Origin of the sequence: Streptomyces sp. CA-278952 (assembly GCF_028747205.1) — a bacterium.
Lineage (GTDB): Bacteria > Actinomycetota > Actinomycetes > Streptomycetales > Streptomycetaceae > Streptomyces.
The window spans coordinates 2,810,685-3,038,727 of sequence record NZ_CP112880.1 but is presented as its reverse complement, the minus strand read 5'-3'; the positions used below and the strand labels follow the sequence as shown (position 1 = coordinate 3,038,727).

Below are 228,043 nucleotides of genomic sequence, written 5' to 3'. Positions count from 1 at the left end.
GGTCCTGGTTGTTCATGCCAGTCATGCGGCAGAAGCCTCCACCCGTGTCCGTGTGCCGGACGTGTACGGCGGGGACGGGGCCCGGTACACCGGGGACAGTCACTGTCCGTACGCGCGTCAGTGCTTCTCAGAGTAGATACGTCCGGACACTCGGAGTGACATGAACCAGAGAATCACCCAACCGAGGGCTCGCACCGGACAGTTCACCGTCCAGCTCTCCGCCACCCGTCGGGGCGCTCGCCTCGCCCGGCTGCTCGCCACCGAACAACTGCGCTCCTGGGGGCTGCCGCTGGAGGACGCGGGGCTCGTCATCGGCGAGCTGGCGACCAACGCGGCGCTGCACGGGCACGTCCCGGGGCGGGACTTCCGGATCCTGCTCAGCGTGTACGACGACATCCTGCGGATCGAGGTCGTCGACACCCGGGGCGAGAGCCTCCCGGGGAAGCAGGCCCCGGCCGCCGACTCCGAGAGCGGGCGCGGGCTGTTGCTCGTCCAGGCGTTGTCGGTGCGGTGGGGCACGGAGCACGGGCCGTTCCCGCGCAAGACCGTCTGGGCGGAGGTGGCGCTCACCGGATCGTGACTACCGCGACCCGGTGAACCGCGACCCGGTGAGCCGGGATGTGGGGGGCCGCGACGTGGTGGACCGCGTCGCGGTCACCCGCGACGTAAAAGCTTTTAACTGATCGTTTCAGAATGAGATCGGTGTGGTGGCTTGGCAGTTGGGAGTTGGGTCGGCAGGATCTGTTGGGTGTCTGCTGATCTTGTGCCTGATGACCTGTGGGAACGCATAGCCCCGCTGCTGCCGGTTCGACCGCCTCGACGACACCGGTATCCCGGGCGGCTGCCGGCCGATGACCGTGCTGCTCTGCGGGGCATCGTCTACGTGCTGCGCAAGAGTGTGAGCTGGCGCGACGTTCCCGCAGAGCTGGTGGGCTGCAGCGGCGTGACAGCCTGGCGGCGCCTGCGGGACTGGACCGAGGCCGGAGTGTGGCCCCGCCTGCATGAGGTTCTTCTGGCGGAACTGCGTAAAGAGGGCCTGCTGGAGATGGACGACGCCGCGATCGACGGCTCGCACGTCAGGGCTCTCAAAGGGGGGCTCACACCGGACCTTCGCCGGTCGACCGGGCCCGGCCCGGCAGCAAGCACCACCTGATCGTCGACCGGCACGGAACCCCGCTCGCCGTTTCTCTGACCAGCGGAAACCGTCACGATGTTACCCAGCTCATGCCTCTGCTGGACGCCATACCCCGCATCCGCGGCCTGCGGGGCCGGCCACGCCAGCGGCCCCGGCGACTGTTCGCCGACCGCGGGTACGACTACGACAAGTACCGGCGTCTCGTCCGCGCCCGTGGGATCACACCCAAGATCGCCCGACGCGGCACCCCGCACGGCTCGGGACTGGGCAAGACACGCTGGGTCGTCGAGCGGACCTTCGCCTGGCTCCACCAGTTCAAACGACTGCGCATCCGCTACGAGATACGAGCCGACCTCCACCTCGCACTACTCCAACTCGCCTGCAGCATCATCTGCTTGAGACGACTCCGTACCTCATTCTGAAACGATCAGTAAGTACGTGTCTTTAAGTACGGGGGAAATAACCCAACCCGACCCTGACCGGGCCAGTGGCTCCCCTGGGCGCGCGGGCGCGTGAGCGCGCGTACGCGTCGTCACTCACATGGGTGAAGTGTGCCAACCGGGCTGGATTTATGACCTGTTGGCGGGCATATGCTCACGCTGACCACCACCCCAGACATGAGACGGCCCCCGGCCGGGACTGGCATCCCGATCGAGGACCTGACCACCGAGGAAGCAGGAGACTTCCCGATGGATACCCAGCAGGTTAGCGCGCCCCCGCGCGCCCCGTCCGCCGGTGTCGTACACATCAACATCCGGCTCACCGACGGCTACTCGATCATCTCCAACCGGCTCTCCCAGCACCGGGGCATGTCCCTGCTGGCCATCGGCCTCGGCACCCACATCCAGTCGCTGCCCGCCGGAACGCGCATCGGCGTCAAGGCGCTCGCCGCGATCTTCCCGGAGAGCGAGGCGCGCATCGCCGCCGCGCTGCGGGAGTTGGAACACCACGGGTTCTTGCGCCGCATCAGGGAACGCGTCCAGGGCGGGCATATGACCACGCGTACGGAGTCGTACAACCACCCGGAGGCGGCTGCCCGGCGGGCGAGGGCCGGGGATGGGGCTGGCGGGACTTCAGCCGCAGTCCCCGCTCCTGCCGATGCTCCTGCTCCTGCCGATGCTCCTGCTCCTGCCGATGCCCTTGCTCCTGCCGGTGCCCTTGCTCCCGCCGCTGTCCCCGCTCCTGTCGCTGTCCCCGCTCCTGTCCCCGCGCCCGTGCCGGAGCCGCCTGTACGGGAGACGGTGCCTGCTCCCGTACCCGTACCCGTACCGTCGTCGGAGCGTGAACCCGCGCCCGTGCCCGTGCCCGCGCCCGTGCCCGTGCCCGCGCCCGTGCCCGTGCCCGCGCCCGTACCCGTCCACGCACCGGCGTCCGGGCCGGTCGTGGTGCGGGAGCCCGTGCCCGTGCCCGAGTTCGAGCCCGCGCCCCGGCTCGTGCCGGTGCGTACCGCGCCCAAGCCGCCGCCCCCGCCGTTGCCCTTTCCTCGCAGGCCCGGCGCCGCGTTGTTCGATGAGGCCGTGCGCCTGCTCGCCGGGCTCCGGGTCTCCTCGCCCCTGTTCGTCCTCTCCGAGGCGGACGTGGAGCGGCTCGCCCCCGGAGTCGCCGCCTGGCTGGAGCGCGGCATGCGGCCGGACGCCGTGCGGGTCGCGCTCACCGACGATCCGCCCGTGCCCCTCCGGCACCCGGCGAAGCTGCTGCGACACCGGCTCATCGCCCTCCTTCCGCCGCCCCTGCCCGCCGCCGTGCCCGTCGTCCCCCTCCAGAACTGCGAGGCCTGCGACCGCGCCTTCCGGTCGTCCGTGCCGGGGTGCTGCGGAGGGTGCCGCGACGCCCGCGCGTACGCCGACGACCTGCCGTGCCTGCTCGGCGCGTGATCAGCCGATGCGGTCGCAGATGCTGTCCGTCGCGACCACCGGGCCCGTCACGGTCTTGGCTCCGGTCGGGCTGATGCCGATCGTGTAGACGCCGTCGACGACGTACATCCCCCGTGCGAGGTTGCCGTCCCCGACGCCCACCAGCACCGGGCCCACCACGCGCCAGGACTGGGCCCCGGAGGCGTACACGTCCACCAGGGCGGAGCCGCTCACGTCGGCGTCGTAGTGCGCCCCGGTCTCCTTGTTCGTCACCCGGACCACGAGGTCGCCCTTGTACGCGCTCCGCGTCACGCCCTCGGCGGGCGCGGGCAGTTCGCGCCGTACGACCTCGTCCACGATCGGCTCGCCGCGGATGGCGAACGCGCACCGCTCGCCCGCCGCGACGTCCCAGGGGGCCGAGGGGGCCGGTTCCCAGCCGGACACCTGCGGAGCGGTGGTGGCCGGGGCCGCCGCCGCGTGGCCCGTGCCGAGTGTCACCACGGCCACGCAGGCCGTGCCGAGAGCGCCGAGAACGATGCTGCGCATGAGAACTCCCCATGGGTCGGAGTCAGAGGTCGGGGACGCCTGACTCCGAAGCATGGTCCGGGTCGCTCACCAAGGGAACACCACGACGCGGGCCGGGCCGGGGAGCCTGCGGGCAGAGGTGGTCCGTGCGACCCCGTCCCCCTGCGCGCGTTGCCGGTGCGGTGCGGTGCGGTGCGGTGCGCTGCGTGCGTTCAGCCGTGGTCGCCGTGGTGGTGATCCACGAGGCGGGTGAGCAGGTCGATCAGGTTCTGCCGGTCGGCCGTGGGCAGCGGGGCGAGGAACTCGTCCTGGGCGGCGGCGAGCAGCTCATCGAGATGGGTGAGTTCCTTTCGGCCTGCCGGGGTGATGGTGATGACGTTGCGCCGGCGGTCCTCCGGGTCGGGTGCGCGCTCCAGGAGCCGCCTTTCCGCGAGGTCGTTGACCGTCGCCACCATGTCGCTGCGGTCGATGCCGGTGCGGCGGCCGAGGTCGGCCTGGCTGGCCGGACCGTACTCCTCCGCCGCCGCCAGCAGGGCGTAGTGGTAGCGCCGGGCGCCGGCCCGGACCAGCTCTTGGTCCACGATCCGGTTGGCGGCCAGCGCCGCCTGGTTGACCAGCCTGCTCGACAGCGCGCGCAGCCGCTGCGGCGTCCCATGTTCCGTGTCCACGGACGCAATGTAACAACTTGTTGGCCGCACCCACGATCGAGCTTATGGTGGGTCAAGCCAACGTTGGAGCAACCAACGATGTGGGATCGTGGACCACGTCGACCGTCATGGGATCACCGACCCCGTAACCATGGAGCCATCACCATGATCAAGCCGTTCCGCATCGACATCCCCCAGGCTGACCTCGACGACCTGAACGACCGGCTCTCCCGCACCCGCTGGCCCAACGAGATCGCCGACGCCGGGTGGGACTACGGCTTCCCGCTGGCGCGGCTCAAGGAACTGGCCGACCACTGGCGTACCGGGTACGACTGGCGCGAGCACGAGGCCGCGCTCAACGAACTTCCGCACTTCACCACCGAGATCGACGGCCAGAACGTTCACTTCGTCCACGTCCGGTCCCCGAGAGCGGACGCACGCGCGCTGATACTCACCCACGGCTGGCCCGGGTCCTTCCTGGAGTTCCTCGACGTGATCGGGCCGCTGGCGCGCGACTTCCACCTGGTGATCCCGTCCATCCCGGGCTACGGCTTCTCCGGGCCGACCCACGAGCGCGGCTGGGACATGGTCCGGATCGCACGGGCCTGGGCGGAGCTCATGCGGCGGCTCGGGTACGAGCACTACGGCGCGCAGGGCGGCGACTTCGGCTCGGGCATCTCCATGGCGCTCGGCGCGGTGGCGCCCGATCAGGTGGTCGGCGTGCACGTCAACTACCTGCCGACCCGGCCGGACCCGGACGCCGGCGTGGACCTGTCCGAGGAGGACGAGGCCCGGCTGGGCAAGGTCAGGCGGATGATGGCGAACCGTCCGCCGTACCAGGCCCTCCAGGCCGCCACCCCGCAGACCATCGGCTACGCGCTGACCGACTCGCCGGTCGGCCAACTGGCCTGGATCGCCGAGCGCTTCGCCCAGTGGACCGACCCCCGTACGCCGATCAGCGACGAGCGGATACTCACCGACGTATCGCTGTACTGGCTGACCGCCACCGCGGCTTCCTCGGCGCGACTGCACCGAGAGGCGGCGCGGCGGACCGAGCTGTGCCCGGTGCCGGTCGGCGTGGCGGTGTTCGCCCACGACATCACGCAGTCGGTGCGACCGCTGGCCGAGCGGTTGTACGACATCAGGCACTGGTCGGAGTTCGACCGCGGCGGTCACTTCGCGGCGATGGAGGTGCCGGAGCTGTTCGCCGGGGACGTCCGGGAGTTTTTCCTCAACCGCGTCGCGTAGCCGCAGGGCTTCCCCCCCCGGTCCGCCTCACCCGGCGACCGCCGGGGCGTCGGGCGGGTGAGGCGGAGGGGCGGCCCGTGCTCGCGGGGCGGTGGGCGGGTGCGCTGCCAGGGCCACATCGACGCTTGACCTCAAGCGAACTTGAGCTCATAGGTTCCCTTTCAGAGCCGCAGGAACCGACCGGCGGCACCTTTTCCAGGGGATTCGCCATGACCGCGCGCACCGCCCACATCGAGATCCCCGACCGCTACCGCTATGCCGTGATCCCGCACATCATGGTCGATGACGCCGCTGCGGCGATCGATTTCTACCAACGGGCGTTCGGCGCCCGTGAGGACTTCAGAATCGATGCTCCGGGCGGCGGGGTTCTCCACGCCGAGATCACCATCGGACGGTCGGCGCTGATGTTGGGCGACTCCAGCGCGGACGAGACGGAGACCGCCTCCTTCGCCGCGCCGACCTCGCTCGGCGGAGGCACATCCGTCACGCTGCATGTCTTCGTGCCGGACGTCGACGCCCTGGCGGAGCGCGCCCAGGCCGCCGGCGCCGAGATCCTCCAGCCGCCGAAGGACATGTTCCACGGTGACCGCACCGTCATCCTCAAGGACCCTTCGGGTCACGTGTGGGTGTTTCTGACCCCTGTGGAAGACGTCTCGGAAGAGGAGATTCGGCGCCGCCTGACCACCGCCGGGTGACCCGGTCGCCGTGGGCGCGGTGACCGGACCGGATAACGGGACTCCGTGCAGTTCAGCCCCGTCGCGAAAGGAGCGCGAAAAAGATTCGGGCGGCGTGTCGATCCACCCCGGTCCCGTTCGTCGTCATCGTGTAGGGCGACCCGCACGGCGGGCGCGACACACAGGCGAGAAGGAGCCGACCATGAAGTACATGCTGCTGATCCACAGCGGGGCCGTCGACGAGCAGGGCGGCGCGCCCCAGTGCACCGTCGAGGACTGGATGGCCTACGACAAGGCCGTACGCGACGCCGGAATCCACGTGTCCGGAGAGTCGCTGGCCGACCTGGTGACCGCGACCACCGTGCGGGTCTCGCCTACGGGGGAGCGGACCGTGACGGACGGGCCGTTCGCCGAGACGCGGGAGCTGCTGGGCGGGTTCCTCGTGATCGACGTGCCCGACCTCGACGCCGCCCTCGACTGGGCCGCGCGCTGTCCCGGCTCGCGGGACGGCGGCTCGGTCGTCGTCCGGCCGGTCGCGGACTTCGGGGCCTGAGAGCCGTGCCGGGCGAGGGTGTGCCCCCGGGGGAGGGCGAGTCCCCACGGGAGGAGTCCCCGGGGGAGGAGTCCCCACGGGAGGAGTCCCCGGGGGAGGAGTCCCCGGGGGAGGAGTCCCCAGGCGAGGAGCCGTCGGGGGAGGGGCCCTCGGGGGAGGGTGTGTCACCGCGCGAGGGCCGCGTGGCCGCCGAGGCCGTCGAGGCGGTGTTCCGGGAGGAGCGCGGGCTGCTGCTCGCCTCCCTCGTCCGCCGGTTCGGGGACCTCGACCTGGCCGAGGAGGTGACGTCCGAGGCGATCGAGGCCGCGTTGCGGCACTGGCCCGCCGAGGGCGTCCCCGACCGCCCCGGGGCCTGGCTGCTGACTACGGCGCGGCGGCGGGCGGTGGACCGGCTGCGGCGCGACCAGGCGTACGCGGCCCGGCTCGCCGTCCTCCAGGCCGACGCGGAACGGGCCGAGGCCGTCGCCCCCGCGGCCGACACCGCCGCGATCGGTGAACTCCCCGACGACCGGCTCCAGCTGTTCTTCACCTGCGCCCACCCCGCCCTCGCCGCCGAGGACCGCACCGCACTGACCCTGCGGTGCCTCGCCGGGCTCACCACACCGGAGGTGGCGCGGGCGTTCCTCGTGCCGACGGCGACCATGGCCCAGCGCATCGTGCGGGCCAAGAAGAAGATCCGCGAGGCCCGGATCCCGTTCCGGGTGCCCGGCCCCGACGAACTGCCCGAGCGGCTGCCCGGAGTCCTCCAGGTCGTCTACTCGGTCTTCACGGAGGGGTACGCGGCCAGCTCCGGGCCCCGTCTCCAGCGGCTCGACCTGGCCGAGGAGGCGATCCGGCTGGCCCGGATACTGCACCGGCTGCTGCCCGCCGAGCGGGAGAGCGCCGGGCTCCTCGCGCTGCTGCTCCTCGTCCACGCCCGGCGCGACGCGCGGACCGGGCCGGAGGGCGAGCCGGTGCTCCTGGCGGACCAGGACCGGGGGCGCTGGGACCGGCCGATGATCGAGGAGGGCCGCGCCCTGGTCGTCCGGGCGCTGACCGGCGGGCCGGCCGGACCGTACGGGGTGCAGGCCGCCATCGCCGCCCTGCACGACGAGGCGGCGGACGTGGCGGCCACGGACTGGCCGCAGATCGTGGCCCTGTACGACGTGCTCCTCACGCTCACCCCGTCCCCCGTGGTGGCGTTGAACCGCGCCGTGGCGGTGGCGATGCGGGACGGGCCGGGGGCCGGTCTCGCGCTGCTCGACGCGTTGGCGGGGGAGCCCCGGCTGCGGGCGTACCCGCCGTACGTCGTGGCGCGGGGGGACCTGCTCGGCCGGCTGGGGCGGGACGTGGAGGCGGCTGCCGCGTACCGGGAGGCGCTGGAGCTCGCGGGCACCGAGCCGGAGCGGGCCGCGTTGCGCCGGAAGCTGGGGGAGTAGGGGGCGTTCACTGTTCCGGGTGCCGCCTCGGCCCGAAAGCGCATTCCGGAGCCGCTCTCCTGTCGATCTCCGTCCGCCCCGACGGGATGCGATGGCCGGAACCATCGTCTTGACCCGGTCATGACATGAGTTCATCCTGTGTCCGTCGCACAGCTCCACCCCCCACCCGACGGACCCAGGAGATGCCAGCATGCGACTCGTCACCGCACGGAGATCCCGGCCGACGAAGACCCGGCGCAACGCCGCCCTGACCATCCTGCTCGCCCTCGCCCTCGCGGCCCCCGCCACCGCCATGGCGACCGCCGAGACCTCGGCCCCGAACGCGGCCGTCGCCGCGGACGAGCAAACGCTCCAGTACGAGATCACCGGGCGCACCACCCCTGCCGCCCGCACCGACATCGCCCGCGCGGGCGTCTCGATCGACGAGGTCCACGACCACGGCGTCGTGATCACCGCTGACGCCGCCCAGGCCCGGAAGCTCCGGGCGCGCGGCCACGTACTGGCGGCCCTGCCCGCCCCGGACGCCGAGCCGCGCGCGGCGGACGGCGTGAGCGCCCTCGACTTCCCGCCCGCCGACTCCCGCTACCACAACTACGCCGAGATGAACGCGGCGATCGACGCGCGCATCGCCGCGAACCCCTCGATCATGAGCAAGCGCGTCATCGGCAAGACCTACCAGGGCCGCGACGTCATCGCGGTCAAGGTCAGCGACAACGTCGCCTCCGACGAGGCCGAACCCGAGGTCCTGTTCACCGCCCACCAGCACGCCCGCGAGCACCTGACCGTCGAGATGGCGCTCTACCTGCTCCGCGAACTCGGCCAGGGCTACGGCTCCGACTCCCGGATCAAGCGGGCGGTCGACGGCCGGGAGCTGTGGATCGTGCCGGACATGAACCCGGACGGCGGCGAGTACGACATCGCCTCCGGCTCGTACCGCAGCTGGCGCAAGAACCGGCAGCCCAACTCCGGCTCCAGTGCGGTCGGCACCGACCTCAACCGCAACTGGGCCTACAAGTGGGGCTGCTGCGGCGGCTCCTCCTCCAGCCCCTCGTCCGAGACCTATCGGGGGGCGGCCGCCGAGTCCGCGCCCGAGACGAGGATCGTGGCGGACTTCGTGCGCAGCCGGGTGATCGGCGGGAAGCAGCAGATCACGGCGGCCATCGACTTCCACACGTACAGCGAACTGGTGCTGTGGCCCTTCGGCTACACGTACAACGACACCGCCCCCGGCATGACCGCCGACGACCGCAACGCGTTCGCGGCCGTGGGCCGGAAGATGGCGGCGAGCAACGGGTACACCGCCGAGCAGTCCAGCGACCTGTACATCACCGACGGGTCCATCGACGACTGGCTGTGGGGCTCGCAGAAGATCTTCGGCTACACCTTCGAGATGTACCCGCGCTCGGCGTCCGGCGGCGGCTTCTACCCGCCCGACGAGGTCATCGAGCGCGAGACGTCCCGCAACCGGGACGCGGTGCTCCAACTGATCGAGAACGCGGACTGCATGTACCGGTCGATCGGCAAGGAGGCGCAGTACTGCTCCTGACGGGGCGCCGGCAAGAGCCACGTCGCCGGCCGCGAAATCCTGACATCCTCAATTCTTCACGTCTCCTCAAGTCCACCGGGTCTATTCGGCGTCGTGCCGCAGGCGTGTGCGTTCGAACTCGTCCGCGTCCGCTGTCCAGGGGCCGTGCTCTTCGAGTGCGGCGCAGCCGCCCCGGACGAAGGCGCTCACCAGCTTCCGGTACCCGCTGATCCCGTCGGCCCGGCCGTACTCGACCAGGTACTCCGGATCCGATCCGTCCTCGGCCTCGCGCGCGGTCGTTATCCGGGCGATGGAGTCCGTGCGGAACTGGAGCTGGATCCCCTCGCCCATCTCCTCGTCCTCGATGGTGAACACTTGGTTGTTCCCGGTGGAGCGGTCGCCGACGAACTCCCAGAACTCCGCGGTGGCGGTGCGGGGGTGGTCGCGGAGCCACTTCTTCTCGGCACCCTTGTCGTCGGTGAACGACAGGGCCGTCTTCCTCGCACTCCCACCGGAGCCGGCGTGGCTGCCGGCGGTCTCCTCGTCGTCCTGCATGGGGGTGTTCCTGGCGCGGTCCGCGGCCTCCGAGCACATCAGGAAGCTCACGGTACGCACCGCGTCATCGACGAGCTCGGGGTGTGCACGGCGCACGGCCGCCTCGACCGCCGCCGCCATCCTGTTCCAGTCGCGTTTGTCCGTGGCGCGCTTTCCCCCTCGCGGGTCACGGCTGATCCGCATCCCGGCGCACGCCTGCTCCGCGGTAGCGATCACACGCATGACCTTCCCCAGCAGTGCGGGATCGACGGCATCGGGTATCCGCTTGGGAACCGTCGCGCCGTACAGGTACTGGCCCGTGTAGGTGAGTATCGCGGCGTCGAGTGGAGCCAGCACTGTTCCGCGCTCGGCGCGACGGCGGTCCGCGTGGTACTTCTCAGCCCGCTTCCCGTCGGACGTCTCCGTCGCCGCGCGCACCGCCGCGCAGACCTCACCGCGTTCGAGCAGACCGATGTCGGCCCCATGGGAGATGAGCCGGCCCCTGTCCCACGGGATGCGCTGGAAGAGCGCCTCCACATCCGCCGGCGTGCCGAGCAGGACCGGGTCCAGGAGCGCGACCGCGGCGTCCTCGTCGAGCCGGCCCCCGGTTCCCGCGGCGTCGCACAGCGGAAGGACCGCACTCCACAACAGCAGGTGTCTGCCCAGGTCCTCCCGGATCACCGCAAGATGGGCTTCACCGATCGGGAACGTGAACGTACGAGGGTCATGGTTGGCATCGGCCCCGGCACCGAGCATGAGCTTCAGCTCGCCGCCCTCGCGGATCACCTTCGGGATCCAGCCGCTCCCGCGCGTGAAAACGATGTCTCTCATGGGCCCAGTCTTCCCCACCGGACAGCCCCGGACTTGACCTTCGACGTGCGCCGTCGAACGGTGCGTCGTACTTGATCAATCGGTTCGGTAGTGCTTCAGGCCCCCGATCCCCCGATCCCGCGGGCCCGCACCGGAGCTTCAGGTCACGTCATGGACGCTGTGCTCGCCGAGATCCGGGGCGTGCCGGGCGACCGTACGGTAGTCGAGGTCGTCATGGAGGACCGTCAGGCCGTGATGGGCCGCCGTGGCGGCGATGAGGAGGTCCACGGCGGAGGCGCTGCGGTGCTGCCCGGCGCGTGCCATACGGTGCTGGACCGAGACGACCCAGCGTCCCGCGCTCTTCGGCACGGAGACGTCCGGGTAGAGGTCGGTGAACATCTCCACGATCTCGTCGTACTCGCGTGCGCTCCGGGCTCCGTACAAAAACTCCGCTCGCTGCGGATAGCAGGAGGCGATCGTCCCGGCCTCGATCGCATCGGACCACGCCGACTGCAGAGAGTTGTCGGAAAGCAGCCGGACGAGGCCCGAGGTGTCGAGCAGGTAGATCACCGGCCGTCCTTCTCCGCCCGATGCCGCCGCTCGGCGTCCTCGACAGCACCCCACTCGCGCGCGCGCTCGAAGTGGCGGCCGATCCGCGCCGCACGCTCCTGCTGCTCCGCGTAGAAGCGCAGGGCGAGGTTGACGGTCTCCTTCTTCGTCCGGGCCTTGGACAGGGCCATCGCCCGTTCCAGGGCTTCATCGTCTATGTCGATCTGGGTCACTGACATGTCCGGCCGCCCCTCGTGTGGGTCATGTACAAGAAATTGTATGCGACCAACATTCCTCTCGCGAGGCGCTTGCGGCCTTAGGGTGCCGCTATGTGCGGAATCGTGGGTTATGTCGGTATGCAGTCGGCGCAGGACGTCGTCGTCGCAGGACTCAAGCGCCTCGAATACCGGGGCTACGACTCGGCGGGTGTCGCCGTTCTCGCGGACGGCGGGCTGGCCGCCGCGAAGAAGGCGGGCAAGCTCGTCAATCTGGAGAAGGAGCTCGCCGCCCGGCCCTTGCCGGCCGGGCGGACCGGGATCGGGCACACCCGCTGGGCGACGCACGGAGCGCCCACCGACGCGAACGCCCACCCGCATCTGGACAACGCGGGCCGGGTCGCCGTCGTGCACAACGGGATCATCGAGAACTTCGCGGCTCTGCGCCGCGAGCTGACCGGACGCGGCCACGCCCTGGAGTCGGAGACGGACACCGAGGTCGTCTCGCATCTGCTGGCCGAGGCGTTCTCGGCCGGCGGGGACCTCGCGGAGGCGATGCGCCAGGTGTGCCGGCGGCTGGAGGGGGCCTTCACCCTGGTCGCCGTGCACGCGGACCAGCCGGACGTGGTGGTCGGCGCCCGGCGCAACTCACCGCTCGTCGTGGGCGTGGGGCAGGACGAGTGGTTCCTCGCCTCGGACGTCGCCGCCTTCATCGCGCACACCCGGTCCGCCGTCGAGCTGGGCCAGGACCAGGTCGTCGAGCTGAGCCGCGAGGGCGTCGTCGTCACCGGGTTCGACGGGGAGCTCGCCGAGGTGCGCGAGTACCACGTCGACTGGGACGCGTCCGCCGCCGAGAAGGGCGGCTACGCCTCCTTCATGCTCAAGGAGATCGCCGACCAGCCCCGGGCCGTCGCCGACACCCTCCTCGGCCGGGTCGACGGGGAGGGCGCGCTCCACCTCGACGAGGTGCGCATCCCGGCCGCCGATCTGCGCGAGGTGGACAAGGTCGTCATCGTCGCCTGCGGAACCGCCTTCCACGCCGGGATGATCGCCAAGTACGCCATCGAGCACTGGACCCGGCTGCCCTGCGAGACCGAACTCGCCAGCGAGTTCCGTTACCGGGACCCGATCCTGGACCAGCGCACCCTCGTCGTCGCCATCTCCCAGTCCGGCGAGACCATGGACACCCTGATGGCGCTGCGGCACGCCCGCGAACAGGGCGCGAAGGTGCTCGCCATCTGCAACACCAACGGCTCGACGATCCCGCGCGAGTCCGACGCCGTCCTCTACACGCACGCCGGGCCCGAGGTCGCCGTCGCCTCCACCAAGGCGTTCCTCACCCAGCTCGTCGCCTGCTACCTCGTGGCGCTCTACCTCGGCCAGGTGCGCGGCACCAAATGGGGCGACGAGATCCGTACGGTGGTGCGCCAGCTCTCCGCGATCTCCGGCGAGGTAGACCGGGTCCTGGGGACGATGGAACCCGTGCGCGAGCTGGCCCGGTCCCTCGCCCACCACGACACCGTGCTGTTCGTCGGCCGGCACGTCGGCTACCCGGTCGCCCTCGAAGGCGCGCTCAAGCTCAAGGAACTCGCCTACATGCACGCCGAGGGCTTCGCGGCCGGCGAGCTGAAGCACGGGCCGATCGCCCTCATCGAGGAAGGCCTCCCGGTCGTCGTCATCGTGCCGTCACCGCGCGGCCGTTCGGTCCTCCACGACAAGATCGTGTCCAACATCCAGGAGATCCGGGCCCGGGGCGCGCGCACCATCGTCGTCGCCGAGGAGGGCGACGAGGCCGTCGTCCCGTACGCCGACCACCTCATCACGGTCCCCGCAACGCCTACGCTGCTTCAGCCGCTGGTCGCCACCGTGCCCCTCCAGGTCTTCGCCTGCGAGCTCGCGACGGCCCGCGGCAACGAAGTGGACCAGCCGCGCAACCTGGCGAAGTCCGTGACCGTGGAGTGACCCGGGACGCGCCCGGGCGACGAGGTGACAGGGGTGGGTTCGTGATCATTGGGGTCGGCATCGACGTGGCCGAGATCGAGCGCTTCGGCGCGGCGCTGGAGCGTACGCCCCAGCTGGCCGACCGGCTCTTCGTCGGAAGTGAGCTGACTCTGCCCAGCGGCGAGCGGCGCGGAGTCGCCTCGCTCGCCGCCCGGTTCGCGGCGAAGGAGGCCCTGGCCAAGGCGCTCGGCGCACCCGGCGGGCTGCTCTGGAGCGACGCGGAGGTCTGGGTCGAGGAGAGCGGGCAGCCCCGGCTGCGGGTACGCGGCACGGTCGCCGCCCGCGCCGCCGAACTGGGCGTACGGGGCTGGCACGTCTCGCTCAGCCACGACGCGGGGGTGGCGTCGGCGGTGGTCATCGCCGAGGGGTGAGCCTCGTGGTCCCACGGGGGCCGTCGCACACGGGTGGGCCGCGAGGTGGGCATACGGCATACGGGTGGCCCGCGAGGTGGGCGTACGGGGTACGGGTGGCCGCCCCGAAAGGTGGGCGTACGGGGTGCGAGTGGCTCCCGCGCGGTGGGCGTACGGCGTACGGGGGTGGCGTCGGCCCCCGTGATCGCGGAGGGTTGGACCCATGCGACGTGCCTACAGCGTGGAGACCGTACGGGCCGCCGAGGCCGCCCTCATGCAGCGGCTGCCGGAGGGCGCCCTGATGCAGCGCGCCGCCGCCGGGCTCGCCGTGGCCTGCGGCGACCTGCTGCGGCGCAACGGCCGCGTGTACGGGTCCCGGGTCCTGCTCCTGGTCGGCAGCGGCGACAACGGTGGCGACGCGCTGTACGCGGGCGCCCGCCTGGCCCGGCGGGGCGCGGGCGTCCGGGCCCTGCTGCTCGCCCCCGACCGGGCCCACCCCGGCGGCCTCGCCGCGCTGCTGGCGGCCGGGGGACAGGTCGTCGACGGGCCGGACGGGCTGGGCGTGCTCGACCTCGTCGTGGACGGCATCACCGGCATCGGCGGGCGCGGCGGGCTGCGCGGGGACGCCACCGCGCTGCTGCACACGGTGACCCGGGACCGTACCCCGGTCCTGGCCGTCGACCTGCCGAGCGGGGTGGAGGCCGACACCGGGGAGGTGCACGGCGACGCGGTCCGGGCGGACGCGACGGTCACCTTCGGCACCTACAAGCCCGGCCTCCTGATCGACCCGGCCGCCGAACACGCCGGGGCCCTGCGGCTGGTGGACATCGGACTCGGCCCGGAACTGCCCGAGCCACCGGACCTGGAGGCCCTCCAGTACGCGGACGTCGCCGCGCTGCTGCCGGCGCCGGGCCCGGAGAGCGACAAGTACCGGCGCGGGGTCGTCGGCATCGTCGCCGGGTCCGAGCGCTACCCGGGCGCCGCGGTCCTCGCGGTCGCGGGCGCGCTGCGCGGCGGGGCCGGGGCCGTGCGGTACGTCGGACCGGGCGCGGACGCGGTGATCGCCCGCTACCCCGAGGCGCTGGTGCACGCCGGGCCGCCGTCGGAGGCCGGACGCGTGCAGGCCTGGGTGGTCGGGCCCGGGCTCGGCGACGGGCGGAGCGCGGCGGCGGCCGTCGCCGAGGTGCTGGCCGCCGACGTCCCCGTGCTCGTGGACGCGGACGGGCTGCGGCTGCTGGACGCGGAGACCGTACGGACCCGGACCGCCCCCACCGTCCTGACCCCGCACGCGGGCGAGGCAGCGGCCCTGCTCGGAGCGGCCCGTGAGGAGGTCGAGGCCGGGCGGCTCGCCGCGGTGCGCGAACTGGCCGCCCGCTACCGCGCCACCGTGCTCCTCAAGGGCTCCACGACCCTGATCGCGGAGGCCCGCGACACCCCGGTGCGGGTCAACCCGACCGGCACGTCCTGGCTCGCCACGGCGGGCAGCGGCGACGTGCTCTCCGGTCTCACCGGGTCCCTGCTCGCGGCCGGACTCGCCCCGCGCGACGCCGCCTCCGTGGGCGCGTACCTGCACGGGCTCGCCGCCCGGCACGGCTCGGACGGGGCCCCGGTCTCCGCGCAGGACGTCGCGGACGGCATCCAGGCCGCCTGGCGCGACGTGCGGGCGGGGTGAGGAGGGGGCCATGCTGGAAGCCCCGGCAGAAGGGCGGTCCTGGCAGTGAGTGAACCCGTACGCGTACGCAGGGTCTACGACCCGCCGGAGGACGGCGACGGCACGCGGGTCCTCGTCGACCGGCTCTGGCCCCGGGGCGTCTCCAAGGAGCGGGCCGCGATCGACGTATGGCTGAAGGACGTCACCCCCTCGGACGAGCTGCGCTCCTGGTACCACCAGGGCGGCTCCGGCGCGCGCCACGACACCTTCGTCGAGCGCTACCGCACCGAACTGGACGACCCGGCGCACACGGAGGCCGTCGAGCGGCTCGTCGGCCTGGTGCGCGAGGGCGGTCCCGTCACGCTCATCACCGCCGTGAAGGACGTGGACGACAGCCATGTCCCGGTCCTGGTCGACCACCTGACCCATGCGAGGAAACGGAAACGTACGTAACGTACATAAGGTTGGATATCGGCGCGCACCGCCGGGGAGGCGGCCGACGCCTCTGAGAGACTGGGCGCGATGAACGAGACAGCGTCCCTGAGAGCCCGTGCCGAGATCGACCTCGCCGCGCTGCGCGCCAACGTGCGCGTCCTGCGCGAGCGTGCGGCCGGGGCGCAGCTCATGGCCGTGGTGAAGTCCGACGGTTACGGGCACGGGGCCGTGCCCTGCGCGCGAGCCGCCCGCGAGGCCGGGGCCACCTGGCTGGGGACCGCGACCCCGCAGGAGGCCCTCGCGCTGCGCGCGGCCGGACTCGGCGGCCGGATCATGTGCTGGCTGTGGACGCCCGGGGGCCCCTGGCGCGAGGCGATCGAGGCCGATATCGACGTGTCGGTCAGCGGCAGGTGGGCGCTGCGCGAGGTCGTCGCGGCCGCCGACGCGGCCGGCCGGCCGGCCAGGATCCAGCTCAAGGCCGACACCGGCCTCGGCCGCGGCGGCTGCCAGCCCGCCGACTGGCCCGAGCTGGTCACCGAGGCGCTGGCTGCCGAGCGGGCCGGACGGCTGAAGATCACCGGCCTCTGGTCCCACTTCGCCTGCGCCGACGAGCCGGGCCACCCCTCGATCGCCGCCCAGCTCGGCGTCTACCGCGACATGGTGGCGTACGCCGAGAAGGAGGGCGTGGAGCCCGAGGTGCGGCACATGGCCAACTCCCCGGCCACGCTCACGCTCCCCGAGGCGCACTTCGACCTCGTGCGGACCGGTATCGCGATGTACGGCATCTCGCCCTCCCCCGAGCTGGGCACGCCCGCCGACTTCGGGCTGCGGCCCGTGATGACGCTCGCCGCCTCCGTCGCCCTGGTCAAGGACGCCCCGGCCGGACACGGCGTCAGCTACGGCCACCACTACACGACGACCGCCGAGACGACCCTCGGCCTGATCCCCGTCGGCTACGCGGACGGCGTCCCGCGCCACGCGTCGGGCACGGGACCCGTCCTGGTCGGCGGGAAGGTGCGCACGGTCGCGGGCCGGGTCGCCATGGACCAGTTCGTCGTCGACCTCGGCGGCGACCGGCCCGAGGCGGGCGCCGAAGCGGTGCTGTTCGGCCCGGGCGACCGGGGCGAGCCGACCGCGCAGGACTGGGCGGAGGCCGCCGGGACCATCGCGTACGAGATCGTCACCCGCATCGGCTCTCGGGTGCCGAGGGTCCATGTGAACGGGACGGCCGACGACCTGGCCCGGGGCGTGTCGCGGTGAGCGGGAGCAGCGCGGGGGCCGCCGCCGCCGACGCGACCGCGACCGTGGCAGCCGCGGGCGCGGCCGGCTGGCGCCGGGCCGGGATCGCCGGGGCGGCGATAGGAGTGCTCGCCGCCGGCGCGGCGGCCGGGGTCGCCGTCGAGCGGCTCACCGTCGGGCGCGGCATGCGCAAGAAGGCCCGCCTCGCACTGGACGCCACCGGGCCCTACGGCTCGCTGCGCGGCACGCCGGGCCGGGCCGTCGCCGACGACGGCACCGAGCTGTACTACGAGATCGACGAGGTGGAGGACGAGGCGCCCGGCGTTCTTGAGGGAGACGCCACCGGCCCCCGCCGTCGCCGGCTCTTCGGGCGCAAGGCCCCCGCCCCGGTCACCGTCGTCTTCAGCCACGGCTACTGCCTCGGCCAGGACTCCTGGCACTTCCAGCGGGCCGCCCTGCGCGGCCTCGTACGCGCCGTCTACTGGGACCAGCGCAGCCACGGCCGCTCCGGACGCGGCCGGGCCCAGGCGGACGGGGTGCCGCTCGGCATCGACCAGCTCGGCCGCGACCTGAAGGCGGTCATCGACGCGGCGGCCCCCGAGGGTCCGCTGGTGCTGGCCGGGCACTCCATGGGCGGCATGACGATGATGGCGCTGGCCGACCGGTACCCGGCCCTGATCCGCGACCGGGTCGCCGCCGTCGCCCTGGTCGGCACCTCCAGCGGCAAGCTCGGCGAGGTCAACTTCGGGCTGCCGGTGGCGGGCGTGAACGCGGTGCGCCGGGTGCTGCCCGGGGTGCTGAAGGCGCTCGGCTCGCAGACGGAGCTGGTGGAGAAGGGGCGGCGGGCCACGGCCGACCTCTTCGCCGGGCTGATCAAGCGGTACTCGTTCGGATCGCGGGACGTGGACCCGGCGGTCGCCCGGTTCGCGGAACGGCTGATCGAGTCCACCCCGATCGATGTGGTCGCCGAGTTCTACCCGGCCTTCACCGAGCACGACAAGAGCGGTGCGCTGCCCGCGTTCCGGGACGTGCCCGTGCTGATCCTGGCCGGGGACAAGGACCTGGTCACCCCCAGCTCGCACAGCGAGGCCATCGCCGACGTGCTGCCCGACGCCGAGCTGGTGATCGTGCCGGACGCCGGGCACCTGGTGATGCTGGAGCACCCGGAGACGGTCACCGACCGGCTGGCCGACCTGCTCGTACGCAGCGGCACCGTGCCGGGCGCTAACGTTGGCGGACATGGAAGCACCGCACAGCGGCCCGGCCGCTGAGACCGTTCCGGGGACAGCGGGGACGACCGCCCCCGAGCCCGCCGGGGCCGTACCCGAGGCCGTTCCCGAGGCCGTGACGGTGACGCTCACCGTCACCTCACCCGAGCAGATGCAGGACCTGGGCCGCCGGCTCGCCCGGGTGCTGGCCCCCGGCGACCTGGTCATGCTCACCGGGGAGCTGGGCGCCGGGAAGACGACGCTGACCCGGGGGCTCGGCGAGGGCCTCGGCGTGCGCGGCGCGGTCACCTCGCCCACGTTCGTCATCGCCCGCGTCCACCCCTCGCTGACCGGGGGCCCCGCCCTGGTCCACGTCGACGCCTACCGGTTGGGCGGCGGGCTCGACGAGATGGAGGACCTGGACCTGGACGTGTCGCTGCCGGAGTCCGTGGTGGTCGTGGAGTGGGGCGACGGCAAGGTCGAGGAGCTGGCCGACGACCGCCTGCGGGTCCTCATCGACCGCGCGACGGGCGACACCGACGACGAGCGGCGCGAGGTGACCCTGGTCGGCATCGGGACGCGCTGGGCGGGGCTGCGGGCGGATCTGTCGTAACGCGGCCGGATCTCCGACACCGTCAGTCAGGCCTCCGACGCGGCCGATTCTCCGGCACCGTGCGTCCTGCGACGCCGTCCGTCTTCCGACACCGTCCGCCGTCCGCCGCCGTCCTTCACGGAACCTTCCCGACAGTGCGTCGGTAAACTGTTGCGCGGGGGCCCGTGGTCGTGGTCACATGGGTACGAGACGTGGTTAGGTCTGCCTAACCACGCCCTCCATCGGAGCACCAAGGAGGCAATCCATGCCGACGCCCGAGCGCGCAGCGCAGCCGCGACCGACTCCGTCCGCCGTGTCGATGAAGGACCTGCTGGCCTCGTGCGCCGCGGCCACCGCGGTCTCCACCCCGCCGAGCGAGGCCCCGGATCCATCCGCCGCCGCCGCGGCGGACCGGGACCGCGACGAGGAGAGCGTCCACGGGAGCGCCGTCCGGGAGCGGGCGGCGTAGGAGCCTCCTGGGCCGCCCTACGGGACGACGACGACCTTCGCGCCGACCGTCGCGAAGGTCCACATGGCGTTGCCGTCCGCGCGCTTCATCCGGACGCCGCCGGTCTTCGACGTCGGGTCCGGGCTGGCCATCGAGCCGTCCTGCGCCGCGCTGAAGCCGATCGCCACCTCGTCCACGTTCGCGAAGCGGACCACGTGCTCGATCGGGACGCCGTCCGAGCCCTGGACCGTGCCCGAACGCGAGGTGACCTTGTGGACCCCGGGGGGCGGGCTGACGGGGCTCGGCATCACGGTGAAGGTGCGGATCGCCTCGTCGGACTCGTCGACCAGCCACACCCGGCGGTCCTTCAGCGCGTACACGACGCGCTCGCCCGAGCCGGACGCCGCCGGGACCGCCAGCGGGTCGGCCGTGGGCTTCGGCTTGGCGGAGGGCTGGGCCGAGGCCGAGGCGGTGGGCTTCTTGTCGGGCGTGGACGCCACCGAGGCAGGGGCGTTCGCCGAGGCCTGGTAGGCGAGGAAGGCGACCGCGGCGACCGCCGCCGCAGTGAGCCCGGCCACGATTCCCGAGCTTCCCCTAGCCACCGTGAAATCCCCTTTCGACTGCCGTTGCCGCATGTCGTACAAGCGTTTACGTCGTACCCGCGGATACCCGGTGACGGTAGCAGCAGGGACGGGGCGGGCCGGGACGCCGTACGGACGCCGTAACGCCGTCGGCGGAGCCGTAGGCTGTTTGCGTGCTCTTGCTCGCCATGGATACCGCCACGCCCGCCGTCACCGTCGCCCTGCACGACGGCACGTCCGTCATCGCCTCCTCGGGACAGGTCGACGCCCGCAGGCACGGGGAGCTGCTGCTCCCCGCCGTCGACCGGGTCCTCGCCGAGGCCGGGACGGGACTCGACGCCGTGACGGCCGTGGTCGTGGGCGTCGGCCCCGGCCCGTACACCGGCCTGCGGGTCGGCCTGGTCACCGCCGCCACCTTCGGCTCCGCCCTCTCCGTGCCGGTCCACGGAGTGTGCACCCTGGACGGCCTCGCCTACGCCGCCGGACTGGAGGGCCTTGAGGGGCCGTTCGCCGTGGCGACCGACGCGCGCCGCAAGGAGGTCTACTGGGCGCGGTACGAGGACGCGCGCACCCGTTCGGGCGAACCCGCCGTCGACCGGCCCGCCGACATCGCCGGGGCGCTGGCCGGGCTCCCCGTGGTCGGTGCGGGCGCGGTGCTCTACCCGGACGCCTTCCCGGACGCGCGCGGCCCCGAGCACGTCGCCGCCGGGGCGCTCGCCGGACTCGCCGCCGAACGCCTCGCCGCCGGACAGGAGCTCCTGGAGCCCCGGCCGCTCTATCTGCGCAGGCCCGACGCGCAGGTCCCGAAGAACTACAAGGTGGTCACCCCCACGTGAGCACCGCCACCGCCGCCGTACTGCGCGAGATGCGCTGGTGGGACATTGCGCCGGTGCTCGACCTCGAACACGCGCTGTTCCCGGACGACGCCTGGTCGCCCGGGATGTTCTGGTCCGAGCTGGCCCACGCCCGCGGTCCCGGCGCCACCCGCCACTACGTCGTCGCCGAGGACCCCGCCACCGGGCGGATCGTCGGCTACGCCGGGCTCGCCGCCCTCGGCGACCTGGCCGACGTCCAGACGATCGCGGTCAGCCGCGAGGCGTGGGGCACCGGCCTCGGCTCCGAACTCCTCGCCGATCTGCTGAAGGCCGCCACCGACTTCGAGTGCGCCACGGTCCTCCTGGAGGTCCGGGTCGACAACACCCGGGCGCAGAGGCTGTACGAGCGCTTCGGCTTCGAGCCGATCGGCTTCCGGCGCGGCTACTACCAGCCGGGGAACATCGACGCCCTGGTCATGCGCCTGACCATGCAAGAGCAAGCAGTGCACGAGCACGAGCACGCACCAGAGACCGGGACTGAATGATGGCTGTCGACGAACCCCTCGTACTCGGCATCGAGACCTCCTGCGACGAGACCGGCGTGGGCATCGTGCGCGGTACGACCCTGCTCGCCGACGCGATCGCCTCCAGCGTCGACACCCACGCCCGCTTCGGCGGCGTCGTCCCGGAGATCGCCTCCCGCGCCCACCTGGAGGCGATGGTCCCCACCATCGAGCGCGCCCTGAAGGAGGCGGGCGTCAGCGCCCGCGACCTCGACGGGATCGCCGTCACCTCGGGCCCCGGCCTCGCCGGAGCCCTGCTCGTCGGCGTCTCGGCCGCGAAGGCGTACGCGTACGCGCTCGGCAAGCCGCTCTACGGGGTCAACCACCTCGCCTCGCACATCTGCGTCGACCAGCTGGAGCACGGCCCGCTGCCCGAGCCGACGATGGCCCTGCTGGTCAGCGGCGGCCACTCCTCGCTCCTGCTGGCCCCCGACATCACCAGCGACGTCCGGCCGCTCGGCGCGACGATCGACGATGCGGCGGGCGAGGCGTTCGACAAGATCGCCCGGGTGCTGAACCTCGGCTTCCCCGGCGGCCCGGTCATCGACCGCCTCGCGAAGGAGGGCGACCCGGCCTCGATCGCGTTCCCGCGCGGTCTGACCGGTCCGCGCGACGCCCCGTACGACTTCTCCTTCTCCGGGCTCAAGACCTCCGTCGCCCGCTGGATCGAGGCGAAGCGCGCGGCGGGCGAGGAGGTGCCGGTCCGTGACGTGGCGGCGTCCTTCCAGGAGGCCGTGGTGGACGTGCTCACCCGCAAGGCGGTCCGGGCCTGCAAGGACGAAGGCGTCGACCACCTGATGATCGGCGGCGGCGTCGCGGCCAACTCCCGGCTGCGCGCCCTGGCCCAGGAGCGCTGCGAGCGGGCCGGCATCCGGCTGCGGGTGCCGCGCCCCGGGCTCTGCACCGACAACGGGGCGATGGTCGCGGCGCTCGGCGCGGAGATGGTCGCCCGCAACCGCCGCCCCTCCGACCTGGAGCTGTCGGCCGACTCCTCGCTGCCCGTCACGGAGCCGCACGTGCCGGGGGCCCACCCTGAGCACACGCATGACCACGTGCACGAGATCAGCAAGGACAACCTGTACTCATGAGCGCCGCGACCATCGTCCTGATGTGGGAGGCCCGCGCCGTCGAGGGCCGTGGCGGCGAACTCCTGGAATGGGCGCGGGCACGGGCCGCCGAGCTGGCCCGCGAACCCCACCGCAGCGAACTGCTGCGCGCCCCGCAGGACCGGGTGCTGGTGATGACGTGGTGGCAGGGCGCTTCGTACGGTGACGACCTCCCCGAACTCCCCGAGCCCGACGCCGCCCTGATCACCCGCCCGGTGCACCGCTGGCGCTTCGAGGCGGTGGGCTGAACGCGCGGGGACCGGGCGGGGACCGGGCGGGGGGCGGGCGGGGGGCGCCGCGACCCTGCGTCCCGGCGGCCGGGTCCCGTGAGGCCTTCGCGCCCCGCGTCCCGCGCCTGAGCGGCCCGCCTCAGGCCTTCGCGTCCCGTGACTGAGTGGCCCGCCTCAGGCCTTCGCGCTCCGTGACTGAGTGGCCCGGTCAGGCCTTGGCGCCCCGCGTCCCGCGCCTGAGCAGGCCGTCCACGATCGCGTGGAGCTCCTCGACGGTCTCGTAGTCGGCGGCGTACTCCCGCCAGCGGTCCTTGACCTCGGTGAGCCGGGGCAGCTCCGCCGCGTCCTGCTCGGTGACCATCTCCGGGAAGAACTCCCGGCGCGACGGGTTCTCCGCCCGGCGGGCCGCCGCCCTGCGGAAGACCAGGTCCCCGTAGACGTAACTCCAGACCGTCCGGTACGCCCGCACCGAGCGGGCCGGGGAGAGGCCGCAGGCGAGCGCGCAGTCGATGATCTCCTCCACCATCCACAGCGCGTTGCGGTCGGTCAGCTCGCCCAGCGCCAGGATGTCCAGCACCCAGGGGATCCGGCCGATGACGTCGTGCATGTGCGCGGCCACCGCCACCAGCCGCTCGCGCGGGTCCTCGGGCAGCTCCGGGCGCGGGAACGCCGCCGCCGTCCCGGACAGGGTGAGCATCAGCAGCTCGTCCTTGTCCTGCACGTAGTGGTAGAGCGCCATGGGGGTGCTGCCCAGCTCCTTCGCCACCCGCCGCATGGACAGGGCGGCCACGCCCTCCTCCTCGACGATGCGGCGCGCGGTGGCGACCATAACCTCCGGGTCCAGCCGCCGGGGCCGCCCTACGGGCCGTCCCGCCGGCCGTCCCGTGGGCTGCCCGGACGCGTCCGGTTTGCCGCCCGTCACCGGATTTTTCATCTTCTTTGTCTTCTCGGTCTTCTCGGTGGCTGACACCTGGGCATTCTCTCCTTCCGGGGCCCTGCTCCGGTCCGCCGCGGGACCCTCCCGATGCAGCGGCGCCTATTTTCTATACGCGTATGATAATTTCCGGTCGAGGGAAGCGCGAAGCGAAGGGGACGTCATGGACGGCGCGGGGAAGAGCGGGACGGGAAGAGGTCCCGAGGGCGGGGCGACGGGCGCGGGGGCTGCCGGGGGCGCGGGGGAGCGGCACGCGCGGTGGCTGCTGGTGGTGGCGCTCACGGTGCAGTTCCTGGTGTCGCTGGACATGTCCGTGGTGAACGTCGCGCTGCCCGACATCCGCAGCGACCTCGGCTTCAGCGGGGAGGGGCTGCTGTGGGTCGTGAACGCCTACGCCCTCGCCTTCGGCGGGCTCCTCATGCTCGGCGGCCGGCTCGCTGATCTGGCCGGTCCGCGCCGGGTCCTGACGGCGGGTCTGGTGCTCTTCGGTCTGGCCAGCCTGGCCGGCGGGCTCGCGTGGTCGCCCGGGTCGCTGGTGGCGGCGCGGGCCGTCCAGGGCGTCGGCGCGGCGGCCCTCGCCCCGGTGGCGTTCGCTCTGATCACCCTCGCCTTCCCGGCCGGGCCCGCCCGGTCCCGGGCGCTCGGGCTGTGGGGCATGGCGGGCGTGGCGGGCGGCGCGGTCGGGGTGCTGGCGGGCGGGGTGCTCACCGATGCGACGGGCTGGCGGTCCGTGATGCTGGTCAACGTGCCGATCGTCGCCTTCGCGCTGGCCGCCGCCGCGCGCACCGGACCCTTCGGCGGGGGGCGGCGGCCCGGGGCGCGGCTGGACGTGGCCGGGGCGCTGCTGGTCACGTCCGGGACGACGCTGCTGGTCCTCGCTCTGGTGCGGACCTCGGACCACGGCTGGGGCTCGACGGTCACGCTCGCCTCCCTCGGCGCCGCGGTGATCCTGCTGGCCGCCTTCGTCGCCGTCGAACTGCGGACCGCGTCCCCGCTGCTCCGGCCCGGCCTGCTGAGGGGGCGGCCGGTGCTGACCGCGAACCTGTTCTGTCTGCTGCTGGCCTCGGCCCAGTTCGGCGCGTTCTACTTCGTCTCGCTCTACATGCAGCTGGTCCTCGGGTTCGGGCCGACCGCCGCCGGGGTCGCGTTCCTGCCGTTCTGCGGGGGCGTCGTCGCCGGGTCGATCCTCGCCACCCGAGCGGTCGCCGCGCTCGGCATCCGCCGACTGATGACGGTGGGCGCGACGCTGGCCGCGCTCGGTATGGCCTGGTTCGCGGCGACCGCCACGGTCGACGGCGGCTTCCTCGTCTCCATCCTCGGCCCGTCGCTGCTCTGCTCCTTCGGCATCGGGCTCTGTTTCGTGCCGCTCGGCACGGCCGCGACGACCGACGTGGCCACCGGCGAGACCGGCATGGCCTCCGGGCTGCTCAACAGCTCGCGGCAGGTCGGCGGCTCGCTCGGCCTCGCGGTCCTGGTCACCGTCGCCGCCCGGGTCACCGGCGGCTCCACCGGGCGCACCGAGCTGTCCTCGGGGTACGCGGCCGCGTTCTGGGCCGCCGCGGGACTTCTGGCGGCAGCCGCGCTGGCGGCGCACGTCCTGCTGCCGGCGGAGCGGCAGGCACTCGACGGGCCGACGGGCGCCGAGCGTGACCGGGGCGCCGAGCGGGAGGGCGACGCCGCGCGGGAAGCGGGCCCGGGGCGTGTCCGATGAGTTCGGGCGGCGGACCGGGTCTACCTTCCACGACGTCCGGACCCTCCGGCCCGGACGGGTGGACGGCCCGACGAGGAGAAGACCATGCAGAAGATCACCCCCTGTCTCTGGTACGACGGCAAGGCCAAGGAGGCGGCCGAGCACTACGTCGCGATCTTCGGCGGGGACTCCCGCATCCTGGACGTCACCCACTACGGCGAGTCCGCCCCGGGCGAGACGGGTTCCGTGCTCACCGTCGCCTTCCGGCTCGCGGGCCAGGACTACGTGGGGCTCAACGGAGGGCCGCAGTTCCCCTTCACCGAGGCGATCTCGCTCTCCGTGGACTGCGCCGACCAGGCCGAGGTGGACCGGTTCTGGGACGCGCTCTCCGAGGGCGGCGAAGAAGGCCAGTGCGGCTGGCTCAAGGACAAGTACGGGGTCTCCTGGCAGATCGTGCCGAACGAGCTGCCGCGCCTGCTGGCCGACCCGGACCCGGCGAAGGCGGACCGGGCCATGAAGGCGATGCTCGGCATGGGCAAGCTGGACATCCAGGCGCTGCGCGACGCCTGAACGGGCGCGGGGCCGCAGGAGCTTGGGCCGGTAGGCGGTCGCGGGAGCTCGGGCCGGTGGACGGCCGCCGGAGCTTGAGCCCGCACGCGGCCGCGACGGCCCGATGAGCCGCGCGCGCGGACCCCGTGGCCCGGTCGGTAGTGTTCCGCGCATGCCACGCCGTGCCATGCTCCCGCCGCCTCCGCCGCCTGCCGAGATCCGCTCCTGGCCCGACCGTGAGGCGCTGCTCGCCGACCGGGCGGTGGTCCTGGGCGAGCTGGTGAGGATGCACGTGGGGCCTGGGCGGCTCGGGCTGCTGGGGATGTGGGCGGGGCTCGTCGCGATCGGCTGGGCCCTTGTGGGCTCCGGCATCGTCCTGTTCGAGCAGGCCGTCGACCTGGCCGACTTCACCAGCGTCGTCGGCGGAATCGTCAGCCTGGTCATCGGCGTGACGGTGCTGATCCCGGCCGTCATCTTCTTCTGCCTCGGCGTCGCGCGGGACCGGAAGGTCCGTTCGCTGCTCGCCGCCTGGGGCGCGCTGGACCGGGACCCGGAGCGCGACCGGCGGCTGCGGATGCCCGGGACGAGCCTCGCCTGGCTGCTCCTGTCCTTCGTCCTGGGCGCGGTGGGGCTCGCCCTCTGTGTGCTCGGACCCGCGAGCGCGCGGCCCGGCCGGGAGACGTACGGGCTGGTCGCCCTGGTGATGGGCGTCGGCATGGTCGCCTGGCTGACCGCGCTGACCGGCGCGGTCACGGCCCTGGCGCACCGCCGCTGGGTGGTGGGCGTCCTGATGGGACCCGCCCGGCGGGTCAGCCCAGCGGATGCCCGATCAGCATCGTCGGAGCCCCCGCCACCCGGGTCAGGAACACCGTCGCCGCGTGCGGACCGCTCAGCTTCATCCGGCGACGCAGCGCCTCCGGCTCGACCGCCGAGCCGCGCTTCTTGACGGTCAGTACGCCGACCTCCCGCTCCCGCAGCAGCGCCTTCAGCTTCTTCATGTTGAACGGCAGCCGGTCGGTGATCTCGTACCCGGAGACGTACGGGGAGGAGTAGCGCGTGTCGCTCGTGACGTACGCGATCGTCTCGTCCACCAGCCGCCCGCCGCACCGCTCGACGATGTCGGCGACCAGATGCGCCCGGATCACCGCGCCGTCCGGCTCGTACAGATAGCGCCCGACCGGGCCCACGGGCGGGGCGGGCAGGGGGGCCGGGGCGGTCAGGGTCGCCCCGGAGGGCAGCAGGGTGGCCCGGAACGCGCCGGGCGCGAAGCCCTCCCCGTACCAGAGCACCGCCTCCTTCACATCGCCGCCGTCCGAGATCCACTCGGCCTCCGCCTCCGGGCCGATCGCCTCGTGCGGCACGCCCGGGGCGATCTTCAGCGCCGCCCTCGGGGCCTTCAGCGCGGCGGCCGCCGCCCAGGACAGCGGCGGTGAGTACGCCTCCGGATCGAAGATGCGGCCGCGTCCGCCGCGCCGGGCCGGGTCCACGAACACCGCGTCGTACGGGGCGGTGTCGATCTCCGTGACATCGGCGCACCGCACCTCGATCAGCCCCGCCAGGCCGAGCGCCTCCGCGTTGGCGCGGGCCACCTCGGCGGTCAACGGGTCGCGGTCCACGGCCAGGACGGAGATCCCGGCGCGGGCCAGGGCGAGGGCGTCGCCGCCGATGCCGCAGCACAGGTCGGCCACGCTCCGCACGCCGAGCCCGGCGAACCGGGCGGCGCGGTGGGCGGCGACCGAGGTGCGGGTGGCCTGCTCGACCCCGTTGGGCGTGAAGTACATCCGGTAGGCGTCCTCGGCCCCGAACTTGGCCACCGCCCGCTGCCGCAGCCGGGCCTGGCCCAGGGCCGCCGACACCAGCGACGCCGGGTACGTGCGGCGCAGCCGGGTCGCGGCGGCCAGCTCGTCGGCGGGGTCGTGGTCGCGCAGCCCGGCCAGCAGCTGCTCGCCCTCGGGGGTGCGCAGCGCCGCGAAGGCGGCGCGGGCGGGGTCGTCGTCCGGGGCGGAGGGGGTCGTTGCGTTCACCCGGTCCATTGTGGCCGCTGCGCCGGGTGTCGCCGCCCGCGCCGCTGGAGGTCGCTGTGGGCCGGCCGGGGGACGGCGCCGGTCCGCTCGCGGTGTCGGGGCGGGGGGCGGGCCGACGGCTGGCAGGATGCGGCGCCATGCAGCTAGTACGACAAAACGGTAAATCAGTCATGAAGCGTCACAGGTCGGGCGTCGTCGTGCTGGCGGCCCTGCTGGCCGCCGCCGTCGCCTCCGGGTGCGCGGCGGAGACGGGCGGCGGTGGCACGGGAGCTCCCGGCGGACCCGCGAAGCCCGCCGCCGGCCGGCCGGGCGAGGCCGCTCCGAAGGCCGGGCCCGCCCGTGCCCTGGACACCTACGCCGAGGCGCTCAGGAAGAAGCAGGCGGCGCGGGCCGTCGCCGCGAAGAAGTGGGGCCTGGCCAAGACTCCGCTCGCGGCTCCCGAGCCGCCGAAGGTGAAGCCGCGCATCACCACCCGCAAGGGCTTCGAGGTCCGGGACGACGCCGGGCTGCCGCCCGTCTTCACCACCGTTCCGACCAAGGAGAAGATCGTCTTCCTGACGATGGACGACGGGGCGGAGAAGGACCCCGAGCTGCTGCGGATGATGACCGAGCTGTCCATCCCGTACAGCGCGTTCCTCAGTGACTACGTCACCAACGACGACTACGGCTACTTCAAGAAGATGCAGCAGCGCGGGGTGACGATCAGCAACCACACGCTCAACCACCGCTATCTGCCCGGCCTCTCCGCCGGCGAGCAGAAGCGGGAGATCTGCGGCCAGCAGGAGAAGATCCTCAAGCACTACGGGAAGCGGCCCACCCTCTTCCGCCCGCCCTACGGCAACTACAACCGCGACACCCTCGTCGTCGCCAAGTCCTGCGGGATCACCGCCGTGCCCCTGTGGTCCTCCGAGGCCTTCCCCGACCACATGGAATGGCGCGAGTGGGACCGGGACCTGCACCCCGGCGACATCGTCCTCACCCACTTCCGGGGCGAGGAGGACTGGAAGGGCTCGATGCCCGACATGATCCGCCAGGTCATGAAGACCATCACCGACAAGGGGTACGCGGTGGCGAAACTGGAGGACTACGTCTGACCCGCACCCTTCCCCGCACCCGCCCCGCGCATGCGCGCTCAGCCCCCGCTGCGCGCGCATTCGTCGCTGTCACCCCCGCTGCGGCAGGGCGGGGAGTTCCAGGTCGGAGCGGGTTCCGGAGGATTCCGGGAGCTTTCTTCGACGACGGACGCCAGGACCACTACGCCCAGCGCCACCGCGACGACCGCCTGCGTCCCGCCGGCCCAGTGCCACCCGCCGCGCAGGAGTGCCACGGCGAGGCAGGCGACCACGAGAGCGAGGAGGCCGAAGGCGATGGCCGGGGTCCAGTCAGTGCCCGGGTCCGCGGGCGGAGGCGCGGACACCTTGCCCGTCGGCATGTCCTGCGACCGTGACCGCGCCAGCCCTCGCACCACCAGCCACAGCGCCAGCAGGGCTCCGGCGGCAGCCTCCGCGACCACCAGCAGCAGGCCCATCAGGGGATCAGCGCAGCCACCCGGAGCCGGCGACCGCGAAGCGGCTCTTCCGGCCGGTCTTCCCGGCAGGGGGCTCTCGGGGCGCGTCATCTCCGTACCGTCGTACGGAACGCGACGCTCCACCCCCACGTTGTCCGGAAGGTGACCCGACAGAGCCCCGATCGAGACGGCGCGAGGGTGGTGAATTGGCACTCCGCTTGACCGAGTGCTAACCGCGGTCATAGTCTCAGGTCTGGCACTCCCCCCTGGAGAGTGCCAGCACCACACTGTGCGACAGGACAGGTCCGGCACCCGCGACGACGGATCGGTCTGGTCGCCGCCCACAGACTGTTAAACCCCGTGAGATCTCCGAAGGGGGAGACCGGATCGTGTCGACCACCAGCTCCAAGGTTGCGATCAAGCCGCTCGAGGACCGCATTGTGGTCCAGCCGCTCGACGCCGAGCAGACCACGGCTTCCGGCCTGGTCATTCCGGACACCGCGAAGGAGAAGCCCCAGGAGGGCGTCGTCCTCGCGGTGGGCCCGGGCCGCTTCGAGAACGGCGAGCGGCTTCCGCTCGACGTCAAGACCGGCGACGTCGTCCTGTACAGCAAGTACGGCGGCACCGAGGTGAAGTACAACGGCGAGGAGTACCTCGTCCTCTCGGCCCGCGACGTTCTCGCGATCGTCGAGAAGTAATTCACCCACGTTTGCCTGTGTTCTGCGCCCCTGGTCCCCTGCGAAATAACTAGCCGGGCGGCGAGGGGCGCAGTTCATTTTGAGAGGGAACACAGCCCATGGCGAAGATTCTTAAGTTCGACGAGGACGCCCGTCGCGCCCTTGAGCGCGGCGTCAACAAGCTTGCCGACACGGTCAAGGTGACGATCGGCCCCAAGGGCCGCAACGTCGTCATCGACAAGAAGTTCGGCGCTCCGACCATCACCAACGACGGTGTCACCATCGCGCGTGAGGTCGAGCTCGACGACCCGTACGAGAACCTCGGCGCCCAGCTCGTCAAGGAGGTGGCGACCAAGACCAACGACGTAGCGGGTGACGGCACCACCACCGCGACCGTGCTGGCCCAGGCGCTCGTCCGCGAGGGCCTGCGCAACGTCGCCGCCGGCGCCTCCCCGGCCGCCCTGAAGAAGGGCATCGACGCTGCGGTCAAGGCCGTGTCCGAGGAGCTCCTCGCGACCGCCCGCCCGATCGACGACAAGTCCGACATCGCCGCCGTGGCCGCGCTCTCCGCGCAGGACACCCAGGTCGGCGACCTCATCGCGGACGCGATGGACAAGGTCGGCAAGGACGGTGTCATCACCGTCGAGGAGTCCAACACCTTCGGTCTGGACCTGGAGTTCACCGAGGGCATGGCCTTCGACAAGGGCTACCTGTCCCCGTACATGGTGTCCGACCAGGAGCGTATGGAGGCCGTCCTCGACGACCCGTACATCCTGATCCACCAGGGCAAGATCGGCTCCATCCAGGAGCTGCTGCCGCTCCTGGAGAAGGTCATCCAGGCCGGCGCCTCCAAGCCGCTCCTGATCATCGCCGAGGACGTCGAGGGCGAGGCGCTCTCCACCCTTGTCGTCAACAAGATCCGTGGCACCTTCAACGCCGTCGCGGTGAAGGCCCCGGGCTTCGGCGACCGCCGCAAGGCCATGCTCGGTGACATCGCCACCCTCACCGGTGCGACCGTCATCGCCGAGGAGGTCGGCCTCAAGCTCGACGGCGCCGGTCTCGACGTGCTGGGCACCGCCCGCCGCGTCACCGTCTCCAAGGACGACACGACCATCGTCGACGGCGGGGGCAACTCCGACGACGTCAAGGGCCGCGTCAACCAGATCAAGGCCGAGATCGAGTCCACGGACTCCGACTGGGACCGCGAGAAGCTCCAGGAGCGCCTCGCGAAGCTGGCCGGCGGCGTGTGCGTCATCCGTGTCGGCGCCGCCACCGAGGTGGAGCTCAAGGAGAAGAAGCACCGCCTCGAGGACGCCATCTCGGCGACCCGCGCCGCCGTCGAGGAGGGCATCGTCTCCGGCGGTGGCTCCGCCCTCGTCCACGCGGTGAAGGTCCTGGAGGGCAACCTCGGCAAGACCGGCGACGAGGCCACCGGTGTCGCGGTCGTCCGCCGCGCCGCCGTCGAGCCGCTGCGCTGGATCGCCGAGAACGCCGGCCTGGAGGGTTACGTCATCACCTCCAAGGTCTCCGAGCTCGACAAGGGCCAGGGCTTCAACGCCGCCACCGGCGAGTACGGCGACCTGGTCAAGGCCGGCGTCATCGACCCGGTCAAGGTCACCCGCTCCGCCCTGGAGAACGCCGCGTCCATCGCGTCGCTGCTGCTCACGACCGAGACCCTGGTCGTCGAGAAGCCGGCCGAGGACGAGGGCGACGCCGGTCACGGCGGCCACGGCCACTCCCACTAGTACGGCCCGCACCGCTCGGTACGCCGTTCGGTAGGCCTGAGGCCCGGCACCCCTTGGGTTCTAACGGTCCTCGCAACACCCACGATCTGTGGGAGTTGCGAGGACCGTGGTCGTTGAGCGGGTTGATCTTGCGGGGTTGAAGGAGCAGAGGGCCCATCCACTGCTACTGCCCGCCCAGCGGGCTGCCACATCCGGGCATGGTCCGAGCAGGTCCCCTCTGCGGTGAACCCCTCAGCCGGAGGCGGTCGCCGCGGACCGCGACGGGCCCAGCAACCGTCGCGCCCGGTGTGAGCCGGGCGCGTACCGATCGACGGCGGCGCACCCCGCACCACGCACCCCGCACCGCCTACTACCGCGCACGCCCCGCGCACCACGCCCCGTGCACCGCTTACCGCCTACTGCGGACCGTACTTGCGCCCCGTCCGCGACGTGACCCCGCCGAGCAGCCCCCGCGGGGCGACCTTCACCAGCCCCATCAGCGCCTTGTAGCGCGGGTCCGGGATCGACACCGTCTTCCCCCGGGCCAGATCCGTCAGCGCGGACGCCACCAGCTTGTCCGCGTCGAGCCACATCCAGCCGGGGATGCTGTCCGTGCCCATCCCGGCCCGCTCGTGGAACTCCGTCCGCACGAACCCCGGGCACAGCACCATCAGCCGCACCCCCGACCCGGCCAGATCCCGCGCCGCGCCCTGCGTGAACTGCACGACCCACGCCTTGGACGCCCCGTACGTACCGCGCGGCACGAACGCCGCGACCGACGCCACGTTGACGACCCCGCCCCGGCCCCGCTCCCGCATCCCGGTGACGGCGGCCGAGGTCAGCCGCAGCACCGCCTCGCAGTGCACCTTCAGCATCGTCAGCTCGTCGGCCATGGACACCTCCAGGAAGCGTCCCTTGTTGCCGAACCCGGCGTTGTTGACCAGCAAGTCGACCGGGTGCGTGCGGTCCGCGAGCCGCTTCTCCACCGCTTCGAGCCCGCCCTCCGTGGACAGGTCGGCGCTCAGCACCTCGGCCTCGATGCCGTGCCGGTCGTGCAGTTCGGTGGCCTGCTCGCGCAGCCGCGCGGTGTCCCGCGCCACCAGCACCAGGTTGTGCCCCTGGGCCGCGAGCCGCCGCGCGAACGCGGCCCCGATGCCCGCCGTCGCGCCCGTGATCAGTGCAGTCGTCATACGCGGCACGTTAGTGCCCCTCATGACCGGGCGGCGTACCCGCCCGCCGCGTCTAAGGCGCGGCAGGGGCGAAGGACAGGATGCGGGCCTCGCGCACGGGCTTCCGGTTCTCGTCGCCGCTCACGATCGTCGACGTGAGGACGAGCCGCCCGCCGACGTAGGCCGTGTGCCCCATGGACATCTCGTACTCCCACGGCGCGGTCGCCACCGGGTGCCTGACGACGTTCGTCTCCGTTCCGGCGCCGCGCGGGCCCATGAGGAACGTCCGGCCGGGGCTGCGTGAGCCGGCCGCCTCGTAGATGAGCATCGACGTGCCGTCCTCCGCGCGCAGCGGGTACAGCCTGCGCAGTTCGTCGGACTTGATGCCCCACAGGAACGTGCCGGTCTTCACGTCGTACGCGCCGACCTGTTGCGAGCCGCCCAGCATGATGAGGCCCTTGTCGACCCCGGCGCCCCGACAGGGCTGGATGTCCCCGCCGGACCCGTCTCCGCCGCACTCCTGAAAACCCTTGCCCCGGGCGTCGAAGGTGACGCGGTGCTTGCCTCCGGGGTCCAGGACCGTGATCCGCCAGTCGGTCGCGCTGTCCTCGTTGTTGTAGGAGGTGAAGACGACCGGGTCCATGGAGATCAGACTGCCGAAGCTCCAGCCGGTCTTCAGACGGTAGCGCCACAGGACCTTGCCGGTACGCGGGTCGAGCTCGCGCACGTGGCCGTAGTTCTTGCTCCGGTCGATGGCGATCATGCAGTTGGAGGTCACCAGGAGCCGGGCGGCGCCGCCCGCCACGTCGTCGGGGACGCACTTGTTCCTGTTCTCCCGGGGGATCTCGTAGAGCTTGCTCCCGTCGCCCATCCGGTAGGTGATGGCCTGCATGTTCCGTGCGACGGACAGGACGTCGCCGCTGATGGCGCTGTGGACGATGAACGTGTTGTCCCGGTCACCGGGCTCGTCGAGCTCCTTGTGCCAGCCCTGCTTCCCGGTCTTCAGATCGATCATCCGCATCCGGTTGCACTGGTTGCCCCGCTCGTTGTCCGGCCGCTCGTGGTGGAAGACCACGACCTTGCCGTCGGGCGTCGGGTTGGCCGGTGTCTCGCAGACGGAGGAGGGCAGGTCGACGTTCCAGACCTCGGCGCCGTCCGAGAGCCGGTAGGCCGTGACCTTCCGGTGCAGGGCCTGGACGGCGGTGTCACCGACGATCCACAGGTCGTGGACCTTGTTGATCTGCTGGGGGATGTCGGTCCTGTCGTCGACGATCCACGCCGCCGACTCGCCCGGCTTCCGGGCGGCGGCGACCTCCTTCGTCGTCGGGATGTGGCTCAGCTCCGGGCCGCCTGCCGCGGGGGTACCGGACGGGGGCGCCGATCCGGAGGGGCTGGGCGACTCCTTCGCCACGGGCTTCGCGGGCTCGTCCCGCCACTGGTCGGAGAGCGCGTACACCCCGCCCGCCACGACCACGAGCACCAGAGCGACGACCGCGGCGACGACCGGCCCCCGGCCGAAGCGGCGGCGGCCCGGCGGCGGCTCGGACGGTGACCCGAAGCCCGGTCCGGGCGGCGGCCCGTAGCCCGGCCCCGGCTGCGGCCCGCCCTGCGGATCGCCGCCCTCCGAGGCGTACGGGTTGCCGGGAACGGGCTGCTGCGGCGGGCCCGGGGAGTACCAGGGCTGCTGCGGGTCGGGCATGGTCTTCCCCCTGAGACGCCACTCGGCTCGAAGACTTCTCCTCGGGCACAGGTCACTGGTGGTGGACGCGCCGCACTCCGATCCAGTTCCCGTCGCAACGCCCCCGGGTCGCGCGGCGGATGAGGCCTCGTCATCGGACCGGGCCGCCGCTTCCCCGTCGGTGGACGGCCGGTCCTCCGCGTGCGGGACCGGCCGCCCGGCCCTCAGCCCTGCTGGGCGGCGTACTCCCGCGCCTTGCGCAGCGCCTCCGGGTGCAACGCCTCCCCGGCGGCCAGCAGCGCGGGCAGCAGGGTGCGTTCGGTCGTCACCGCCCGGAACTGCAGGGCGGCGGTGACCTCGTGGTCCGGCCGGTGCACGATCTCGATGGGGTCCCCGGCGCGGACGGCGCCCGGTTCGATCACCCGCAGATACGCGCCGGTGGCGCCCTGCTGGGTGAACCGCCGGACCCACCCCCGCTCCCCGAGGTGGTGGGCGAAGGTCCGGCACGGGATGCGGCCCGAGGTCACCTCCAGCACCAGGTCCGGGCCCACCCGCCAGCGCTCGCCGATCCGCGCGCCGCTGACGTCGAGGCCGAGGGTCGTGAAGTTCTCACCGAACATGCCGTTGGCCAGCTTCCGGCCGCCCAGCTCCCGCTCCCAGGCGTCCAGCTCCTCCCGGGCGAAGGCGTACACCGCCTGGTCGCTGCCGCCGTGATGGCGCAGGTCGCACACCGCGTCCCCGGCCAGCCCGCTGCCACCGCGACCCTTGGGCCCGGGGTCGAGAACCTCGACCGGGCCCTCGACCGGTCGCTTGTCGATCGCGGTGACGCCACCCGGGCCGTCGGTCTGCGCGGAGGGGCGAGGTTGCCCGATGTTCACGGTCAGCAGCTTCATGGGGTCACGCTAGCCGCCCATGATCCCAAAGGGCGCCCTCGTTAATTCGCCCAGCCCCCAAGAATTCCTTATGCTGGCTGGGTGATCGAAGCTCGCCACCTCCGTGTCCTGCGCGCCGTGTCCACCACCGGCTCGTTCTCCGCCGCAGCCCGCGAACTCGGCTGCACCCAGCCCGCCGTCAGCCAGCAGATGAAGGCCCTGGAATCCTCCACGGGCACCACACTGCTGATCCGCACCGGACGCGAGATGCGTCTCACCCAGGCGGGCGAGGCGCTGGTACGGCACGCCTCCGGCATCCTCGCTGGGCTGACCGCCGCCGAGGAGGAGGTCGCCGCCATCGCCGGACTGCGCGCCGGCCGGGTCCGGCTGGTCTCCTTTCCCAGCGGCAGCTCCACCCTGGTCCCGGGGGCGCTGGCAGCCCTGCGCGCCGAACACCCCGGCACCCGCGTGTCGCTCGTCGAGGCCGAGCCGCCGCGCTCGGTGGACCTGCTGCGCGAGGGCGACTGCGACATCGCGCTGGCGTTCCGGTACGGGAACACGGGCGGCGAATGGGAGGACCTGGTGGTCCGGCCGCTGCTCACCGACCGGCTGATCGGCCTGGTCCCGGAGGGCCACCGGCTGGCGGACGCGTCGAGCGTGTCCATCGGCGAGCTGGCCGACGAGTCGTGGATCGCGGGCTGTCCGCGCTGCCGCCGGCAGCTGGTCGAGGTCTGCGAGGAGTCCGGCTTCACCCCGCGCATCGACTTCGCCACGGACGACTACCCGGCGGTGATGGGGCTCGTCGGGGCCGGCCTCGGGGTGGCGGTGCTGCCGGAGCTGGCCGTCGAGTCGGTACGCCCCAAGGGGGCCAGGGCCGTGCCGGTCGAACCCGCGATCGAGCGGGAGATCGTCGCGCTGACCCTGCCGGACCTGGCCCGGGTCCCGGCGGTGGCGGCCACCCTGGACCAGCTGTCGCGCACGGCCGCCCGCTGAGACCGTGTCGCGCACGGTCGCCCGCTGAGGCCGCGCGGGTCCGCGGGGGCGCGGCGCGCGCCGGTCCCGAGGTCCACGGGCGGCGAGGGTCCGGCCCCGCTGCGGCCGGTCGCGCGCCGGATGACCGAAGGTGTCGCAGAAACGTTTCTGCGTTCGGTTGCGGCGTACGGGTGTCAGGTGGCGCCGGGACCTGGTCCCGCAGCGGGCGCCGCGGTGATCAGCCGGGTCCTGGCCCGGCCCATCAGCTCTTCGCGCTCGTCCTCCGTCAGGCCGCCCCACACTCCGTAGGGCTCTCGCACGGCCAGGGCGTGGGCCGCGCACTCGGCGCGTACAGGGCAGCGCATGCAGACCTCCTTGGCGGAGGTCTCGCGGGCACTCCGGGCCGCGCCGCGCTCACCCTCGGGGTGGAAGAACAGGGAGCTGTCCACGCCTCGGCAGGCGGCGAGCAGCTGCCAGTCCCACAGGTCGGCGTTGGGTCCGGGAAGGCGGGAGAAATCTGCCATTGCTTGTCCCCTCGGAGCTGTGCTGCGTCGGAAGCGGCATCCTCGACCGTCTGTGATCGACGGCCTCTGACGCTCGGACCGTCGGTGATCGGTGTGACCGAAGTCTCGACCGTACATCTGCGGTGCTAGTAGATGTAAATATGACTGATTGCGAATCTAGCCACAGACACCCTCAAAAGGGAAGAAATGGTGCCGAATAGGGCATGCCAACGAGTGAAGATTCGGTTGACGGGTGAATCACCCGCGCCGTTCTCCTCCGTATGCAACCCCTCACGTAGAGTGCCGAACCCGGCCGTCCGACCCGTAACTCTTTCGAGTGACCGTCGTTAAGGGAACGGATGCGGTTGACGGATATCCGGCTCGGGCACATGTCCGAGGGGGTCAACCGCACAGGTGACGACTTGTATCAGCCTGGAGGCTCAAGGTGACGCGCATCAGCTGCGGAGGACGGTCATGACATCCGTCCTCGTCTGCGACGACTCCCCGCTTGCCCGAGAAGCGCTCCGTCGTGCGGTGGCCACCGTGCCCGGCGTCGAGCGCGTGACGACGGCGGCCAACGGCGAGGAAGTCCTCCGCCGCTGGGGTGCCGATCGTTCGGATCTGATTCTGATGGACGTACGCATGCCCGGTCTGGGAGGTGTGGAGACCGTCCGGCGACTGCTCTCCGCCGACCCCGGGGCCCGGATCATCATGCTGACCGTCGCCGAGGACCTGGACGGCGTCGCGCTCGCGGTCGCCGCCGGGGCCCGCGGGTATCTGCACAAGGACGCCTCGCGCGCCGAGCTGCGGGCCACCGTCACCCAGGCGCTGGCCGATCCGACGTGGCGGCTCGCTCCGCGCCGGCTGCGGTCCGCCGAGATGGGGGCGGCCCCCACGCTCACCGCACGGGAGATCCAGGTCCTCGAGGGCATGAGCCACGGCCGCTCCAACGCGGAGATCGGCCGTGAGCTGTTTCTCTCCGAGGACACGGTCAAGACCCATGCCCGGCGCCTGTTCAAGAAGCTCGGGGCCTCGGACCGCGCCCATGCGGTGGCCCTCGGATTCCGCTGGGGCCTGGTCCGCTGACGCCCGGCCCGGGCCGCGCCCCGTCCGCAGACCGGCGGACGGGGTCACGGAGCGGGCCATCGGCTCCCTGCCCCCGTATCCGGATGCCCGCTCAGCGGCGCCATGTGACGCTTCCCGGCCGATGACGCATCCTTGAGTCGTGGAGTTCCTCAGGAACGATTCGGTCGAGCGGAAGGGGAGGGCGCAGGACATGACATCCGGCGCACCCGCTCATAACGCTTCGGTGCACAACTCGGGACGCGGTGGAGCGGACCGGGCGGCCTCAGGGCACCATGGTCCGATGCGCGACGACGAGACCACGGCGATCGGTGCCCTCGTGCACCGGGCCGTCGACGGTGACGCGCAGGCCACCCATGATCTGCTGGCCCATGTACACCCCCTCGCCCTGCGCTACTGCCGCTCCCGGCTGAACCGCCTTCCCGGTGATGCTCGCCACTTCGTGGAGGACCTGGCGCAGGAGGTCTGCGTCGCGGTGCTGATGGCGCTGCCGCGCTACAAGGACACCGGCAGGCCCTTCGAGGCCTTCGTCTTCGCGATCGCCGGGCACAAGGTCGCCGACCTCCAGCGCGCCGCGATGCGCCACCCGGGGTCGACCGCCGTCCCCTCCGACGAGATGCCGGAGCGGCCCGACGACTCCCTCGGCCCGGAGGAGCGCGCCCTGCTCAGCAGCGACGCCGCCTGGGCCAAGAAGCTCCTCGCCAACCTCCCGGACAATCAGCGCGAGCTGCTGGTCCTGCGCGTCGCGGTCGGGCTGACCGCGGAGGAGACCGGCCAGATGCTCGGGATGTCCCCGGGCGCGGTCCGGGTCGCCCAGCACCGGGCACTCAGTCGGCTCCGGGCGCTCGCCGAGCAGTAGACACCCTCGCCGGCCCCCGCCGGAGGCGCTGTAGAAAGCTACAGATCAGCCAAGTGATCTTGATCGTGGAATGAGACGCCCGTGGAGCCCGTTAGCATGGACATCCGCACCGATCAAGGCCATTTGGGGAAGGTGTCATGACTGCAAACGTCGACGGAGTGCCCGAGAAGTTCGCGACGCTCGGGCTGACCTACGACGACGTGCTGCTGTTGCCCGGCGCGTCCGAGGTCCTGCCCAACGCGGTCGACACCTCGTCGCTCATCTCGCGCAACGTACGGGTGAACATCCCCCTGCTGTCGGCCGCCATGGACAAGGTGACCGAGGCACGGATGGCCATCGCCATGGCCCGTCAGGGCGGCGTCGGCGTGCTGCACCGCAATCTCTCGGTCGAGGACCAGGTCAACCAGGTCGACCTGGTCAAGCGCTCCGAGTCGGGCATGGTCACCGACCCGATCACCGTGCACCCCGACGCCACGCTCGGCGAGGCGGACGCCCTCTGCGCGAAGTTCCGCATCAGCGGGGTGCCGGTCACCGACCCGGCGGGCAAGCTCCTCGGCATCGTCACCAACCGCGACATGGCCTTCGAGTCGGACCGGTCGCGCCAGGTGCGCGAGGTCATGACGCCGATGCCGCTCGTCACCGGGCGGGTCGGGATCTCCGGCGTGGAGGCCATGGAGCTGCTGCGCCGCCACAAGATCGAGAAGCTGCCGCTGGTCGACGAGGCGGGCATCCTCAAGGGCCTCATCACGGTCAAGGACTTCAAGAAGGCCGAGCAGTACCCGAACGCCGCCAAGGACGCCGAAGGCCGTCTGCTGGTCGGCGCGGCCGTCGGCGCCAGCCCCGAGGCGCTGGACCGCGCGCAGGCCCTCGCCTCCGCCGGGGTCGACTTCCTGATCGTCGACACCTCGCACGGACACAACAGCAACGCCCTCGACTGGATGGCGAAGATCAAGTCGAGCGTCGGCGTCGACGTCATCGGCGGCAACGTCGCCACCCGCGACGGCGCGCAGGCCCTGATCGACGCCGGAGTCGACGGCGTGAAGGTCGGCGTCGGCCCGGGCTCGATCTGTACCACCCGCGTGGTCGCCGGCATCGGCGTCCCGCAGGTCACCGCGATCTACGAGGCCGCGCTCGCCGCCCGTGCCGCGGGCGTCCCGGTGATCGGCGACGGCGGCCTCCAGTACAGCGGCGACATCGGCAAGGCACTGGCCGCCGGCGCGGACAGCGTGATGCTGGGCAGCCTCCTCGCGGGCTGCGAGGAGTCCCCGGGCGAGCTGATGTTCATCAACGGCAAGCAGTTCAAGTCGTACCGCGGCATGGGCTCGCTGGGCGCCATGCAGTCCCGCGGACAGGGCCGGTCCTACTCCAAGGACCGCTACTTCCAGGCCGAGGTGTCCTCGGACGACAAGCTCGTCCCCGAGGGCATCGAGGGCCAGGTGCCCTACCGCGGCCCGCTGGCCAACGTCCTCCACCAGCTCGTCGGCGGCCTCCGCCAGACCATGGGCTACGTCGGCGCCGCGTCCGTCGACCAGATGGAGAGCAAGGGCCGGTTCGTCCGGATCACGTCGGCGGGTCTCAAGGAGAGCCACCCGCACGACATCCAGATGACGGTGGAAGCACCGAACTACAGCCGTAAGTAACGTAGGAAGTAACGCATCACCGCAGGTGAGGGGCGGACCGGAGTTCCCGGTACCGCCCCTCAGGCACGTGTCGGGGATACTGGTCAGCGCAGACGTAGAGGGAAAGGCCACACATCGTGACTGAGATCGAGATCGGGCGCGGCAAGCGCGGCCGCCGGGCTTACGCATTCGACGACATCGCTGTCGTTCCGAGCCGTCGCACCCGGGACCCGAAGGAGGTCTCGATCGCCTGGCAGATCGATGCCTACCGCTTCGAGCTGCCGTTCCTGGCCGCTCCCATGGACTCCGTGGTCTCCCCGCAGCACGCCATCCGGATCGGTGAGCTCGGCGGTCTGGGCGTGCTGAACCTGGAAGGCCTGTGGACCCGGCACGCCGACCCGCAGCCGCTGCTCGACGAGATCGCCGAGATGCCGGTCGAGTCCGCGACCCGCCGGCTCCAGGAGATCTACTCCGCCCCCATCCAGGAGGAGCTGATCGGGCAGCGCATCAAGGAGGTGCGCGACTCCGGCGTCGTCACCGCCGCCGCGCTCTCCCCGCAGCGCACCGCCCAGTTCTCCAAGGCGGTCGTCGACGCGGGCGTCGACATCTTCGTCATCCGCGGTACGACGGTCTCCGCCGAGCACGTCTCGGGCGCGGCCGAGCCGCTGAACCTGAAGCAGTTCATCTACGAGCTGGACGTCCCGGTCATCGTCGGCGGCTGCGCCACGTACACCGCCGCCCTGCACCTGATGCGGACCGGTGCCGCCGGTGTCCTCGTCGGCTTCGGCGGCGGCGCCGCGCACACCACGCGCAACGTCTTCGGCATCCAGGTCCCGATGGCCACGGCCGTCGCGGACGTCGCCGGCGCCCGCCGCGACTACATGGACGAGTCCGGCGGCCGTTACGTGCACGTCATCGCCGACGGCGGCGTCGGCTGGTCCGGCGACCTGCCGAAGGCCATCGCCTGCGGTGCGGACGCCGTGATGATGGGCTCCCCGCTGGCCCGCGCGACGGACGCGCCCGGCCGCGGCCGCCACTGGGGCATGGAGGCGGTCCACGAGGACGTGCCGCGCGGCAAGCTGGTCGACCTCGGCCCGGTCGGGACGACGGAGGAGGTCCTCACCGGTCCTTCGCACACCCCGGACGGTTCGATGAACATCTTCGGCGCCCTGCGCCGCGCGATGGCCACCACCGGCTACAGCGACCTGAAGGAGTTCCAGCGCGTCGAGGTGACGGTGGCGGACTCGCAGCACCGCCGCTGACCTCCCGTACGTACGCGGAAGGGCCCGGACCGTCTCGGCGGTCCGGGCCCTTCCGTATGCATCCCGCGGGGTGCTTTCAGCCGGCCTTCTTGGCGCCACCGACGGCGGCGGCCGCGCCGAGGGCGAGGAAGAGGTAGGTCATGAAGTCGGCCTCCTGCGACCAGGCCTCCGTCACGGTGCCGAAGTGGTCGCCGATGACCTCCGAGAAGGGGATCTGCGCCAGGTCGGAGAGGACCATCGAGATGCCGACGAGCTGCCCGAGGTAGACGGCGCCGATCGAGAAGACGGCCGCGGCGCCGATGATCGCCGGGTTGGAGCCGCCGACCTTGCTCGACGCGAAGCCCACCAGGAAGCCGACGCCGACCGCCGCGTAGCCGACCTCGCGCTCGATCGAGCCCGCGATCACGCCGTACAGGATGCCCGCGACGACGGCCGCGCCCAGGGCGACCAGCACGCCGAGCATGATGTTGTTGTTGCGGGCCGGGGGCGCCGGGGCGAAGGGCGCGCCGCCGCCGAACGGGGCGCTCTGGCCGGGCTGCTGACCGGCGAACGGGTTGCCGGTCGGGGCCGGGGGCTGCTGGCCGTAGGGGTTGCCGGTCGGGGCGGCGGGGGCGGACTGGCCGTACGGGTTGCCTGTCGGGGCGGCGGGGGTGGGCTGGCCCGGCTGGCCGGCGTACGGGTTGCCGTCGACGGGCTGACCGCCGTAGGGCTGCTGGGGCTGGTTCGGCGGCTGCACGGGCTGACTCACGGTGGGGCTCCCCCTGGGATGGCTACGCACGCGTGTGCGGGTGCGCACGTATGTGCGCGCTGTGACGCCGCAGGGTAGCAGTACGCACCGGAATCGGTCACCGGCAATCCTTTTCGGCCTCCCGTACCGTCCTCAGAGCCGGTGCGCCGCCCCCGCCGGAGTGGCTCCCCGGGTGTCCAGGAGCAGTTGGGCCTTGACCGCGAGGCCCTGGAGGTCGTAGGTGCGGTGCTGCTGGAGCAGTACGGTCAGGTCGGCCGCGGCCGCCGCCTCGTACAGCGAGTCGGCGCGCGGGACGGGGCGTTCGCGCACCCGCCAGTCCAGGACGTGCGGGTCGTGGTAGCCGATCTGGGCGCCCATGTCCATCAGCCGGGTGGCGATCTCGCGGGCGGGGGCGGCCTCCTGGTCGGCGGTGTCCGGCTTGTAGGTGACGCCGAGCAGCAGGACGCGTGCGCCCCGGACGGACTTGCCGTGCTCGTTGAGGAGGGTGGCGCAGCGCTGGATGACGTAACTGGGCATGCGGTCGTTGATCTCCTGCGCCAGCGAGACCATCCGCAGCGGGTGCCCGGGGGTGCGGGTGCTGTAGGGCAGGCAGCCCGGGTCCACCGGGACGCCGTGCCCGCCGACGCCGGGTCCCGGCCGGAAGGGCTGGAAGCCGAACGGCTTGGTCTCGGCGCACCGGATGACGTCCCAGAGGTCGACGCCGAGGTCGTGGCAGAGCACCGCCATCTCGTTGACCAGCGCGATGTTGACGTGCCGGAAGTTGGTCTCCAGCACCTTCGTCATCTCCGCCTCGCGCGGTCCGCGGGCCCGGACGACCTTGTCGGTGAGCCGTCCGTAGAAGGCGGCCGCCGATTCGGTGCAGGCGGGGGTGAGGCCGCCGATGACCTTGGGGGTGTTGGCCAGGACGTGGGTGCGGTTGCCGGGGTCGAGCCGGCCAGGGGAGCAGGCGAGGTGGAAGTCGCGTCCGGCGACGAGCCCGGATCCCTCCTCCAGCAGGGGGCGCAGGACGTTCTCGGTGGTGCCGGGCGGCACGGCGGACTCCAGCAGCACGGTGGTGTGCGGGCGCAGCCGGGCCGCCAGTGCGCGGGCGGCGTCGCGGAGCGCGGTGAGGTCGATTCCCCGGTCGGGGCCGAGCGGGGTGGGGGAGCAGATCACGGCGGTACGGACCCGGCCCAGCTCGGCGGCGTTGGTGGTGGGCCGGAAACCGCCGGAGAGCATGCGGCGGATCTCGGACGCGGTGAGGGTGCCCTCGACCGGGCTGCGGCCCGCTCTGAGTTCCGCGTAGGGGCGTGGGTCGGGGTCGTAGCCGACGGTGTCGATCCCGGCGGCCACGGCGGCCTGCGCGAGGGGCAGGCCGAGGTGACCGAGTCCGATGACGGCGAGGTCTGCGGGCATACAGGAAGACCCCCTAAATGCGGAGAGCGAAGATCGCAACTGCTGTGGACAGTGCAATGTCAGACTAGGCGTAAATATGACCTATATGTCGCATTGTGGAGCTCCGGTCGTCCGGGTGTTGTCCACAGGCGGTGGCTGAACTCGGGGAGCGCGGACAGAATCGAGGGGTGGACACGGGCGGCCGGCCCCTCGGCCGGGTGGCACTCCCGTGTCCGACCACCCCGATCCACCGGGAGGCAGCAGTGAGGACAGCGACACTGGGACCCGCCGAGCGCACCGTCGCGCTCGCCGCCATGGCCGAGCGCGAACTGGACGTGCTGGTCGTGGGGGCGGGCGTGGTCGGCGCGGGCACGGCGCTGGACGCCGCCACCAGAGGCCTCTCGACCGGCCTGGTCGAGGCGCGCGACTGGGCGTCCGGCACATCGAGCAGGTCGAGCAAGCTGATCCACGGCGGTCTGCGCTATCTGGAGATGCTCGACTTCGCCCTGGTCCGGGAGGCGCTCAAGGAGCGCGGGCTGCTCCTGGAACGGCTGGCCCCGCACCTGGTGAAGCCCGTGCCCTTCCTCTACCCCTTGCAGCACAAGGGCTGGGAGCGGCTCTACGCCGGCTCCGGCGTCGCGCTGTACGACGCGATGTCGGTCTCCTCCGGCCACGGCCGCGGCCTCCCCGTCCACCGCCACCTCTCCCGCAAGCACGCCCTGCGGGTCGCCCCCGCGCTGAAGAAGGACGCCCTGGTCGGCGCCCTCCAGTACTACGACGCCCAGATGGACGACGCCCGCTTCGTCACCGAGCTGGTGCGCACCGCCGCGTCCTACGGGGCCCAGGTGGCGAACGCGGCCCGGGTGATCGGCTTCCTCCGCGAGGGCGAGCGGGTCGTGGGCGCGCTCGTGCGGGACGTCGAGGGCGGCACGGAGTACGAGATCCGGGCCAAGCAGGTGGTCAACGCGACCGGCGTGTGGACCGACGACACCCAGGGGCTCATCGGCGAGCGCGGACAGTTCCACGTCCGGGCCTCCAAGGGCATCCACCTGGTCGTCCCCAAGGACCGCATCCACTCCTCCACCGGCCTCATCCTGCGCACCGAGAAGTCCGTCCTCTTCGTCATCCCCTGGGGCCGGCACTGGATCATCGGCACCACGGACACCGACTGGGACCTGGACAAGGCCCACCCCGCCGCCTCCAGCGCCGATATCGACTACCTCCTCCAGCACGTCAACTCCGTCCTGAACACCCCGCTGACCAGGGACGACGTCCAGGGCGTCTACGCCGGACTGCGACCGCTGCTGGCCGGCGAGTCGGACGCCACCAGCAAGCTGTCGCGCGAGCACACGGTGGCCCACCCCGCGCCCGGCCTCGTCGTCGTGGCGGGCGGCAAGTACACGACGTACCGGGTCATGGCCAAGGACGCGGTGGACGAGGCGGTGCACGGACTCGATCAGCGGGTCGCCGCCTGCGTCACCGAGGACACCCCCCTCCTGGGGGCCGAGGGATACAAGGCCCTGTGGAACGCGCGCGCCAGGATCGCGGCCCGGACCGGACTCCATGTCGCCCGGGTGGAGCATCTGCTCAACCGGTACGGCTCAATGACCGAGGAGATTCTGGAACTGATCCTCGCCGACCCCACCCTGGGCGAACCCCTGCCCGCCGCCGACGACTATCTGCGCGCCGAGATCGTCTACGCGGCCTCCCACGAGGGCGCCCGCCATCTGGACGACGTGCTGACCCGGCGCACCCGGATCTCCATCGAGACCTTCGACCGGGGCACCCGCAGCGCCCGGCTCTGCGCGGAGCTGATGGCGCCGGTGCTGGGCTGGGACGAGGGGCGGGTCGACCGGGAGGTCGAGCACTACGAGAAGCGGGTGGAGGCCGAACGCGAATCGCAGCGGCAGCCCGACGACCTCACGGCGGACGCGGCCCGGCTCGGCGCACCGGACATTGTGCCGATCTAGGACACGCCCTCCCGGGGTCCGCGAGCTTCCGCGCCGTGGCCACCGCCCGCCTTCACCGGGCCAGTTGGGCTCCGCCGGCCCCCTGGTGCCGGGGCGGCGGCCCGGTCCGGCCTGGACGGGGAGGCCGGGTTGGTAGGAGGCTGTGGGGGCTTCCCTCTTCGAGCCGCGGCGCGGCGGACCCCGGACCCGGCACCAGGACCGGTCCCGGGGTGAGGGACAATGAACGCTCTGCCAGGGCGGGTTGATCGCAGAGGGGACGCATGTCGGAGGCGGAGCAGGCACGAGAGCCCCAACGGGACAAGAACGGTCGTCTCCTCGCGGGGCGCTACCGGCTCGGTGAGGTGCTCGGCCGAGGCGGCATGGGTACGGTCTGGCGCGCCGACGACGAGACGCTCGGCCGCACGGTCGCGGTCAAGGAACTGCGGTTCCCCGGGGCGATCGACGAGGACGAGAAGCGCCGGCTGATCACGCGCACCCTGCGTGAGGCCAAGGCGATCGCACGGATCCGCAACAACAGCGCGGTGACCGTCTACGACGTGGTCGACGAGGACGACCGCCCGTGGATCGTCATGGAGCTGATCGAGGGCAAGTCGCTTGCCGAGGCGATCCGCGAGGACGGCACGCTGACGCCGAGGCGGGCGGCAGAGGTCGGGCTCGCCATCCTCGACGTGCTGCGCTCGGCGCACCGCGAGGGCATCCTGCACCGCGACGTGAAGCCGTCCAACGTGCTGATCGCCGAGGACGGGCGCGTCGTGCTCACCGACTTCGGCATCGCCCAGGTCGAGGGCGACCCGTCGGTCACCTCCACCGGCATGCTCGTCGGCGCCCCCTCGTACATCTCGCCGGAGCGCGCCCGCGGTCACAAGCCGGGCCCGCCCGCGGACCTGTGGTCGCTCGGCGGACTGCTGTACGCGAGCGTCGAGGGCTGCCCGCCGTACGACAAGGGCTCGGCCATCGCCACCCTGACGGCCGTGATGACCGAACCGCTCGACCCGCCGAAGAACGCCGGCCCGCTCACCGAGGTCATCTACGGGCTGCTCGCCCGGGATCCCGACCAGCGCCTCGACGACGCCGGGGCACGGGCATTGCTCAACGACGTCATCAACGCCCCCGACGTCCCCGCGCCGGCACCCGCGGACTCCACCCAGATCATGGCGCTGCCGGCGGCGCCCGCCGCCGACCCCCTCGTCAGGAGGACGCCGAAGCAACCCAAGGCCCCGAAGCAGCCGAAGCCGCCCACCGGGTCGGGCGAGTCCGGCGGCGGCTCCCGCGACCGGCTGCGCGGAGCCCTGCGCTCCGTGCGCAACGCGAGGACCCCCGCGGCGGCCGCCGGAGCCGCGGCGGGTGCGGCCGCCGCGTCGGCGAGCTCTCCGGCCGCGGCGGCCGGCGACCCGCCCGTTGCCTCGCCCGTCGCCCCGCCCAAGCCTCCGTCGCCGCCCGGGACTTCCGCCCCGGGTGCGAAGCCCGCCGCGTCCGCCCCGGCGACCGCGAAGGGAGCCGTCGCGGCACCCGCCGGCACCCCGAAGTCCGCGGCGGCGAGTGGATCCGTACCCGGGCAGCGCCCGCCGTCCTCGGTCGCGTCCACGCGTGCCTCGATCACCGACGTGGTGCCGCGCCGCACCCTCGCGATCATCGCGGCCGTCGTCGCGCTGGCCATTCTCGGCACGGTCCTCGCGCTCACGCTCGGCGACGACGCGGACAAGGGCGGCGACACGGCAGCCTCGGCCGGAGCCTCGGCCGGCGGCGCCGACGACAAGGGCGGCGACACCGGCGGCGGTTCGGCCGGCGAGAAGGGCGGCGGTCAGAAGGAGGGCCAGGGCACGGACGACGGCCGGGCCTCGGCCGACCCGTCCGCCGACGACTCCGACGACGCCGACGACTCCGGTTCCGACGACGCCGAGGACGACGGGGCGGACCCGGGCGACGCCCTGCCCGCCGGGTACGAGAACGTCATCGACACCCGGTTCCACTTCACCATGGCGATGCCCGAGGGTTTCCAGCGCACCGCCATCGCGGGCAGCAACTCCGGCGGCATCTACAACGACAAGCGGGGCAGCTTCCCTCGCGTCCAGGTCGACTTCAACAGCTCTCCCAAGGACGACGCGGCGGCCGCCTGGCGCGGGGCCGTCGGGAGCGTCAAGGTCCTCAGCGACGGCTACAAGCACGGCAGCATAAAGAAGGTCGAGTACAACGGCTATCCGACCGTCGCGGACTGGACGTTCGAACGCAACCACAACGGCGTCCGGGTCAAGGTGCTCAACCGGGGATTCAAGGTGGACGCCAAGCGCGGCTACTCGATCATGATCAGCTGCAAGGTGGACGAGTGGGAGGGCGACGATTGCCGGACGCTGCGCGAAACGGCGTTCGCCACGTTCACGCCCACCGACTGACCGCCGGCCACGCGCCGACTGACCGCCGGCCACGCGCCGATTACCGCTGGGCATGCCCGTCGACCGGTCGGAAACGCCCTGAGCCGGTCGATGGGAAACGTTTGTGCGGATCGGGTTGGCGCGACCCGGCCCGTCGGCCCGCGTTGCCACGTATCGTAAGAGGCCGGAGACCGTACGCAGCCGGAACAGCGGGTCAACTGCCCGCCGTAAAACCGTGACTGACGGATAAGTGCGCCTCCGGTGACCGGGGGAAAGAGCGCGCTCTGGGGAGGCGTCGTGGACGACTATGCGGGTCGGGTGCTTGCCGACCGCTACCGCCTTCCGCTGCCCCCGTCCGATGGGTACGAACTGGCCGAGACCCGGGCGTTCGACACCTACAGCGGACAGGAAGTCCTGATCCGCCAGGTGCCGTTGCCGGAGATCGTGGACGCGGAGGTGCTCGACGCCGACGGGCAGCCCTCCGCCTCCGGACGCGCCACCGGGCGAGCGGTCCGCCGCAGCACGGACCCGGCGGTCCGGAGGGCGATCGAGGCCGCGCAGGCCGCCGCCCAGGTGCCCGATCACCCCCGGCTCGACCAGGTCTTCGACGTGTTCGCCGAAGCGGGCTCGCTGTGGATAGTGAGCGAGCTCGTCGCGGCCCGTCCGCTCGCCGCCCTCCTCGCCGAACGCCCCCTCAACCCCTACCGGGCGGCCGAGATCGGCTCCGACGTGCTCACCGCCCTGCGGGTGCTGCACGCCCACGGCTGGACCCACCGCAACATCACCGTGCGCACGGTCCTGGTGTGCGACGACGGTCGCGTCATGCTCACCGGTCTCGCGGCGGGCGCCGCCGAGGAGGCGCTCTGCGGATACGCCCCCGGACCGGAGCCCGAAACCGACCCGGTGGCCGGTCCCACGACGTACGGCATCCCGGCCGTCGAGGCCGCCCCGCCGAGAGAGCTCGACGGGGCCTACGCGCTCCCGCCGGCCGGAAGGGAGACGGAGTACGCGCCGGTCGAGGGCTACGGAACCGTCGACGACGGCGAGGGCTACGCGGCTGTCGAGGAGTACGCGGAGTACGAGGAGTACGCGGACGCGGACGTCCAGGAGCACGCCGATGACGGCGGCGGCGACGACCGGCCGGACCGGGGGGACCAGGGTCTTTCCCTTCCGTCGCTGCCGCAGGGGTACGCACCGCGCCGGGACGACGACCGGGACGACCGGCGGTATGGCGACCGGCCCGAGAACCGGTATGGCGACCGGTCCGGCGACCGCTATGACCTGCCGCCGGGCGGCCCGGAAGCCGAGCCCTTCGCGTCGCATGCCGGGCAGGAGATCGTCCCGCGCCCCGCCGCCCCCGCCGTCCCGTACACCGCCGTGCCGCCCCCCGCCGAGCCGGGCGCCGCGAGCGCCGCCCAGCTGCGGGCCGCGCGCGCCGGAGCCATCGCCGCCTACCGGGCGGGCGCACGGGCCGCCGCCCGGGTCACCGAGGACCGGCAGCAGACCGACCGCGCCCCGGCCGACCTCACGAAGTCGCCGCCGGAAGGACACGCGCCCGCACCGAGCACCAGCGGTATCACCGGAGCCGGAGCCGGAGCCGGAGTCGACACGGACGCGGACGCGGACACCGGCATCCTCCCGCCGCAGCGCCCGGCGCCCGGCGCTCCGGCCGCTGACGCCCCCGTGACCCCCCAACTGACCTCCCCCTGGGGCATCTCCGCCGAGGACCCCTACGACGACGAGGACGACGAGGACGACGAGGAAGGCCCCCGGCCGCCGGGCCGCCGCGTGCACCTCGCCGGGACCTGGGACGACGGACCCGGTGCGCGGCCCGTCTCCGCGGGCGGCTCCGGCGAGGACGCGCTGCGCGCCGACTCCCGGCGCCCCGGCCCGCCGGCCCCGGCCCCCAAGCAGCTCGCCCGCACCGCCTCGCCCCGGGACGCGCGGACCGCCCCCGGGGCCTGGGAGGAGGCCGTCGCGGGCGGTGACGAACCCGCCGTCTACCGGGGTCCCGCCACCCCGCTCGCCGCCGAACGCGCCCGCCAGGCACGGATCGCCGTCGTCGGAGCCGTCACCGAGCGCTGGGCGCCCGAGCAGGCGGGCCCCGTCCACGAGAACTGGCAGCTCGCGCCCCCGATCGGCCCCTCCACCGACCTGTGGGCGCTCGGCGCACTGCTCTACCGTGCCGTCCAGGGCCACGCCCCCTACCCCGAGGAGAACGCGGCCGAGCTCGTCCAGATGGTGTGCGGGGAGCCGCCCGCCTTCGCGGAGGAGTGCGGCCCGCTGCGGCCCGTCGTCGAGTCGTTGCTGCGCCAGGACCCCACGGAGCGGCCGGACTTCGAGGAGCTGCGCGGCTGGCTGCGCTCGCTGGTGCGCTCCGCGCCGGAGCCGGAGGCGGGCGCCGATGTCGTCACCCTGCCCGCGCCCGACGCCACCCGGCTCCCCGTCGTACGCCGCCGGGGCGAGCTGGTCCGCCGACGGCGGGGCCGTTTCGGCGGCGGCTCGGCGCACGGCAGGCACCGCCAGGGGAAGCGTCAGCAACCGCCGAAGCAGCGCGGCGGCGGCAAGCAGCGCGACCGGCAGGAGTCGCTGCTGCCGCCCGACCGGTCCGTGCGGATGCCCGTGGAGGCCTGGGAGGAGGAGCGCCCGGCCCGCGCACCCCGTGCGCCCAAGGGGCCCCGGGTGCTGCGGGAACCGCCGCGCCGGGGCGAGGAGTCCTCCTCCCCGCGCCGTCTGGGCCGGCTGCTGCTCGTCCTCATCCTGCTGCTGATGGCCGCCGCCGTCGCGTACGCCGTGATGTTCCTGCCGAAGCAGGAGCCGGGCAAGGACAGTGGAGCGCCGACGTCGCCCGCCGGCTCCGCCGCACCGCCCGCCGCCTCGGGGCAGCCCGAGCCGTCCGCCTCGGCGGGCGGCTCCGCCGACCCCGGCTCCCAGCAGCCGCAGACCAGCCGGTCGGCCGTGGCGCTCGCCCCCGGCTACGCGCTCCGCGAGGACGCGGAGGGCTTCGAGGTCGGCGTACCGAAGGACTGGCAGCGCAGCCCCGCCAACGCGGACCGGCAGATCCGCTACGGCAGCGACGGGTTCACCCTGCTCGTGGTGCCGGGCAGGGACACGGTCAAGGCGGGGGGCGCCGATCCGCTGGACTACCAGCGGGACAAGGAGCCCGAGCTCCAGCCGTTCCGGGACTCCACCTGGTCCTCCTCGTCCGGACTGCGCCGGGTCGACGTCGGCCGGCAGGCCATGGCCGAGGGGCAGTTCACCTGGCAGGAGAGCGGCGGGCGCGAGGTGTACGTCCGCAATCTCGCCATGATCGTCGACGGCAGGTACCACGTCATCCAGGTCATCGGGCCCGAGAGCGACCGGGACAGGGTCACCGAGATCTACGAGCAGGCCGTCGCCTCGTACCGGGTCACCTGACCGCCGGTCACACCCGACGGCCGGTCGCACCCGACCGCGCGCACGTGGCCGCTCGTTTCCGGGCCTGATCACACGTCATCGCCACCGCTGGCCAAGGGCGTTGTGCGGTCCCGACAACCATCACAGTGCGGTCTCATGGGCGATCCCCGGTTCCGCCTCACCGCCGCGGCTCCGTAATCTGGCCATTCGAGGAACGGGGCGGGGACATCACGTGGATCGATCACAGAGCACGGACGCGGGACTGGTGCTGGCGGGGCGCTACCGGCTGGGCGACGTCCTCGGCCGGGGCGGCATGGGCAAGGTCTGGCGCGCCCACGACGAGGTGCTGCACCGCACGGTCGCCGTCAAGGAGTTGACCGCCGGGCTGTACGTCGCCGAGGCCGACCGGCTCGTCCTGCACGCCAGGACGCAGAAGGAGGCGCGGGCGGCGGCGCGCATCACGCACCCCGGAGTCGTCACCGTCCACGACGTGATCGAGTACGACAACCGCCCCTGGATCGTCATGCAGTACGTCGACGGGCCCTCTCTCGCCGACTCCGCCAAGGAGAGCGGCGAGGTCGCCCCGCGCGAGGCGGCCCGGATCGGGCTGCACGTGCTGAGCGCCCTGCGGGCCGCGCACGCGGCCGGGGTGCTGCACCGCGACGTCAAGCCCGGCAACGTGCTGCTGGCGCGCGACGGGCAGGTGCTGCTGACCGACTTCGGGATCGCGGCGATCGAGGGCGACTCCACCATCACCCGTACCGGCGAACTGGTCGGCTCCATCGACTACCTCGCCCCGGAACGGGTACGCGGCGGCGACCCGGGACCGGCCTCCGACCTCTGGTCGTTGGGGGCGACGCTGTACACGGCGGTCGAGGGGACCTCGCCGTTCCGCCGTACGTCCCCGATCTCCACCATGCAGGCCGTCGTCACCGAGGAGCCGCCCGCCCCGGTCAACGCCGGCCCGCTCGGCGCCGTGATCACCGCGCTGCTCCGCAAGGACCCGGACGACCGGCCCACCGCCGCCCAGACCGAGCAGATGCTGCTGGACGCGATGGACGGCCGCGAGCCCCGTGCCGCCCAGGCGCACGTGCCGACCCAGCGCTTCCCCGAGAACGCCCGGTACGCCTACCAGGACACGGACGGCGGTCCCGGCGGCCCGGGTGGCCCGAACGATTCCGGCAGCCCGAGTGGCGCCGACGGTTCCGACGGCGCCACCGCCCGGCTGCCCGGAGCGACCCCCTCCACGACGTCCCCGCCCGCCCCCGGCCCGGAGGCCGCCGCCCCGGTCATCGGCCCCGCCTCCACCCCGGTGACCCGGCGCGCCGGGTCCCGATGGCGCACGGTGCTCGTCGTGGTCGTCGCCGCCGCCGTCCTGGGGGGCGCGGCCGGGCTGATCGCGATGAAGTACGGGGAGGGCTCGGACGCCCCCGGCAAAACGGTCGGCGGCACGGTCGCCGGCAGCACACCGTCCCCGGAGCCCACCTCCACGGAGCGGACCTCTCCGGATCCGGCCGCCTCATCGGAGGGGACACCGGAGATACCCGACGGCTGGCACCGGGTCGACGACCCGGCGGGGTTCAGCCTGGTGGTGCCGGTGGACTGGACCCGGCAGGTCCAGGACGGGCAGATCGACTACACGCCGGACGGCGGGACCCACCGGATCCGCATCAGCGTCGACCCGGACCCGGACTTCGAGCATCCGTATCTGCACATGGAGAACATGGAGGAGCAGCTCTCCGAGCGGCTGCCGGGCTATCAGCGGATCGGGATGGAGAAGAACACCTTCCGCGACCGGCCGGGCGCCCTCTGGGAGTTCACCTGGAACGAGACCAAGGACCAACCGGGGCCCCGGCACGGGATCGACCAGATGTACTACGGCGGCCCCGGCGGCCCCGAGTACGCGCTGTATCTGACGGCCCCGCAGGAAGGCTGGGAGGCCAGCCGCGAGAAGTTCGACATCATGCTGCGCAGTTGGAGCGCCCCGAAGCCCCAGCAGTGAGCACGGCGCGCGGCGGAAGCCCGATGAGAACGGGCAGGTCCGGCCGGAGAACGAGGTGCTGTCGGCGGACGTCGCCGTTCCGGAGGAGTACGAGCGGGTCCAGGAGGACGGCGAGGACGAACTGGTCTGGTACGCGGACCCCGGCGGCGTCTTCGAGATCTCCTTCTGGCACCGCGACCCGAAGAGCGAGGACACCATGGACCACAACCCCGGCGTCGACCCGAAGGCCCGCAAGGAGTACTACGAGGAGGGCTCGTCGAGCTCCACGGACAGGGAAGAGGCCTCCGTCTCGTACAAGGACGCCACGCACGAGGGGCGCAAGGCGTTCGAGATGACCACCGAGTTCGTTCCCTGCCCCTCGTCCGGCGACGATCCGGTGCGCTACCGCCTCAGAGAGCTGCTGATCCCGGGCGAGAAGGAGAACGACCCCTACTGGCACGTGCGGGTGCGGATGCCTGCCCAGGGGGAGGCGGCGAAGGACGGCGACGCGATCTTCACCGAGGTCACCGAGGGGCCGAAGATTCACGCTTCCTGAGCGCCGCGGGCCCACCGCCGGGCGGCGGTCGGCCGCATAGCCACTGATCAGCGGTTATGTCGCCAGCGATCACTGGCTCGTTCGGGGAGAGCCCCCGGCAGGGGTGGCGGGTCCTGTGAAAAACTGTTACCCACGGGTACCCAAAGGCTGCGGCTGGACATACTCTCGGCCTCATGACGGACTCGCAGGCCCCTGACGCCCCTCTCGGTACGAACCCCGTGGCGGTCGCCCCCGCCGGGGTGCGCACCGCCGCCGACGTGGTCACCCCCGAGGTGATCGCCCAGCTGACCCGTGGCGTCGTCGGGTCGGGCCGCACGGCCAACCACACCCCCTTCACCGGGGAGAAGCTGGCCGACCTGCCCGAGTCCACCCCCGAGGACGTCGCCACCGCCTTCGGCCGGGCCCGCGCCGCCCAGCCCGTCTGGGCCGCCGTCCCCGTACGGCAGCGCGCCGCCGTCCTGCTGCGCTTCCACGACCTCGTCCTCAGCCGCCAGTCCGAGGTCCTCGACCTCATCCAGCTGGAGACCGGCAAGGCCCGCCTGCACGCCCACGAGGAGGTGCAGGCCGTCGCCGTCGCCGCCCGCCACTACGGGCGCAAGGCCGCCGCCTACCTCAAGCCCCGCCGCCGCACCGGCGTCGTCCCGATCCTGACCAAGGTCACCGAACTGCGCCAGCCGCGCGGCGTCGTCGGCCAGATCGCCCCCTGGAACTACCCGCTCGAACTCTCCGTGGGCGATGCGCTGCCCGCGTTCGTCTCCGGCAACGCCGTCGTGATGAAGCCCGACACGGAGACCGCGCTCACCGCCCTGTGGGCCCGCGACCTGCTGATCGAGGCCGGACTGCCCGCCGAGGTCTTCCAGGTCGTCCTCGGCGAGGGGCCCGTCGTGGGACCCGAGGTCGTCAGCCGCGCCGACTACGTCTCCTTCACCGGCTCCACCCGCACCGGCCGCGAGGTCGCCGTCGGCGCCGCGTCCCGGCTGGTCGGCGTCTCCCTGGAGCTCGGCGGCAAGAACGCCATGCTCGTGCTGAAGGACGCCGACGTCGAGAAGGCTGCCGCCGGAGCCGTCCGCGCCTGCTTCTCCTCCGCCGGACAGCTCTGCATCTCCATCGAGCGGCTGTACGTCCACGAGTCCGTCGCCGACGACTTCGTGGAGCGCTTCGCCACCCGGACGAAGGCCATGCGGCTCGGCAGCGCCCTCGCCTACGGGGCCGACATGGGCTCCCTCGTGGGCGAACGCCAGCTGGAGGCCGTCACACGCCACGTCGACGAGGCCGTGGAGAAGGGTGCGAAGCTCGTCGCCGGCGGCGTCGCCCGCCCCGACATCGGCCCGCTGTTCTACGAGCCGACCATCCTCGACGGGGTGGAGGCCCCGATGGCCGTCTGCACCGAGGAGACCTTCGGGCCGGTCGTCTCGATCTACCGCTTCAGCGACGAGGACGAGGTGATCGCGCTGGCCAACGCCACCCCGTACGGCCTCAACTCCAGCGTCTGGACCACCGACTCCCGCCGCGGTCACCAGGTCGCGGCCCGCCTGCGCACCGGCACCGTCAACATCAACGAAGGGTTCGCCCCCGCGTACGGCAGCGTCCAGGCCCCGATGGGCGGCATGAAGGATTCCGGCCTCGGCCGACGGCACGGCTCCGAGGGCATCCTCAAGTTCACCGAGGCCCAGACCGTCGCCCAGCAGCGGCTGATGCCACTCGCGCCCGCCTTCGGGATGGACGACGAGAAGTACGCCGCGATCATGACCAGCAGCCTCAAGGCGATGAAGGCGTTCCGGCTGCGCTGACGCCCCGGGAGCCGAGCCGTAGCGACTTCCGCCCTTTTCGTACCGATTCCGTTCCGAGGAGTGCCATGTCCCAGGACAGCCCTGCCCAGAAACAGGCCATGCTCCCCACGCCGACGGCCCCTGTTCAGGCGAGCCCTGTTCAGGCGAGCCCTGTGCCGGCCGAGGACGACGCCGCGTACGACTACGACGTCCTGGTCGTCGGATCGGGCTTCGGGGGCGCGGTGTCGGCGCTCCGGCTGACCGAGAAGGGGTACCGGGTCGGGATCCTGGAGGCGGGCCGCCGCTTCACCCCCGGCACCCTCCCCAAGACCTCCTGGGACCTGAAGAACTACCTCTGGGCCCCCGCGCTGGGTCTCTTCGGCATCCAGCGCGTCCACCTCCTCGGCAACGTCATGGTGCTCGCCGGGGCCGGGGTCGGCGGCGGATCGCTCAACTACGCCAACACGCTGTACGTGCCGCCCGCCCCGTTCTTCGAGGACCGGCAGTGGGCCTCGATCACCGACTGGCAGGACGAGCTGAAGCCGTACTACGACCAGGCCCGCCGCATGCTCGGGGTCCGCCTCAACCCGACCATGACCCCGTCCGACATCCACCTCAAGGCCGCGGCCGAGGCCATGGGCGTCGGCGACACCTTCCACCTGGCCCCGGTCGGCGTCTTCTTCGGCGACGGCAAGGATGCCGACGGCACGGCGAGGGCCAGGCCCGGCTTCACCGTCCCCGACCCGTACTTCGGCGGCGCCGGCCCCGCCCGCAAGGCCTGCACCGAGTGCGGCGAGTGCATGACGGGCTGCCGCCACGGCGCCAAGAACACCCTCAACGAGAACTACCTCCACCTCGCCGAGAAGGCCGGAGCGGTCATCCACCCGATGACCTCCGTCGTCGCGGTCACCGACGACCCCGAGGGCGGCTACCGGGTCCTCACCGTCCCCACCGACCGCCGCCGCAGGGCGAGGCCCACGAAGCTGCGCGCCCGGAAGGTCGTCGTCGCCGCGGGCACGTACGGCACCCAGACCCTGCTGCACACCATGAAGGACCGGGGGCTGCTGCCCCGGCTCTCCGCGCGGCTCGGCGAGCTGACCCGTACCAACTCCGAGGCGCTCGTCGGCTCCCAGACCAGCGACCGCCGCTACCGCAAGAAGCACGGCACCGCGAAGGCCGACTTCTCGCAGGGCGTCGCGATCACCTCCTCGATCCACCCGGACGACAACACCCACATCGAGCCCGTCCGCTACGGCAAGGGCTCCAACGCCATGGGCGCGATGTCGATACTCCAGGTCCCCTACGGGGCCCACCGGGTGCGCGGCTGGCTCGCCAACATGGTCAAGCACCCGACCCTCGCCGCCCGTTCGCTCTCCAACCACCACTGGTCCGAGCGCACCATCATCGGCCTGGTCATGCAGTCGCTGGACAACTCCCTGACGACGTACCGCAAACCGGGCGGCATCGGCAAGGGCCTGCTCACCGCCCGCCAGGGCCACGGCGCACCCAACCCGACCCAGATACCGGAGGCCACCCACAGCGCCACCCTGCTCGCCGAGGAGATCAACGGCTTCGCCGGCTCCAACGTCGGCGAACTGATGGGCACCCCGCTCACCGCCCACTTCCTCGGCGGCTGCCCGATCGGCGCGAACGCCGACGAGGGCGTCATCGACCCGTACCACCGCCTCTACGGCCACCCCGGCATCAGCGTCGTCGACGGCTCCGCGGTCTCCGCCAACCTCGGGGTCAACCCCTCGCTGACCATCACCGCCCAGGCCGAGCGCGCGATGTCGTTGTGGCCCAACAAGGGCGAGGCGGACCCGCGCCCGGAACAGGGCGAGGCCTACGAGCGGCTCACCCCCGTCGAGCCGCTCGCGCCGGCCGTGCCGAAGGAGGCGTTCGGCGCGCTGAAGCTGCCGTTCCTGGGCATTCCCGTGGTGCCGCCGAAGGGGACGGCGGAGGCCGGGGCGGGCGTGAAGGGCGTCGGGAACACCCCCGTACCCAATCCGTGATCTTTCTCCGGGCAACTGTTCGGTGAGCTGCGCGGTCCTACCCGTGCCGCGATGACTGTCACCGCGGCCACACAGCTCCTGACGAGTCCCAGAGGTCCTTGATGACACCCTTCTCTCCGAGAGCCGCGCTGCGCCGTGCGGCGGGCTCTCTCGCCGCCGCGGGCCTGCTGGCCGCGGCCACGCTCGCCGGGGCGGCCGCCCCGGCGGGGGCCGCCGACGTCCCGGTGTTCGCCCTCGGCGGCCCCGCCGAGACGGGCCTGAACCCGTACCCGGAGAGCGGCGAGCCGCAGCACTCCACGGTTGGAATCACCGTCAACAACCCGAGCCAGGACGAGGAGAACGGCGGTTACGGAGGCGACTTCACCCTCACGTTCGACCTCAGCGACATCGACGGCGTCGCCGAGGTGGCGTTCGACGGCGAGTCCAGCAGCGCGGAGTGCGAGGTCACCGGCGCGAAGGCGGTCTGCCGGGACTGGGGCATCTGGCCGGGCAGCCAGCCCGCCGCCGACCTCCGGGTCACCGCCGCCGAGGGCAGCCGGGCCGGGGCCACGGGCACGATCAGGGTGACCGGCGAGGCGGAGGGTGCGACCTTCACCCCGTTCACCACCCGGCTCACGGTCGGCGGCACCGACCTGGTCATGCAGCGGCTCCCCTTCGACCAGGAGCTGAACCCGGGCGACGAGCAGCAGGCCCCGATCACCTTCTCCAACCGGGGCAGCCGGGACGCCGACGGCGTTCTGCTCACCCTCATGTACACCCGCGGCCTCGACATTCCGCAGCGCTACGCCAACTGCGAGTACACCGAGGACGACCCGGACGTCCCGGGCATCGGCTGGACCACGGCCCTCTGCTCCGTCGAGGGCGCCTTCGAGGCGGGCGCGACGTACACCCTGGCGACCCCGCTGACCATCGAGGCCACCACCCGCGCCTACTACGACACCTTCGTCTACCGCATCCACGAGGACGGCGCCGCCCAGCGCACCGCCCAGCGTGCGGGCGCCCCCTTCGCGCGGGGCGCGGGCCCCGTGCTGAAGGCGGTCCCGGCGAAGGCCTCCCAGCAGGGCGCGACCGCCCGGGGCAGCGACCTCAACCCGCAGGACAACCAGCAGGAGGCCGACTTCCGTACGAAGAACACGGCCGACTTCGTGGCGTACGGCGACGAGGCGTCCGGAGCCGCCGGGACCACGGTGAAGGCCGACATCGGCTTCCGCAACGAGGGCCCCGCCTGGATCGGCCACCTCCGTTCCGGCGAGGACGTCGCCACCGTCGACTTCACCGTCCCGCAGGGCGCGTCGGTGACCGCGAAGCCGGACCGCTGCCGTGGGGTGACCGCCGACGGCAAGTACCGCGAGGACCAGGAGAGCCCCGCGCCGCGTTACGTCTGCGACACCTCGATGACCGTGTGGGACGGGGCCGACCTCGGCCTGCCCTTCGAGCTGCGGATCGACAAGGCCCTGATCGGCGCCGGCGGCGAGGTGACCGTCCGCAACACCTGGCTGCAGAACCCGGCGCTGCCGTTCGACCCGAAGCCGGCCAACAACACCGCGTTCCTCGTCCTGAACGGCGAGGGCGGCGGCTCCGACTCCGGCGGCTCGACGGGCGGCTCCGGTGACGGCTCCGGCGAACCGTCCACCCCGCCGACCTCGGCCCCGGACCCGGAGGAGAGCCCGTCCGGCACCTCCGGACCCTCGGCCTCCACCACGTCCGGCGGCGGCTCGGCGGGTACGACCGGGGGCTCCGGCGGCGGGGGCGGCCTCGCCTCGACGGGATCGATCGCCCTGATCGCCTCCGGCACGGCGGCCGCGGCGCTGGCGGCGGGCCTGGTGCTGTTCACGGCGGCACGACGACGGGCTGGGGGGCGGCACGCCTGACCGGCGGAGGGGAAGGGGCGGAGGAGGGAGCCGGCCTCCGCCTGGACACGTTCCGATGCGGCCGACCCGGGCGTCCCCGGGTACGGCCGCATATGGGGTGACCGGGCTGCTGTCCCCTGCGGACCGGTCACTTACGCCGGGTTGTGGTCCCACGACGTACCTGCGGTACGTCACACGTCCCGGCGGAGCCACGCGTGGTTTCCTACCGATGCCGCCCCTGGTTGGCACGGACATCAGGCTCAACGAAGGCACCGCGCTCCCGGTCACGCGCCGTACGGGTGAGACGGGGCCCGAACGCAGGTACGGCCCCTGTCCGGCATGCGGAGAACCGTTCCGTCCGGGCGCCGCTCACCAGCCTCACACCCGGCCGCGGCACAGCTCCAGGAGCGTCATCGCCAGCGCGGTGCCCGGCTTGCCCAGCGCGTCCCTGTAGTGGCCGAGCACGGCCGTCTCCCGGGAGAGGTTGACCCGCCGGCCGCCCGAGGCGATGCGGGCCTGCTGGATCACCGCCGAGACGGCCATCCGTTCCTGGACGAGGCCGATGATCCGGTCGTCGAGGGCGTCGATGCGCTCCCGGGCGCCCCCGATCAGGACGGCGGCCTCGTCCGTGCGGGCGCCGGTCAGCTCGGCGGGGGTGACGGCGGTGGTGCCGGCAGGGGGTGCGGTGGTGGTCCCGGTGGTGGTGCTGCTCATGGTGGTGACTCCCGGTGGGGTGACGGCCCCCCGGGGCCAGCAGGCCCGGGATACGCGAGACGCCCCGGGCCTGCTGGCCCGGGGCGCCTGGAACGTTGCTTGTCAGTAGCTCAAGCAGCACGACCATGGCAGCCGGCGGGCCGGATGCCATAGGTAAAGACGGAGGTCGTGTGCTGACGCATGGGGCACAGTATGGCCCCGGCCCGGCGGCGCCCACAAAACGGGGCCCGGATCCTGAGACGCGACGAGCACCGGCCTTGAGGCGTCGGCTCCGTCCCCCGGCCCCGTCCCGCGTCCCCCGTCCCCGTCCCGCCGGCCCCGGCCCCCGGCCCGGCGGAGGGCTCGCGCACGGCCGGTAGAATTGGAAGAACCGACCCCCTTCACCACCGCCGGAAGGCCGCCCCCGTGCCAGCAGCACCCCCCGCCGCCCCCGACGCCACGGCCGACGTGGTCCTCGTCGTCGACTTCGGCGCGCAGTACGCCCAGCTCATCGCCCGCCGTGTCCGTGAGGCCCGGGTCTACAGCGAGATCGTCCCGTCCACCATGCCGGTGGCCGAGATGCTGGCCAAGAACCCGCGCGCGATCATCCTCTCCGGCGGCCCGTCGTCGGTGTACGCGGAGGGCGCGCCGTCCCTGGACCGCGCGCTCTTCGAGGCCGGGGTGCCCGTCTTCGGCATGTGCTACGGCTTCCAGCTGATGGCCACCACGCTCGGCGGCACGGTCGACGACAACGGGGCCCGTGAGTACGGCCGTACCCCGCTGCACGTCAGCAAGGCGGGCTCGACGCTCTTCGAGGGCACGCCCACCGAGCAGCCGGTGTGGATGTCGCACGGCGACGCCTGCTCGGCCGCCCCCGAGGGATTCACCGTCACCGCGTCCACCGACGTCGTGCCGGTCGCCGCCTTCGAGAACGACGAGAAGAAGCTCTACGGCGTCCAGTACCACCCGGAGGTCATGCACTCGACCCACGGCCAGCAGGTTCTGGAGCACTTCCTCTACCGCGGCGCGGGCATCGAGCCGAACTGGACCACGACCAACGTGGTCGAGGAGCAGATCGCGCTCATCCGCGAGCAGGTCGGCGACAAGCGCGCCATCTGCGGCCTCTCCGGCGGCGTGGACTCCGCGGTGGCCGCGGCCCTCGTCCAGAAGGCCATCGGCTCCCAGCTCACCTGCGTGTACGTCGACCACGGCCTGATGCGCAAGGGCGAGACCGAGCAGGTCGAGAAGGACTTCGTGGCCGCGACCGGCGCGAAGCTGAAGGTGGTCGACGCACAGAAGCGCTTCCTCGACGCCCTGGCCGGGGTCTCCGACCCCGAGCAGAAGCGGAAGATCATCGGCCGCGAGTTCATCCGCGTCTTCGAGCAGGCCCAGCTGGAGATCCTCCAGGAGGACGGCCCGGAGGTCGCCTTCCTCGTCCAGGGCACGCTCTACCCCGACGTCGTCGAGTCCGGCGGCGGCACCGGCACCGCCAACATCAAGTCCCACCACAACGTCGGCGGACTCCCCGACGACATCGAGTTCCAGCTCGTCGAGCCGCTGCGCCAGCTGTTCAAGGACGAGGTCCGCATGGTCGGCCAGGAGCTGGGCCTCCCCGAGGAGATCGTCCAGCGCCAGCCCTTCCCCGGCCCCGGCCTCGGCATCCGCATCGTCGGAGAGGTCACCAAGGAGCGCCTGGACCTGCTCCGCGACGCCGACGCCATCGCCCGCGAGGAGCTGACGGCGGCCGGCCTGGACCGCGACATCTGGCAGTGCCCGGTGGTCCTCCTCGCCGACGTCCGCTCGGTCGGAGTCCAGGGCGACGGCCGCACCTACGGCCACCCGATCGTGCTGCGCCCGGTCTCCTCCGAGGACGCCATGACGGCCGACTGGTCGCGTCTGCCGTACGAGACGCTGGCGAAGATCTCCACCCGCATCACCAACGAGGTCGCCGACGTCAACCGCGTCGTCCTCGACGTGACGAGCAAGCCGCCGGGGACCATCGAGTGGGAGTGACCTCCCCGCTCCTGGCGAGCCCGTAGGGCTCTCCCGGGTCAACGCCGATGCCGTCGCTCATTCGTTTGGGCGGCGGCATTGTCGTATCGGGTGGGTACGCTGAGTGAAGAGACGAGACTTCGGCGTATGGGAGTAATTATGAGCGCCGCACCCGAGCACAGGCTTGAGCAGCAGCCGAACCGGTGGCCTGTCCCGCCGGAGGGCGGCTGGACGGCGGACGACCTCGACCGGATTCCGGGCCTCCCGCCCCATACCGAGCTGATCGACGGGAGTCTCGTCTTCATGAGTCCGCAGACCGCCTTCCATGGGCGTGCCATGCGTTTGTTCGAGAATGCCCTGCTGGACCAGGCGCCGCCGCATCTGGACGTCCTGCGCGAGATGACGATCAAGTTGGACGAGAAGAACAGGCCGGAGCCGGATGTCCTGGTCTTCCCCATCGAGGCGAACACGGGCCACCGCCAGACCTGGTTCCGCCCCGAGGATGTCGTGCTCGCCGTCGAGGTGGTCTCGGACGACTCGGTGGAGCGTGATCGCGACGTCAAGCCCCGGAAGTACGCAGCTGCTGGAGTACGGCACTTCTGGCGGGTGGAGGCGGATGACGAAGGGCTGCCGATCGTCTATGTCTACGAACGTGACCCCGCACTGGAGGTCTATGTGCCCACAGGCATCCACCGCGACAAGCTCACCTTGACGGTTCCGTTCCCGCTGGACATCGACCTCACGGCGATCAACCGGCGCCGCCCCTAGAAACCGCTGGCACGGGCCCCGCCCCCCGTGCCAGGCTCCTCCACCATGTCCGCCGAAGAAGTCCGCGCCATCGTGTCCGCCGCCGGTAACGACCGCCTCACCTGGAACACCCCGCTCTCCGAGGAGCACGCGGACCGGCTGATCGCCGCCTGCGCCCCTGCTCCCGGATCCCGGATCGTCGACCTCGGTTCCGGCTGGGGCGAGTTGCTGATGCGGCTCGTCGAGTCCGCGCCCGGCGCCACCGGGGACGGCGTCGAGACCGATCCGGCCGCCGTGGTGCGCGGGCGGAAGCTCGCGGAGGCGCGAGGGCTCGCGGACCGGGTGGGGTTCCACGAGGTGCCCGCCGCCGAGTGGACCGAGGACGGGTACGACCTCGCCGTCTCCATCGGCTCCTCGCACGCCTGGCCCGGCACGACCCGTGAGGCCCTCACCGCCCTCGCCGCCACGGTGCGCCCCGGCGGACGGGTCCTGTTCGGCGAGGGCATCTGGCTGAAGGAACCGACCCCCGCCGCTTTGGAGGGCATCGGTGCCGAGCCCGGCGACTTCGGGTCGCTGCTGGAGCTGATCCGGCTGGCGGAGTCCGTCGGCCTGCGCGCGCTGCAGGTCACCGTCGCCGACGAGCGCGAATGGGACCTCTTCGAATCCGAGGGGCCGATCGGCCGCGGGCAGCGCTGGGCACTGGAACATCCGGACCATCCGCTGCACGCCGAGGTGACAGCCGAGATCGACGCCCGTCGCACCGGTTATTACGGCGGCTACCGCTCGTATCTCACGCTCGCCTATCTGGTGCTCAGCACCTGACGCAGCACCTGACCCCGGCCGGGGGCGGCAGACCTCTGGCCACCTGACCCACCCGGCGGTAACTTCCGGTCCCGTACGCCCAGGGAACCCGAGGAGCCGCCATGTCCGAGCATGTCGCCGTGCCCGCCCCCGCCCCGATCCCCGTCGAACAGCTCCAGTTCGCGATGGAGCCCGTGCACGCCTCGCCGGACGAGGAACGCGCGTACCGCAGGGAGCGGCTGGCGGGCGCGCTGCGGCTGTTCGGGGAGCTCGGGTACGAGGACGGGGTCTCCGGGCACATCAGCGCCCGCGACCCCGAGCTGGCGGACTGCTTCTGGGTCAACCCGTTCGGCGCTCCCTTCGCCGACATCGCCCCGCAGGACCTGATCCTCGTCAACGGCGACGGCCAGGTGGTCCGGGGCCGTTTCCACGTCAACCAGGCCGCTTTCACCGTCCACGCGGCGGTGCACCGGGCCCGCCCGGACACCGTGGCCGTCGCCCACGCCCACTCCACGCACGGGCGGGCGCTCGCCGCGCTCGGGGAGCCGATCGAGCCGATCACTCAGGAGTCCTGCGCCTTCTACGAGGACCACGCGCTGTACGACGCCTACTCCGGGGTCGTCGTGGACGAGGACGAGGGCCGGCGGATCGCCGCCGCGCTCGGGCCGCACAAGGCGGTGATCCTGCGCAACCACGGGCTGCTGACCGTCGGCGGTTCGGTGGACGCGGCGGCCTGGTGGTTCCTCACGATGGAGCGCGCCTGCCAGGTGCAACTGCTGGCGCGGGCCGCCGGGAAACCCGTCCTCATCTCGCACCGGGACGCCGTCACCACCCGCGACCACCTCGGCGGCGACCTGGTGGCCTGGATCAACTACCAACCCCTGTGGCAGCGGATCGCTCGAACATTCTGACGGCCCCCGCCCGCCGTCCGCCCCGATGCGGGCGACGTCCGCCCGGTACGGCACAATTCGCAGATATCGCAGGTGAGTTGGCTGTACCGGGACGGGAAAGGGCGTAATCCTCCGTGGCGTTGGACGAATCCAGGACGAGCGGCACGCACAGCGGCGGCTGTACGTGTGGCGACTGCCCGCACGGAGCCCGTCGCGGACACCGGCGCGCCGTCGCCGCGTTCCTGGCCAAACGGGACGAACTGGCGGCGGGCAAAGGGCTTCCCGCCGGGGTTGCCCAGTCGCCGTCCGCATCCCGACAGTGGGTGTCCGACGAGTTGACCGGGTCCGCCCGCACTGTTGCCGAGCGGGCCCGGGAAGCCGGTGACGCCTGGCTCCACCAGGTCTGGCGGGGGTCGTTGTTCGCCGTCTGGGGTGCGGCCGGGGCCCTCCTCGTCGGTGCGAGCCTCACCGCGATCGGGGCCGGCTGGTCCACCGCCCGTACCGCCGGGCTGATCGCCGCCCTCCTCACGGCCGGGCTGCTCACCGCCGCCGCCCGCCTCCACCGCGCCCGGGGCGGCCTCCTCGCTCCGCTGATCGGGGAGGACAACCGGCTCTCCACCTCGCGTACGGTCGCCGGTGCCTGGGTGCTGCTCGCCGTCTTCGCCGTCCTCGTTCTCGCGCTGCAACTGGCGGGGGCCTCCGACCCGGAGAAAAGGGACGCGCTGATCGAGGGGCTCGACCTCGTGCGCTCCGCCGGGGTCGTGGCCGTGCTGGCGCTCGTGTGCGCGGTCGCCGTCGTCGTGCGCCGCGTGGTGACCGTACGGGTGCTGGGCCAGCGGCTCCAGAAGCTGCGCGCCGACCGGCCGCGCGCCGCCGACCTGCTCACCGACGACTCGGGGCGCGGCTCCTTCACCGATGTGCAGTACGTGCTGGTCAGCGCCGTCGCCGTGCTGTTCGCCGCAGTGCGGCTGGCCCGCCGGCCCGAGCAGCTGCCCGACCTGCCGTGGGGGCTCGCGCTGCTGGTGGCGGTCTCGGCGGCGACCTACTTCGCCGGGAAGTACGCGGAGGGCGGCCGGCCCGTCGTGCTGTCCGTCGTGCGGGCCAGGGAGGCCGGGGACCTGGACGCCCCCATCCGGACCGGCGACGACATCGAGATCCGGGGCGCGGGCTTCGTACCGCCCGGCGCGGGCGGCCCCGACCGGCTGGCCCGGCTCGTCGTACGGATCGGCACGGTCCATGTCCACGTACCGCTGGTCCCGGTCGCCGGGGGCTTCGCGAACCCGACCGACACCGTCCTGACCGTGCCGGTGCCGGTCGAGGTCGAGCCGGGGACCGTGGACGTCCAGGTCGTCACCGCCGCCGGGGTGGAGACCAACCGCTGCCCGATCGACGTCACGGACTGACCGGCACCCGTCAGCCGAGCGGATTTCTGCCGCCGATCGCGTCCCAGCCCTGGTGAGCAGCGCGCCGAGGGCGTACGTATGGTCGAGGTGACGGGATCTCGGGAGGCAGGGCAGTGGTGATGAACGGTTACGGCGGCGGATCGTACGGTCTGGGCGAGCGCAGGACACTGAGGGAGCAGGCGGGCACGTACGCCCTGCTGCCGCTGCGGATCTTCCTCGGCGTCACCTTCGTGTACGCGGGCCTCGACAAGCTCACGGACAGCGCGTTCCTGTCCGCGACCGGTACCGGCTCCATCGGCGAGATGATGCGCGGGGTGCGCGACTCCTCCGCGGTCCCCGCCCTCGTCGACCTGGCGCTGAAGAGCCCCGAGGGCTTCGGTTACGCCATCGCGATCGGGGAACTCCTCGTCGGCCTCGGCACCCTCGTCGGGCTCTGGGCCCGGCTCGCGGCGCTCGGCGGCGCGCTGATCTCGCTGAGCCTCTGGCTGACCGTGAGCTGGCAGGCCACCCCGTACTACTACGGCAACGACCTGCCCTATCTGATGGCGTGGCTGCCGCTGGTACTCGCGGGCGCCACCGTGTTCTCCGCCGACGCCTTCCTCGCCTCCCGCCGCCGCAGCATGTAGGCGGCCCACGTCACCGTCGCGGCCAGCCACAGTCCGCCGAGGAACAGCGGCAGGAAGAACGTCCACGGCGCCTCCCAGGCCCCGGCGGCATCGGCCGCGTACCCGCCGGCCAGGCCCAGCATCGTCAGGCCCGCCACCGCACGGCCGGGCCGGAATTCATGACGCAGCACGGGTGACCTCCACCTGTCCGATGCCGACTTCCAGCACCAGTTCGATCGTTCCGGCGGGCTTCGTGCCCGCGGGCGGCGGCAGCGTCCGCTGCTTCGCCTCGTCGCTGTTGATCCGGACCTGGACCCGCTGCCCCTCCTCCAGCCGGATCTCCCCGAGACCCGCCTCGGCGCGCACCTTCACCGTCACGTTCTCCGGGACGACGACGGCCGCCCGCCCCGCCGCCACATCGAGCCCCGTGCGCACGGTCTCGCCCTTGGCCACCTTCACTCCGGACAGGTCCAGCCGGGCGTCGCCCGTACGCAGCTCGTAGTGCGGCGCGACGGCGGACACCGAGGCCGGCCGCCACTCCTGGCGCGCCCACGAGGTGTCGATGTCCTTGGGGAGTACCGCCGCGCCCGCCAGCAGACCCGCCGTGATCATCGCCATCAGGACCGTGCCGAAACCGGTCCGCCCCAGCAACGAGGCGATCAGCAGGCCGAGCCCGAAGACGGCGAGAGCGGCGACCAGGCCGATCTGGAGGGCGGTGCCCAGCGGCTGCTGCTCCCAGCTCAGCCCGGTGCCCAGACCGCCCGCCACCAGCGCCGTCAGGAAGACCGGACCGCCGATGGAGCGCGGCCCGCGCTCCACGGGCGACGGCTGCGGCCTCAGGAACGGGGCGTCCGGAGTGGGCCGCCCGGCCTTCGCCCCGGCGTGCGCCGTGCCGGCGTCCGTGTCCGGCGGACCCCACAGATAGCCGGGGCCGACCGGCCCCATGGTGCCGTCCTTGACGATCGGGTCCCGCCACCACGACGGACTGCCGGGTGTCGGCGGGGCTTTCACCTCCGGCGGCGGCGTGCCGAGCCCGCCCGTGTGCACGGGGCCGGGCGGGGCCGCCGGTGCGCCGGGCGGGGCCGCCGGGTCCTCCGGGGCCCCCGCCGTCCGCCGGGACTGCGTCCATACGGAGAAGCCGACGACCGCCAGCGTCAGCAGCGCGGCGAACGCCAGCATGTCCCGGTTGTGCAGCATCGACAGGAACAGCCCGCAGCCGATCAGCGCCAGCAGCAGCGCCACCAGGGACGCCCCGTCGACCCGCCCCGACAGCAGTTTGCGCGCCTCGTTCTCGTCGTCGCCGTCCGCGGGCAGCAGCAGCCACGCGAAGCCGTAGAAGATCAGACCGATGCCTCCGGTCGCCGACAGCACACCGAGCACGATCCGGAAGATCACCGGATCCACGTCGCAGTACCGGCCGAGTCCACCGCACACCCCGGCGACGACCTTCTGTCGCGGGGTGCGCCGCAGCGTCGGCTTCGGCGCTTCGGGGGGCGCGACGCCGGGAGCGGCGTCCGAGGGAGCGGTCATGCCTCCATGGTGACGGTCCGGACCGCCCGCCGGGACCCGCGCCGACCCTGGACGGTCCCTGATATTGCCCGTGTACGCCCCTGAAGGGCCAGAACCCAAGATCTTCATGACACTTCTAGCGGGGGAGGGGAGCTGTCATCAGGCGTGCGCTGGGGACAGCATCAGGGTCACTTCGGGGGCCGACCCTGATGCCGCCCCGCGTCCGCACGTGTGACGATCGGGGTATGCCAGCCGCCACCGCCCGAGCCGCCAGCTCCGTCGCCGCCGACCCGGAGGAGCCCGCACCGCGCAAGCTCTACCGCAGCGCCGACGGCCGGCTGCTCGGCGGCGTCGCGCGCGGGCTCGCCGGACACCTCGGGCTGCCCGTCGCCTGGGTGCGGTTCCTCTTCCTCGGGCTGTTCTTCACCGACGGCCTCGGCGCGGTGCTCTACGCGGTGTTCTGGATCGTCGTGCCGCTCGGCGTCGGCGGCGTCGACGCCCCGCGCTCCGTGTTCGAGACGTCGGCGGACGGCCGCCGCAAGCTCCGTAAACCGGACAGGGGCCAGGTCTTCGCGCTGGTCGCCCTGACCGTCGGGGCCGTCGCGTTCATCGTCAACGTCGACATGGGCAGCGAGGCAGACCGCTACATCTGGCCCACCCTCCTGATCGGCGCGGGCTCCGTCCTGGTCTGGCGGCAGGCGGACAACGCCCGCCGCGCCCGCTGGATGGAGACCGGCCGCAACCGCAAGCTGCTGCACCTGGCCCGCGGCCTCGCCGGAGTGGCCCTCGTCGGCCTCGGCCTCGCCGTGTTCATAGTGGTGCGCGGCTCGGCCGCCCAGCTCGGCAACGTGCTCACCGCGGCCATCGCCGTGCTCACCGGCATCGCCCTGCTCGCCGGCCCCTACCTGGTGCGCATGACACAGGACCTCTCCGAGGAGCGCCTGATGCGCATCCGCGCCCAGGAACGGGCCGAGGTCGCCGCCCACGTCCACGACTCCGTGCTGCACACCCTCACCCTGATCCAGCGCAACGCCGACGACGGTGGCGAGGTCAGACGCCTCGCCCGCGCTCAGGAGCGCGAGCTGCGCAACTGGCTCTACAACCCCGAGGGCACCGGCAAGGACGAGGACGACGAGCCGGAGACCCTGGCGGAGGCGGTCAAACGGGCCGCCGCCGAGGTCGAGGACAAGCACGGCGTCCCGCTGGAGGTCGTCGTGGTCGGCGACTGCCCCCTCGACGACAAGCTGACCGCGCAGATGCAGGCCGCGCGCGAGGCGATGGTCAACGCCGCCAAGTACGGTGGCGAGGGCGGCGCCGTCCAGGTCTTCGCGGAGGTCGAGGGCCGCACGGTCTTCGTCTCCGTACGGGACCGGGGTCCGGGATTCGACCTCGACGAGGTTCCCGGGGACAGGATGGGCGTACGAGAATCAATCATCGGCCGGATGCAGCGCAACGGCGGCAGCGCCCGGCTGCGTTCGGTGCCCGGCGGGGGCACCGAGGTCGAGCTGGAGATGGAGAGGGCGAGCGAATGACCGAGAACACCGAAGCCACCGGGGGCCCGGAGCGACGGGTACGGGTCGTGCTCGTCGACGACCACCGGATGTTCCGCACCGGGGTGCAGGCCGAGATCGGCCGCACCGAGGAGACCGGCGTCGAGGTGGTCGGCGAGGCCGCCGACGTCGACCAGGCGGTCACCGTCATCACGGCGACCCGCCCCGAGGTCGTTCTCCTCGACGTCCATCTCCCGGGCGGCGGCGGCGTCGAGGTGCTCCGCCGCTGCGCCCCCATGATGGGCACGGCCGAGAACCCGGTCCGTTTCCTCGCGCTCTCCGTCTCGGACGCGGCGGAGGACGTCATCGGCGTCATCCGGGGTGGTGCGCGCGGCTACGTCACCAAGACGATCACCGGCACCGACCTGGTGAACTCGGTCTTCCGGGTCCAGGAGGGGGACGCGGTCTTCTCGCCGCGTCTGGCCGGCTTCGTCCTGGATGCCTTCGCCTCCACGGACGCCCCGCCGGTCGACGAGGACCTGGACCGCCTCACCCAGCGCGAGCGCGAGGTGCTGCGGCTGATCGCCCGCGGCTACGCCTACAAGGAGATCGCCAAGCAGCTGTTCATCTCGGTGAAGACGGTCGAGTCGCACGTCTCGGCGGTCCTCAGGAAGCTCCAGCTCTCCAACCGGCACGAGCTGACCCGGTGGGCGACGGCTCGACGGCTGGTCTGAGACCGTCGCTCACCTGTCGGCCGGCTCCAGCGAGATGTTGACCTTCTCGCCGACCCGTCGGTAGCCGACGCCCGCGTAGACCCGCTCGACGTCGGGGTCGCCCGGCTCCAGCCAGACCGCCCGGCAGCCCTGGTCGAAGGCCCGTGCTGTCAGCCACGCGGAGAGCGCGGCGCCCACGCCCCGGCGGCGGTGGCGGGCGGCGACGGCGAGCCCGGCCAGTTCGCTCAGGCCGTCGATCGCGGCCGAGCAGCCGCCGGCCCCGGCCGGCGCTCCGTCGAGGACGGCCAGTGCGGCGACCCCGTCGCCGGCGGCCGCCGCGCGCAGCCAGTCGGTCATTCCCGGCTCGGGCTCGCCCTCTCCGCCGAAGCCGTGGTGCTGGACGCGGGCGGCCTCGGTGAACTCCGCCTCGGTGACCGGTGTGCCGATGCGGAGACCGTCGACCGGCTTCGTCGGCCGGAGCTCCTCGCGGCCGCAGGCGAGCACCGGGGCGCGGTTCTCCACGGTGAAACCGGCGGCCAGCAGGGCGGGTTCGACGGCCGGGGCCCAGGCGGGCAGGAACTCCAGGCGCGGAAGCCGTTCGTGCTTCCCGAACGCGTCGACCAGGGCCGCCACCTCGTCCGCCGTGGGTTCCGCGTCCCGGTCGGGAATGGCGTAGTTGGCGTACTTCAGTTCCCAGCCCGGGTTGTGCCGGACGGTGAACGGGCCCACCCGGTAGTGGTCCGGGGAGCGCAGCGCGAGCGCCCGGGCGTAGTCCTGGACGGCGTTTGCCATCGACGTCATACGGGAGTTCCTTCGGCCGGGGATCGGGACCTGCGCGGCGGACTATGCCACCCGGGCCGCTCCGGCGAAAGGCATCTGATCGACGAGCGCGATGCGGACCGGCGCTCCGGGGCGCGGGGCGTGGATCATCTGGCCGCCGCCGGTGCAGAGGCCGACATGGCGGATCCCGGAGGAGAAGAACACCAGTTCACCGGGGGCCGGTTCGGAGCGGGGGACCCGGGCTCCGGCGTTGATCTGGATGTAGGTGGTGCGCGGCAGGCTCACGGCGGGCGTCGGCCGGTTCGGTGCGGATCGCGGTGCGGATCGCGGTGCGGTGTTCGCGCAGCTCGGCGCGGCGAGTGGCGAGTCGGGAAGCGCACAAGAAAGGTTGGCCTCACTGAAAGGTAAATCCTTGGCCCTGGCTAGGCTCCGGAGACATGGACGTACTCATCAATGTCTTCGTCGCCCTGCACATCATCGGCATCGCCTCCCTGCTGGGCGGCTTCCTGACGCAGATGAAGGCCATGGGAGCGGGCACCGCCCGCTTCATCCCCGCCATGCTGCACGGCGCGCTGACCATGCTCGTCACCGGCATCGCCCTGGTCGGGCTCGCTCAGGCCGACGACCAGACCGTGAACAACGTCAAGATCGGCATCAAGCTCGCCCTGCTGGTCGTGATCCTCGCCCTCGTCTACGTCAAGCGGGACGACGAGACGGTGGACAAGGGCGCGTTCGCCGCGGTCGGCGGACTGACGGCCGCCAACATCTTCATCGCCACGGTCTGGACCTGAGCCTCCCCGGGGGCGGCCGCCGGAGGGCCGCCCCCGGCGCGCGTCACGCCGGCCGCACGCTTCCGTAGATCGGCATGGAGTAGATCGACTCCTCGCGCACGTTCGCACCCGGCTTCGGGGCGTGGATCATCATCCCGTCGCCCTTGTAGATGCCGACGTGGCTGATGTCGTCGTAGAAGAAGACCAGGTCTCCGGGGATCAGATCGGAGGTGGCGACCCGCGTCCCGACCTCCACCTGGTCCCAGGTCGTCCGGGGCAGGGTCACGCCCGCCTCCCGCCACGCCGCCTGCGTCAGCCCCGAGCAGTCGTAACTGGAGGGGCCCGACGCGCCCCACACGTACGGCTTGCCGATCTGGGCGCGGGCGAAGGCCAGGACCTTCTCCGCCTTGGCGGCGTAACCGCTGTCCGTACCGGTGCCGGTGCCGGAGCCCGGATCCGTTCCCGTACCGGAACCGGAACCGGAACCGGAACCGGAGCCCGTGCCCGAACCGCCGCCGGACTCCTTCGCCGCCTCCTCGCGGGCCTTCTCCTTCGCCTCGGCGGCCTGCCGGGCGGCCAGCTTCGCCGCCTTCTCCTTCGCCTCGGCCTCCTGTCTGCGCTCCAGCTCCGCCAGCCGCGCCTTCTCCTCGGCGGTCAGCCTCGACAGCAGGTTCCGGGCCTCGGTGAGCTTGGTCTGCACGTCCTTCTTGCTGGAGGCGAGCGTGGCCTGCGTCTCGGTGAGGGTCTCCAGGCTCTTCACCGCCTCCGCGCGCTTCTTCGCCGCCGAGGCCTGCTGCGTACGGACCTCGGTGACGGCCTTCTGCTGCCGCTCCGTCGCCCGGTCCATCAGCCGGCTCTGGTCGAAGTACCCCTGCGGGTTCTCCGCCAGGAAGAACGTCGCCGCGGGCGCGATGCCCCCGTTGCGGTACTGGGCCGCCGCGTAGGAGCCCAGCGCCCGGCGCGCCTCGTTGATCTTCTCGGCCCGCTTCGCCACGTCGGAGAGCAGCGTGTCGACCTTCGTCTGCTGGGACGCGGAGGCGGCCTTGGCCCGGTTGTACTCCTGGGTCGCGGTGCCCGCCTGCCGGTACAGGGCGTCGACCTTCTTCTGTACTTCCTCGACGGCGGGCTTCGGCTCGGTGGGCGCGGCCGTGGCGCTCTGCGTGGAGAGCAGCGTCACGGAGGCCAGCGCGGCCGTCGTCAGCCCGACGGCGGGGGTGGTGGTGCGCACCTTCGTGCGCGGCTTGCGATGCGATGCCAAGACCGGCATCTCCTTCCGTGGACCGCCTACCGGGTTAGCTGTCGGGTTCGGACGGAACGGAAGGCTGTCCTACGGTCCCGGATGCGAGGGCACGGACCGATTCACCCCGGTGTCGCGTGTGGGTCCCCGGTTCCGAACCGCCAGGGCGGCAGGACGGATTCGGCAGAGGCGCCCGTTGGGCGTGGTTCGCCTCAGGGAGGTACGGGCCACCTGACCGAGCACGCTAGCCAACCGGCCCCGCCGCTGGGAAGGACGATGAGCGATATGCCCGATACATTTTCGTGACCTTTCCCGATCAGGGGCCGGGCACCCCCTCCGACCGGGCACTCCTTCACGGAACGTCGACGTCCGGTCTCCGTGCGTACGGGGGACGGCGTGGTGCGAGCGGCTGCTTTCCGGCTTCGGCGGAACGTTGTCAGTCCGGCCGCCTAGACTCGGGAGGCGATGAGCAGCCTCTTTGACGACAGTTTCCTGACCGGCCTCCAGTCCGCGGAGGACGGCCCCCCGCCGCCTCCCGAGGACCACGCGCCCGAAGCGGTGCCGGAGGGACTCTTCGGAGGCGTCTACGACGCGCCCCCGCCGCCCCGGGACGGGTATTACCGGGACGGTCACGCGCGCCCGGTGATCGACTCCGCCGCGCTGCTCGACGGGCTGAACACCGAGCAGCGCGCCGCCGTCGTGCACGCCGGGTCCCCGCTGCTCATCGTCGCCGGGGCCGGCTCCGGCAAGACCCGGGTTCTCACCCACCGCATCGCCCACCTGCTGGCCGAGCGCGGGACGCACCCCGGGCAGATCCTCGCGATCACCTTCACCAACAAGGCCGCGGGCGAGATGAAGGAGCGCGTCGAGCAGCTCGTCGGCCCCCGCGCCAACGCCATGTGGGTCATGACCTTCCACAGCGCGTGCGTCCGCATCCTGCGCCGCGAGTCGAAGAAGCTCGGCTTCACCTCGTCGTTCTCGATCTACGACGCCGCCGACTCCAAGCGGCTGATGGCCCTGGTCTGCCGCGACCTCGACCTGGACCCGAAGCAGTTTCCGCCGAAGTCCTTCACCGCCAAGGTCTCCAACCTCAAGAACGAGCTCATCGACGAGGAGACCTTCGCCGGACAGGCGGCGGACGGTTTCGAGAAGACCCTGGCCCAGGCGTACGCGCTCTACCAGGCCCGCCTGCGCGAGGCCAACGCCCTGGACTTCGACGACATCATCATGACGACGGTCCACCTGCTCCAGGCCTTCCCGGACGTCGCCGAGCACTACCGCCGCCGCTTCCGCCACGTCCTCGTCGACGAGTACCAGGACACCAACCACGCCCAGTACACGCTGGTAAGGGAGCTGGTCGGCCCGGCCGGGGAGGCCGACGCACCCGCCGAGCTGTGCGTGGTGGGCGACGCGGACCAGTCGATCTACGCCTTCCGGGGCGCGACCATCCGCAACATCCTCCAGTTCGAGGAGGACTACCCGAGCGCGACGACGATCCTGCTGGAGCAGAACTACCGCTCCACGCAGACGATCCTCTCCGCCGCCAACGCCGTCATCGAGCGCAACGAGAGCCGCCGCCCCAAGAACCTCTGGACCAACGCCGGCAGCGGCGCCCGCATCACCGGCTACGTCGCCGACACCGAGCACGACGAGGCGCAGTTCGTCGCCGACGAGATCGACCGGCTCACCGACGCGGGCGACGCCAAGGCGGGCGACGTCGCCGTCTTCTACCGGACCAACGCCCAGTCCCGTGTCTTCGAAGAGATCTTCATCCGCGTCGGCCTGCCCTACAAGGTCGTCGGCGGTGTGCGCTTCTACGAGCGCAAGGAGGTCCGGGACGTCCTGGCCTACCTCCGGGTCCTGGCCAACCCCGAGGACACCGTCCCGCTGCGCCGCATCCTCAACGTCCCCAAGCGCGGCATCGGCGACCGCGCCGAAGCCATGATCGACGCCCTGTCGATGCGCGAGAAGATCTCCTTCCCGCAGGCACTGCGCCGCGTCGACGAGGCGTACGGCATGGCCGCCCGCTCGTCCAACGCCGTCAAGCGCTTCAACACGCTGATGGAGGAGCTGCGCACGATCGTCGAGTCCGGCGCGGGGCCCGCAGTCGTGCTGGAAGCGGTCCTGGAGCGTACGGGCTATCTCGCCGAGCTCCAGGCCTCCACCGACCCGCAGGACGAGACCCGCGTCGAGAACCTCCAGGAACTCGCCGCCGTCGCCCTCGAATTCGAGCAGGAGCGCGGCGACGAGGAAGGCGCGGGCACGCTCGCGGAGTTCCTGGAGAAGGTCGCGCTCGTCGCCGACTCCGACCAGATCCCCGACGAGGACGAGGACGGCTCCGGCGTCATCACGCTGATGACCCTGCACACGGCGAAGGGCCTGGAGTTCCCGGTCGTCTTCCTCACCGGCATGGAGGACGGCGTCTTCCCGCACATGCGGGCCCTCGGCCAGACCAAGGAGCTGGAGGAGGAGCGCCGTCTCGCGTATGTCGGCATCACCCGCGCCCGCGAACGGCTCTACCTGACCCGGGCCGCGATGCGCAGCGCCTGGGGCCAGCCCTCGTACAACCCGCCCTCGCGGTTCCTGGAGGAGATCCCGGAAGCGCACCTGGACTGGCGGCGCAAGGGCCCGATGGCCGCCCCCGCCGGGCCCACCTCCGGCATCACGTCCTCGCTGTCCTCCTCCCGTTCCCGCTCGGGCCCTTCGGGTTTCGCGACCCGGCGTGGCGGCGCGGAGAAGCCGACGGTCACCCTGGTGGCCGGGGACCGGGTCACGCACGACCAGTTCGGGCTCGGCACGGTGACGGCCGTCGAGGGTTTCGGCGACCAGGCCAAGGCGACGGTCGACTTCGGCGACGAACGCCCGAAGAAGCTGCTGCTGCGGTACGCGCCGGTCGAGAAGCTGTAGAGGGGCGGGCCAGGGCCGGACATACGGAAGCGGGAGCGAGGGGCCTTGGCCCTCGCTCCCGCTTCCGCATGTCCGTTCTCGTGATGCCGTCTCAGCTCGGGTCGACGCCCTTGCTGCGCAGCCACGCCAGCGGGTCGATCGCCGAGCCGCCGCCGGGCCGGACCTCGAAGTGCAGGTGCGGCCCGGTGGAGTTGCCCGAGTTCCCCGAGTACGCGATGACGTCGCCGGCCTTCACCGGGCCGGAGCGGATCTTGGTGCTGCTGAGGTGGCAGTACCAGGTCTCGGTGCCGTCGGCGGCGGTCACGATCGCCATGACCCCGTAGGCGCTGTTCAGCTGGGTGCGCACGGTGCCGTCGGTCGCGGCCATCACCGGAGTGCCGTACGAGACGGGGAAGTCGATGCCCGTGTGCACGGACATCCAGTTGACGCCCGCCTGGCCGTAGTAGGCGCTGAGCCCGTGCTGCTTGACCGGCAGGACGAACTTGGGTCGCAGCGCCTCGCGGCGTGCGGCCTCGTCCGCGCGCTTCTTCTTCTCCGCCGCCTGCCGCTCCCGCAGGTCGATGCGTTCCTGGGTGCGGCTCGCGCGCTCACGGAAGTCGTCGCTGCCCTCGGAGAGCTGCTCCAGCTGGCTGTCCAGCCGGTTGTTCGCGGCGACCGGCTTGACGGTGCTGGGGTCGGCCACCGCCAGCGAGGTGGTCGTCTCCTCCGGCTTCTCCTCGCCGCCGGGCATCCCGCCGACCGAGGCGGCGGCGATGCCCGCGACGCTCATCACGCAGGCGGAGGGCACCGCGACGGTCAGCAGTGCGGAACGCTTGGCAGGGGTGCGCCGACGGGCCCGGTTGCGGGGGGCGGGGGGACGGACGGCGGTGCGGTTCACGGAGTGCGGGGCGGGGGAGTAGTCCCCGGCTCCCGGGTCCCCGGCTCCCGGCTCCGGCGCGGCGTCCGGTGCGAGGGCGGCGAATTCGGCGGTGGAGTGGTGGCCGGTCTCCGGCTCCTCGGCCGTACCGTCCCGTTCGGCCGCCGCCCCGGGCGCCGTCGCGTCGGCCGACTGCTGTTCGTACAGCGGGTGCGACGTCTGTTCGGGTTCGTACGCGGTGTCCCCGGGCGTGGCGCCGGAGTTCCACGCGGTCGCGTCGTAGGCGCCCGTGTCGTACGTACCCGTGCCGTAGGACACACTGCCGTAAGCGCCGGTTTCGTAGGCGCCGATGTCGTACGAACCGGTGTCATGCGCACCCGTGTCGTGCGTACCCGTGCCCTGCGCACCGGTGTCATAGGGGCCCGCGTCGAACGTGCCGGTGGTGAAGGCGGTGGTGGCGTACGTCCCGGTGTCGGCGGCGACGGCCGTCGTCCCGTACGCGCCGGTCGGGTACGACCCGGTCTCGTAGGCGTCAGCGCCGTGGACTCCGTGGACGCCGTCGGCTCCGTACGCGGTACCGGTCGGGTACGTACCGGTGTCGTAGGCGTCCGTCCCGTAGGCCCCGGCGCCGTACGCCTCCGTGGCGTACGCGGTGTCCGTGTCGTACGGGGCGCCGGGGAAGCCGGTGGTGGGGAACGCGCCGGTGTCGGCGGTCGCCCACTGCCCGGTCAGGTTCTGGTCGGCAACCTGTTGCCAGGCCCCGGAGGTGTCCCACTGCTGCGGGGCCTGCTCCTGGGCGGCGTAGCCGTCGTAGGCGGGCGCCTGCTGTGCGCCGGTGTCGGTGTTCCACGCGGAGGAGTCGTACGGGCCGCTGTGGTCCGGCTGCCCGGTCGCGTACGGCGTGTCGTAGCCGGCGCCGTAGGTGGTGTCGCCGTGTCCGGCGGCGGGGTGACCCGCGTCGTAGCCGGTGTCGTGGCCGCCCGAAAGGGAGCCGAAGAGCGGGTCGGTGGCGAAGCTGCCGGTCGATCGGTCGTCGTACCCGACCTGTCCGGCGTGGGGGTGCTGGTCGTTCACCAACTTCTCTCTCGCCTCGGCAGCAGGACTGTTCTGGGTCCCGGTCAGGGGAGTCCCAGGGGGAAGCAGTGGCCGCGACTGTACCCGGCGGTATGTGAGGACGACAATCTTCGCCAGGTTTTACGTCCGTAGGAAACGGGCAATCGGCCGTCTTTCGGTGGACGGCAGGCGCAGCCTTGGCCCTACGTTCGACTGGTGTTCTATTTCAGGCCGCGAAGTCGCCCCGGTGGAGGATCCGGCGGCGGTGGCGGTGTCCTCTCCGGCCTCCGGCGCCTCAAGAGCCTCGCGGATCGCGGCGGCCACCGTCGGGTGCACGGGCAGCGCGAGGTGGCCGATGCCGGTGACGCGCACGTTCACCGCGTCGAGATCGGGATGGTCGACGCACGCGGTTCTGACCGGAACCATCACCTGGTCCAACTCGCTCCAGAAGCTGACGAACCGGGTCCGGCAGCCGGGAGCGGGGGCGCGCAGCTCCTCGATCAAGGAGGAACCGCCGCGCATCTGACGCACGATGGGGTGAACGCCCGCCCCTGGGGCGACGGCGGTGCCCCCGTGCGGGGTTCCGAGCGTCACCAAAGTGCGCACGCGTCGGTCACCGCCGAGTCGCTGCACGTAATACCGCGCGATCAGGCCGCCGAGGCTGTGCCCGACGACGTCGACCCGGCTGTGCCCGGTGCGCTCGCAGATTTCCTCCACATGCCGCCCGAGCAGTTCGGCGGCGGTGCGGATGTCGCGTGTCAGCGGCGAGTAGTTGAGGGCTTCCAGGTGACGGTGGCCGTGCCGGGTGAGTGCGCGCCGCAGGACGACGAACACGGAACGGTTGTCGATGAAGCCGTGCAGCAGGACGACGGGCGGCGCGGCGGTGGCCGCGACCGGCAGGGCGGTGGCCTTGGGCGGGGTGGTGGCCTTGTACGGGGTGGTGGCCTTGGGCGGGGTAGTGGTCTCGGTCTCGGACGGTGTGGTCCCGCCGTGATCCGGGCCGTCGACGCCGGTGCTCGTCGGCCGGGCCGGCCGCCGGGGGGACTGCCGGCGCTCCGGGGTGAGGCCGAAGGGGTAGGCGATCAGGTGCCCGGCGAGGACGGCCAGCTCCAGCGCGGTGGCGCCGAGCAGCGCGGACGACAGCCGGGGGCCCGGCAGGCGGGGCAGCAGGGAGAGGAGAGGGAGGAGCTTCACGGCCGGCCTCCTGCACTGGCGTACGGGGGCGATGGCTCCCGTCCCCGTATGCCCTCATGGGGTGTCTCCGCGAGGGCGCCATGGGCCCGCGGGCCACGGGGCCGGCCGCACCACCGTGCCGTGCGGCTGGCGGCGCGGTGGTACGACAACCTCATGGCGGCGCCCGGGGTGTCCGATCGGTCACCTACGGCTCAATGGCGCCCGGCGAACACGTCCCCCATGTGATTTCCCCCTCCCCGCCTGCCGCGAAACAGCGCCTTGCGGGATGCTGTGGATAACGTTCGTTCACATCCCCGGCCCTTCAGGCGCGGGAGACCAGGTGGAGGCAGTGATGGGTGTGACCGGTCCGATCCGTGTGGTGGTGGCCAAGCCGGGACTCGACGGCCACGACCGCGGGGCCAAAGTCATCGCGCGGGCGTTGCGGGACGCCGGTATGGAGGTGATCTACACAGGGCTCCACCAGACGCCCGAGCAGATCGTCGACACGGCGATCCAGGAGGACGCCGACGCCATCGGCCTCTCGATCCTCTCCGGGGCGCACAACACGCTGTTCGCCAAGGTGATCGAGTTGCTGAAAGTCCGGGAGGCGGAGGACATCAAGGTGTTCGGCGGCGGGATCATCCCGGAGGACGACATCGCACCGCTGAAGGAGCTGGGCGTCGCGGAGCTGTTCACCCCGGGGGCGACGACGACCGAGATCGTCGCGTGGGTCAACGCCAACGTCCGCCAGGCCGCGCAGGCCTGAACACCGACCCGGAGCGGGCCCGCTGCCTACGGGGCCCGCGCGGGCGACGGCGGTTCCGTCGCCGTCCCGGGCCGTCGCTGCCCCGTCGCCGCCGCCCTCGCCGACGTACGGGCTCGCGGTCGCCCGCGTGTCCCGCTTTATCGCCGTCGCCGTCGCCCGCGTGCGCGTACATGCCCGCGTTCTCGCCGTCGACGTCGCCCGCGTGCCCGCTTTCTCGCCGTCGTTTGTCATGGCGGTGGGCGGGTCAGCTCCGTCTTCCTTGCGGCGGCGGGCAGACCCGGTCCGCTTCCTCGCGGCATCAGGACATCAGTTCCGCCTCCATCGCGGCGCGCAGCCGCAGGGTGGAGACCAGGCGCTGGAAGGCTTCCGACCAGTAGCCGCCCGCCCCCGGCGAGGCCCCCTCCTGTTCGTCCTGCGCGGCCGTCAGGACCTCCAGCCGGTCGGCCTCGGCCGGATCCAGACAGCGTTCCGCGAGGCCCATCACTCCGCTGAAGCTCCAGGGATAGCTCCCGCCGTCCCGCGCGATGTCGAGAGCGTCGACCACCGCACGCCCGAGCGGCCCGGCCCAGGGGACCGTGCACACCCCGAGCAGCTGGAACGCCTCCGAGAGGCCGTGCGCGGCGATGAACTCAGCTACCCAGGAAGCGCGTTCGGCCTGCTCCAGGATCGCGAGAAGCTTCGAGCGCTCGGCGATCGAGGCCGTCCCCGGGCCGCTCGCCGGGGGCGCTGAGGGGCGCCCGAGCAAGGCCCGGGCCCACTGCGGATTCCGCTGCCGCACGGCCGCCCGGCACCAGGCGGCGTGCAGCTCGTCCGCCCAGCCGTCGGCGACGGGCAGGGCCACGATCTCCTCGGCGGGACGTCCGCCGAACCGCTCCTCCCAGATGCCGAGCGGGGCGGCCTCCACCAACTGGCCGAGCCACCAGGACCGTTCGCCCCGGCCGGTCGGCGGGGCCGCGGCGACGCCGTCGCGCTGCATCGCCGCGTCGCACTCGTGCGGCGCCTCCACGGCTATGGAGGCGGTGGCCCCGGTACGGTCCGGGTTCACGCAGGACGTCGCGCGGGCCGCCATCCGCCCGGCGAGCGCCGACTCGGGCAGGGCGGACAGCAGTTCGGCGGCGGTGGCGCGGACATTGCGGCTGCGGTCGGAGAGGGCCTGCTCCAGGAACGGCTCGTCGTCGCCCCCGAGCCCGGACCGCAGGGAATCCAGGAACATCAGCCGGTCCTCGGCCCGTTCGGCCGGCCAGGTGGTGGCGAGCAGGGCGAGTGCGGCGGGCGGATCCTGCGCCCGTACGGCGTCGAGCAGCGCGACCCGCTCCGCGAACAGCCCTTCCTCCCACAGCCGGCTCACCGCTTCCGGGTCCGTGATGTCGGGATGGAGCGTGCCGCTCGCGGTGCCCCGCAGGGCGAACTTCCAGTCGGGATTCAGCCCGGCCAGCCACAGACCGCGCGGCCCGGCGAACGCGAGCGCCTGCGGGCGCAGGTCCGTACGGGCGCGCGCGGCGTCCAGCAGCGGCGGCAACAGGGCCGCCGGGGCGCGGAAACCCTTCCGGTTGGCGGTGGCCAGCCACTGCGGAATCAGCTCGGTGAGATCGGGGGCGGCCCCGCGCCGCCCGCTGCCCGAAGGCGCGGCACGGTCGGCCAGCAGGTGGGCGAGCCGGCGCCGGGCGGCCTCGGGGAGCGCCGGGCGGGGATCCGGTGCAGCGGGCTCGGGCCGGGCCGCCGGCACGGCCGGCAGCAGCCCGGCCCGTTGCCGCACGGTGTGCAGCGCGGCGGCGTCCAGCAGGACCGTGGCCGCGTCGGCCGGTACGGGGCCGCCGCGTGGCGTCGGGGGGCGGCGGTCGGTGCCCAGGAGCGCCGAGGTGACGAGCTCCTCCCAGGGGAGGGAGTCGACGGAGACGCGAGCGGCGGCGGTAGCGGCGGTACCCGGGGCAGACACGGCGGTAGGAGTGGGAGCGGTGGTGTCGGTGGCGTCAGTGATGTTGGTGGTGGCGGTGGGGCTGGTCGTGCGAGGCATCTTTCCCCTCCAGCGGCAGGAACGCGCGGATGTCGGACTGGGTCGGCGGACTGATGGCGGGAGAAGGGCGGCGGCCGCCGGGCCGGGACGCCGGGCCGGGGCGGCCGGTCGCGCGGGTCAGACCAGTTGCACGATCGAGCCGCCCGTGGTGCTGGTGCGCCCGCTCTTCTCCGTCTCGCCCGGGTCCCAGGCCGCGAACGGGTCGAAGCCGCGGTGGCCGATCTCGCCGAATACGGTGACCGGGCCACCGCCGGACAGAGCGACGAGCTTCCACAGCCCAGGCCGGGACAGCGCGGCCGGGGCGATCGGCAGCGCGGAGTCGGCGTGCGCGTCCGCCACCTGCCAGCCGTCCTTGACCGGCACGGGTATGACGTCGCGCAGGGTGACCGGCCAGGCGTCCAGCCAGGGGTCCGCCCGCAGGGCGTCCCCGTAGACGGCCGGCGCGGCGGCCGCGGCGATCCCCGGCGGGGGGCCGGCCGGGGCCATGGCCCCGAACTGCTCGCCCAGCTCCGCACGGAGCTGCCCGCCGCCCGGATACGGCGTCAGCTCGGCGTCGATCGTCGCGCCGACCGGCAGCGCCTGAGCCGGAGGCCGGCCCGCCGCGCCGAACGAGAGCAGCAGAGCCGTACGGCCCGACTCCCGCCCGTACAGCCAGATCCGCCGGGCGACGATCTTGCCGTCCGGGGTGTCGTACTGCGCGAGGACCAGCCAGCGGTCACGGACCGGGGCGCCCTCGGCGGCCATGGGCAGTCCCACTCTCGTGCGCACGGTCGCGGCCAGCGGGTCCGGCAGCCGTTTGCGGCTGAGCCACGCCGTGTCCAGCAGATGGAGCAGGCCGCACTCCTCCAGCAGGCGGACGGGCCAACCCGGACCGGACCCGGTGATCGCGCCCAGCTCCCTCACCCGGGCCGCGAGCCCCGGGGCCTGGGCGTCGACCATGCGGGCGGCGGTCTCCTCCCACAGGCGGTACCCCGAGCGTTCGGTCGCGGCGAGTCCGCCGCGCAGCAGGTCGGCCAGGCGCTGTTCCAGCTCCTGGGCCCCGCCCGTGACGCGCTCGGCACGGCGCTCCGCCCGCTTCCTGGCGGCGGCGGGGTCGGCGGGACCCCGCGTGGTGTCACCGCCCGCGGCGGGCCCGCCCTTCTCCGCCGCGCGTCCGCGCCGGGCCTCGACCCATGCCGCGGCCCAGTCGGCCGGCTCCCCAGGCCTGAACACGTCGTCGTCGGACGCCCGGAGCAGCAGCAGCCCCAGCGCGTGCTTGCACGGAAACTTCCGGCTCGGGCAAGTGCAGGAGTAGGCCGGGCCGGTGGTGTCGACCACCGTCCGGTACGGCGTGTTCCCGCTCCCCTTGCACAGGCCCCACAGCGCGCCCGCGGCATCGCGGCCGGTGCCCGTCCACAGGCCGGCCGCGCCGAGCCGCGTGCCCGCTTTGCGTGAAGCGTCGTCAGGAGCCAGCGCCAGCACCTGTTCTACCGACCAGCACGCCACCGGTCCACCGGTGGGCGAGGGCTCTCCCCCGTGAGATAGCAGCATGTCCCCGACGGTAGGGGGCACCACTGACAGTCCCGTCCGACCTGCGAAGCAGCCGCTCGGGGCGGGATTTGACTTTGCCATGCCCTTGCGTTTCTGTGCGATCTCCGCGTACGGAACAGATCCGTGCCCGGTTCGATCCAGGGGGGATCCCGGAATGAAGCGCACCATCCGCACCGCACGCACCACCAGAGCCACCCGCCCCATGGGCGCTGCTGCCCACGCCCTCGCCATCGCCGGTCTCGTGCTCGGTCTCGGCGCCTGCTCGGCCGAGTCGGTCGACGAGGCGGTCGGCAAGGCGGTGGACACGACTGCGGACGAGAAGTACGAGGTCACGTACGAGGTCACCGGCAAGAGCGTCGACGAGATCACGTACCACGGGGGTGGCGGGGAGGCCATGGAGCCCAAGCTGGAGACCGTCACCTCGCCGACCCTGCCGTGGAAGAAGACCGTCGAGCTGCGCGGCATCATGCCGCCCGCCGTCATGCCGTTGGCCGTGGACGCGGCGGGCGCCGACGTCACGTGCACCATCACGTACAAGGGCAAGGTCATCAAGGAGGCGAACGGGGAGGGCATGCTCACGGCAGGCGGCTGCGTCGCGGTATCGCCGATCGTGGGCTGACCGGCTGACCGGCTGACCGGCTGACCGGCTGACCGGCTGACCGGCTGACCGGCTGACCGGCTGACCGGCTGACCGGCTGACCGGCCGAGCGGCCGAGCGGCCGAGCGAGGGTCCGGCAGGGGCGCCGGAGTGGGTTCCGCGTGCCGACGGACGGGTCCTGACCTGGGGTCAGGGCCCGTTGTCAGTGGCATGGTGCACGGTGGGAACCACATCAGGTCGACCGATCTGGAGGGGGACCCATGACCGTGTCCGAAACCATCGCTGCCGTCGCGCCGGAGGCGGGCGCCGAGGCGCTCCGCCCGCACGCCGAGGACGCGTTCGCCGACGAGCTGAAGGCGCTCGAAGCCGCCGACGACCGTCCGAGGCCCGCCCGTTGGCGGCTGTCGCCCTGGGCCGTCGCCACCTACCTGCAGGGCGGGACCCTGCCGGACGGCACGGTGATCACGCCGAAGTACGTGGGTCCGCGCCGCCTGGTCGAGGTGGCCGTGACCACGCTCGCCACCGACCGGGCGCTGCTCCTGCTCGGCGTCCCCGGTACGGCCAAGACCTGGGTGTCCGAGCATCTCGCCGCCGCCGTCAGCGGTGACTCGACGCTGCTCGTGCAGGGCACGGCGGGGACACCCGAGGAAGCCGTCCGCTACGGGTGGAACTACGCCCAGCTGCTCGCGCACGGCCCCAGCCGCGACGCCCTGGTGCCCAGTCCGCTGATGCGGGCGATGTCCGAGGGCATGACCGCCCGGGTCGAGGAGCTGACCCGCATCCCCGCCGACGTGCAGGACTCGCTCATCACGATCCTGTCCGAGAAGACGCTCCCCGTCCCCGAGCTGGGGCAGGAGGTGCAGGCCGTCCGCGGTTTCAACCTCATCGCCACGGCCAACGACCGGGACCGCGGCGTCAACGAGCTGTCCAGCGCCCTGCGCCGCCGGTTCAACACCGTCGTGCTGCCCCTGCCCGCCACCCCGGACGCCGAGGTCGACATCGTGTCCCGACGCGTCGACCAGATCGGCCGCTCGCTCGACCTGCCCGCGGCGCCGGAGGGTCTGACCGAGATCCGGCGCGTGGTGACGGTCTTCCGCGAACTGCGCGACGGGGTGACAACCGACGGGCGCACCAAGCTCAAGTCCCCCTCCGGCACACTCTCCACGGCGGAGGCGATCTCCGTCGTCACCAACGGTCTCGCACTCGCCGCCCACTTCGGCGACGGCGTCCTGCGCCCCGGCGACGTCGCGGCCGGCATCCTCGGCGCGGTCATCCGGGATCCGGCGGCCGACCGGGTGGTCTGGCAGGAGTATCTGGAGACCGTGGTCCGCGAGCGGGACGGCTGGAAGGACTTCTACCGCGCCTGCCGCGAGGTATCCGCATGACGAGCCCCGCCGGGACGGCGGCGACGACGACCGAAACGCCGACCACGACCGGGACGGCAGCGGTAAGCGGGACCCCGACGACGACCGAAACGCCGACCACGACCGGGACGGACGGGCCGGGGCCCCGCGCGGCCGCCGGGCCCTGGCTCCTGGGGGTGCGGCACCACGGCCCCGGATCGGCCCGCGCGGTCCTCGCCGCGCTCGCGGCGGCCCGTCCGGCCGCCGTCCTCATCGAGGGGCCGCCCGAGGGCGACGCGCTGCTGCCCCTCGCCGCCGACCCGCGGATGCGTCCCCCCGTCGCGCTGCTCGCGCACGCCGTGGACGACCCGGGGCGGGCCTCCTTCTGGCCGATGGCGGCGTTCTCGCCCGAGTGGGTGGCCATCCGCTGGGCTCTCGACCACCACGTCCCGGTCCGCTTCATCGACCTCCCCGCCGCCCACTCCCTCGCGCTCAAGGAACCCGCGCCGGGCATCGGGAGCGAGGAGCCGACTGCGGGGGAGCGGGCCGGGGAAGAGGCCACGCCGGTCGTCGACCCGATCCGGGTCCTCGCCGAGACCGCCGGATACGACGATCCCGAACGCTGGTGGGAGGACGTCGTCGAGCATCGCTCACCCACCGGAGCGACGCCCATCGGCGGCCCGCCCGGAGCCACGAAGGACGAGAGCGACGAGAGCGACGAGAGCGACGCGCTCGCGCCGTTCGTCGCGCTGGCGGAGGCCATGAGCGCTCTCCGCGAGGCGTACGGCGACGGCGGGCAGCCCCGGGACGCGGTGCGCGAGGCGTACATGCGGATCCAGTTGCGTACCGCGCGCAAGGAGTTCGGGGACGGTATCGCCGTCGTCTGCGGCGCCTGGCACGTACCCGCCCTCGCCGCGCGAACCACCCTCGCCGCCGACCGCGCCCTGCTCAAGGGCCTTCCGAAGGTCAAGGCCGACCTCACGTGGGTGCCCTGGACCCACCGCCGGCTCGCCCGGCAGAGCGGATACGGGGCGGGGATCGACTCGCCGGGCTGGTACGGGCACCTCTTCGACGTCGCCGACCGGCCGATCGAGCGATGGATGACCAAGGTCGCCGGACTGCTGCGCGCGGAGGACCGGTTCGTCTCCACCGCCCATGTCATCGAGGCAGTCCGGCTCGCCGAGACCCTCGCCGCCCTCCGGGGCCGCCCCCTGGCCGGTCTCGGCGAGACGACCGACGCCGTGCGGGCCGTCATGTGCGAGGGGTCCGACGTCCCGCTGGCCCTCGTCCGGGACCGGCTGATCGTCGGCGAGACCCTCGGTGAGGTGCCGGACGCCGCTCCCGCCGTCCCGCTGCAACGGGACCTGACCCGCAGCCAGCGCACCCTCCGGCTCAAGCCGGAGGCGTCGGAACGCGAGCTGGAACTCGACCTGCGCAAGGAGACCGACGCCGCCCGCAGCCGGCTTCTGCACCGGCTGCGCCTCCTCGACGTCGGCTGGGGCGACCGGGTCGAGGGCCGGGGCAGCACCGGCACCTTTCGCGAGAGCTGGCGGCTGAGCTGGGAACCGGAACTGCACGTCCGGGTCGCGGAGGCGGGCGTGTGGGGTACCACGGTGCTCACCGCGGCCACCGCGAAGGCCGAGGCGGGGGCCGTGGCGGCGACCGCGCTGGCCGACGTCACCGCACTCGCCGAGCACTGCCTCCTGGCCGGACTGCCCGACGCGCTTCCCCTCGTGATGAGGTCCCTCGCCGACCGGGCCGCACTCGACGCCGACGTCGGCCACCTCGCGGACGCGCTGCCCGCCCTGGCCCGCTCCCTGCGGTACGGGGACGTGCGCTCCACGGACACGGCGGCGCTCGCCGAGGTCGCCGCCGGACTCGCCGAGCGGATCTGCGTCGGCCTGCCGCCCGCCTGCACCGGCCTCGACGCCGACGGGGCCGAGGCGCTGCGCCGTCAGGTGGAGGCCGTGCACGGTGCGATCGGGCTCCTGCTCTCCGGAGCGGCCCCCGCCGAAGGACTGCGGGAGCGCTGGGACGCCGTTCTGCACAAGCTGGCGGCCCGGGACACGGTCGCCGGGATCATCCGGGGCCGGGCCGCCCGGCTGCTCCTGGACGAGGGGCGGCTGGCCGAGGACGAGGCGGCCCGGCTGATGGGCCTGGCGCTCTCGCCGGGAACGCCGCCCGCCGACGCCGCCGCCTGGATCGAGGGGTTCGTCGGCGGGGCGTCGGGCGGCGGCATGCTGCTGGTCCACGACGAGCGGCTGCTCGGCCTCGTCGACGCCTGGCTGACCGGTGTTCCCGCCGAGATGTTCACCGATGTGCTGCCGCTGATGCGCCGCACGTTCTCCGCGTACGAGCCGGGCGTACGACGCACTCTGGGCGAGCTGGTCCGGCGTGGGCCCGTCCCCGAGGGCGTCCGCCGGGACGGAGTCGGCCGGGTGCCCGGGGGCTTCGGGCCCGGTCTCGACCGGGTCCGGGCCGAAGCGGTGGAGCCGGTGCTGCACCTGCTGATCGGCCGCCGATCGGAGGGCGGTGAGGCAGCCGGATGACGAGGACCACGACCGACCCGGGTACGACCGACCCGGGTACGACCGACCACGGCATGAGGGGCCACGGCGGGACGGACCCGACGGACCCGAAGGGGGAGACGATGGAACGGACGACGGCACAGGCTTCCGCGACGGCGCGGCCTGCCGCCCCGCACGTGCCCGACGCCGAACGGCTGCGGCGCTGGCGAATGGTGCTCGGCGCGGACAGTGCCGACAGCACCGGGCGCGCCCTCACCGGCCAGGACGCCGCGATGGACGGTGCGTTGGACGCGCTGTACGGCGGGGGCGCGGGGAAGAAGCCCGGCGGCCGGGGTTCCGGTGGCCGTTCGGCGGGTCTCGGCGCGTCGGCGCCCTCCGTCGCCCGCTGGCTCGGCGACATCCGGACCTATTTCCCCAGCTCCGTGGTCCAGGTCATGCAGCGCGACGCGATCGACCGGCTCGGCCTGGCGGCCCTGCTCCTCGAACCGGAGATGCTGGAGGCGGTCGAGGCGGACGTCCACCTCGTCGGCACCCTGCTCTCCCTCAACAAGGCGATGCCCGAGACGACGAAGGAGACCGCGCGCGCTGTGGTCCGCAAGGTCGTCGAGGACCTGGAGAAGCGTCTGGAGAGCCGCACCAGGGCCACCCTGACCGGCGCCCTGGACCGCTTGGCGCGCATCAGCCGGCCCCGTCACCGGGACATCGACTGGAACCGCACCATCCGGGCCAACCTCAAGAACTACCTCCCCGTCCCGGGGGCCGACGGCGCGCCGCCGACGGGCACGATCGTTCCCGAGCGCCTCATCGGCTACGGGCGCGCCTCCCGGTCCGCCAAGAAGGACATCGTCCTGTGCGTCGACCAGTCGGGCTCGATGGCCGCGTCGGTCGTCTACGCCTCGGTCTTCGGGGCGGTGCTCGCCTCCATGCGCACCCTCTCGACCCGGCTCGTCGTCTTCGACACGGCGGTCGTCGACCTCACGGACCAGCTCGACGACCCGGTCGACGTCCTCTTCGGCACCCAACTCGGCGGCGGCACCGACATCAACCGGGCGCTCGCCTACTGCCAGTCGAAGATCACCCGCCCCGCGGACACCGTCGTCGTCCTCGTCAGCGACCTCTACGAGGGCGGCATACGCGACGAGATGCTCAAGCGGGTCGCCGCGATGAAGGCTTCCGGCGTGCAGTTCGTGACGCTGCTCGCGCTCTCCGACGAGGGCGCACCCGCGTACGACCACGAGCACGCGGCGGCGCTCGGAGCGCTGGGCGCACCAGCGTTCGCCTGTACGCCGGATGCCTTCCCGGACGTCATGGCGGCGGCGATCGAGAAGAGGCCACTGCCCATACCGGACAAGGAGACCCAACAGTAACCGGGGGCTTGGGCGACCCCCACGGGCTCGTGCAAGCATCGATCCGTGCAGCCGCTGGCCGAGGGCGTCGGGGCGCAGGCCCGGCCGTTGGCGGGCGGTCCGGCGGACACGGGCAGCGAGGACGCCCGCTCCACCATCGGTCACGCGGGCGCCGGCGCCCAGGGCGTCACCTCCGTCGCCCCGTCCTTCGTGACGGACGCGCTGCCCGCGCTCTGAGGGCCCCCTCCGAGGAACCCTTCTGAGAAGCCCCCTCTGCTGGGTCGGCTCTGAGTGGTCGGCTCTGGGTGGTCCGAAACAAGGACGAACGGCGCGGGCTGAGAGGCCGCACGGTTCACGTTCACCACATCGGAGTACTCGGCCCAGGGGGACCAGGGCCGGGCGCTCCGGTTCCGACCGGCCTCTTCCGGCTCCCGGCGAGCCCCGTCCGGGAGCTGGAGGGAATACCCCCTGTGACCGTTATCACCGCTCAGGTGGGATCTGCGATTTAGGGTCACACGGAGCGCGGGGATAACCTGCCGGATGGACATGCCGCGTACTCGGACACCGTGTGCGCCTTCCTTGTGACCGCGCAGTCACGTTGCCCATCGCGGCACGCCCACGCAGAAGAACGAACCGCGATACCACTAAAAGGGACGGACGCGCGTGGACCTGTTCGAGTACCAGGCGAGGGACCTCTTCGCCAAGCACGGTGTACCGGTGCTGGCCGGTGAAGTCATCGACACGCCTGAGGCAGCCCGCGAGGCGACCGAGAAGCTGGGCGGCAAGTCTGTCGTCAAGGCGCAGGTGAAGGTCGGTGGCCGAGGCAAGGCAGGCGGCGTCAAGCTGGCGGCCGACGCCGACGAGGCGGTCGCCCGGGCGACCGACATTCTCGGTATGGACATCAAGGGCCACACGGTCCACAAGGTGATGATCGCCGAGCTGTCCCCGGAGATCGAGGCGGAGTACTACGTCTCGTACCTCCTCGACCGCACCAACCGCACCTTCCTGGCCATGGCCTCGGTGCAGGGCGGCATGGACATCGAGGAGGTCGCGGAGAAGACCCCCGAGGCCCTCGCGAAGGTCCCCGTCAACGCCGTCGACGGGGTCGACATCGTCAAGGCCCGCGAGATCGTGGCCCTGGCGAAGTTCCCGGCCGACGTGGCCGAGGGTGTCGCCGAGGCCCTGGTGACCCTGTGGGACACCTTCGTCGCCGAGGACGCGCTCCTCGTCGAGGTCAACCCGCTGGTGAAGACCAAGGACGGCCGGATTCTGGCCCTGGACGGCAAGGTGTCTCTCGACGAGAACGCCGACTTCCGTCAGCCGGATCACGAGGCGCTCGAGGACAAGGCCGCAGCCAACCCGCTCGAGGCTGCCGCCAAGGCCAAGAACCTCAACTACGTCAAGCTCGACGGCGAGGTCGGCATCATCGGCAACGGCGCCGGTCTGGTCATGTCGACCCTGGACGTCGTCGCGTACGCCGGTGAGAACCACGGCAACGTGAAGCCCGCCAACTTCCTCGACATCGGTGGCGGCGCCTCCGCAGAGGTCATGGCGAACGGCCTGGAGATCATCCTCGGCGACCCGGACGTCCGGTCCGTCTTCGTCAACGTCTTCGGTGGCATCACCGCCTGTGACGAGGTCGCCAACGGCATCGTGCAGGCGCTCGCGCTGCTCGAGTCCAAGGGCGAGAAGGTCGAGAAGCCGCTGGTCGTGCGACTCGACGGCAACAACGCGGAGCTGGGTCGCAAGATCCTTTCCGACGCCAACCACCCGCTCGTGCAGCGCGTGGACACCATGGACGGCGCGGCCGACAAGGCCGCCGAGCTCGCCGCGGCTGCGAAGTAAGGAAGAGGGACTCAGACCACCATGGCTATCTTCCTCACCAAGGACAGCAAGGTCATCGTCCAGGGGATGACCGGCGCGACGGGCATGAAGCACACCAAGCTCATGCTCGCCGACGGCACCAACATCGTCGGCGGCGTGAACCCGCGCAAGGCCGGCACCTCCGTCGACTTCGACGGCACCGAGGTACCGGTCTTCGGCTCCGTCGCCGAGGCGATGGAGAAGACCGGCGCGAACGTGTCCGTCCTCTTCGTGCCGCCGGCCTTCTCGAAGGCCGCCGTCATCGAGGCGATCGACGCCGAGATCCCGCTCGCCGTCGTGATCACCGAGGGCATCGCCGTCCACGACTCGGCCGCCTTCTGGGCGTACGCCGGCGCGAAGGGCAACAAGACCCGGATCATCGGCCCGAACTGCCCGGGTCTCATCACCCCCGGCCAGTCCAACGCCGGCATCATCCCGGGCGACATCACCAAGCCCGGCCGCATCGGTCTCGTGTCCAAGTCCGGCACGCTGACCTACCAGATGATGTACGAGCTCCGTGACATCGGCTTCTCGTCCGCCGTGGGCATCGGGGGCGACCCGGTCATCGGCACCACGCACATCGACGCCCTCGCGGCGTTCGAGGCGGACCCGGAGACCGACCTCATCGTGATGATCGGCGAGATCGGCGGCGACGCCGAGGAGCGTGCCGCCGACTTCATCGCGAAGAACGTCACCAAGCCGGTCGTCGGCTACGTCGCGGGCTTCACCGCCCCGGAGGGCAAGACCATGGGCCACGCCGGCGCCATCGTCTCCGGCTCCTCGGGCACCGCCCAGGCGAAGAAGGAGGCCCTTGAGGCCGCCGGCGTCAAGGTCGGCAAGACGCCGACCGAGACCGCCAAGCTGGCGCGCGAGATCCTCGGCGCCTGACGCAGTCGGTCAGGCGGCGGAGACACGCTGCGAACGGCGCGGGCCCGCACTCCCTGTGATGCAGGGGTGCGGGCCCGCGCCGTTCGCGTACGGGTCCGCCGTTCGCGTACGCGCGCCTGCCGTCCGGGTGACGGCTCTGTCCGCGTGACGGCTCACCGGAGCTGCGGAATCAGCCGCTCGGGGCCGTGCGACAGCTGCTCGCGCAGCGACTTCTGGAGCTTCAGATCCTGTGCGGTGAGCTTCTGCGGACCACCGCGGGGCGGTACCCCCCCGACCCGCTCGGCGGGGGCGATCGGCGGCTCGTAGTGGGTGGGCGCGGTGTGCAGGGTCAGTCCCGTCACGGCGATGAGCAGCGCGACGCCCGCGATGGCGGCCCGGGTCCACAGCCTGGCCCTGTCCTCGCTGCCGGTGCGCACGGCACGGGCCGGCCGCGGTACGGGGACGTGCTCGGCGCGCGCGAGGCTGCCGAGCCGGTCGTGCAGCAGGGCCGACTGCTCGGCGGGCGAGCCGGCGGCCGCGAGTTCGGGGAGCCGCTCGACGACGGTGGCGCGGGCGGTCAGCAGACGGCCCGCCGCAGCCGGGGTGCTGGCCTCCGTCTCGGCCGCGGTCTCCGGGAGGTCCAGGCCGACCCCGTCGTACAGGAGGAGCGTGCGCCGGTAGGCCGGGGGCAGGTCGAGCAGCGCGTCGAACAGCGCCTGCTTCCCCGGCTCCGTGGGCGGGGGGTCGGGATGCCGGTGCGCGCGGCGCAGCCGGTGCCAGGGGGACATGGCGTACTCGTACGCCGCCGCGCGCACCCAGCCGGCCGGGTCGCGGTCGACGGCCACCTCGGGCCAGCGGTGCCAGGCCAGTTGGAAGGCACGCTCGACGGACTCGCGGGCCAGGGCACGGCGGCCGGTCAGCAGGTAGGCCTGCCGGACGAGGCCGGGGGCGGTCAGGGCGTACAGCTCGTCGAACGCCTCGGCGGGGGAGCGGTGCCGTTCGCCGATGGCCTCCGCGTCCCCCTCCCCCTCCCTCTCTTTCTCTTTCTCTGCCTCCGCCACCACCGGCACCTGTACCACCGGCACCGGCACCTGTGCCTCCGAAGCGGCTTCCGGAGGGGCTTCGGGAGGAGGCTCCTGAGTCGCCACAGCCACAGCCACAGCCTCAACTGCAGGCATTGCCGCAGCCCCCACCGCAGGCCCAGCCGCAGCCGCTGATGGCGTCGTGGTGGGCGCCTCCGGTTCGGGGGCGATGAGCTTCGCGTACAGCGCGCGCTTGCGTCCGCGCGGGCTCGTGCGCCCCGTCTCCCAGGAGCGCACGGTGGCGCGTGTGACGCCGACCGCCGCCGCTACCTGCTCCTCGCTCAGCGACTTCGCCTCGCGCAGTCTGCGGCGCTCCTTGGGGGAGGGCAGCTGCGGCGCGGCGGCCTCGTCGGTCGTGCTCCGGGTCATGGCCGACCCCCGGCAACGCCGCACTGAGTAAAAAAGTACATAAACGTATATTGGGCGACACAACGGCTGTTCGCGCGTTACGCGAAATAAGCGCGTGTCGTTGGCAGCATGGGCCGCGTGACCCAGATGACGCAACGCAGCCCGAAGGCGACGGCCGAGCGGAACCGCACCCTCGCCCTGGCCTCCGCCCTGGTGCGGGGAGCCGTCGCCGCCGGGCTCGGCCTCGGGTCGCTGACGGTACTGGTCATGGTGTTGTGGATCAGCTCCCCGTATCCCGACAGCGGGCCGGGCGGTGCGCTGCGCGCGGGGGCCGGGGTATGGCTGCTCGCGCACGGCGCGGGACTCGTGCGGCCCGACACGCTGAGCGGCGTTCCCGCCCCCGTCTCCATGGTGCCGCTGCTGCTCGCGGTGGGCCCGGTCTGGCTGGCGCACCGCGCGGCGCGCGATGCGGCGGAGGCGGAGGAGGGGCGGCCCAGGCCTTCGCAGGCGGGCGTGTTCTGCGCGGTGACCGCGGGATACCTGCTGGTCGTGGCGGGGGCGGCGGCCGGTGCGCGCGGCGGTTCGCTGCGCCCGGACCCGGACACGCTGGTGTTCCCGGTGGCGCTCGTGGTGGCCGGTGCGGCGGCGGCCGGGGTGTGGACGGCGGCCGGGCGGCCACTCGGGCCCCTGCCGTCCTGGTCTCCCCTGGTGCTTCAGGAGGCGATCGCGCGGACACGCTTCCGGGACCGGGCCGAGGCGGCGTGCCGGTCGGCGGCGGTGGGCGTGACGGTGCTGCTCGGGGGTGGCGCGCTGGTGGTCGCGGTGGCGCTCGGCCGGAACGCGGGGGCGGCGCAGGAGGCGTTCCTGGGGCTCGCGGGCGACTGGCCGGGACGGTTCGCCGTGCTCCTGCTGGCCGCCTCGCTCGTGCCCAACGCCGCCCTGTGGGGAGCTTCGTACGGGCTCGGGCCCGGCTTCTCGCTCGGCACGGGAGCCACCGCCACCCCGCTGGGCCTCGACGGGACTCCGGCGGCACCGCATTTCCCCCTGCTGGCGGCCGTGCCGGACCAGGAGGCGGGCTCCCTGCTGAGCGGGGCGGCCCTGGCGGTGCCGGTGGCGGCCGCGCTGGCGGTCGCCTGGTTCACCGCCCGCAGGGCCGCGCCCGCCGACGTGCCCCGTGCTCAGGTGTGGAGCCGGCGCGAGACGGTGCTGGTGACGCTGCTCGCCGCGCTGGCCTGCGGTGCCGCGACGGGGCTGCTCATGGCGGTGGCCGGCGGGCCGCTCGGCACCGGGGCGCTGAGGGAGTTCGGCCCGGTGTGGTGGCTGGCCGGGCCGGCGGCACTGGCGTGGACCGCGGGCATCGGCGTACCGGCGGTCCTGCTGCTGCGCCTGTGGCGCCTGCGCACCCCGGGCTGGGCCTGGCGCAGGGACGTACCGGAAGCGGACGAGCCCCAGGTGACCGAGTCGGCACCGGCGAAGGCGGCAGCGAAAACGGCAGCGAAAGCGACGGCGTCCGAGGAGAAGGCGGGGGCGGACGCGCAGGCCGCCATCGGGCGTCCGCACCGCTGGTGGGTGCCGTGGCGCTGGCGGGGGCGGGCGGTGGGTGCGTCCGGCGATGCGGCGCAGGGTGGTTCCGCGGCACCCGCCGCGTCCGCCGTTCCGGCCCCCGGGGCTGCCCCCGAAACGGTGTCCGGCGCTCTGGCCGACGGGGCCGGGCCGGGGGCGGGGAGGGGTGACGCGGGGTTCGAGCCGTACGACTTCCTGCCGACCGACCCGTGGCACGGGAAGGACTGGCACGGGAAAGACTGGCACGGGAAAGACTTCAGGGAGGCCCGTTGGGCCTCCCTGAAGCGGGGTTCCGGCGGCCTGATGGCCGACTTCCCCGCTGGTCCCGCTGGTCCCGCTGGTCCCGCTGGTCCCGCTGGTCCCGCTGGTCCCGCGGGCCCCACTGGTCAGACCGGCCCCGCCGATTCTGCTGATCCCGCCGAGGTCGCCGCAGGCCGTCCCGCGCCGGAAGCGGACCGTCCGGAGCCGCCTACTCCTTGACGCCGAAGAACGGCTCCAGCGGCTTCGGCAGCTGGTCGTTGCAGGACACCGCGCCCGTCTTGGTCAGGGCGTCGTTCACGCACGTGTAGTAGTCGCGGTAGACGAGCTGCACGGTGTACGTGGTCGCCACGATGAGCAGCGCCAGCAGGGCGGCCACCAGTCCGCTCACCGCCGCCGTGGTCTGCTGCCTGCTGCTGACGTTCGGAGGCGCTGCGGGCGTGGGCACGGTGGGCGAGGCTCCGGAGACGTCCCCCGCCGTGGCTCTCGTCCCGGTGCCCGCAGCGGTCCCGGCCGCCCCGGTGCCGCCCGCCGCCGTGCGGTCCGTCGCGGAGGCGCTCTTCATCGGGGTGCGGAGCGCGCTGATCGCCCAGTACGTCGAGAGCGCGCCCAGGAGGAGGGCGAGCTCCGGGAGGTCGAAGAGGGCGAAGAAGAAGGCCCACATACCGCCGAGCACCGCGTAGCGGGCGCGCCGCTGTGCGGGGTCGGTGGGGTCCCAGCGCAGTCCGCCCGGACCGCCGCGTTCGGATCCGCCCTTGCCTCCCGGGCCACCGGAGCCGTTCCCGCCGGGGCGGCCGCCGAAGCCGCCGTTGCCCCGGCCGGGCTGTTTGCTGCTCCACTGGCTGCCCCACGACGGGCGGTCCCCGGCGGAGCCGTCCCGGCCGGGCCCACCGTTCCCGTCCGAACCGTTCGCCCCCTCCGGCCCGTTGGGCCCGGCGGGGCGGCGCGGCTGCCACGGCTGGTCCGGACGGTCCACGGGCGGCGCGGCGAACGGGTTGTCCTCCTGAGGCTTCGCGGCGGAGCCGGCGGCCGGTGCGGATTCCGAGGAGGAATCCGGCGAGGAATGACCCGGGGAGGAGGAGCCCGAGGAGCCCGAGGACGAGGAGTCCGTGGAAGAGGGACCCGACGAGGACGGGCCCTGGGAGGAGGAGCCCTGGGAGGAGGAGCCCTGGGAGGAGGAGCCCGGGGGCGGGGAGTCCGGCGAAGAGGGCAGGCGTTCCCGCATCAAGGGAGCGGACCGCTCGTGCAGGGGCAGGGGCAGGGGGAGGCGGAAGGCGGTGCGACGGCGTCGGTCCGGCATGTGGTGAACGTCTTCCCCATCTCGTCATGTCCGCCCGTAGGACGGTTCGTCCGCCCGGTGGACGGCTCGCTGTCCCCTGACGCTACCTCCCGGTCGCGCCCCCGTCCCGTGGGGGCCGTCGGGTGTGCCGGTATCGTTGCTGACGGTCGGCCCGTTCGTAGGGTTCCCCGTATCGGGCGAAGCGATACTTTCGTACGACCCTACAAAGAGCATGCCGCACCTGCGTCACCCTGCGGTCATCACGTGAGAAAGGGCCCCGACGTGGCCTCCCCGCCCCCCTCCGCCTCTCCTGCCCGGCTGGTCGTGCTGGTCTCCGGATCCGGTACGAACCTCCAGGCACTGCTCGACGCCATCGGCGACGACCCGGCGGCGTACGGGGCACGGATCGTCGCCGTCGGTGCGGACCGTGACGGGACCGGTGGCGTGGAGCGCGCGGAGCGGGCCGGAATCCCCACGTTCGTGTGCAAGCTCAAGGACCACGCGACCCGCGCAGAGTGGGACGAGGCGCTCGCCGCACAGGTCGCCGCGCACCGCCCGGACCTCGTCGTCTCCGCCGGTTTCATGAAGATCGTCGGTCCGGCGTTCCTCGCCGCGTTCGGCGGCCGGACCGTCAACACCCACCCCGCCCTGCTGCCCGGGTTCCCCGGCGCCCACGGAGTGCGTGACGCACTCGCGTACGGCGTCAAGGTCACGGGCTGCACCGTCCACTTCGTCGACGACGGCGTCGACACCGGTCCGATCATCGCGCAGGGCGTGGTCGAGGTGACCGAGGAGGACACCCCGGAGGGCGAATCCGCCCTTCACGAACGCATCAAGGAAGTCGAGCGCTCGCTGCTCGTCGAGGCCGTGGGGCGGATCGCCCGTGACGGCTATCGCATTGAGGGACGAAAGGTTCATCTCGGTCATGTCGGTGAATAAGCCCATCCGCCGCGCCCTGGTCAGTGTCTACGACAAGACGGGGCTCGAAGACCTCGCCCGCGGTCTGCACGAGGCGGGCGTCGAACTCGTCTCCACCGGCTCCACCGCCGGGAGGATCGCCGCCGCCGGAGTGCCGGTCACCAAGGTCGAGGAGCTCACCGGCTTCCCCGAGTGCCTGGACGGCCGCGTCAAGACGCTGCACCCCCGCGTCCACGCCGGCATCCTCGCCGACCTCCGTCTCGACTCCCACCGCGAGCAGCTCGCCGAGCTCGGCGTCGAGCCGTTCGACCTGGTCGTGGTGAACCTCTACCCGTTCAAGGAGACCGTCGCCTCGGGCGCCTCCGACGACGAGTGCGTCGAGCAGATCGACATCGGCGGCCCCTCGATGGTCCGCGCCGCCGCCAAGAACCACCCCTCGGTCGCCGTCGTCACCAGCCCCGAGCGGTACGCCGACGTCCTCGCCGCCGTCAAGGCCGGCGGCTTCGACCTGACCGCCCGCGCGCGCCTCGCCGGCGAGGCGTTCCAGCACACCGCCGCCTACGACGTGGCCGTCGCCTCCTGGTTCGCGGACGACTACGCGGCCGCCGACGCCTCGGGCCTTCCCGAGTTCCTCGGCGACACCTACACGCGCAAGAACGTCCTGCGCTACGGCGAGAACCCGCACCAGCCCGCCGCGCTCTACACCTCCGGCGACGGCGGTCTCGCCGAGGCCGAGCAGCTGCACGGCAAGGAGATGTCCTTCAACAACTACACGGACACCGACGCCGCCCGCCGAGCCGCCTACGACCACGCCGAGCCGTGCGTCGCGATCATCAAGCACGCCAACCCGTGCGGCATCGCCATCGCCGACGACGTCGCCACGGCGCACCGCAACGCGCACGCCTGCGACCCGGCCTCGGCCTTCGGCGGGATCATCGCCGTCAACCGTCCGGTGACCGTCGAGATGGCCGAGCAGGTCGCGGAGATCTTCACCGAGGTCATCGTCGCCCCGGCGTACGAGGACGGCGCCGTCGAGGTGCTGGCCCGCAAGAAGAACATCCGGGTGCTGCTCGCCCCCGAGGCCCCGGCCACGGCGTTCGAGGTCAAGGCCATCGACGGCGGCGCGCTGCTCCAGGTGGCCGACCGCCTCCAGGCCGACGGTGACGACCCGGCCAACTGGACGCTCGCCACCGGCGACGCGCTCTCCGAGGCCGAGCTGAAGGAGCTGGCCTTCGCCTGGAAGGCGAGCCGCGCCGTCAAGTCCAACGCGATCCTGCTCGCCAAGGGCGGCGCCTCGGTCGGCGTCGGCATGGGCCAGGTGAACCGGGTCGACTCCGCGAAGCTCGCCGTCGAGCGGGCGGGCGCGGAGCGGGCAGCCGGTTCGTACGCCGCGTCCGACGCCTTCTTCCCGTTCCCCGACGGTCTGGAGATCCTCACGGCCGCCGGCGTCAAGGCCGTCGCCCAGCCCGGCGGGTCCGTCCGCGACGAGCTGGTGATCGAGGCCGCGAAGAAGGCCGGCGTGACCATGTACTTCACGGGCACGCGCCACTTCTTCCACTGACCGGGACGACTGGCCGGGGCAACTGACGGCCGACCGGAACCACTGACCCGGACCTCTTCCACCGGTCCTTCCACCGGTGCACCGACCCGCCCGATCCGCCCCGACCCGCCCCGATCCGACCCGAGGCCGCACCCCGACATGGGTGCGGCCTCGGCCGTGTCCGTCGTGCGGAATCGGCTCGCCGCTCTGTTCTAATGAACCGCCGTGGAAATCCCGAGCGGGGGCAGTCGCCGTGCTTGAGCTGAACAAGAGTGGAACGGACCGGTCGGGACCGGGACGCCTGCCCGCCCAGGGCCCGGGGCCGGACCCCGCCCCGGACGCCCGCCCGGCGGACGGCTCCCCGAGTACGGGGAAGGCCACCTCCGAACGTGTACCCCTGCGCCCGTACCTCGTCGCCGGCGCGATCCTGTGCGCGCTCTACTTCCTCTACGCGTACTTCCAGTACAGCCGCTTCGGCTCACCCTCCTGGGACCTGGGGATCTTCGAGCAGGAGGTCCGGGCGTACGCCGGGTTCGACGCCCCGGTCGTCGACATCAAGGGCCCCGGCTATCTGATCCTCGGCGACCACTTCTCCCCGATCGTGGCGCTGCTGGCCCCGCTGTACTGGCTCTGGCCGTCGGCCGAGTCCCTGCTCTTCGCGCAGGCCGCGCTGTTCGCGCTGGGGGCGGTCATCGTCGGCCGCACCGCCCAGCAGCTCCTCGGCGGGCGCTCGGGGCTCTGCGTCACCGTCGCGTACGGACTCTCCTGGGGCATCCAGGAAGCGGTGAAGGCCGACTTCCACGAGATCGCGTTCGCCGTACCGCTGCTGGCCCTCGTCTGCCGGGCCCTGCTCCTGAAGCGGTACACGGCCGCCCTCCTGTGGTCGCTCCCCCTGGTCCTGGTCAAGGAGGACCTGGGCGCCACCGTGGCGGTCGTCGGCTTCCTGCTCTTCGTGTACGGCCGCCGCCTCCAGGGCGCGCTGCTCGCCGCCTTCGGGGTCGCCGCCTTCGTCGTCACGCTCACGGTCCTCATCCCGGCGGCCAGCAGCGCGGGCACCTACGACTACTGGAAGAAGATCGACAAGAACGGCGAGCAGGACGTCTCGATGCTGGACTCCGTCCTCGGCGTCCTCGACTCCTCCGTCAAGATCGAGATGCTGGTCTTCCTGATCGGCATTACCGCGTTCATGGCGCTGCGTTCACCGCTGACGCTGCTGATCGTTCCCACGCTCGGCTGGCGGCTCCTCTCGCAGGACAGCAACCACTGGGGCATGGTCTGGCACTACAGCGCGATCCTCATGCCGGTGCTCTTCCTCGCGCTGGCCGACGGCGTCCGCCGCAGCCGCGGCTCGCACCGCCCCTGGCTCGCCTCGTACGCGAAGGTCGCCGTGCCCGTCGCCGCCGCGATCGCCGTCGCGATGACCCAGCACCTGCCGCTGCGCGACCTGCTGCGCCCGGAGACCTACCGCACCGACGACGCCCGCAGCCAGGCGGCCCGGGCGGCGCTCGACGCCATCCCGGCCGGGGCGCGGGTCGAGACGGACATCACGCTGATGGCCCACCTCACCTCCGACCGCACCGTCTACTGGGTCGGCGGAGCCCCGGGCACCGCACCCGACATCGTCGCCATCAACCTGGACTTCGGCTGGTCCCGCCCGATCCAGGACCCGGTGGCGTACGCCCAGCAGCTGCACCCCGAGGCGTCCTACCGGCTCAAGCACCGGGGCGGCAGCTTCGTGGTGATGGAGCGCACGTCACCGGAGCCGGCGGAGATCCCGGGCGCCCGGGGCGACTGACCGGGCCGTGCCATCGCCGGACATGCCGCGAGGGCCGCACCTCGTGACGGGTGCGGCCCTCGTGGCGTGTCCGTAAGGGAGCGTCAGACGGCCTTGACGACCACCGACGAGCAGACCTTGTCCGCGAACGTCTGCTTCTTCGCATCCCACAGCGGCCACAGGAAGCCGATGTAGCAGGGGGAGTCGAGGATGTGGGCCAGACGGCGCACGAAGGCCATGCCGAAACCCAGCGGGCGGCCGTCGGCCTCGCGCAGCAGGCGGATGCCCACGGCCTTCTTGCCGATCGTCTGACCGGTGGTGCCCTCCTGGTACAGCTGCCAGATACCGAGACCGAGCGCCAGGAGGGCGCCGATCATGACCATCACGCCGCCGGCCGAGTCGCCCATGGCGCCGCCGATGGCGAAGAAGACGACGTACGGGATGAAGATGATGATCCCGTCGATGATGGTCCCGCCGAACCGCAGCCCCCAGTGGGCCAGCTCCGGCATGCCGCCCTGGCCGGGCTGCTGCGGGTAGCCGCCGCCGTAGGGCTGGCCGGGCTGCTGCGGATAACCGGGCTGCTGGGGGTACCCCGGCTGCTGCTGCGGGTAGCCGTAGCCCTGCGGCGGGACACCCTGCGGAGCCTGCTGCGGGTAGCCGTAACCGGGCTGTCCCTGCGGCGGGCCCTGGGGCGGCTGGCCGGGCTGCTGCCCATACGGGTTGTTCGGGTCGCCGAAGCTCATAAGGGGTGTTCCTTCAACAGACGTGTGGGGACGAGATGGCCACACGGAGGAAGGACATCGATCAGCGGCCCGCCCCCCGTACAACCGCGGGCTTCATCGTTATGAGCGGCACCCTTGTTTGTCCAGTCCGGGGCCCCTGACGTTGTGCAAGTGCAATGTCCGGTACGGGGGCGGCACCGGCAATTGGTATGCGGGCGGGGTCATCCGCGAGGATGGGACCATGACTGCCCAGATTCTCGATGGCAAGGCCACCGCTGCCGCGATCAAATCCGATCTGACCGTCCGTGTGGCGGCCCTCAAGGCCCAGGGGATCACTCCCGGCCTCGGAACCCTGCTCGTCGGGGACGACCCGGGCAGCCGGTGGTACGTCAACGGCAAGCACCGTGACTGCGCCCAGGTCGGCATCGGCTCCATCCAGCGCGAACTCCCCGACACCGCCACGCAGGAGGAGATCGAGGACGTCGTCCGTGAGCTCAACGCCAACCCCGAATGCACCGGCTACATCGTCCAGCTGCCGCTGCCCAAGGGCATCGACACGAACCGGATCCTGGAGCTGATGGACCCGGAGAAGGACGCCGACGGGCTGCACCCGATGAGCCTCGGCCGCCTCGTCCTCAACGAGACCGGCCCGCTGCCCTGCACCCCGCAGGGCGTCGTGCAGCTGCTGCGCGCGCACGGCGTGGAGATCAACGGGGCGCACGTCGTGGTCGTCGGACGCGGTGTCACCATCGGCCGGTCGATCCCGCTGCTGCTGACCCGCAAGTCGGAGAACGCCACGGTGACCCAGTGCCACACCGGCACCCGGGACCTCTCCTCCCACCTGCGGCAGGCCGACATCATCGTCGCCGCCGCCGGGGTGCAGCACCTGATCAAGCCGGAGGACGTGAAGCCGGGCGCGGCCGTGCTCGACGTCGGCGTCAGCCGGGACGCTGACGGCAAGATCGTCGGCGATGTGCACCCGGGGGTCCGTGAGGTGGCCGCCTGGGTCGCCCCGAACCCCGGGGGCGTCGGCCCGATGACCCGCGCGCAGCTGCTGGTCAACGTGGTCGAGGCCGCCGAGCGGGCCGCCGCCGAGGCCGCCGACTCCGCCGCAACGGGCTGACGGCCGGATCCGGAGGGAACCCCATGGGTGCTGGTACGAGTCCGGCCGACCCCGCCCCGGCCGGCCGGGCGGCGGACGAGCCGCGCGAACCGGACGAGCGGGAAGAGCGGGACGGGTCCACCGGGTCCGCCGGGCCGGACCCGGCCGCGGACGCCACGGCCCCCGTCGCGGAGGCCACCGACGCCACGGCCCCGGGCACCGACGCCACGGACCCGGGCACGGACACCGCCACGTCCGCGTCCGCGTCAACGTCCGCGTCAACGTCCACGTCCACGTCCACGTCCACGGACAGGGACAGGGACAGGGACACGGCCCCGGACACCACCCCGGCCCCGGACGGGGCCGCGGCCGGCCGGCGGCCCCGCCGGTCGCGGCGGTTCCCGCGGTTCACCCGGGACACCGCCCGGCCCGAGGGCGGTGGCAGGGCGGCGTCCGGCGACGCGCCCGCTCCGGCCCGGCAGTGGCCGCTGCTCACCGTGCTCTGCGCGGCGGGCCTCGGACTGCTGATCGTGGTGCTCGACCCGTTCGACCAGGCGTTCCGCATCGGCACGATCCTGATCGGTGGCGCGCTGATCGCCGGTGCCGTGCTGCGCTGGGTGGTGCCCTCGGTCGGGATGCTGGCGGTACGTTCCCGCTTCACCGACCTGGTCACGTACGGGCTGATGGGCACGCTGATCGTGCTGCTCGCGCTCGTCGCACAGCCCAAGCCGTGGCTCGACGTCCCGGTCCTGGAGGACGCGGTCCGCTTCACGATCCGCTAGCGGGCATCCGTCCCGCTTCCGCCGAAGGGGCGGCCCGTCCGATCAGCTCCGTGGTGTCCGTCCCCACCCCCGAGGAGGGACGGACACCACGGCGGAACGGAACAACCGGGCAAAAAGCCCTGGTATGCGGCGAGATGGGCGGCCTTGCCCCGTCCTGACTCCAGCGTCATGGACGGGGAAGACCGGAACAAGCGCTCACTGTGGCCTGTGGCACGGAAGTGACCATTCCGGCACGGTGTGATCGCCGTGCAACGATGGCAGACTGGCACGGCGCACAGAGCGGCACGGAGCATGCGGACAGGTGGCCGGCGCGGATTTCGGGGCGCGTGAGAACACGCACCCCGTCCCGAATGCTCCCGTGCGCCTCCTCGTCAGGAACTGACACCCTGGCTCCGCGCATCCTCGTGGGTAGTCCAGTCGACGGTCCGGACCGGACGGCGGTGGACGGACCGGGGATGCGTGGACCGGGGGACCGGCCGTAACGGGGCACAGCAAGTACGTCCGGGGGACAAGAGGGGGGAATCGCGATGCCTCGTTGGAAGGCACTGCCCGAAGAGCTCGACCCGCAGATCAGGGAGTTCGCCGGCCAGCTGCGCAGGCTCGTCGACCGCAGCGGGCTGAACATCAACGCGGTGGCCGACCGCACGGGTTACAGCAAGACGTCCTGGGAGCGGTATCTCAACGGGCGGCTGCTCGCCCCGCGCGGAGCCGTCGTGGCCCTCGCCGAGGTGACGGGCACCCCGCAGCACCACCTCACGACCATGTGGGAGCTGGCGGAGAGGGCCTGGAGCCGGGCCGAGATGCGCCACGACATGACGATGGAGACCATCCGGATCACGCAGGCCCGTGCCGCGCTCGGCGAGCTGGGCACGACGGCTCCCGACGCTCCGGCGGGCGGCCGGTCCGGCCGGTCCTCCGCCGGTGGCCGGCACAGCGCGTCCGCGTCCGGCGCACGGGTTCCCGCCGCCGCGGGCCCGGCCGGCACGGACGCCCCGCCCCGCGACGTCCACGGCAAGGACCCGTACGGCGGCGGGGCTCACGGGCCCGGCGACGACGACACGCGCCAGCTCCTCATCCCCACCCAGCGCGGCACCGCACCCCACCCCGCCCGCCACCGGGACCGGCCGTACGACGGCGGGGCGGACCAGGGCGGGCAGCGGCCGGAGCGGGACCCGGCGGAGAGCGCCAGCCGCGGCTCCGGCTCGGGCTCCGGCCGGGACAGGCGCGCCACCCGACCACCGGGCAAGGCCCCCGGAGGCCGCGTAAAGGGCCCCATGCTCGCCGTCGGGGCCGTCGGCGCCCTGATCGTCGTGGTCGGCGCGGTGATGCTCGCACCGGGCGACGACACGGCCAAGGCCACTGCCACCCCGTCGGTGGCTCCCACCAAGGCCGCCACGGAGCTGCCCGTGGGCGTCGAGTGCAGCGGCACGGAGTGCGCGGGGAAGGACCCCGAGGCGATGGGCTGCGGCGGCGAGTTCGCCCGTACGGTGGCCGGCGCCGTGGTCGGCGGCAGCAAGATCGAGGTCCGCTACAGCGAGGTCTGCTCCGCCTCCTGGGCCCGGCTCACCGGGGCGGCCATCGGCGACACCGTACGGATCACCGCCGGCGAGGGCGCGCAGAACGGCGAGGTCATGGGGGACACCGAGGCGTACACCCCGATGGTCGCGGTGAAGAAGGCGGCCGACGCGAAGGCCTGCGCGACGCTCACCTCCGGCACGAAGGGGTGCACCGACCCGGGCGAGTGACGCCGGGCCCGGGGGCGGCGGGAGCCAGGAGCCCCAGGGCCCGCGGGTGCGGTGCGTGACCGGTTGTGTGCGGTGCCACAGGGGGGCGGGCGGCCCGGCCGGGCCGGGTCCGATAGCCTGACCGCTGGATATCTCTTCACGTCAAGATTCGTCGGGGCGGGGAGGGTGTCCAGCACCAGGGTCCGGCACCAGGGGCCGGGACCCCCACCGCCAGCTGTCTAATCGGAGACCGCCATGACCCGCACTCCCGTGAATGTCACCGTGACCGGCGCAGCCGGCCAGATCGGCTACGCGCTGCTCTTCCGCATCGCCTCCGGCCACCTGCTCGGCCCGGACGTGCCGGTCAACCTGCGCCTCCTGGAGATCCCGCAGGGCCTCAAGGCCGCCGAGGGCACCGCGATGGAGCTCGACGACTGCGCCTTCCCGCTGCTGCGCGACATCGAGATCACCGACGACCCGAACGTCGGCTTCGCCGGTGCGAACGTCGCCCTGCTCGTCGGCGCCCGCCCGCGCACCAAGGGCATGGAGCGCGGTGACCTGCTCGCCGCCAACGGCGGCATCTTCAAGCCGCAGGGCAAGGCCATCAACGACAACGCCGCGGACGACATCAAGGTCCTCGTCGTCGGCAACCCGGCCAACACCAACGCGCTCATCGCGCAGGCCGCCGCCCCGGACGTACCGGCGGAGCGCTTCACCGCGATGACCCGTCTGGACCACAACCGCGCGATCTCGCAGCTGGCCGCCAAGACCGGTGCCGCCGTCTCCGACATCAAGAAGCTGACGATCTGGGGCAACCACTCGGCCACCCAGTACCCGGACATCTTCCACGCGGAGATCGCCGGCAAGAACGCCGCCGAGACCGTCAACGACGAGGTGTGGCTGGCCGACACCTTCATCCCGACCGTCGCCAAGCGCGGCGCCGCGATCATCGAGGCCCGTGGCGCGTCCTCGGCCGCCTCGGCCGCCAACGCCGCCATCGACCACGTGCACACCTGGGTCAACGGCACCGCCGCCGGCGACTGGACCTCGATGGGCATCCCGTCGGACGGCTCCTACGGCGTCCCCGAGGGCATCATCTCCTCCTTCCCGGTCACCACGAAGGACGGAAAGTACGAGATCGTCCAGGGCCTGGACATCAACGAGTTCTCCCGTACGCGCATCGACGCGTCGGTCAAGGAGCTCGTCGAGGAGCGCGACGCGGTCCGCGGGCTCGACCTCATCTGAGACCCGCACCCGCGACACGTCGAGCGCCCCCGGCAGCTGCTGCCGGGGGCGTTCGACGCTTGCTCTGAGCAGAGCCCTCGGTCAGCTCTTGTGGTCGCCGGGCGTGTAGTGGCCGGGCCCCAGGCGGCCGGTGACGCCGAAGCGGTTCCAGACGTTGATCACGCTGATCGAGGCGATCAGCTGGGCCAGCTCGGTCTCCTCGAAGTGCTTGGCGGCCTCCTCGTACACCTCGTCCGGGACGAAGCCGTCGGTCAGGACGGTGACCGCCTCGGCCAGGGCCAGCGCCGCCAGCTCCTTCGGGGTGTAGAAGTGCCGCGACTCCCTCCAGGCGCTGAGCTGGACGATCCGCTCGACCGACTCGCCCGCCGCGAGCGCGTCCTTGCTGTGCATGTCCAGGCAGAACGCGCAGTGGTTGATCTGCGAGGACCGGATCTTCACCAGCTCGACCAGGACGGGGTCCAGGCCTTTGCGGGCGGCGATGTCGAGCCGGACCATCGCCTTGTAGACGTCCGGGAGGAGCTGGGAGACGGAGATCCGGGGCGGCTCCTCGGGGGAGAGGTCGGCCGGGGCGTGGTGGTGCTCGTGTGTCGAGGTCATGAGGACGACGCTACGGCGGAGATGGCACCCCGGTATGGTCCATTGGCATGACGGATTCCTGGGCCACTTTCGGGGCGGACCTGCATCTCGAACCGGTCGGCCAGGGGCTCCGCAGCGGGCTGATGGAGGCGCTGCGGGAGGCGGTGCGCACCGGCCGCCTGGCCCCCGGGACCCGGCTGCCGTCCTCCCGGGTGCTCGCCGCCGACCTGGGCGTCGCCCGCAACACGGTCGCGGACGCCTACGCCGAACTGGTCGCCGAGGGCTGGCTCACCGCCCGCCAGGGCTCCGGGACCCGGGTCGCCCGCCGGTCCGTGCCGCGCCGGACCGACCCCGCGGCGGCCCGGCCCCGGCCGGTGCGGCCCGGGGCCGGTCACAACCTGAAGCCCGGCTCGCCGGATCTCTCCGCCTTCCCGCGCACCGCCTGGCTCAAGGCCGCCCGCAAGGCACTCACCGCCGCCCCCGACGAGGCCTTCGGCTACGGCGATCCGCACGGCCGCGTCGAACTGCGCACCGTGCTGGCCGAGTACCTGGCGCGGGCGCGCGGGGTCCACGCCGATCCGGAGCGCATCGTGATCTGCGCCGGCTTCGCGCACGGGCTGACGCTGCTGGGCCGGGTGCTGCGGCGGCGCCGGGTCCGGGAGATCGCCGTCGAGTCGTACGGCCTCGACGTCCACAGAGACCTCCTCACCGACGCCGGGCTGCGCACCCCGTGCCTGCCCCTGGACGAGCACGGCTCCCGGACCGGCGAGCTGGCCGCGCTGCGCGGCGCGGGCGCGGTCCTGCTGACCCCGGCGCACCAGTTCCCCACCGGCGTACCGCTGCACCCGGACCGGCGGGCCGCCGCCGTCGACTGGGCCCGGTCCACGGGCGGGCTGATCCTGGAGGACGACTACGACGGGGAGTTCCGGTACGACCGGCAGCCGGTGGGGGCGCTCCAGGGCCTCGACCCGGAGCGGGTCGTCCACCTCGGCACCGCCAGCAAGTCGCTGGCCCCGGGGCTGCGCCTCGGCTGGATGGTGCTGCCCCGGGGCCTGGTGGAAGAGGTGGCGGCGGAGAAGGACGTGTCCGGCTGGATGTCCGGCTCGCCCGACCAGCTGACGTTCGCGGAGTTCATCGCCTCGGGGGCGTACGACCGGCACGTGCGCTCCATGCGGCTGCGCTACCGCCGCCGCCGCGACCAGCTCGTCGCGGCGCTCGCCGAACGCGCGCCGGACGTCGAGGTCAGCGGGATCGCGGCCGGGCTGCACGCGGTCCTCGAACTCCCGCCGGGCGCCGAGCGTTCGGTGATCCAGGCGGCGGCGTTCCAGGGCCTGGCGCTGGACGGCCTCGCGCGCTACCGCCACCCGGACGCCCCCGCCGCCCGTGACGCCCTGGTGATCGGCTACGGCTCGCCGTCGGAGAGCGCCTGGGCGGGCGCGCTCGACGCCCTGTGCCGGGTTCTCCCGTGAGGGCCAGGTTCCGAACAGCGCCCCCCTCCCACTAATCTGACAAGAGGTCCGGTGGCGGAAACGGGGCGCCGGATTCGATCGCGTACCACGGGGGAGAACCGAACATGCCCACACGAAGGCTGAGGTCGAGCACGGTCGTGCTCGGCGGTATGGGGCTGCTCGCCCTGACGATCACGTCCTGTGGCTCGGAGCCGGACAAGCGCTGCGCCGACCGCACGACGCAGCGGACCCTGCCGAGCTCCGAGTGCCGCAGCGGCGGCAACGGCTCGTACTACTACGGCGGCAAGAACGACAGCGGCAAGGTGCAGGGCGGCAGCTTCGACAAGTCGGCAGTCGACCGCGGCGGCTTCGGCTGCTCCGGCTCCGGCGGCGGCTGACCGCCGTGGAACGTCGCACGATCGAGCCGCGCCCCGGCTGGCAGGAGACCGTCGAGGCGCAGGGCGTCGTCTACCCGCTCACCCGCTACCCGGACGGTTCGCTGCGACCGTACTGGGACGAGAGCGCCTACTACGTCTTCTCACTGCCCGAGGTCGAGGCGCTGGAGGAGACCGTCGAGGAACTGCACACGATGTGCCTGGCCGCCGCCGCGCACATCGTCGAGCAGGACCGCTTCGCCGACCTCGGCATCACCGACCCCCGCCTCGCCGCGCTGGTCGCCGAGTCCTGGCGCCGCCGCGCCGAACTGCCCTCCGTGTACGGGAGGTTCGACCTGCGCTACGACGGGAGCGGCCCGGCGAAGATGCTGGAGTACAACGCCGACACCCCGACCTCGCTGGTGGAGGCCGCGAGCGCGCAGTGGTTCTGGATGGAGGACCGGTTCCCCGGGGCCGACCAGTGGAACTCCCTGCACGAGAGGCTGGTCGACGCCTGGAAGCGGCAGGCGCCCCTGCTGCCGCCCGGGCCGCTGCACTTCGTCCACTCCGACGGCGACGAGCTGGGCGAGGACCTGATGACGGTCGCGTATCTGCGCGAGACCGCCCAGCAGGCCGGGCTCGACACCGAGGCGCTGTCCGTCGAGGAGATCGGCTGGGACCGGCTGTCGGGCCGGTTCGTCGACGACCGGCTGCGGTTCATCCGCAGCTGCTTCAAGCTCTATCCCTGGGAGTGGCTGGCCACCGACCGCTTCGGCCCGCAGGTGCTGGACACCCTCGACAACGGCGGCGGCTCCGGCACCACCTGCTGGATCGAGCCCGCCTGGAAGATGCTCCTCTCCAACAAGGCGCTGCTCGCGGTCCTCTGGGAGCTGTACCCCGGCCACTCCAATCTGCTGCCCGCCTACCTCGACGGCCCGCGCGAGCTGGCCGGTCCGGGCGGGGCCGGATACGTGTCCAAGCCGCTGCTCGGCCGCGAGGGCGCAGGCGTCGAGCTGCACGGCCCCGGCTCGCCGCCCGTGACGCGCGACGAGCCGTGCTGCTACCAGGAGGCGGCCCCGCTGCCCGACTTCGACGGCAACCGGGTGGTGCTCGGCGCGTGGGTCGTCGAGGACGAGGCGGCAGGGCTCGGCATCCGGGAGTCGGCGGGGCCGGTCACGGACGAGTACGCCCGCTTCCTGCCCCACGTCATCCTCTGAGAGCCCAGGGGGCGGCCCTGGGCCGCCCCCTGGGCTCTCCCGGCTCCTCCTCAGGCGCTCAGTACCGCCCGCAGCCGGTCCAGGCCCCAGTCCAGGTCCTCCTTGCCGATCACCAGCGGCGGGGCGATCCGGATCGTGGAGCCGTGGGTGTCCTTCACCAGCACCCCCAGCTCCATCAGCTTCTCCGAGATCTCCCGGCCGGTGCCCAGCGCCGGAGCGATGTCGACGCCCGCCCACAGCCCCCGGCCGCGCACCGCCTCCACCGCGCCACCGCCCGTCAACAGGCCCAGCTCCCGGTGCAGATGGTCGCCCAGCTCGGCCGCCCGCTGCTGGTACTCGCCGGTCCGCAGCATCGCGATCACCTCCAGCGCCACCGCGCAGGCCAGCGGGTTCCCGCCGAACGTGGAGCCGTGCTCGCCGGGCCGGAACACGCCGAGGACGTCCGCCGAGGAGACGACCGCCGACACCGGGACCACCCCGCCGCCGAGCGCCTTCCCCAGCAGGTACACGTCCGGCACCACGCCCTCGTGCTCCAGCGCGAACGTCTTCCCCGTACGCCCCAGCCCCGACTGGATCTCGTCCGCGATGAACAGCACGTTCCGCTCGCGGGTCAGCTCCCGTACGCCGGGGAGATAGCCGGCCGGCGGCACCAGCACCCCGGCCTCGCCCTGGATCGGCTCGATCAGCACCGCCACGGTGTTCTCGGTCATCGCCTCCCGCATCGCGGTGAGGTCCCCGTACGGAACGATCTCGAAGCCGGGGGTGTACGGGCCGAAGTCGGCCCGCGCCTCCGGGTCGGTGGAGAAGCTGACGATCGTGGTCGTGCGGCCGTGGAAGTTGTCCGAGGCCACGATGATCTTCGCCATGCCGTCCGGCACGCCCTTGACCCGGTAGCCCCACTTGCGGGCGGTCTTCACCGCCGTCTCCACGGCCTCCGCCCCGGTGTTCATCGGCAGCACCGTCTCCATGCCGCACAGCGCCGCCAGCTCCGTACAGAAGTCGGCGAACCGGTCGTGGTGGAAAGCCCGGGACGTCAGCGTCACCCGATCCAGCTGGGCCTTGGCCGCGTCGATGAGCCGGCGGTTGCCGTGGCCGAAATTGAGTGCCGAATACCCGGCGAGCAGATCGAGGTACCGGCGGCCCTCGACATCGGTCATCCAGGCGCCCTCCGCCGAGGCCACGACGACCGGCAACGGGTGGTAGTTGTGCGCGCTGTGCGCCTCGGCGGAGGCGATGGCAGTTTCCGTGATCGACACGGGATCTCCGTTCGTCGTGCGGCGTGGGCGGGGGTGGTGCCCACTTTGTATCGTCGGTCGGAACCCGCGCCGGGAAACCTCCATCGCCCGGCGCGCCCGCCGTCGCACGCCGGGCAGCCGAAATGTGCGGTTCATCTCAGGCGTGCGCTCGCGTGCTCCGGACTTCCGCGAGTACGCTCCCTCTCCGCCCCGCACCGGCTGCCGGAGATCGCCCCCGTACCTGAGACAATGGGGCCATGGCCTCTGACCTCCCCACCGACCAGCCGCAGACGGGCCGCACCGGTGCGGCCGCCCGTCCGCGCGTGCTCTCCGGGATCCAGCCCACCGCGGGCTCGTTCCACCTCGGCAACTACCTGGGCGCGGTGCGCCAGTGGGTGGCGCTCCAGGAGAGCCACGACGCCTTCTACATGGTCGTGGACCTGCACGCGATCACGATCCCGCAGGACCCCGCCGAGCTGCGGGCCAACACCCGGCTCGCCGTGGCGCAACTGCTGGCGGCCGGTGTGGACCCGGAGCGCTGCACGCTCTTCGTCCAGAGCCATGTGCCCGAGCACGCCCAGCTCGGCTGGGTGATGAACTGCCTCACCGGCTTCGGCGAGGCCTCCCGGATGACGCAGTTCAAGGACAAGTCCGCCAAGCAGGGCGCCGACCGGGCCACCGTCGGCCTCTTCACCTACCCGGTGCTCCAGGTCGCGGACATCCTGCTCTACCAGGCGAACCAGGTCCCGGTGGGCGAGGACCAGCGCCAGCACATCGAGCTGACCCGCGACCTCGCCGAGCGGTTCAACGGCCGGTACGGACAGACGTTCACCGTGCCCGCGCCGTACATCCTCAAGGAGACGGCGAAGATCTACGACCTCCAGGACCCGGCGGTGAAGATGAGCAAGTCGGCCTCCACGCCGAAGGGCCTCATCAACCTCCTCGACGACCCGAAGGCCACCGCGAAGAAGGTGAAGAGCGCGGTCACCGACACCGACACGGTGATCCGCTTCGACGCCGAGAAGAAGCCGGGCGTCAGCAACCTGCTCACGATCCTCTCCACTCTCTCCGGCTCCCCCGTCGAGGACCTGGAACGGAGTTACGAGGGCAAGGGCTACGGTGCGCTGAAGACCGATCTGGCCGAGGCCATGGTGGAATTCGTCACTCCTTTCCGGGCTCGCACCCAGCAGTATCTGGACGACCCGGAGACGCTGGATGCCATCCTGGCCAAGGGAGCGGAGAAGGCCAGGGCCGTCGCCGCGGAGACCCTGGCACAGACGTACGACCGGATGGGCTTCCTGCCCGCGAAGCACTGAGTCCAAGGACCCTGGCGAGATCATGGCCGCAGGGGTCACACTTGCGGCGACGGAACGCGTGGGCCGGAAACCCGGCCCACGCGGCATGACCGAAAATCGACCATCGACGGTGGAGGAGAACGACGTGGGGACCGTAACGCTCGGCGTTTCGATCGCGGTCCCGGAGCCCTACGGCAGCCTGCTCCAGGAACGCCGCGCGAGCTTCGGGGACCCTGCCGCCTTCGGCATTCCCACCCACGTCACCCTCATGCCGCCGACCGAGGCGCAGTCGGCCGACCTCCCGGCGATCGAGGAGCACCTCGAAAGAATCGCCACGGCCGGCCGCCCGTTCCCGATGCGGCTCTCCGGCACCGGCACCTTCCGCCCGCTGTCGCCGGTCGTCTTCGTCCAGGTCGTCGAGGGCGCCTCGGCCTGCGCCTGGCTCCAGAAGCGGGTCCGGGACGCCTCGGGCCCCCTGGTGCGCGAGCTCCAGTTCCCTTACCACCCGCACGTCACCGTGGCCCACGGCATCGCCGAGGAGGCCATGGACCGGGCCTACGAGGAGCTCGCGGAGTACGAGGCCGCCTGGACCTGCGGATCCTTCGCGCTGTACGAGCAGGGCCCGGACGCCGTCTGGCGCAAGCTCCGGGACTTCCCCTTCGGAGCGGGCGGCGGCACGCCCGCCGTCCCGGCCCAGGGCGGCTACACGATCGACGCGCCGTCGGCCCCGTCGCTACGGCCCTGAGCACCCTCCGGGCGACGGCGGCCGTTTGACGAGACGCCCTAGACCGGCAGCCGACGGAAGAGCGGGCGCGGGACGTGCCGCAGCGCCGCCATCACCACCCGGAGCGAACCGGGCACCCACACGCTCTCCGAGCGCCGTCGCAGCCCCGTGACGATCGCCTCCGCGACCTCCTCCGGGCCGGTCGCGAACGGCTGCTCCGGCCGCCCCGCCGTGGCCCGGGTCCGAACGAAGCCGGGGCGGACGACCATCACCTGCACCCCGGTCCCCTGGAGCGCGTCGCCGAGCCCCTGCGCGAACACGTCGAGGCCCGCCTTGCTGGAGCCGTAGATGAAGTCCGCGCGCCGGGCGCGCTCCCCGGCCACCGACGACAGGACCACCAGCGAACCGTGCCCCTGCGCCTGTAGTGCGCCGGCGCACACCAGCCCGGCGGAGACCGCCCCCGTGTAATTGGTCTGGGCGACCCGGACCGCGGCCATCGGCTCCTCCTCGTCCCGCGCCTGGTCGCCGAGGACCCCGAACGCCATCAGCACCACGTCGATGTCGCCCTCCGCGAAGACCTTGCCGAGGACGACCTCGTGGGAGGCGGAGTCCAGCGCGTCGAAGTCGACGGTCCGCACGTCCGCCCCCCGGCCGCGCAGCTCGGCGGCGGCCGACTCCAGGGCCGGGGAGGGTCGTCCGGCCAGCCAGACCCGGCGGGTGCGCAGGGCGATCAGCCGGCGCGCGGTGGCCAGGGCGATCTCGGAGGTGCCGCCGAGGACGAGCAGGGACTGCGGGGCGCCGAAGGCATCCTTCACGGGAAGCTCCTGATCAGAGGGGTGGGGGAGAGAAACGCGGGCAGCGGCGGGGCCCTACAGCCCGAGCCGGCGCGACAGGTCGGAGCGGAACGCCTCCGTCGGGTCCAGCCGCGCCCGCAGCTCCCGGAAGTCCGCGAGACCCGGGTACATCGCGGCCGCCGTCTCCGGCCGCATCCGGGAGTCCTTGGCCAGGCAGACCCGGCCCCCGGCGGCGGCCACCTCCTCGTCGAGGCCGTCGAGGAAGCGGGCCAGGCCGGGCAGGGCCGCGGGCAGGTCCAGGGCCAGGGACCAGCCGGGCGCGGCGAACGACAGCCCGCCGGGGTCCGCCGCCCCGAACCGCTGGAGCACGGCCCGCACGGCGGGGCTCCGGCGCTCCGCGATCCGCCGCACGACCCGGTGCAGGGTCTCCTCCCGGCCGTACCCGACGGCGAACCGGTAGCGCACCAGGCCGCCCCGCCCGTACAGCAGGTTCGCGTCCGGGAAGGCGTCCGCCGCGTGGAAGAAGACGGGGACCGGCCGGAGCTCACCGGTCCGCGCGCGGGGTGCGCCCCGGTAGCGGACCTCGTTGTACAGGGCGGCCGAGGCCGGACCCAGCAGCCTGCCCGGCACCGGCGGGAAGCCGGAAAACCGGAACCGCCCCCGGGCCCCTCCGGAACGCGAGGAGAGCGAAGTGCGCCCCGTGTGCGCCGGGCGCATCTCAGGGGTCGCGTGCTCCCCCCGCGTGAGGATCCCGCGTCCGGTCGCCCGGCCCCGGGCCATCAGGTCGATCCAGGCGGAGGCGTACGGCAGCCGGTCGCCGCCCGCGGTGAAGCGGGCCAGCAGATCGTCCAGGTCCCCGGCGCGCTCGGTGGAGACGGACATCAGCCCGGTCGTCACGCGCCGGAGGCGCAGGGTCGCGCCCAGGACCACCCCGGTCAGCCCCAGACCCCCGGCGGTCGCGTCGAAGAGGGCGGTGCCCGGCAGCACCGTACGCACCTCGCCGTCGGCGGTGAGCAGCTCCAGGGCGCTCACGTGCCGCGCGAACGAGCCCGAGCGGCGGTGGTCGAGGCCGGACAGGTCGGAGCCGATCGCCCCGCCGACCGTCACCCTGCCGGTCCCGGGCACGACCGGCGGGAGCCAGCCGAGCGGCAGCAGCACCCGCAGCAGCCGCTCCAGGCTCACCCCCGCGTCGCAGCGCACCAGGCCGGCGGCGGCGTCGACACCGCCGACCCGGGCCAGGCCCGTCAGGTCGAGCACCGAGCCGCCCGCGTTCTGCGCCGCGTCCCCGGGCGACCGCCCCAGTCCGCGCGCGATGACACCCCGGGGCCCACGCCCCCGGACGACGGCGGCCGCCTCCTCGTGGGTGCGGGGGCGAAACCGCACGGCGGTCGTCGGGGCGGTGCGGCCCCAGCCGGTCAAGGACACCGTGTCGACGGACATGAGGGTGACCGTATCGTCCGGGAAATCCCCTTCGCGGCATTGGTGAATTCACTCACCGGAACGGGTGATGGAGTGAGTGTCGGCGGAGCGTGACGGAGTACCGCCGGGTGGGTCCGGGAGAGTCCGGGGCGGGCCGCCGATGTTCCGGGCCCAGGAGGGTACGCGTGACGTCATGGACTGGCTGAAGAAACTCCCGGTGATCGGGCCCCTGGTCGCCCGGCTGATGGAAACGCACGTGTGGCGTTCCTACGAGCGGCTGGACCGGGTCCACTGGGCCAGGCTCGCGGCGGCGATCACCTTCATCAGCTTCCTGGCGCTCTTCCCGCTGATCGCGGTCGGCGCGGCCGTCGCCGCCGCCCTGCTGAGCGACAAGCAGGTCGACACCGTCAAGGACAAGATCGCCGATCAGGTGCCGGGCATCTCCGACCAGTTGGGCATCGACGGGCTGATCGCCAACGCGGGCACGGTCGGCCTCGTGGCCGGTGCGCTGCTGCTGTTCACCGGTGTCGGCTGGGTCGGTTCCATGCGCGAGTGCCTGCGCGCGGTCTGGGAGCTGGACGACGTCCAGGAGGCCAACCCCGTCGTCGCCAAGGTGAAGGACGCCGTGCTGCTGGTCGGCCTCGGCGGCGCGGCCCTCGCCACCCTGGCGGTCTCCACCATCGGCTCGACGGCGGTCGGCTGGACCGCCGACCTGATCGGCATCCCCGAGGACGGGGCCGGCGGTGTCCTGCTGCGGGTGGCCGCCCTGGCGGTCGCGGTCGTCGCCGGCTTCCTGCTGCTGCTCTACCTGCTGACGCTGCTGCCGGGGGTGGAACCGCCCCGGCGGCGGCTGGTGGTCGCGGCCCTGCTCGGGGCGGTCGGCTTCGAACTGCTCAAGCTGCTGCTGGGCAGCTATATGCGGGAGGTCGCGGGCAAGAGCATGTACGGCGCGTTCGGCGTGCCGATCGCGCTGCTCCTGTGGATCAACTTCACCGCGAAGCTGCTGCTGTTCTGCGCCGCCTGGACGGCGACCGGCAGCAAGGACGAGGAGGTCCGCGCGGAGACCGGACAGGCCCCCGGCGCGGAGGGCCCGGGCGCGGACGGGCCGGGACCGGGTGGAGCCGCCGCGGGGCCCGGCGGCTCCACCCGCGTCTAGGGCTTGTCGGTCGGGGCGGCCGAGGCAGTCGGCGCGACAGGCTCGGCCGGCTCGACGGGCTCGGCCGGGTCGGTCGTGGGCGGGGTGCGGCGCGCCAGGCCGGTCAGCGGCCAGCGACGGTTGACGAGGAACACCCCGCCGGCCAGGAACACCAGCAGTCCGCCGGTGATCGCCAGGGCGATCCCGACCCCGCTGGAACCGTCCGATACCGCCGACGCGTGCTCGGCCTCCGCCTGACCCCCCGAGCCCTGGTCGGCTCCGGCGGCGGGTGCGGCGCCCTTGCCACCGGTCGCGGTGCCGGTGTCGACGGACTTCGGCGGCACCAGTTCGCCGACCGGGGCCACCTTGCCGCTCGCGGCGAAGCCCCAGTCGAGCAGGTGGGCGGCCTCCTTGTAGACGGCGTGGCTCTCCTCCGCCGCCGGGTTCATGACCGTGACCAGCAGGACCTTGCCGTTGCGCTCGGCGACGCCGGTGAAGGTGTTGCCCGCGTGGGTGGTGTAGCCGTTCTTGACACCCGCGATGCCCTGGTACGGGTCCACGCCGATGTCCCCGGTGATCAGCCGGTTGGTGTTCTGGATCTCGAAGGAGCCGCGCTTCTTCCCCTTCTTCTCCTCGCCGGGGAAGTCGGCCGACGCGGTCGCCGCGTACTCACGGAAGTCCTTCTTCTGGAGTCCGCTGCGGGCGATCAGGGTCAGGTCGTAGGCGCTGGAGACCTGGCCCGGCGCGTCGTAGCCGTCCGGCGAGACCACCCGGGTGTCCAGGGCCTGGAGCTCCTCGGCGTGCTTCTGCATCGCCGACACCGTCTGCGGGACGCCGCCGTACATCTCCGACAGGACGTGCACCGCGTCGTTGCCCGACCGCAGGAACACCCCGAGCCACAGGTCGTGGACCGTGTAGGTGTGGTCCTCCTTGATCCCGACCAGGCTGCTGCCCTCGCCGACCCCGGACAGCTCGCTCTCCGTCACCTTGTGGGTCAGGGTGGTGGGCTGGAGCGCGGGCAGGACGGTGTCCGCGAAGAGCATCTTCATCGTGGAGGCGGGCGGCAGCCGCCAGTGCGAGTTGTGAGCCGCCAGGACGTCCCCGTTCTCCGCGTCCGCGACGATCCAGGACCGGGCGGTCAGCTCCTTGGGCAGCACCGGCGCCCCCGGGCCGAGATTGACCTGGGTGCCGGCCTTGCCGAGCTGCTCCCCGCCGAGGCTGGACATCGTGCTCGGCGGCTTGGGCTGTTTGTCGTCGCTCTTGTCCTTGTCGGCCGCCGCAGCGGGACTCAGGACGAAACCGGACAACAAGGCGGCGGAGGTGACCGTGAGGGCGATCTTTTTCAGAGCAGGCACGGTCGGAAACGTACAGGGCGGAGGTGTGGATGCGGACCCGGACCGGCTGACCCGCCGCAGGGAACGCCGGGACGGCCCCGTTCGGACGCCACCCCGGGCGAGGGGACCGGGAGGCGGCGGCGATACTGGACCCATGAAGCTCAGCCGCCGCGTGTCCTGGTTCCTGCTCGCGTTCGGGGTGTGGAGCTGGTTCATCTGGATCACTTTCGTCAAGAATTTGTGGCAGGACGGCAGCGGGCTCGCCTTCGACGACGCGGGTGAACCGACCGGGTACTTCTGGGTGCACCTGCTGCTCGCCATCACGTCCTTGTCTCTGGGGACGGCGGTCGGCGTGATCGGGTTGCGCGGAGTGAGGGCTTTGCGCGACGACCGCGCATGACGACGGGAACATGGGGAAGCTCGGATGGCAGCAGTGGTCTTCGCTCTGGTGGGGTTCGTGGTGCTGGCGCTGCTCGGCGCCGTGCACCGGTATCTGTGGCGCCGCTTCGTCGGTGACACGACGGCGCCGGGCAGCCCGCTGCGCCGGGCGGGCACCGTCGCGGCCTTCGTCCTGCCCCTGCTGAGCGTCGGCGCCATGTCGTCCGGCCGGGTGGGAGCCCCCTTCTGGCTCCAGCAGGTGCTGGCCTGGCCGGGCTTCCTGTGGCTTGCCTGCCTGCTCTACCTGACGCTGGCGCTGCTCGTGGGCGAGGTCGTACGACCCCTCCTCCTACGGGTCCTCGCCCGGCGTGACGCCCATGCCGCCCGACCGGGCGCGGCGGAAAGCGGAACGGCTTCCGGCACCCTCGCCGCCCTTCCGGACGAGACCCGTCCGCGCACCGAAGAGCTGGTGCCGTCCCGGTCGGGCGGTGCCCCCACCGGCGGGGAAGCCGTGGCGCGTACGGCCCCGCAGCCCGTGACGGAATCGGAAACGGAACCCGCCGCGGTGGCGGCCGCGGAGGCCCCGGCCGCCACCGCTACCGCTCCCGCCCTCGCCACCGCTCCCGCCATCGCTCCCGCCCCCTCCCGGCGGCTCTTCGTCTCCCGCGTCGTCGGCGGCGCGGCGGCCGCCGCCGGACTCGCCACCGTCGGGTACGGCACGTACGGCGTGCTGCGCGGGCCCAGCGTCCGGCGGATCACCGTCCCGCTGGCCAGACTGCCCCGCTCCGCCCACGGCTTCCGGATCGCCGTGGTCAGCGACATCCACATCGGGCCGATCCTCGGCCGCGCCCACACCCGCCGGATCGTCGACACGATCAACGCGACCTCGCCCGACCTGGTCGCCGTCGTCGGCGACCTCGTCGACGGGTCCGTCGCGGACCTGGGCTCCGCCGCCGAACCGCTGGCCGCCCTGCGCGCCCGGCACGGCAGCTTCTTCGTCACCGGTAACCACGAGTACTTCTCCGGCGCCGAGCAGTGGGTCGACCACGTCCGCGAACTGGGCCTGATCCCGCTGGAGAACGCCCGGGTCGAGATCGAGGGCTTCGACCTCGCCGGCGTCAACGACATCGCGGGCGAGACGGAAGGGCAGGGGCCCGACTTCGGCCGCGCACTGGGCGACCGGGACCGCGGCCGGGCCGCCGTCCTCCTCGCCCACCAGCCCGTCGTCATCCACGACGCCGTCGAGCACGGCGTCGACCTCCAGCTCTCCGGCCACACCCACGGCGGACAGCTCTGGCCCGGCAACCTCCTCGCCGAGCTGGCCAACCCCACCGTCGCCGGGCTCGAACGCTACGGCGACACCCAGCTCTTCGTCTCGCGCGGTGCGGGCGCCTGGGGCCCGCCGGTCCGGGTGGGCGCCCCCTCCGACATCACCGTCGTGGAGCTGGCCTCCCGTCAGGCGTAGGCGTGGGGCGCCTCCGCCTTCGCCTCCGTTGCGGGTGCGACGTTCCGGGAGCCCCGGGTCCCGCGTCATGAAATCCACACCGAAGAGTCACCGTCAGCTACGGAAAGCCGCAGGTAGGAGGCGCGAAACAGCCTTTTCGGACAGGGGTTCGGGCACGTGTCCAATAAAAGGCTGTGAGTGCCCCATTTACTCTTCCAGATGTGAAAATCGTGTGATTGGGTAAGCGCGAACATGCGGCGATGTGCGCGTCACAAACGCGACCGCCGAGGTGGGGCTGGTAAGGGAGAGCACGGCAATGCGTTCGGTCCGGGTACGGATTCTCGCGATTCTCGCGGTATTGGTGATAGCGGGCGTCGGTGCCTGGCAACTGCTCCCGTCGGGGGAGGCGAAGACCGATGCGATCACCGTCGGGACGTCGGACGTCGTCACCTCCCTCGACCCGGCCGGTGCGTACGACGCGGGTTCCTGGGCGATCTACAGCAACATCTACCAGTCGCTGATGACCTTCAAGCCCGGTGCGGTCACGCCGGAACCGGACGCCGCCGAGAGCTGCGGATTCGTCGGGCAGAAGCTCCAGACGTACCAGTGCAAGCTCCGCGACGACCTGACCTTCTCCAACGGCCGGAAGATCACCGCCGAGGACGTCAAGCACTCCTTCGACCGGATCTTCACGATCAAGTCGGACGTCGGCCCCGCGGGTCTCTTCCCCACGCTCGACACGGTGACGACCGAGGGTCGCACGATCACGTTCAACCTGTCCGGCAAGGACGCGACCTTCCCGCAGAAGATCGCCACCGGCGCCGCCGCGATCGTCGACCCGACCAAGTACCCGAAGGGCAAGCTCCGCCAGGGCAACCAGGTCGACGGCTCCGGCCCGTACGTCCTGAAGTCGTACGAGTCCGGGAAGAGCGCCGAGCTGGTGCCGAACCTGAAGTACAAGGGCGCGCTCAAGAAGACCGGTGAAGCGGTCGACATCCGGTACTTCAAGACCTCCGAGGACCTGCAGACGTCGTGGGACAGCGGCGACGTGGACATCGCCCACCGCCAGCTGCCGTCCGAGACGCTCGCCGAACTGAACGTGAACAACCCGGACGTCCGGGTCACCGAGGCGGCCAGCGCCGAGATCCGTAACGTCATCTTCAACGTCCGCGAGGACTCGCCGTTCGCGGACAAGAAGGTCCGCCAGGCCGTCGCCGCGCTCCTCGACCGGGGGCCCCTGGTCCGGAAGGTCTACCAGGGCACGGTCGACCCGCTGTACTCGCTGATCCCCACCGGCTACATCGGCCACAGCACCCCCTTCTTCGACGCGTATCCCTCCTCCGACCCCAAGCGTGCCGCGCAACTGCTCGAGCAGGCCGGAGTGGAGACGCCGGTCCCCGTCCACTTCGCCTACCGCGAGGGCGACATGTACACCAAGGAGACCGCCGAGCTGCGCCGTCAGATGGAGAAGGACGGGCTGTTCGAGGTCGAGGTCGAGGCCGTGGAGTGGACGAAGTACCAGAAGGGGTACGCGGACGCCCAGTACGACATGTACACCGTCGGCTGGTTCCCCGACTTCCCGGACCCCGACACCTTCAGCCAGCCGCTCGTCGGCACCGGGAACGTCCTGCACAGCGGCTACTCCAGCAAGAAGATGGACCAGCTGATCGCCGCCACGCAGCAGTTCAGCGACCGCAGCCGGACCTCGAACGACTTCAAGGCGATGCAGGAACTGGTCGGCGAGGAGGTCCCCCTTCTGCCGCTGTGGCAGAAGAAGGACTACGTCGTCGCCAAGTCCGAGGTCGCCGGCTCCCAGTACCTCTCCGACGGCACCGGCACCTGGCGCCTGTGGGAACTCAGCTGGATCTGATCCGGAGGGATCAGTCGGACGGGTCAGCCGGCCGGCCGGGCCTCGGGGGCGTCTCGCCCCTGGGGTCCGGCCGTTTCCGTACCCGGCAGGAACTCCACCAGCAGACCGTGGATCTGCCGTACCAACGGTCGCAGCACCCGGAACCGGGAGAGCGAGATCGCCCGGGCGGCGATCGGTGCGGTGCGCTCGACCAGCCGGCGGCTGCGTTCGGCGCCCTCGCTGCGGTCGTACACCCAGAACAGCACGAGCCCCATCTGCATCAGCCACATCAACTGCGGCAGCAGCGGCGCCAGTTCCGGGTCGCTCTTGACGTCCGCCCCGGCGATGCAGCGCTCGTGGATGGAGATCGCCGCGTCGCGGGCGGCCGTTGAGTCCTCGGAGAACGGGGAGAGCGGGCTGTCCGGATCGGCGGCGTTCTTGAAGAACTGGGCGGCGAAGCGGTGGTACGGCTCCGCCACGTCCAGCCAGCCGAGCAGTACGCCCCTGATGCGTACGGTCAGATCCCCGTCGCCCTCCAGCACGGGCCGGACCGCCGCCGCGTGTTCGCCCGCGATCCGGTCGTAGAAGCCCTGGACCAGGTGTTCCTTCGACGAGAAGTAGTAATAGGCGTTCCCGACCGAGACGCCCGCCTCCTGGGCGATGGCCCGCATGGTCGTCCGGTCGTAGCCGCGCTCCGCGAAGAGCCGGAGCGCCGTTTCGAGAATCAGCGTGCGGGTCTGCTCGCTCTTCGCGGCCTTGGCCGGCTTGTTCTCCTGCACGTTCTTCTCTTCCTTCACCACGGGCCCAAGGTTATCGGGGTCCCCACGGTCCTCCGGGCGGGGCGGCGCACGCACGGACCCCGGGGGCGCAGGGCGGGAGGGCCAGGGAGCGGTAGCGGGCGGCGGCCAGGAGGGTGCCCCGGACGAAGGGCCGCCCCGCCGGGGTGGTCAGCCAGTGGGCCCGGGAGCGGTACCTGGCCAGCGCCCACAGGCAGACGATCCAGGCGGAGGTCTCCCGGTAGACCTGTCCCAGGTCGCCGACGACGGTGATCTCGGTCAGCGTCGCCGCGTGGTCCAGCTCCGGGAACCGCCGCCGCGCCTCGGCCGACCCGGCCGGTACGAGGTCCAGCGGGACGAGCTGCCGCTGCCGCTGGAGCCAGTGCCGCAGGTGGACGCAGAGTGGGCACTGCGCGTCGTAGAGCACGGTGAGCCGGCGTACGGGCGCGGGCCGGGCGGCGGCGTACGAGGCGGGACCCGGCGACGCCTCGTACGCGGCTTCGGTCACCGGGCTCACCGCCCGGGCGCGGGTGCGGCCCACGGGCCCCGGTCGCCCGGCGGCGTCCAGGCCCCCGGCGGTACGGGCGGGGTCTGCTCGCGCTCCAGGGCGCTGCGGCGGCGGATGCGGCTGAGCACCCACACATTGGCCAGGTGCATGACCCCGAGCACCAGCAGGACCACGCCCACCTTCACCGAGAGGGCCTCGAACAGCTCACGGGCGTTGGCCACCCCGTCGGCGTATCTCAGGTAGAGCGTGACGAACCCGAGGTTGACCAGATAGAAGCCGACCACCAACAGGTGGTTGACGGCGTCGGCGAGCTTCTCGTTCCCGTGCAGCACATCGGCGAGGAAGATCCGCCCGTTGTGGCTGAGCGTGCGCGCGACCCAGGCGGTGAGCGCCACGGTGATCAGCAGGTAGATGACGTACGCGACAACAGTGAGGTCCATGCCCCACCCTCCCTTGAACGCGTTCAAAAATGCTTGCGGGCATGACTGTAGCCCCCTTCTTGAACATGTTCAAGAAGGGGGCCTGGGGGAGGTGGGTCAGAGCGCCCGGGGCGTCAGGCGCTCATGGAGCGGGCCTGGTTGAGCTGGCCCATGACCGCGGGGAAGGTGTACGGACCCATGGCGGGGATCATCGTCGAGTGGTGCCGGCCGCTACTGGTCACCGTCACCTGGATGAAGCCGGTGGTCCGCTTCTCCTTCATCAGCAGGAACAACAGACCGATCAGACAGAACAGCGCGAAGACGATCGCCAGCACGACCGCGTGCGTCGGGATCTTCTCCTCCGTGCGCGACATGTCCGTGGCCGTCCAGACCGCGCCCTTGAGCGGCATCGCCCCGGACGGGGTGACGATCGCGTCGCTCATCACGGTGATGTCACCGATCGACAGCATCGGGACACCGCCCTGGCCGGGTGCTCCCTGGGGCACCGGGAGGTACTGGCCGGGCATCGTCGGCTGCGCCGCGTTGGGGTACCCGTAACCGGGGCCGGGCTGGGTCGCGGACTCCGGCAGCGGCTGCGGATAGCCGTACGCGGGCGGGGCGCCCGGCGCCGGAGGGCCGTACCCCGGGCCGTCGGCCACCGTCGGCTGGTGGCCCGGCTGCTGGGGCGGGCCCCACTTGTACGCGTCGTCCGCGTACGGATTCGGCTCGCTCACGACGATCCCCGTTCTCTTTCGGTCATCAGCTCCGCTGAACCGTACCGCCCCGTGCGGCCCCGGCGCAGCAACAGGCCCCGCCCCCGGCAGGGTCAAGGCTGCGGGGGCGGGGCCTGTCGACGTAACAGGTGCTACGGGCGGGTCAGAAGCGACGCGTGATGAGCGCGCGCTTCACCTCCTGGATCGCCTTGGTGACCTCGATGCCGCGCGGGCAGGCGTCCGTGCAGTTGAACGTGGTGCGGCAACGCCACACACCGTCACGGTCGTTGAGGATCTCCAGACGCTGCTCGCCGGCCTCGTCGCGCGAGTCGAAGATGAAGCGGTGCGCGGCGACGATCGCCGCCGGGCCGAAGTACTGGCCGTCGTTCCAGAACACCGGGCACGAGGACGTGCACGCGGCGCACAGGATGCACTTGGTGGTGTCGTCGAACCGCTCGCGGTCCTCGGCGGACTGCAGACGCTCGCGGGTCGGCTCGTTCCCCTTGGTGACGAGGAAGGGCATGACATCGCGGAACGCCTGGAAGAACGGGTCCATGTCGACCACGAGGTCCTTGAGGACCGTGAGGCCCTTGATGGCCTCGACCGTGATCGGCTTCTCCGGGTTGATGTCCTTGATCAGCGTCTTGCAGGCGAGCCTGTTCTTGCCGTTGATCCGCATCGCGTCGGAGCCACAGATGCCGTGCGCGCAGGAACGGCGGAACGTCAGGGTTCCGTCGAGCTCCCACTTGATCTTGTGAAGGGCGTCGAGGACACGCTCCTTCGGGTCGATCTCGATCTGGAAGTCCTGCCACTGGACCTCGTCGGAGACCTCCGGATTGAAGCGGCGGATCCGGAACGTGGCGGTGATGAACGGGGAGTCGGCGAAGCCGGCCTCGGGCTTCGCGGTCCCGTCGGTCTTGTCCAGGGTCGGGGTAGCCATCAGTACTTACGCTCCATCGGCTGGTAGCGGGTCGTCACGACCGGCTTGTAGTCGAGCCGGATCGACTCGGCGCCGTCGGCGGCCACCTCGCGGTACGCCATGGTGTGGCGCATGAAGTTGACGTCGTCGCGGTTCGGGTAGTCCTCGCGGTAGTGACCGCCGCGGGACTCCTTGCGGGCGAGCGCGGAGACCGCCATGACCTCGGCCAGGTCGAGCAGGTTGCCCAGCTCGATGGCCTCCAGCAGGTCGGTGTTGAACCGCTTGCCCTTGTCCTGGATGGACACGTTGAGGTACCGCTCGCGCAGCTCGGCGATCTTGTCGACCGCCGTCTTGATCGTCTGCTCGGTGCGGAACACCATCACATTGGCGTCCATGCACTCCTGGAGCTCCAGGCGCAGGGTCGCGACGCGCTCGGTGCCGGTGGAGTTGCGCAGCCGCTCGACCTGGTCGGCGACCAGCTGGGCGGGGTTCTCGGGCAGCTCGACGAAGTCGGTCCTCACCGCGTACTCGGCGGCGGCGATGCCCGAGCGCTTGCCGAAGACGTTGATGTCGAGCAGCGAGTTGGTGCCCAGGCGGTTGGCGCCGTGCACCGAGACACAGGCGACCTCGCCGGCGGCGTACAGGCCCGGGACGACGGTGGTGTTGTCGGCCAGCACCTCGCCCTCGACGTTGGTCGGGATGCCGCCCATGGCGTAGTGCGCGGTCGGCTGGATCGGGATCGGGTCCGTGTAGGGCTCGATGCCGAGGTACGTCCGCGCGAACTCGGTGATGTCCGGGAGCTTGGCGTCCAGCTGCTCCGGCGGCAGGTGCGTCAGGTCCAGGTACACGTGGTCGCCGGCCGGACCGCAGCCGCGGCCCTCCCGGATCTCCGTGTAGATGGAGCGCGAGACGACGTCACGGGACGCGAGGTCCTTCATGACCGGCGCGTACTTCTCCATGAAGCGCTCGCCGTCCTTGTTGCGGAGGATGCCGCCCTCACCGCGGGCGCCCTCCGTCAGCAGGATGCCCATGCGCCAGATGCCCGTCGGGTGGAACTGGAAGAACTCCATGTCCTCCAGCGGCAGGCCGCGCCGGTAGCAGGCGGCCTGGCCGTCACCGGTCAGGGTGTGGGCGTTCGACGTCACCTTGAAGAACTTGCCGGTGCCGCCGGAGGCGTAGATGACCGACTTCGCCTGGAAGACGTGGATCTCGCCGGTCGCCAGCTCGTACGCGACGACGCCGGAGGACTTCTTGACCCCGTCGACCTCGGTGATCAGCTGGTCCAGGACGTAGAACTCGTTGAAGAACTCCACGCCCTCCTTGACGCAGTTCTGGTACAGCGTCTGGAGGATCATGTGACCCGTGCGGTCCGCGGCGTAGCAGGACCGGCGGACCGGGGCCTCACCGTGGCTGCGGGTGTGACCGCCGAAGCGGCGCTGGTCGATGCGGCCCTCGGGCGTCCGGTTGAACGGCAGGCCCATCTTCTCCAGGTCGAGGACGGCGTCGATGGCCTCCTTCGCCAGGATCTCGGCGGCGTCCTGGTCGACCAGGTAGTCACCGCCCTTGACCGTGTCGAAGGTGTGCCACTCCCAGTTGTCCTCCTCCACGTTGGCGAGCGCGGCGGCCATGCCGCCCTGCGCCGCGCCCGTGTGGGAGCGGGTGGGGTAGAGCTTCGTCAGCACGGCGGTACGGCTGCGCTTGGTCGACTCGATGGCCGCGCGCATGCCGGCGCCGCCGGCGCCGACGATGACGGTGTCGTACTTGTGGATCTGCATGGTTTCCCTCTGGTCCCTCTGTCCCGGCGCCTAGCGGATGTTCGGGTCGAAGGTGAAGATCACCAGCGTGCCCAGCAGGACGGTGAACACCGTGGCGGTGTACAGGAGCATCTTCAGCCAGAAGCGGGTGTTGTCCCGTTCGGCGTAGTCGTTGATGACCGTACGGAGGCCGTTGGCGCCGTGAAGCATGGCGAGCCACAGCATCGTCAGGTCCCAGACCTGCCAGAACGGCGAGGCCCAGCGGCCCGCCACGAAGGCGAAGCCGATCTTGGAGACGCCGCCGTCGAGCACCAGCTGGATCAGCAGGTGGCCGATGACGAGGACGGTCAGGACGATGCCCGACAGGCGCATGAAGAGCCAGGCGTACATCTCGAAATTGGTGCGCGATCCCTTGGGCGTCTTGCCCGTGCGCTTGCGCGGGGGCTCGATCACCGGGGCCGGGTGGTCGACGTCGTAGAGGCTCACGCCTTCGACGTCGCCGATCGCGGCTGCGGAAGAAGTCTCGCTGGACATGGGCCTCAGCTCCCGAAGACGTCGCGTACGGCGTGACCGAGGACGGGGTACAGGGCCCCGACCATCAGCACGAGCCAGATGCCCATCACGGTCCAGAGCATCTGCTTCTGGAGTCGCGGGCCCTTGGCCCAGAAGTCCACGGCGATGATCCGGAGACCGTTCAGCGCGTGGAAGAGAATCGCGGCCACGAGGCCGTATTCCAGGAGCGCGACGATCGGCGTCTTGTACGTGGCCACGACTTCGTCGTAGGCCTCGGGGGAGACGCGGACGAGAGCGGTGTCCAGGACATGTACGAACAGGAAGAAGAAAATGAGGACACCGGTGACTCGATGAGCCACCCAGGACCACATGCCTTCCCGGCCGCGGTACAGCGTTCCAGCCGGCACGGAAGAACCCTCCGGGAGCGGGGATGAGGGTCGGCCGGCTTGACTGTCGGTCTGACCCGGCCGGGTACGGTCCACCGGCCCTGGCCATCGTAGCGACGCATTGTCGGTTCGTTCGCGCCGGGGCCTCCCGTGTGATCAAAGTGGCAATCAAACGTGCACGTACGGGCTAGGGAACCCCCTACCGCCGCAGGTCCGCCGCGAGCAGCTCGACGATCCGGCTCCGGGCGAGTCGCCGCAGCTCCTCGGCGGTCACGGCCCGCTCCTCGTCCGGGTCGTGCGCCAGCCGGACCCGGATCCCGGCCAGCACCTGGTCCACGTGCTGGGAGGGCTGATAGGCGTCCAGGCAGATCACGAAGGCGTGGCCGAACCGGCTCTCGTACGCGGCGTGCGCGGCCCGCAGCGCCAGATGGGCGGCCCGGGGGGCGTCGTCGTGCAGACAGGGGGCCGGCTCCGAGGCCAGGGCCTCGGCGATGTCCCGGGGCGCGAGGTCGTAGCCCGCCTCGTCGGACGCGGCCAGTAGAGCGCCGAGATCCGGGTAGGGGCGGTGGGCGGCCATGCGGTGGGCCCAGCGGAGACTGCCGCAGCACTCCAGGAAGGCCGCCTCGGCGGCGGCGAAAGGCAGATTGTTGAAATGGGCCAGGCCGGCGGCGTGAGCAACCGGCGGTGCGACGACGGGCGGCGCTCCCGGGCCTTCCGGCGCTCCCGGGCCTCCCGGACTGCTCGGGTCTTCCGGGCCTCCCGGACGTTTCGGGCCTCCCGGGCCGTCGGCCGGAAGCGGGTGGCGCGGCTGCGCGGGCACGGCCGGACGGCCGGCCGGGGGCGTGGATCGCCTCGGCAGGCCGGCGGGGGGCTCGCTGGACCTGGGCAGCGTGGACTCCTCGTATCAACGACAGCTATGACTCCGTGGCCCCGAAAGGAACCTTCTGTCCCTGGAAGACAGATCAGGACGTACCGAGGTTGCCCGGCGCGGGAGTGAGTTCCGCAGGGGCGGGAGTGAAGGGAGAGACAAATGTGCCGCAACGCTAGCGAGATCGGTCGGCGGCCGTCCGGCGGACCGCGCAAAAATCACCCGAACGGGAGAGTTTCGGAACGTGTGACGGGTCTCTGACCTGCGTCGACCGGGGTTCCGTTCGATCCATCGGAGCCCTCGATGGGCGAGGCTCCGGCAAAAATGCCAACCTTGCACCCTATTCACCCGTTTCATCGTCTCTTCACTCGTTTAACCCGCTCCTGCCCCCTCAACGGAGGAATCTGCCCGATGTCGCCCACGCGTGGTGCCCTCGTCACCGGCGCGGCTGTCACGGCCGCGGCCGCCGTCGCCCTCACCGTCGTCGTCTGGCCGGAGGGGTCCGGCAGCGGATCGTCCGGCGACACCGCGTCGCCCTCCGGCACCTCCGCCGAGGCCGTCGCCCCGTCGCCCTCCCGCAGCTACCCGATGTCCAGCACACCGAGCACGATCCCCGCGGTGCGTGAGCACACGCCGGCCCGGGGGCCCGGCTGGCAGCCGGGCAAGGACAGCGCCGTCGTCATCGCCAAGGGCAGCCAGGTGCTCGCCGACGAGGCGGAGCTGCTCGCCAAGGAGCTGAAGATCCGCTACCGGGGCGCCGAGCCGGCGCGGACGGGAGACGTCGAGCTGGCGCTCGGCGACAAGGACGCGGGCCCCACCGAGTCGTACACGCTCACCGTGCGCGACCGGAAGGTGAAGATCACCGGACCCGACGAGTCGGGCGTCTTCTACGGCACCCGCACCCTGAAGCAGTCGGTCAAGGCGGACGGCACGCTCCCCGAGGGCGTCGTCAACGACCGGCCGGACCGGCCGCAGCGCGGACTCAACCTCGACATCGCGCGCAAGCACTACAGTGCGGAGTGGATAGAGGACCGCATACGCGAGATGGGCGACCTCAAGCTCAACCAGCTCGGCCTGCACTTCTCCGACGACCAGGCCTTCCGGATCGAGTCGAAGTCGCACCCCGAGGTGGTCTCCGACGAGGCCCTCACCCAGGACGAGGTCCGCCGGATCGTCGCCCTCGCCAACAGCCGGCACATCGAGGTCGTCCCCGAGATCGACTCGCCCGGACACCTCGGCGCGGTGCTGGCCGCCCACCCCGACCTCCAGCTGCGCAACACCGCGGGCGTGGAGTCGAAGGGCTCCATCGACATCTCGAAGCCGGGCGCGGCCAAGCTGATCGACGAACTCCTCGACGAGTACACCGAGCTGTTCCCCGGGCGCTTCTGGCACCTGGGCGCGGACGAGTACCAGGCGCTGACCGTCCAGAACCCGGCCGCCTCCTATCCGCAGCTCCAGCGCGCGGCGGAGGAGAAGCACGGCGCCGGAGCCTCGATCGAGGACCTGGCCACCGGCTGGCTGAACGACCGCGCGGCCGTCGTCGTCCCGAAGGGCCGGACCGCCAAGGCCTGGAACGACGGGCTCTTCCGGGACACGAAGGTCAAGGCCGACGAGAACATCGAGATCGAGTACTGGACCGGTAAGGAGATCGGCGCCCGCCCGCCGCTGGAGTACCTCGCCGCGGGCTACAAGATGCTGAACCTCAACGACGAGTTCCTCTACTACGTGCTCGGCGAGCCCAACGAGTTCGTCTACCCGACCGGCGAGCGGATCTACGAGCAGTGGACCCCGCTGGTCCTGCGCGGCACCGAACCCGTGGCGGAGCGCTACTCGAAGCAGATCCTCGGCGGCCGGTTCGCCGTCTGGGGCGACCTGGCGGACGCGCAGACCACCCAGCAGGTGGCGGACGGCATCAGGATGCCGCTGGTGGCGACATCGCAGAAGCTGTGGGACCCGCGGAAACCCGCGCTGAGCTGGGCGCAGTTCCAGGAACTGGCGGAGCGGACCGGCAGCGCGGGGTGAGGCCCGGGGCGTTCCCCGGCGGCGGACCGCAGCCCGTGGACAGCGACTCCGTCCACGGGCTACGGTCCGCCGACCGCGCGCTCCCGGGGAGGGGACGTGAGGCCACCACACCGCCGGCCCGTCCTTGGGGGGACTTCTCCATGTCCATGCTCTGCACCCGTTGTCGTATCAGAACGGCCGTGACCGACGACGGGCTGTGCACCTTCTGCTCGGGCACCCGGCCTCCGCTGCCCGGCGGCGCGACGGCCCCGGTCTCCGCAGCCGGACTCGGAGTCGGCTCCGGATTCGGCTCCGGCTCCGGCTCCGGAGGCTGGGGCGTCGGCACCTGGCCGCGCTCGCCCGTCGGCCTGTCCCGTGCGGTGGTCGCCCTGCTGGGCTGCGTCATCGCGAGCGACCTGTTCGTCATCGCCGCCGGTCTGCACCTGCGCGGCCTGTGGGAGGGGCTGGCGGCGGACGAGTCCCTCAACATCTACACCGGGCCCGGCCTGCGGGCGCAGGAGCTGTACGACCTCGCCGGGACGGTCCAGACCGCGGCGTTCCTGGCCACCGGCGTCCTCTTCATCATCTGGTTCCACCGGACCCGCCGGAACGCCGAGGTCTTCGAGTCCGGCGTGCAGCGGATGGGACCGGGCTGGGCGGTGGGCGGCTGGTTCGTCCCGGTCGCCAACCTCTGGTTCCCCTACCGCGTCGCGAGCGGCATCTGGGAGGCGAGCGTCCGGTTGCACCCCGATGGCGGGTGGCGCACGGTTCCCAAGACGGTGCTGAACCTGTGGTGGGGCGGCTGGATCGTCTCCGTCCTCGCCTCCCGGATCGCCGTGAGCCAGTGGAACCGGGCCCAGGAGCCGGAGCAGATCGCCGACGCGGCGGCCCTCGTCGCCGCCGCCGACGCGCTGGACCTCGTGGCCGCGGTGCTCGCCGTCCTCTTCGTGCGCGCGGTGACCCGGATGCAGGGGGAGCGGGCCGGCATCGGTCAGGCCGCGACCTCCCCGGAGCGGGCGGCCTCGGAGCCCGCCGCCCCATAGTGACGATTTTCAGCCATTCGGCGCAGTATCCGGTAGACCGAGGGAGACGTCGATGAGTCTGCTGGAACTGATCGAACGAGCCGACGAGCGCGCGCTGGCCGCCGGGGCGCTGGCCTGCCTGGACCGGTGCCTGCCGCTGCTCGCGGGGCCCGGGGCGGAGCCGCTGCGCCCGCTCTGGGCGAGCTGCGAGAACGGACAGGATTGGGCCATCCGGCTCGCGGCGGTGCGGACGGGGATGGAGCACGAGGCCGTCACCGACGGCCCGGCCGCGCTCGTGCGGACCATGCTCGGCGCCGCCCCCTCCGACTTCGACGCCGTACCGCTGCGGGAGTGGGCGGACGCCTGTTCGCTGGTCGCCCTGCGGATCCACGGGCGGCTCGACGCCCCGGACGGGGAGACGCCGCCGGACGAGGAGCGGCTGATCGAGGCGGCCCGCGGCGGAGAACCGGCCGCCGTGGGGCCGCTGGTCGCCGGGGAGCTGGAACGGCAGGTCCGCATCCTGGAGATCCTGGCGGAGACCACCGGCACGGCGGGCAGCGGCGCCGGACTCCGCAAGGCGCTGGACCTGTCCACGGAGGGCCGCCGGGTCCTGCGCGCGGTGATGTCACGACGGGCCCGCGGCCGGGGCTGACGGCGAGGCCTGACAGCGAGGCCCGGCTGTTCCTCACGGCCCGGCTGTTCCCTACGGCCCGGGCGTTCCTTACGGCCCGGCTGTTGCTTACGGCCCGGGCGTTGCTTATGGCCCGGGCGTTGCTTATGGCCCGGGCGTTCCCTGCCGCCCCGGCGTTCCCTACCGCCCGGGCGTTCCCTAGCGCCCGGGCGGCAGGGACCAGTTGTCGCCCAGTACGGCGGCCAGTTCGGCTTCGAGCGGGTTCGGAGGGACCGCGAGAACGGGGCAGGCCGCATGCGCCAGGCAGTAACGCGCCACCGACGGGCGCAGGGTGGGCAGCCATCTGCCGCGTGAGCCCGCACCCACGACCAGGAGGCCGTCGGCCGACCCGGCCGCCTCGACGAGAACCGGTCCGGGCTCGCCGCGCACGGCGAGCCCGGACAGTGCGACGCCCGGCCTCCTGACGGCGAACGCACCGTCAAGAAGGGTGCGTAGCTCCTCGACAGCGGCTTCCCGGTACTCCCGGAGCGCGGCGGTGCCATAGGTGGCACGGCCGCCCAGACCTCCGCCGGGCAGTTGCCAGGCCAGTACGGCGTACAGGTCCGCGTTGCGTTCCCGCGCCTCGGCGGTGGCTTGGTGCAGGGCTGCCAGGCTCCCCGGGGAGCCACTCACGCCGACCACGATTCTCTGCCGCACCGTCCGGCCTCCCGCCTCGTCCTGTTCCGGAATTCCATTGAAGGGCGGGCCGGGGGAGGTGAGCGTCAGCGATGCGTATGAACCGGGCGATGCCCGTCAACATCGCGTAAGGCGGGCGGGCTTCCCGCGCCGGGGCGGGCATAGCTTCGACGTCATGCGGCCGGACGCCGGCCGATCGTGGCTCCACCCGGAGGAAACCTCATGTGCCTCTTCTCGTACGACGACGACCCCGACCCCGATGAACAGGCCCGGGCCGTACTTCTGTACGTGCCCGTCCGGCCGGAAGCCGCCGGCCCCGCGCTGCGGATGTTCCGTACGCCGCTGGGCGAGCGCACCGCCGTCGGCTTCACCGGCCTCGGTCTGCTGACCGCGGCCCTCGGCGCCGGCCAGGCCGCGATCAGGCTCGCCGAACCGGCCCTGCGCTCCCTCACGGAGCCCCTCGGTGTCGACCGGCTCGTCGTCGACCCGGTCCTCTCGGCCCCGGCCGTCACCGCCGTGCCGGTGCGCGCGGCCGAAGAGCCCGCGCGCGCCCTGTGACCCGCGCCCCGTCCCACGCCTCCCGAGGAGACGCCGCCATGTCCGCTCCCGTTCTCACCGAGCCCCCGGCAGGACTGGACGACCTGTCCGTCTGGCCCGCCTCCACCGCCCGGCTCCCGGGCGGCGACCTGAGCGTCGGAGGCGTCTCGCTCACCGGCCTCGCCGACCGGTTCGGCACTCCCGCGTACGTCCTGGACGAGGACGAGGTGCGTTCACGCTGCCGGGCCTACCGGGCCGCCTTCCCCGAGGCCCAGGTGCTGTACGCGGCCAAGGCGTTCCTGTCCCGGGCGATGGCGCGGTGGATCGACGAGGAGGGCCTGGGGCTGGACGTCTGTTCCGTCGGCGAACTCGAACTCGCCCACGCCGCCGGGTTCCCGCCGGAGCGGATGGTGCTGCACGGCAACGCGAAGACACCGCGCGACATCGAGACGGCGCTACGGCTCGGGGCCGGGCGGATCGTCGTCGACAGCCCGTCGGAGATCACCCGGATCGCCGCGCTGACCGGCCCCGAGGGGCGGCAGAAGGTGATGGTGCGGGTGGTGCCCGGGGTGTCGGCGGGCGGCCACGAGAAGATCCGTACCGGTACCGACGGCCAGAAGTTCGGCCTGTCCCTCACGGACGGGTCCGCCCAGCACGCCATCGCCCGTGTGCTCGGCCAGCCGCAGCTCGAACTGACGGGCCTGCACTGCCACATAGGCTCGCAGATCACCGACGTCAAGCCGTACCTGGTGGCCGTGCGGCGCATGGTCGGACTGATGGCCCGGGTCAAGGACAGCCACGGCGTCACCTTCCCGGAGCTCGACATGGGCGGCGGGCACGGGGTGGCCTACCGGCCGGGGGAGCCCGCCCTCGACCTGACCGCCCTCGCGCGCCGCCTCGGCGCGGAACTCGCCACCGGCTGTGCGGCGGCGGGCCTGCCCGTGCCGAGGCTGGCCATCGAACCGGGGCGGGCGATCGCGGGCCCGGCCGGGGTGGCGCTCTACCGCGTCCTCTCCGTCAAGCACACCGGCCCGAACCTGTTCGTGGCCGTCGACGGGGGAATGAGCGACAACCCCCGGCCCGCCCTGTACGGGGCCCGCTACGCGCCGCGCCTGATCGGCCGTGCCGCCACCGCCGGACCGGTCGCGGCCACGGTGGTGGGCCGGCACTGCGAGGCCGGCGACGTCCTCGCGAGCGACGTCCTCCTGCCCGGCGACATCCGCTCCGGCGACCTGCTCGCGGTGCCCGTGGCAGGGGCCTACCAGGTCTCCATGGCCTCCGCCTACAACCTCATCGGCCGGCCGCCGGTCGTCGCGGTGCACGAAGGCACGGCACGCCTGCTGATCCGGCGCGAGACACAGGAGGATCTCCGGCGGCGCGACATCGGCGCCTGAGGGGGGTCGGGACAACCCTCAGGGAGTGCGCGCGGGTCTCGCGGGCGTACGGTCGCGTGCGCGTGGCCCGGTCGGCCGCGTCAGACCGGCGTCAAGGGTTTCCCGGTATTCGTATGGACCCCGTCAAGGTGGCTTATCGCCCCGATGAAGTCGAGGTTTGCTCGTATCGGCCAAACGGCCGATTTTCTTCCTCACGTCAATCAGGAGCTCGCGATGGCCGATCTGGCCTTCGTCGCCACCACGATCGCGATATTCGCGCTGGTGGCTCTCATCGCCCGGGGGGTGACCAAGCTGTGACCGTCGAAAACGTCGTCGGCCTCGTCGTGGCCGTGTCCCTGCTCGGATATCTCATCCTCGCTCTCCTTTACCCGGAGAGGTTCTGAGTCAAGGAAATGACTTCCCAGGTCGCTGGTCTGCTCCAGCTCACAGCCCTGATCGCCGCCCTCGCCCTCGCCTACCGTCCGCTGGGCGATTACATGGCCAGGGTCTACTCCTCCGAGAAGAACTACCGACCGGAGAAGTGGATATACAAGGCCATCGGCGCCCATCCGGCCACCGAGATGCGGTGGCCCGCCTATCTGCGCGGAGTGCTCGCCTTCTCGGCGGTGAGCGTTCTCTTCATGTACCTGATGCAAAGGGTGCAGGGCTCGCTGCCCGGTTCGCTCGGCTTCTCCTCGATCGACCCGGACCAGGCGTTCAACACCGCCGCGTCCTTCGTCGCCAACACCAACTGGCAGTCGTACTACGGCGAACAGGCCATGGGCCACGTCGTGCAGACCGGCGGTCTCGCGGTGCAGAACTTCCTGTCCGCGGCCGTCGGCATGGCCGTCGCGGTGGCCCTCGTACGGGGCTTCGCCCGGTCGCGTACGGGTGAACTCGGCAACTTCTGGGCCGACCTGGTGCGCGGGACCGTCCGCATCCTGGTCCCGATCTCGGTGATCGGCGCGATCGTCCTGGTCGCCGCCGGGGCGATCCAGAACTTCTCCGGCATCCACCAGGTCGGACAGTTCATGGGCGGTACGCAGGAGTGGAACGGCGGCGCGGTCGCCTCCCAGGAGGTCATCAAGGAGCTGGGCACCAACGGCGGCGGCTACTTCAACGCCAACTCCGCCCACCCCTTCGAGAACCCCAACCCCCTGTCGAACCTCTTCGAGATCTTCCTCATCCTGCTGATCCCGTTCGCGCTGACGCGGACCTTCGGCCGGATGGTCGGATCGCTGAAGCAGGGGTACGCGATCCTCGGCGCGATGGCCGTCATCTGGATCGGCTTCACGGCGCTGATGATGTGGACAGAATTCGCCCACCGCGGGCCCGCGTTCGAGATCGCCGGCGGCGCCATGGAAGGCAAGGAGACCCGCTTCGGGATCGCCGGCTCGTCGATGTTCGCGGTCGCCACGACGCTGACCTCGACCGGCGCGGTGAACTCCTTCCACTCCTCGTACACCGGCTTCGGCGGCGGCATCACCATGCTCGGCATGCAGCTCGGCGAGATCGCTCCCGGCGGTGTCGGCTCCGGCCTCTACGGCATGCTGATCATGGCGATCATCGCGGTGTTCATCGCCGGGCTGATGGTCGGACGCACCCCGGAGTACCTCGGCAAGAAGATCGGCACCCGCCAGATCAAGCTCGCGGCCTGCTACATCCTCATCACCCCGGCCCTCGTGCTCGGCTTCACCGCCGTCGCCATGGCCCTGCCGACCCCCGTCGACTCGATGACCAACTCGGGCGCGCACGGCTTCTCCGAGATCCTGTACGCCTACACCTCCGGCGCCAACAACAACGGCTCCGCCTTCGCCGGGCTCAACGCCGACACCCAGTGGTTCAACACGACCATCGGCATCGCGATGCTGCTCGGCCGGTTCCTGCCGATGGTGTTCGTCCTGGCCCTGGCCGGCTCGCTCGCCGGACAGAAGCCGGTGCCCGAGACCGCGGGCACGCTGCGCACCGACAAACCCCTCTACTCGGGGCTGCTCGTCGGCACGATCCTCATCATCACCGGACTCACCTACTTCCCGGCCCTGGCGCTGGGTCCGCTCGCCGAAGGGCTCGCCTCATGAGCACCGTCACCCCCACTCCCACGCGCGCGCCGCACGGAGACATACCGCCGGCCGGTGGCCACGGGGCCGCCAACCGGGTCGGCAGCGGGCTGTTCGACCCCCAGCAGCTGCTGAAGTCGTTCCCGGACGCGCTGCGCAAGCTCGATCCGCGCGTGATGGTCAAGTCACCGGTGATGTTCGTCGTGCTGGTCGGTTCGGTGGTCACCACCGTGCTGGCGCTCACCTACCCCACCGACTGGTTCGGCTGGGCGATCACCGCCTGGCTCTGGCTGACCACCGTCTTCGCCAACCTCGCCGAGGCCGTCGCCGAAGGACGGGGCAAGGCCCAGGCCGACACCCTGCGCCAGGCCAAGACCGGCACCGTCGCCCGCCGGGTCATCGGCCCCAACGAGGAGCGGGTCGCGGGAACGGACCTGCGCATCGGGGACCTGGTGGTCTGCGAGGCCGGCGACACCATCCCCGGCGACGGGGACGTGGTCGAGGGTGTCGCCTCCGTCGACGAATCCGCGATCACCGGTGAATCGGCCCCGGTCATCCGCGAGTCCGGCGGCGACCGCTCCGCCGTCACCGGCGGTACGAAGGTGCTGTCCGACCGCGTCGTCATCAAGATCACGACGAAGCCCGGCGAGACCTTCATCGACCGCATGATCAACCTGGTGGAGGGCGCCGCCCGGCAGAAGACGCCCAACGAGATCGCCCTGAACATTCTGCTGGCGTCCCTCACGATCGTCTTCCTGCTGGCCGTCGTCACCCTGAAGCCCTTCGCGATCTACGCGGGCGCGGACGACCAGACATCGCTGATCGTGCTCGCCGCCCTGCTGGTCTGTCTGATCCCCACCACGATCGGGGCCCTGCTCTCCGCGATCGGCATCGCGGGCATGGACCGCCTGGTGCAGCGCAACGTCCTGGCCATGTCGGGGCGCGCGGTCGAGGCCGCGGGCGATGTGTCGACCCTGCTCCTCGACAAGACCGGGACCATCACCCTGGGCAACCGGCAGGCGGCCGAGTTCCTCGCGGTCCAGGGCGTCACCGAGGGCGCGCTCGCGGACACCGCGCAGCTCTCCTCGCTCGCCGACGAGACCCCGGAAGGCCGGTCGATCGTCGTACTCGCCAAGGAGAAGTACGGGCTGCGGGAGCGGAACCAGGGGGAGCTGACCGGAGCCGCGTGGGTGGAGTTCACCGCGCAGACCCGGATGTCGGGCGTCGACCTGGACGGACGGAAGGTCCGCAAGGGCGCGACCGGCTCGGTCATCGCCTGGGTGAAGGAGCGCGACGGCAGCGTCTCCCCGGACGCGCAGGCGCTCACCGACCGGATCTCCCAGGCCGGCGGTACGCCGCTGCTGGTGGCGGTGGAGGACGCGGACGGCGCTCGGGTCCTCGGGGTCGTCCACCTCAAGGACGTGGTCAAGGAGGGGATGCGGGAGCGGTTCGACGAGCTGCGGCGCATGGGCATCCGTACGGTCATGATCACGGGTGACAACCCGCTGACCGCGAAGGCGATCGCCGAGGAGGCCGGGGTCGACGACTTCCTGGCCGAGGCGACGCCCGAGGACAAGATGGCCCTCATCAAGCGGGAACAGGCCGGCGGCAAGCTCGTCGCGATGACCGGCGACGGCACCAACGACGCTCCCGCCCTGGCCCAGGCCGACGTCGGCGTGGCGATGAACACCGGAACCTCGGCCGCCAAGGAGGCCGGGAACATGGTGGACCTCGACTCCAACCCCACCAAGCTCATCGAGATCGTCGAGATCGGCAAGCAACTCCTCATCACCCGAGGAGCGTTGACCACCTTCTCCATCGCCAACGACGTCGCGAAGTACTTCGCGATCATCCCCGCCATGTTCGCCGTGGCGTACCCGTCGCTGGACCGGCTCAACGTCATGGGGCTCACCTCGCCCGAGTCCGCGATCCTGTCCGCGGTCATCTTCAACGCGCTGGTCATCGTCGCGCTGGTGCCGCTCGCCCTCAAGGGCGTGCGCTACCGGCCCGCGAGCGCGGACCGGATGCTGCGGCGCAACCTGGGCGTCTACGGACTCGGCGGCATCGTCGCCCCGTTCGTCGGCATCAAGATCATCGACCTGCTCCTCTCCCTCCTTCCCGGAATCGGCTGATCCGCCATGACCAACAACTCCGTCAGCAGCACCGCGCGCGTGCTCGGGGCCGGACTGCGAGCCCTTCTCGTCCTCACCCTGGTGTGCGGGGTGCTCTACCCGCTCGCCGTCACCGGCGCCGCCCAGGCCCTGTTCAACGACCGGGCCAACGGTTCCGAGATCAAGGACAGGAGCGGGCAGGTCGTCGGCTCCTCCCTCATCGGCCAGCGGTACGACCTCCCGATCGAGGACGGCGAGGAGTCGCCCGCCCCGGACCTGAAGTGGTTCCAGCCGCGCCCCTCCAACGGCCTCGGCAGCAACAGCGTCAACACGCGGTACTCCCTGATCCTCTCCGGGGCCACCAACCGCTCCGGCGACAACGAGGAACTGGTCCAGTGGGTGACCGAGGCCAAGGCAGCCGTGGTCGAGGACAACTCCACCCCCACGTACCGGGTGAAGCCCGCGGACGTGCCGGCCGACGCCGTCACCTCCTCCGGCTCCGGCCTGGACCCCCACATCTCACCCGCGTACGCCGCACTCCAGGTGAACCGGATCGCCGAGAGGAACGACCTCGACGTCAAGGAGGTGGAGGACCTCGTCGCCGATCACACCACCGGCCGGTTGCTCGGCTTCATGGGCGAGCCCCGGGTGAACGTCCTGGAGCTGAACACCGCGCTCAGGGACCTGACCCGGGGCTGAGGGACGGGCCGGCATGCGCGAGAACCGGGAAGGGCAGCCTGATCACTCCGGACATCGGCTCTCGAAGGCGTGGTGCCCGTCGGACAGGCGCGTGACGGAGAGCGGTTCGAGGCCGGCGGCTGTGTGCAGTTGCCAGACGTCGTCGGCGGTCCGGAACCCGCGGACCTCCTTTCCGCAGAGCACCATCTGGTAGAGGGCATGGGCGCCGTCCGACTCCTGGCCGAGCAGGGGCTCCAGCACGATCAGCCTGGGCCGGGGTCCTGTGCGGTCGGCGGCGTGCGCGGTGCGCTCCATGGCCCGCCGTACCGCGGTGAGGATGCGCGTTCCCTGCTCGGGCGACCAGTCGTGCAGCACGTTCTTGAGCAGGTAGACCCCGCCGCCTTCGGGTACTTCCTCGAAGATGTCCGCCGACTGGAAGCGGAGCCGGTCGGCGAGCGAACGGTCCGGGGCCTCCGCCAGGCCGGCCGCCGCCCGGGCGCAGACGCCCGGCCGGTCGACACAGGTCCCTTCGAGGCCCGGGTGGCGGGCCAGGAGCGACATGAGCAGCGTGCCGTTCCCGCCGCCGACGTCGATCAGCCGCCCCGGCCCGGAGAAGGAGAACTCTTCGGCGAGCGCCGCGGCCGTCGGTCGCGCCAGCTCCGCCATCGCGGCGTCGAAGACCTGCTCCGCCTCCGGCGTCCGGCCGAGGTACGCGTACAGCGGCAGGCCGAAGACGTTCTCGAACCCGGAGCGCCCGGTCGTGACCGTGCCGAGCAGTCCGGCGAAGGCGTCGTCGTAGGTCTCGGCCAGCAGGATGCAGTGGTGACGCAGGGACCGGGGATGGTCGCCGCGCAGGGCGGCGTGGCTCTCCGCCAGCCGGAACCGCCCGTCCCCGTCGCGTACGAAGACTCCCCGCATGGCCAGGGTCTGAAGGAGGCGAACCATCACCTCCGGGTCACTGCCGGTCCGTCCCGCGATGTCGACGGACGTCATGGAGGCGCCGTCGAGGACGTCCGCGATCCCCAGCCTGGCCGCCACGGCCAGTGCGCGCGAGAAGGACCCTCCCGAGGCGATCTCCAGGAGCCCCGCGCCGCCCTGCGCGTCCTTCCCCTGATGGCGTGCGTCCGTGTCCACGGCCGGGCCTCCTTCTGCTCGTCTTCCCACCCGGCGGCCTCGGCCGTGCGGTACACGGAATAACGAGGCGGGGAAACGGCCAGAACGGCTCCGGTCCGCATACGTCCGGCAGACACGGGAGCGCCATGTACCCGTGGGCGTGCACCGGCGCGGTCAGGGGCGGTACGGGCCCCGGCGCGGGAGGCCGGCGGCCAGGTCCTGTTCCGGTCGGTGGCACGTCCGCCACGCCGTTGGTCACGAGGGCTTTGGGCGGCGTGGAAAGTGCCTGGCCAAAGGGCCACACATTGGAGCGACGACCGGGGCCGCCACCCCCCACAGGAGAGGCCCCGGCCGTCTTCCACGGGGTCGCAGCACGACCCCGTACTCATCTCAGCGCCGTGACTGCGTTTTCTGTCACACCGTGAGTCCGCCGACGAATTGTTGCGGGTTGTACAAGTCATGGACGCGGCCCCCGCCGAGCACGTAGCGTGCTGGTTCGCGCAGGGTTGCGCTGCAGTTGACCAGCTGCGATCGAGGACGGCAGAGCGGGTTGAGGGAGTGCTGGGGGACGACGCGGAGCTGACTGCCGCGGTGCTCGCGGCACAGGACGGGGACGAGGACGCCTTCCGTGCTGTGTACCGCGCGGTGCAGCCACGGTTGTTGGGCTACATACGGACGCTGGTCGGGGAGCCGGACGCCGAGGACGTGGCGTCCGAGGCGTGGCTGCAGATAGCGCGCGACCTCGGCCGGTTCAGCGGTGACGCCGACCGGTTCCGGGGCTGGGCCGCCCGGATCGCGCGCAACCGCTCGCTGGACCATCTGCGGATGCGCAGCCGCCGCCCCGCGATCGGCGGCGACGAGACCGAGCTGACCGCGCGGGCCGCCGAGTCCGACACCGCGGGCGACGCCATCGAGGCGCTGGACACGGACCGCACCATGTCCCTCATCGCCCAGTTGCCGCAGGACCAGGCCGAGGCCGTCGTGCTCCGGGTGGTCGTCGGGCTCGACGCGAAGAGCGCGGCGCAGACCCTCGGCAAGCGGCCCGGAGCCGTACGCACCGCCGCCCACCGGGGCCTCAAGCGGCTGGCCGAACTCCTCGACGCGGAGTATCCCGGGGCGAACCGGACGGATGGCGCCTCCGTGGACGGCACCCCAGACCCGGCGCAGGGTGCCGACGACGGTGCGGGTCAGGGGGCGGCCGGTGGCGCCGGACTCGGCGCCGTACCCGCGCAGCGCCCCGGGCGGGGCGGTCCGGTGGCGCCCGCCGGGGTCACTCCCGGTGTGACGCATTCGCGACCGTGGACGCAGAAGGACATGTGATGGCCGACGAGCACTACGAGTGGCTTGACAAGGACGCGGCGGAGAGACTGCTCCGCGGTGAACCGGTCGTCCCCGTCGGCGACGAGGCCCGCACCGACGCCTTCCGGCTCGCCGAAGCACTCGGCGCGGCCCGCGCGGGGTCCCGGTCCCCGGCAGACGGACTTCCCGGCGAGGACGCGGTCCTCGCCGCGTTCCGGCAGGCCGGACACGGCAACGGCGTGGACCGGCTCGCCGGCCCCTCCGCCGCCGTCCCCGGCCGGCCCGGTGTGCTGCGCGCCGTCCACATCGGCTCCGCCCCCGACGCCCCGGCCCGCCGCCCGCGCTGGAGGCGGCCGGTCCATTTCGGCCTGGTCGCCTCGCTCGCGGGCTGTGCGCTCGGCGGGGTAGCGGTGGCCGCCGGCACCGGCGTGTTCACGGGAACGTTCGGCGGACAGAGTTCGCCCGCTCCGGCCACCTCCGTGTCGGCCGCAGCGACCCCGGGGCCGCTGATCTCCGGCGGGGACGCGGACGACCCGTCGTCCCCGGCGCACCCGCCCCCGCCCGACGCGTCGGAGAAGCCCTCCCCGCCCGCGACCCTGGAGTCCGACGGGCCCGAGCACCCCGACGGCGCGCGAACCGGCGACACCGGCCGGGAGCCCGACGAGGACCGCCCGGGCAGCCCGGACAAGCCGGGCGGCGACGGCCGCGAGGAGACGGCCGGGGGCGGCGCGGACCAGGAGGAGAAGCCCGGCGGCCCCGGCGACGACGCGGAGTCCGGGAACTGGCACGAGCAGTCCGCCAAGGCCTGCAAGGCCTTCCGCGACGGCAGCCTGGATGACCGGAGCAGGCGGCAGCTGATCCGGCTCGCGAAGGGCGAGAAGAACCTGGAGCGCTTCTGCGACCGCCTCCTCGACGAGAGCGGCGGGAGTGGCGGTAGTGGCGGGAGTGGTGGAAACGGCGGGAACGGCGGCTCCGGTGGCTCCGGCGGTTCCGGTGGTGGTGGGGACGACGAGGGTCAGAACGGGCCGGGCGACGGTGACGGCGGCGCGCTGCCGCCCGTCTCCTTCAACCCCGCACCGCGCTCCGGCGTGGCCCCGGAGACGGACACCGGGACGGACACCGGGACGGACACCGAGGCCCCGCCGCTCCCGAAGAGTTCCGGCGTGGCCTCCATGCTCGCCCGTTGACGACCTGAGCTGCCCCCCGTTGACGACCTGAAGCGGCCGACTGATTACCTGGACCGCCCGTCGGCGACCAGAACCTTCCATTGCTGCCCTGAACCGCTCGCTGCTGGCCCGAACCGCCCGCTGACCTGCGGTTCCCGGCGCCCCCGAGCGGCCCGGGCGGCCGGGTGTGACGTTTTTCGGAGGCCGGGCGCAGTACAGAGTGAGCCGACTGGTCATCGGCCGCGCAACGAGCCGGGGTTCCCCCCGTACCTTCGGCTCAGCGCATCGGCGCGGGCGGGACACGTTCCCCCGGTCCCGCCCGCGCCCTCTCCTCCTCCACGTGCCGCCCACGCCGGATCACCGGCAGGCAGCGGGCCATCCGTTCCGGATCACCAGGAGACGACGACCTTGTCGCCGTTCTTCACCTGGTCGAACAGGTCCGCGACCTTCTTCTTGTCCCGCACGTTGACGCAGCCGTGCGAGGCGCCGCCGTAGCCGTTGGCCGCGAAGTCGGCGGAGTAGTGGACCGCCTGGCCGCCGCTGAAGAACAGGGCGTACGGCATCGGGGTGTCGTAGAGCGTCGACACGTGGTCCCGGGACTTCCAGAACACCTCGAACACGCCCTCCCGGGTGGGCGTGTACTCCGAGCCGAAGCGCACGTCCATCGCGGAGACGACCTTGCCGTCGTTCATCCACGCCAGGGTCCGGCTCCTCTTGCTGATGCACAGGACCCGGCCCTTCAGGCACCGTTCGTCCGGCGCGGCCACCGGCCGCTCGGTCGGCGGCTCCAGCTCCGCGGCCGTCGGCACCCGGGTCATGGCCAGCAGCCGCTGCCAGGTGACCGCGTCGGTGCTTCCGGTGACCGGCAGCCGCCGCTTGGCCTGAAAGGACCGTACGGAGTCGGCGGTGACGGAGCCGTAGTAGCCGGTGGGATTGCGCCCGAAGTGGCCGATCTGGCGGAGCCGGGCCTGGAGTTCCCGCACCTGGTCGCTCTCGGACCCCGTACGCATCAGGACGCGCGGCGGCGGTGCGGAGCTCGGCTCCGGGGCCGGCCGAGCCCTCGTCGGGGCCGGGGCCGGGGCGGCGGTGGACGCCGACGGACTGGGTGCGGTGCGTGGCTTCGCGTCCTCGGTCGCGGGGGCGGGGGCCGTGAGGAAGGGGCTCGGGGTCGGCGCGGCCGCCTGCGTGGCCCGCGCCGGCGGCGGCACGTCCTGTGCCCCTTCGGCGCTCCCGGGCTCGCATCCTGTCGCGAGGGCCGCCAGCGCGACGAGGGAAGCGGCGGTGACGCGACGCCCCCGGGGCTTTCCGCCCGCACACCGCCCGGCGGCCGAGTCCGGCCCCGGACCCGGTCCGGTCATCGCTTCCGACGACCGCGTCCCGCCCGCCGTGTCGCTCGCTCCCCGGCCGTCCCACCCGTTGTTCGTGCCCGCCATGCTCGGTCCCCCTGGCTCACCGCCTGCCCGGCGCCTCCTGTACGGGATTCCCGTCCGGCCCGGTCACCGAATCCTCCGTCGGACCCCGGCCGCGCGTCCAGCCCCCCGAGAGGTCGCCCAGCGGATCATGGCCGGGTCCGGCGCGCACGGCGCCCGTCTCCCGGGCGGCGTCGGGCCGCCGATACCGCCTGGTGAAACCCTCTGGACGACACCCCGTACGGGCGTGCGAGACTCCGTCCATGCTGGGTGTCACCGATCTTCCGACCTATCTCGCCGGTCTGGCGCTGATCGTTCTTCTGCCGGGGCCGAACTCGCTGTACGTGCTCTCCGTCGCCGCCCGTCGGGGCGTGCGCACCGGCTATTCGGCCGCCGCGGGGGTCTGGACCGGGGACGCCATCCTGATGACGCTCTCCGCGCTCGGCGCCGCGTCCCTGCTCCAGACCACGCCCCTGCTCTTCGCGATCGTCAAGTACGCGGGCGCGGCCTATCTGACCTGGATGGCCATCGGGATGCTGCGGGCGGCCGTGTCGCTGTGGCGCGAGCGGCACCGGCGTACCGCCGAACTGGCGGAGACGGTGGACGCCGCCGGGACTTCCGGAGCGGCCGGGGCTTCCGGGACGGCCGGGGCGACGGCGCCCGTGGAGAGGCCCTACCGCCGGGCCTTGGTGGTCAGCCTGATCAACCCGAAGGCGATCCTGTTCCTGATCTCCTTCTTCGTCCAGTTCGTCGACCCGGGCTATGCCTACCCGGCGCTGTCGTTCCTGGTGCTCGGCACGCTGCTCCAGCTCGCCAGCTTCGCGTACCTCTCGGTGCTGATCTTCGGCGGCACCCGCCTGGCCGCCGCCTTCCGACGCCGTAAGCGACTGTCGGCGGGGGCCACTTCCGCGGCGGGTGTCCTGTTCCTCGGGTTCGCAGCCAAGCTCTCGTTCAGCAGCGTGTAGCTCCGGCCCTCAGCGGTGCCCTGCCTTTCGTGTCCGGCCTTCCCCGACGTCGTGCGCGTGCCCGGTCATTCCGCGGACGCGCAGAGTTCACCCGCTGTCGTGGCGGGCGTCACCCGATCCTCCCGCCGCCTCACTAGGTTGTCGGGACCATGATCGAAGGCGAGGGCACGCGTGCCGAAACTGTCCGTTGTCGTACCGCTCCACAATGTCGCGCCCTACGCTCCGACCACGCTGGGCAGCCTGGCCCGCAACGCGGACCCGGACATCGAGTTCCTGCTGGTCGATGACGCGTCCACCGACGGCACGCAGGACATCGTCGACCACTGGGCCGAGCGGCTGCCGCGCGCCCGGGTGATCAGACACGGTACGAACGTCGGCATCGCGGCCGCCCGCAACAGCGGCATCGACGCGGCCGAGGGCGACTACCTCACCTTCCTCGACGGCGACGACTGGTACGCCCCCGGCCATCTGGACCGGCTCGTGCGCGCCGCCCAGGACCTCGACTGCGACTTCGCCCGCACCGACCACGTCCAGTCCACCGGTACCACCCGCGTCGTGCGGCGCGCCCCCGCGCCCCTCCGGGACGCCCTGCTGGACCCCCGCGACGGGATCGGGGCGCCCGAGCGCGAGACCATGGTCGACTACCCGTTCGTCTGGGCCGGGATCTACCACCGGCGGCTCTTCGCCGACGGCGCCCAGCGCTTCGCCACCGAATTGCGCACCGCCGAGGACCGGCTGTGGATCTGGCAGCTCCATCTGCGCGCCCGCACCTACGCGGCGCTCGGGCTGTACGGCATCTTCTACCGGCGCGGGGTCACCACCTCCCTGACCCAGATCAAGGACGCCCGCCAGCTCGACTTCTTCCCCGCCTACGACACGCTGCTCGACCAGCTGCGCACGGACCGGGACGCGAAGACCCTGCTGCCCAAGGCCGTCCGCACCTACTGCGCGATGATCGCCTTCCACAACGAGAAGGCCGACGACTACGAGCCCGCCACCGCCCGGCGGCTGCGCTCCGAGTCGGCCGCCGCACTGCACCGGATGCCGCAGGACGTGCTCGACCGCACCCTGACGATGATCGACGACAAGCGCGGCACGCTCCTCAGCCGTCTGCGCACCAAGCAGAAGGCCGCCTGACCGATGCCCGGACCCACACCCGTACCCACGTCCGTACGTACGCCCCCGCGCACCCAGATCTTCCAGGTGTCCACCTTGTACGGGGTGGCCACCCTCGCCGCCGCGCTCGACGCCGGACAGTTCGGCCGGGCCACCGACAGCCACCGCATCCTGCTGGTTTCCAACAACGCGGCCGTCCCCGAAACGGCCCTGCGCCTGGAGGAGATGCGCGGTTACGGCTCCCTCGCCGCCCGCTTCGACGCCGTCGTCGACTGGAACGAGGCGATCAGCCCGCACCACCCCAGCGGCTGGGGCCCCCGCTCCGAGGAGACCGTCCTGTGGCAGCGGGCCTTCCGCCTGGCCTGGGACATCGCCCCCGACGCCCCCGTCGACCTGGCCGTCGAGTCCATCCAGGTCAACCCGGCCCGCGCGCTGGCCGCGATCTTCTCCGAGAGCGCCGTCCACGTCTACGCCGACGGCCTGATGAGCTACGGCCCCACCCGCAACCGGCTGCCCCAGTCCATCGCCTGCCGCATCCGGCGCGTCCTCCACCTCGACCTGGTCACCGGGCTGCGCCCGCTCCTCCTCGCCGAGGCCGGCGTCGAACCCGAACTCGTCCCCGACGACGCCTTCCGCGCCGTCCTCTCCGAGATCGCCGCCGCGGCCGACGGGGACAAGCAGCTCGCCGCCGCCGAGGCCGCCGCCCCCACCGCGATGCTTCTCGGCCAGTACCTCGCCGCCCTCACCATCCTCACCGCGGAGGAGGAAGAGGACCTGCACGTGCGGATGTTGCGCGGAGCGGCCCGCGCCGGGCACACCTCCATCCTCTTCAAGCCGCACCCCACCGCCCCGGCCAGTTACTCCCGCGCCCTGGACGAGGCCGCCGCCGAGGCCGGCGTACGGCTCACCACCCTGGACGGCCCGCTGCTCGCGGAGACGCTGTACGAGCGGTGCGCGCCCGCCCTGGTCGTGGGGTGCTTCTCCACCGCGATGTTCACCGCCGCCGCCTACTACGGCATCCCCGTCGCCCGCGTCGGCACCCGCCTGGTGCTCGACCGCATCACCCCGTACGAGAACAGCAACCGCGTCCCGCTGACGATCACCGACCACCTTGTGCCCGACCTGGACGCGCACGGTGCCGGAGCCGTCCCCCTGCTGCCGCGCACCGCGCCGGACACCCTCGCCCCGCTGGTACGGACCGTCGGCTACTGCATGCAGGCCAAGCTCAACCCCGGGCTGCGCCCCGACGCCGAGGCCTGGCTGCGGGAGCGGCTCGACCCCACGACCCAGCACTACTTCAAACGCCGCCGCCTCCAGAGCCTCACCCTGCCCGGCGGCGGCCCCCGGGGAGCGGCGGTCCGGCTGCGCCGCACCGTACGGCGCACCCGCAGCACCCTGGGCCTCTGACCCGGGGCCGGGGCGCGGACCCGGGTCGGCGTCCGACCCTCGGCCCGACCCTCGGCCCGACCCTCAGCCCGACTCACAGAACGGCGGAACGAGCATGGGCCAGACCCTCACCGGGCTGCTCACGTCAGTACGTGCCCTGGCGGGACGGCCGGGAACACCGGCCCAGGGGCGCCCCGGCGGCGGACCGGACCCGGCGCTCCTGGCCGCCCTGCGGCTCTGTGGGGACCACCTCGCCGCCCTCGCCGCCGCCGGTCCCCTCACCGACGTCCGGCGCACCCGGCTCATCGCGTCGATCGGCGCCCTGACCACCGCGTGCTCCACCCCGGGCGCCGACGCGTTCGACGCGCTGCTGCGGACCGGGCAGCAGGCGCTGGACAGCGGGGGTGAGGCCGAGGCCCGCCTCGCCCTGGCCCTCGCCGACGAGGCGACCGCCGTGCGCACCCGCTCCAAGGGCGCCTGGCGGCTGCGCGGCAGCGCCCTGGACGCGCTCGGCCGGGGCGAGGAGGCGATCACCGCGTACGAACGCCACCTCGCGCTCCAGCAGAACACCGCCGCCTCCCGCGACGTCGAACGCCGGATCGCCACCCTCCGCGCCGCCGGCGACCGCATCGACGAGGCGCTGACGCTGTTCCGGTCGGGGGCCCCCGACACGGAGGCGACCGGCGCGGTTACGGAGGCGACCTGCGCGGACACGGAGGCGTCCGGCGCGGACACGGAGGCTTCCCGCGCCGCCGTCCGCCTGTCGCGCCACCTGCCCGCCGCCGAGGCCCGCGCCGCCTTCACCGACCTCGTCCGGCTCCGGACCGCCGAACACGGGGCCGGGGACCCGGCGGTGCGCCGGCTCGCCGCGCTCTACTCCGAGCACCGCCGGCTCTCGGATCGCGACCCGATGGGCGACCCGCTGCTGGGCGGGGCCGAGCCCATCGGCGTACCCGGGCTGCGCCGGCTCGTCGCGGGCCGCACGGTGTGCCTGGTCGCCGACACCCCGCGCACCGCCGAGCAGGAGCGGCGGCCCGGCAGCCCGCTGGCCGCGCTGATCGAGGGCTACGACCTCGTCGTGCGCTGCGACGAGCCGCGCCACACCGCCCCCGCCGCCCGCACCGATCTGCACGCCTGCACCCTGCGCGGCGACAGCCCGTGGAAGGGCCCCCGCTGGGACCGGCGGGCGGGCGCCCGGCTCGTCTTCGGCGACCCGCTCCCGCACTGGCGGCTCGCCCTGCGCAGCCGGCTCGTCCCCGGCGCCCAGGATCGTGTCGGCGACGCCACGCTGCGCCGCCCGCTGCACGACCCGGCGCTGCTCGGCGAGGAGCCCGGCGGCGCGGGACCCGCGAGCACCGCGTACACCGTGCTGCGACTCCTCTACTTCCTGGGCACCCCCGCCCGGGTGGACCTCATCGGGTTCGAAGGGCCGGCCGTCCTGTCCCCGCGCGAACGGGAATGGGTCACGACACGGACCGCGAGCACGGACGACACCGCGGTGAGGATCACCCTGCGATGACACACCCCGACCCCGCGACGACGCCCGGCTCCACGCCCGCCGCGACGACCGATTCCACGAGGGCGGCCGAACCCGCCTCCGCGACTGCCACGACCGCCTCCGCCGACGACCGCCGCGCCGTCACCGGAAAGCGCCGGATCGCCTTCGCCGTGCACGTCGCCGGCGCGGACGACCTGCCCGGACTCCACACCCTCCTGCGCAGCCTCGCGCTGACCAACCCGGCGCTCTGCGAGGACCTCGTCGTGCTGCACCCCGGTCTGCCGGACACCGCCTTCGACGCCGCCCGCCGGCTGCACCCCCGGCTGCTCCCGCGCCCGGCCGCCGGACGCCACGACGTGTTCCGCGTCGACGGGTACGACACCGTGGTCGCCCTCACCCCCGCCATGGTCGTCCTCGGCCGGCTCGACGCCCTGCTGAGACTCCGTACGGGCGTGGCCGCCGTGCCGCGCCCCGAGCCCGACGGCCCCCCGGACCCGCGCGGCGGCGTCCCCGACGACGGGCTGCTGGTGATCCAGCGCCAGGACCTCGACCATGCCGTACCGCCCGCCGTCGCGCAGGACATCCCGGAGAGCCGCCTCGTACCCCTGGACTCCCGGTACGACTTCCGGGCACTGCGGCTCGGCGACGACCTGGCGGTCCCCGAAGGCGTCGTCGTCCTGAACTTCGCCGACGTGCCCACGTCGTGTACCGGTCCCGCCCACGCGGACCGGGCGCGCTTCGACCTGGACGACCAGGCGTTCCGCGCCGCCTACCTCGCCCTCCCCGGCACCGGACACCCCGACCTGCTGCTGCACCTCGCGCTCCCGTTCCCCTCCGGGCCCCGGCCGCCGATCGACCTGGTCCGGCAGCTCGCCGAGATCCACCGGGGGCGCGGCCACCACGACCGGGCCGTCGCCCTGCTGGGCGAGGCCGTCGCGGGCCGTCCCGACCTGCCGCGCTGCCACGAGACGCTCGGCGTCTGCCTGATGGCGCTGTCCCGGTACGAGGAGGCCGAGACACACCTGCTGCTGGCCACCGCCTCGCCGGACTTCGCCCCCCGCGCCTTCGGCCAACTGGCCCGGCTGGCCTGGCTGCTCGGCCGCACCGAGGACGCCCGGGGCTATGCGCTCGCGGGCCTGGAAACCGACCCGACCGACGCCAACTGCCGCGCCTGGTACGCCCGTACGTCCGAGCTGACCGCAGCCGAGCGAGAGCCCGTCAGCACCCGCCCGGGTGAACAGCTCGCCCATGTCGCCCTGTTCGCCGACGGCGAGGAGAACGCGGGCGACAAGGTGCTGCCCGAGGCGGTCCGCAGCTGTTTCACCGCCGACACCGGCCCGGACCGCTGGCACCAGCAGCACGCGCACCTGCTGGTCGACGAGGCCGCTCTCGAACGCCTCAACGCCCGGCGGGCGGTGATCGTCGGTGGCGGCGGGCTCTTCCTCCCCGACACCGCGCCCAACGGCAACAGCGGCTGGCAGTGGAACATCCCCGACGACGTCCTCGCCCGGATCACCGCCCCCCTGGCGGTCTTCGCCGTCGGCTACAACGTCTTCGACGGCCAGCGCTACCGCCGCGAGCGGTTCGCGGCCTCTCTGCGGGCCCTGGTCGAGCGGTCCGCGTTCTTCGGGCTGCGCAACCACGGCTCCGTCGCCCGGGTCAGGGAACTGCTGCCCGAGTCGCTGCGCGAGAAGGTGCGCTACCAGCCCTGCCCCACCACGGTCGCCCGCCACCTGGACCCGCGCCTCGCCGAACCGGCGGAGCGCGAGGACACCGTGCTCGTCAACTGCGCCTACGACCGGGCCGGGCTCCGCTTCGGCCACGACTACAGCCACTTCCTCGCGGAGATGGCCGCCGCGATCCGGGCCGTGTCCGCGTCGGCGGAGGTCCGTTACGCCGCGCACATGCCCGCCGACGAACGCTTCGTCGACGACCTGCGCCGGGAGCACGGCCTCACGCTCCCCGTGGACCCCCTGTACCTGCTCTCCAACGACGCCATTCGGGACCTCTACCGGCGCACCCGGCTGGTGATCGGGATGCGGGGGCACGCCGGGATGATCCCCTTCGGCTGCGGCACCCCCGTCATCAGCCTGGTCTCGCACCCCAAACTGGCGTACTTCCTGGCCGACATCGACCGGCCCGACTGGGGCGTCTCCGTCCACGAGCGCGCCCTCGGCGCCCGGCTCGCGGAACGGGCCCGCGCGGTGCTGGCCGACCACCCGGCGGCGGTGGCCGACGTCCACGACCGGCAGGGCCTGCTCTGGTCGGTGACCCGGGACAACCTCGCCCGGCTGCGTGAACTCACCGGCCTGCCCGACCCGTTGGGGGAGCCGGCAGCCCCGCCCGGCCTGCCCGCGCCCAGGTCCGCCGCCGGCCGGGACCACGTCACCCGCCCCCGGGGCCGGGCGTGACGCCCGGCCCCGGCCCGTCCGTATCCACGCTGTGCACCCCGTTCACCCCCGGCCCGTCCGTATCCACGCTGTGCACCCCGTCCACCCCCTGAGGACCATGTCGACCACACCCCCCGCCCCCGCCCCGGCGCCGACGGTCCCGGAGACGCCCCGTCCCGTCCGCGAGCACCGCTACGACATCGACCTGATCCGGCTGCTCTGCTCGCTCGGCGTGATCGGCCTCCACGCCGGGTCCGCCTTCGTGAACGCCGTGGGCCGGACGGCCTCGCAGGGGCCCGGCACCTACTGGGCCGGGCTGACCGCCGACTCCGTCGGCCGCTTCGCCGTGCCGCTCTTCTTCGCCATCGCCGGCTGGGTGGTCCTGGTCGGGGCCCCGCCGAAGGACGGCGCACGGCTGCGGCGTCGGATCGTGCGGATCGTGGTGCCCCTCGCCGTCTGGACGGCGCTCTACCTCGCCTGGGGCAGGCTGCGCGGAACCAACGACGCCCCGGTGGGCGAGCTGGCGCTGGACTCCGTGTTCGCCTCGGTCCGCCCCGCCTACCACCTCTGGTACCTCTACGCCTACCTCCCCGTGATCATGGTCCTGGGGCTGGTCGTGCTGGTCAGGTCGGGCAAGCAGCCGTGGGGCCTCGGCGCGGTGCTGCTGGTCCTGGCGTCCGCCCCGTCGCTCTTCGGCGATCTGGCCGAGGCCACCGGCCGCGAACTGCCCCGCTTCGGCTGGGCGTTCGGGCCGTACCAGCTGATCTACGCGGTGCTCGGGGCGCTGCTGCTCGCCGCCCCGGCCGGCACGTTCGGCCGGCGGCGGTTCCCCTGGCTGCTGCTCGCGGCGGCCGGACTGGCCGGGGTGATCGCGTACCAGCACGAGGTGCACTACGCGATCCCGTACGCACACGTCCTGGTGGCCCTGTTCAGCTGCGGCGTCCTGATCTCCCTGCACGGCCTGCGCGTCCCGGAGCGGCTGCGCCCCACCCTGACCCGGCTGGCCGACGCGTCGTTCGGGGCCTACCTGGTGCACGTGCTCGTCCTGGGCGTCCTCACCGACGCCTTCGTCCGGGCGGACCTGGGCGGCCCGGCCGCCGCCGCGCTCGTGGTCGGGATCACGGTGGCCACGACGGCCCTGTCGTTCGGCGCGGCCATGCTGTGGGGCCGGGCGGGCGCGAGCAAGGTGCTGGGCTGACCCTCCCGCGCACCGGGACGCGCGGGGCGCGCGACCCGCGCACCCCTGCCCGCCCGGAAGCTCCTCAGCCCCGGCCGCTCCGCAACGCCCTGGCCCGCCGGGCCACCCGTCGCAGGGCCGGACTGCTCCGCAGGAACGCCAGCCGGGCCGGGACCACTCCGGGGAGCGCAAGCGAGGCCAGGCGGCGGCGCTTGAAGTAGCGCCAGGTGCGGTCGTCCAGGTGCGTGGACAGGTAGCGCTCGGCCGCCGGGCGCAGATCGGGGCGGACCTTCGGCCGCATCGCGAAGCCGACGGCCGCGAGCAGACCGTCCAACTCCGCACCGGTGTACGGCGTCTCCGCTCCGGGGTAAGGCGTCTGCGCACCGGTGTACGGCACCTCCGCACCGATGGAAGGCGTCTGCGCGGCGACCGCCTCCGCGTCACCGAGCCCCGGCAGCAGGGCGTCGGCGAGCGTCGCCGGTATCCGCTCGGCGTTCTCGTACGGGCTCAGCCGCTCCAGGAGCAGCCCCGTGCCGACGGCCGCCACCGGGAGGCCGTGGAACCGGGCCGCCCCGAACAGGGCGGCCGAGGTGCAGCCGACGACCAGCGCGGGCCGCAGCCGGTGCAGCAGCACATCGGCCACGACGGGCCGCGCGGTGTCCAGCACGGTCAGCTCGACGCCCAGCCGGTCCGCCTCGGCGCGCAGCGCCGCCGGGTCCTCCCACGGCGCGTACGGGTCCGGCGCGAACACCAGCCGGCGGTGGCCGAGGGCCGCGGCCCCGCGCACCATCTCCAGCCGGAGCTCCGCCTCCTCGGCAGCCGGGAGCAGCCCGGCCCCCGAGAGATCCTGCCCGAGCAGCAGCGCGGGCGCCTCGACGGCGGGCAACTTCACCTCGGAGTCGGCCAGTTCACCGACGACCTTGGTGATCGCCTCGGCCGGCACGGTCCGCTGCTCCACCCCGTACTCGCCCAGCAACAACAGGCGCGCCCCGGGAACCAGGTCCGGATGGAGCAACCGCCGCACCCGGACCCCGGTCAGCGGGGGGATCTTCTCCCCGGTCGGGCCGTAGCCGCCGGGACCCTCCGCGTACACATCGACGGGGACACCGGCGAAGAGCTGGGTGAGGGCGCGGGCGGGACCGGCGTGCGGGGAGTCCACGACGAGCTCCAGCTCCTCGTCGCCGAGACCCCAGGCGCGCCGGAAGTGACGCTCCCACAGCGGGGCGTCGTCGGCCCGGGGCAGCCAGCCGTCCGGGTGGAAGGGGAAGATCGCGTCGTTCCAGGAGAGAACTTCGTCGAACCGGGCGCGCAGCCGCTCGAAACCGGCGGTCTCCGAGACATCGGCGACGGCCTCCGGGGCCGGCCCCGTCCGGGACAGCAGCAGGATCCGGCGGTCGGGCTCGGTGAAGCAGCCCGCGTCGATCGCCGCGGCGAGCAGCACCGTCGCGGCGGGCGAGGAGGCGTGGAAGATCCGGATGGTCATGCGGCCGAGGCCCCCTTCGCGGCGGCCGGGCGGCGGCGCAGCCTGCGCACCCGGGTCGCTCGTGTCACGTCCATGGCGTCGAGAGCCTCGTCCAGCAGCCGCTGTGGCAGGCGTCCCAGGGCCGCCGTTCCGCGCGACTTCAGTTCGCGGGCCACGGCCGGTTCGAATTTATCCAGGGAGCCCAGATGGTGGGCGATGACCGCGCAATACGTGCGTACGGCCTTCGGCAGCAGAGCGTCCGCGTCACGGTCGGCGGCCGTCTCGGCGATCACCTGGTCGAAAGCGGGCAGGAAATCGAGTTGGCGCACATCGCCGATCTGGGTCAGCGACGTGGCCACCCCGCGCCGGTAGAAATGGCTGAGCAGGCCCAGGGCGGCGAAGGATTCCGCCTCCCGGTGCAGCCGCCAGATCCACGGCCGGTCCTCGGCCGTGCGCAGCCCGTCGGTGAAGTGCAGCAACCCCCGGTCCAGCAGCCGCCGGTGGTAGAGGCCCGCCCAGGCGAACGCGTAATCCACCGACGTGGTGCGGTGGGCGGGCAGGATCGCCGCTCGGGGGTCGCTCACGACCCCGTGCGGCCCGTGCGGCACCCGGCGTACGGTCCGCGACCTGCCGTTCACCTGGACGTGGTCGGTGCGCACGAAGTCGCAGCCCAGCGCCTCGGTCCGGGCCACCAGCCGCTCGTAGTGCCCGGGGGCCAGCCAGTCGTCGCCGTCCAGGAAGGCGATGTACTCGCCGCGGGCGGCCTCCAGACCGGTGTTGCGCGCGGTCGCCAGACCGCCGTTCACCTCGTGCCGCAGCACCACGGCCCCCGGGATCTCGTCGGCGGCCCGGTGCAGCAGCCGGGGTGTCCCGTCGGTCGAACAGTCGTCGACGAGAAGGAACTCGAAGTCCTCGCGGGCGTTGGCCCGCAGACTTCTGAGCGTGTCGGGCGCGTAGGCCTGCACGTTGAAGAACGGCACGATGACGGAGAGCTTAACCACGCGCATCACGTTAGGTGTGGCACCGGCTCTTTCCTTTTCCGCAATGCGCCCAGCAGGTGAACAACGCCCGTCCCTCAGGTGAACCGCCTTTTCCTGGACCGGAATTGAGGGCGATTTCGGGCCCGCCCCCAAGCGTCGGCTCGCTGTTAACCATCTGTTGCCATCACGTTGGGCCGCGCATCGAAATGCCTTCCTAACTTCTAGGACGTGCCCCCACGTACCAGCAATGAGGCCGAACCGGCCGAAACCCCCGCCGCGCCCCGACCGGCGCTGCGGGTCGCCGTCCTCGCCGACTCCGACACCCGGTGGAAATGGGGCGCGCTCACCGCGCGCCGCCTGACCGCCGGGGCGGACGGCCCGGACGCGCGCCCCGTCGAGGTCAGCGGGCTGCTGCTGCGCGGCCGGGCCACCCCGACGCCCCGCCAGCTCGCGGAGGTCGGCGAGGTCGGGATCGACGCCGGGCGGGTCCGCGAGGTCACCGCCGTCGAGTTCCTGCACACCGTGCGCGACGAGGGGTACGACCTCGTCGTCCTCGCCCTCGTCGGCGGCGGCGTCCAGGCCATGCTGCACGGCCTCGCCGCCCTCGGCCTGCCGCGCCGGCCCGTCGTCGTCACCGGATACGTGGGCGTCGTCTACGAGAAGCTCGCCGACGGGCTCCTGCTCCGCCACGGCGCGGACGTCGTCCTCGCCAACTCGGCCCACGACGCGGAGCGTTTCCGCGCCGTGTACGAGGGGGTGGGCGCCGACGCCTCGGCGGTCACGGAGGCAGCCCTGCCCTTCCTGGGCGGAGCCCCCTACCGCCCCGAAGAGGGCCGCGACACCGTGGTGTTCGCCGCCCAGCCCTCCGTGCCGGCCTCCCGCGCCGACCGTACGTACCTGCTGCGCCGGCTCGTCGAGCACGCCCGGCTGCACCCGCGCCGCGAGGTGCTGCTGAAGCTGCGCTCCAAGCCGGGCGAGCACACCACGCACATCGAGGAGCTGCCCTACCAGAAGCTCGCGCAGCGGCTGCCGGGCGGTCTGCCGCCCAACTTCCGCCTGGTGTACGGGCACATGGGCGAGGTGCTGGACCGCACCGACCTCCTGGTCACGGTCTCCTCGACGGCCGCGCTGGAGTCCCTGCACCGGCGCATCCCGACCGCGGTCCTCACCGACCTCGGTGTCCGCGAGACGCTCGGCAACCACCACTTCGTCGGCTCCGGGCTCCTCACCTCCTGGGACCGGCTCGACGGCGGAATCCGGCCCCGGCCCGACGGGGCGTGGCTGGCCGGCCAGGGCGTCGCCGCCGACGGCTCGTACGGCACCGCCTACGACACGGCCCGCGCCAAGGTCACCGCCCTCCTCGGCGCCGGAGAACTCCCGTCACTGGCCCCCTACTACACACCCGCCACCGCCCCCGGCTACCTCCCCGGCATTCTCGGCCGCCACCACCTGGCCCCCGACGGCACGCCCCTGCCCGGCGCGGCCGCACCGCAGGAGACCGGCCGGGTCCGGGGCGCGGTGCGCGAGACCGTCCGCAACGCGGCCCGGGGCGCCTACCGCCAGGGCGTCCAGCGCGTCGCCCCCGTGATCCGCCGGATGGGGGAGCTGTGACCACCACTCCAGGAGCAGCCACCATGACCCCAGGGACAACGATGCAACCGCCCCCGACCGTCCTCGCCGTGATCCCCGCCCGCGGCGGATCCAAGGGCGTCCCCGCCAAGAACCTCGCCGAGGTCGGCGGCATCCCCCTGGTCGCCCGCGCCGTCCGCGCCGCGCTCGCCGCGCCCGAGGTCACCGACGTCGTCGTCACCACCGACGACGGGGCGATCGCCGAGGCCGCCCGCACCGCCGCCGCCGACCTGCGGGCCGCCCACCGGCTGCACGTCGTCGAGCGCCCCGCCGCCATCGCGGGGGACACCGCCACCAGCGAAGCGGCCGTGCTGCACGCGATGGACGTCTACGAGGCCGAGCGCGCCCGGAGCGTCGACGTGGTCCTCCTCGTCCAGTGCACCAGCCCGTTCGTCTCCCGCGAGGACATCGACGGCGTCGCCAGGGCGGTGGCCCACGAGGGCGCGGACACGGCCGTCACGGTCGCCCCGTTCCACGGCTTCGTCTGGCGCGACGGGCACGCCGTCGAGGAGGGAACGTACGGCGTCAACCACGACAAGTCCGTACGCCCGCGCCGGCAGGACCGCCCCCAGGACCACCTGGAGACCGGCGCCGCCTACGCGATGGACGCGGCGGGCTTCCGCACCCACCGCCACCGCTTCTTCGGCCACACCGCCCTGGTCCCCACCGACCCGGCGCGGGTGCTGGAGATCGACGACCCGCACGACCTGGCCCGCGCCCGCGCGCTCGCCCCGCTCCTGGACCCCTCCCCGCTGCCCTCCCTCGCGGACGTGGACGCGGTCGTCCTGGACTTCGACGGCACCCAGACCGACGACCGGGTCATGGTCGACTCCGAGGGCCGCGAGACGGTCGCCGTGCACCGGGGCGACGGCCTGGGCATCGCCGCGCTGCGCAAGGCGGGAGTCCCCCTCCTGATCCTCTCCACCGAGCAGAACCCGGTCGTCGCGGCCAGGGCCCGCAAGCTCCAGATCCCCGTCCTGCACGGCATCGACCGCAAGGACGAGGCGCTGAAGCGGTGGTGCGACGAGCAGTCCATCGCCCCCGACCGGGTCCTCTACGTCGGCAACGACGTCAACGACCTGCCCTGTTTCTCGCTCGCCGGCTGGCCCGTCGCCGTCGCGAGCGCCCACGACTCGGTACGCGCCGCGGCGCGCGCCGTCACGACCACCCCCGGGGGCTACGGCGCCATCCGCGAGATCGCGGCCTGGCTGCTGGGCCCCACCCTCACCACCACTCCCACTGTCCCCACAGTCCCCACCGAGTAAGGAAGCACCACCATGAGCACCTCCCGCCTGCGCACCTTCGGCACCCGCACCGCCGGCCCCGGCCACCCCGTCTACATCACGGGCGAGATCGGCATCAACCACAACGGCGACCTCGACAACGCCATCGCGCTGATCGACGCGGCCGCCGAAGCCGGCTGCGACGCCGTGAAGTTCCAGAAGCGCACCCCGGAGATCTGCACCCCGCGCGACCAGTGGGACATCGAGCGCGACACCCCCTGGGGCCGGATGACGTACATCGACTACCGCCACCGCGTCGAGTTCGGCGAGGCCGAGTACACCGCCATCGCCGAGCACTGCGCCAAGCGCGGCATCGACTGGTTCGCCTCCCCGTGGGACACCGAGGCCGTCGCCTTCCTGGAGAAGTTCGACGTCCCCGCCCACAAGGTGGCCTCCGCCTCCCTCACCGACGACGAGCTGCTGCGCGCCCTGCGCGCTACCGGCCGCACGGTCATCCTCTCCACCGGCATGTCGACCCCGAAGCAGATCCGCCACGCGGTCGAGGTCCTGGGCAGCGACAACATCCTTCTCTGCCACGCCACTTCCACGTACCCGGCGAAGGCCGAGGAGCTGAACCTGCGGGTCATCAACACCCTCCAGCAGGAGTTCCCGAACGTCCCGATCGGCTACTCCGGCCACGAGACCGGCCTCCAGACCACCCTCGCGGCCGTCGCGCTCGGCGCCACGTTCGTCGAGCGCCACATCACCCTGGACCGCGCCATGTGGGGCTCCGACCAGGCCGCCTCCGTCGAGCCGCAGGGCCTGACCCGCCTGGTCCGCGACATCCGCACCATCGAGGCCTCCCTCGGTGACGGCGTCAAGAAGGTGTACGAGTCCGAGCTCGGCCCGATGAAGAAGCTCCGCCGGGTCGCGGGCGTCGTCGCCGAGACCGAGAACGCGGCGGCCCCCGAGCCGGTCGCGGTCTGAGCGCCGACCGGTGAACCTCGCCTTCGTCGAGAGCCCGGTCCAGCTCCTGAACGTCCTGGAGTGGGTTCACACCCAGGGGGGAGACGACCCGGCCGACACCACGGTCGTCGTCCTCCCCCCGGTCGACCCGATGTCGCGCGGTCAGCTGCGCCGGATGGCGGAGCTGGCCCGCGACGAGGGCATCGCCGTCCGCTGGCAGGAGGCGCGCGGCGAGTCCGGCGCGCCCCTGAAGGCCCTGCGCGCCCTGGCCGGCCTGGTCCGGCGCGCGGACCACATAGTGATCGGCGACCCGTTCTCCCGCTATGTGCAGCTCCTGCTGACCCTGGTCCGCGCCGACCGCCTCACGGTGGTCGACGACGGCACGGCCACCATGGAGTTCGTCGCCCAGCTGGCCCGGGGCGAGCGCCTCACCCGCTGGCACCGCCGGGGCCGCACGGGACCGCGCGAGCTGGTCCTGGCCCCGGTCACGGCGACGGCCCGCCGCCGCTTCACCCCGACGGCGAACCACACGGTCGAGGTGTTCACCGCGATGCCGGTCGAGGCTCCGCCCGGCATCGCGGTCACCCCGAACACCTTCGCCTGGACCCGGGCCCGCTTCGGCCCGCCCAGCGTCGGCAAGGGCGCGGACCTGGTCGGCACCTCCCTGGTCGAGACGGGCGTCGTCGACCCCGTCCCGTACCAGGAGGCGGTCACGGCCCTGGCCCGCGCCCACGGCGCCACCCGCTACTTCGCGCACCGCCGCGAGTCCGCCGAGAAGCTCCACGCCCTGGAAGCCGCCACCGGCCTGGAGATCGTCCGCCCGGACCTCCCCCTGGAACTGATCGCCCGCCGCGGCCCCATCGGCCGCACGATCGTCAGCTTCCCCTCCACGGTCGTCCACACCCTCCCGCTGGCCCTGGCCGGCACGGGCGTGAACGTCGCGGTCTGCGACATCGCCCCGGAATGGCTCCGCGCCACCGCTTCGCCCCGCGCCCAGGGCTTCCTGAGCGGAGTCACGGAGACGGCACGGGGGGTGCAGCGGCTGTCCTACTGGAGCGCGGAGGCGGTCGCGGAGGGCTGAGGACGCCTGAGCGCCTGTCGGGTGGCCTGCGATCGGGCGTCCACGCCCCGGCACGCACTCCCCCGAGCCCTCGGCTTCGCTCGAGCAGGGAGGAACCCCCTCCCGCGTTGTCGTCGGTCGCCGGCTTCCTCAAGCTCTCGGCTCCGCTCGACCAGGGGAGACCCCATCCGCGTCGACTCCCTCCTCCGCCTGGGAATCGCACGCACCGGACCGCGTCCGCTTTCCGACCGGACGCGACCCGACAGGCTCTGAGCGGGCCCGCTTCCCGGTGAGCGCGAGAGCGGGCCGGCTCCCGATGAGCGCGGCTCTCGAGGGAGGACCTCCCACCGCCCGCTTGTCGACCCGCCCAGCTGCCGGGCGCGATGGAACAAAGTGCGACAGCAGACCTACTGACTGCATAAGTGAATCCATGGAACAAGTCGAACGATAACTGCGGATGGCAGGGCAATCTCAGTAAAAGATCTGAGTGCGCAAGATTGCCACAGGCATATGCATTGCGGACATTGGTGAATTTACGCACTTCTACTTTTTATTGGACGGCAATTTATCGGCCGAGTGGTAGTGTGCAGCCGTGCCGGGGCAGAGGTGGGGGTCTCGGGTAATGCCTGATGACCCGCCGTCTGTCCTCTGATATGTTTATTTTTCTACTCGGGGTGGGAAATTGAGAATCTTCAGGGCTTTGTCTGTTCTTGTATCTGCTGTCGCTCTCTCGATGGCGGTCGCTACTCCTGCTAGTGCGGCGCCGGCGGACGGAACGCAGGTCACGTGTGGTCGCGGTCCTTCGTGGCCGGGATTCGGGCTCTACTACAACTCGAATGTGGCAGGCTCCAAGCGGTGTATTTTCGGGGATGTTCATAACTACGCTGCGAACCCGACCGCCTGTTCCTCGCAGGGCTGCCTTCCTTATCGTTACGAGACCGACGGCAGGAACGGTCAGGGAACGACGGTCAAGAACAATGCGGCTTCCGCGTACAACTATTCCGGTTGGGTTGTGCGGGTCTACTTCAACAGCGGATGGGGAGGCACCTGGGACTCCTTCCCGCCGTACGGGTACCAGGGTTCCGCCCAGTGGTACGGGAACCTGAACGGGACGTACAACAACAACGCTTCGCAGAACATGGCCTACGAGCCCGCCTGACCCTGCTCCGGACTCGGTCCGGAAGGCTCGACAGGACGATGAAGAAATCGTCCCGTGCCGCTCTTCCTCCTTATCCGCAACGGTTGGATGCTGTTCTTGCCTGCCAGGGTGAGCGTGCGCTGCCGCGCAGCTGGAGACGGAGCGGACGAGACGTTCCCCCTTTGTAGCTGCCGCCCCACCGAGCAGGCACGGCCGCCTGCTCGGTGGGGCGGCAGCTTTTTTCGGTCGTGGAGCGACGGCGCTTCCGTAGCCAATGGCTCGGGTGTGACGTGCACGTTTTCTAGCGGAATGAAGTGACATGAATAGGCTGCGGGACATCGGCCCTTCCCTTGTGCGTACCTCGCTTGTCTGCGCCTGCGTGGTCGTCCTGTCGGGGTGTGGATCATCGGGAGACGGCGGCGAGGCGGCCGCGTCCGACGAGGCCGCTCTCGCACTGTCGCGTCAACCGACGGTGAAGGAGGTCCCGAAGATCGACATCAAGGACATGCCGTCCTTCCCCATCGAGGAATACCTCCCGAAAGTCGGAGAGGACGCGAAAATAAACGCGGCCTCGGCAGGTTTCATCCGGTCATGCATGGCGCGCTTCGGGTTCGATTACCACGGGCCCGACATCGGGCAGTCGACGCTCGACTCGCAGGAGAACGGCGCAAACAGGCAACGCCGTTACGGAATATCTAGTGAAGAGCTTGCTGTCAGCTACGGATACCATCTACCGCGCACTGGCCCCCCGGCCGACCGTGGAGCCAGCGCTCCCGTCATGTCGAAATCCGAGAACAAAGTGTTCATCGGGGATCAGGATCCTGCTAGCGGCGTGAAGCCCGGGGACAAGATCGCCGGAAAGGAAATACCTTCCGGCGGATGTTCCGGTGAAGCGCAGCGCAAGCTTGAAATAAAACCGCGTCAGCGAATGGCCGAGAAAATCAACAACGTTAGCTTTGCTCGCTCGCAGGAGAACCCGCAGGTGCTGAAGGCGTTCAAGTCCTGGTCGGACTGCATGGCGCACAGCGGGTATTCCTACAAGACTCCGCTCGAACCTCTCGATAATCTGCAGGGTTCCTCGGCTTCTCCCTCCGAAATTTCTGCGGCGAAAATGGACGTCGCCTGCAAGGGGAAAGTCAACCTGGCTGGAACCTGGTTCGCCGTGGAGTCCGAGATTCAGTCGGAGTTGATCTCCCGTAACGAAGAGATCCTGAAGGAGGATGCCAAGTCCTTCGACGCGCTGGTCCGTCGGGCCTCGGACGAGATGACCGCCCGGTAGGCAACGAATTCCAGAGACGTCACCGTCGGGTGGCGCGCTCGCGCTGCTCAAGTCGTCGCCCGCTGTCGGGGGAGCCGGCCGGCAGGGCGATGCGTGGCACGAGACGAGGGAGGGAACATGGGGAAAGCGGAAGAGAGACAGGCTCCCATCCGCCTGTCACACGCCCGAAGATGGGTCGCCGGCATGGTGGGAACAGCGGTGCTGCTGTCCGTCGCCGGAGTGCTGGCGGCACAGTTGATCAAGTCGCCCGCGCAGGCGGTAGCGGACACGGCTCCGCCGCCGCCGAGCGTGATCTCCGCACCGGTCGAGAAGCGGATCCTCAAGGACACCGTGATCATCCGTGGGACGGTCACCTCTGAGCAGTCGATCGACGTCACGCCGAACGCGAGCGGGCCGGACGCCGGTGCGCCGGTGGTCACCAGACTGCCGGTCAAGGCGAAAGAGGCACTGAAGCCCGGGCAGTTGCTTCTGGAGGTGTCAGGGCGACCGGTGATCGCTCTCCAGGGCAGCCTGCCCATGTACCGGGACCTCAAGCCTGGCGCGAGCGGCGATGACGTCGCGCAACTCCAGAAGGGGCTGGCCGCTCTGGGCCACGCGACGACCGGAGACACCCGCGGGTACTTCGGGGCGGGAACGAAGGCAGCCGTCTCGGCGCTCTACGAGGACCTCGGCTACACCCCGCTCGCCGCGGCGGCCGACGGCGCGCCTGCCCTGGAGGAGGCGCGGGACCACGTGGTCACCGCTCAGCGAGGCCGGGAGGACCTGCCGCCGTCCGCTTCACGGAAGGAGATCGAGCGGGCCGACGCAGATCTGCGGCGAGCGAGGCAACGCCTGACGGAGGCTGAGGCCGCGTCGGGGCCGATGATCCCCGTGCCCGAACTCGTCTTCCTCTCCTCCTTTCCCGCCCGGGTGGACCGCGTGGACGCCCGCGTCGGCTCACAGACGACCACCAGGGCCCTGACGGTCTCCGCGGGGGCCCTGGTCGTCAACGGGACCGTGCAGGCACATCAGAAGGAGCTGATCCAGGCGGGGCAGAAGGTGGAGATACTCTCCGAGCTCACCGGAGCCACTGCGCCGGGGACCGTCGCCAGTGTCTCCGACGCCATCAGCGACGGTCGGTCGACGTCCGCCACCGATGAGGCCGACCCCTCGGCGAGCGGAGAGCGGGGCTACCCGCTCGTGGTGAAGCCGACGAAGAAGCTGCCCCTCGATTTCGCCGGCCAGGACGTCCGGCTGACGGTGGAGGCGGCGTCGACCGAGGAGGAGGTGCTGGTCGTACCCGTGTCCGCGGTCTCGGCAGGGGCGGACGGCAGGACTTCCGTGACCGTGCTGATGCCCGATGGAGAATCCCGTCGGCGGGTCCAGGTCACCACGGGGACGTCCGGTGAGGGGACGGTGCAGGTGCGCCCGTCCGCTGGGGAGTCGCTGGCCGAGGGCGACACAGTCGTCATCGGAGTAGCGGCCGGGGCGAACGATCACGGGGAGCGTACAGGGTGAGCCTCCCGCCGCCGGTCATCGAGTTTCGTGGGGTGGGGCTTGTGTACCCCGGCTCAGCGCCTGTGGAAGCACTTCTTCCCTGCGACCTGACGGTGGGCCGAGGAGAGTTCGTCACCATCATCGGTCCGTCCGGAGCAGGAAAGTCGACGTTCCTCAACATCGTCGGCCTGCTGGACAGGCACACCAGCGGCGCCTATCTGCTCGACGGAGTCGACACGGGGCCTCTCCGTGACGGGGACCGCACCGCCCTGCGGGGCCGGCGGGTGGGTTTCGTCTTCCAGTCCTTCCACCTCCTGCCCCACAGAACCGTCTGCGAGAACGTGGAACTGGCCCTTGTCTACCGAGGTGTGGGCAAAGGCGAGCGGACGGCCGAAGCGCGAAGGACGCTGCTGCGCGTGGGCCTGGGCGAGCGGATGCATGCTCTGCCGACGACTCTCTCCGGTGGAGAACGCCAACGGGTGGCCATCGCACGTGCATTGGTGGGAGGCCCTTCCCTGCTCCTGTGTGACGAGCCCACCGGGAACCTCGATACGTCGACGGCGGGTTCGATCCTCGAACTCTTCCAGGAGCTGCATGGCCAGGGCATGACGATCCTTCTCATCACCCACGATCCGGCGGTAGCCGGCCGAGGAAACCGAACACTGGAGATCCGGGACGGACAGATGACCGAGCAGGTTCGGGTATGAAAGGCGTCGGACGATTCACCCGGCTGCTTCCGTCGCGGCGCGGAGGCGTGGTGGAGCCCTCGCGGCTCCGCCGCCGGGACCTCTTCGCCGAGTCCCTGGCCGGGATCACGCAGCGGCCCGCTCGCTCCGCGCTGACCTCGGTCGGCACCATGCTGGGCGTGGGGACGTTCGTCGCCGTGCTGGGGCTGACCGCGACAGCGTCGTCACAGATCGACGAGCGCTTCAACGCGCTGATGGCCACGGAGGTGACCGTCGAGGACGTGTCACACACCCGGACGCCTTTCGTGGATCTCGCCTTTCCGCACGACGCGAGCGAGCGCGCCGAGCGTCTCAACGGTGTCCGGCACGCCGGTGTCCTCTGGCCTGTCCAGCTCAACGACGAACGGTCTGTGCGCTCCGCCCCGATCGAGGGCACGGGGGGCAACGGATCACTCCAGGTGGTCGCCGCCTCCCCGGGCGTCCTGAGCGCGGCGGGTGCAGATCTGTCGCAGGGCCGGATCTTCGACGAGTGGCACGATCGGACGGAGCAGCGGGTCGCCGTGATAGGAGCGGGGGCGGCCGCGCGGCTCGGCATCAGGACCCTGGAGAACCAACCGGCCGTCTTCGTCGGGGACGAGGCCTTTCTCGTCATCGGCATCGTCGCGGACGTCCAGCGTGAGGCAGACCTGCTGCTGTCCGTCGTCGTCCCCCATGCCACTGCGACGCAGATCTGGGGCGTGCCCCGCGGCAACGCCAGGATGCTCATCTCCACGGATCTGGGGGCGGCCACTCAGGTCGCCTCCGAGGCCCCTTCGGCCATCAGCCCGAACCATCCCGACTACTTCAAGGCTGTGCCGCCCCCCGACCCCAGGACGTTGCGCACCGAGGTCAGCAGGGACCTGGACCAGCTCTTCCTCCTGCTGGCGGTGATCTGTCTGTTCATCGGCACCCTCGGGATCGCCAACACAACACTGGTCTCGGTGCTTGAGCGCACCGGGGAGATCGGTCTGCGTCGGTCTCTGGGAGCGAGATCCCGGCACATCACCTCACAGTTCCTCGTGGAGTCAGGGATGCTGGGCGCCATGGGCGGCCTGGTCGGTACGTCTCTGGGGGTGCTTTCCGTCGTTGCCGTGGCGCTGGTACGGGACTGGACCCCGGTCGTCCACCCCACGACGGTGGCGGCCGCCCCCGCCATCGGGCTCGCCACGGGATTGCTCGCTGGGCTGTATCCGGCGTGGAGAGCATCGAGGATTCAGCCGGTGGAAGCGCTCCGAAGGTAGTGGGAGCAGCGATGCCGCCCTGCGCGCGTCGTGCTGCGCGGAGGTTCCTGGAGGCCGCGAATTCCAGCCAGGGCTTGTCGAATTCCCATGCGCCCGCGTTGACACGCCGTGGTGCGTGGAGGGGTTTCGCTGACGGCATGCGCCGTTCCGCCGTCCAGCGACGACGGCCGAACCTCGACGCGGCTACAGAACTCCGATGCCGAAACGCACTACCGGTTGCGGATACCGAAGGCCGGAGAGAAGGCCGGCCGGCCTGCTTCAAAAGAAATGTGATGGTTATTCGCAGAGGATCGATGCTGTGCCATGATCGATTCGTTCATTCGAGATCATTTATTCGACCCGGAAGGCAGGCGGCAGTACATGGCTGATGAAATGGTCCGTATCGCCCAGAGGTTCGTGAATACGACCTATGGGAACGGCGCGACACTGGGGATATCGAAGCTGGAGGAGGACGGGCGCACCGGCTGGCCCGTGATGTATGCCCTGACCCGGGCTCTTCAGTACGAAATGGGCATCACGAACCTGTCCAACGCCTTCGGTCCGACCACGATGGCGGCGATCGCCGAAAAGTACGGCAAGCTGGATGAATCAAACATACCTTCAGCCAATTTCTGCCGGATCATCCAGTCCGCCTTGTACTGCAAAGGTTACGACGGCGGCGACATCGACGGCGTCTACAACTCCAGGGTCAAGGCCGCTGTAGCCGAGTTGCACCAGGACATGGGCCTGGGCGTCACCTACCCGGGCAGCGCGCTGTGGCCGAAGACCGCCAAGGGCCTGTTCAACATGGACGCCTACGTCACGGTGAGCGGTGGGTCGCCGGCCATCCGCTCCATCCAGCAGTGGCTGAACGGCCGGTACATTCTCCGCAAGGACTTCTACGTCATCCCCTGCGACGGTCATCACTCCCGGACCGTTTCCCAGTCGATGCTGTACGCCGTTCAGTACGAACTCGGCATGGCCGACGGCGTGGCCAACGGATTCTTCGGACCGGGAACCAGGGGCGGCCTGGCGAACCACACCGTCTCAGAAGGGTCGACCGGCACCTGGACCCAGCTCTTCAGTGCCGGGATGATCCTCAACGGCCGTTCGGCGGTGACGTTCACCAGCGCGTTCGGCAGCACCCTGGCAAGTGAGACGGCTGCGTTCCAGAGCTTCGTGGAGCTGCCGGTCACCGGCAAGGGCGACTTCCCCACGTGGGCGTCCTTGCTGGTCTCCTACGGCGATCAGAGCCGCAGGGGGGAGGCCTGCGACGGGGTCACCAAGATCACTCCGGCCAGGGCGGCGACCCTGAAGGCCGAGGGGATCAAGTACGTGGGCCGCTACCTGCTCAACCCCAGCACGACCAGCCTTCCCGAGAAGGAGATCCAGCCCGGGGAACTTCAGACGATCGCGGACAACGGGCTTCGCTGTTATCCCATCTACCAGACCTACGGCAGGGACGCCGAAGGCTTCAGTTACCCCTCCGGGAACGCCGACGGTTTCGCGGCCGTCAACGCCGCCCAACGGCACGGCTTCAAGAATGGAGCCAGAATATTCTTCGCCGTGGACTTCGACGCCTACGACTACGAAGTCACGCAGAGTATTCTGCCCTACTTCAAGGGCGTAGAAGACGCTATGGCCATATCTGGCAACCCGTATCGCATCGGCGTCTACGGACCGCGGAACGTATGCATCCGGGTGTCCGAAGCGGGCCACGCCACAGCGAGCTTCGTCTCCGACATGTCGAGCGGATTCTCCGGCAATTACGGCTATCCCCTGCCGCCCAACTGGGCATACGACCAGATCGTCACCAGGACGCTCGGCACGGGCGAGGGCGCCATCAACCTCGATCACAACATCGCCTCCGGCCGTGACATCGGCGAAGGTTCTTTCAACCCGCCCCGGGTGGAGGGCCCCGACGCCTCCTTCACCATGGAGTACCGGCTGGCACTGCACAACGACGTCGGCGCCTACATGCGGTCGATCGGCTTCCCCGACGCCGACGCCAACCGCATCTTCACGCACACCGAGTGCCTCGACACTGTGCTCGCTCACGATGCCCTGATCACCGACCTGTCGCATCAATACAACATGCGCAAGGCGCTGATCCAGACCTCCGCGTACTGGGAGATGCGCCACTACGACGCGGTCGACCTGACCGTGGACGCCGCTGTCGCGTACTACCACACCGGAGTCGGAGGGGGCATGACCCCCGTCCGTGACTCCTCCACAGGTATCGCGCAGATCAGCGGCGAAGTCGGTATCCGGGCCTGGAACCACTGCATCGGCAAGGGGCTCGCCAGCGGCACCGTTCTGGACCCGGGCAAGGACGCCGACATCTGGAACATGTGGCAGCGGGTCAATCAGAACAACGCACACGCCGTCAGGACCGTATCCCTCATCCACCTTTGGGACGCGGGCGGCAAGCCGGGCGGCAACAACCCGCCCGGGGGTGAGACCACCCTGCGCGCCATGAACCTGAACTACACCCAGTTCGAGATCTTCGAGGTGCTGCGCCGCTATCAGGGCTGGGGCAATGAGGCGGAGGCGCACGCGACCAAGCGCATGGCGCTGTACCAGGTCTTTGAGAAGTACAACGCCCTTTCCCGGAAGTAGGCGGCGATGGCAGACCCCTACGAGGGGCACAGCCCCTTGGTGCTGGTCATCATCATCCTCGTCGGAGGGCTGGTCGCCGGCGTCCTCGGCGTCTACGCCTGCACGACGCTGGCCCGCAACGGAGTCCGGCGTACCGGAAATCCTGCCCTTCTGCGTTCCGTCTCCGCTCTCGCGGCGGCGGGGGCCGTCGGCTTGTTCGTGTGGGGGGCCCTCCACCTGATCACGATCGACGAGACAAGGCGCGATCTCGCCTGCAAAACGGCGGTGGGTCCGGAACGCGCTATGCAGATCGACGGCTACAGAGCGACCTACATCCCCCTCGGGCTCGGCTGCCAGGTCCGTGACGGCGCCACCTATCAGGCGGGTGTGCCCGGATACCTCAACCCCGCGGCAGGGGCTCTCGCCTTCGTCGCCGTGGTGCTGGGCGGCTATGCCGCACTGGAGTCCGAACGCCGGCTGACCAAGGAATACAAGAGAAAGACAGGGAACCCGTGAACATATCCCGCCGCAACTTCCTCGTCCGGACCACTGTGGTCGCAGGCGCCGCGACAGCGGCGTTGCTGCCCTTCTCCGAGTACCTCGCCTCACCCGCTCACGCGGCGGAGGGCTACATCCAGCCCAAGCACATCCGAGAGGCTGCTCGTCGCGCCCTGGAGCGTGGCAAGCGCACACGAAGCGGGAAGCCCGGCCCGAACGGCTGGGAGATGGAGATCGCCGCCGACAGGGGCGGGAGCGTGTGGACACGTCCGGTCCCCGGAACGCCCATCAAGGGCGTCGCCGTCCGGACCGGTGACGTGGAAGCCGTGTTGGTGCACGTTGTCCGCCGTTTCCACTACGAGGTGGAGGCCCTGCGGGATGGCGACGTCGTGGGCTGGCGGAGACCCGGTGAGGTGCGACGGGGGCAGGCCGAAGCCAACCAGGCGTCCGGGACCGCCGTACAGATCCGCCCGGATCACTATCCGTCCGGCGCCAGGGGCGGCTTCTTTCCACAGCAGCAGATTGTGCTCCGCGACATCCTCGCGGAGCTGGAGGGCGTCGTGCGCTGGGGCGGGGACGAGACGAAGGCCGACGAGTCCCTGTTCTACATCGGTGTGAAGCCTGAAGACCCCCTGCTCGCGAAGGTGGGGCGCAAGCTCCGCGGGTGGAGTGACCAGCCCGGGAAGGGGGCGGGCGGCCCGGTGGACGTGCGCTCCGGTGGGCGACGCCGCGAGGCCAAGGCGCTCGCTCGCGAGCAGAAGGCCTCCGCGTAGTCGCGTAAGCCAGTGAAGACCGACGTCCGGGCCCGGGAGCTACGCCTCCCGGGCCCGGACGGCCGCAGTGGCGGCGAGGGGGGAGTGCTCCCTTACGCGGCACCGAGCGGGAGAGAAGCATCGTCTCTACCCAATCCGATGAACGGTCACACGTTATGACGCCGTCAGATATACGCCTGTGCGACTGAAGTTTTGTTGATCTGTGGCCAGTTGAGGGGGCAGGGGGCCTACGCTTCATAAGGTGAACCAGTTGAAGTCCCGCGCCTCCCGCCCCCACGACCCGGCCGGCCAGTCCGGGGGAGGTGAGCTGCCCGGCAGGCTCTGCGACGAACTCCGTGCCGAGCTGATCGCCTTCCGCCGGGATCTGCACATGCATCCCGAGCTGGGCAACCAGGAGTTCCGCACCACCGCGGCCATCAAGGACCGGCTGGAGAAGGCCGGGCTGAAGCCGAAGGTTCTCGCCGTCGGGACCGGGCTCATGTGCGACGTGGGGGAGTGGGACGGGGTGACGCCCATGCTGGCGTTGCGGGCGGACATCGACGCGCTGCCGATCCCGGACACCAAGGCGGGCGTGCCCTACCGGTCCACCGTGCCCGACCGGGCGCACGCCTGCGGGCACGACGTGCACACCACCACCGTGCTCGGGGCGGGGCTCGTGCTCGCCGCTCTCGACCGCGAGGGGCTGCTGCCCCACGCCGTGCGGCTGATCTTCCAGCCCGCCGAGGAGGTCCTGCCCGGGGGAGCGGTCGACGCCATCGAGTCCGGGGTGCTGGAGGGCGTCGGGCGGATCATCGGCGTGCACTGCGACCCGAAGGTGGACGTCGGGCGGATCGGGCTACGGATCGGGGCCATCACCTCGGCCTGCGACCGGCTGGAGGTCACGCTCGACGGGCCCGGCGGGCACACCGCCCGGCCGCATCTGACCACCGACCTGGTCACCGCCGCCGCCCGGATCGCCGTCGACGTGCCCGCGCTGCTCGCCCGCCGGGTCGACGCCCGCTCCGGGCTCGCGCTGACCTGGGGGCGGCTGGAGACCGGACACGCCCCCAATGTCATCCCGCAGCACGCCGAGCTCTCCGGCACCGTCCGCTGCCTGGACCTGGACGCCTGGCGCGCGGCCCCCGACCTGGTGCACGCCGCCATCGACGAGGTGGCCGGAATGCATCGGGCCAAGACCGTGATCAACTACGTGCGCGGTGTGCCGCCCGTGGTGAACGACGCCGAGTCCATCGGCCTGCTGGACGCCGCGATGACCGAGCGCCGCGGATCGTATGCGATCGAGGACACCGAGCAGAGCCTGGGCGGCGAGGACTTCTCCTGGTACCTGGAGCGGGTGCCCGGCGCGATGGCCCGCCTCGGCGTCCGGACCCCGGGCGACACGCGCGGGCTCGACCTGCACCGCGGCGACTTCGACGTGGACGAGGAAGCCATCACCGTGGGTGTCGAGCTGTTCACCGCCGCGGCCCTGTTCGACGGGAACCGTTAGCGGAGCGTTGACACAGTCTTCGCGGGCCGTTCGTGGATCTGCGGGAAGCCTTCTGTTCACGACGATCCGGTAACGGCTTCCGTACGTGCTCTTATCTGACATCTACGCGCGTTACGATCGCCGCGAAACCAGCGCCGGAAGAGGCGCTTCGGTCAGGTTTGAAGGAGCCTTCCCTTGCGCCGGATCACCAGGATCACCACCGTGGGTGTCGCGTCCGCGGCACTCGCTCTCAGTGTCACGGCCTGTGGCGGAAAATCGTCGTCGGACGCCGGTTCCGACTCGGGCGGCGCCAAGGCCGCCATCGCGTACGACATCGGCGGCCGCGGCGACCAGTCGTTCAACGACGCCGCCTACGCCGGACTCGCCAAGGCGGAGAAGGAATTCGACCTCGACGGCACCGAGGCCGAGCCCAGCGAGGGCGAGGCGAACGCGGACAAGATCCAGCGCCTCACCGAGCTGGCCCGGGCCGGCAACAACCCGGTGATCGGCGTCGGCTTCGCCTACGCGCCCGCCATCGAGAAGGTCGCGCCCAAGTTCCCGAAGACCACCTTCGGCATCATCGACGACGCCTCGGTGACCGGCGACAACATCGCCAACCTCGTCTTCAACGAGGAGCAGGGCTCCTACCTCGCGGGCGTCGCCGCAGCGAAGGTCACCAAGTCGAAGACCGTGGGCTTCATCGGCGGCGTCGAGACACCGCTGATCAAGAAGTTCGAGGCCGGCTTCGTCCAGGGCATCAAGGACACCGACCCGTCGGTGAACGTCCTTCCCCAGTACCTGACGCAGCCCCCGGACTTCGCCGGCTTCGCCAAGCCCGACCTCGGCAAGGCGGCCGCACAGGGCCAGCTCGACAAGAAGGCCGACGTGATCTACGCGGCCGCCGGTCTGGCCGGCTCCGGTTCCATCGAGGCCGTCTCCAAGGCGGGGGACGGAAAGTGGAGTATCGGTGTGGACTCCGACCAGTACCAGCAGAAGGGCCTCGCCGCGTACAAGGAGTCCATCCTCACCTCGGTCACCAAGGACGTGAACGACTCGGTGTACAACCTGATCAAGTCGGTCCAGGACGGCAAGCCGACCACCGGTGAAATCCGCTACGGCCTGGACAAGGACGGCGTCGGCCTGTCGGTGTCCAACCCGGCCTTCACCAAGATGACCGAGGTCATCGCGGCCGTCGACAAGGCCAAGCAGGAGATCATCGACGGCAAGATCACCGTCAAGACCGCTCCGTAAGCGGCTCGGAACCTCCTGCCGTACAGCTGGTTCCCCCAGGCCCTGTCCGTCCCCGTGCCGCACTCCGGCCGGTGGGCGGACAGGGCTGCGGAACCGTCCCCGTTGTCGGACGCACAGAGTTCCCGCCGCGGACCCCGAACATCCCGTGGCCCCCCGAGCTTCCGCCGTTCCACCCGAAGAAGATCCGCCTCTCGCAGTGCTCTTCCACCCGGTCCGGACCGCGCGTCCGGACTGTGACGTGCACCTGTGTTTCACGATTCGGCAGCGCTACGCGTGTAGACAGCCCTCCGGCGCGATAACTTCACCCCGCCCCCCAGGGGGGCTCCGATACCCCCAGCCCCTCCGCCCCCGCTCCTGTCCGGCCAAGGAGAGTGCGTCATCAACGCGTCCAGCAGCCCCCCTGCCGTAGAACTGCACGGCATCACCAAGCGCTTCCCCGGCGTCGTCGCCAACCACGACATCGACATCACGATCGGCAAGGGCACGGTCCATGCTCTCGTCGGCGAGAACGGCGCCGGCAAGTCCACCCTGATGAAGATCCTCTACGGCATGCAGAAGCCGGACGAGGGCACCATCGCGATCGACGGCGAGCAGGTCTCGTTCTCCAACCCGGGCGACGCCATCGAGCGGGGCATCGGCATGGTGCACCAGCACTTCATGCTCGCCGACAACTTCACCGTCCTGGAGAACGTCGTCCTGGGCGGCGAGAAGCTGTACGGCATCGGCTCCGGTGCCAGGAAGAAGATCAAGGAGATCTCCGACGCGTACGGCCTGGGCATCCGGCCCGACGCTCTCGTGGAGGACCTCGGGGTCGCCGACCGGCAGCGCGTGGAGATCCTCAAGGTCCTCTACCGGGGCGCCCGCATCCTGATCCTGGACGAGCCGACGGCGGTCCTCGTGCCGCAGGAGGTCGACGCGCTCTTCGCCAACCTGCGCGAGCTCAAGGCCGAGGGTCTGACCGTCATCTTCATCTCGCACAAGCTCGGCGAGGTGCTCTCCGTCGCCGACGAGATCACCGTGATCCGCCGCGGTACGACCGTGGGCACCGCCGACCCGGCGTCCACCACGACCAAGCAGCTCGCCGAGCTGATGGTCGGCAGCGAGCTGCCCTCGCCGGAGACCCGCGAGTCCACCGTCACCGACGTGCCGATGCTGCGCGTGCGGGACCTGGCGCTCACGGTCACCGACCCCGACGGCACCGTCCGCGACGTGCTCGCCGGCATCGACCTCACCATCCACCAGGGCGAGGTCCTCGGCATCGCCGGGGTCGAGGGCAACGGGCAGACCGAGCTGATCGAGGCCCTGATCGGCACGCGCATCCCGGACGGCGGGGTGATCACCCTCGACCAGGACGACATCTCGCAGGTCCCCACCCGCAAGCGGCGCGAGGCCGGCATCGGGTACATCCCCGAGGACCGCCACCGCCACGGCGTCCTGCTGGACGCCCCGCTGTGGGAGAACCGCATCCTCGGCCACGTCACCGAGAAGCCCAACAGCCGCGGCTGGCTGCTGGACAACAAGGCGGCCCGCGCCGACACCGAGCGGATCGTGCGCGAGTACGACGTACGCACCCCCGGCATCGAGGTCACCGCGGCCTCCCTCTCCGGCGGCAACCAGCAGAAGCTGATCGTCGGCCGCGAGATGAGCCACACGCCCAAGCTCCTGATCGCCGCCCACCCCACCCGTGGCGTGGACGTCGGCGCGCAGGCGCAGATCTGGGACCAGATCCGCGAGGCCCGCCGCGAAGGGCTGGCCGTCCTGCTGATCTCGGCCGACCTGGACGAGCTGATCGGGCTCTCCGACACCCTGCGCGTCATGTACCGCGGCCGACTGGTCGCCGACGCCGACCCGGCCACCATCACCCCGGAGGAACTGGGCTCGGCCATGACCGGCGCCGCCACCGGGCACCTCGAAAGCCCGGAGGACGAGGCCCGATGAAGAAATTCGACAAGGACCGGATGATCCTGGGCTTCGCCGGCCCGGTGCTCGCCCTGGTCGTCGCCCTCGCGCTGACGACCGTGGTGCTGCTGGCCTCCGGCCGGAACCCCTTCGAGCCGTACCGGATCATGTTCGAGTCGGCGAGCTACGTCGACGTACAGGTCCTGATCGTCAACCAGGCCGGTACGTATTACCTCGCCGCACTCGCCGTGGCCGTCGGCTTCCGGATGAACCTCTTCAACATCGGCGTCGACGGGCAGTACCGCCTCGCCGCCATGATGGCCGCGCTGGTCGGCGCGAGCGTCAGTCTGCCGGGGCCGCTGCACATCGCGCTGATCGTGGTCGTCGCGATGCTGGTCGGCGCGTTCTGGTCGGGCATCGCGGGTTTCCTCAAGACCACCCGCGGGGTGAGCGAGGTCGTCTCGACGATCATGCTCAACTCGATCGCCACCGCCCTGGTCGCCTGGCTGATCCTGCCGAAGAACTTCGGCGAGCAGCTGGCCGGCTCCAACAACCTGACCACCGGTGACATCGCGGAGTCCGGCTGGTTCCCGGGGCTGCCGATGGGCGACATGGCCGGGGAGATCTACGGTTTCACCTTCGTCGCCGCGGGCTGCGGCATCCTGTACTGGTTCGTGCTGAACCGCACCCGGTTCGGGTTCGACCTGCGCGCCACCGGCGCCAGCGAGAGCGCCGCCCAGGCCTCCGGCGTGGACGCCAAGAAGATGATCCTCACCTCGATGCTGATCTCCGGTGCGGTCGCGGGCCTGGCCGGCATGCCGACCCTGCTCGGCGACACCCACACCTACAGCCTCGACTTCCCCACCGGTATCGGCTTCACCGGCATCACCATCGCGCTGCTGGGCCGCAACAACCCGCTCGGCATCGCCTTCAGCGCCCTGCTGATCGCCTTCCTGGACAAGTCGTCGGCCTCGCTCGACCAGTACGGGTACGAGAAGGAGATCGCCACGATCATGCAGGGCCTGATCGTGATCTCGGTGGTCGTCTCCTACGAGCTGGTCCGCCGGTACGGCATCCGCCGCCAGCAGCAGAAGGTCGGCGAGGAGCTCGCCGCCGGCCATGCCATCAAGACCGAGAAGGAGGCGGCCCTGTGAGCACGAGCAAAGCCACCGCCGCACGCGTCGCCCCCGCCAAGGGCGGCCGCCGCAAGCTCTCCCTGCCCGTCGTCCTCTTGATCATCGCGGGCGCGCTCGCCCTGGTCTCGATGGTCCGCCTCATCAGCGGCGCCAACGACATCACCTCGGTCGGCCAGGTCCGCGGGGCCCTGGCACTCGCCGTCCCGATCGGCCTCGCCGGACTCGGCGGCCTGTGGGCCGAGCGCGCGGGCGTCGTCAACATCGGCCTCGAAGGCATGATGGTCCTGGGCACCTGGTTCGGCGCCTGGGCCGGGTTCCATTGGGGCCCGTGGGTGGGCGTCCTCTTCGGCATCCTCGGCGGCTGCCTCGGCGGCCTGCTGCACGCCGTCATCACCGTCACCTTCGGCGTGAACCACATCGTCTCCGGTGTGGCCATCAACATCCTCGCCGTCGGCGTCACCCGCTACCTCTCCAACTTCGCCTTCGACGGCATCCAGGGCGGCTCCTCCAAGCAGTCCCCGCGCATCGATCCGATCGACAGGATCACCATCCCAGGGCTCGCGGACTGGCTTCAGGACCTGCAACAACGGCACTGGTTCCTGATCTCCGACCTCGCGGGCATCCTCGGCGGCCTGGTCACCGGAGTCTCCCTGCTGACCGTCGTCGCCCTGCTGCTGATCCCCGCCACCTGGTGGATCCTGTGGCGCACGCCGTTCGGGCTCCGGCTGCGCTCCTGCGGCGAGTCCCCGGTGGCCGCCGAGACCCTCGGCGTCAACGTGTACAAGTACAAGTACATCGCCGTCACCATCTCCGGCGGTCTGGCGGGCCTCGGCGGCGCGTTCCTCGCGATCGTCGCCACCGGCATCTACCAGGAGGGCCAGACCGGCGGCCGCGGCTACATCGGCCTCGCCGCGATGATCTTCGGCAACTGGATGCCCGGCGGCATGGCGCTCGGCGCCGGGCTCTTCGGCTTCACCGACAGCCTCAAGCTGCGCGGCGGCGCGGAGAACGTCCACGCGATGCTGCTCCTGCTGGCGATCCTGCTGGTCATCGCGGTGTTCTGGCAGCTGTACCGGAAGAAGTACGTCGCCGCGGTGATCTCGGCGGCCGTCTCGGCGCTGCTGTTCACCTGGTACTTCCTGACCGACCAGGTGCCGAGCCAGTTCGTCGACGCCGCCCCGTACGTCACGACGCTGCTGGTCCTCTCGCTCTCCGCGCAACGGCTGCGGATGCCCAAGGCGGACGGCGTGCCGTACCGCAAGGGCGAGGGCAAGTGACGCCCCCCGCCGCCGGAGGCCCGCCCGCCGCGGCCTTCGGCGAGGCCGACTGGGACACCCTGCGGGAGGCCGCCCGGGACGCCATGTCCCGCGCGTACGTCCCCTACTCGCGCTACCCGGTCGGGGTCGCCGCCCGGGTGGACGACGGCCGCACGATCACCGGCTGCAACGTGGAGAACGCCAGCTACGGCCTCTCGCTCTGCGCGGAGTGCGGCCTGGTCTCCGCGCTCCACGCCACCGGCGGCGGCCGCCTGACCCACTTCACCTGCGTGGACGGCACCGGGTCGGTCCTGGTGCCGTGCGGCAGGTGCCGGCAGCTGCTGTACGAGTTCGGCGGCCCGGAGCTGCTCCTGGAGACGCCCGACGGGCGGCGCACGCTGGACGAGATGCTGCCCCAGGCGTTCGGCCCGCAGCACCTCGCCTGAACCCCGTATTTTCTGGCGGTGGCCCTTCCTCTTCGGCGGAAGGGCCACCGCTCCCCTCTCCCTCTATGCGCGTAGAGTCAGTTGGGACTCTTGCGTACGCACCCGGCCGGAAGGATTCCCATGGACGCCATCTCCGTCATCCGCACCAAGCGGGACCGAGGCGAGCTGACCCCCGAGCAGATCGACTGGGTCGTCGACGCCTACACCCGCGGCGAGGTCGCCGACGAGCAGATGTCCGCCCTCGCCATGGCGATCCTGCTCAACGGAATGAACCGCACGGAGATCGCCCGCTGGACCGCCGCGATGATCGCCTCCGGCGAGCGGATGAACTTCGACGCGCTCTCCCGCCCGACCACCGACAAGCACTCCACCGGCGGCGTCGGCGACAAGATCACCCTGCCGCTCGCCCCGCTGGTCGCCGCCTGCGGCGCGGCCGTGCCGCAGCTCAGCGGCCGGGGCCTCGGCCACACCGGCGGCACCCTGGACAAGCTGGAGTCCATCCCCGGCTGGCGGGCCCACCTCACAGGCGCGGAGATGCTCAGCGTCCTCGACGGCACCGGCGCGGTCATCTGCGCCGCCGGCGACGGCCTCGCCCCCGCCGACAAGAAGCTGTACGCGCTCCGCGACGTCACCGGCACCGTCGAGGCGATCCCGCTGATCGCCAGCTCGATCATGTCCAAGAAGATCGCCGAGGGCACCGGAGCGCTCGTCCTGGACGTCAAGGTCGGCTCCGGCGCCTTCATGAAGACCATTGACGACGCCCGCGAACTGGCCTCCACCATGGTCGCGCTCGGCACCGACAGCGGGGTGCGGACGGTCGCGCTGCTCACCGACATGTCCACCCCGCTCGGCCTCACCGCGGGCAACGCGCTGGAGGTCCGCGAGTCCGTCGAGGTGCTGGCCGGCGGCGGCCCTAGGGACGTCGTCGACCTGACCCTCGCCCTCGCCCGCGAGATGCTGGACGCCGCCGGACTCAAGGACGCCGACCCGGAGAAGGCCCTCGCCGACGGCTCCGCCATGGACGTCTGGCGCCGGATGATCTCCGCCCAGGGCGGCGACCCGGACGCCACGCTCCCGACCGCCCGCGAGCAGCACATCGTCACCGCACGCTCCTCCGGCGTCCTGACCCGCCTGGACGCCTACGACGTCGGCGTCGCCGCCTGGCGCCTCGGCGCGGGCCGCGCGCGCAAGGAGGACCCGGTGCAGGCGGGCGCGGGCGTCGAGCTGCACGCCAAGCCCGGCGACACCGTCACCGAGGGCCAGCCCCTGATGACGCTGCACACGGACACCCCGGAGAAGTTCGACTACGCGCTGAAGGCGCTGCCCGAGGCGTACGACATCGCCCCGGCCGGCACGTCGTTCGCACCGCTGCCGGTGGTGCGGGAACGTATCGCCTGACCTGCGGATTCCCCATATGGGTGAACGGGATCGGTGGACTGCCACCGGTCCCGTTCGGCATGCTGGACGTCGGACGCGAGGCCGCAGGTGACGTACCGATGGAGGAGACCGCCATGAGCGCACTCACCGGCGAACCCGTGCCGGGCCACGGCCAGGACTGGGACGACATCGTCCGGATCTGGGAGGAGACGGACGCACCCGAGGGCTGCAAGGTGGAGATCATCGAGGAGATCGTCACCGTGTCGCCGCCGCCGCCCGGGGACCACAACACCACTGCTGCCCTGCTCCAGCGCAGGCTCTACACCGTCATCCCGGAGGACTGGGAGATTTACCAGACCCTCGGCCTCTCGTTGCCGGGGCGGGGCGGCATCTACATTCCCGACCTCGTGGTCGTACCCCGGGCTGTGGCCTCCGGGCCGGGCAACACCGTCCCCGCCGAGGAGGCCCTGCTCGTCGCCGAGATCACTTCCCGCTCCAACGCCAACCACGACCGCGTCAGCAAGGTGAACGGCTACGCCAAGGCCGGAGTGGAGCTGTTCCTGCTCCTCGACCCCTGGCACTCCGGCCGCCCGACCGCGACGCTGTACGGGGAGCCGGAGGGCGGTACGTACCGGGTCCTGGAAACGGTCGAGTACGGGCGGAAGCTGACCCTTCCCGAGCCGTTCGGGCTGGTCATCGACACCGGCGTCTTCCCGGTCAGCTGACACGCGGACGGCCCGCCGCACGGAGAGGATCCGTGCGGCGGGCCGCCGTCATGCGAGCGTGAACTACCGGACGTATCGGGTCACTTGCCGAAGTACGCGCTGTAGATCTTCACCGACGAGGTGTTGCCCTTCTTGTCGGTGACCTTGGCGGAGAAGGAGATCGCCTTGCCCTTGGCCGGGTTCTTGACGGTGATCTTGCCCTTCTTGGCGGTGACCTTCTTCCACGTCTTGCCGCCGTTGTAACTGACGTACGTCTTCAGCGACTTCAGGTTCTTGCCCGCGGCCGCGCCGTGCACCTTCACCGGCACCGAGACGGTCTTGCCCGCCTTGACCCGGCCGTCGGCGCCCACGGCCGGGGTGAACCGGACGGTGGAGACGGGCAGCATGGTGAACGCGGTCTTCTTCGAGCGGAACGTCCAGGCCGCGTCCACCCGGGTGGAGAGCGGGTTGACCTTCGCGCTGTGCTGGACCGTGGTCGTCAGCTTGTAGTCGGCCGCGCCCGCCGGGACCCGGAAGGGCTCGCCGCTGACCAAGGGGTCGCCGTTCTGGCCGAGCTTCTTGCCGTTGCGGTACAGGACGGTCTCGGCCGACGTGAACAGCATCCCGCCCGCGTTGCCCCGGCAGTCGGCCAGCAACGGGAGGAAGCCGACGATCTCGTTGCCCTCACGGACGATGCCGTAGTTCTTGTCCACCAGTGGGCCGAACACCGCCGTGTTCACGGACTTCGTGTACGTCTTGCCCGCCTTGTACGTCGCCTCCCTGCCGACCTGGTAGTTGGCCTCGTACGTCGGCCAGCCGTCCGCGTCGAGGGGGCCCTGCTGGTCGAAGTCGAAGCTCCAGACCACCTTGTCCCCGGTGGAGACGTACAGCGTGCGGGTGCCGGGCAGCTTCTGATCGATCGAGGTCGCCCAGGTGCCGCCCTGCGTGGGCAGGAGGGGGAAGGCGGTGATCGAACCCTTCTTCTTCGGCGCGGCCGAGCCCATCGCGATCTTCACCTTGGCCAGCTGCGCCGTGGTGAACTTCCGGTTCAAGCCGGTGGCGAGCTGCTTGACCGTGCCGCCGACCGCGATGTCGTACTCGGTCGACGTGCCCCTGCTCCACGTGCCCGTCCAGTGCTGGGCGAGGGAGCCGTCGGTGACCTTCGGGCCGGCGTGGAGCGTACGGATTCCGGCCGGCGACTCCATCAGCCAGCCGAAGGAGACCGCGTCGTCTCCCTCCTCCACCCGGTAGTCCGGGGAGAACAGCTGAGCCTTCGCCTTCGCGTCCGGAACCGTGACGTTCACCGGCTTCGCCTTGCGGGCGTCGAACGTCAGCGAGGTGTTCTTGGTGACCGCGATCTTGGGCTGCGCGATCCAGTCGGCGCCCTTGGTGACGTCGTCCGGGTCGTTGTAGACCGTGGAGTTGACCACGTACGTGCCCTTGGGCACCCGGATCTTCGCCGTGCCGTCGACGACCTGCGGGCTCAGGAACGGGTTGCCGGACTCCGCACCGAAGCGGAAGAGCGTGCTGTCCGCGTAGACGGCCGGACGGCCGTCCCGCCCGAGGTGCTTGACCGTGACGTCGTAGCTCTCCACCTCACGCTCGACCGCGGCGGCCGTGCGCACGGTCTGCCCGCCGCCGGTGGCCACCAGGTACGCGGAGTACGTGCCGTCGGCCGTGGAGCCGAGCCGGGTGTCGGCGGTCAGCGTCACCTCCGCCGTGCCGCCCGCCGGGACGGTGACCCGGTCCGCGCCGAGCGTGAAGAAGCCGGCCGGAGCGGGCTTGCCGCCCGGTCCGGTGCCCGTCACCTTCAGATCGAGGGTGACCTCGCCCGTACCGAGGTTGCGGTACGTGACCTTCTCGGTGGCCGGCTCGTCGTCGGTGTGCGGCCACTGCTGCACCCCGAAGCTCACCGAGACCGGGTCGGCGACCACGGTCTGGGCGATCGCCCGGTCCACCGCGATCCGGCCGGAACCCTGCTGGAACGGGTTGTACGCGCCGGGCTTCGTGGACGCGGTCAGCGCGCCCTTCAGCTCGGTGTACGCCCAGTCGGGGTGCTGCTGCTTGAGCAGGGCGGCCGCGCCCGCGACGTGCGGGGTGGCCATCGACGTACCCGAGATCGTCGCGTAGCCGGCGGGGTTCTCGCCCACCTCCTTCGCGATCTGCGAGCCGGACGGGATGGCCGCCGTGGTGTCCACGCCGGGGGCCGTCACGTCGGGCTTGACCGCCCCGTCCCCGACCCGCGGGCCGCGGCTGGAGAAGCCCGCCAGCCTGTCCTGGTCGTCGACCGCGCCCACGGTCAGCGCGGCGTCCGCACTGCCCGGTGAGCCCACCGTGCCCGCGCCGTCGCCCTCGTTGCCCGCGGCGATGGCGAACAGGACGCCCTTCTCGGCCGACAGCTTGTCGACCGCGGCCTCCAGCGGGTCCACCTCCGGAGTGTCGGTCCCGCCGAGGCTCAGGTTGACGATGTCGGCGCCCTGGGCGACCGCCCATTCCATTCCGGCCAGGATGCCGGAGTCCTCGCCGTAGCCGTCGTCGTCGAGCACCTTGCCCGCGAGCAGCTTGGCGTCCGGGGCCACGCCCTTGAACTTGCCGCCCGACCTGGCGCCGGTGCCCGCCGCGATCGAGGCGACGTGCGTGCCGTGGCCGACCCGGTCCTTGGTGTCCTTGGCGGCGCTGAAGTTCTTCTCCGCGAGGATCTGGCCCTTGAGGTCGGGGTGGGTGGCGTCCGTCCCGGTGTCCAGGACCGCGATCTTGACGCCCTTGCCGGTGAACCCGGCCTTCCACGCCGCCGGGGCGCCGATCTGCGGGACGCTCTTGTCCAGGCTCGCCCGGCGCACCCCGTCCAGCCAGACCCGGTCGATGCCGGCCGCGGTGGTGACCCGCTCACCGCCCGCCCGCCGGTCGGTGAGCGCCTGCCAGATCGCCGGCGCGTCGGCGGTCGGTGTGGTCACCGACTCGGCGTTCAGCGACGTCAGGCTCCGGCCCACCTCGGTGGAGCCCGCGTCGCGGACCTGCGCCTTCGCGGCGGCGGCCTGCTTGCCCCGGTAGCCGACGATCAGCTTCAGACCGTCGCGCTGGGCCCGGAGATTCTCCGGGCGGCTCAGCTCGGTGACGTCGAACAGCCGCCGGTCGAGCTTGCCGGAGACGATCAGCCGATGGGCGTCGGCCGGGACGACGAGTGTGTGCCCCTTGTTGCTCATCCGCTGTACCGGGATGTGCTCCCGGCCCTTCGCGGGCCGGAAGGCGACCGGCTTGCCCTGGGCGTCGACGGTGACCCGGTCACCCGTGACGAGGGTCAGCCGGCGCAGCTCCCTCTCCTCGGAACGATCCTGGGCCCGGGCGTCGGACGACGCCCTCGGATCCGGCTGGGCGACGGCGGACGAGGTCATGCCCGCCGCCAGTGCCACGGCCACGGCAGTGGCGACCGCCGGTATGCACGCGGTTCTCACGTGTCTGCGCAACTCTCCCCCTGGAGAACTCGATGGTTTCTCGGTCCCGCCGGTCCGCAGCGACGCAGGAACGACGGCTGCGGCCCGTCGGCTCACCGAACTAGAGGTAATGCCGGGGGAGTTGGTTTACGCACGAGGCGCCAGGAGCTCACAGTTGTCGCAAAACGGCCCCTCCGTGGCGGGGTCGCACGGAGGGGCCGTACGGAGGGGGCCGATGAATTTCGCCCGCCGGTCCGGTCTGCCTGGTGTGGATACCGAGAATCCGATCGCCCTGACCGTGACCGGCCAGGTCAGCCGCGCCGACGTACCCGAACTCTGCGTCGAGCTGGAGCGCGCTCTCGCCGACCCGCGCGGCGCTGCCCTCGCCCCGGGCGGGGCGGCGGACTGCGATGTGGGCGGGGTGGTCCGGCCCGATCTGACCCTGGTCGAGGCGGTGGCCCGGCTCGCGCTGGTCGCCCGCCGGTCCGGACGCACGCTGCGGCTGCGCCGCGTGCCCCCCGAACTCCGGTCACTGCTGGACCTGGTGGGGCTGGCCGACGTGGTGACCCTGGAGGAGGGGCCGGAGGAGTGGGTGCCGGACCCGCGCTGACGCCGGGCGGGCGCCGACGCCGGGCCCGTACGGTCGCCGGGCGCGTACAGAATGCCGGGCCCGGCGCCCCGTTGCTGTGCCGCGGGGTGCCGGGCCCGGCCGCTGACTCCTACGCGTCGGCCGGAAGCCGGTCGGCCAGGCCGAACAGCGGGAACCAGCGCGGGACGTCCAGGAAGCAGTGCATCCCGGTGATCGCCCCGTCCTGGATGTCGATGACCTGGACCGCCCACGGCACGAACCCGTCGCCGTCCTCGGCGGGCTTGTAGTGCGCGAAGCCGGGGGAGCCGTTCGCCAGGACGGGCACCAGCTTGGAGCCCGCGCACGCCGCGCCGATGGAGGTCATGAAGCCCGTGATGTCCCCGGTGCCCCGGAGCCACAGGTCGAACGGCGGCATCGTCATCACCGCGTCCTCGTGGAGCAGCGCGGTCAGGGCGGTCATGTCATATCCCTCGAACGCCTTCACATAGCGCTCCAGGAGCTTCTGCTGCTCCTCGTCGAGGGGGTCCGCCACATCGCCCGCCCGGCCCTCCGTCTCGGTCAGCGTGGCGCGGGCCCGCTGCAGGGCGCTGTTGACCGAGGCGACGGAGGTCTCCAGCAGCTCGGCCACCTCCGCGGCCTTCCAGGCGAGGACCTCGCGCAGGATCAGCACGGCCCGCTGCTTGGGCGGCAGGTGCTGGAGGGCGGCGACGAACGCCAGGCGCACCGACTCGCGCGCCACGGCCGCCTCCGCCGGGTCCTGGACCGAGGGCAGGATCCGGCCGTCGGGCATCGGCTCCAGCCACACGTTCTCCGGGCGGGGGCTCAGCGCGGCCTGGGCGAGCGGTGTGGGGCCCGTCAGGTCGACCGGGCGGGCCCGCTTGTTGCCCGCGTTCAGCATGTCCAGGCAGACGTTGGTGGCGATCCGGTAGAGCCAGGAGCGCAGCGAGGAGCGGCCCTCGAACTTGTCGAAGTTGCGCCAGGCCCGGACCAGGGTGTCCTGCACCGCGTCCTCGGCCTCGAAGGCGGATCCGAGCATCCGGTAGCAGTACCCCGTCAGCTCGATCCGGTGGCCCTCCAGGCGGCTGTCGATCCCGGCGGCGTCGGCGCCCCCGGCACCCGCCGCCGCTCCCGTGGCCGTCGTCGTGGTCAGATCGCTCATCGCTCCACCCCTGTCGCGCGCAGCCGCGCTGTGGCATCCGTCACCCGGTACGTCGGAAGCTACCGCAGGCCACTGACAGCCGGGGCGGAAAGAGGACAAGGGGTACCGCACGCCATGGCCACGGCCACGGGGTCCGGCACCCCTCGGGAAGTGCTCCCAGCGCGTCGCTCAGGTCCCGGGCTTGCGCCCGTACACGTACACGTCGTCGCCGTTCTTCAGCAGTTTCCAGTATGCCTTCGCGTCGGCGGGGCGCATGTTGACACAGCCGCCGGAGCCCGGCGGGTTGTACATGGACTTGGTGACCGAGTGGAACGCCTGGCCGCCGTCGAAGAACTGGGAGTGCGGCATCCAGACCTTGTAGATCGTCGACCAGTGCTTGATGTTGCGCCAGTAGATCTTCTTGGACCCGGTCCGGGTCTCGACGCCGTTCCGGCCGGTCCGCACCGGCACCGGTCCGTACGTCAGCTTCTTGCCGTCCTGGATCCAGCTCAGCTGCCGCGTCAGGTCGACGCAGGCGATGCGCCCCTTGTTGGTGGGGCACTTCTTGGCCTTGTTGGGGTTTTTCCCGGCCGCCTTCTGGGCGAGCATCGTGTTCATCGTGCGCCAGGTCAGCGGACCGGCGTAGCCGATGGTGGGGGTGATCCCGTGCTTCTTCTGGAACTTCTGGGTCGCCTTGCAGTCGGCCGTCGACTGCTTGCCGTCCACGGGCCGCTTCAGGAACTTCTCGACCTGCTTCTGGTGCGGTCCCACCGACTTGGTGCAGGACGCCGCGTGGGCGGCGGTGCCGGTGCCCAGGACCAGGGCCGGAGCGGCCACCAGTCCGGCGACGGACAGGGCCACCCCTCGTCGCAGAGGTCTTCCGGATATCTTCGCCGTGACTCCCATGCGCGCCAACTCCCCTTCGCCCACAGTGCTTTGTTGGTTACGCCTGGTAGACGTGCGAAGGGGTGCGGTGGTTGCGCGCCGGCATGTCTCGGTTGTGCTTCAGCGCGTGGCGGGGAGGAGCGCCCGCCGCTCCGCACGCGCCACCCGGGTGCCGTACAGGGTGATCGAGACGACCCCGAGGACCGCGAGCAGCCCGAGCGCCACCGTCGCCGTCCAGCCCCCGGCGTGGAAGGCGACCGCGCCCAGCGTGCCGCCCACGCTGGAGCCCAGGTAGTACGCCGACTGGTAGAGCGCCGAGGCCTGTGCCCGGCCCGTCGTCGCGGTGCGGCTCACCGACGACGAGGCGACCGCGTGCCCGGCGAAGAAGCCGGCCGTGATCAGCACCAGGCCCAGGAGTACGGCGGCCAGCCGGTCGGCCACCGAGAGCAGCAGCCCGGCGGCCGTGGTGGAGACCGCCAGATAGAGCGCGCCCCGGCGGCCGAGGCGGGCCACCAGGCGTCCGGCGGCGGCGGAGGAGACCGTACCGACCAGGTAGACCAGGAAAATCGAGCCGATGACGCCCTGCGGCAGGCTGAACGGCTCCTCGACGAGCCGGTAGCCGATCACCGTGTAGACCGCGCCGAACACCGTCATGAACAGCGCGCCGATCCCGTACAGCCGGACCAGCAGCGGGTCGGCCAGATGCGTGGCGACGGTCTTCGCGAGGGCCTTCGGGTTCAGCGAACCGGGACGGAAGTTCCGGGCCTTCGGGATGAGGAAGTGGAAGACGACGGCGCATGCCAGCGCGAGCAGCCCGACCGCCGCCAGCGCGGCGCGCCAGCCCCAGGCCTGGGCGACCCACCCGGTGAGGATGCGCCCGCTCATACCGCCGATGCTGTTGCCCGCGACGAACAGCCCGATCGCGGCGATCAGCGCCTTGGGCCGCACCTCCTCCGCGAGATAGGCCATCGCGGAGGCCGGGAGTCCGGCGAGCGCCGCACCCTGGACGGCGCGCAGCGCGATCAGCGCGCCCATCGAGGGGGCGAAGGGCACCAGCAGTCCGACGAGCACCGCGATCGCCAGCGACGCCGTCATCAGCTGCCGCCGCCCGAACCGCTCCGAGAGCGCGCTCAGCGGCAGCACGAACAGGGCCAGCACCCCGGTCGCCGCCGAGACCGTCCAGCTCGCCTGTCCGGCACTCGCGTCGAACGACGCGGAGAGCGCGGGCAGCAGCGCCTGGGTGGAGTAGAGGAGCGCGAAGGCCGCGACACCGGCGGCGAAGAGGGCGAAGCTCATCCGGCGGTAGCCGGGGCGGCCGGGCTCCAGGCGCTCATGGGTGGCGGCGGCGGGCGCGGCGGTGGTGGTGACGGGGGACTGCGGGGCAGAGGCATCCACGACGATGGTGGATGCCCCGGTACTGGCGGGAGGCATACGTCGAAAGTAGAGCGAGACGTTTCATGCGTCCAATGCACAGAACTGCGATAATCAATCCCATGGCGCATGAACGCAGCTCAGGGCCGTGGCTGTCACCCAGTGGTTACGAAGAAGACATCCGGGCCGTGCTCGCGCCCCGCCTCGCGTACTTCGAGGCGGTCGCCCGGCACGAGCATGTGACCCGCGCCGCACACGAGCTGGGCGTCCCGCAGTCCACGCTCTCGCGGGCCATGGTCCGGCTCGAAGCGGACCTGGGCGTCGCCCTGTTCGCCCGCAGGGGCCGCACCGTCTCGCTCACCCCGGCGGGCCGCACCTTCCTCGGCTCGGCGGAACGGGCCCTGGCCGAGGTGGAGAAGGCCGCCGACTCGGTCCGGGCGGACGCCGACCCGACGGCGGGCCGGGTCTCCTTCGGCTTCCTGCACACCATGGGCTCGGAGACCGTGCCCGCCCTGATCCGCGCCTTCCGGGTCGACCACCCCAAGGTCCGCTTCCAGCTCGTGCAGAACTACGGCGAGGCGATGATCGAACGGCTGCGCGCGGGCGGCCTCGACCTCTGCCTCACCTCACCCGTGCCCGACGCCCCCGACCTGGTCGCCCGCCGCCTCGACGAACAGCGGCTGCGCCTCGTGGTCCCCGACGACCACCGCCTGGCGTCCCGCCGGCGCATCCGGCTCGCGGAGGCCGCCGACGAAACGTTCGTCACCCTGGAGCCCGGTTACGGGCTGCGCCGGATCACCGACGACCTGTGCGCGGAGGTGGGCTTCACGCCCCGGGTCGCCTTCGAGGGCGAGGAGGCGGAGACCCTGCGCGGGCTGGTCGCCGCCGGGCTCGGGGTGGCCCTGCTGCCGCCGCCCGCGGTCGCCCGCCCCGGCGTCGTCGAGCTGACGGTCACCGCACCGCGCGCCGCCCGCGAGATCGGGGTCGCCTGGCTGGACGGCCACCCCGACACCCCGCCGGTCGCCGCCTTCAAACGCTTCCTGCTCTCGCGCCGCGGCCACCTGCTGCCGGACTGAGCGGGCGCCCGGCGGGGCGCGCCTTCAGTGCCGCAGCGAACGGCCGAACCCGGCGGCCAACGGCATCCGCAGCCCCAGCGGCGGCGGAGCGGCGAGCGCGTCCGCGACCGGGCGGGCGTAGGACCGGGCGAAGAGCGAACCGCGCACGAAGTCGGCGGCCAGCGCCATCACTTCGGAGCGGTGCTGGCGCAACGCGTTGCCGTCGGAATGGACTTCGAAGCGGCAGGTGTCCCGGTTGGACTTCTTCGCCCGCTCGGCCAGCCGGTAGGACAGCTCCGGGTCGGTGCGCTCGTCGTTGGTGCCGTGCACGATCAGCACCCGCCGCCCCACCAGTTGCCTCACCGGCTCCGGCTCGGCCGCCGCCCGCTCCGGCAGCCACGGGGCCAGCGCCAGGACCGAGGTGACCGCCCCGTGTCCGGCCGCCCGCAGCGCGGCCCGCCCGCCCATCCCGTGGCCGGCCAGGCAGACCGGTACGTCGCCGTACCGGCGCTGGACCTCGTCGGCCGCCCACGCGGCGTCCTCGACGGGATGCGCGTCGTCCGCGTTCCAGCCCCGGCGGCGGTAGCGCAGCACGTGCACCGCGAGCCCGTCGCCCACCCCGGCACGGGCCAGGGCACGGGCGAACGGCAGCTGTGCCGCGTACGACAGGGGGGAGGGGCGACGGTGCGAGTCGGCCCGGCCGTCCGGGAGCAGCAGCACCACGCCGCTGACCTCGTCCAACGTTCCGGCCGACCGAACGGCCCGTCCCAGCCTGGCGTCGGGCGAGGAGAGTGCGCGCTGTCCCATGACAGAACAGTGTCAGAAGGTGAGGTGTACTCCACCCGACTTCGCGGTCACTGTTACGCATCGACACCAGGCGCTCTACGCGCGTAGGCGCTAGAGTGCCAAGATGACGAGCCAGACCCCGAACGTCCCTGATTCCGACCAGATCCGGCGCGCCCCCAAGGTGCTGCTCCACGACCACCTCGACGGCGGCCTGCGGCCGGGCACCATCGTCGAGCTGGCCCGCGCGCAGGGTTACGACTCCCTCCCCGAGACCGAGGCCGACAAGCTCGGCACCTGGTTCCGCGAGGCCGCCGACTCCGGTTCGCTGGAGCGCTACCTGGAGACGTTCGCCCACACCTGCGCCGTCATGCAGACCCGTGACGCACTGTTCCGGGTGGCCGCCGAGTGCGCCGTGGACCTCGCCGAGGACGGCGTCGTCTACGCCGAGATCCGCTACGCCCCCGAGCAGCACCTGGAGGGCGGCCTGACCCTCGAAGAGGTCGTCGAGGCCGTCAACGAGGGCTTCCGCGAGGGTGAGCGCATCGCTCGCGCGGGCGGACACCGCATCCGCGTCGGCGCCCTCCTCACCGCGATGCGGCACGCGGCCCGCGCCCTGGAGATCGCCGAACTCGCCAACAGCTACCGCGACCAGGGCGTCGTCGGCTTCGACATCGCGGGCGCCGAGGCCGGGTTCCCGCCCACCCGCCACCTCGACGCGTTCGAGTACCTCAAGCGCGAGAACAACCACTTCACCATCCACGCGGGCGAGGCCTTCGGCCTGCCGTCGATCTGGCAGGCCCTCCAGTGGTGCGGCGCCGACCGCCTCGGCCACGGGGTGCGGATCATCGACGACATCGAGATCGCCGAGGACGGCTCGGTCACCCTCGGCCGCCTCGCCTCCTACGTACGGGACAAGCGCGTCCCGCTGGAGATGTGCCCGACCTCCAACCTCCAGACCGGCGCGGCCACCTCGTACGCCGAGCACCCGATCGGACTGCTGCGCAAGCTGCACTTCCGGATCACCGTGAACACGGACAACCGGCTGATGAGCGGCACGAGCATGACCGGGGAATTCGAGCGGCTGACCGAGACCTTCGGATACACGCTCGATGACATGCAGTGGTTCACAGTCAATGCGATGAAATCAGCTTTCATTCCTTTCGACGAACGTCTCGCCATGATCAACGATGTCGTCAAGCCCGGCTACGCGGAGCTGAAGTCCGAGTGGCTCTTCCGCCAGACCGCTGTGACCAGCGGTTCCGCGGCCTCCAAGGGCTGAGGCCTCCGACAGGCGAAAGGGCCGGGAAATGCAATCCCGGCCCTTTTCCGCGTGTCGGGATGTTTGCGACAGGGGCAGCGGGATGGCTAGCTTGCAGAGCCGCTCACATCCCCTTCCCCAAGGATGAATTCGCCATGAAGAAGTCTGCTGCCAAGACTCTCGGTGTCGCCGCTCTCGGCGCCGCTTTCGCCGCTGCCGCCGCCGGCAGCGCCTCCGCCGCCCCCTCGCTGCCGCTGGAGACCGCGGCCGGAGTGCTCCCCGTCTCGACGATGGCGCTCGACACCGTCGCCAAGTCGGCGCAGAACGCGCCGGTCCAGGAGACCGTCGACAAGGTCCTCGGCGGCGACGCCACCGACGCGGCCGCCCCGGTCACCGGCCTGCTCGGCGGACTGCCCACCAAGGGCCTCACCGCCAACGGGATCCCGCTCGGCGGCTGAGAGCCTGTCGGCCGACCCAGGCCGGGCGGCCACGCCCCGGCACGCGCGCGCCGGGCCACCGGCGCCACCCGTACATGCCAGTGGGGCGCACACCCTGATCCAGGGTGTGCGCCCCACTGTGCGTATCTGCTCCCCGTCTGCACTCCGTCTGCTCCCCGTGGTCCGGCGCGTCACCAAGCCGTCGCGGAGGAGGCGGACTTCTCCGACGGCAGCAGTGCCCACAGCGCCACGTAGAGCAGGAACTGCGGGCCGGGCAGCAGACAGGAGACGACGAAGATGACGCGCATCGTTTTGGCGGAGATACCGAAGCGCCGGGCGAGACCCGCGCACACTCCGCCGATCATGCGGCCTTCGCGGGGGCGGACAAGTGCGGCCATGGTGGGCTCCTTCGCGAACCGTGGTGTGAGGAGCGGCCTCGTGCGCTCCCCGATGTATCCATGGTGCGCCGCGAAGGGGGACAAAGCATCGCTCTACGGAGCGAGGCCGACCCCGGTAATCGTCGGGGTCGACCCCCCAGGGGCCTCGTCCCTGAGACGGGTCTCCTGCCGGTAGCAGGGCAGGTCCCGCACCCCCGGCACACCCCGGCGGCGCAGCCGCGCCCGGCAGACCGGGACGACCAGCAGATGGGCCAGCACCACCCCCGTGGTGTTCAGCAGCAGCGAGTCGATGTCGACGATCTGACCGGGCACCCCGGTCTGGCCCAGCTCGATGGCCAGCGAGATCAGCGCGCCGGCGGCGACCGTACGCAGCAGTGAGACCCAGGGGGAGACGAAGACCCGGCCCCCGGCCATCGGCAGCAGCACCCCCAGTGGGGCCAGCAGCGACAACGCCCCGCCGATCCGGCGGGCCGCCTCGGCCGGTCCCAGCGCCAGGTCCGCCCTGATCCCGGCGAGCGGCTCGAAATTCGCCGCCATGATCCAGGGAACGTCCAGCGGGCGCAGCGTCAGCCACCCGACGAACAGCAGATGCGCGGCAAGGAGAGTGACCCCCGCCGCGCGGAAGTGGATGACGGTCTCGCCGTCCGAACTGTGACGCACGTCCACCAAGACGCCGCGACCGGCAGGATCGGTTCCGCGCCGCAGCGGCCCGCCTCCCGGGCGGCTCTCCCGGGCGGCCCCTCCTCCCGGACCGGGAGGGCCGCCCGACCGCCCGGAAACCGGGTCAGTCCAGCCGGACGCCGTCCGGCGTCGCCAGGTCGCCCGGCCGGGACTTCGTCTGCGAGGTGCACAGATAGCCGCGCGGTGGGTAGTCCCCGGGCCCGCCCAGGACCACCGAGCCGTCCCGGACCAGCGTCTCGCTCTCCGCGTACGTGCACACCAGCTGGGCCAGCGCCTCCGCCGACAGGTCCTCCGGCTGGCTGCTGAGGCGCACGGCGCCCGCCGGGTCGCCGTCCCGGGCCGGGGACACCCGCAGCCCCGCCGGAACCGCGGTGGTGAACCCGGCCCGCCGCTCGTCCGCGGTCGGCGCCTGCTGGACCTCCTCCAGGAGCGCCCGGGCGACCGCCAGGGGGTCGGCGCCGGTCGCGTCCGCCGCCACCGGACGTTCCGCGGTGACCAGCTGCGAGGTGCACACCAGATACACGGTGGTGCTCACGTGGTCCGGCGACCGGGTGGCGACGTCCGAGGAGGACAGCCGGCACGGCACCCGGGAGGGCGCGGGCCCCGCGTCCACCGGCACCGAGGTCGTACGGATCCCGCACCCGGAGACCAGCGCCGCGGCCGCCAGTACGGCCGCCAGCGAGGCTGCCGTATGCCGCCGGAGCGGGCCTCGCCGGTACGTGACATAGCCGCGCTTCACGTCGTCCCGTTCCCGTCCGGGGCGTCCGCCCCCGGTTCACCGTGGTCCGCGAGCTTCTCGGCGTCGCGCGGCAGCCGCAGTTCGAAGACGGCACCGCCGTCCGGGGAGTTCGCCGCCGTGATGTCACCGCCGTGGATGTGCGCGTTCTCCATGGCGATGGAGAGGCCGAGCCCGCTGCCCTCCGACCGCGGCCGGGAGGCGCTGGCCTTGTAGAACCGGTCGAAGACGTGCGGCAGCACGTCCTCGGGGATGCCCGGACCGTGGTCCCGTACCTCGATGACCAGCTCCTCGCCCTCGGTCCGCACCCGCACACCCACCGGCGAACCCCCGTGCTTGAGGGCGTTGCCGATCAGGTTGGCCAGGATCACGTCCAGCCGGCGCGGATCGAGCCGGACCATCATGCCGCGCTCCGCGTCCAGGTCCACCGCGTCCAGCCAGGCCCGCGCGTCGATGCACGCGGTCACCTGGTCGGCGACGTCGACCGTGTCCAGCACCAGCCGGGCCGTGCCCGCGTCGAAGCGGGTCACCTCCATCAGGTTCTCCACCAGGTCGTTGAGCCGCCGGGTCTCGCTGACCACCAGATGCACGGCCGGCGCGATCATCGGGTCGAGGGTGTCCGCCTCGTCCTCCAGCACCTCGGCCACCGCCGTGATCGCGGTCAGCGGGGTCCGCAGCTCGTGCGACATGTCGGCGACGAACCGGCGGCTCGCCTCCTCCCGCGCGCTCATGTCCGCGACCTTCTTCTCCAGCGAGCTCGCCGTCCTGTTGAACGTACGGGAGAGATCGGCGAGTTCGTCGGTGCCGGACACTTCCAGGCGGGTGTCGAGCTTGCCCTCGCCGAGCTTGCGGGCCGCGTCGCCGAGCCGCTGCACCGGACGCAGCACCGTCGTCGCGGCGGCCTGCGCCAGCAGCGCCGAGCCGACCAGCGCGAGGGCGGTGGCGATCGCCAGCGACCAGGCCAGCGAGTTGAGGTCCTGCCGTTCCTGGTCGAGGGACTTGAGCATGTAACCGGTCGGGCCGCCGCCGATGATCCGCGTACCGGCGACCAGATACGGCGTGCCCGCGATGCTCGTCCGCTGCCAGAACAGGTGGTACTCGTGCTCGTTGCTCGACGTCAGCGACTGCTTGCGGGCCACCTGCTTCTGCAACGAGTCCGGAACATCGGCCCGGGTGAAGCTGTCCAGGTCGGAGTAGCCCACGATCGGCTTGCCGCGCTCGCGTTCGGCCTCCAGCAGCACGCTGTAACCCGGGCCGCTGGACGCCATCTGACCGGCGGCCCGCTGGAGGTCGTCCTTGGTGGGACGGGTCGGCAGCTCCGCCGCGGTGTCCTGCATCTGCCGCCGGAAGTCGTCGAGCGCGGTGTCCTGGGTACGGGTCAGCACGGCCTCGCGGTTGAGCCAGTACGCGATCCCCGAAGCGGAGACCGCGGCCGTCAGCGCCACCAGCGCGAACACCACGACCAGGCGCAGCCGCAGACTGGTCCAGCGCAGACCGGCGCGCAGGGACCGCTTGGCGGATTCGGTCACTGAGGCGAGTCCAGCCGGTAGCCCACGCCCCGCACCGTACGGATCAGGGTCGGCGAGGACGGTACGTCCTCCACCTTCGCGCGCAGCCGCTGCACACAGGCGTCCACCAGGCGGGAGTCGCCCAGGTAGTCGTGCTCCCACACCAGCCGCAGCAACTGCTGCCGGGACAGGGCCTGGCCGGGCCGGCGGCTCAGCTCCAGCAGGAGCCGCAGCTCGGTCGGCGTGAGCTGCAGATCCTCACCGTCCTTGGTGACGGTCATGGCGGAGCGGTCGATCACCACGTTGCCGAAGGTCGCGGAGTCGGTCGACTCGCGCTCCCCCCGGCGCAGCACCGCCCGGATCCGGGCGTCGAGCACCCGTCCCTGGACAGGCTTCACCACATAGTCGTCCGCGCCGGACTCCAGTCCCACCACGACGTCGATGTCGTCGCTGCGCGCGGTCAGCAGAATGATCGGCAGTTGGTCGGTGCGGCGGATACGCCGGCACACCTCGAAACCGTCGATCCCGGGCAGCATCACATCCAGCACGACCAGGTCGGGCCGCTGCTCGCGCAGCAGCTCCAGGCCGTCCTCTCCCGTCGCCGCGGTGGCCACACGGTGGCCCTGGCGTGACAACGAGAGTTCGAGGGCCGTGCGGATGGCGTCGTCGTCCTCGATCAGCAACAGGAAAGGCACGAACGTCATTCTGGCCCATGGTGGCGCTTCAGTTCGACCTGTGGCCCGGTCCGATTGTCCGGGCACGGCCCCGACCACCCCTGTGACAGGCCTGTGACAGTCGGGGGACAGCGCCATGAAACTGCCCCGGCAAGCTCTTCGACAACAGGGAACGAACGGACTCCACCGATAGGGGGCGCGAGATGAACGCACTGCACAGCACCAGCTCAAGCGCAGTTGTCACGCGCCTCCACGACGTCGGGCGGAGCACGGAGAAGTCCGGCGTCATGAACATGCGGGGGTGTGTTCGGAGCGCCGGGCGTCAGCACCAGACGGCGGCGGAGCAGGTGCGCATGCCGTACATGACGGTGCTCGACGCGCCCAAGGGGGCGGCGAGCGCGTACGGGGAGGCCACGGGGGACCGCACGGCCCGGACGGGAGACGCGGACGCCGAAGCGGCGTTCACGGCCTACGTCCGGGAGCGACGGGCCTCCCTGTACGCGACCGCCTACCACCTGACCGGTGACCGGTTCGAGGCCGAGGACCTGCTGCAGAGCGCCCTCTTCTCGACCTACCGGGCGTGGGACCGGATCAGCGACAAGGCGGCGGTCGGCGGCTATCTGCGCCGCACCATGACCAATCTGCACATCAGCGCCTGGCGCAGGCGCAAGCTCAACGAATACCCGACCGAGGAGCTGCCGGAGACGGTGGGCGACACGGACGCGATGCGCGGCACGGAGCTGCGGGCGGTGCTGTGGCAGGCGCTCGCCCGGCTGCCCGAACTCCAGCGCACGATGCTGGTCCTGCGGTACTACGAGGGCCGCACCGACCCGGAGATCGCGTCGATCCTCGACATCAGTGTCGGCACGGTGAAGTCCAGCATCTGGCGCTCCCTGCGCCGGCTGCGCGAGGACGAGGTCCTCAGCTTCGGACGTGACGAGCAGGAGTCCTTCGGCGAGTTGGTGGCCTGAGGCTGGGCCCTCCGTCCCGGGGGAGGCGGGGGCCACGGGGGAAGTACGGGGGAGCAGTAAGAACGGGGACCGAGGGGGTTCGGGGGAACCACCACGGGGGAACGGCCCGTCGCTTCGGGGGAGGCGCGGGTCACGGGGGGAACACAGCGGGGTCGTACGGGCCGGGGGGTCCTGTACGGCCCCGCTTTCCGTGGGGTCACTGCGGGTCGGTGGGGCCAATGGGCCTGGAGACGCCCGGCCCTTCGCACCAGGAAGCGAGCAAGTGCGGACAGCCAAGACCTTCGGCTGCGCGGCCCCCACCGGCTGAGCGCGAGCCCGGGGGCGCCCGTCCCTACTCCGGGACCCGCGCCCCCACGCCCGCCCTGCGGCACCGCCCCGCCGCTGCGGCGGCGAACCGCCCCAGCGCCTCCTCCTTGCCGCAGGGGTGCGCCCCCAGGGCCGTCTGGCGGGCCACGATGCGGCGTTCGGCCCGCATCAGCCGCCAGCCCCGCCGCAGCAGGAACGGCACCGACTTGCGGCCCTCGCGCAGATCCCGCACCAGGCGGCGGCGGAACGTGGTGGACGGGCGGCCGCGCAGGCACAGCGCGTCGGCCAGCAGGCCCAGTTCCTGGCAGCGCTCCACTATGTCCGCCGCGAAGATGCCCTCCGCCACGAACAGCGGTGACCGCTCGATGTGGAAGGCCTCATGGTCCGTACGGGAGCTGGTGGCGATGTCGTACACCGGGACGTCCGTACGGCCGCACCGGCACAGCTCGGCGATGGCGGCCACCGCCGCGTCCGCGTCCCAGGACCCGGCGGAGTCCCAGTCGATGTCCGTGGAGCCCGGTACCCGGGGCAGCGTCGGGTCGTCGTGCTCCTTGTAGAAATCGTCCAGGCGCAGCACCGGCAGGCCGGTGCGGGCGGCGAGGACGGACTTGCCGGAGCCGGAAGGGCCCGCGAGCAGCACGACGCGGGTCGGGATCGGTTGGGAACTCACAGAACAGAAGTGTGAGGCATTGAGCCGCGCAGGGGACCCCTCGGGCCTCCTGTTGGTATCCAGCATCACACCTCAACTACTCTGCGCGCACAGACGATTACCCGACGAGATCGACCAGGTGGAAACATGGCACTTCATGCACGTAAGCCCGAACGTCGCGTCCTGCTGCGCGCCGGTCTGACCCTCACCGCGCTGGGGGCCGCCCTGGGAGCCGGCGCGGGCTCCGCGGGGGCCGTCCAGCTGCCCCCGGTCGCGGAGATCCCGGACCAGGGCTCCTCGGCCCTCCGGTCGGTCGGCGAGACGGCGGGACCGGCGGTGACCAGTGCGCTCGGGACCTCGCTGGCCGAGAGCGTCGCGCCGATCACCGAGCTCCAGCTGGACCCGCTGGCCAACACCGGGGTGGACCCGCTGGACAACGCCGTGGGCACCCAGATCGCGGACTTCAAGCCGCTGACCACGGCCGTCCTCACGGACCCGATCAGCAGCGGCGGAGCGCTCGGCGACCTGCCCGTGGTGGGGACGGTCACCGGGCTCATCACGGGCTGAAGCCCGGCGCGGAGAGACGGCGGACGGGGCCGCCCCGGGGTGGGAGGGCGGCCCCGTCCGGGCACCGGGTGTGCGTCAGTACGAGGAGCCGGCGGCTCCCAGGGCGCCCGTCGGATGCCACACCGTCTTGGTCTCCAGGAACGCCGTCAGGCGGTGCGTGTCCGGGGAGGCCGACCAGTCCGCGGAGTCCGCCGCGCCGTCCGCGTGAGCAGGGCCCGGGCGCAGGACGCGCTTCAGGTTGTCCGCCGCCGCGATCTCCAGCTCCTTCGCCAGGGCGGCGTCCGCACCGGTGAGGTCGATCGCGTTGACGTCCTGGTGGGCGGCGAGCGGGGCCGCCAGCTCCGCCGTGACGCCCGACAGGATGTTGACCACGCCGCCGGGCACGTCGGAGGTGGCCAGCACCTCGCCCAGCGACAGCGCGGGCAGCGGGGCGTCGGCCGAGGCGACGACGACCGCCGTGTTGCCGGTCGCGATGACCGGGGCGATCACCGAGACCAGGCCGAGGAACGACGACTTCTGCGGCGCGAGGACCGCGACCACGCCCGTCGGCTCGGGGGTGGAGAGGTTGAAGAAGGGGCCCGCGACCGGGTTCGCCCCGCCGGAGATCTGCCCGATCTTGTCGGTCCAGCCCGCGTACCAGACCCAGCGGTCGATCGCCGTGTCCACCGCGGCCGCCGCCTTGGACTTCGACAGCCCCTCGGAGGCGGCCACCTCACGGACGAACTGGTCCCTGCGGCCCTCCAGCATCTCCGCGACGCGGTAGAGGACCTGGCCCCGGTTGTACGCGGTCGCGCCCGACCACCCGCCGAACGCCTTGCGCGCGGCCACGACCGCGTCGCGCGCGTCCTTGCGGGAGGACTGCGGCGCGTTCGCCAGCCACTGGCCCTTGGAGTCGCTCACCTCGTACACCCGGCCGCTCTCGGAGCGGGGGAACTTGCCCCCGACGTACAGCTTGTAGGTCTTGAAGACGCCAAGTCGGTTGTTATCGGACATCGAGGTACGCCTCCAGGCCGTGGCGGCCGCCCTCGCGGCCGTAGCCCGACTCCTTGTAGCCGCCGAACGGCGACGTCGGGTCGAACTTGTTGAACGTGTTGGCCCAGACGACGCCCGCGCGGAGCTTGTTCGCCACCGCGAGGATGCGGGAGCCCTTCTCCGTCCAGATGCCGGCCGAGAGGCCGTACTGACTGTTGTTCGCCTTGGCGACCGCCTCGTCCGGGGTGCGGAAGGAGAGGACGGAGAGCACCGGGCCGAAGATCTCGTCGCGGGCCACCGTGTGTGCCTGGGTGACGTTCGTGAAGAGCGTCGGGGCGAACCAGTAGCCGGACGAAGGCAGTTCGCAGGGGGCGCTCCAGCGCTCCGCGCCCTCCGCCTCGCCGGTCTCCACCAGGGAGGTGATCCGCGCGAGCTGCTCGGCGGAGTTGATCGCACCGATGTCGGTGTTCTTGTCCAGCGGGTCGCCCAGGCGCAGCGTGGACAGCCGGCGCTTCAGGGCGTCCAGCACCTCGTCCTGGACCGACTCCTGGATGAGCAGCCGGGAACCGGCGCAGCAGACCTGGCCCTGGTTGAAGAAGATCCCGGTGACGATGCCCTCGACGGCCTGGTCGATCGGCGCGTCGTCGAACACGATGTTCGCGCCCTTGCCGCCCAGCTCCAGGGTGACCTTCTTGTCCGTGCCCGCGACGGAGCGCGCGATGGCCTTGCCGACGGCGGTCGAGCCGGTGAAGGCGACCTTGTTCACGTCGGGGTGCGTGACGAGGGCCTCGCCCGCGTCCCCGTACCCGGTCAGGATGTTGACGACGCCCTTGGGGAGCCCCGCCTGGCGGCAGATGTCCGCGAAGAACAGAGCGCTGAGCGGGGTCGTCTCGGCGGGCTTCAGGACCACGGTGTTGCCCGTGGCGAGCGCCGGGGCGATCTTCCACGCGAGCATCAGCAGCGGGAAGTTCCACGGGATGACCTGTCCGGCCACACCCAGCGGACGGGGGTTCGCGCCGTACCCCGCGTGGTCCAGCTTGTCGGCCCAGCCCGCGTAGTAGAAGAAGTGCGCCGCGACCAGTGGGAGGTCCGCGTCGCGGGTCTCCTTGATCGGCTTGCCGTTGTCGAGGGTTTCGAGAACGGCGAGCTCGCGACTGCGCTCCTGGATGATCCGGGCGATCCGGAACAGGTACTTGGCGCGCTCGGAGCCGGGCAGCGCCGACCACTTCTCGAACGCCTTGCGGGCCGCCTTCACGGCCCGGTCCACGTCCGCCGCGCCGGCGCGCGCGACCTCGGAGAGGACTTCCTCGCTGCTCGGCGAGAGGGTCTTGAAGACCTTGCCGTCGGCGGCCTCGGCGAACTCGCCGTCGATGAACAGCCCGTAGGAGGGGGCGATGTCGACGACGGCGCGGGACTCCGGCGCCGGTGCGTACTCGAATGCGGATGCCATGGCTATCAGTCCACCGTCACGTAATCGGGGCCGGAGTAACGGCCGGTGCTGAGCTTCTGGCGCTGCATCAGCAGGTCGTTGAGCAGGCTGGACGCACCGAACCGGAACCAGTGCGGGTCCAGCCAGTCCTCGCCCGCGGTCTCGTTCACCAGCACCAGGAACTTCACCGCGTCCTTGGTGGTGCGGATCCCGCCGGCCGGCTTGACGCCGATCTGCACGCCGGTCTGCGCCCGGAAGTCGCGGACGGCCTCCAGCATGAGGAGCGTGTTGGCGGGGGTGGCGTTGACGGCCACCTTGCCGGTCGAGGTCTTGATGAAGTCGGCGCCCGCCAGCATCCCGATCCAGGAGGCCCGGCGGATGTTGTCGTACGTGGACAGCTCACCGGTCTCGAAGATCACCTTGAGGCGGGCGGGGCCGCACTCCGCCTTCACGGCGAGGATCTCCTCGTACACCTTCAGGAACCGGCCCGAGAGGAACGCCCCCCGGTCGATCACCATGTCGATCTCGTCGGCCCCGGCCGCCACGGCGTCGCGGACATCCGCGAGCTTGACGTCGAGCGCGGCGCGGCCCGCCGGGAAGGCGGTCGCCACGGACGCCACCTTCACACCGGAGCCGGCCAGCGCGGCGGCGGCGGTGGCCGCCATGTCGGGATAGACGCAGACCGCGGCGGTGCGCGGGGCGGTGCGGTCGGTCGGGTCGGGGTTGACGGCCTTGGCGGCGAGAGCCCGGACCTTGCCCGGGGTGTCCGCGCCTTCCAGCGTCGTCAGGTCGATCATCGAGATGGCGAGATCGATGGCGTACGCCTTGGCCGTCGTCTTGATCGAACGGGTTCCGAGGGCGGCGGCGCGCGCTTCGAGGCCGACGGCGTCGACGCCGGGCAGCCCGAACAGGAAGCGGCGCAGCGCACTGTCGGACGCCGTCGCGTCGGAAAATGCGGGAGCAGTGGTGGGCATGGTCACCAGGGGAGCATATCTACGCGCGTAGCGACCTGTACAGGGGGCCAGGCCATCCGTGCGTCCCGCACCCCGCATCCCACCCCGCCCCCGCGCGCCCACACTCCGGACGCCGCGGCCCGGCGGCGGGCGGCCGTGCGGTGCGTCCGCTGCGCCACCCTCCGCGCCCGTCAGGCAGAATCGGCCCCATGACGAGCCCCACACCTCCCGCAGAGCCGCCCCCCGCGACACGGACCTACCGTTCCGTCGCCGCACTGGTCTGCGGGTCGCTGCTGCTCCTGCTGATCGCCTGGATGGCCGGCGACGCCATGATCCGGGGCGAGGGACGGATGCCCTGGCTGGCGGCGGCCGCGCTGCTCCTCGTGGTGCCGCTGGTCGTGGCGTTCACCCTGCGGCCCGCCGTCTTCGCGGACGACGAGCACATCCGGGTCCGCAACCCGTTCCGGACGATCCAGCTGCCCTGGACCGAGGTCGCCGACGTACGGGCCTCGTACTCCTCCGAGCTGCTCACCCAGGACGGCACGAAGTACCAGCTGTGGGCGATCCCGGTCTCCCTGCGCGCCCGCAAGCGCGCGGCGCGCGGCGCGGCCCGCGCGGCCCACGACGACCCCTACGGCCGTACGTCGGTCAGCGCCGACGTCCGCGACTCCGCCGCGCGCACCGCGTCCGCCGACCAGACGGTCCGCGATCTTCGGGACCTCGCCGAGCGGGCCGGCGACACGACCGCCGAGGGCGCGGACCGGGGCTCCGTGCGCTGGGCCTACGAGGTGATCGCCCCGGCCGTCGCGGGGGCCGTCCTGCTCGCGGTGGTGGGGGCGCTCGGCTGAGAGGCCGGGGCGACCGGATGCCGGAGGGCCGGCCCCTCCCGGGAGGGGCCGGCCCTTCGGCGTGAAAGCGGTGCGTCAGATGCCCGCCGCCACCGCCAGGTCCCGCTTGATCCCGGCGAGCAGTTCGGCTCCCCGGGCCCGCGCGGCGGGCAGCCCGGCCGCGTCCGCCACCGGGACGACGACCTCCAGGTAGCACTTCAGCTTCGGCTCGGTGCCGCTCGGGCGGACGATCACCCGGGCGCTCTCCAACTGGTAGCGCAGCCCGTCGGTGGGCGGCAGCCTGTCCGTGCCCCGCGCCAGGTCCTCGGCCGAGGTGACGGCGAGACCGGCCAGCGCGGCCGGCGGCTGCTCGCGGAGCCGGGCCATGGCGTCCGCGATGACCGACAGGTCCTCCACCCGCACCGAGAGCTGGTCGGTGGCGTGCAGACCGTGCGTGAGCGCCAGGTCGTCCAGCAGATCCAGGAGCGTACGGCCCTGCTCCTTGAGTACGGAGGCGAGCTCGGCGACGAGCAGGGCGGCGGTGATGCCGTCCTTGTCGCGGACGCCCTCGGGGTCGACGCAGTAGCCGAGCGCCTCCTCGTACCCGTACCGCAGGCCGTCCACCCGGGCGATCCACTTGAAGCCCGTCAGCGTCTCCTCGTACCCGAGGCCCGCCTTTTCCGCGATCCGGCCGAGCAGCGACGACGACACGATCGACTCGGCGAACACGCCGCTCACGCCCCGCTCCACCAGGTGCGCGGCCAGCAGCGCGCCCACCTCGTCGCCGCGCAGCATCCGCCAGCCGCCCTCGGTGGCGGTGTCGGGCACGGCGACGGCGCAGCGGTCCGCGTCCGGGTCGTTGGCGATGACCAGGTCCGGTGCCGCCCGGCGCGCGGTGGCGAAGGCGAGATCCATCGCGCCGGGCTCCTCCGGGTTCGGGAAGGCCACGGTGGGGAACGCGGGGTCGGGCTCGGCCTGCTCGGTGACGAGCACCGGCGCGGGGAACCCGGCCCGCTCGAACGCGGCGGTCAGCACCGAGGTGCCGACGCCGTGCATCGCGGTGTAGACGGTGCGTGCCGTACGGGGGCTGTCGGGGGCCAGGACCGCGTCCGTGCGGGCGAGGTAGGCGGCGAGGACCTCGTCGCCGAGGGTCTCCCAGCCGTCCTCGGGGCGCTCCACGCCCGCCAGCGGGCCGACCGCGTCGATGGCGGCGGCGATCTCGCCGTCGGCCGGAGGCACGATCTGCGAGCCGTCGCCGAGGTAGACCTTGTAGCCGTTGTCGCGCGGCGGATTGTGGCTGGCGGTGACCTCGACCCCGGCGACGGCTCCCAGGTGCCTTATGGCGTACGCCAGTACGGGGGTGGGGAGCGGGCGGGGGAGCACGGCGGCGCGCAGCCCGGCGCCGGTCATCACGGCCGCGGTGTCGCGCGCGAAGTCCTCCGACTTGTAGCGGGCGTCGTAGCCGATGACGACGAGCCCGCCCTCCTCGCCCTGGGCCTTCAGATACGCGGCGAGGCCCGCCGCCGCCCGGATCACCACGGACCGGTTCATCCGCATCGGCCCGGCTCCCAGCTCCCCGCGCAGCCCGGCGGTGCCGAACTGGAGCGTGCCCGCGAAGCGGGCGGCGAGCTCCTGGGCGTCCCCCGCCTCGATGATCGCGCCCAGCTCCTCGCGGGTCTCGGGGTCGGGGTCCTCGGCCAGCCAGGTCCTGGCCTGCGCGATGAGGTCGTGCTGCACGGGGGCCGCCTTTCGGGGGTGTGCGGAAGGGGTACGGGGGTGGGTGCGGGTGGTCCGGGGCGCGGGCGGGGTGGGGTGGGGTGTGCGCTGCGCGGGCTGATCCCCTCCCCGCCCCTTCCCGAAACCGGGGCTCCGCCCCGGGCCCCGGTCCTCAAACGCCGGACGGGCTGTGCACGCGGCTCAGACGCGGTCGAGCACCCGGGCCAGCAGCGCGCCCATCCGGGTCGCCGAGTCGCGGCCGGCCTGGAGGACCTCCTCGTGGTTGAGGGGCTCTCCGGACATGCCGGCCGCCAGGTTGGTGACGAGGGAGAGTCCGAGCACCTCGGCGCCCGCCTCCCGGGCCGCGATGGCCTCCAGGACCGTGGACATGCCCACCAGGTCGCCGCCCATGACCCGGACCATGTTGATCTCGGCCGGGGTCTCGTAGTGCGGGCCGGGGAACTGGACGTAGACGCCCTCTTCGAGGGTGTCGTCGATCTCCTTGCACAGCGCGCGCAGCCGCGGGGAGTACAGGTCGGTCAGGTCGACGAAGTTGGCGCCGATGATCGGGGAAGTGGCCGTCAGGTTGATGTGGTCGCTGATCAGGACCGGCTGTCCCGGGCGCATGCCCTCGCGCAGCCCACCGCACCCGTTCGTCAGGATGACGGTCCCGCAGCCCGCGGCCACCGCCGTACGGACCCCGTGGGCGACGGCGGCGACGCCCCGGCCCTCGTAGAAGTGCGTGCGGCCGAGGAAGACCAGGGCGCGCTTCTCGCCGATCCTGTACGAGCGGACCGTGCCGCCGTGGCCCTCGACGGCGGGCGCCGGGAAGCCGGGCAGGTCGGTCACGGGGAACTCGGCCTCCGGGACGCCGAGTGCCTCGCCCGCGGGCGCCCAGCCGGAGCCCATGACCAGGGCGACGTCATGGGTCTCGGCGCCGGTCAGCTCGCGCAGACGTGCGGCAGCCCCGGCGGCGGCTGCCCGCGGGTCGCTCTGGATGTTGTCCGGAATAACAGATGCGTTCACGCGGACGAGCGTAACCGCTGAATCCCTACGCGCGTAGATGTACCGGCGCAAAGACGCTCCGCGGGTCTTTGTGCTTTTGCACGAACACAGCGCGACCGGGCCCCGGTCCGCCCCGGTCAGCAGGGGCGCTTGCGCAGTTCCATCACGTAGTCGTGCGGTGCGCCGGCGGACTCCGCGGCGTCCGCGATCTCGCCGAGGTAGCGCGCCGAGGGCAGCCCGCCCTCATAGCCGTTCAGCACGTACATCCAGGCCGGCTCCTCGCCGTCCAGGGTGTGCACGCGCACCCGCATCCGCCGGTAGATGTCGAGCCCGACACCCTCCCAGCGGTCCATCGAGTCCTCGTCCATCGGCGCCAGGTCGTACAGCGCGACGAAGACCTGGGAGCGCGGCGCCTCCACCACGGTGGCCAGCGCCCCCTCCCAGCCCATCTGCTCCCCGCCGAAGGTCAGCCGCCAGCCGTTGAGCCAGCCGGTGCTGCGCATCGGGGAATGCGGAGCGCGGCGGGTCATCAGCCGCGCGTCGAGGTTGCCGGCGTACGCGGCGTAGAGCGACATGGGACCGAGGGTACGGGAGGTGGGCGCGGGAGCGGCGGTTCCTGTGACGAAGGCCCCGGTCGGGGGAGTGCGGGGGCGGCGCCACCTGGGTGTGCGGGCCGCTCGTTCCCGTGCGGCGGAGGCCCTCTTTCCCGTATGGAGGGCCCCGGGGCGAAGCACCTTGGCGCGTGCGGGACAATGGAGTACGTACTGCATTCCCCCGGGGCGATCCCCCGGACCCCCGGCCGGGGCGGCAGGGCGGCCGCGGGGTAACCCAACGCGAGGCGGACTTTTCGTGACCCGGATCGTGATCATCGGCGGCGGCCCCGGCGGCTACGAGGCAGCCCTGGTGGGCGCCCAGCTCGGTGCGGAGGTGACCGTCGTCGACTGCGACGGTCTCGGCGGGGCCTCGGTCCTCACCGACTGCGTGCCCTCGAAGACCCTGATCGCCACGGCCGAGGTGATGACCACCTTCGACTCCTCGTACGAGGAGCTGGGCATCATCGTCGCCGACGACACCCCGCACGTGGAGCAGGCCGCCCGGGTCGTCGGCGTGGACCTCGGCAAGGTCAACCGCCGGGTCAAGCGCCTCGCGCTCGCCCAGTCCCACGACATCACCGCCTCCGTCACCCGGGCCGGCGCCCGCGTGATGCGCGGCCGGGGCCGGCTCGACGGGCTCCAGGCCACCGACGGGTCCCGCCAGGTCGTCGTCACCGCCGCCGACGGCACCGAGGAGCGGCTGACCGCCGACGCCGTGCTGATAGCGACCGGCGGCCACCCCCGGGAGATCCCGGACGCGCAGCCCGACGGCGAGCGCATCCTGAACTGGACCCAGGTCTACGACCTCGACGAGCTTCCCGAGGAGCTCATCGTCGTCGGATCCGGTGTCACCGGCGCCGAGTTCGCCGGGGCCTACCAGGCGCTCGGCTCGCGCGTCACCCTCGTCTCCTCCCGCGACCGGGTGCTGCCCGGCGAGGACCCGGACGCCGCCGCCGTCCTGGAGGACGTCTTCCGCCGCCGCGGGATGAACGTCATGGCCCGCTCCCGCGCCCAGTCCGCCAAGCGCGTCGGCGACCGGGTCGAGGTGACGCTCGCCGACGGCCGGGTCATCACCGGCTCGCACTGCCTGATGGCGGTCGGCGCCATCCCGAACACCGCGGGCATGGGCCTGGAGGAGGCCGGCGTACGGCTCAAGGACTCCGGACACGTCCTCACCGACCGGGTCTCGCGCACCAGCGCCCCCGGCGTCTACGCGGCCGGTGACGTCACCGGGATCTTCGCGCTGGCCTCGGTCGCCGCGATGCAGGGCCGCATCGCGATGTACCACTTCCTGGGCGACGCGGTCGCCCCGCTGAACCTCAAGGCCGTCTCCGCCAACGTCTTCACCGACCCGGAGATCGCCACCGTCGGCTACAGCCAGGCCGAGGTGGACGCGGGCAAGATCGAGGCCCGGATGGTGAAGCTGCCGCTGCTGCGCAATCCGCGCGCCAAGATGCAGGGCATCCGCGACGGCTTCGTCAAGATCTTCTGCCGCCCCGGTACGGGGATCGTGGTCGGCGGCTGCGTGGTCGCGCCGCGCGCCAGCGAGCTGATCCACCCCATCTCGATCGCGGTCGACAACAACCTGACGGTGGAACAGATCGCAAACGCGTTCACCGTGTACCCGTCCCTGTCCGGATCGATCGCCGAAGTGGCACGGCAGTTGCACACCCGCAAGCTCACGGGCGAGGGCTGAGGGCCCGTCGGGCGCGGCATTTCCGGCATCCCGCCGCATCCGGGCGGCAGTCCGGGCGGCGCGGGGACCGCCTGACGATCACCGCCGAACAACAAAGGGGCCTCCTATACCACTTGGAGGCCCCTTTGAAGTGCAACTTCTGTTATTCGGCGCAAACCGCTGAAAACTCACCTGAGGTCAGGTTACTGTCAGTTCCGTGTTCGCTGCAGAACGTCGTCAGTTGATCCTCGAAATGGTGCGTGCCAACGGGGCGGTATCGCTCCGTGAGCTCGCCCGCGTCGTCCAGACCTCCGAAGTGACCGTACGGCGGGACGTGCGGGCACTGGAGGCAGAAGGACTCCTCGACCGCCGGCACGGCGGTGCGGTCTTGCCGGGCGGTTTTACGCGGGAGTCCGGCTTTCCGCAGAAATCCCATCTCTCCACCGCGGAGAAGACTGCCATCGCCGACCTGGCCGCAGGCCTCGTCGGCGAGGGCGAGGCCATCGTGGTCGGCGCCGGCACGACCACGCAGGAGCTGGCCCGCCGGCTCGCGCGGGTCCCCGGCCTGACCGTCGTCACCAACTCCCTGCTGGTGGCCCAGGCGTTGGCCCATGCCAACCGCGTCGAAGTCGTCATGACCGGCGGCACCCTGCGCGGGAGCAACTACGCGCTGGTGGGCAGCGGGGCCGAGCAGTCCCTCCATGGGCTGCGGGTCTCCCGGGCCTTCATCTCCGGGAGCGGTCTCACGGCGGAGCGTGGTCTGTCCACCTCCAACATGCTCTCGGCCAGCGTCGACCGGGCGCTCGTGCAGGCCGCCGCGGAGGTGGTCGTCCTGGCGGACCACACCAAGCTCGGCTCGGACACCATGTTCCAGACGGTGCCCACCGAGCTGATCACCCGCCTGGTGACGGACGAGCCCCCGCTCCACGACGAGCGGGCCGCCGCCGAGCTCCAGTCCCTGGCGGACCAGGGCGTGGAGATCACGGTGGCCGGCACGGACGCGGACGCGTCCGGCGGGGACGGCTCCCCACCGGGGCGTCAGCCCCGCCGGGACATGCCGCTCCCCGGCCAGCGGCGCACGCAGAACGGCGGTCTCGGGCCGCAGCTCCGCAGCGCTTCCGCCTTGGCGGACGTGCCGGGCGAGCAGCGGGCCCGGGTGGCGGACCTGCGGCGGCGGTAGGTCCGCCTGTCAGCCTCTCCGGCGTTTGAGGAGCGGGGTCCGGGGCGGAGCCCCGGGTTCGGGAAGGGGCGGGGCGGGGAGAAGCCCCGCGCAGCGGCCGAGCACGCCGGCCGCGGGGCCCGCTACTTCAGCCCCGCTACTTCAGGCCCCGCAAGGTCAGCCGCAGCAACCGCTCCGCCAACTCCGGGTCGTCGGGCGACTGCTCGGCCGCCAGCGCGATCGCGTTGGTGAGCTGGAGCAGATCGTCGATCGAGACGTCGGCCCGCACCGACCCGCTCTCCTGGGCCCGGCGCAGCAGCCCCGCGCCCGCCTCCCGGAGCGGCAGATGGCACTGGACGAGTGCCGAGGTCCCGTTGCGCGAGGCCGACATCAGGCCGTGGGCCAGGCCGCGGTACTCACCCGCATGAGTGACGATCGCACCCAGCCAGTCCACCAGCGCCCGGCAGGGGGCTTCCGCCGCCGCCAGCTCCCGGGAGCGGTCCAGGAGCGAGCTCAGGGCGTCCTGGAAGACCGCGTTCATCAGGGCGTCCCGGTTCGGGAAGTGCCGGTAGAGGGTGCCGATGCCCACCCCCGCCCGCCGGGCGATGTCCTCCAGCGACGCGTCCGTGCCGTGCTCGGCGAAGGATCTGCGAGCCTCGCCCACCAGCCGGTCGTGGTTCCGGCGCGCGTCCGCGCGCATCGGCCGGACCGGCGGTCCTGCCGTGCTCGTCTCCATCGGGATCGCCCCTGCCATGGCTTCCGCCCCTCCCTCGGTCCTCGGACCTCGGACCTTCTGTGGGTTCCAGGATGCCACTGTGACGAAGGGGCCCGGCCCGCGTCATCACGACGTGGACGGGCCCCTTCGGGGTGCGGCGGGCGGTCAGTCCTTGATCTCGCAGATCAGGGCGCCGGAGGAGACGGAGGCGCCGACGGCGGCGGTGAGGCTCTTGACGGTGCCGGAGCGGTGCGCGTTGAGCGGCTGCTCCATCTTCATGGCCTCCAGGACGACGACGAGGTCGCCCTCCTTGACCTCCTGGCCCTCCTCCACCGCGATCTTGACGATGGTGCCCTGCATGGGCGAGGCGAGGCTGTCGCCCGAGGCGGCCGAGCCGGCCTTCTTCGCGGCGCGGCGCTTGGGCTTCGCGCCGGCGGCGAGGCCGGTGCGGGCCAGCGACATGCCCAGCGAGGACGGCAGCGACACCTCCAGGCGCTTGCCGCCGACCTCGACGACGACGGTCTCCCGGCCGGCCTCGTCGTCCGTGTCCCCGTCGGCGGGGGCGGTGAAGGGCTTGATGTCGTTGACGAACTCGGTCTCGATCCACCGGGTGTGGACGGTGAACGGGTCCGCCGTGAAGGCGGGGTCCGCGACGACGGCACGGTGGAAGGGGATGGCGGTGGCCATGCCCTCGACGGTGAACTCGGCGAGCGCGCGGGCGGCGCGCTGGAGCGCCTGTTCGCGGGTCGCGCCGGTCACGATGAGCTTGGCGAGCAGGGAGTCCCAGGCCGGGCCGATGACCGAGCCGGACTCGACGCCCGCGTCGAGGCGGACGCCGGGCCCGGTCGGCGGCGCGAAGGTGGTGACGGTGCCGGGGGCGGGCAGGAAGCCGCGGCCCGGGTCCTCACCGTTGATACGGAACTCGAAGGAGTGACCGCGCAGCGCGGGGTCGCCGTAGCCGAGCTCCTCGCCGTCGGCGATGCGGAACATCTCGCGTACGAGGTCGATGCCCGTGACCTCCTCGGTGACGGGGTGCTCGACCTGGAGTCGGGTGTTGACCTCCAGGAAGGAGATCGTGCCGTCGGTGCCGACGAGGAACTCGACCGTCCCGGCGCCGACGTAGCCGGCCTCCTTCAGGATCGCCTTGGACGCCGCGTACAGCTCGTCGTTCTGCGCCTGCGTCAGGAAGGGGGCCGGGGCCTCCTCCACGAGCTTCTGGTGGCGGCGCTGGAGCGAGCAGTCACGGGTGGAGACGACGACCACGTTGCCGTGCTGGTCGGCCAGGCACTGGGTCTCCACGTGGCGGGGCTTGTCGAGGTAGCGCTCGACGAAGCACTCGCCCCGGCCGAACGCCGCGACGGCCTCGCGGACCGCGGAGTCGTACAGCTCCGGGATCTCCTCCAGGGTGCGGGCCACCTTCAGGCCGCGACCGCCGCCGCCGAAGGCGGCCTTGATCGCGATGGGCAGTCCGTTCTGCTCGGCGAACGCGACGACCTCGTCGGACCCGGAGACCGGGTCCGGGGTGCCGGCCACCAGCGGGGCCCCCGCGCGCTGGGCGATGTGCCGGGCGGCCACCTTGTCGCCCAGGTCACGGATGGCCTGCGGCGGCGGGCCGATCCAGGTCAGCCCGGCGTCCAGGACGGCCTGGGCGAACTCCGCGTTCTCCGACAGGAACCCGTACCCGGGGTGGATCGCGTCCGCCTCCGAGTCCTTGGCGGCCTGCAGCACCTTGGCCATGTCCAGATAGCTGGCGGCCGGGGTGTCACCGCCCAGGGCGAACGCCTCGTCTGCGGCCCGGACATGCAGCGCGTCCCGGTCCGGCTCGGCGTAGACCGCAACGCTCGCGATCCCCGCGTCCCGGCACGCCCGAGCAACGCGGACAGCGATTTCGCCACGGTTGGCGATGAGCACCTTGCGCACGATGACTCCCTCCTGGAAACAAGCTGAGTTTAGGGACTACCGACACGGCTGTACGACCCGTCCCCATTGGTGAGCTTGCCCACACGGAGTGTGATCCGAGGCTTGCCCCAGTAGTGAAATCCCTTGTGGCACCACGGTACGCCGCGATCCTCAACCGCACAGTAACCAGCCGGTGTGGTGCAGGTCTCTGTCTTTAGGGTCAACGCCTCACGGCATTTCTTTGTGGAGTCCCTACGAACGGTCGATGGATTCTTTGCCCGGCGTACGGGCCTGTCCGACCCCTTGTCCGAAGGAATACCCATGAGTAGGGTCCGCGCTACGCACGTACCGCAGGTAACAGGGGGTGGATCGGTCATGCGCAGACCGGTGGCGCTGGTGACCGCGCTCGTGCTGTTCGGGGAGGCGGTGGGCATCGTGCTCATCAACGCCGTCCTGGCCACGGTCGCCGAGAACCAGAACATGTCGCTCGCCGGCCTGGACCCGGACGCCATGTCCACCGGCACCTGGGTGATGGGCGGCGTCGGTGGGCTGCTGCTGGTCCTGTGCGGGCTGATCGCCCTGCTGGCCGGGGCCCGCGACCGCGCTCCGGGGCGCTTCGGACGCCTCGCCCTGATCGGCTGCGCGGTCGTGCACGGCGTCCTCGGCGCGGTCACCGTCGGCCTGGTGGGCTGGAGCGCCTTCGCGTTCATGATGCTCGTGCTGGCCCTGCTGGTGCTCACCCTGCTGGCATACGGACCCGAGACCCGGGCCGAGGACGGGGTGAGCGACGGGGCGGGCCCGGCGGCGGCGCGGACACCCGCTGGAAGCCCGTCCGCCGGGGCCGCCGCGGGTCTCGGACCCACAGCTCCGTGACAGATCAGACCTACGGCTCCGGGACAGATCAGACCCACAGCTCCGTGACGGAGACGTCCAGCTCGCCCAGCAGTCGGCGCAGCAGCGGCAGCGAGAGCCCGATGACATTGCCGTGGTCGCCCTCGATGGAGTCCACGAACGGCGCCGAGCGGCCGTCCAGGGTGAACGCCCCCGCGACGTGGAGCGGTTCGCCCGAGGCCACATAGGCGGCGACCTCGGCGTCGCTCGGCTCGCCGAACCGTACGACCGTGGACCCCGTCGCCGAGGCCGTACGGCCGGAGGCGGTGTCGATCACGCTGTGCCCGGTCCGCAGGACGCCCGACCGGCCGCGCATCGACTTCCAGCGGGCGGTCGCCTCCTCGGCGTCGGCCGGCTTGCCCAGCGCCTCGCCGTCCAGCTCCAGCACCGAGTCACAGCCGATGACCAGGGCGCCCGCCGCTTCGGCGCGCCCCGCGACGGCCGCCGCCTTGGCCCGGGCCAGGACGAGCGCCAGCTCGGCGGGGGTCGGTGCGCCGAGGGCGTCCTCGTCCACCCCGCTGACGATCACCTCGGGAGCGAATCCGGCCTGCCGCAGCAGACCGAGACGGGCGGGGGAGGCGGAGGCGAGCACGAGACGGCGCTGATCAGTCATGCGGGCCATCGTAGAAGGGCCCGCGGGGGACGTGCGGCCACGGGCCCGGCTCTCAGCGGAAGCCGAGGACGGACATCGCCACCAGCATCGACAGCGCCAGCAGGACACCCACTCTGCGCATCATGTCCTGGGCGTCGCGCAGTTCCTTCGGCGGCTCGTTCTCGGGGTCGGACCACAGCATGCTCCCGATCCTGCTGCGCCGCCCGCCCCAACGCCTGAGTACGGGTACTCAGAGCCGCCCCCGTGCGGACGGGGGCGGCTGCGCGCCTCAGGCCGGCCAGTACGTCCGCGCCCAGGCCCGGGGGCCCGGCTGCGGGCTGCCGGCGCGGGCGATGCGCCCCGGGTCGGACCACTGCTCGGGCGGCAGCGGCGCGCCCGACGAGACGGCGGACGCCGCCACGGCGCGCGCCCGGACCACCGCCAGTGCGGCGGCCAGCTCCTCCGGGGTGGGGTTGCCCCGTACGACCTTGATCATGGGCAGACCTTTCTGCGAGCGGCTGATGGGGCCTAGAGCGGAATGTTGCCGTGCTTCTTCGGAGGCAGGGATTCCCGCTTCGTACGCAGCTGACGCAGCCCCTTCACGATATGGGCCCGGGTGTCGGACGGCATGATGACCGCGTCGACGTAGCCGCGCTCGGCCGCCACGTACGGGTTGAGCAGCGCGTCCTCGTAGTCCGTCATCAGCTCGGCCCGCGTCGCGTCCGGGTCCTCGGCGGCCGCGATGGTGCGGCGGTGCAGGATGTTCACCGCGCCCTGGGCGCCCATGACGGCGATCTGGGCGGTCGGCCAGGCGACGTTCAGGTCGGCGCCCAGGTGCTTGGAGCCCATCACGTCGTACGCGCCGCCGAACGCCTTGCGGGTGATGACGGTGATCAGCGGGACCGTCGCCTCCGCGTAGGCGTAGATCAGCTTCGCGCCGCGTCGGATGATGCCGCCGTACTCCTGGTCCACGCCCGGCAGGAAGCCCGGCACGTCCACGAAGGTGATGACGGGGACGTTGAACGCGTCGCAGGTGCGGACGAAGCGCGCGGCCTTCTCGCTGGCGTTGATGTCCAGGCAGCCGGCGAACTGCATCGGCTGGTTGGCGACGATGCCGACCGGGTGGCCCTCGACCCGGCCGAAGCCGGTGATGATGTTCGGCGCGAACAGGGCCTGGGTCTCCAGGAACTCGCCGTCGTCCAGCACGTGCTCGATCGCGGTGTGCATGTCGTACGGCTGGTTCGCCGAGTCCGGGATGAGCGTGTCCAGCTCGCGGTCCTCGTCGGTGGTGGCGAGGTCCGCCTCCTCCGGGAAGGCCGGGGCCTCGGAGAGGTTGTTCGACGGGAGGTAGGACAGCAGCGACTTGACGTACTCGATGGCGTCCTTCTCGTCGCCCGCCATGTGGTGCGCCACCCCGGAGGTGGTGTTGTGCGTACGGGCGCCGCCCAGCTCCTCGAAGCCGACGTCCTCGCCGGTGACCGTCTTGATGACGTCGGGGCCGGTGATGAACATGTGCGAGGTCTGGTCGACCATCACCGTGAAGTCGGTGATCGCGGGGGAGTAGACCGCACCGCCCGCGCACGGGCCGACGATCAGCGAGATCTGCGGGATGACCCCGGAGGCGTGCACGTTGCGGCGGAAGATCTCGGCGAACAGGCCGAGCGCGACGACGCCTTCCTGGATGCGCGCGCCGCCGCCGTCGTTGATGCCGATGACCGGACAGCCGGTCTTCAGCGCGAAGTCCATGACCTTGACGATCTTCTCGCCGTAGACCTCGCCGAGCGAACCGCCGAAGATGGTGAAGTCCTGCGAGTACACGCAGACCGGGCGGCCGTCGACCGTGCCGTAACCGGTGACGACACCGTCCCCGTACGGGCGGTTCTTCTCGATGCCGAAGTTGGTGGAGCGGTGCCGGGCGAACTCGTCGAGCTCCACGAAGGAGCCCTCGTCCAGCAGCAGCCCGACCCGCTCACGGGCCGTCAGCTTGCCCTTGGCGTGCTGCTTCTCGACCGCGCGGGCCGAACCGGCGTGCGTCGCTTCGTCGATGCGGCGCGTCAGGTCCGCGAGCTTGCCCGCGGTGGTGTGGATGTCGCTTAGCGGCTCGGACATCGGGGGGCGGCTCCCTGCCTGGTCACGGGGACGACGTCTGGCACCGGTCACGGGGGGACGGCCAGCCGTCAGTCCGGCTCTGGCTACTGACTCGTAGGGTATCGGCGCGCCTCCGGAAAGGCAGTGCGTCCTTTGCCACACCTAGGCTGGGTTGCATGACACCACCGGATGCGCCACACAACCGTTGGTCGGACCTCGACCGGCCGCCCCTCAACGTGACCGCGCTGCGGCGCGGACTGCTGCGGCCGGACGCGCTGTGGACGTCGCTGGAGGTCGTGGAGTCCACCGGATCCACCAACACCGACCTCGCCGGGCGGGCCCGTGGCGGGGCGGTGGGCGAGGGCACGGTGCTGGTCGCCGAGGAGCAGACCGCCGGGCGCGGACGGCTGGAGCGGACCTGGACCGCGCCGCCCCGCTCAGGGCTGTTCCTCTCGGTCTACCTGGAGCCCGGCGACGTCCCGGTGGAGCGATGGGGGTGGGTGCCGCTGCTGGCCGGGGTCGCCGCCGCGACCGGCCTCGCGAAGTCGGCGGGTGTCGACATGTCGCTGAAGTGGCCCAATGATCTGCTGGTCGCGGTGGAAGGGGAGGAACGCAAGACGGGCGGCATCCTCGGCGAGTTCGCGGGGGACGGCATCGTCGTCGGCCTGGGCGTCAACGTCTCGCTCCGCGCCGACGAGCTGCCCGCGCCCACCGCCGGATCGCTGGCGCTCGCCGGAGCGGTCTCCACCGACCGCGAGACGCTGCTGCGCGCTGTCCTGCGCTCGCTGGAGGAGTGGTACGGCCGGTGGAAGGCGGCGGACGGCGACGCGGCCGCGAGCGGGCTCCAGGCCGCCTACGCGGCGGGCTGCGCGACGCTGGACCGGACCGTGCGGGCGGAGCTGCCGGGGGGCGCGTCCCTGGTCGGCGAGGCGGTCGCGATCGACGGGGACGGGCGTCTCGTCCTCTCCACCGAGGGCGGGCTCCAGCGGCCGGTGTCGGCCGGGGACATCGTCCACCTGCGGGGCGCGGCGGGCGGCCTGACCTGACCGGCCGTGTGCCCGCGGCGGGCGTACCGGTGGATACGGCGTATGCCGGAGATGTCACGCGCGACGCACCGATGACGGACAACCAAGGACGTGAGCTGGGGCACACCTGCCGTATCGTTGAGGCGATCCAGCGACAGATCGGCAGGGCAGTGCGCAGGGAACGGGCAGGAGGCGGCTGGTGACCGTCGGCGACACGACGTCCGGCGCGGGTGAGGAGCCCGGGTCGGACTCCTCGGTCCACGCCACACCCCACCACGAGGTCGACCACACGGTGGAACCGACCGACGACCCCCTCGCCATCCGCCTCGAAGCGCTGATCCTGGGGGCCGACCGGCGCTACACGCCCTTCCAGGCGGCCCGCACCGCCGGGGTCTCCATGGACCTGGCCTCCCGGTTCTGGCGGGCCATGGGCTTCGCCGACATCGGCCAGGCCAAGGCGCTCACCGAGGCGGACGTGCTCGCCCTGCGCCGGCTCGCCGGTCTCGTCGAGGCGGGGCTGCTCAGCGAGCCGATGGCGATCCAGGTCGCCCGCTCCACCGGGCAGACCACCGCCCGGCTGGCCGAGTGGCAGATCGACTCGTTCCTGGAGGGGCTGACCGAGCCGCCCGAGCCGGGCATGACCCGCACCGAGGTCACGTATCCGCTGGTCGAACTGCTGCTCCCGGAGCTCCAGGAGTTCCTCGTCTACGTGTGGCGGCGCCAGCTCGCCGCCGCCACCGGCCGGGTCGTGCAGGCCGCGGACGACGACGAGATGGTCGACCGGCGGCTCGCCGTCGGCTTCGCGGACCTGGTCGGCTTCACCCGGCTGACCCGGCGCCTCGAGGAGGAGGAGCTGGGCGAACTGGTCGAGTCCTTCGAGACGACCGCCGCCGACCTGGTCGCCGCGCACGGCGGCCGGCTGATCAAGACCCTCGGCGACGAGGTCCTCTTCGCCGCCGACGACGCGGGCACGGCCGCCGAGATAGCGCTCCGGCTGATCGAGGCCATGTCCCAGGACGAGACGATGCCCGCCCTGCGCGTCGGCATCGCCTTCGGCACGGTCACCACCCGGATGGGCGACGTCTTCGGCACCACGGTGAACCTCGCCAGCCGGCTCACCTCGATAGCGCCGAAGGACGCCGTCCTGGTCGACGGGGCGTTCGCCAAGGAGCTGATCCGGCACGGCGACGCCCCGGAGTCCGAGGCGCAGGCCGCCGAGGCCGTCGCGGCCGCCGCCGAACGGGGCCGGGTCGCCGAGAAGGAGGGCCGCGAGCCCGACGACGAGCCGCCGCTGCCCACGTACCGCTTCGGGCTCCAGCCGATGTGGCAGCGCCCGGTGCGCGGGCTCGGCGTGGTGGAGCCGTGGCTGCTGGCCCGGCGGGGCAAGACCGGCTCCTGAGCGCGGCCGTCCCTTCGTTCGTTACGTTTCCGTCCCCGGCTCGCCCTGTCGGGGGCGGTGCCGTCCTGTCTAGGATCGGTGACGGTAACGCACGTTAACGGGCCGTCCGCCCCACCAGAAAACGACAGGGGTGCAGTCTTGACCGTCACGTCCGAGCAGCGGTACGGGGAGTTCGTCGTCGTACGACGGCACGCGGGGCAGGACCACGTGGCCGAGCTGGTCCTCGACCGGCCCAAGGCCATGAACGCCGTCTCCACCGACATGGCCCGCTCCATCGCCGCAGCCTGCGACGCACTCGGCGCCGACCGGGACGTCCGGGTTACCGTCCTGACCTCCAGCCATGAGCGGGCCTTCTGCGTGGGCGCGGATCTCAAGGAGCGCAACTCCTTCACCGACGCCGACCTCGTACGTCAGCGGCCCACCGCCCGCGCCGCCTACACCGGGGTCCTGGAGCTGCCGATGCCGGTGATCGCGGCCGTGCACGGCTTCGCCCTCGGCGGCGGCTTCGAACTCGCCCTCGCCTGCGATGTCATCGTCGCCGACGCCACCGCCGTGGTCGGGCTGCCCGAGGTGTCCGTGGGCGTCATCCCGGGCGGCGGCGGTACGCAGCTGCTGCCGCGCCGGGTGGGGGCGGCGCGCGCCGCCGAGCTGGTGTTCAGCGCCCGCCGCGTCGAGGCCGCCGAGGCCCGCGAACTGGGGCTGGTCGACGAGCTGGTCGAGGCGGGCCGGGACCGCGAGGAGGCCCTCGCGCTGGGCGGCCGGATTGCCGCCAACTCGCCGGTCGGGCTGCGTGCGGCCAAGAAGGCGCTCCGGCTGGGGCAGGGGCTCGATCTGCGGGCGGGCCTGGAGGTGGAGGACGCGGCCTGGCGGTCGGTGGCCTTCTCCGGGGACCGGGCGGAGGGGGTGGCCGCGTTCAACGAGAAGCGGCGCCCCGACTGGCCCGGCGAGTGAGCCGGAATGCCGGTTGCGCAGAGTGAGCACCCTGCCGGGAAATAGGTGGAATTAGTTACGCTTCAAACTGATCAAAAGGTGACAAATCTACATAGGCTGTAGGAATGGGTGGTGACGATGAGCGGCTGCGAGCCGTGGTTTCGCTTGCGCAGACCATGGCCGCGGCCTACACGCCGCGCGAATCGTGGCGGGCGGCGGCGCTGGGCGCCTGCGAGGCGTTGAGCGGCAGTTTCGCCGCGCTCTCCGTGTGGGAGCGGGACCGGGGCAGGCTGCGGGTGCTGGTGAACGCGGGGCAGCGGGCCGAGGGGGAGGAGGAGTTCCCCGAGGAGGAGGCCTACCCGGTCCATGAGTTCCCGGAGATCACCGAGTTCCTGCACGAGCGCTGGGCCGGCGGCGGCGAGCCCGACGCCTGGGTGGAGACCGCCGACGGGCAGCCCGGCGCGGGCGGTCCGGCGCGCGGCGCCCGCCCGTACTGCCACCAGCGGGTCGCGGCGCTCCGGCGGCGTGGCCGGGGCTGCTGCGTGGTCGCGCCGATCGTGCTGCACGGCCGGGCGTGGGGCGAGCTGTATGTGGCGCGGCCGGCCGGGCAGCCCGTCTTCGACCGGGCCGACGCGAACTTCGCGACCGTGCTCGCCGCCGTCGTGGCCTCCGGGATCGCCCAGACCGAGCGCCTGGAGGAGGTCCGCAAGCTGGCCTTCACCGACCCGCTGACCGGTCTGGCGAACCGCCGAGCGGTCGACATCCGGCTCGACGAGGCCGTCGAGCGGCACCGGGCCGACGACACGGTCGTCAGCCTCGTCGTCTGCGACCTGAACGGCCTCAAGGCGGTGAACGACACCCACGGCCACGCCGTCGGCGACCGTCTGCTGGAACGTTTCGGCTCGGTGCTGTCGCTGTGCGGGGCGATGCTGCCCCAGGCGCTGGCCGCCCGGCTGGGCGGCGATGAGTTCTGCCTGCTCGCGGTGGGCCCCCCGGCCGACGCGGTGGTCGGCGTCGCCGCCGAGCTGTGCGACCGGGCGGCGGTGATCGAGCTGGGCGACGGGGTCGCCTGCGGGGTCGCCTCCACCGGTGACCCGATCGGCCCGGTGCGCTCGGCCCGCAGGCTCTTCCGGCTCGCGGACGCCGCCCAGTACCGGGCCAAGGCCGCCCGCTCGCTGGGCCCCGTGGTGGCCGGGCGGGACGGCGAGGTCATCCGGCTCGCGGACTCCCCGCCGAAGTCCGCGCACGACCGGCGCAGGCTGCGCGGCAACCGGCCGTGAGCCCGGGAGGCCCGCAGTTCGGGCTGAGCGCGGGCGTGCGTCGGCGCGGTGGCGCATCGGTCGGTCTCGGCGCGCGGTGGAGGTGCGTCGGGTCTCCGTGCGGTGGTGGCGCGTCGGGCCCCGGCGTGGTGGACAGGCCGCTCACGGAACCACGCTGTCCCGTAAGGGGCCCTGCACGGCACCACTAGTGACATGAAGGCTTTCAATACGTACGCTGCTGAATATGGATATGCACACTGTTGTGGTGGGGACGTCCGGAACCACCGCCGAGGACGTCGTCGCCGTGGCCCGCCACGACGCCCGGGTCGAGCTCTCCGCCGCCGCCGTGGAAGCCCTGGCCGCCGCCCGTCTCATCGTGGACGCGCTCGCCGCCAAGCCCGAGCCGGTCTACGGCGTCTCCACCGGCTTCGGCGCCCTCGCCAGCCGCCACATCAGCCCGGAACTGCGGGCGCAGCTCCAGCGCAACATCGTCCGCTCGCACGCGGCCGGCATGGGCCCCCGCGTCGAGCGCGAGGTGGTCCGCGCGCTGATGTTCCTCCGGCTGAAGACGGTCGCCTCGGGTCACACCGGCGTACGCCCCGAGGTCGCGCAGACCATGGCCGACGTGCTGAACGCGGGCATCACGCCCGTCGTCCACGAATACGGCTCGCTCGGCTGCTCCGGCGACCTCGCCCCGCTCTCGCACTGCGCGCTCACCCTGATGGGCGAGGGCGACGCGGAAGGCCCCGACGGCACCGTCCGCCCGGCCGGCGAGCTCCTCGCCGCGCACGGCATCACCCCGGTCGAGCTCCGCGAGAAGGAGGGCCTGGCCCTCCTCAACGGCACCGACGGCATGCTCGGCATGCTGGTCATGGCCCTCGCCGACCTGAAGAACCTCTACACCTCGGCCGACATCACCGCCGCCCTCTCCCTGGAGGCGCTGCTCGGCACGGACAAGGTCCTCGCCCCCGAGCTGCACGCCATCCGCCCGCACCCCGGCCAGGGTGTCAGCGCGGACAACATGGCGCGCGTGCTGGCTGGTTCCGGCCTGACAGGCCATCACCAGGACGACGCGCCCCGGGTCCAGGACGCCTACTCGGTGCGCTGCGCCCCCCAGGTCAACGGCGCGGGCCGCGACACCCTCGACTACGCGGCCGTGGTCGCGGGCCGCGAACTGGCCTCCTCCGTCGACAACCCGGTGATCCTGCCCGACGGCAGGGTCGAGTCCAACGGCAACTTCCACGGCGCGCCCGTCGCCTACGTCCTGGACTTCCTCGCGATCGTCGCCGCCGACCTCGGCTCGATCTGCGAACGCCGCACCGACCGGCTGCTCGACAAGAACCGCTCGCACGGCCTGCCGCCGTTCCTCGCGCACGACGCCGGGGTCGACTCGGGCCTGATGATCGCCCAGTACACCCAGGCCGCCCTGGTCAGCGAGATGAAGCGGCTCGCGGTCCCCGCCTCCGCCGACTCCATCCCGTCCTCCGCGATGCAGGAGGACCACGTATCCATGGGCTGGTCCGCCGCGCGCAAACTCCGTACGGCCGTGGACAACCTGGCCCGGATCGTCGCCGTCGAGCTGTACGCCGCGACCCGCGCCGTCGAGATCCGCGCCGCCCAGGGCCTGACCCCCGCCCCCGCCTCGCAGGCCGCCGTGGACGCGCTGCGGGCCGCCGGCGCCGAGGGCCCGGGCCCGGACCGCTTCCTCGCGCCGGACCTGGCCGCCGCCGACACGTTCGTACGGGAAGGGCGCCTGGTCGCGGCCGTGGAGCCGGTCACGGGGCCGCTGGCCTGAGCCGGGTCCCGTACGCACGGAAGGCTTTCGGAGGAGGGTTCCCGCGCCATCGTCGCGGGAGCCCTCTCACGTACGTACGGATGATCAGAGCGCCGGGCGCGTCCCGGCCCCGGAGCGGCGCACCGAGTAGGTGACGAAGCCCGCGCCGAGACCCAACAGGGCTGTGCCGCCGATGAGATACGGGGTCGTGTCCGGGCCCGGCCCGGTGTCGGCGAGGAGCGCGCCGGAGACGCTGTCGGGGCTCCCGGCGGACTGTTCGGCGGTCGTCCGTTCGGACGTGGCGGCCGGGGCGCCCTGAGCGCTCCTCTCACCGGTCGCGTTGGCCGACGGGACGAACCAGAGAGCGGCCAGCAGGGTGCCTGCGGCGGTGGCGGTCAGCAGTGTGCGACGAGCGACGGACACAGATTCGATCCCCTTGCGACAACCATGAGTTAGCCCCGTGGGCCGATGCTAAGCAAAGCAGCGGGTCGGTGGAAAGTCGCGGCATCGCCGGGCCTTACGCTCCGGCCTATGAGCACAGAAGAGACATCCAGGTTTGTTCGACTTCGCGTGGAGATGGTGCTGGAGGTCACCGACCTCGACGCCCTGACCGGTACCGCCCTCGAATCCATCGCCGCCGAGTACGGGGAGCCCGTCGCGGCGGTCGCCGGGAGCGACACCGCCGAGGAGCGGATGCATGCGGAGGCCACGGTCCGGGCAGACGGTGCGGAGGCCCTCGCCTCGCTGGTCGACCCCTTCGACCTGGTCAGCGAGGTGCCCGGAGTCGAACTGGCCCAGGCCTCCTGGAGCAGCGAAAGCATCGAGTACGACCCCGACGCGGAGGGCTGGGACGGCGCGGACGACGGCGACGAGGACCTCTTCCTGCCGCCGGACGGGGACGAGGAGGAGGGGTATGGCGACGCGGTCGCGCACAATGGAACGAACGACGGCGAGGACGGTGATCCCGCGGAGCGGGCGTGACCTGTGAGGACACCGGCCCCGGCCCCGCTCACCGGCGGACCGGGGCCGTGCCGGGCGCCGGCGCAAAGAGAGGCCGGGGCGCGGGAACCACCGCTGCCGGGGCCGCGTCGATGAGTGGTGTTCCCCACATCTGTCATGGATGTGGAACGGAGCACCCTTTCCGGGTGTTCTTGGAACATTGACGGGGAATAGCGGCCTGGCGGCCCCGTCCGGGGATTCTGGGGAATCGGCAACGATGGAGAAGCGTGTGATGACGGACAGCAAGCGGCGCAGGGGCCTCATGGCCATGTCCGCACTGCTCGGCGGCGTGCTGGTGCTTTCTGCCTGTAGCGACGACGGCGACAAGGGCGGAAAGACGAACGCCGGGAGCTCGGAGTCGTCGCAGCAGGAAGTGGACAAGGCGGCAGCCGCAGACGCCTCCGAGGCGCAGATAGCGATCAAGCCGAAGAACGGCGCGGCCAACGCCAGCATCAACAACGCCGCCCAGGTCACCGTCGCCAAGGGCAAGCTGACCAAGGTCGTCATGACCACGGCGGCCGGCGACCCGGTCGAGGGCACGCTGGCGGCCGACGGGTCCAGCTGGAAGCCCGCGGGCCAGCTGGAGCGGTCCACCACGTACAAGATCGACGCCACGGCGGCCGACGCGAAGGGCCGCGAGGCCCACGAGAACAGCTCCTTCACCACCGTCTCGCCCGACAACAGCTTCATCGGGAACTTCACCCCCGAGGACGGCTCCACGGTCGGCGTCGGGATGCCCGTCTCGATCAACTTCAACAAGGCGATCACGGACAAGAAGGCCGTCCAGGACGGCATCACCGTGACCTCCAGCAGCGGCCAGGAAGTCGTCGGCCACTGGTTCAACTCCCAGCGCCTGGACCTGCGCCCGGAGGACTACTGGCAGGGCGGCTCCACCGTCACCCTGAAGCTGGCCCTCGACGGCGTCGAGGGTGCGGACGGCGTCTTCGGCGTCCAGCAGAAGTCCGTGACCTTCAAGGTCGGCCGCAACCAGGTCTCCACCGTGGACGTGAAGTCCAAGACGATGACGGTCACCCGCGACGGCAAGACGCTCAAGACGATCCCGATCTCCGCGGGCTCGCCCGAGAACCCCACGTACAACGGTCAGATGGTGATCTCCGAGAAGCACAAGGAGACCCGGATGAACGGCGCCACCGTCGGCTTCACCGATGACGACGGCAAGGGCGAGTACGACATCAAGGACGTGCCGCACGCCATGCGCCTGTCCACGTCGGGCACCTTCATCCACGGCAACTACTGGGGCAAGGGCATCTTCGGCAACGCCAACACCAGCCACGGCTGCGTGGGCCTCGCCGACGTGAAGGGCGCGAACGACTCCAGCGCGCCCGGCGCCTGGTTCTACGACAACTCCCTCGTCGGCGACGTGGTCATCGTCAAGAACTCCCCGGACAAGACCATCACCCCGGACAACGGCCTCAACGGCTGGAACATGAGCTGGTCCGAGTGGACGGCCGGCTCCCAGGCCTGATCCCTCCCCCGCCGTTCCTTCTCGGCACCCCCCGCCCCCGCCCGAAGGCGGCGGCCCCGGCAGACGCCGGGACCGCCGCCTTCGGCGTGTCCGGCGCCCCTATAGCGCTGTGTCCAGCCCCGCGAGGACGCGGCCGAGCACCACGGCAGCGGGCCCTGCCACCGCAGGCCGGGCCGTGGAGAGCCCGCTCTCCTGTCGCCGCGGCAGCGGCGACCGTACGCCCAGCTCGGCCCAGACCGCCTTCCCGCTCCCGGCGCGGAAGGAACCCCAGCGCCGCGCGAGCTGCCGTACGAGGAACAGCCCGCGCCCGTCCTCGGCGTCGTCCTCGGCACGCCTGAGCACGGGGGGCTCGCTCGATACGTCCCACACCTCGATGACGACGCTGTCCCGCAGGCCGACGAGACGGACGTGGACGAGGTCGAGCCGCTCCAGCTCGCCCCACGTCGGCTTCTCGGCCACCACTCCGGTGATGGTGATGGCGTTGGTGACCAGCTCCGAGGCGACGAGAAGGACATCGTCCTCGATGAGAGCCGCATGCAACTTGGAGAGAGCGAACCGCAGGAAGTGACGGGAGGTCGAGACGGCCGACTGCGCGGCAGTCAAGGAGAGTTGGTCGACGAAGCGCACGTGCTCCGGCTGGTAGGGCACCTCCTGGCGCGTCATGAGCAGTCGTCCAAGCTGATGACTTGCGCGCCGCCGGTGGCGTACGAGAGGTGGGTGAGCATGGCGTTCTGGAGCGACCGGTTGAGCGCCAGCTCCCGGTAGGACGGCACGACCACGTGCTTGGCTTCGGCGCGCTTGACCGCCTCCACCAGCTCCGTGAACGCGGACTGCGCTCCCGGTACGTACTCGTGGAACACGGTCGCCAGGTGGAAGCCGTTGCTCTCGGCGTACGTGGCGAGGTCGTCCTGTTTCTGCTTCGCCTCCTGGTCGCTCATGTCGTCGGGCACTCGCATGTAGCCAAAGATCAGCGGGTTCATCGCGCTCGGTCCCCTCGCTAGGGCGTGATCACTCAACGTGCTCGCGCCCGTCCTGTAGGTAACCGAGTGAAGCACTGGAGCATTCGAATATGCAACACTCCAGATTGGAAATCGTGAATTCGATTTCTCGAACAAATATCCCCTATTCCATAATGGCGATCCTCAGGCTTCCATTTCGGATGTAAGGTGGGTTGCAGATCGGAGGCACATCAAGTGGTGGAAGCGGCAAGCGGTTCGACCGTGCCCCGCCGTCAACTGGGGCGAAACTTGCGTGAGCTGCGCAATCGCGCGCGGCTGACCGTGCGCGCGGCGTCGACGGCCCTGGAGTGGTCGGATCAGAAGATCTGGCGCATCGAAACGGGCCAGACTTCGATGCGCAGCCTGGATGTTGAGGCCATGTGTCGTGCGTACGGTGCTGACGCCGAGTTGACCATGGGCCTGATGGGGCTGGCCAAGGAGACCAAGAACCGGGGATGGTGGCACGCCTACGGCGACGTGATCCCGGAGGGCTTCGACCTCTTCATCGGGCTGGAGGGGGCTGCGGCAAGTCTGCGTCAGTACATCAAGGACCTGGTGCCGGGTCTCGTGCAGACGGAGGACTACGCCCGAGCGCTGATCCGGGAGGGCACCCATGACGTCGACCGCGATGAGATCGAGCGACGGGTACATGTCCGAATGGCGCGACAGGAGTTGCTGACCAGGGTGACCAGCCCGCCCACCTTGGAACTGGCGCTTGGTGAAGCGGTGCTCCGCCAACCGGTCGGCGGAGGCGAAGTAATGGCTCGCCAGTTGCACCGCCTGGCCGAGACGATGGAACTGCCGAACGTCTCATTGCGGGTCGTGCCGTTCGCGGCAGGTCTGCACTATGGCCTCGTGTCGGGGCCGTTCACACTCTTGCGCTTTCCCGTCAACGGCGACGGACAGCCGATGGAGCCGCCCACCGTCTACATGGAGGGCTTCACCGGCGACCTGTACCTCGACAAACCGCAGGAGATCGAGCGGTACGACCAGGCGTTCACTTCCATCTGGCGAGCCGCTCTGGATCACAAGGGCACCCAGAACATCCTTCGGCAAGCGGCAAAGGAGTTTTCCCGATGATGAGCGCGGATCTGACAGGCGCGGTATGGCGTAAGTCCAGCCGCTCACAGAACAACGCCACCTGCGTCGAGGTCGCGTTCCTCGGCGACGGCCGCGTAGCCATGCGCGACACGAAGGACCAGGGCAACGGCCCCGCTCTCGTCTTCACCTCCGGCGAGTGGGCCGCGTTCGAAGGCGGCGTCGTGGGCGGCGAGTTCGTGCGGTCGTAGTACGAGCCCCGCACGCAGCCCCGCAAGCGCCCGGCACGTCGTCTCCGCCGGGCGCTTCGCCGTGCCCGCCCGCCATGCCTTACTGAGCGCATGCGATAGGAGGCCGACAGAGGCACTGACCCGTCTCATCGGACGCCGAGGTTAGGGCGGCAAGGTGGATACCTCGCCCGACGCGTTCAGAGCCGTAGCGGCGGCAACCGGCGAGGCTCTATGCGGTCCTCAACAGCTGAGTCCCCTTCGCGCACGACTACATAGGCACCCTTCCCGGGTACTTCTGTGACAGCTTCAGCCAGCTCGGTGCCGCGGTAGACCAGGCCCACACCGTCATCGGTGCAGTGCGTCACCGGCAAGGTGCCCTCGGCGACGAGCCTATGGACCATCGGACGGCGGCCCTTGTCGGTGTCGTAGTGCACGCCGTTGCCGTACGGCAGAAAGCCGAGGGCGTTCGTGACCGGCTGGAGCGCAGGTCCGAAGGAGTCAGTGGCACCCCCCTGGAACCAGCAGATCGACCCCGCGCTGACCCCGCTGAGTACGACGCCGGCATCCCACGCCCGCCGCATGACACGGTCCAGCCCGTGGACTCGCCACACGGCCAACAGGTTCGCCACCGAGCCACCCATGACCCAGACGACATCCTGATCAAGTACCGCCCCCTCGATGTCATCAAGGTTGGGCATCGGGAAGAGATGAAGTGGTGTCAGGTCGAACCCGGCAACCCGGGCAGCCTCGGTCATACGTGATGTGAAGTGCTCGGCATCGCCAATGGCCGTCCCGACGTACATGATGCGGGGGCGGCGTCCGTGCACTCCTGACAGTTCGACCGCGTGGTGCACCAACGCATCAAACATCACCATCGTGCGGCCACCCGCACGATGCCCACCCGACGTGGCGACGATGGTGGGCTCCGAGGCAGTCATGGAACGGGACCCTATCGGCCCTGAGCGGCCCCCTGCCCGACCCGGAGAAAACCCTGACAGAGGAACCGTATCGGCGACAGCGCACCTAACGTGACGAGTGTGCCCCCGGCCGGGTCCACGCGCCTCGAACAACCGCTCCCTGCACGAGGAGGATTCATGTTGTCCAGAGGAAGATCCGCACTGCGGGGCGTCGCCGCACGGGGCATGGCCATGGCCCTGGGAGCGACGACGGTCGTCAGCACCGGCCTCGCCGCCGCTCCCGTGGTTCACGCGTCGCCGGCCGCCGCCACCGGGGTGCTGCGATGGGCGCCGTGTGACGCCGCGACGAAGCCGGGAGCCGAGTGCGCCACTCTTTCCGTGCCGGTCGACTGGGCCCGTCCCGACGGGCCGAGACTCGACCTGGCCGTGGCCCGCCGCCAGGCCACCGACTCCGGCGCACGCGTCGGCTCGATGGTGTTCGGCCCCGGTGGGCCGGGCGACTCGGGTGTGAAGACGGTGGTCGACAGGATCGGCCGGTTCAGCTCCGAGGTCCGCCGCGGGTTCGACATCGTCAGCTTCGACCCGCGCGGCGTGGGCGGCAGCAACCCAGTGGTCTGCTCCGACGAGCTGCTTGCCGATCGGCCGTCACCGGAGCTGAGGAGTCAGGCGGACTTCGATGCCACCCTGGCGTACAACAGGCGGCTCCGCGCCGATTGCCGGGCCCGTACCGGCCCGGTGTTCGACCACCTCGACACCGCCCAGACAGTCCGGGACCTGGACGCTCTCCGGACCGCCCTCGGCGAGCGGAAGCTGACCTTCCACGGCAGTTCGTACGGCACGCTGCTCGGGGCACAGTACGCCGAGACCTATCCGCGCCGCGTGCGCGCGATGGTGCTGGAGAGCGTCATGGACCACAGCGTCCCGACCGCCCGTGAGTTCCTGCGGTCCGAGGCGGCCACGGCGGAGGACTCGTTCCGGGAGTTCGTGAAGTGGTGCGACGGCGCCGCGGACTGCGCGCTGCACGGTCGCGACGTACGCGCCGTCTGGCAGAGCCTGTTGGACCGGGCCGGGCGCGGTGAGCTGGAGGACCCGGCGAAGCCGGGCATCTCGCTGTCGCCTTCGGACCTGGTCAACAAGAAGGCGTTCCGGAAGTTCTACTCGGCCGACTTCACGGGCTTGGCCACGGAGATCGCGCGTATGCACGCGAGCGAGCCGCTGCCCGCCTCGCCCACCTCGATCATGTCGCTGCCCCTCGCCACCCCGGTCTTCTGCTCCGACTGGCGCCTGCCCGTGCGCGACTACCAGGAGTACGCCTCACTCGTCTCCATGATGAGCAAGACCGCGCCCGACCTGCCCTACCTGCTTCCGATACACATGGTCGCGGCGTGTCTGGGCGCGCCGACCGCCAACCCGCAGCACCGGCTGCGCGTGCTCGGCGCACCGCCGATCCTGGTGTCCAACGCGCTGCACGACCCCGCCACCGGCTACGCGTGGGCGGTCTCGGTGGCCCGGCAGCTCGGCCGCAGCGGCGTGCTCCTCACCTACGAGGGCCACGGCCACGGCAGCGTCACCAGCGGCCCCTGCATGGAAGACGCGGTGGACAGCTACCTCACGGACCTGGCGATCCCACCACGGGGCACGAGCTGCCCCGCTGTGTCCTTCTGACAGCTGGCCGATCCGGATCCGTCTGGGGAAGGCGAATCCGGTGGGAGGACGGTTGTGGCGACGCGGTTCGGGCCTCGGCCGACCGCGACCGTCCAACTCCACGTGCGGAGACGGCCCGGAAATCCTGTGGCGCGGCGGCCGCATGGCCAGGACACTGGGCGACCATGCCTCCCAAAGCCTCGACCGGCCCGATGTGTACGCGCGATTCGCTCGCCTCGGACCTGCGCACGCTCGGGCTGGAGCCTGGTGAAACGGTCCTGGTG

At 71.9% G+C, this 228,043-nt stretch carries 206 protein-coding genes, 1 pseudogene and 1 riboswitch (2 of these 208 only partly in view); of the genes and pseudogenes, 132 read left to right on the top strand and 75 right to left on the bottom strand.

Annotated elements, in window-relative coordinates:
- A protein-coding gene (locus N7925_RS13250; protein WP_274343966.1) for a helix-turn-helix domain-containing protein crosses the window boundary here: on the bottom strand, window positions 1–25 show its start. The gene continues 857 nt to the left of window position 1, outside the view; the window shows 25 of its 882 coding nt (coding positions 1–25); its start codon is at window positions 23–25; its stop codon lies off the left edge, out of view.
- Between the two features lie 135 nt (window positions 26–160).
- On the opposite strand from N7925_RS13250, the gene N7925_RS13245 reads away from it, so the two are divergent.
- The 3 genes from N7925_RS13245 to N7925_RS13235 all read left to right on the top strand — a co-directional run bounded on the left by N7925_RS13245 (window position 161) and on the right by N7925_RS13235 (window position 3,009).
- On the top strand, window positions 161–580 hold the full coding sequence (locus N7925_RS13245; protein ID WP_274343965.1) for an ATP-binding protein: 420 nt from the start codon (window positions 161–163) through the stop codon (window positions 578–580).
- Window positions 581–748: 168 nt separating this feature from the next.
- A protein-coding gene (locus N7925_RS13240; protein ID WP_274342618.1) for an IS5 family transposase occupies window positions 749–1,557 on the top strand; the annotation gives its coding sequence in 2 pieces (ribosomal slippage) (window positions 749–1,088 and window positions 1,088–1,557; 810 coding nt in all).
- Window positions 1,558–1,824: 267 nt separating this feature from the next.
- Complete coding sequence (locus N7925_RS13235; RefSeq protein ID WP_274346453.1) at window positions 1,825–3,009, top strand: hypothetical protein; 1,185 nt, start codon at window positions 1,825–1,827, stop codon at window positions 3,007–3,009.
- On the opposite strand, the gene N7925_RS13230 is transcribed toward N7925_RS13235, so the two are convergent.
- Window positions 3,010–3,534: a hypothetical protein gene (locus N7925_RS13230; RefSeq protein ID WP_265599853.1), complete on the bottom strand. Its 525-nt coding sequence runs from the start codon at window positions 3,532–3,534 to the stop codon at window positions 3,010–3,012.
- A 191-nt stretch (window positions 3,535–3,725) separates the two neighbouring features.
- A complete protein-coding gene (locus tag N7925_RS13225; protein WP_265599852.1) occupies window positions 3,726–4,181 on the bottom strand; it encodes a MarR family winged helix-turn-helix transcriptional regulator in 456 nt (151 codons plus the stop codon).
- A 144-nt stretch (window positions 4,182–4,325) separates the two neighbouring features.
- Here N7925_RS13225 and N7925_RS13220 point away from each other — a divergent pair, with 144 nt between their 5' ends.
- From N7925_RS13220 to N7925_RS13200, 5 genes are all read left to right on the top strand, one after another.
- Entirely contained in the window at window positions 4,326–5,408 is a 1,083-nt protein-coding gene (locus N7925_RS13220; RefSeq protein ID WP_265599851.1) for an epoxide hydrolase family protein, read from the top strand.
- 209 nt (window positions 5,409–5,617) lie between these two features.
- Complete coding sequence (locus N7925_RS13215; protein ID WP_265599850.1) at window positions 5,618–6,103, top strand: VOC family protein; 486 nt, start codon at window positions 5,618–5,620, stop codon at window positions 6,101–6,103.
- Window positions 6,104–6,284: 181 nt separating this feature from the next.
- Complete coding sequence (locus tag N7925_RS13210; RefSeq protein WP_018960234.1) at window positions 6,285–6,635, top strand: YciI family protein; 351 nt, start codon at window positions 6,285–6,287, stop codon at window positions 6,633–6,635.
- A gap of 161 nt (window positions 6,636–6,796) precedes the next feature.
- Entirely contained in the window at window positions 6,797–8,053 is a 1,257-nt protein-coding gene (locus N7925_RS13205; RefSeq protein ID WP_265599849.1) for an RNA polymerase sigma factor, read from the top strand.
- Window positions 8,054–8,243: 190 nt separating this feature from the next.
- Window positions 8,244–9,599: a M14 family metallopeptidase gene (locus N7925_RS13200; protein ID WP_274343964.1), complete on the top strand. Its 1,356-nt coding sequence runs from the start codon at window positions 8,244–8,246 to the stop codon at window positions 9,597–9,599.
- An 81-nt stretch (window positions 9,600–9,680) separates the two neighbouring features.
- Here N7925_RS13200 and N7925_RS13195 read toward each other — a convergent pair whose 3' ends face one another.
- The 3 genes from N7925_RS13195 to N7925_RS13185 all read right to left on the bottom strand — a co-directional run bounded on the left by N7925_RS13195 (window position 9,681) and on the right by N7925_RS13185 (window position 11,710).
- Window positions 9,681–10,943, bottom strand: coding sequence for a DUF6357 family protein (locus tag N7925_RS13195; RefSeq protein WP_274343963.1), 1,263 nt, complete (start codon window positions 10,941–10,943; stop codon window positions 9,681–9,683).
- Between the two features lie 138 nt (window positions 10,944–11,081).
- Window positions 11,082–11,492 carry a PIN domain-containing protein gene (locus N7925_RS13190; RefSeq protein ID WP_274343962.1) on the bottom strand — a complete coding sequence of 137 codons (411 nt, stop codon included), beginning with the start codon at window positions 11,490–11,492 and terminating at the stop codon, window positions 11,082–11,084.
- The gene (locus N7925_RS13185) at window positions 11,489–11,710 is read right to left on the bottom strand and encodes a type II toxin-antitoxin system VapB family antitoxin (RefSeq protein ID WP_265599845.1); all 222 of its coding nucleotides are present in this window, start codon (window positions 11,708–11,710) and stop codon (window positions 11,489–11,491) included. The genes N7925_RS13190 and N7925_RS13185 overlap by 4 nt, the downstream gene beginning before the upstream one ends.
- A 90-nt stretch (window positions 11,711–11,800) precedes the next feature.
- Here N7925_RS13185 and glmS point away from each other — a divergent pair, with 90 nt between their 5' ends.
- The 8 genes from glmS to N7925_RS13145 all read left to right on the top strand — a co-directional run bounded on the left by glmS (window position 11,801) and on the right by N7925_RS13145 (window position 19,631).
- Entirely contained in the window at window positions 11,801–13,648 is a 1,848-nt protein-coding gene (gene glmS / locus N7925_RS13180; RefSeq protein ID WP_274343961.1) for a glutamine--fructose-6-phosphate transaminase (isomerizing), read from the top strand.
- A 41-nt stretch (window positions 13,649–13,689) separates the two neighbouring features.
- Window positions 13,690–14,058, top strand: a complete 369-nt coding sequence (locus N7925_RS13175) for a holo-ACP synthase (protein ID WP_103507544.1) — start codon at window positions 13,690–13,692, stop codon at window positions 14,056–14,058.
- A gap of 202 nt (window positions 14,059–14,260) precedes the next feature.
- Window positions 14,261–15,709, top strand: a complete 1,449-nt coding sequence (locus N7925_RS13170) for an NAD(P)H-hydrate dehydratase (RefSeq protein ID WP_265599843.1) — start codon at window positions 14,261–14,263, stop codon at window positions 15,707–15,709.
- Window positions 15,710–15,748: 39 nt separating this feature from the next.
- Window positions 15,749–16,141: a DUF488 domain-containing protein gene (locus N7925_RS13165; RefSeq protein ID WP_274346452.1), complete on the top strand. Its 393-nt coding sequence runs from the start codon at window positions 15,749–15,751 to the stop codon at window positions 16,139–16,141.
- A gap of 69 nt (window positions 16,142–16,210) precedes the next feature.
- Window positions 16,211–17,383 (top strand): alanine racemase, encoded by a 1,173-nt coding sequence (gene alr, locus N7925_RS13160; protein ID WP_274343960.1) that lies wholly within the window; start codon window positions 16,211–16,213, stop codon window positions 17,381–17,383.
- Window positions 17,380–18,633, top strand: coding sequence for an alpha/beta fold hydrolase (locus N7925_RS13155; protein WP_274343959.1), 1,254 nt, complete (start codon window positions 17,380–17,382; stop codon window positions 18,631–18,633). Before alr ends, N7925_RS13155 begins: the two co-directional genes overlap by 4 nt.
- Complete coding sequence (gene tsaE / locus N7925_RS13150) at window positions 18,602–19,183, top strand: tRNA (adenosine(37)-N6)-threonylcarbamoyltransferase complex ATPase subunit type 1 TsaE (protein WP_274343958.1); 582 nt, start codon at window positions 18,602–18,604, stop codon at window positions 19,181–19,183. The genes N7925_RS13155 and tsaE overlap by 32 nt, the downstream gene beginning before the upstream one ends.
- 244 nt (window positions 19,184–19,427) lie before the next feature.
- A complete protein-coding gene (locus N7925_RS13145; RefSeq protein WP_265599839.1) occupies window positions 19,428–19,631 on the top strand; it encodes a hypothetical protein in 204 nt (67 codons plus the stop codon).
- A 17-nt stretch (window positions 19,632–19,648) separates the two neighbouring features.
- Here the strand turns inward: N7925_RS13145 and N7925_RS13140 are convergent, their stop codons facing one another.
- Window positions 19,649–20,245 carry a hypothetical protein gene (locus N7925_RS13140; RefSeq protein ID WP_265599838.1) on the bottom strand — a complete coding sequence of 199 codons (597 nt, stop codon included), beginning with the start codon at window positions 20,243–20,245 and terminating at the stop codon, window positions 19,649–19,651.
- Between the two features lie 134 nt (window positions 20,246–20,379).
- On the opposite strand from N7925_RS13140, the gene tsaB reads away from it, so the two are divergent.
- From tsaB to N7925_RS13120, 4 genes are read left to right on the top strand one after another with little or no spacing between them, the layout of a single operon-like run.
- Window positions 20,380–21,027: a tRNA (adenosine(37)-N6)-threonylcarbamoyltransferase complex dimerization subunit type 1 TsaB gene (gene tsaB, locus N7925_RS13135; RefSeq protein ID WP_274346451.1), complete on the top strand. Its 648-nt coding sequence runs from the start codon at window positions 20,380–20,382 to the stop codon at window positions 21,025–21,027.
- Between the two features lie 29 nt (window positions 21,028–21,056).
- Entirely contained in the window at window positions 21,057–21,551 is a 495-nt protein-coding gene (gene rimI / locus N7925_RS13130; RefSeq protein ID WP_274346450.1) for a ribosomal protein S18-alanine N-acetyltransferase, read from the top strand.
- A complete protein-coding gene (gene tsaD / locus N7925_RS13125; RefSeq protein WP_265599837.1) occupies window positions 21,551–22,657 on the top strand; it encodes a tRNA (adenosine(37)-N6)-threonylcarbamoyltransferase complex transferase subunit TsaD in 1,107 nt (368 codons plus the stop codon). The genes rimI and tsaD overlap by 1 nt, the downstream gene beginning before the upstream one ends.
- Window positions 22,654–22,923, top strand: coding sequence for a hypothetical protein (locus N7925_RS13120; RefSeq protein ID WP_265599836.1), 270 nt, complete (start codon window positions 22,654–22,656; stop codon window positions 22,921–22,923). Before tsaD ends, N7925_RS13120 begins: the two co-directional genes overlap by 4 nt.
- A gap of 190 nt (window positions 22,924–23,113) precedes the next feature.
- Here N7925_RS13120 and N7925_RS13115 read toward each other — a convergent pair whose 3' ends face one another.
- Window positions 23,114–23,875 carry a TetR/AcrR family transcriptional regulator gene (locus tag N7925_RS13115; RefSeq protein ID WP_265599835.1) on the bottom strand — a complete coding sequence of 254 codons (762 nt, stop codon included), beginning with the start codon at window positions 23,873–23,875 and terminating at the stop codon, window positions 23,114–23,116.
- 127 nt (window positions 23,876–24,002) lie between these two features.
- Here N7925_RS13115 and N7925_RS13110 point away from each other — a divergent pair, with 127 nt between their 5' ends.
- Window positions 24,003–25,550 carry an MFS transporter gene (locus tag N7925_RS13110; protein WP_274343957.1) on the top strand — a complete coding sequence of 516 codons (1,548 nt, stop codon included), beginning with the start codon at window positions 24,003–24,005 and terminating at the stop codon, window positions 25,548–25,550.
- Window positions 25,551–25,634: 84 nt separating this feature from the next.
- Entirely contained in the window at window positions 25,635–26,099 is a 465-nt protein-coding gene (locus tag N7925_RS13105) for a VOC family protein (RefSeq protein WP_265599833.1), read from the top strand.
- Window positions 26,100–26,887: 788 nt separating this feature from the next.
- Here the strand turns inward: N7925_RS13105 and N7925_RS13100 are convergent.
- Entirely contained in the window at window positions 26,888–28,111 is a 1,224-nt protein-coding gene (locus N7925_RS13100) for a THUMP-like domain-containing protein (protein ID WP_274343956.1), read from the bottom strand.
- A 161-nt stretch (window positions 28,112–28,272) separates the two neighbouring features.
- Here N7925_RS13100 and N7925_RS13095 point away from each other — a divergent pair, with 161 nt between their 5' ends.
- A complete protein-coding gene (locus N7925_RS13095; RefSeq protein ID WP_274343955.1) occupies window positions 28,273–29,196 on the top strand; it encodes a polysaccharide deacetylase family protein in 924 nt (307 codons plus the stop codon).
- A gap of 38 nt (window positions 29,197–29,234) precedes the next feature.
- On the opposite strand, the gene N7925_RS13090 is transcribed toward N7925_RS13095, so the two are convergent.
- Window positions 29,235–29,630 carry a DUF6234 family protein gene (locus N7925_RS13090; protein WP_274343954.1) on the bottom strand — a complete coding sequence of 132 codons (396 nt, stop codon included), beginning with the start codon at window positions 29,628–29,630 and terminating at the stop codon, window positions 29,235–29,237.
- A 368-nt stretch (window positions 29,631–29,998) separates the two neighbouring features.
- Here N7925_RS13090 and groES point away from each other — a divergent pair, with 368 nt between their 5' ends.
- A complete protein-coding gene (gene groES, locus N7925_RS13085) occupies window positions 29,999–30,307 on the top strand; it encodes a co-chaperone GroES (protein ID WP_003966899.1) in 309 nt (102 codons plus the stop codon).
- A gap of 98 nt (window positions 30,308–30,405) precedes the next feature.
- Entirely contained in the window at window positions 30,406–32,031 is a 1,626-nt protein-coding gene (gene groL / locus N7925_RS13080) for a chaperonin GroEL (RefSeq protein WP_265599829.1), read from the top strand.
- 395 nt (window positions 32,032–32,426) lie between these two features.
- On the opposite strand, the gene N7925_RS13075 is transcribed toward groL, so the two are convergent.
- The 3 genes from N7925_RS13075 to N7925_RS13065 form a co-directional block, all read right to left on the bottom strand.
- Window positions 32,427–33,200, bottom strand: a complete 774-nt coding sequence (locus N7925_RS13075; RefSeq protein ID WP_265599828.1) for an SDR family NAD(P)-dependent oxidoreductase — start codon at window positions 33,198–33,200, stop codon at window positions 32,427–32,429.
- Window positions 33,201–33,252: 52 nt separating this feature from the next.
- Window positions 33,253–34,878, bottom strand: a complete 1,626-nt coding sequence (locus tag N7925_RS13070; protein WP_274343953.1) for an outer membrane protein assembly factor BamB family protein — start codon at window positions 34,876–34,878, stop codon at window positions 33,253–33,255.
- Between the two features lie 203 nt (window positions 34,879–35,081).
- Window positions 35,082–35,750, bottom strand: a complete 669-nt coding sequence (locus N7925_RS13065) for an MOSC domain-containing protein (RefSeq protein ID WP_274343952.1) — start codon at window positions 35,748–35,750, stop codon at window positions 35,082–35,084.
- Between the two features lie 81 nt (window positions 35,751–35,831).
- On the opposite strand from N7925_RS13065, the gene N7925_RS13060 reads away from it, so the two are divergent.
- Window positions 35,832–36,722: a LysR family transcriptional regulator gene (locus N7925_RS13060; protein WP_274343951.1), complete on the top strand. Its 891-nt coding sequence runs from the start codon at window positions 35,832–35,834 to the stop codon at window positions 36,720–36,722.
- Window positions 36,723–36,895: 173 nt separating this feature from the next.
- Here N7925_RS13060 and N7925_RS13055 read toward each other — a convergent pair whose 3' ends face one another.
- Window positions 36,896–37,225 (bottom strand): WhiB family transcriptional regulator, encoded by a 330-nt coding sequence (locus N7925_RS13055; protein ID WP_073800659.1) that lies wholly within the window; start codon window positions 37,223–37,225, stop codon window positions 36,896–36,898.
- Between the two features lie 453 nt (window positions 37,226–37,678).
- On the opposite strand from N7925_RS13055, the gene N7925_RS13050 reads away from it, so the two are divergent.
- From N7925_RS13050 to N7925_RS13035, 4 genes are all read left to right on the top strand, one after another.
- Window positions 37,679–38,290 (top strand): response regulator transcription factor, encoded by a 612-nt coding sequence (locus N7925_RS13050; protein WP_003948568.1) that lies wholly within the window; start codon window positions 37,679–37,681, stop codon window positions 38,288–38,290.
- Window positions 38,291–38,570: 280 nt separating this feature from the next.
- Window positions 38,571–39,146 (top strand): sigma-70 family RNA polymerase sigma factor, encoded by a 576-nt coding sequence (locus N7925_RS13045; protein ID WP_265599824.1) that lies wholly within the window; start codon window positions 38,571–38,573, stop codon window positions 39,144–39,146.
- A gap of 137 nt (window positions 39,147–39,283) precedes the next feature.
- Entirely contained in the window at window positions 39,284–40,786 is a 1,503-nt protein-coding gene (guaB, locus tag N7925_RS13040) for an IMP dehydrogenase (RefSeq protein WP_097870357.1), read from the top strand.
- A 116-nt stretch (window positions 40,787–40,902) separates the two neighbouring features.
- Window positions 40,903–42,027, top strand: a complete 1,125-nt coding sequence (locus tag N7925_RS13035; RefSeq protein WP_137232429.1) for a GuaB3 family IMP dehydrogenase-related protein — start codon at window positions 40,903–40,905, stop codon at window positions 42,025–42,027.
- 76 nt (window positions 42,028–42,103) lie between these two features.
- Here the strand turns inward: N7925_RS13035 and N7925_RS13030 are convergent, their stop codons facing one another.
- Both N7925_RS13030 and N7925_RS13025 read right to left on the bottom strand, forming a co-directional pair.
- Window positions 42,104–42,775, bottom strand: a complete 672-nt coding sequence (locus N7925_RS13030) for a hypothetical protein (RefSeq protein WP_274343950.1) — start codon at window positions 42,773–42,775, stop codon at window positions 42,104–42,106.
- Window positions 42,776–42,907: 132 nt separating this feature from the next.
- Entirely contained in the window at window positions 42,908–44,170 is a 1,263-nt protein-coding gene (locus tag N7925_RS13025; RefSeq protein ID WP_265599822.1) for a nucleotide sugar dehydrogenase, read from the bottom strand.
- Between the two features lie 242 nt (window positions 44,171–44,412).
- Between N7925_RS13025 and N7925_RS13020 the strand changes: the two genes are divergently transcribed.
- The 8 genes from N7925_RS13020 (at window position 44,413) to N7925_RS12985 (ending at window position 60,073) form a co-directional block, all read left to right on the top strand.
- On the top strand, window positions 44,413–46,119 hold the full coding sequence (locus N7925_RS13020) for a glycerol-3-phosphate dehydrogenase/oxidase (RefSeq protein ID WP_265599821.1): 1,707 nt from the start codon (window positions 44,413–44,415) through the stop codon (window positions 46,117–46,119).
- A 260-nt stretch (window positions 46,120–46,379) separates the two neighbouring features.
- Entirely contained in the window at window positions 46,380–48,509 is a 2,130-nt protein-coding gene (locus N7925_RS13015) for a serine/threonine-protein kinase (RefSeq protein WP_274343949.1), read from the top strand.
- A 276-nt stretch (window positions 48,510–48,785) separates the two neighbouring features.
- Window positions 48,786–51,905, top strand: coding sequence for a protein kinase (locus tag N7925_RS13010; RefSeq protein WP_274343948.1), 3,120 nt, complete (start codon window positions 48,786–48,788; stop codon window positions 51,903–51,905).
- 211 nt (window positions 51,906–52,116) lie between these two features.
- The gene (locus N7925_RS13005; RefSeq protein WP_274343947.1) at window positions 52,117–53,886 is read left to right on the top strand and encodes a serine/threonine-protein kinase; all 1,770 of its coding nucleotides are present in this window, start codon (window positions 52,117–52,119) and stop codon (window positions 53,884–53,886) included.
- A gap of 55 nt (window positions 53,887–53,941) precedes the next feature.
- Complete coding sequence (locus N7925_RS13000) at window positions 53,942–54,421, top strand: hypothetical protein (protein WP_274343946.1); 480 nt, start codon at window positions 53,942–53,944, stop codon at window positions 54,419–54,421.
- A gap of 173 nt (window positions 54,422–54,594) precedes the next feature.
- Complete coding sequence (locus N7925_RS12995) at window positions 54,595–56,211, top strand: succinic semialdehyde dehydrogenase (protein WP_274343945.1); 1,617 nt, start codon at window positions 54,595–54,597, stop codon at window positions 56,209–56,211.
- A gap of 65 nt (window positions 56,212–56,276) precedes the next feature.
- Window positions 56,277–58,202, top strand: coding sequence for a GMC oxidoreductase (locus tag N7925_RS12990; protein ID WP_274343944.1), 1,926 nt, complete (start codon window positions 56,277–56,279; stop codon window positions 58,200–58,202).
- 101 nt (window positions 58,203–58,303) lie between these two features.
- Window positions 58,304–60,073, top strand: a complete 1,770-nt coding sequence (locus N7925_RS12985) for a peptidase (protein WP_265599814.1) — start codon at window positions 58,304–58,306, stop codon at window positions 60,071–60,073.
- A 357-nt stretch (window positions 60,074–60,430) separates the two neighbouring features.
- Here the strand turns inward: N7925_RS12985 and N7925_RS12980 are convergent, their stop codons facing one another.
- On the bottom strand, window positions 60,431–60,766 hold the full coding sequence (locus tag N7925_RS12980) for a chorismate mutase (protein ID WP_265599813.1): 336 nt from the start codon (window positions 60,764–60,766) through the stop codon (window positions 60,431–60,433).
- A 405-nt stretch (window positions 60,767–61,171) separates the two neighbouring features.
- Between N7925_RS12980 and guaA the strand changes: the two genes are divergently transcribed.
- From guaA to N7925_RS12950, 6 genes are all read left to right on the top strand, one after another.
- Window positions 61,172–62,758, top strand: coding sequence for a glutamine-hydrolyzing GMP synthase (guaA, locus tag N7925_RS12975; RefSeq protein WP_274343943.1), 1,587 nt, complete (start codon window positions 61,172–61,174; stop codon window positions 62,756–62,758).
- 138 nt (window positions 62,759–62,896) lie between these two features.
- Window positions 62,897–63,505 (top strand): Uma2 family endonuclease, encoded by a 609-nt coding sequence (locus N7925_RS12970; RefSeq protein WP_274343942.1) that lies wholly within the window; start codon window positions 62,897–62,899, stop codon window positions 63,503–63,505.
- Window positions 63,506–63,550: 45 nt separating this feature from the next.
- Complete coding sequence (locus N7925_RS12965) at window positions 63,551–64,306, top strand: SAM-dependent methyltransferase (protein ID WP_274343941.1); 756 nt, start codon at window positions 63,551–63,553, stop codon at window positions 64,304–64,306.
- A 101-nt stretch (window positions 64,307–64,407) separates the two neighbouring features.
- A complete protein-coding gene (locus N7925_RS12960; RefSeq protein WP_274343940.1) occupies window positions 64,408–65,196 on the top strand; it encodes a class II aldolase/adducin family protein in 789 nt (262 codons plus the stop codon).
- Between the two features lie 113 nt (window positions 65,197–65,309).
- Window positions 65,310–66,578: a hypothetical protein gene (locus N7925_RS12955; RefSeq protein WP_274343939.1), complete on the top strand. Its 1,269-nt coding sequence runs from the start codon at window positions 65,310–65,312 to the stop codon at window positions 66,576–66,578.
- A 119-nt stretch (window positions 66,579–66,697) separates the two neighbouring features.
- Window positions 66,698–67,204 (top strand): DoxX family protein, encoded by a 507-nt coding sequence (locus N7925_RS12950; RefSeq protein WP_265603853.1) that lies wholly within the window; start codon window positions 66,698–66,700, stop codon window positions 67,202–67,204.
- Here the strand turns inward: N7925_RS12950 and N7925_RS12945 are convergent.
- Both N7925_RS12945 and N7925_RS12940 read right to left on the bottom strand, forming a co-directional pair.
- Window positions 67,114–67,374 carry a hypothetical protein gene (locus tag N7925_RS12945; RefSeq protein ID WP_265599807.1) on the bottom strand — a complete coding sequence of 87 codons (261 nt, stop codon included), beginning with the start codon at window positions 67,372–67,374 and terminating at the stop codon, window positions 67,114–67,116. The genes N7925_RS12950 and N7925_RS12945 overlap by 91 nt on opposite strands.
- The gene (locus N7925_RS12940) at window positions 67,361–68,713 is read right to left on the bottom strand and encodes a PspC domain-containing protein (protein ID WP_265599806.1); all 1,353 of its coding nucleotides are present in this window, start codon (window positions 68,711–68,713) and stop codon (window positions 67,361–67,363) included. Before N7925_RS12940 ends, N7925_RS12945 begins: the two co-directional genes overlap by 14 nt.
- Window positions 68,714–68,937: 224 nt before the next feature.
- On the opposite strand from N7925_RS12940, the gene N7925_RS12935 reads away from it, so the two are divergent.
- Both N7925_RS12935 and N7925_RS12930 read left to right on the top strand, forming a co-directional pair.
- Window positions 68,938–70,224: a PspC domain-containing protein gene (locus N7925_RS12935; RefSeq protein WP_265599805.1), complete on the top strand. Its 1,287-nt coding sequence runs from the start codon at window positions 68,938–68,940 to the stop codon at window positions 70,222–70,224.
- A complete protein-coding gene (locus tag N7925_RS12930) occupies window positions 70,221–70,916 on the top strand; it encodes a LuxR C-terminal-related transcriptional regulator (RefSeq protein WP_007450924.1) in 696 nt (231 codons plus the stop codon). The genes N7925_RS12935 and N7925_RS12930 overlap by 4 nt, the downstream gene beginning before the upstream one ends.
- A 9-nt stretch (window positions 70,917–70,925) precedes the next feature.
- Here N7925_RS12930 and N7925_RS12925 read toward each other — a convergent pair whose 3' ends face one another.
- On the bottom strand, window positions 70,926–71,696 hold the full coding sequence (locus N7925_RS12925) for a GNAT family N-acetyltransferase (RefSeq protein WP_274343938.1): 771 nt from the start codon (window positions 71,694–71,696) through the stop codon (window positions 70,926–70,928).
- Window positions 71,697–71,738: 42 nt separating this feature from the next.
- A pseudogene (locus N7925_RS12920) lies at window positions 71,739–71,960 on the bottom strand (C40 family peptidase); the annotation flags it as partial.
- Between the two features lie 152 nt (window positions 71,961–72,112).
- Between N7925_RS12920 and N7925_RS12915 the strand changes: the two are divergent.
- Window positions 72,113–72,466, top strand: coding sequence for a hypothetical protein (locus N7925_RS12915; RefSeq protein WP_265599803.1), 354 nt, complete (start codon window positions 72,113–72,115; stop codon window positions 72,464–72,466).
- A 43-nt stretch (window positions 72,467–72,509) separates the two neighbouring features.
- On the opposite strand, the gene N7925_RS12910 is transcribed toward N7925_RS12915, so the two are convergent.
- Complete coding sequence (locus N7925_RS12910) at window positions 72,510–73,712, bottom strand: C40 family peptidase (RefSeq protein WP_274343937.1); 1,203 nt, start codon at window positions 73,710–73,712, stop codon at window positions 72,510–72,512.
- Window positions 73,711–73,878, bottom strand: a riboswitch (cyclic di-AMP (ydaO/yuaA leader). (Overlaps the previous gene by 2 nt.)
- A 269-nt stretch (window positions 73,879–74,147) precedes the next feature.
- Between N7925_RS12910 and pcrA the strand changes: the two genes are divergently transcribed.
- Window positions 74,148–76,589 carry a DNA helicase PcrA gene (pcrA, locus tag N7925_RS12905; protein WP_265599801.1) on the top strand — a complete coding sequence of 814 codons (2,442 nt, stop codon included), beginning with the start codon at window positions 74,148–74,150 and terminating at the stop codon, window positions 76,587–76,589.
- 91 nt (window positions 76,590–76,680) lie between these two features.
- Here pcrA and N7925_RS12900 read toward each other — a convergent pair whose 3' ends face one another.
- Both N7925_RS12900 and N7925_RS12895 read right to left on the bottom strand, forming a co-directional pair.
- A complete protein-coding gene (locus N7925_RS12900; protein WP_274343936.1) occupies window positions 76,681–78,519 on the bottom strand; it encodes a M23 family metallopeptidase in 1,839 nt (612 codons plus the stop codon).
- 120 nt (window positions 78,520–78,639) lie between these two features.
- Window positions 78,640–79,692: a lipase family alpha/beta hydrolase gene (locus N7925_RS12895; protein WP_274343935.1), complete on the bottom strand. Its 1,053-nt coding sequence runs from the start codon at window positions 79,690–79,692 to the stop codon at window positions 78,640–78,642.
- Between the two features lie 331 nt (window positions 79,693–80,023).
- Between N7925_RS12895 and N7925_RS12890 the strand changes: the two genes are divergently transcribed.
- The gene (locus tag N7925_RS12890) at window positions 80,024–80,437 is read left to right on the top strand and encodes a cobalamin B12-binding domain-containing protein (protein ID WP_265599798.1); all 414 of its coding nucleotides are present in this window, start codon (window positions 80,024–80,026) and stop codon (window positions 80,435–80,437) included.
- A gap of 298 nt (window positions 80,438–80,735) precedes the next feature.
- Here N7925_RS12890 and N7925_RS12885 read toward each other — a convergent pair whose 3' ends face one another.
- Window positions 80,736–82,451 (bottom strand): DUF5691 domain-containing protein, encoded by a 1,716-nt coding sequence (locus tag N7925_RS12885; RefSeq protein WP_274343934.1) that lies wholly within the window; start codon window positions 82,449–82,451, stop codon window positions 80,736–80,738.
- A 117-nt stretch (window positions 82,452–82,568) separates the two neighbouring features.
- Window positions 82,569–83,981: an SWIM zinc finger family protein gene (locus N7925_RS12880; RefSeq protein WP_274343933.1), complete on the bottom strand. Its 1,413-nt coding sequence runs from the start codon at window positions 83,979–83,981 to the stop codon at window positions 82,569–82,571.
- 154 nt (window positions 83,982–84,135) lie between these two features.
- Here N7925_RS12880 and N7925_RS12875 point away from each other — a divergent pair, with 154 nt between their 5' ends.
- The 7 genes from N7925_RS12875 to sucD all read left to right on the top strand — a co-directional run bounded on the left by N7925_RS12875 (window position 84,136) and on the right by sucD (window position 92,547).
- The gene (locus tag N7925_RS12875) at window positions 84,136–84,600 is read left to right on the top strand and encodes an MmpS family transport accessory protein (protein ID WP_265599795.1); all 465 of its coding nucleotides are present in this window, start codon (window positions 84,136–84,138) and stop codon (window positions 84,598–84,600) included.
- A gap of 239 nt (window positions 84,601–84,839) precedes the next feature.
- Window positions 84,840–85,964 carry an ATP-binding protein gene (locus tag N7925_RS12870; protein ID WP_274343932.1) on the top strand — a complete coding sequence of 375 codons (1,125 nt, stop codon included), beginning with the start codon at window positions 84,840–84,842 and terminating at the stop codon, window positions 85,962–85,964.
- Window positions 85,961–88,471, top strand: a complete 2,511-nt coding sequence (locus N7925_RS12865) for a DUF5682 family protein (protein ID WP_274343931.1) — start codon at window positions 85,961–85,963, stop codon at window positions 88,469–88,471. Before N7925_RS12870 ends, N7925_RS12865 begins: the two co-directional genes overlap by 4 nt.
- Before the next feature lie 53 nt (window positions 88,472–88,524).
- Entirely contained in the window at window positions 88,525–89,817 is a 1,293-nt protein-coding gene (locus N7925_RS12860; protein WP_443032343.1) for a VWA domain-containing protein, read from the top strand.
- 45 nt (window positions 89,818–89,862) lie between these two features.
- Window positions 89,863–90,033, top strand: a complete 171-nt coding sequence (locus tag N7925_RS12855) for a hypothetical protein (protein WP_265599792.1) — start codon at window positions 89,863–89,865, stop codon at window positions 90,031–90,033.
- Between the two features lie 426 nt (window positions 90,034–90,459).
- The gene (gene sucC / locus N7925_RS12850; RefSeq protein WP_265599791.1) at window positions 90,460–91,641 is read left to right on the top strand and encodes an ADP-forming succinate--CoA ligase subunit beta; all 1,182 of its coding nucleotides are present in this window, start codon (window positions 90,460–90,462) and stop codon (window positions 91,639–91,641) included.
- A gap of 21 nt (window positions 91,642–91,662) precedes the next feature.
- Window positions 91,663–92,547, top strand: coding sequence for a succinate--CoA ligase subunit alpha (gene sucD, locus N7925_RS12845; RefSeq protein WP_265599790.1), 885 nt, complete (start codon window positions 91,663–91,665; stop codon window positions 92,545–92,547).
- 152 nt (window positions 92,548–92,699) lie between these two features.
- On the opposite strand, the gene N7925_RS12840 is transcribed toward sucD, so the two are convergent.
- Window positions 92,700–93,977: a helix-turn-helix domain-containing protein gene (locus N7925_RS12840; protein ID WP_274343930.1), complete on the bottom strand. Its 1,278-nt coding sequence runs from the start codon at window positions 93,975–93,977 to the stop codon at window positions 92,700–92,702.
- A gap of 126 nt (window positions 93,978–94,103) precedes the next feature.
- Here N7925_RS12840 and N7925_RS12835 point away from each other — a divergent pair, with 126 nt between their 5' ends.
- On the top strand, window positions 94,104–95,999 hold the full coding sequence (locus N7925_RS12835; protein ID WP_274346448.1) for a cell division protein PerM: 1,896 nt from the start codon (window positions 94,104–94,106) through the stop codon (window positions 95,997–95,999).
- Here the strand turns inward: N7925_RS12835 and N7925_RS12830 are convergent.
- Entirely contained in the window at window positions 95,989–97,077 is a 1,089-nt protein-coding gene (locus tag N7925_RS12830; RefSeq protein ID WP_274343929.1) for a hypothetical protein, read from the bottom strand. The genes N7925_RS12835 and N7925_RS12830 overlap by 11 nt on opposite strands.
- A gap of 261 nt (window positions 97,078–97,338) precedes the next feature.
- Here N7925_RS12830 and purN point away from each other — a divergent pair, with 261 nt between their 5' ends.
- From purN to N7925_RS12815, 3 genes are all read left to right on the top strand, one after another.
- Window positions 97,339–97,995, top strand: coding sequence for a phosphoribosylglycinamide formyltransferase (gene purN, locus N7925_RS12825; RefSeq protein ID WP_274343928.1), 657 nt, complete (start codon window positions 97,339–97,341; stop codon window positions 97,993–97,995).
- Entirely contained in the window at window positions 97,982–99,535 is a 1,554-nt protein-coding gene (gene purH / locus N7925_RS12820; RefSeq protein ID WP_274343927.1) for a bifunctional phosphoribosylaminoimidazolecarboxamide formyltransferase/IMP cyclohydrolase, read from the top strand. Before purN ends, purH begins: the two co-directional genes overlap by 14 nt.
- Before the next feature lie 232 nt (window positions 99,536–99,767).
- Window positions 99,768–101,309, top strand: a complete 1,542-nt coding sequence (locus N7925_RS12815) for a DUF2079 domain-containing protein (RefSeq protein WP_265599786.1) — start codon at window positions 99,768–99,770, stop codon at window positions 101,307–101,309.
- A gap of 83 nt (window positions 101,310–101,392) precedes the next feature.
- On the opposite strand, the gene N7925_RS12810 is transcribed toward N7925_RS12815, so the two are convergent.
- Entirely contained in the window at window positions 101,393–102,031 is a 639-nt protein-coding gene (locus N7925_RS12810; RefSeq protein ID WP_274343926.1) for an RDD family protein, read from the bottom strand.
- Window positions 102,032–102,251: 220 nt separating this feature from the next.
- On the opposite strand from N7925_RS12810, the gene N7925_RS12805 reads away from it, so the two are divergent.
- The 4 genes from N7925_RS12805 to N7925_RS12790 all read left to right on the top strand — a co-directional run bounded on the left by N7925_RS12805 (window position 102,252) and on the right by N7925_RS12790 (window position 106,863).
- Window positions 102,252–103,133, top strand: coding sequence for a bifunctional methylenetetrahydrofolate dehydrogenase/methenyltetrahydrofolate cyclohydrolase (locus N7925_RS12805; protein WP_265599784.1), 882 nt, complete (start codon window positions 102,252–102,254; stop codon window positions 103,131–103,133).
- A gap of 23 nt (window positions 103,134–103,156) precedes the next feature.
- The gene (locus N7925_RS12800) at window positions 103,157–103,894 is read left to right on the top strand and encodes a DUF3017 domain-containing protein (RefSeq protein WP_274343925.1); all 738 of its coding nucleotides are present in this window, start codon (window positions 103,157–103,159) and stop codon (window positions 103,892–103,894) included.
- A 527-nt stretch (window positions 103,895–104,421) separates the two neighbouring features.
- Window positions 104,422–105,639, top strand: a complete 1,218-nt coding sequence (locus N7925_RS12795; protein WP_274343924.1) for a helix-turn-helix domain-containing protein — start codon at window positions 104,422–104,424, stop codon at window positions 105,637–105,639.
- Window positions 105,640–105,873: 234 nt separating this feature from the next.
- Window positions 105,874–106,863, top strand: a complete 990-nt coding sequence (locus tag N7925_RS12790) for a malate dehydrogenase (protein WP_265599781.1) — start codon at window positions 105,874–105,876, stop codon at window positions 106,861–106,863.
- A gap of 81 nt (window positions 106,864–106,944) precedes the next feature.
- On the opposite strand, the gene N7925_RS12785 is transcribed toward N7925_RS12790, so the two are convergent.
- Window positions 106,945–107,460: a carboxymuconolactone decarboxylase family protein gene (locus N7925_RS12785; protein WP_265599780.1), complete on the bottom strand. Its 516-nt coding sequence runs from the start codon at window positions 107,458–107,460 to the stop codon at window positions 106,945–106,947.
- A 47-nt stretch (window positions 107,461–107,507) separates the two neighbouring features.
- Here N7925_RS12785 and pdxR point away from each other — a divergent pair, with 47 nt between their 5' ends.
- The 3 genes from pdxR to N7925_RS12770 all read left to right on the top strand — a co-directional run bounded on the left by pdxR (window position 107,508) and on the right by N7925_RS12770 (window position 110,478).
- Window positions 107,508–108,908, top strand: a complete 1,401-nt coding sequence (gene pdxR, locus N7925_RS12780; protein ID WP_274343923.1) for a MocR-like pyridoxine biosynthesis transcription factor PdxR — start codon at window positions 107,508–107,510, stop codon at window positions 108,906–108,908.
- A 104-nt stretch (window positions 108,909–109,012) separates the two neighbouring features.
- Window positions 109,013–109,285, top strand: a complete 273-nt coding sequence (locus N7925_RS12775; RefSeq protein WP_265599778.1) for a hypothetical protein — start codon at window positions 109,013–109,015, stop codon at window positions 109,283–109,285.
- 5 nt (window positions 109,286–109,290) lie between these two features.
- On the top strand, window positions 109,291–110,478 hold the full coding sequence (locus N7925_RS12770; protein WP_274343922.1) for a glutathionylspermidine synthase family protein: 1,188 nt from the start codon (window positions 109,291–109,293) through the stop codon (window positions 110,476–110,478).
- Window positions 110,479–110,528: 50 nt separating this feature from the next.
- Here the strand turns inward: N7925_RS12770 and rocD are convergent, their stop codons facing one another.
- Window positions 110,529–111,734 (bottom strand): ornithine--oxo-acid transaminase, encoded by a 1,206-nt coding sequence (gene rocD, locus N7925_RS12765; protein WP_265599776.1) that lies wholly within the window; start codon window positions 111,732–111,734, stop codon window positions 110,529–110,531.
- A gap of 302 nt (window positions 111,735–112,036) precedes the next feature.
- Here rocD and trpS point away from each other — a divergent pair, with 302 nt between their 5' ends.
- Both trpS and N7925_RS12755 read left to right on the top strand, forming a co-directional pair.
- On the top strand, window positions 112,037–113,029 hold the full coding sequence (gene trpS, locus N7925_RS12760) for a tryptophan--tRNA ligase (RefSeq protein WP_265603850.1): 993 nt from the start codon (window positions 112,037–112,039) through the stop codon (window positions 113,027–113,029).
- 124 nt (window positions 113,030–113,153) lie between these two features.
- Window positions 113,154–113,753: a 2'-5' RNA ligase family protein gene (locus N7925_RS12755; RefSeq protein WP_265599775.1), complete on the top strand. Its 600-nt coding sequence runs from the start codon at window positions 113,154–113,156 to the stop codon at window positions 113,751–113,753.
- A gap of 38 nt (window positions 113,754–113,791) precedes the next feature.
- On the opposite strand, the gene N7925_RS12750 is transcribed toward N7925_RS12755, so the two are convergent.
- A complete protein-coding gene (locus N7925_RS12750) occupies window positions 113,792–114,547 on the bottom strand; it encodes a decaprenylphospho-beta-D-erythro-pentofuranosid-2-ulose 2-reductase (RefSeq protein ID WP_274343921.1) in 756 nt (251 codons plus the stop codon).
- 54 nt (window positions 114,548–114,601) lie between these two features.
- Window positions 114,602–115,966: an FAD-binding oxidoreductase gene (locus N7925_RS12745; RefSeq protein WP_274343920.1), complete on the bottom strand. Its 1,365-nt coding sequence runs from the start codon at window positions 115,964–115,966 to the stop codon at window positions 114,602–114,604.
- 172 nt (window positions 115,967–116,138) lie between these two features.
- On the opposite strand from N7925_RS12745, the gene N7925_RS12740 reads away from it, so the two are divergent.
- Window positions 116,139–117,101 carry a YihY/virulence factor BrkB family protein gene (locus N7925_RS12740; RefSeq protein WP_274343919.1) on the top strand — a complete coding sequence of 321 codons (963 nt, stop codon included), beginning with the start codon at window positions 116,139–116,141 and terminating at the stop codon, window positions 117,099–117,101.
- On the opposite strand, the gene N7925_RS12735 is transcribed toward N7925_RS12740, so the two are convergent.
- Window positions 117,098–118,435 (bottom strand): D-alanyl-D-alanine carboxypeptidase family protein, encoded by a 1,338-nt coding sequence (locus tag N7925_RS12735; protein WP_274343918.1) that lies wholly within the window; start codon window positions 118,433–118,435, stop codon window positions 117,098–117,100. The two genes, N7925_RS12740 and N7925_RS12735, sit on opposite strands and share 4 nt — an antisense overlap.
- A 133-nt stretch (window positions 118,436–118,568) precedes the next feature.
- Between N7925_RS12735 and N7925_RS12730 the strand changes: the two genes are divergently transcribed.
- From N7925_RS12730 to N7925_RS12720, 3 genes are all read left to right on the top strand, one after another.
- Window positions 118,569–118,814: an SCO4848 family membrane protein gene (locus N7925_RS12730; RefSeq protein ID WP_228922465.1), complete on the top strand. Its 246-nt coding sequence runs from the start codon at window positions 118,569–118,571 to the stop codon at window positions 118,812–118,814.
- A gap of 33 nt (window positions 118,815–118,847) precedes the next feature.
- Entirely contained in the window at window positions 118,848–120,257 is a 1,410-nt protein-coding gene (locus N7925_RS12725; RefSeq protein ID WP_274346447.1) for a metallophosphoesterase, read from the top strand.
- A 295-nt stretch (window positions 120,258–120,552) separates the two neighbouring features.
- A complete protein-coding gene (locus N7925_RS12720; RefSeq protein ID WP_274343917.1) occupies window positions 120,553–122,106 on the top strand; it encodes an ABC transporter substrate-binding protein in 1,554 nt (517 codons plus the stop codon).
- Window positions 122,107–122,129: 23 nt separating this feature from the next.
- Here the strand turns inward: N7925_RS12720 and N7925_RS12715 are convergent, their stop codons facing one another.
- The 9 genes from N7925_RS12715 to N7925_RS12675 all read right to left on the bottom strand — a co-directional run bounded on the left by N7925_RS12715 (window position 122,130) and on the right by N7925_RS12675 (window position 128,893).
- On the bottom strand, window positions 122,130–122,885 hold the full coding sequence (locus N7925_RS12715; RefSeq protein ID WP_265599769.1) for a TetR/AcrR family transcriptional regulator: 756 nt from the start codon (window positions 122,883–122,885) through the stop codon (window positions 122,130–122,132).
- A 10-nt stretch (window positions 122,886–122,895) separates the two neighbouring features.
- On the bottom strand, window positions 122,896–123,369 hold the full coding sequence (locus tag N7925_RS12710; protein ID WP_265599768.1) for a thiol-disulfide oxidoreductase DCC family protein: 474 nt from the start codon (window positions 123,367–123,369) through the stop codon (window positions 122,896–122,898).
- A gap of 5 nt (window positions 123,370–123,374) precedes the next feature.
- On the bottom strand, window positions 123,375–123,809 hold the full coding sequence (locus N7925_RS12705; protein ID WP_265599767.1) for a hypothetical protein: 435 nt from the start codon (window positions 123,807–123,809) through the stop codon (window positions 123,375–123,377).
- A gap of 113 nt (window positions 123,810–123,922) precedes the next feature.
- Complete coding sequence (locus N7925_RS12700; RefSeq protein ID WP_274343916.1) at window positions 123,923–124,522, bottom strand: hypothetical protein; 600 nt, start codon at window positions 124,520–124,522, stop codon at window positions 123,923–123,925.
- 142 nt (window positions 124,523–124,664) lie between these two features.
- Window positions 124,665–125,441 carry a succinate dehydrogenase iron-sulfur subunit gene (locus N7925_RS12695; RefSeq protein WP_018955972.1) on the bottom strand — a complete coding sequence of 259 codons (777 nt, stop codon included), beginning with the start codon at window positions 125,439–125,441 and terminating at the stop codon, window positions 124,665–124,667.
- Window positions 125,441–127,195: a succinate dehydrogenase flavoprotein subunit gene (gene sdhA, locus N7925_RS12690; RefSeq protein WP_265599765.1), complete on the bottom strand. Its 1,755-nt coding sequence runs from the start codon at window positions 127,193–127,195 to the stop codon at window positions 125,441–125,443. The genes N7925_RS12695 and sdhA overlap by 1 nt, the downstream gene beginning before the upstream one ends.
- Before the next feature lie 30 nt (window positions 127,196–127,225).
- On the bottom strand, window positions 127,226–127,708 hold the full coding sequence (locus N7925_RS12685; RefSeq protein WP_265599764.1) for a succinate dehydrogenase hydrophobic membrane anchor subunit: 483 nt from the start codon (window positions 127,706–127,708) through the stop codon (window positions 127,226–127,228).
- 5 nt (window positions 127,709–127,713) lie between these two features.
- A complete protein-coding gene (gene sdhC / locus N7925_RS12680) occupies window positions 127,714–128,094 on the bottom strand; it encodes a succinate dehydrogenase, cytochrome b556 subunit (RefSeq protein ID WP_265599763.1) in 381 nt (126 codons plus the stop codon).
- A 178-nt stretch (window positions 128,095–128,272) separates the two neighbouring features.
- On the bottom strand, window positions 128,273–128,893 hold the full coding sequence (locus N7925_RS12675; RefSeq protein WP_360732753.1) for a 2-oxo-4-hydroxy-4-carboxy-5-ureidoimidazoline decarboxylase: 621 nt from the start codon (window positions 128,891–128,893) through the stop codon (window positions 128,273–128,275).
- 459 nt (window positions 128,894–129,352) lie between these two features.
- On the opposite strand from N7925_RS12675, the gene N7925_RS12670 reads away from it, so the two are divergent.
- From N7925_RS12670 to N7925_RS12660, 3 genes are all read left to right on the top strand, one after another.
- Window positions 129,353–130,963 (top strand): family 20 glycosylhydrolase, encoded by a 1,611-nt coding sequence (locus N7925_RS12670; RefSeq protein ID WP_274343915.1) that lies wholly within the window; start codon window positions 129,353–129,355, stop codon window positions 130,961–130,963.
- A 146-nt stretch (window positions 130,964–131,109) separates the two neighbouring features.
- Window positions 131,110–131,985, top strand: coding sequence for a DUF4328 domain-containing protein (locus tag N7925_RS12665; RefSeq protein WP_274346444.1), 876 nt, complete (start codon window positions 131,110–131,112; stop codon window positions 131,983–131,985).
- 52 nt (window positions 131,986–132,037) lie between these two features.
- Complete coding sequence (locus tag N7925_RS12660) at window positions 132,038–132,616, top strand: hypothetical protein (protein ID WP_265599760.1); 579 nt, start codon at window positions 132,038–132,040, stop codon at window positions 132,614–132,616.
- A 177-nt stretch (window positions 132,617–132,793) separates the two neighbouring features.
- On the opposite strand, the gene N7925_RS12655 is transcribed toward N7925_RS12660, so the two are convergent.
- Complete coding sequence (locus N7925_RS12655; protein ID WP_274343914.1) at window positions 132,794–133,291, bottom strand: universal stress protein; 498 nt, start codon at window positions 133,289–133,291, stop codon at window positions 132,794–132,796.
- A gap of 201 nt (window positions 133,292–133,492) precedes the next feature.
- On the opposite strand from N7925_RS12655, the gene N7925_RS12650 reads away from it, so the two are divergent.
- The 7 genes from N7925_RS12650 to N7925_RS12620 all read left to right on the top strand — a co-directional run bounded on the left by N7925_RS12650 (window position 133,493) and on the right by N7925_RS12620 (window position 140,047).
- Window positions 133,493–133,828: an SAV_915 family protein gene (locus tag N7925_RS12650; protein ID WP_265599758.1), complete on the top strand. Its 336-nt coding sequence runs from the start codon at window positions 133,493–133,495 to the stop codon at window positions 133,826–133,828.
- A 38-nt stretch (window positions 133,829–133,866) separates the two neighbouring features.
- The gene (gene lysA / locus N7925_RS12645) at window positions 133,867–135,201 is read left to right on the top strand and encodes a diaminopimelate decarboxylase (protein ID WP_274343913.1); all 1,335 of its coding nucleotides are present in this window, start codon (window positions 133,867–133,869) and stop codon (window positions 135,199–135,201) included.
- A gap of 144 nt (window positions 135,202–135,345) precedes the next feature.
- On the top strand, window positions 135,346–135,498 hold the full coding sequence (locus N7925_RS12640) for a hypothetical protein (RefSeq protein WP_265599756.1): 153 nt from the start codon (window positions 135,346–135,348) through the stop codon (window positions 135,496–135,498).
- Entirely contained in the window at window positions 135,495–135,584 is a 90-nt protein-coding gene (gene kdpF / locus N7925_RS12635) for a K(+)-transporting ATPase subunit F (RefSeq protein WP_018955984.1), read from the top strand. Before N7925_RS12640 ends, kdpF begins: the two co-directional genes overlap by 4 nt.
- A gap of 9 nt (window positions 135,585–135,593) precedes the next feature.
- Window positions 135,594–137,258, top strand: coding sequence for a potassium-transporting ATPase subunit KdpA (gene kdpA / locus N7925_RS12630; RefSeq protein ID WP_274343912.1), 1,665 nt, complete (start codon window positions 135,594–135,596; stop codon window positions 137,256–137,258).
- A complete protein-coding gene (gene kdpB / locus N7925_RS12625; RefSeq protein ID WP_274343911.1) occupies window positions 137,255–139,369 on the top strand; it encodes a potassium-transporting ATPase subunit KdpB in 2,115 nt (704 codons plus the stop codon). Before kdpA ends, kdpB begins: the two co-directional genes overlap by 4 nt.
- Window positions 139,370–139,375: 6 nt before the next feature.
- Window positions 139,376–140,047 (top strand): potassium-transporting ATPase subunit C, encoded by a 672-nt coding sequence (locus tag N7925_RS12620; RefSeq protein WP_265599754.1) that lies wholly within the window; start codon window positions 139,376–139,378, stop codon window positions 140,045–140,047.
- Window positions 140,048–140,089: 42 nt separating this feature from the next.
- On the opposite strand, the gene N7925_RS12615 is transcribed toward N7925_RS12620, so the two are convergent.
- Window positions 140,090–141,160, bottom strand: coding sequence for a methyltransferase (locus N7925_RS12615; RefSeq protein ID WP_265599753.1), 1,071 nt, complete (start codon window positions 141,158–141,160; stop codon window positions 140,090–140,092).
- Window positions 141,161–141,697: 537 nt separating this feature from the next.
- On the opposite strand from N7925_RS12615, the gene N7925_RS12610 reads away from it, so the two are divergent.
- Complete coding sequence (locus tag N7925_RS12610; protein ID WP_274343910.1) at window positions 141,698–142,459, top strand: RNA polymerase sigma factor; 762 nt, start codon at window positions 141,698–141,700, stop codon at window positions 142,457–142,459.
- Window positions 142,459–143,625, top strand: a complete 1,167-nt coding sequence (locus tag N7925_RS12605) for a hypothetical protein (protein ID WP_274343909.1) — start codon at window positions 142,459–142,461, stop codon at window positions 143,623–143,625. Before N7925_RS12610 ends, N7925_RS12605 begins: the two co-directional genes overlap by 1 nt.
- Before the next feature lie 368 nt (window positions 143,626–143,993).
- On the opposite strand, the gene N7925_RS12600 is transcribed toward N7925_RS12605, so the two are convergent.
- Complete coding sequence (locus N7925_RS12600) at window positions 143,994–145,037, bottom strand: L,D-transpeptidase family protein (RefSeq protein WP_274343908.1); 1,044 nt, start codon at window positions 145,035–145,037, stop codon at window positions 143,994–143,996.
- A gap of 239 nt (window positions 145,038–145,276) precedes the next feature.
- Here N7925_RS12600 and leuE point away from each other — a divergent pair, with 239 nt between their 5' ends.
- From leuE to N7925_RS12570, 6 genes are all read left to right on the top strand, one after another.
- Window positions 145,277–145,978 (top strand): leucine efflux protein LeuE, encoded by a 702-nt coding sequence (gene leuE / locus N7925_RS12595; protein WP_274343907.1) that lies wholly within the window; start codon window positions 145,277–145,279, stop codon window positions 145,976–145,978.
- A gap of 171 nt (window positions 145,979–146,149) precedes the next feature.
- Complete coding sequence (locus N7925_RS12590) at window positions 146,150–147,115, top strand: glycosyltransferase family 2 protein (RefSeq protein ID WP_265599748.1); 966 nt, start codon at window positions 146,150–146,152, stop codon at window positions 147,113–147,115.
- 3 nt (window positions 147,116–147,118) lie between these two features.
- Complete coding sequence (locus N7925_RS12585; protein WP_274343906.1) at window positions 147,119–148,501, top strand: polysialyltransferase family glycosyltransferase; 1,383 nt, start codon at window positions 147,119–147,121, stop codon at window positions 148,499–148,501.
- Window positions 148,502–148,595: 94 nt separating this feature from the next.
- Window positions 148,596–149,999, top strand: a complete 1,404-nt coding sequence (locus N7925_RS12580; protein ID WP_274343905.1) for a hypothetical protein — start codon at window positions 148,596–148,598, stop codon at window positions 149,997–149,999.
- The gene (locus N7925_RS12575; protein ID WP_274343904.1) at window positions 149,996–152,389 is read left to right on the top strand and encodes a CDC27 family protein; all 2,394 of its coding nucleotides are present in this window, start codon (window positions 149,996–149,998) and stop codon (window positions 152,387–152,389) included. Before N7925_RS12580 ends, N7925_RS12575 begins: the two co-directional genes overlap by 4 nt.
- Before the next feature lie 97 nt (window positions 152,390–152,486).
- On the top strand, window positions 152,487–153,566 hold the full coding sequence (locus tag N7925_RS12570; protein WP_274343903.1) for an acyltransferase: 1,080 nt from the start codon (window positions 152,487–152,489) through the stop codon (window positions 153,564–153,566).
- A gap of 64 nt (window positions 153,567–153,630) precedes the next feature.
- Here the strand turns inward: N7925_RS12570 and N7925_RS12565 are convergent, their stop codons facing one another.
- Window positions 153,631–155,028, bottom strand: coding sequence for a polysialyltransferase family glycosyltransferase (locus N7925_RS12565; RefSeq protein ID WP_274343902.1), 1,398 nt, complete (start codon window positions 155,026–155,028; stop codon window positions 153,631–153,633).
- On the bottom strand, window positions 155,025–156,008 hold the full coding sequence (locus N7925_RS12560; protein WP_274343901.1) for a glycosyltransferase family 2 protein: 984 nt from the start codon (window positions 156,006–156,008) through the stop codon (window positions 155,025–155,027). Before N7925_RS12560 ends, N7925_RS12565 begins: the two co-directional genes overlap by 4 nt.
- A 207-nt stretch (window positions 156,009–156,215) precedes the next feature.
- Here N7925_RS12560 and N7925_RS12555 point away from each other — a divergent pair, with 207 nt between their 5' ends.
- The 20 genes from N7925_RS12555 (at window position 156,216) to N7925_RS12460 (ending at window position 180,127) form a co-directional block, all read left to right on the top strand.
- Window positions 156,216–157,598 (top strand): DUF6716 putative glycosyltransferase, encoded by a 1,383-nt coding sequence (locus tag N7925_RS12555; RefSeq protein ID WP_274343900.1) that lies wholly within the window; start codon window positions 156,216–156,218, stop codon window positions 157,596–157,598.
- 41 nt (window positions 157,599–157,639) lie between these two features.
- Window positions 157,640–158,881 (top strand): acylneuraminate cytidylyltransferase, encoded by a 1,242-nt coding sequence (locus tag N7925_RS12550; RefSeq protein WP_265603846.1) that lies wholly within the window; start codon window positions 157,640–157,642, stop codon window positions 158,879–158,881.
- Window positions 158,882–158,893: 12 nt separating this feature from the next.
- Window positions 158,894–159,826 (top strand): N-acetylneuraminate synthase family protein, encoded by a 933-nt coding sequence (locus N7925_RS12545; protein WP_274343899.1) that lies wholly within the window; start codon window positions 158,894–158,896, stop codon window positions 159,824–159,826.
- A gap of 10 nt (window positions 159,827–159,836) precedes the next feature.
- Entirely contained in the window at window positions 159,837–160,886 is a 1,050-nt protein-coding gene (locus N7925_RS12540; protein ID WP_265599739.1) for a hypothetical protein, read from the top strand.
- A 991-nt stretch (window positions 160,887–161,877) separates the two neighbouring features.
- Entirely contained in the window at window positions 161,878–162,024 is a 147-nt protein-coding gene (locus N7925_RS12535; RefSeq protein ID WP_265599738.1) for a hypothetical protein, read from the top strand.
- A 298-nt stretch (window positions 162,025–162,322) separates the two neighbouring features.
- On the top strand, window positions 162,323–163,282 hold the full coding sequence (locus N7925_RS12530; RefSeq protein ID WP_274343898.1) for a hypothetical protein: 960 nt from the start codon (window positions 162,323–162,325) through the stop codon (window positions 163,280–163,282).
- A 183-nt stretch (window positions 163,283–163,465) separates the two neighbouring features.
- The gene (locus N7925_RS12525; protein WP_265599736.1) at window positions 163,466–164,779 is read left to right on the top strand and encodes a peptidoglycan-binding protein; all 1,314 of its coding nucleotides are present in this window, start codon (window positions 163,466–163,468) and stop codon (window positions 164,777–164,779) included.
- Window positions 164,776–165,465, top strand: coding sequence for an ABC transporter ATP-binding protein (locus tag N7925_RS12520; protein WP_265599735.1), 690 nt, complete (start codon window positions 164,776–164,778; stop codon window positions 165,463–165,465). The genes N7925_RS12525 and N7925_RS12520 overlap by 4 nt, the downstream gene beginning before the upstream one ends.
- Window positions 165,462–166,724: an ABC transporter permease gene (locus N7925_RS12515; protein WP_265599734.1), complete on the top strand. Its 1,263-nt coding sequence runs from the start codon at window positions 165,462–165,464 to the stop codon at window positions 166,722–166,724. The genes N7925_RS12520 and N7925_RS12515 overlap by 4 nt, the downstream gene beginning before the upstream one ends.
- 360 nt (window positions 166,725–167,084) lie before the next feature.
- On the top strand, window positions 167,085–169,322 hold the full coding sequence (locus N7925_RS12510; protein ID WP_265603845.1) for a glycoside hydrolase domain-containing protein: 2,238 nt from the start codon (window positions 167,085–167,087) through the stop codon (window positions 169,320–169,322).
- Between the two features lie 6 nt (window positions 169,323–169,328).
- On the top strand, window positions 169,329–169,817 hold the full coding sequence (locus N7925_RS12505) for a hypothetical protein (RefSeq protein WP_274343897.1): 489 nt from the start codon (window positions 169,329–169,331) through the stop codon (window positions 169,815–169,817).
- Window positions 169,814–170,572: a twin-arginine translocation signal domain-containing protein gene (locus N7925_RS12500; RefSeq protein ID WP_265599732.1), complete on the top strand. Its 759-nt coding sequence runs from the start codon at window positions 169,814–169,816 to the stop codon at window positions 170,570–170,572. The genes N7925_RS12505 and N7925_RS12500 overlap by 4 nt, the downstream gene beginning before the upstream one ends.
- A 250-nt stretch (window positions 170,573–170,822) precedes the next feature.
- Window positions 170,823–172,058: an amidohydrolase gene (locus N7925_RS12495; RefSeq protein ID WP_274346443.1), complete on the top strand. Its 1,236-nt coding sequence runs from the start codon at window positions 170,823–170,825 to the stop codon at window positions 172,056–172,058.
- Between the two features lie 174 nt (window positions 172,059–172,232).
- The gene (locus tag N7925_RS12490) at window positions 172,233–173,288 is read left to right on the top strand and encodes a BMP family lipoprotein (protein WP_265599731.1); all 1,056 of its coding nucleotides are present in this window, start codon (window positions 172,233–172,235) and stop codon (window positions 173,286–173,288) included.
- A gap of 354 nt (window positions 173,289–173,642) precedes the next feature.
- Window positions 173,643–175,226 carry an ABC transporter ATP-binding protein gene (locus N7925_RS12485; protein WP_265603843.1) on the top strand — a complete coding sequence of 528 codons (1,584 nt, stop codon included), beginning with the start codon at window positions 173,643–173,645 and terminating at the stop codon, window positions 175,224–175,226.
- On the top strand, window positions 175,223–176,341 hold the full coding sequence (locus N7925_RS12480) for an ABC transporter permease (protein WP_265599730.1): 1,119 nt from the start codon (window positions 175,223–175,225) through the stop codon (window positions 176,339–176,341). Before N7925_RS12485 ends, N7925_RS12480 begins: the two co-directional genes overlap by 4 nt.
- Complete coding sequence (locus N7925_RS12475) at window positions 176,338–177,600, top strand: ABC transporter permease (RefSeq protein WP_265599729.1); 1,263 nt, start codon at window positions 176,338–176,340, stop codon at window positions 177,598–177,600. The genes N7925_RS12480 and N7925_RS12475 overlap by 4 nt, the downstream gene beginning before the upstream one ends.
- Window positions 177,597–178,025, top strand: coding sequence for a cytidine deaminase (locus N7925_RS12470; protein WP_265599728.1), 429 nt, complete (start codon window positions 177,597–177,599; stop codon window positions 178,023–178,025). Before N7925_RS12475 ends, N7925_RS12470 begins: the two co-directional genes overlap by 4 nt.
- A gap of 120 nt (window positions 178,026–178,145) precedes the next feature.
- Entirely contained in the window at window positions 178,146–179,423 is a 1,278-nt protein-coding gene (locus tag N7925_RS12465) for a thymidine phosphorylase (protein ID WP_265599727.1), read from the top strand.
- Window positions 179,424–179,536: 113 nt separating this feature from the next.
- Entirely contained in the window at window positions 179,537–180,127 is a 591-nt protein-coding gene (locus N7925_RS12460; RefSeq protein ID WP_265599726.1) for a Uma2 family endonuclease, read from the top strand.
- A gap of 80 nt (window positions 180,128–180,207) precedes the next feature.
- Here N7925_RS12460 and N7925_RS12455 read toward each other — a convergent pair whose 3' ends face one another.
- The gene (locus N7925_RS12455; protein WP_443032147.1) at window positions 180,208–183,558 is read right to left on the bottom strand and encodes a S8 family peptidase; all 3,351 of its coding nucleotides are present in this window, start codon (window positions 183,556–183,558) and stop codon (window positions 180,208–180,210) included.
- 214 nt (window positions 183,559–183,772) lie between these two features.
- On the opposite strand from N7925_RS12455, the gene N7925_RS12450 reads away from it, so the two are divergent.
- Complete coding sequence (locus tag N7925_RS12450; RefSeq protein WP_265599725.1) at window positions 183,773–184,147, top strand: STAS domain-containing protein; 375 nt, start codon at window positions 183,773–183,775, stop codon at window positions 184,145–184,147.
- A 109-nt stretch (window positions 184,148–184,256) separates the two neighbouring features.
- Here N7925_RS12450 and N7925_RS12445 read toward each other — a convergent pair whose 3' ends face one another.
- From N7925_RS12445 to N7925_RS12435, 3 genes are all read right to left on the bottom strand, one after another.
- Window positions 184,257–185,285, bottom strand: a complete 1,029-nt coding sequence (locus tag N7925_RS12445) for a sigma-70 family RNA polymerase sigma factor (RefSeq protein WP_265599724.1) — start codon at window positions 185,283–185,285, stop codon at window positions 184,257–184,259.
- Between the two features lie 168 nt (window positions 185,286–185,453).
- Window positions 185,454–186,170, bottom strand: a complete 717-nt coding sequence (locus tag N7925_RS12440) for a L,D-transpeptidase family protein (protein WP_098893010.1) — start codon at window positions 186,168–186,170, stop codon at window positions 185,454–185,456.
- Window positions 186,171–186,269: 99 nt separating this feature from the next.
- On the bottom strand, window positions 186,270–187,580 hold the full coding sequence (locus N7925_RS12435) for an MFS transporter (protein ID WP_274343896.1): 1,311 nt from the start codon (window positions 187,578–187,580) through the stop codon (window positions 186,270–186,272).
- 62 nt (window positions 187,581–187,642) lie between these two features.
- On the opposite strand from N7925_RS12435, the gene N7925_RS12430 reads away from it, so the two are divergent.
- On the top strand, window positions 187,643–188,596 hold the full coding sequence (locus tag N7925_RS12430; RefSeq protein ID WP_274343895.1) for a LysR family transcriptional regulator: 954 nt from the start codon (window positions 187,643–187,645) through the stop codon (window positions 188,594–188,596).
- A 24-nt stretch (window positions 188,597–188,620) separates the two neighbouring features.
- On the opposite strand, the gene N7925_RS12425 is transcribed toward N7925_RS12430, so the two are convergent.
- Window positions 188,621–189,382, bottom strand: coding sequence for an alpha/beta hydrolase (locus N7925_RS12425; protein ID WP_265599721.1), 762 nt, complete (start codon window positions 189,380–189,382; stop codon window positions 188,621–188,623).
- Window positions 189,383–189,485: 103 nt separating this feature from the next.
- Between N7925_RS12425 and N7925_RS12420 the strand changes: the two genes are divergently transcribed.
- Together N7925_RS12420 and N7925_RS12415 are read left to right on the top strand one after the other, a co-directional pair.
- On the top strand, window positions 189,486–190,640 hold the full coding sequence (locus N7925_RS12420) for an adenosine deaminase (RefSeq protein ID WP_274343894.1): 1,155 nt from the start codon (window positions 189,486–189,488) through the stop codon (window positions 190,638–190,640).
- Between the two features lie 134 nt (window positions 190,641–190,774).
- Window positions 190,775–191,077 carry a hypothetical protein gene (locus tag N7925_RS12415; RefSeq protein ID WP_274343893.1) on the top strand — a complete coding sequence of 101 codons (303 nt, stop codon included), beginning with the start codon at window positions 190,775–190,777 and terminating at the stop codon, window positions 191,075–191,077.
- Window positions 191,078–191,247: 170 nt separating this feature from the next.
- Here N7925_RS12415 and N7925_RS12410 read toward each other — a convergent pair whose 3' ends face one another.
- The 5 genes from N7925_RS12410 to afsQ1 all read right to left on the bottom strand — a co-directional run bounded on the left by N7925_RS12410 (window position 191,248) and on the right by afsQ1 (window position 195,074).
- A complete protein-coding gene (locus tag N7925_RS12410) occupies window positions 191,248–191,454 on the bottom strand; it encodes a PspC domain-containing protein (protein ID WP_265599718.1) in 207 nt (68 codons plus the stop codon).
- A 93-nt stretch (window positions 191,455–191,547) separates the two neighbouring features.
- The gene (locus tag N7925_RS12405; RefSeq protein WP_265599717.1) at window positions 191,548–192,120 is read right to left on the bottom strand and encodes a VanZ family protein; all 573 of its coding nucleotides are present in this window, start codon (window positions 192,118–192,120) and stop codon (window positions 191,548–191,550) included.
- 118 nt (window positions 192,121–192,238) lie between these two features.
- Window positions 192,239–192,874 (bottom strand): hypothetical protein, encoded by a 636-nt coding sequence (locus N7925_RS12400; protein WP_274343892.1) that lies wholly within the window; start codon window positions 192,872–192,874, stop codon window positions 192,239–192,241.
- Window positions 192,871–194,400 (bottom strand): sensor histidine kinase, encoded by a 1,530-nt coding sequence (locus tag N7925_RS12395; RefSeq protein ID WP_265599715.1) that lies wholly within the window; start codon window positions 194,398–194,400, stop codon window positions 192,871–192,873. Before N7925_RS12395 ends, N7925_RS12400 begins: the two co-directional genes overlap by 4 nt.
- Entirely contained in the window at window positions 194,397–195,074 is a 678-nt protein-coding gene (afsQ1, locus tag N7925_RS12390; RefSeq protein WP_006127084.1) for a two-component system response regulator AfsQ1, read from the bottom strand. Before afsQ1 ends, N7925_RS12395 begins: the two co-directional genes overlap by 4 nt.
- Before the next feature lie 182 nt (window positions 195,075–195,256).
- Between afsQ1 and N7925_RS12385 the strand changes: the two genes are divergently transcribed.
- On the top strand, window positions 195,257–196,024 hold the full coding sequence (locus N7925_RS12385) for a SigE family RNA polymerase sigma factor (RefSeq protein WP_265599714.1): 768 nt from the start codon (window positions 195,257–195,259) through the stop codon (window positions 196,022–196,024).
- Window positions 196,025–196,355: 331 nt separating this feature from the next.
- On the opposite strand, the gene N7925_RS12380 is transcribed toward N7925_RS12385, so the two are convergent.
- Window positions 196,356–197,066: a uridine kinase family protein gene (locus N7925_RS12380; RefSeq protein ID WP_265599713.1), complete on the bottom strand. Its 711-nt coding sequence runs from the start codon at window positions 197,064–197,066 to the stop codon at window positions 196,356–196,358.
- Between the two features lie 60 nt (window positions 197,067–197,126).
- Here N7925_RS12380 and N7925_RS12375 point away from each other — a divergent pair, with 60 nt between their 5' ends.
- A complete protein-coding gene (locus N7925_RS12375; protein WP_265599712.1) occupies window positions 197,127–197,546 on the top strand; it encodes a hypothetical protein in 420 nt (139 codons plus the stop codon).
- A gap of 75 nt (window positions 197,547–197,621) precedes the next feature.
- Here the strand turns inward: N7925_RS12375 and N7925_RS12370 are convergent, their stop codons facing one another.
- The 3 genes from N7925_RS12370 to deoC are packed head-to-tail and all read right to left on the bottom strand — an operon-like array spanning window position 197,622 to window position 200,921.
- Window positions 197,622–198,539, bottom strand: a complete 918-nt coding sequence (locus N7925_RS12370) for an aldehyde dehydrogenase family protein (RefSeq protein ID WP_265599711.1) — start codon at window positions 198,537–198,539, stop codon at window positions 197,622–197,624.
- Window positions 198,529–199,968: an aldehyde dehydrogenase family protein gene (locus N7925_RS12365; RefSeq protein ID WP_265599710.1), complete on the bottom strand. Its 1,440-nt coding sequence runs from the start codon at window positions 199,966–199,968 to the stop codon at window positions 198,529–198,531. Before N7925_RS12365 ends, N7925_RS12370 begins: the two co-directional genes overlap by 11 nt.
- A gap of 5 nt (window positions 199,969–199,973) precedes the next feature.
- On the bottom strand, window positions 199,974–200,921 hold the full coding sequence (deoC, locus tag N7925_RS12360; RefSeq protein ID WP_265603841.1) for a deoxyribose-phosphate aldolase: 948 nt from the start codon (window positions 200,919–200,921) through the stop codon (window positions 199,974–199,976).
- 188 nt (window positions 200,922–201,109) lie between these two features.
- Here deoC and N7925_RS12355 point away from each other — a divergent pair, with 188 nt between their 5' ends.
- Window positions 201,110–201,748, top strand: a complete 639-nt coding sequence (locus N7925_RS12355) for a PH domain-containing protein (RefSeq protein WP_265599709.1) — start codon at window positions 201,110–201,112, stop codon at window positions 201,746–201,748.
- Window positions 201,749–201,823: 75 nt separating this feature from the next.
- Here N7925_RS12355 and N7925_RS12350 read toward each other — a convergent pair whose 3' ends face one another.
- The 3 genes from N7925_RS12350 to N7925_RS12340 form a co-directional block, all read right to left on the bottom strand.
- A complete protein-coding gene (locus tag N7925_RS12350) occupies window positions 201,824–203,464 on the bottom strand; it encodes a phospho-sugar mutase (RefSeq protein ID WP_274343891.1) in 1,641 nt (546 codons plus the stop codon).
- 180 nt (window positions 203,465–203,644) lie between these two features.
- Window positions 203,645–204,469: a purine-nucleoside phosphorylase gene (locus tag N7925_RS12345; protein WP_274343890.1), complete on the bottom strand. Its 825-nt coding sequence runs from the start codon at window positions 204,467–204,469 to the stop codon at window positions 203,645–203,647.
- 116 nt (window positions 204,470–204,585) lie between these two features.
- Complete coding sequence (locus tag N7925_RS12340; protein ID WP_007458837.1) at window positions 204,586–205,023, bottom strand: gamma-glutamylcyclotransferase; 438 nt, start codon at window positions 205,021–205,023, stop codon at window positions 204,586–204,588.
- 274 nt (window positions 205,024–205,297) lie between these two features.
- Here N7925_RS12340 and N7925_RS12335 point away from each other — a divergent pair, with 274 nt between their 5' ends.
- Window positions 205,298–206,737, top strand: a complete 1,440-nt coding sequence (locus N7925_RS12335) for an NAD(P)H-quinone dehydrogenase (RefSeq protein WP_265599706.1) — start codon at window positions 205,298–205,300, stop codon at window positions 206,735–206,737.
- A 196-nt stretch (window positions 206,738–206,933) separates the two neighbouring features.
- Complete coding sequence (locus N7925_RS12330) at window positions 206,934–207,896, top strand: DeoR/GlpR family DNA-binding transcription regulator (RefSeq protein ID WP_265599705.1); 963 nt, start codon at window positions 206,934–206,936, stop codon at window positions 207,894–207,896.
- Between the two features lie 136 nt (window positions 207,897–208,032).
- Here N7925_RS12330 and N7925_RS12325 read toward each other — a convergent pair whose 3' ends face one another.
- Window positions 208,033–208,611: a TetR/AcrR family transcriptional regulator gene (locus tag N7925_RS12325; RefSeq protein WP_443032342.1), complete on the bottom strand. Its 579-nt coding sequence runs from the start codon at window positions 208,609–208,611 to the stop codon at window positions 208,033–208,035.
- 144 nt (window positions 208,612–208,755) lie between these two features.
- Window positions 208,756–210,510 (bottom strand): acetyl/propionyl/methylcrotonyl-CoA carboxylase subunit alpha, encoded by a 1,755-nt coding sequence (locus N7925_RS12320; RefSeq protein ID WP_265599703.1) that lies wholly within the window; start codon window positions 210,508–210,510, stop codon window positions 208,756–208,758.
- Window positions 210,511–210,864: 354 nt separating this feature from the next.
- Between N7925_RS12320 and N7925_RS12315 the strand changes: the two genes are divergently transcribed.
- Complete coding sequence (locus tag N7925_RS12315; RefSeq protein ID WP_274343888.1) at window positions 210,865–211,362, top strand: hypothetical protein; 498 nt, start codon at window positions 210,865–210,867, stop codon at window positions 211,360–211,362.
- Window positions 211,363–211,390: 28 nt separating this feature from the next.
- Here the strand turns inward: N7925_RS12315 and N7925_RS12310 are convergent, their stop codons facing one another.
- From N7925_RS12310 to N7925_RS12295, 4 genes are all read right to left on the bottom strand, one after another.
- Window positions 211,391–212,002, bottom strand: coding sequence for a nucleoside triphosphate pyrophosphatase (locus N7925_RS12310; protein WP_274343887.1), 612 nt, complete (start codon window positions 212,000–212,002; stop codon window positions 211,391–211,393).
- Between the two features lie 43 nt (window positions 212,003–212,045).
- Entirely contained in the window at window positions 212,046–212,174 is a 129-nt protein-coding gene (mmpB, locus tag N7925_RS12305) for a morphogenic membrane protein MmpB (protein WP_265599700.1), read from the bottom strand.
- A gap of 87 nt (window positions 212,175–212,261) precedes the next feature.
- Window positions 212,262–212,468, bottom strand: coding sequence for an acyl-CoA carboxylase epsilon subunit (locus N7925_RS12300; protein WP_274343886.1), 207 nt, complete (start codon window positions 212,466–212,468; stop codon window positions 212,262–212,264).
- 32 nt (window positions 212,469–212,500) lie between these two features.
- Entirely contained in the window at window positions 212,501–214,081 is a 1,581-nt protein-coding gene (locus tag N7925_RS12295; RefSeq protein WP_265599698.1) for an acyl-CoA carboxylase subunit beta, read from the bottom strand.
- A 155-nt stretch (window positions 214,082–214,236) separates the two neighbouring features.
- On the opposite strand from N7925_RS12295, the gene N7925_RS12290 reads away from it, so the two are divergent.
- The 5 genes from N7925_RS12290 (at window position 214,237) to hutH (ending at window position 220,468) form a co-directional block, all read left to right on the top strand.
- The gene (locus N7925_RS12290; RefSeq protein WP_274343885.1) at window positions 214,237–215,106 is read left to right on the top strand and encodes a biotin--[acetyl-CoA-carboxylase] ligase; all 870 of its coding nucleotides are present in this window, start codon (window positions 214,237–214,239) and stop codon (window positions 215,104–215,106) included.
- Window positions 215,107–215,284: 178 nt separating this feature from the next.
- Window positions 215,285–216,484, top strand: coding sequence for an adenylate/guanylate cyclase domain-containing protein (locus N7925_RS12285; RefSeq protein ID WP_265599696.1), 1,200 nt, complete (start codon window positions 215,285–215,287; stop codon window positions 216,482–216,484).
- Window positions 216,485–216,622: 138 nt separating this feature from the next.
- Window positions 216,623–217,435, top strand: a complete 813-nt coding sequence (locus tag N7925_RS12280) for an enoyl-CoA hydratase/isomerase family protein (protein ID WP_265599695.1) — start codon at window positions 216,623–216,625, stop codon at window positions 217,433–217,435.
- A 104-nt stretch (window positions 217,436–217,539) separates the two neighbouring features.
- Window positions 217,540–218,694 (top strand): GGDEF domain-containing protein, encoded by a 1,155-nt coding sequence (locus tag N7925_RS12275; protein WP_274343884.1) that lies wholly within the window; start codon window positions 217,540–217,542, stop codon window positions 218,692–218,694.
- 223 nt (window positions 218,695–218,917) lie between these two features.
- Window positions 218,918–220,468: a histidine ammonia-lyase gene (gene hutH, locus N7925_RS12270; RefSeq protein WP_274343883.1), complete on the top strand. Its 1,551-nt coding sequence runs from the start codon at window positions 218,918–218,920 to the stop codon at window positions 220,466–220,468.
- A gap of 84 nt (window positions 220,469–220,552) precedes the next feature.
- Here the strand turns inward: hutH and N7925_RS12265 are convergent, their stop codons facing one another.
- Window positions 220,553–220,870 carry a hypothetical protein gene (locus N7925_RS12265; RefSeq protein WP_274343882.1) on the bottom strand — a complete coding sequence of 106 codons (318 nt, stop codon included), beginning with the start codon at window positions 220,868–220,870 and terminating at the stop codon, window positions 220,553–220,555.
- A gap of 108 nt (window positions 220,871–220,978) precedes the next feature.
- On the opposite strand from N7925_RS12265, the gene N7925_RS12260 reads away from it, so the two are divergent.
- Together N7925_RS12260 and N7925_RS12255 are read left to right on the top strand one after the other, a co-directional pair.
- Complete coding sequence (locus tag N7925_RS12260) at window positions 220,979–221,428, top strand: hypothetical protein (RefSeq protein WP_265599691.1); 450 nt, start codon at window positions 220,979–220,981, stop codon at window positions 221,426–221,428.
- 235 nt (window positions 221,429–221,663) lie between these two features.
- Window positions 221,664–222,932, top strand: coding sequence for a L,D-transpeptidase (locus tag N7925_RS12255; RefSeq protein WP_265599690.1), 1,269 nt, complete (start codon window positions 221,664–221,666; stop codon window positions 222,930–222,932).
- Window positions 222,933–223,031: 99 nt separating this feature from the next.
- Here the strand turns inward: N7925_RS12255 and N7925_RS12250 are convergent, their stop codons facing one another.
- Together N7925_RS12250 and N7925_RS12245 are read right to left on the bottom strand one after the other, a co-directional pair.
- The gene (locus tag N7925_RS12250) at window positions 223,032–223,595 is read right to left on the bottom strand and encodes an ATP-binding protein (RefSeq protein ID WP_274343881.1); all 564 of its coding nucleotides are present in this window, start codon (window positions 223,593–223,595) and stop codon (window positions 223,032–223,034) included.
- Complete coding sequence (locus N7925_RS12245; protein ID WP_274343880.1) at window positions 223,592–223,888, bottom strand: recombinase family protein; 297 nt, start codon at window positions 223,886–223,888, stop codon at window positions 223,592–223,594. Before N7925_RS12245 ends, N7925_RS12250 begins: the two co-directional genes overlap by 4 nt.
- A 237-nt stretch (window positions 223,889–224,125) precedes the next feature.
- Here N7925_RS12245 and N7925_RS12240 point away from each other — a divergent pair, with 237 nt between their 5' ends.
- Together N7925_RS12240 and N7925_RS12235 are read left to right on the top strand one after the other, a co-directional pair.
- Window positions 224,126–225,010 carry a helix-turn-helix domain-containing protein gene (locus N7925_RS12240; RefSeq protein ID WP_274343879.1) on the top strand — a complete coding sequence of 295 codons (885 nt, stop codon included), beginning with the start codon at window positions 224,126–224,128 and terminating at the stop codon, window positions 225,008–225,010.
- Window positions 225,010–225,219, top strand: coding sequence for a DUF397 domain-containing protein (locus N7925_RS12235; protein ID WP_274343878.1), 210 nt, complete (start codon window positions 225,010–225,012; stop codon window positions 225,217–225,219). Before N7925_RS12240 ends, N7925_RS12235 begins: the two co-directional genes overlap by 1 nt.
- 176 nt (window positions 225,220–225,395) lie before the next feature.
- On the opposite strand, the gene N7925_RS12230 is transcribed toward N7925_RS12235, so the two are convergent.
- Entirely contained in the window at window positions 225,396–226,136 is a 741-nt protein-coding gene (locus N7925_RS12230; protein ID WP_265599684.1) for a peptidase E, read from the bottom strand.
- Window positions 226,137–226,292: 156 nt separating this feature from the next.
- Here N7925_RS12230 and N7925_RS12225 point away from each other — a divergent pair, with 156 nt between their 5' ends.
- Both N7925_RS12225 and N7925_RS12220 read left to right on the top strand, forming a co-directional pair.
- Window positions 226,293–227,780 carry an alpha/beta hydrolase gene (locus tag N7925_RS12225; RefSeq protein ID WP_274343877.1) on the top strand — a complete coding sequence of 496 codons (1,488 nt, stop codon included), beginning with the start codon at window positions 226,293–226,295 and terminating at the stop codon, window positions 227,778–227,780.
- A 164-nt stretch (window positions 227,781–227,944) separates the two neighbouring features.
- Window positions 227,945–228,043 carry the beginning of an aminoglycoside N(3)-acetyltransferase gene (locus tag N7925_RS12220; protein WP_274343876.1) on the top strand. 711 nt of this gene lie beyond the right edge of the window, so 99 of the gene's 810 nt are visible here — the first part of the coding sequence; the start codon lies at window positions 227,945–227,947; its stop codon lies off the right edge, out of view.

Coding starts and splice junctions, on each gene's coding strand:
- N7925_RS12600 (WP_274343908.1), bottom strand. CDS start 145,037: ATGGCGGGCACGAACAACGGGTGGGACGGCCGGGGAGCGAGCGACACG.
- N7925_RS12435 (WP_274343896.1), bottom strand. CDS start 187,580: ATGCCTCCCGCCAGTACCGGGGCATCCACCATCGTCGTGGATGCCTCT.
- N7925_RS13235 (WP_274346453.1), top strand. CDS start 1,825: ATGGATACCCAGCAGGTTAGCGCGCCCCCGCGCGCCCCGTCCGCCGGT.
- N7925_RS12510 (WP_265603845.1), top strand. CDS start 167,085: ATGGCTGATGAAATGGTCCGTATCGCCCAGAGGTTCGTGAATACGACC.
- N7925_RS12375 (WP_265599712.1), top strand. CDS start 197,127: ATGGCACTTCATGCACGTAAGCCCGAACGTCGCGTCCTGCTGCGCGCC.
- N7925_RS13170 (WP_265599843.1), top strand. CDS start 14,261: ATGCGACGTGCCTACAGCGTGGAGACCGTACGGGCCGCCGAGGCCGCC.
- N7925_RS12785 (WP_265599780.1), bottom strand. CDS start 107,460: ATGACCTCGACACACGAGCACCACCACGCCCCGGCCGACCTCTCCCCC.
- N7925_RS12465 (WP_265599727.1), top strand. CDS start 178,146: ATGGACGCCATCTCCGTCATCCGCACCAAGCGGGACCGAGGCGAGCTG.
- N7925_RS12670 (WP_274343915.1), top strand. CDS start 129,353: ATGTCGCCCACGCGTGGTGCCCTCGTCACCGGCGCGGCTGTCACGGCC.
- N7925_RS12365 (WP_265599710.1), bottom strand. CDS start 199,968: ATGGCATCCGCATTCGAGTACGCACCGGCGCCGGAGTCCCGCGCCGTC.
- guaB (WP_097870357.1), top strand. CDS start 39,284: ATGACTGCAAACGTCGACGGAGTGCCCGAGAAGTTCGCGACGCTCGGG.
- N7925_RS13095 (WP_274343955.1), top strand. CDS start 28,273: ATGAAGCGTCACAGGTCGGGCGTCGTCGTGCTGGCGGCCCTGCTGGCC.
- lysA (WP_274343913.1), top strand. CDS start 133,867: ATGTCCGCTCCCGTTCTCACCGAGCCCCCGGCAGGACTGGACGACCTG.
- N7925_RS12985 (WP_265599814.1), top strand. CDS start 58,304: ATGACACCCTTCTCTCCGAGAGCCGCGCTGCGCCGTGCGGCGGGCTCT.
- N7925_RS12440 (WP_098893010.1), bottom strand. CDS start 186,170: ATGGGAGTCACGGCGAAGATATCCGGAAGACCTCTGCGACGAGGGGTG.
- N7925_RS12430 (WP_274343895.1), top strand. CDS start 187,643: ATGGCGCATGAACGCAGCTCAGGGCCGTGGCTGTCACCCAGTGGTTAC.
- N7925_RS12870 (WP_274343932.1), top strand. CDS start 84,840: ATGACCGTGTCCGAAACCATCGCTGCCGTCGCGCCGGAGGCGGGCGCC.
- N7925_RS13200 (WP_274343964.1), top strand. CDS start 8,244: ATGCGACTCGTCACCGCACGGAGATCCCGGCCGACGAAGACCCGGCGC.
- kdpA (WP_274343912.1), top strand. CDS start 135,594: ATGACTTCCCAGGTCGCTGGTCTGCTCCAGCTCACAGCCCTGATCGCC.
- N7925_RS12740 (WP_274343919.1), top strand. CDS start 116,139: ATGGACTGGCTGAAGAAACTCCCGGTGATCGGGCCCCTGGTCGCCCGG.
- N7925_RS13140 (WP_265599838.1), bottom strand. CDS start 20,245: ATGCGGCAACGGCAGTCGAAAGGGGATTTCACGGTGGCTAGGGGAAGC.
- N7925_RS12235 (WP_274343878.1), top strand. CDS start 225,010: ATGAGCGCGGATCTGACAGGCGCGGTATGGCGTAAGTCCAGCCGCTCA.
- N7925_RS12450 (WP_265599725.1), top strand. CDS start 183,773: ATGAATTTCGCCCGCCGGTCCGGTCTGCCTGGTGTGGATACCGAGAAT.
- N7925_RS12420 (WP_274343894.1), top strand. CDS start 189,486: ATGACGAGCCAGACCCCGAACGTCCCTGATTCCGACCAGATCCGGCGC.
- N7925_RS13145 (WP_265599839.1), top strand. CDS start 19,428: ATGCCGACGCCCGAGCGCGCAGCGCAGCCGCGACCGACTCCGTCCGCC.
- N7925_RS12830 (WP_274343929.1), bottom strand. CDS start 97,077: ATGCCGGACCGACGCCGTCGCACCGCCTTCCGCCTCCCCCTGCCCCTG.
- N7925_RS12930 (WP_007450924.1), top strand. CDS start 70,221: ATGACCGAGAACACCGAAGCCACCGGGGGCCCGGAGCGACGGGTACGG.
- N7925_RS12640 (WP_265599756.1), top strand. CDS start 135,346: ATGAAGTCGAGGTTTGCTCGTATCGGCCAAACGGCCGATTTTCTTCCT.
- N7925_RS13100 (WP_274343956.1), bottom strand. CDS start 28,111: ATGGACCGGGTGAACGCAACGACCCCCTCCGCCCCGGACGACGACCCC.
- N7925_RS12230 (WP_265599684.1), bottom strand. CDS start 226,136: ATGACTGCCTCGGAGCCCACCATCGTCGCCACGTCGGGTGGGCATCGT.
- N7925_RS12570 (WP_274343903.1), top strand. CDS start 152,487: ATGTCGACCACACCCCCCGCCCCCGCCCCGGCGCCGACGGTCCCGGAG.
- N7925_RS12840 (WP_274343930.1), bottom strand. CDS start 93,977: ATGACCCGGAGCACGACCGACGAGGCCGCCGCGCCGCAGCTGCCCTCC.
- N7925_RS12550 (WP_265603846.1), top strand. CDS start 157,640: ATGCAACCGCCCCCGACCGTCCTCGCCGTGATCCCCGCCCGCGGCGGA.
- N7925_RS13185 (WP_265599845.1), bottom strand. CDS start 11,710: ATGTCAGTGACCCAGATCGACATAGACGATGAAGCCCTGGAACGGGCG.
- N7925_RS12370 (WP_265599711.1), bottom strand. CDS start 198,539: ATGTCCGATAACAACCGACTTGGCGTCTTCAAGACCTACAAGCTGTAC.
- N7925_RS12685 (WP_265599764.1), bottom strand. CDS start 127,708: ATGTCCAGCGAGACTTCTTCCGCAGCCGCGATCGGCGACGTCGAAGGC.
- kdpB (WP_274343911.1), top strand. CDS start 137,255: ATGAGCACCGTCACCCCCACTCCCACGCGCGCGCCGCACGGAGACATA.
- N7925_RS12460 (WP_265599726.1), top strand. CDS start 179,537: ATGAGCGCACTCACCGGCGAACCCGTGCCGGGCCACGGCCAGGACTGG.
- N7925_RS12310 (WP_274343887.1), bottom strand. CDS start 212,002: ATGGCCCGCATGACTGATCAGCGCCGTCTCGTGCTCGCCTCCGCCTCC.
- N7925_RS13015 (WP_274343949.1), top strand. CDS start 46,380: ATGTCGGAGGCGGAGCAGGCACGAGAGCCCCAACGGGACAAGAACGGT.
- tsaB (WP_274346451.1), top strand. CDS start 20,380: ATGGATACCGCCACGCCCGCCGTCACCGTCGCCCTGCACGACGGCACG.
- mmpB (WP_265599700.1), bottom strand. CDS start 212,174: ATGCTGTGGTCCGACCCCGAGAACGAGCCGCCGAAGGAACTGCGCGAC.
- N7925_RS12935 (WP_265599805.1), top strand. CDS start 68,938: ATGCCAGCCGCCACCGCCCGAGCCGCCAGCTCCGTCGCCGCCGACCCG.
- N7925_RS12515 (WP_265599734.1), top strand. CDS start 165,462: ATGAAAGGCGTCGGACGATTCACCCGGCTGCTTCCGTCGCGGCGCGGA.
- N7925_RS13045 (WP_265599824.1), top strand. CDS start 38,571: ATGCGCGACGACGAGACCACGGCGATCGGTGCCCTCGTGCACCGGGCC.
- N7925_RS12300 (WP_274343886.1), bottom strand. CDS start 212,468: ATGATCAAGGTCGTACGGGGCAACCCCACCCCGGAGGAGCTGGCCGCC.
- tsaD (WP_265599837.1), top strand. CDS start 21,551: ATGGCTGTCGACGAACCCCTCGTACTCGGCATCGAGACCTCCTGCGAC.
- N7925_RS12995 (WP_274343945.1), top strand. CDS start 54,595: ATGACGGACTCGCAGGCCCCTGACGCCCCTCTCGGTACGAACCCCGTG.
- N7925_RS12665 (WP_274346444.1), top strand. CDS start 131,110: ATGCTCTGCACCCGTTGTCGTATCAGAACGGCCGTGACCGACGACGGG.
- N7925_RS13090 (WP_274343954.1), bottom strand. CDS start 29,630: ATGGGCCTGCTGCTGGTGGTCGCGGAGGCTGCCGCCGGAGCCCTGCTG.
- N7925_RS13215 (WP_265599850.1), top strand. CDS start 5,618: ATGACCGCGCGCACCGCCCACATCGAGATCCCCGACCGCTACCGCTAT.
- N7925_RS12925 (WP_274343938.1), bottom strand. CDS start 71,696: ATGACGTCGATGGCAAACGCCGTCCAGGACTACGCCCGGGCGCTCGCG.
- N7925_RS13220 (WP_265599851.1), top strand. CDS start 4,326: ATGATCAAGCCGTTCCGCATCGACATCCCCCAGGCTGACCTCGACGAC.
- N7925_RS12275 (WP_274343884.1), top strand. CDS start 217,540: ATGGGTGGTGACGATGAGCGGCTGCGAGCCGTGGTTTCGCTTGCGCAG.
- N7925_RS12605 (WP_274343909.1), top strand. CDS start 142,459: ATGGCCGACGAGCACTACGAGTGGCTTGACAAGGACGCGGCGGAGAGA.
- N7925_RS12325 (WP_443032342.1), bottom strand. CDS start 208,611: ATGGAGACGAGCACGGCAGGACCGCCGGTCCGGCCGATGCGCGCGGAC.
- N7925_RS12530 (WP_274343898.1), top strand. CDS start 162,323: ATGAATAGGCTGCGGGACATCGGCCCTTCCCTTGTGCGTACCTCGCTT.
- pdxR (WP_274343923.1), top strand. CDS start 107,508: ATGACGGATTCCTGGGCCACTTTCGGGGCGGACCTGCATCTCGAACCG.
- N7925_RS12775 (WP_265599778.1), top strand. CDS start 109,013: ATGCCCACACGAAGGCTGAGGTCGAGCACGGTCGTGCTCGGCGGTATG.
- N7925_RS13110 (WP_274343957.1), top strand. CDS start 24,003: ATGGACGGCGCGGGGAAGAGCGGGACGGGAAGAGGTCCCGAGGGCGGG.
- N7925_RS12225 (WP_274343877.1), top strand. CDS start 226,293: ATGTTGTCCAGAGGAAGATCCGCACTGCGGGGCGTCGCCGCACGGGGC.
- N7925_RS13075 (WP_265599828.1), bottom strand. CDS start 33,200: ATGACGACTGCACTGATCACGGGCGCGACGGCGGGCATCGGGGCCGCG.
- N7925_RS12865 (WP_274343931.1), top strand. CDS start 85,961: ATGACGAGCCCCGCCGGGACGGCGGCGACGACGACCGAAACGCCGACC.
- rimI (WP_274346450.1), top strand. CDS start 21,057: ATGCGCTGGTGGGACATTGCGCCGGTGCTCGACCTCGAACACGCGCTG.
- N7925_RS12940 (WP_265599806.1), bottom strand. CDS start 68,713: ATGACCGCTCCCTCGGACGCCGCTCCCGGCGTCGCGCCCCCCGAAGCG.
- N7925_RS12980 (WP_265599813.1), bottom strand. CDS start 60,766: ATGAGCAGCACCACCACCGGGACCACCACCGCACCCCCTGCCGGCACC.
- N7925_RS12910 (WP_274343937.1), bottom strand. CDS start 73,712: ATGCCGGTCTTGGCATCGCATCGCAAGCCGCGCACGAAGGTGCGCACC.
- N7925_RS12860 (WP_443032343.1), top strand. CDS start 88,525: ATGAGGGGCCACGGCGGGACGGACCCGACGGACCCGAAGGGGGAGACG.
- N7925_RS12480 (WP_265599730.1), top strand. CDS start 175,223: ATGAAGAAATTCGACAAGGACCGGATGATCCTGGGCTTCGCCGGCCCG.
- N7925_RS12410 (WP_265599718.1), bottom strand. CDS start 191,454: ATGGCCGCACTTGTCCGCCCCCGCGAAGGCCGCATGATCGGCGGAGTG.
- tsaE (WP_274343958.1), top strand. CDS start 18,602: ATGGAAGCACCGCACAGCGGCCCGGCCGCTGAGACCGTTCCGGGGACA.
- N7925_RS12880 (WP_274343933.1), bottom strand. CDS start 83,981: ATGCTGCTATCTCACGGGGGAGAGCCCTCGCCCACCGGTGGACCGGTG.
- deoC (WP_265603841.1), bottom strand. CDS start 200,921: ATGCCCACCACTGCTCCCGCATTTTCCGACGCGACGGCGTCCGACAGT.
- N7925_RS12340 (WP_007458837.1), bottom strand. CDS start 205,023: ATGTCGCTCTACGCCGCGTACGCCGGCAACCTCGACGCGCGGCTGATG.
- N7925_RS12295 (WP_265599698.1), bottom strand. CDS start 214,081: ATGTCCGAGCCGCTAAGCGACATCCACACCACCGCGGGCAAGCTCGCG.
- purH (WP_274343927.1), top strand. CDS start 97,982: ATGTCGGTGAATAAGCCCATCCGCCGCGCCCTGGTCAGTGTCTACGAC.
- hutH (WP_274343883.1), top strand. CDS start 218,918: ATGGATATGCACACTGTTGTGGTGGGGACGTCCGGAACCACCGCCGAG.
- N7925_RS12695 (WP_018955972.1), bottom strand. CDS start 125,441: ATGGCTACCCCGACCCTGGACAAGACCGACGGGACCGCGAAGCCCGAG.
- N7925_RS13050 (WP_003948568.1), top strand. CDS start 37,679: ATGACATCCGTCCTCGTCTGCGACGACTCCCCGCTTGCCCGAGAAGCG.
- N7925_RS12505 (WP_274343897.1), top strand. CDS start 169,329: ATGGCAGACCCCTACGAGGGGCACAGCCCCTTGGTGCTGGTCATCATC.
- alr (WP_274343960.1), top strand. CDS start 16,211: ATGAACGAGACAGCGTCCCTGAGAGCCCGTGCCGAGATCGACCTCGCC.
- N7925_RS13065 (WP_274343952.1), bottom strand. CDS start 35,750: ATGAAGCTGCTGACCGTGAACATCGGGCAACCTCGCCCCTCCGCGCAG.
- N7925_RS12950 (WP_265603853.1), top strand. CDS start 66,698: ATGAACGGTTACGGCGGCGGATCGTACGGTCTGGGCGAGCGCAGGACA.
- N7925_RS12990 (WP_274343944.1), top strand. CDS start 56,277: ATGTCCCAGGACAGCCCTGCCCAGAAACAGGCCATGCTCCCCACGCCG.
- N7925_RS12580 (WP_274343905.1), top strand. CDS start 148,596: ATGGGCCAGACCCTCACCGGGCTGCTCACGTCAGTACGTGCCCTGGCG.
- leuE (WP_274343907.1), top strand. CDS start 145,277: ATGCTGGGTGTCACCGATCTTCCGACCTATCTCGCCGGTCTGGCGCTG.
- pcrA (WP_265599801.1), top strand. CDS start 74,148: ATGAGCAGCCTCTTTGACGACAGTTTCCTGACCGGCCTCCAGTCCGCG.
- N7925_RS13070 (WP_274343953.1), bottom strand. CDS start 34,878: ATGCCCGACCCGCAGCAGCCCTGGTACTCCCCGGGCCCGCCGCAGCAG.
- N7925_RS12255 (WP_265599690.1), top strand. CDS start 221,664: ATGGAGAAGCGTGTGATGACGGACAGCAAGCGGCGCAGGGGCCTCATG.
- sucD (WP_265599790.1), top strand. CDS start 91,663: ATGGCTATCTTCCTCACCAAGGACAGCAAGGTCATCGTCCAGGGGATG.
- N7925_RS13195 (WP_274343963.1), bottom strand. CDS start 10,943: ATGAGAGACATCGTTTTCACGCGCGGGAGCGGCTGGATCCCGAAGGTG.
- N7925_RS12960 (WP_274343940.1), top strand. CDS start 64,408: ATGTCCGAGCATGTCGCCGTGCCCGCCCCCGCCCCGATCCCCGTCGAA.
- N7925_RS12290 (WP_274343885.1), top strand. CDS start 214,237: ATGACACCACCGGATGCGCCACACAACCGTTGGTCGGACCTCGACCGG.
- N7925_RS12445 (WP_265599724.1), bottom strand. CDS start 185,285: ATGAGCGATCTGACCACGACGACGGCCACGGGAGCGGCGGCGGGTGCC.
- N7925_RS12720 (WP_274343917.1), top strand. CDS start 120,553: ATGCGTTCGGTCCGGGTACGGATTCTCGCGATTCTCGCGGTATTGGTG.
- N7925_RS12620 (WP_265599754.1), top strand. CDS start 139,376: ATGACCAACAACTCCGTCAGCAGCACCGCGCGCGTGCTCGGGGCCGGA.
- N7925_RS12970 (WP_274343942.1), top strand. CDS start 62,897: ATGAGCGCCGCACCCGAGCACAGGCTTGAGCAGCAGCCGAACCGGTGG.
- N7925_RS12355 (WP_265599709.1), top strand. CDS start 201,110: ATGACGAGCCCCACACCTCCCGCAGAGCCGCCCCCCGCGACACGGACC.
- N7925_RS13120 (WP_265599836.1), top strand. CDS start 22,654: ATGAGCGCCGCGACCATCGTCCTGATGTGGGAGGCCCGCGCCGTCGAG.
- N7925_RS13055 (WP_073800659.1), bottom strand. CDS start 37,225: ATGGCAGATTTCTCCCGCCTTCCCGGACCCAACGCCGACCTGTGGGAC.
- N7925_RS12795 (WP_274343924.1), top strand. CDS start 104,422: ATGCCTCGTTGGAAGGCACTGCCCGAAGAGCTCGACCCGCAGATCAGG.
- N7925_RS12315 (WP_274343888.1), top strand. CDS start 210,865: ATGCGCAGACCGGTGGCGCTGGTGACCGCGCTCGTGCTGTTCGGGGAG.
- N7925_RS12415 (WP_274343893.1), top strand. CDS start 190,775: ATGAAGAAGTCTGCTGCCAAGACTCTCGGTGTCGCCGCTCTCGGCGCC.
- N7925_RS12730 (WP_228922465.1), top strand. CDS start 118,569: ATGAAGCTCAGCCGCCGCGTGTCCTGGTTCCTGCTCGCGTTCGGGGTG.
- N7925_RS12380 (WP_265599713.1), bottom strand. CDS start 197,066: ATGCTGGATACCAACAGGAGGCCCGAGGGGTCCCCTGCGCGGCTCAAT.
- N7925_RS12385 (WP_265599714.1), top strand. CDS start 195,257: ATGAACGCACTGCACAGCACCAGCTCAAGCGCAGTTGTCACGCGCCTC.
- N7925_RS12525 (WP_265599736.1), top strand. CDS start 163,466: ATGGTGGGAACAGCGGTGCTGCTGTCCGTCGCCGGAGTGCTGGCGGCA.
- N7925_RS12660 (WP_265599760.1), top strand. CDS start 132,038: ATGAGTCTGCTGGAACTGATCGAACGAGCCGACGAGCGCGCGCTGGCC.
- N7925_RS13245 (WP_274343965.1), top strand. CDS start 161: ATGAACCAGAGAATCACCCAACCGAGGGCTCGCACCGGACAGTTCACC.
- N7925_RS12885 (WP_274343934.1), bottom strand. CDS start 82,451: ATGCCTCGCACGACCAGCCCCACCGCCACCACCAACATCACTGACGCC.
- N7925_RS12585 (WP_274343906.1), top strand. CDS start 147,119: ATGCCCGGACCCACACCCGTACCCACGTCCGTACGTACGCCCCCGCGC.
- N7925_RS12425 (WP_265599721.1), bottom strand. CDS start 189,382: ATGGGACAGCGCGCACTCTCCTCGCCCGACGCCAGGCTGGGACGGGCC.
- N7925_RS12790 (WP_265599781.1), top strand. CDS start 105,874: ATGACCCGCACTCCCGTGAATGTCACCGTGACCGGCGCAGCCGGCCAG.
- N7925_RS12745 (WP_274343920.1), bottom strand. CDS start 115,966: ATGTCCGTCGACACGGTGTCCTTGACCGGCTGGGGCCGCACCGCCCCG.
- N7925_RS12890 (WP_265599798.1), top strand. CDS start 80,024: ATGGGTGTGACCGGTCCGATCCGTGTGGTGGTGGCCAAGCCGGGACTC.
- N7925_RS12915 (WP_265599803.1), top strand. CDS start 72,113: ATGGACGTACTCATCAATGTCTTCGTCGCCCTGCACATCATCGGCATC.
- N7925_RS13230 (WP_265599853.1), bottom strand. CDS start 3,534: ATGCGCAGCATCGTTCTCGGCGCTCTCGGCACGGCCTGCGTGGCCGTG.
- N7925_RS12260 (WP_265599691.1), top strand. CDS start 220,979: ATGAGCACAGAAGAGACATCCAGGTTTGTTCGACTTCGCGTGGAGATG.
- N7925_RS12810 (WP_274343926.1), bottom strand. CDS start 102,031: ATGAGCTTCGGCGACCCGAACAACCCGTATGGGCAGCAGCCCGGCCAG.
- N7925_RS12250 (WP_274343881.1), bottom strand. CDS start 223,595: ATGACGCGCCAGGAGGTGCCCTACCAGCCGGAGCACGTGCGCTTCGTC.
- N7925_RS12650 (WP_265599758.1), top strand. CDS start 133,493: ATGTGCCTCTTCTCGTACGACGACGACCCCGACCCCGATGAACAGGCC.
- N7925_RS12835 (WP_274346448.1), top strand. CDS start 94,104: ATGACGCAACGCAGCCCGAAGGCGACGGCCGAGCGGAACCGCACCCTC.
- N7925_RS12705 (WP_265599767.1), bottom strand. CDS start 123,809: ATGGACCTCACTGTTGTCGCGTACGTCATCTACCTGCTGATCACCGTG.
- N7925_RS12805 (WP_265599784.1), top strand. CDS start 102,252: ATGACTGCCCAGATTCTCGATGGCAAGGCCACCGCTGCCGCGATCAAA.
- sdhA (WP_265599765.1), bottom strand. CDS start 127,195: ATGCAGATCCACAAGTACGACACCGTCATCGTCGGCGCCGGCGGCGCC.
- N7925_RS12575 (WP_274343904.1), top strand. CDS start 149,996: ATGACACACCCCGACCCCGCGACGACGCCCGGCTCCACGCCCGCCGCG.
- N7925_RS12565 (WP_274343902.1), bottom strand. CDS start 155,028: ATGACCATCCGGATCTTCCACGCCTCCTCGCCCGCCGCGACGGTGCTG.
- groL (WP_265599829.1), top strand. CDS start 30,406: ATGGCGAAGATTCTTAAGTTCGACGAGGACGCCCGTCGCGCCCTTGAG.
- N7925_RS12800 (WP_274343925.1), top strand. CDS start 103,157: ATGGGTGCTGGTACGAGTCCGGCCGACCCCGCCCCGGCCGGCCGGGCG.
- glmS (WP_274343961.1), top strand. CDS start 11,801: ATGTGCGGAATCGTGGGTTATGTCGGTATGCAGTCGGCGCAGGACGTC.
- N7925_RS13025 (WP_265599822.1), bottom strand. CDS start 44,170: ATGCCCGCAGACCTCGCCGTCATCGGACTCGGTCACCTCGGCCTGCCC.
- N7925_RS13105 (WP_265599833.1), top strand. CDS start 25,635: ATGCAGAAGATCACCCCCTGTCTCTGGTACGACGGCAAGGCCAAGGAG.
- N7925_RS13210 (WP_018960234.1), top strand. CDS start 6,285: ATGAAGTACATGCTGCTGATCCACAGCGGGGCCGTCGACGAGCAGGGC.
- N7925_RS12965 (WP_274343941.1), top strand. CDS start 63,551: ATGTCCGCCGAAGAAGTCCGCGCCATCGTGTCCGCCGCCGGTAACGAC.
- N7925_RS12245 (WP_274343880.1), bottom strand. CDS start 223,888: ATGCGAGTGCCCGACGACATGAGCGACCAGGAGGCGAAGCAGAAACAG.
- N7925_RS12545 (WP_274343899.1), top strand. CDS start 158,894: ATGAGCACCTCCCGCCTGCGCACCTTCGGCACCCGCACCGCCGGCCCC.
- N7925_RS12875 (WP_265599795.1), top strand. CDS start 84,136: ATGAAGCGCACCATCCGCACCGCACGCACCACCAGAGCCACCCGCCCC.